The organism is Microbacterium sp. NPDC091662 (assembly GCF_044756705.1).
Lineage (GTDB): Bacteria > Actinomycetota > Actinomycetes > Actinomycetales > Microbacteriaceae > Microbacterium.
In genome coordinates this window covers 227,429-452,844 of the sequence record NZ_JBIVTM010000001.1, presented here as the reverse complement: position 1 = coordinate 452,844, position 225,416 = coordinate 227,429, and the positions used below count along the sequence as shown (strand labels likewise).

212 protein-coding genes, 6 tRNA genes and 1 other RNA gene (1 of these 219 cut by a window edge) are annotated in these 225,416 nt (G+C 67.9%); 89 read left to right on the top strand and 130 right to left on the bottom strand.

Features of this window, described 5'->3' with window-relative positions:
• The 22 genes from pyrF to ACIQLD_RS02110 all read right to left on the bottom strand — a co-directional run.
• Positions 1 to 656, bottom strand: partial view of an orotidine-5'-phosphate decarboxylase gene (gene pyrF / locus ACIQLD_RS02215; RefSeq protein WP_402604501.1) — the 5' portion only. Its footprint begins 190 nt before the window's first position; 656 of the gene's 846 nt are visible here — the first part of the coding sequence; it begins with the start codon at positions 654 to 656; the stop codon falls past the left edge of the window.
• Positions 653 to 3,940: a carbamoyl-phosphate synthase large subunit gene (gene carB / locus ACIQLD_RS02210; protein WP_402604499.1), complete on the bottom strand. Its 3,288-nt coding sequence runs from the start codon at positions 3,938 to 3,940 to the stop codon at positions 653 to 655. Before carB ends, pyrF begins: the two co-directional genes overlap by 4 nt.
• Complete coding sequence (gene carA / locus ACIQLD_RS02205) at positions 3,940 to 5,118, bottom strand: glutamine-hydrolyzing carbamoyl-phosphate synthase small subunit (protein ID WP_402604497.1); 1,179 nt, start codon at positions 5,116 to 5,118, stop codon at positions 3,940 to 3,942. The genes carB and carA overlap by 1 nt, the downstream gene beginning before the upstream one ends.
• Entirely contained in the window at positions 5,115 to 5,627 is a 513-nt protein-coding gene (locus ACIQLD_RS02200; RefSeq protein ID WP_402604495.1) for a hypothetical protein, read from the bottom strand. The genes carA and ACIQLD_RS02200 overlap by 4 nt, the downstream gene beginning before the upstream one ends.
• Complete coding sequence (locus ACIQLD_RS02195) at positions 5,624 to 6,928, bottom strand: dihydroorotase (RefSeq protein WP_402604492.1); 1,305 nt, start codon at positions 6,926 to 6,928, stop codon at positions 5,624 to 5,626. The genes ACIQLD_RS02200 and ACIQLD_RS02195 overlap by 4 nt, the downstream gene beginning before the upstream one ends.
• Positions 6,925 to 7,890 carry an aspartate carbamoyltransferase catalytic subunit gene (locus ACIQLD_RS02190; RefSeq protein ID WP_402604490.1) on the bottom strand — a complete coding sequence of 322 codons (966 nt, stop codon included), beginning with the start codon at positions 7,888 to 7,890 and terminating at the stop codon, positions 6,925 to 6,927. Before ACIQLD_RS02190 ends, ACIQLD_RS02195 begins: the two co-directional genes overlap by 4 nt.
• A complete protein-coding gene (pyrR, locus tag ACIQLD_RS02185) occupies positions 7,887 to 8,417 on the bottom strand; it encodes a bifunctional pyr operon transcriptional regulator/uracil phosphoribosyltransferase PyrR (protein WP_402604487.1) in 531 nt (176 codons plus the stop codon). Before pyrR ends, ACIQLD_RS02190 begins: the two co-directional genes overlap by 4 nt.
• An 84-nt stretch (positions 8,418 to 8,501) precedes the next feature.
• Positions 8,502 to 10,079, bottom strand: a complete 1,578-nt coding sequence (locus ACIQLD_RS02180; protein ID WP_402604485.1) for a Rieske 2Fe-2S domain-containing protein — start codon at positions 10,077 to 10,079, stop codon at positions 8,502 to 8,504.
• Positions 10,080 to 10,160: 81 nt separating this feature from the next.
• Positions 10,161 to 13,121, bottom strand: coding sequence for a DEAD/DEAH box helicase (locus ACIQLD_RS02175; protein WP_402604483.1), 2,961 nt, complete (start codon positions 13,119 to 13,121; stop codon positions 10,161 to 10,163).
• A gap of 47 nt (positions 13,122 to 13,168) precedes the next feature.
• Positions 13,169 to 13,579 carry a transcription antitermination factor NusB gene (gene nusB, locus ACIQLD_RS02170; protein ID WP_402604481.1) on the bottom strand — a complete coding sequence of 137 codons (411 nt, stop codon included), beginning with the start codon at positions 13,577 to 13,579 and terminating at the stop codon, positions 13,169 to 13,171.
• 3 nt (positions 13,580 to 13,582) lie between these two features.
• Positions 13,583 to 14,143 (bottom strand): elongation factor P, encoded by a 561-nt coding sequence (gene efp, locus ACIQLD_RS02165; RefSeq protein WP_021200619.1) that lies wholly within the window; start codon positions 14,141 to 14,143, stop codon positions 13,583 to 13,585.
• A 55-nt stretch (positions 14,144 to 14,198) separates the two neighbouring features.
• Entirely contained in the window at positions 14,199 to 14,636 is a 438-nt protein-coding gene (gene aroQ / locus ACIQLD_RS02160) for a type II 3-dehydroquinate dehydratase (RefSeq protein ID WP_402604478.1), read from the bottom strand.
• Positions 14,633 to 15,721, bottom strand: coding sequence for a 3-dehydroquinate synthase (gene aroB / locus ACIQLD_RS02155; RefSeq protein WP_402604476.1), 1,089 nt, complete (start codon positions 15,719 to 15,721; stop codon positions 14,633 to 14,635). The genes aroQ and aroB overlap by 4 nt, the downstream gene beginning before the upstream one ends.
• Positions 15,718 to 16,236: a shikimate kinase gene (locus ACIQLD_RS02150; RefSeq protein WP_402604474.1), complete on the bottom strand. Its 519-nt coding sequence runs from the start codon at positions 16,234 to 16,236 to the stop codon at positions 15,718 to 15,720. Before ACIQLD_RS02150 ends, aroB begins: the two co-directional genes overlap by 4 nt.
• On the bottom strand, positions 16,220 to 17,449 hold the full coding sequence (gene aroC / locus ACIQLD_RS02145) for a chorismate synthase (protein WP_021200623.1): 1,230 nt from the start codon (positions 17,447 to 17,449) through the stop codon (positions 16,220 to 16,222). The genes ACIQLD_RS02150 and aroC overlap by 17 nt, the downstream gene beginning before the upstream one ends.
• A gap of 64 nt (positions 17,450 to 17,513) precedes the next feature.
• On the bottom strand, positions 17,514 to 18,326 hold the full coding sequence (locus ACIQLD_RS02140) for a shikimate dehydrogenase (RefSeq protein WP_402604471.1): 813 nt from the start codon (positions 18,324 to 18,326) through the stop codon (positions 17,514 to 17,516).
• A gap of 4 nt (positions 18,327 to 18,330) precedes the next feature.
• Complete coding sequence (mltG, locus tag ACIQLD_RS02135) at positions 18,331 to 19,845, bottom strand: endolytic transglycosylase MltG (RefSeq protein WP_402604469.1); 1,515 nt, start codon at positions 19,843 to 19,845, stop codon at positions 18,331 to 18,333.
• Between the two features lie 2 nt (positions 19,846 to 19,847).
• Positions 19,848 to 20,321: a Holliday junction resolvase RuvX gene (ruvX, locus tag ACIQLD_RS02130; RefSeq protein ID WP_402604467.1), complete on the bottom strand. Its 474-nt coding sequence runs from the start codon at positions 20,319 to 20,321 to the stop codon at positions 19,848 to 19,850.
• The gene (gene alaS, locus ACIQLD_RS02125) at positions 20,318 to 22,978 is read right to left on the bottom strand and encodes an alanine--tRNA ligase (RefSeq protein WP_402604465.1); all 2,661 of its coding nucleotides are present in this window, start codon (positions 22,976 to 22,978) and stop codon (positions 20,318 to 20,320) included. The genes ruvX and alaS overlap by 4 nt, the downstream gene beginning before the upstream one ends.
• 56 nt (positions 22,979 to 23,034) lie before the next feature.
• Entirely contained in the window at positions 23,035 to 23,223 is a 189-nt protein-coding gene (locus ACIQLD_RS02120; RefSeq protein ID WP_017202147.1) for a hypothetical protein, read from the bottom strand.
• A gap of 111 nt (positions 23,224 to 23,334) precedes the next feature.
• A complete protein-coding gene (gene rpsD, locus ACIQLD_RS02115) occupies positions 23,335 to 23,964 on the bottom strand; it encodes a 30S ribosomal protein S4 (RefSeq protein ID WP_017830546.1) in 630 nt (209 codons plus the stop codon).
• 182 nt (positions 23,965 to 24,146) lie between these two features.
• Positions 24,147 to 25,505: a replication-associated recombination protein A gene (locus ACIQLD_RS02110; RefSeq protein WP_402604462.1), complete on the bottom strand. Its 1,359-nt coding sequence runs from the start codon at positions 25,503 to 25,505 to the stop codon at positions 24,147 to 24,149.
• Positions 25,506 to 25,606: 101 nt separating this feature from the next.
• Between ACIQLD_RS02110 and ACIQLD_RS02105 the strand changes: the two genes are divergently transcribed.
• The gene (locus ACIQLD_RS02105; protein ID WP_402604461.1) at positions 25,607 to 25,909 is read left to right on the top strand and encodes a hypothetical protein; all 303 of its coding nucleotides are present in this window, start codon (positions 25,607 to 25,609) and stop codon (positions 25,907 to 25,909) included.
• 35 nt (positions 25,910 to 25,944) lie between these two features.
• Here ACIQLD_RS02105 and ACIQLD_RS02100 read toward each other — a convergent pair whose 3' ends face one another.
• Together ACIQLD_RS02100 and ACIQLD_RS02095 are read right to left on the bottom strand one after the other, a co-directional pair.
• Positions 25,945 to 26,703 carry a winged helix-turn-helix domain-containing protein gene (locus ACIQLD_RS02100; RefSeq protein WP_402604459.1) on the bottom strand — a complete coding sequence of 253 codons (759 nt, stop codon included), beginning with the start codon at positions 26,701 to 26,703 and terminating at the stop codon, positions 25,945 to 25,947.
• On the bottom strand, positions 26,700 to 28,598 hold the full coding sequence (locus ACIQLD_RS02095; protein WP_402604456.1) for an NAD(P)/FAD-dependent oxidoreductase: 1,899 nt from the start codon (positions 28,596 to 28,598) through the stop codon (positions 26,700 to 26,702). Before ACIQLD_RS02095 ends, ACIQLD_RS02100 begins: the two co-directional genes overlap by 4 nt.
• Before the next feature lie 214 nt (positions 28,599 to 28,812).
• On the opposite strand from ACIQLD_RS02095, the gene ACIQLD_RS02090 reads away from it, so the two are divergent.
• Positions 28,813 to 30,165 (top strand): DUF349 domain-containing protein, encoded by a 1,353-nt coding sequence (locus tag ACIQLD_RS02090; RefSeq protein WP_402604453.1) that lies wholly within the window; start codon positions 28,813 to 28,815, stop codon positions 30,163 to 30,165.
• A gap of 63 nt (positions 30,166 to 30,228) precedes the next feature.
• Complete coding sequence (locus ACIQLD_RS02085) at positions 30,229 to 30,780, top strand: type IV toxin-antitoxin system AbiEi family antitoxin (protein WP_402604450.1); 552 nt, start codon at positions 30,229 to 30,231, stop codon at positions 30,778 to 30,780.
• Here the strand turns inward: ACIQLD_RS02085 and ACIQLD_RS02080 are convergent.
• The 8 genes from ACIQLD_RS02080 to ACIQLD_RS02045 form a co-directional block, all read right to left on the bottom strand.
• On the bottom strand, positions 30,767 to 33,019 hold the full coding sequence (locus ACIQLD_RS02080; RefSeq protein WP_402604447.1) for a RelA/SpoT family protein: 2,253 nt from the start codon (positions 33,017 to 33,019) through the stop codon (positions 30,767 to 30,769). The two genes, ACIQLD_RS02085 and ACIQLD_RS02080, sit on opposite strands and share 14 nt — an antisense overlap.
• 67 nt (positions 33,020 to 33,086) lie before the next feature.
• Positions 33,087 to 34,076 carry a protein translocase subunit SecF gene (gene secF, locus ACIQLD_RS02075; protein ID WP_402604445.1) on the bottom strand — a complete coding sequence of 330 codons (990 nt, stop codon included), beginning with the start codon at positions 34,074 to 34,076 and terminating at the stop codon, positions 33,087 to 33,089.
• Complete coding sequence (gene secD, locus ACIQLD_RS02070; RefSeq protein ID WP_402604443.1) at positions 34,076 to 35,824, bottom strand: protein translocase subunit SecD; 1,749 nt, start codon at positions 35,822 to 35,824, stop codon at positions 34,076 to 34,078. The genes secF and secD overlap by 1 nt, the downstream gene beginning before the upstream one ends.
• A gap of 55 nt (positions 35,825 to 35,879) precedes the next feature.
• Positions 35,880 to 36,278, bottom strand: a complete 399-nt coding sequence (yajC, locus tag ACIQLD_RS02065; protein ID WP_021200637.1) for a preprotein translocase subunit YajC — start codon at positions 36,276 to 36,278, stop codon at positions 35,880 to 35,882.
• A 78-nt stretch (positions 36,279 to 36,356) separates the two neighbouring features.
• Entirely contained in the window at positions 36,357 to 37,382 is a 1,026-nt protein-coding gene (ruvB, locus tag ACIQLD_RS02060) for a Holliday junction branch migration DNA helicase RuvB (protein WP_402604441.1), read from the bottom strand.
• A complete protein-coding gene (gene ruvA / locus ACIQLD_RS02055) occupies positions 37,375 to 37,995 on the bottom strand; it encodes a Holliday junction branch migration protein RuvA (RefSeq protein ID WP_402604438.1) in 621 nt (206 codons plus the stop codon). The genes ruvB and ruvA overlap by 8 nt, the downstream gene beginning before the upstream one ends.
• 9 nt (positions 37,996 to 38,004) lie before the next feature.
• Positions 38,005 to 38,589, bottom strand: coding sequence for a crossover junction endodeoxyribonuclease RuvC (gene ruvC, locus ACIQLD_RS02050; RefSeq protein WP_402604435.1), 585 nt, complete (start codon positions 38,587 to 38,589; stop codon positions 38,005 to 38,007).
• Positions 38,590 to 38,634: 45 nt separating this feature from the next.
• Positions 38,635 to 39,396, bottom strand: coding sequence for a YebC/PmpR family DNA-binding transcriptional regulator (locus tag ACIQLD_RS02045; RefSeq protein WP_267418550.1), 762 nt, complete (start codon positions 39,394 to 39,396; stop codon positions 38,635 to 38,637).
• A gap of 86 nt (positions 39,397 to 39,482) precedes the next feature.
• Between ACIQLD_RS02045 and ACIQLD_RS02040 the strand changes: the two genes are divergently transcribed.
• Both ACIQLD_RS02040 and ACIQLD_RS02035 read left to right on the top strand, forming a co-directional pair.
• Complete coding sequence (locus tag ACIQLD_RS02040) at positions 39,483 to 40,193, top strand: prolyl oligopeptidase family serine peptidase (protein WP_402604433.1); 711 nt, start codon at positions 39,483 to 39,485, stop codon at positions 40,191 to 40,193.
• Entirely contained in the window at positions 40,190 to 41,113 is a 924-nt protein-coding gene (locus ACIQLD_RS02035) for an aminoglycoside phosphotransferase family protein (protein ID WP_402604430.1), read from the top strand. Before ACIQLD_RS02040 ends, ACIQLD_RS02035 begins: the two co-directional genes overlap by 4 nt.
• Here the strand turns inward: ACIQLD_RS02035 and pdxT are convergent, their stop codons facing one another.
• Positions 41,114 to 41,734 (bottom strand): pyridoxal 5'-phosphate synthase glutaminase subunit PdxT, encoded by a 621-nt coding sequence (gene pdxT, locus ACIQLD_RS02030; RefSeq protein WP_402604428.1) that lies wholly within the window; start codon positions 41,732 to 41,734, stop codon positions 41,114 to 41,116.
• Positions 41,724 to 42,617 (bottom strand): pyridoxal 5'-phosphate synthase lyase subunit PdxS, encoded by an 894-nt coding sequence (gene pdxS, locus ACIQLD_RS02025; RefSeq protein ID WP_402604425.1) that lies wholly within the window; start codon positions 42,615 to 42,617, stop codon positions 41,724 to 41,726. Before pdxS ends, pdxT begins: the two co-directional genes overlap by 11 nt.
• 91 nt (positions 42,618 to 42,708) lie before the next feature.
• On the opposite strand from pdxS, the gene ACIQLD_RS02020 reads away from it, so the two are divergent.
• Positions 42,709 to 44,016, top strand: a complete 1,308-nt coding sequence (locus ACIQLD_RS02020) for an aminotransferase class I/II-fold pyridoxal phosphate-dependent enzyme (RefSeq protein ID WP_402604422.1) — start codon at positions 42,709 to 42,711, stop codon at positions 44,014 to 44,016.
• Positions 44,017 to 44,062: 46 nt separating this feature from the next.
• A complete protein-coding gene (gene pdxY / locus ACIQLD_RS02015; RefSeq protein WP_402604420.1) occupies positions 44,063 to 44,914 on the top strand; it encodes a pyridoxal kinase PdxY in 852 nt (283 codons plus the stop codon).
• A 20-nt stretch (positions 44,915 to 44,934) separates the two neighbouring features.
• On the opposite strand, the gene ACIQLD_RS02010 is transcribed toward pdxY, so the two are convergent.
• The 5 genes from ACIQLD_RS02010 to ACIQLD_RS01990 form a co-directional block, all read right to left on the bottom strand.
• Positions 44,935 to 45,453, bottom strand: a complete 519-nt coding sequence (locus tag ACIQLD_RS02010; RefSeq protein WP_402604417.1) for a hypothetical protein — start codon at positions 45,451 to 45,453, stop codon at positions 44,935 to 44,937.
• 18 nt (positions 45,454 to 45,471) lie between these two features.
• A complete protein-coding gene (locus tag ACIQLD_RS02005; protein ID WP_402604414.1) occupies positions 45,472 to 46,014 on the bottom strand; it encodes an HIT family protein in 543 nt (180 codons plus the stop codon).
• Between the two features lie 27 nt (positions 46,015 to 46,041).
• Entirely contained in the window at positions 46,042 to 47,967 is a 1,926-nt protein-coding gene (thrS, locus tag ACIQLD_RS02000) for a threonine--tRNA ligase (RefSeq protein WP_402608473.1), read from the bottom strand.
• A gap of 160 nt (positions 47,968 to 48,127) precedes the next feature.
• Complete coding sequence (locus tag ACIQLD_RS01995) at positions 48,128 to 48,793, bottom strand: response regulator (protein WP_402604412.1); 666 nt, start codon at positions 48,791 to 48,793, stop codon at positions 48,128 to 48,130.
• Positions 48,790 to 49,950, bottom strand: a complete 1,161-nt coding sequence (locus ACIQLD_RS01990) for a sensor histidine kinase (protein ID WP_402604410.1) — start codon at positions 49,948 to 49,950, stop codon at positions 48,790 to 48,792. The genes ACIQLD_RS01995 and ACIQLD_RS01990 overlap by 4 nt, the downstream gene beginning before the upstream one ends.
• Positions 49,951 to 50,113: 163 nt before the next feature.
• Between ACIQLD_RS01990 and ACIQLD_RS01985 the strand changes: the two genes are divergently transcribed.
• The 7 genes from ACIQLD_RS01985 (at position 50,114) to ACIQLD_RS01955 (ending at position 56,215) form a co-directional block, all read left to right on the top strand.
• Entirely contained in the window at positions 50,114 to 51,064 is a 951-nt protein-coding gene (locus tag ACIQLD_RS01985; protein ID WP_402604408.1) for an alpha/beta fold hydrolase, read from the top strand.
• 69 nt (positions 51,065 to 51,133) lie between these two features.
• Complete coding sequence (locus ACIQLD_RS01980; protein ID WP_402604406.1) at positions 51,134 to 51,547, top strand: hypothetical protein; 414 nt, start codon at positions 51,134 to 51,136, stop codon at positions 51,545 to 51,547.
• 137 nt (positions 51,548 to 51,684) lie between these two features.
• Positions 51,685 to 53,037, top strand: a complete 1,353-nt coding sequence (locus ACIQLD_RS01975; RefSeq protein WP_402604404.1) for a cryptochrome/photolyase family protein — start codon at positions 51,685 to 51,687, stop codon at positions 53,035 to 53,037.
• Between the two features lie 64 nt (positions 53,038 to 53,101).
• On the top strand, positions 53,102 to 53,707 hold the full coding sequence (locus ACIQLD_RS01970) for a hypothetical protein (protein ID WP_402604402.1): 606 nt from the start codon (positions 53,102 to 53,104) through the stop codon (positions 53,705 to 53,707).
• Positions 53,708 to 53,826: 119 nt separating this feature from the next.
• Complete coding sequence (locus ACIQLD_RS01965) at positions 53,827 to 54,444, top strand: copper resistance protein CopC (protein ID WP_402604400.1); 618 nt, start codon at positions 53,827 to 53,829, stop codon at positions 54,442 to 54,444.
• Positions 54,445 to 54,455: 11 nt separating this feature from the next.
• Positions 54,456 to 54,989: a copper chaperone PCu(A)C gene (locus ACIQLD_RS01960; RefSeq protein WP_402604398.1), complete on the top strand. Its 534-nt coding sequence runs from the start codon at positions 54,456 to 54,458 to the stop codon at positions 54,987 to 54,989.
• Positions 54,989 to 56,215, top strand: a complete 1,227-nt coding sequence (locus ACIQLD_RS01955; RefSeq protein WP_402604395.1) for a Dyp-type peroxidase — start codon at positions 54,989 to 54,991, stop codon at positions 56,213 to 56,215. The genes ACIQLD_RS01960 and ACIQLD_RS01955 overlap by 1 nt, the downstream gene beginning before the upstream one ends.
• 149 nt (positions 56,216 to 56,364) lie before the next feature.
• On the opposite strand, the gene ACIQLD_RS01950 is transcribed toward ACIQLD_RS01955, so the two are convergent.
• The 3 genes from ACIQLD_RS01950 to ACIQLD_RS01940 all read right to left on the bottom strand — a co-directional run bounded on the left by ACIQLD_RS01950 (position 56,365) and on the right by ACIQLD_RS01940 (position 56,662).
• Positions 56,365 to 56,436 (bottom strand) — tRNA-Val (locus ACIQLD_RS01950).
• A 28-nt stretch (positions 56,437 to 56,464) separates the two neighbouring features.
• Positions 56,465 to 56,535, bottom strand: a tRNA-Cys gene (locus ACIQLD_RS01945).
• 54 nt (positions 56,536 to 56,589) lie between these two features.
• Positions 56,590 to 56,662 (bottom strand) — tRNA-Gly (locus tag ACIQLD_RS01940).
• A gap of 151 nt (positions 56,663 to 56,813) precedes the next feature.
• Between ACIQLD_RS01940 and ACIQLD_RS01935 the strand changes: the two genes are divergently transcribed.
• The 4 genes from ACIQLD_RS01935 to ACIQLD_RS01920 all read left to right on the top strand — a co-directional run bounded on the left by ACIQLD_RS01935 (position 56,814) and on the right by ACIQLD_RS01920 (position 60,113).
• A tRNA-Val gene (locus ACIQLD_RS01935) sits at positions 56,814 to 56,889 on the top strand.
• A 462-nt stretch (positions 56,890 to 57,351) separates the two neighbouring features.
• Positions 57,352 to 58,998: a sodium:solute symporter family protein gene (locus tag ACIQLD_RS01930; RefSeq protein ID WP_402608472.1), complete on the top strand. Its 1,647-nt coding sequence runs from the start codon at positions 57,352 to 57,354 to the stop codon at positions 58,996 to 58,998.
• Positions 58,998 to 59,129 (top strand): putative transporter small subunit, encoded by a 132-nt coding sequence (locus tag ACIQLD_RS01925; RefSeq protein WP_402604392.1) that lies wholly within the window; start codon positions 58,998 to 59,000, stop codon positions 59,127 to 59,129. Before ACIQLD_RS01930 ends, ACIQLD_RS01925 begins: the two co-directional genes overlap by 1 nt.
• Before the next feature lie 102 nt (positions 59,130 to 59,231).
• Complete coding sequence (locus ACIQLD_RS01920; RefSeq protein WP_402604390.1) at positions 59,232 to 60,113, top strand: aldo/keto reductase; 882 nt, start codon at positions 59,232 to 59,234, stop codon at positions 60,111 to 60,113.
• 23 nt (positions 60,114 to 60,136) lie between these two features.
• Here ACIQLD_RS01920 and ACIQLD_RS01915 read toward each other — a convergent pair whose 3' ends face one another.
• Positions 60,137 to 61,261 carry a PQQ-dependent sugar dehydrogenase gene (locus ACIQLD_RS01915; RefSeq protein ID WP_402604387.1) on the bottom strand — a complete coding sequence of 375 codons (1,125 nt, stop codon included), beginning with the start codon at positions 61,259 to 61,261 and terminating at the stop codon, positions 60,137 to 60,139.
• A gap of 91 nt (positions 61,262 to 61,352) precedes the next feature.
• On the opposite strand from ACIQLD_RS01915, the gene ACIQLD_RS01910 reads away from it, so the two are divergent.
• The gene (locus tag ACIQLD_RS01910; protein ID WP_402604385.1) at positions 61,353 to 61,790 is read left to right on the top strand and encodes a GIY-YIG nuclease family protein; all 438 of its coding nucleotides are present in this window, start codon (positions 61,353 to 61,355) and stop codon (positions 61,788 to 61,790) included.
• 75 nt (positions 61,791 to 61,865) lie between these two features.
• Here the strand turns inward: ACIQLD_RS01910 and ACIQLD_RS01905 are convergent, their stop codons facing one another.
• Positions 61,866 to 62,252 (bottom strand): SPW repeat protein, encoded by a 387-nt coding sequence (locus ACIQLD_RS01905; protein ID WP_402604382.1) that lies wholly within the window; start codon positions 62,250 to 62,252, stop codon positions 61,866 to 61,868.
• A gap of 279 nt (positions 62,253 to 62,531) precedes the next feature.
• On the opposite strand from ACIQLD_RS01905, the gene ACIQLD_RS01900 reads away from it, so the two are divergent.
• Entirely contained in the window at positions 62,532 to 63,689 is a 1,158-nt protein-coding gene (locus ACIQLD_RS01900) for a DUF1611 domain-containing protein (RefSeq protein WP_402604380.1), read from the top strand.
• Here ACIQLD_RS01900 and ACIQLD_RS01895 read toward each other — a convergent pair.
• From ACIQLD_RS01895 to zapE, 3 genes are all read right to left on the bottom strand, one after another.
• Entirely contained in the window at positions 63,655 to 64,239 is a 585-nt protein-coding gene (locus ACIQLD_RS01895) for a type II toxin-antitoxin system PemK/MazF family toxin (RefSeq protein WP_402604377.1), read from the bottom strand. The two genes, ACIQLD_RS01900 and ACIQLD_RS01895, sit on opposite strands and share 35 nt — an antisense overlap.
• A 20-nt stretch (positions 64,240 to 64,259) precedes the next feature.
• The gene (locus ACIQLD_RS01890) at positions 64,260 to 65,498 is read right to left on the bottom strand and encodes an ammonium transporter (RefSeq protein WP_021200663.1); all 1,239 of its coding nucleotides are present in this window, start codon (positions 65,496 to 65,498) and stop codon (positions 64,260 to 64,262) included.
• Between the two features lie 134 nt (positions 65,499 to 65,632).
• A complete protein-coding gene (gene zapE / locus ACIQLD_RS01885) occupies positions 65,633 to 66,670 on the bottom strand; it encodes a cell division protein ZapE (protein WP_402604374.1) in 1,038 nt (345 codons plus the stop codon).
• A 145-nt stretch (positions 66,671 to 66,815) separates the two neighbouring features.
• Here zapE and ACIQLD_RS01880 point away from each other — a divergent pair, with 145 nt between their 5' ends.
• The gene (locus ACIQLD_RS01880; RefSeq protein WP_402604371.1) at positions 66,816 to 67,709 is read left to right on the top strand and encodes a sulfurtransferase; all 894 of its coding nucleotides are present in this window, start codon (positions 66,816 to 66,818) and stop codon (positions 67,707 to 67,709) included.
• Positions 67,710 to 67,728: 19 nt separating this feature from the next.
• Complete coding sequence (locus tag ACIQLD_RS01875; RefSeq protein WP_402604369.1) at positions 67,729 to 68,160, top strand: SufE family protein; 432 nt, start codon at positions 67,729 to 67,731, stop codon at positions 68,158 to 68,160.
• Here the strand turns inward: ACIQLD_RS01875 and ACIQLD_RS01870 are convergent.
• The gene (locus ACIQLD_RS01870) at positions 68,144 to 69,298 is read right to left on the bottom strand and encodes an alpha/beta hydrolase family protein (RefSeq protein ID WP_402604367.1); all 1,155 of its coding nucleotides are present in this window, start codon (positions 69,296 to 69,298) and stop codon (positions 68,144 to 68,146) included. The genes ACIQLD_RS01875 and ACIQLD_RS01870 overlap by 17 nt on opposite strands.
• Positions 69,299 to 69,323: 25 nt before the next feature.
• On the opposite strand from ACIQLD_RS01870, the gene ACIQLD_RS01865 reads away from it, so the two are divergent.
• From ACIQLD_RS01865 to ACIQLD_RS01850, 4 genes are all read left to right on the top strand, one after another.
• Positions 69,324 to 69,905, top strand: a complete 582-nt coding sequence (locus tag ACIQLD_RS01865) for a DUF3000 family protein (protein ID WP_402604365.1) — start codon at positions 69,324 to 69,326, stop codon at positions 69,903 to 69,905.
• Complete coding sequence (locus ACIQLD_RS01860; RefSeq protein ID WP_402604363.1) at positions 69,898 to 71,091, top strand: ribonuclease D; 1,194 nt, start codon at positions 69,898 to 69,900, stop codon at positions 71,089 to 71,091. Before ACIQLD_RS01865 ends, ACIQLD_RS01860 begins: the two co-directional genes overlap by 8 nt.
• 72 nt (positions 71,092 to 71,163) lie before the next feature.
• Positions 71,164 to 72,369, top strand: a complete 1,206-nt coding sequence (locus tag ACIQLD_RS01855) for a thiolase family protein (RefSeq protein ID WP_402604361.1) — start codon at positions 71,164 to 71,166, stop codon at positions 72,367 to 72,369.
• Between the two features lie 8 nt (positions 72,370 to 72,377).
• Positions 72,378 to 74,522 (top strand): 3-hydroxyacyl-CoA dehydrogenase NAD-binding domain-containing protein, encoded by a 2,145-nt coding sequence (locus ACIQLD_RS01850; RefSeq protein WP_402608471.1) that lies wholly within the window; start codon positions 72,378 to 72,380, stop codon positions 74,520 to 74,522.
• 13 nt (positions 74,523 to 74,535) lie between these two features.
• Here ACIQLD_RS01850 and ACIQLD_RS01845 read toward each other — a convergent pair whose 3' ends face one another.
• From ACIQLD_RS01845 to ACIQLD_RS01830, 4 genes are read right to left on the bottom strand one after another with little or no spacing between them, the layout of a single operon-like run.
• The gene (locus tag ACIQLD_RS01845) at positions 74,536 to 74,718 is read right to left on the bottom strand and encodes a hypothetical protein (RefSeq protein WP_402604359.1); all 183 of its coding nucleotides are present in this window, start codon (positions 74,716 to 74,718) and stop codon (positions 74,536 to 74,538) included.
• Positions 74,719 to 74,735: 17 nt separating this feature from the next.
• Positions 74,736 to 76,367 carry a GMC family oxidoreductase gene (locus ACIQLD_RS01840; protein ID WP_402604356.1) on the bottom strand — a complete coding sequence of 544 codons (1,632 nt, stop codon included), beginning with the start codon at positions 76,365 to 76,367 and terminating at the stop codon, positions 74,736 to 74,738.
• Positions 76,360 to 77,265 carry a YegS/Rv2252/BmrU family lipid kinase gene (locus ACIQLD_RS01835; RefSeq protein WP_402604353.1) on the bottom strand — a complete coding sequence of 302 codons (906 nt, stop codon included), beginning with the start codon at positions 77,263 to 77,265 and terminating at the stop codon, positions 76,360 to 76,362. The genes ACIQLD_RS01840 and ACIQLD_RS01835 overlap by 8 nt, the downstream gene beginning before the upstream one ends.
• 1 nt (position 77,266) lies before the next feature.
• Positions 77,267 to 78,889 (bottom strand): FAD-binding oxidoreductase, encoded by a 1,623-nt coding sequence (locus tag ACIQLD_RS01830; RefSeq protein WP_402604351.1) that lies wholly within the window; start codon positions 78,887 to 78,889, stop codon positions 77,267 to 77,269.
• Between the two features lie 20 nt (positions 78,890 to 78,909).
• On the opposite strand from ACIQLD_RS01830, the gene ACIQLD_RS01825 reads away from it, so the two are divergent.
• The 3 genes from ACIQLD_RS01825 to ACIQLD_RS01815 all read left to right on the top strand — a co-directional run bounded on the left by ACIQLD_RS01825 (position 78,910) and on the right by ACIQLD_RS01815 (position 81,769).
• Positions 78,910 to 79,488, top strand: coding sequence for a TetR/AcrR family transcriptional regulator (locus ACIQLD_RS01825; RefSeq protein WP_402604348.1), 579 nt, complete (start codon positions 78,910 to 78,912; stop codon positions 79,486 to 79,488).
• Complete coding sequence (locus ACIQLD_RS01820; protein WP_402604345.1) at positions 79,485 to 80,936, top strand: glycerol-3-phosphate dehydrogenase/oxidase; 1,452 nt, start codon at positions 79,485 to 79,487, stop codon at positions 80,934 to 80,936. The genes ACIQLD_RS01825 and ACIQLD_RS01820 overlap by 4 nt, the downstream gene beginning before the upstream one ends.
• Positions 80,937 to 81,007: 71 nt before the next feature.
• A complete protein-coding gene (locus ACIQLD_RS01815; protein WP_402604343.1) occupies positions 81,008 to 81,769 on the top strand; it encodes an SPFH domain-containing protein in 762 nt (253 codons plus the stop codon).
• A 38-nt stretch (positions 81,770 to 81,807) separates the two neighbouring features.
• On the opposite strand, the gene dxs is transcribed toward ACIQLD_RS01815, so the two are convergent.
• The 5 genes from dxs to dut all read right to left on the bottom strand — a co-directional run bounded on the left by dxs (position 81,808) and on the right by dut (position 88,689).
• Positions 81,808 to 83,748, bottom strand: a complete 1,941-nt coding sequence (dxs, locus tag ACIQLD_RS01810; RefSeq protein WP_402604340.1) for a 1-deoxy-D-xylulose-5-phosphate synthase — start codon at positions 83,746 to 83,748, stop codon at positions 81,808 to 81,810.
• 168 nt (positions 83,749 to 83,916) lie between these two features.
• Positions 83,917 to 86,751: an aconitate hydratase gene (locus ACIQLD_RS01805; protein ID WP_402604338.1), complete on the bottom strand. Its 2,835-nt coding sequence runs from the start codon at positions 86,749 to 86,751 to the stop codon at positions 83,917 to 83,919.
• Between the two features lie 153 nt (positions 86,752 to 86,904).
• Positions 86,905 to 87,639: a DUF3159 domain-containing protein gene (locus ACIQLD_RS01800; protein ID WP_402604335.1), complete on the bottom strand. Its 735-nt coding sequence runs from the start codon at positions 87,637 to 87,639 to the stop codon at positions 86,905 to 86,907.
• The gene (locus ACIQLD_RS01795; protein WP_021200682.1) at positions 87,636 to 88,223 is read right to left on the bottom strand and encodes a DUF3710 domain-containing protein; all 588 of its coding nucleotides are present in this window, start codon (positions 88,221 to 88,223) and stop codon (positions 87,636 to 87,638) included. Before ACIQLD_RS01795 ends, ACIQLD_RS01800 begins: the two co-directional genes overlap by 4 nt.
• Positions 88,216 to 88,689 (bottom strand): dUTP diphosphatase, encoded by a 474-nt coding sequence (gene dut, locus ACIQLD_RS01790; protein ID WP_402604332.1) that lies wholly within the window; start codon positions 88,687 to 88,689, stop codon positions 88,216 to 88,218. Before dut ends, ACIQLD_RS01795 begins: the two co-directional genes overlap by 8 nt.
• Positions 88,690 to 88,701: 12 nt before the next feature.
• On the opposite strand from dut, the gene ACIQLD_RS01785 reads away from it, so the two are divergent.
• Positions 88,702 to 89,166 (top strand): DUF3093 domain-containing protein, encoded by a 465-nt coding sequence (locus ACIQLD_RS01785; protein ID WP_402604330.1) that lies wholly within the window; start codon positions 88,702 to 88,704, stop codon positions 89,164 to 89,166.
• 124 nt (positions 89,167 to 89,290) lie between these two features.
• Here ACIQLD_RS01785 and ACIQLD_RS01780 read toward each other — a convergent pair whose 3' ends face one another.
• Positions 89,291 to 89,584 carry a DUF4193 domain-containing protein gene (locus tag ACIQLD_RS01780; protein ID WP_029259298.1) on the bottom strand — a complete coding sequence of 98 codons (294 nt, stop codon included), beginning with the start codon at positions 89,582 to 89,584 and terminating at the stop codon, positions 89,291 to 89,293.
• A 198-nt stretch (positions 89,585 to 89,782) separates the two neighbouring features.
• Between ACIQLD_RS01780 and sepH the strand changes: the two genes are divergently transcribed.
• Positions 89,783 to 90,832: a septation protein SepH gene (gene sepH / locus ACIQLD_RS01775; RefSeq protein ID WP_402604328.1), complete on the top strand. Its 1,050-nt coding sequence runs from the start codon at positions 89,783 to 89,785 to the stop codon at positions 90,830 to 90,832.
• Positions 90,833 to 90,897: 65 nt separating this feature from the next.
• Here the strand turns inward: sepH and ACIQLD_RS01770 are convergent, their stop codons facing one another.
• Positions 90,898 to 92,019 (bottom strand): alkaline phosphatase family protein, encoded by a 1,122-nt coding sequence (locus ACIQLD_RS01770; protein WP_402604326.1) that lies wholly within the window; start codon positions 92,017 to 92,019, stop codon positions 90,898 to 90,900.
• Between the two features lie 44 nt (positions 92,020 to 92,063).
• On the opposite strand from ACIQLD_RS01770, the gene ACIQLD_RS01765 reads away from it, so the two are divergent.
• Positions 92,064 to 94,505 (top strand): DNA topoisomerase (ATP-hydrolyzing) subunit A, encoded by a 2,442-nt coding sequence (locus ACIQLD_RS01765; protein ID WP_402604323.1) that lies wholly within the window; start codon positions 92,064 to 92,066, stop codon positions 94,503 to 94,505.
• Positions 94,506 to 94,588: 83 nt separating this feature from the next.
• On the opposite strand, the gene ACIQLD_RS01760 is transcribed toward ACIQLD_RS01765, so the two are convergent.
• On the bottom strand, positions 94,589 to 96,709 hold the full coding sequence (locus ACIQLD_RS01760) for a type IIA DNA topoisomerase subunit B (RefSeq protein WP_402604321.1): 2,121 nt from the start codon (positions 96,707 to 96,709) through the stop codon (positions 94,589 to 94,591).
• A 181-nt stretch (positions 96,710 to 96,890) separates the two neighbouring features.
• On the opposite strand from ACIQLD_RS01760, the gene ACIQLD_RS01755 reads away from it, so the two are divergent.
• A complete protein-coding gene (locus ACIQLD_RS01755) occupies positions 96,891 to 97,109 on the top strand; it encodes a hypothetical protein (RefSeq protein WP_021200689.1) in 219 nt (72 codons plus the stop codon).
• A 74-nt stretch (positions 97,110 to 97,183) separates the two neighbouring features.
• Here the strand turns inward: ACIQLD_RS01755 and ACIQLD_RS01750 are convergent, their stop codons facing one another.
• Positions 97,184 to 98,224, bottom strand: coding sequence for an alanine racemase (locus ACIQLD_RS01750; protein ID WP_402604319.1), 1,041 nt, complete (start codon positions 98,222 to 98,224; stop codon positions 97,184 to 97,186).
• Positions 98,221 to 98,925, bottom strand: coding sequence for an alanine racemase (locus tag ACIQLD_RS01745; protein WP_402604317.1), 705 nt, complete (start codon positions 98,923 to 98,925; stop codon positions 98,221 to 98,223). The genes ACIQLD_RS01750 and ACIQLD_RS01745 overlap by 4 nt, the downstream gene beginning before the upstream one ends.
• A gap of 80 nt (positions 98,926 to 99,005) precedes the next feature.
• Here ACIQLD_RS01745 and ACIQLD_RS01740 point away from each other — a divergent pair, with 80 nt between their 5' ends.
• Entirely contained in the window at positions 99,006 to 100,022 is a 1,017-nt protein-coding gene (locus tag ACIQLD_RS01740) for a sugar-transfer associated ATP-grasp domain-containing protein (RefSeq protein WP_402604315.1), read from the top strand.
• 60 nt (positions 100,023 to 100,082) lie between these two features.
• On the opposite strand, the gene ACIQLD_RS01735 is transcribed toward ACIQLD_RS01740, so the two are convergent.
• The 3 genes from ACIQLD_RS01735 to ACIQLD_RS01725 form a co-directional block, all read right to left on the bottom strand.
• Positions 100,083 to 100,778, bottom strand: a complete 696-nt coding sequence (locus tag ACIQLD_RS01735; protein ID WP_402604313.1) for a coenzyme F420-0:L-glutamate ligase — start codon at positions 100,776 to 100,778, stop codon at positions 100,083 to 100,085.
• Complete coding sequence (locus ACIQLD_RS01730) at positions 100,775 to 102,013, bottom strand: RNA polymerase sigma factor (protein ID WP_017830477.1); 1,239 nt, start codon at positions 102,011 to 102,013, stop codon at positions 100,775 to 100,777. The genes ACIQLD_RS01735 and ACIQLD_RS01730 overlap by 4 nt, the downstream gene beginning before the upstream one ends.
• A 168-nt stretch (positions 102,014 to 102,181) precedes the next feature.
• Entirely contained in the window at positions 102,182 to 103,123 is a 942-nt protein-coding gene (locus tag ACIQLD_RS01725) for a proteasome assembly chaperone family protein (protein ID WP_402604310.1), read from the bottom strand.
• A gap of 113 nt (positions 103,124 to 103,236) precedes the next feature.
• Between ACIQLD_RS01725 and ACIQLD_RS01720 the strand changes: the two genes are divergently transcribed.
• From ACIQLD_RS01720 to sucB, 3 genes are all read left to right on the top strand, one after another.
• A complete protein-coding gene (locus ACIQLD_RS01720; protein ID WP_402604308.1) occupies positions 103,237 to 104,709 on the top strand; it encodes a leucyl aminopeptidase in 1,473 nt (490 codons plus the stop codon).
• A gap of 3 nt (positions 104,710 to 104,712) precedes the next feature.
• Positions 104,713 to 106,086, top strand: a complete 1,374-nt coding sequence (gene lpdA, locus ACIQLD_RS01715; RefSeq protein ID WP_402604306.1) for a dihydrolipoyl dehydrogenase — start codon at positions 104,713 to 104,715, stop codon at positions 106,084 to 106,086.
• Between the two features lie 67 nt (positions 106,087 to 106,153).
• A complete protein-coding gene (gene sucB, locus ACIQLD_RS01710; protein ID WP_402604304.1) occupies positions 106,154 to 107,944 on the top strand; it encodes a 2-oxoglutarate dehydrogenase, E2 component, dihydrolipoamide succinyltransferase in 1,791 nt (596 codons plus the stop codon).
• 10 nt (positions 107,945 to 107,954) lie between these two features.
• On the opposite strand, the gene ACIQLD_RS01705 is transcribed toward sucB, so the two are convergent.
• Positions 107,955 to 109,430: a hypothetical protein gene (locus tag ACIQLD_RS01705; RefSeq protein ID WP_402604302.1), complete on the bottom strand. Its 1,476-nt coding sequence runs from the start codon at positions 109,428 to 109,430 to the stop codon at positions 107,955 to 107,957.
• 157 nt (positions 109,431 to 109,587) lie between these two features.
• Here ACIQLD_RS01705 and ACIQLD_RS01700 point away from each other — a divergent pair, with 157 nt between their 5' ends.
• Positions 109,588 to 110,298, top strand: coding sequence for a DUF4191 domain-containing protein (locus ACIQLD_RS01700; RefSeq protein ID WP_402604300.1), 711 nt, complete (start codon positions 109,588 to 109,590; stop codon positions 110,296 to 110,298).
• Positions 110,299 to 110,360: 62 nt separating this feature from the next.
• Here ACIQLD_RS01700 and ACIQLD_RS01695 read toward each other — a convergent pair whose 3' ends face one another.
• Positions 110,361 to 111,548, bottom strand: a complete 1,188-nt coding sequence (locus ACIQLD_RS01695; RefSeq protein WP_029265073.1) for a RimK family alpha-L-glutamate ligase — start codon at positions 111,546 to 111,548, stop codon at positions 110,361 to 110,363.
• Positions 111,549 to 111,568: 20 nt separating this feature from the next.
• On the opposite strand from ACIQLD_RS01695, the gene ACIQLD_RS01690 reads away from it, so the two are divergent.
• Positions 111,569 to 112,057, top strand: coding sequence for an ATP-dependent zinc protease (locus tag ACIQLD_RS01690; protein ID WP_402604297.1), 489 nt, complete (start codon positions 111,569 to 111,571; stop codon positions 112,055 to 112,057).
• 17 nt (positions 112,058 to 112,074) lie between these two features.
• Here ACIQLD_RS01690 and ACIQLD_RS01685 read toward each other — a convergent pair whose 3' ends face one another.
• Positions 112,075 to 112,503, bottom strand: coding sequence for an RDD family protein (locus ACIQLD_RS01685; RefSeq protein WP_029260307.1), 429 nt, complete (start codon positions 112,501 to 112,503; stop codon positions 112,075 to 112,077).
• A gap of 147 nt (positions 112,504 to 112,650) precedes the next feature.
• On the opposite strand from ACIQLD_RS01685, the gene glnA (ACIQLD_RS01680) reads away from it, so the two are divergent.
• Complete coding sequence (gene glnA / locus ACIQLD_RS01680) at positions 112,651 to 114,075, top strand: type I glutamate--ammonia ligase (protein WP_017830467.1); 1,425 nt, start codon at positions 112,651 to 112,653, stop codon at positions 114,073 to 114,075.
• A gap of 91 nt (positions 114,076 to 114,166) precedes the next feature.
• Here glnA (ACIQLD_RS01680) and ACIQLD_RS01675 read toward each other — a convergent pair whose 3' ends face one another.
• Complete coding sequence (locus tag ACIQLD_RS01675) at positions 114,167 to 115,108, bottom strand: DUF1214 domain-containing protein (protein WP_402604295.1); 942 nt, start codon at positions 115,106 to 115,108, stop codon at positions 114,167 to 114,169.
• Positions 115,109 to 115,315: 207 nt separating this feature from the next.
• Here ACIQLD_RS01675 and ACIQLD_RS01670 point away from each other — a divergent pair, with 207 nt between their 5' ends.
• A complete protein-coding gene (locus ACIQLD_RS01670) occupies positions 115,316 to 116,791 on the top strand; it encodes a LuxR C-terminal-related transcriptional regulator (RefSeq protein WP_402604292.1) in 1,476 nt (491 codons plus the stop codon).
• Positions 116,792 to 116,897: 106 nt separating this feature from the next.
• Positions 116,898 to 118,031: an AI-2E family transporter gene (locus tag ACIQLD_RS01665; protein ID WP_402604289.1), complete on the top strand. Its 1,134-nt coding sequence runs from the start codon at positions 116,898 to 116,900 to the stop codon at positions 118,029 to 118,031.
• Between the two features lie 26 nt (positions 118,032 to 118,057).
• Here ACIQLD_RS01665 and ACIQLD_RS01660 read toward each other — a convergent pair whose 3' ends face one another.
• The 4 genes from ACIQLD_RS01660 to ACIQLD_RS01645 are packed head-to-tail and all read right to left on the bottom strand — an operon-like array spanning position 118,058 to position 123,578.
• The gene (locus ACIQLD_RS01660) at positions 118,058 to 118,978 is read right to left on the bottom strand and encodes a diacylglycerol/lipid kinase family protein (RefSeq protein ID WP_402604286.1); all 921 of its coding nucleotides are present in this window, start codon (positions 118,976 to 118,978) and stop codon (positions 118,058 to 118,060) included.
• A 50-nt stretch (positions 118,979 to 119,028) separates the two neighbouring features.
• The gene (locus ACIQLD_RS01655) at positions 119,029 to 122,004 is read right to left on the bottom strand and encodes a bifunctional [glutamine synthetase] adenylyltransferase/[glutamine synthetase]-adenylyl-L-tyrosine phosphorylase (protein ID WP_402604283.1); all 2,976 of its coding nucleotides are present in this window, start codon (positions 122,002 to 122,004) and stop codon (positions 119,029 to 119,031) included.
• A gap of 9 nt (positions 122,005 to 122,013) precedes the next feature.
• Positions 122,014 to 123,351, bottom strand: coding sequence for a type I glutamate--ammonia ligase (glnA, locus tag ACIQLD_RS01650; protein WP_021200708.1), 1,338 nt, complete (start codon positions 123,349 to 123,351; stop codon positions 122,014 to 122,016).
• 2 nt (positions 123,352 to 123,353) lie between these two features.
• Positions 123,354 to 123,578 carry an SPOR domain-containing protein gene (locus ACIQLD_RS01645; protein ID WP_402604281.1) on the bottom strand — a complete coding sequence of 75 codons (225 nt, stop codon included), beginning with the start codon at positions 123,576 to 123,578 and terminating at the stop codon, positions 123,354 to 123,356.
• 68 nt (positions 123,579 to 123,646) lie between these two features.
• On the opposite strand from ACIQLD_RS01645, the gene ppgK reads away from it, so the two are divergent.
• Positions 123,647 to 124,393, top strand: coding sequence for a polyphosphate--glucose phosphotransferase (ppgK, locus tag ACIQLD_RS01640; protein ID WP_402604278.1), 747 nt, complete (start codon positions 123,647 to 123,649; stop codon positions 124,391 to 124,393).
• Between the two features lie 68 nt (positions 124,394 to 124,461).
• Here ppgK and rnpB read toward each other — a convergent pair.
• The 4 genes from rnpB to ACIQLD_RS01620 all read right to left on the bottom strand — a co-directional run bounded on the left by rnpB (position 124,462) and on the right by ACIQLD_RS01620 (position 127,778).
• Positions 124,462 to 124,818, bottom strand: an RNA gene (gene rnpB, locus ACIQLD_RS01635) — RNase P RNA component class A.
• A 43-nt stretch (positions 124,819 to 124,861) separates the two neighbouring features.
• Complete coding sequence (locus tag ACIQLD_RS01630) at positions 124,862 to 126,562, bottom strand: bifunctional 3'-5' exonuclease/DNA polymerase (RefSeq protein WP_402604275.1); 1,701 nt, start codon at positions 126,560 to 126,562, stop codon at positions 124,862 to 124,864.
• A gap of 22 nt (positions 126,563 to 126,584) precedes the next feature.
• Positions 126,585 to 127,319, bottom strand: a complete 735-nt coding sequence (locus tag ACIQLD_RS01625; RefSeq protein ID WP_402604273.1) for a zinc ribbon domain-containing protein — start codon at positions 127,317 to 127,319, stop codon at positions 126,585 to 126,587.
• Positions 127,320 to 127,355: 36 nt separating this feature from the next.
• A complete protein-coding gene (locus tag ACIQLD_RS01620) occupies positions 127,356 to 127,778 on the bottom strand; it encodes a YchJ family protein (protein ID WP_402604271.1) in 423 nt (140 codons plus the stop codon).
• Positions 127,779 to 127,819: 41 nt separating this feature from the next.
• On the opposite strand from ACIQLD_RS01620, the gene ACIQLD_RS01615 reads away from it, so the two are divergent.
• On the top strand, positions 127,820 to 128,668 hold the full coding sequence (locus ACIQLD_RS01615) for an aldo/keto reductase (protein WP_402604269.1): 849 nt from the start codon (positions 127,820 to 127,822) through the stop codon (positions 128,666 to 128,668).
• A gap of 12 nt (positions 128,669 to 128,680) precedes the next feature.
• On the opposite strand, the gene ACIQLD_RS01610 is transcribed toward ACIQLD_RS01615, so the two are convergent.
• Positions 128,681 to 129,517, bottom strand: a complete 837-nt coding sequence (locus tag ACIQLD_RS01610) for a helix-turn-helix transcriptional regulator (protein WP_402604266.1) — start codon at positions 129,515 to 129,517, stop codon at positions 128,681 to 128,683.
• A gap of 100 nt (positions 129,518 to 129,617) precedes the next feature.
• Between ACIQLD_RS01610 and ACIQLD_RS01605 the strand changes: the two genes are divergently transcribed.
• Positions 129,618 to 130,382, top strand: coding sequence for an SDR family oxidoreductase (locus ACIQLD_RS01605; protein ID WP_402604264.1), 765 nt, complete (start codon positions 129,618 to 129,620; stop codon positions 130,380 to 130,382).
• Between the two features lie 31 nt (positions 130,383 to 130,413).
• On the opposite strand, the gene ACIQLD_RS01600 is transcribed toward ACIQLD_RS01605, so the two are convergent.
• From ACIQLD_RS01600 to ACIQLD_RS01580, 5 genes are all read right to left on the bottom strand, one after another.
• Positions 130,414 to 131,367, bottom strand: coding sequence for an L-lactate dehydrogenase (locus ACIQLD_RS01600; protein WP_402604261.1), 954 nt, complete (start codon positions 131,365 to 131,367; stop codon positions 130,414 to 130,416).
• Positions 131,368 to 131,441: 74 nt separating this feature from the next.
• Positions 131,442 to 132,329 (bottom strand): TIGR01777 family oxidoreductase, encoded by an 888-nt coding sequence (locus ACIQLD_RS01595; protein ID WP_402608470.1) that lies wholly within the window; start codon positions 132,327 to 132,329, stop codon positions 131,442 to 131,444.
• Between the two features lie 116 nt (positions 132,330 to 132,445).
• Positions 132,446 to 133,066: a glyoxalase gene (locus ACIQLD_RS01590; protein WP_402604259.1), complete on the bottom strand. Its 621-nt coding sequence runs from the start codon at positions 133,064 to 133,066 to the stop codon at positions 132,446 to 132,448.
• A 60-nt stretch (positions 133,067 to 133,126) separates the two neighbouring features.
• Positions 133,127 to 133,684 carry a dihydrofolate reductase family protein gene (locus ACIQLD_RS01585; protein WP_402604257.1) on the bottom strand — a complete coding sequence of 186 codons (558 nt, stop codon included), beginning with the start codon at positions 133,682 to 133,684 and terminating at the stop codon, positions 133,127 to 133,129.
• A 52-nt stretch (positions 133,685 to 133,736) separates the two neighbouring features.
• Positions 133,737 to 133,809 (bottom strand) — tRNA-Val (locus ACIQLD_RS01580).
• 153 nt (positions 133,810 to 133,962) lie between these two features.
• On the opposite strand from ACIQLD_RS01580, the gene aceE reads away from it, so the two are divergent.
• The 6 genes from aceE (at position 133,963) to ACIQLD_RS01550 (ending at position 141,578) form a co-directional block, all read left to right on the top strand.
• Positions 133,963 to 136,689, top strand: a complete 2,727-nt coding sequence (aceE, locus tag ACIQLD_RS01575; RefSeq protein WP_402604254.1) for a pyruvate dehydrogenase (acetyl-transferring), homodimeric type — start codon at positions 133,963 to 133,965, stop codon at positions 136,687 to 136,689.
• A gap of 31 nt (positions 136,690 to 136,720) precedes the next feature.
• Positions 136,721 to 137,917, top strand: coding sequence for a PucR family transcriptional regulator (locus ACIQLD_RS01570; RefSeq protein ID WP_402608469.1), 1,197 nt, complete (start codon positions 136,721 to 136,723; stop codon positions 137,915 to 137,917).
• A gap of 90 nt (positions 137,918 to 138,007) precedes the next feature.
• The gene (locus ACIQLD_RS01565) at positions 138,008 to 138,928 is read left to right on the top strand and encodes an ACP S-malonyltransferase (protein WP_402604252.1); all 921 of its coding nucleotides are present in this window, start codon (positions 138,008 to 138,010) and stop codon (positions 138,926 to 138,928) included.
• A complete protein-coding gene (locus tag ACIQLD_RS01560) occupies positions 138,925 to 139,926 on the top strand; it encodes a beta-ketoacyl-ACP synthase III (protein ID WP_402604250.1) in 1,002 nt (333 codons plus the stop codon). Before ACIQLD_RS01565 ends, ACIQLD_RS01560 begins: the two co-directional genes overlap by 4 nt.
• Positions 139,927 to 139,994: 68 nt before the next feature.
• Positions 139,995 to 140,243, top strand: coding sequence for an acyl carrier protein (locus tag ACIQLD_RS01555; protein WP_017830435.1), 249 nt, complete (start codon positions 139,995 to 139,997; stop codon positions 140,241 to 140,243).
• A 96-nt stretch (positions 140,244 to 140,339) separates the two neighbouring features.
• Positions 140,340 to 141,578: a beta-ketoacyl-[acyl-carrier-protein] synthase family protein gene (locus tag ACIQLD_RS01550; protein WP_402604248.1), complete on the top strand. Its 1,239-nt coding sequence runs from the start codon at positions 140,340 to 140,342 to the stop codon at positions 141,576 to 141,578.
• Between the two features lie 143 nt (positions 141,579 to 141,721).
• Here ACIQLD_RS01550 and ACIQLD_RS01545 read toward each other — a convergent pair whose 3' ends face one another.
• Complete coding sequence (locus tag ACIQLD_RS01545) at positions 141,722 to 142,387, bottom strand: YitT family protein (RefSeq protein ID WP_402604246.1); 666 nt, start codon at positions 142,385 to 142,387, stop codon at positions 141,722 to 141,724.
• Between the two features lie 95 nt (positions 142,388 to 142,482).
• On the opposite strand from ACIQLD_RS01545, the gene ACIQLD_RS01540 reads away from it, so the two are divergent.
• Positions 142,483 to 143,886, top strand: coding sequence for a PLP-dependent aminotransferase family protein (locus ACIQLD_RS01540; RefSeq protein ID WP_402604245.1), 1,404 nt, complete (start codon positions 142,483 to 142,485; stop codon positions 143,884 to 143,886).
• Positions 143,887 to 144,024: 138 nt separating this feature from the next.
• Here the strand turns inward: ACIQLD_RS01540 and ACIQLD_RS01535 are convergent, their stop codons facing one another.
• Positions 144,025 to 144,528 (bottom strand): DUF3145 domain-containing protein, encoded by a 504-nt coding sequence (locus ACIQLD_RS01535; RefSeq protein WP_017830431.1) that lies wholly within the window; start codon positions 144,526 to 144,528, stop codon positions 144,025 to 144,027.
• A gap of 185 nt (positions 144,529 to 144,713) precedes the next feature.
• Complete coding sequence (locus ACIQLD_RS01530) at positions 144,714 to 145,487, bottom strand: hypothetical protein (protein WP_105670086.1); 774 nt, start codon at positions 145,485 to 145,487, stop codon at positions 144,714 to 144,716.
• Positions 145,488 to 145,663: 176 nt separating this feature from the next.
• Here ACIQLD_RS01530 and ACIQLD_RS01525 point away from each other — a divergent pair, with 176 nt between their 5' ends.
• Genes ACIQLD_RS01525 through ACIQLD_RS01515 form a run of 3 tightly spaced genes read left to right on the top strand, consistent with a single transcriptional unit; the run spans position 145,664 to position 149,255 of the window.
• Positions 145,664 to 147,667 (top strand): DUF262 domain-containing protein, encoded by a 2,004-nt coding sequence (locus ACIQLD_RS01525; protein ID WP_402604242.1) that lies wholly within the window; start codon positions 145,664 to 145,666, stop codon positions 147,665 to 147,667.
• A 2-nt stretch (positions 147,668 to 147,669) separates the two neighbouring features.
• On the top strand, positions 147,670 to 148,917 hold the full coding sequence (locus ACIQLD_RS01520; protein WP_402604240.1) for an alpha/beta fold hydrolase: 1,248 nt from the start codon (positions 147,670 to 147,672) through the stop codon (positions 148,915 to 148,917).
• 56 nt (positions 148,918 to 148,973) lie between these two features.
• Entirely contained in the window at positions 148,974 to 149,255 is a 282-nt protein-coding gene (locus ACIQLD_RS01515) for a hypothetical protein (protein ID WP_021200733.1), read from the top strand.
• Positions 149,256 to 149,344: 89 nt separating this feature from the next.
• On the opposite strand, the gene ACIQLD_RS01510 is transcribed toward ACIQLD_RS01515, so the two are convergent.
• From ACIQLD_RS01510 to glgA, 3 genes are all read right to left on the bottom strand, one after another.
• Positions 149,345 to 149,602 (bottom strand): type B 50S ribosomal protein L31, encoded by a 258-nt coding sequence (locus ACIQLD_RS01510; RefSeq protein ID WP_021200734.1) that lies wholly within the window; start codon positions 149,600 to 149,602, stop codon positions 149,345 to 149,347.
• A gap of 91 nt (positions 149,603 to 149,693) precedes the next feature.
• A complete protein-coding gene (locus ACIQLD_RS01505; RefSeq protein ID WP_402604238.1) occupies positions 149,694 to 150,479 on the bottom strand; it encodes an ABC transporter ATP-binding protein in 786 nt (261 codons plus the stop codon).
• A 17-nt stretch (positions 150,480 to 150,496) separates the two neighbouring features.
• Positions 150,497 to 151,681: a glycogen synthase gene (gene glgA, locus ACIQLD_RS01500; RefSeq protein ID WP_402604235.1), complete on the bottom strand. Its 1,185-nt coding sequence runs from the start codon at positions 151,679 to 151,681 to the stop codon at positions 150,497 to 150,499.
• A gap of 46 nt (positions 151,682 to 151,727) precedes the next feature.
• Between glgA and ACIQLD_RS01495 the strand changes: the two genes are divergently transcribed.
• The 3 genes from ACIQLD_RS01495 to ACIQLD_RS01485 are packed head-to-tail and all read left to right on the top strand — an operon-like array spanning position 151,728 to position 154,396.
• Positions 151,728 to 152,969 carry a glucose-1-phosphate adenylyltransferase gene (locus ACIQLD_RS01495; RefSeq protein WP_402604233.1) on the top strand — a complete coding sequence of 414 codons (1,242 nt, stop codon included), beginning with the start codon at positions 151,728 to 151,730 and terminating at the stop codon, positions 152,967 to 152,969.
• Between the two features lie 49 nt (positions 152,970 to 153,018).
• Positions 153,019 to 153,654: a phosphoserine phosphatase SerB gene (gene serB / locus ACIQLD_RS01490; protein ID WP_402604231.1), complete on the top strand. Its 636-nt coding sequence runs from the start codon at positions 153,019 to 153,021 to the stop codon at positions 153,652 to 153,654.
• A 46-nt stretch (positions 153,655 to 153,700) separates the two neighbouring features.
• Positions 153,701 to 154,396 carry an alpha/beta fold hydrolase gene (locus tag ACIQLD_RS01485; RefSeq protein ID WP_402604229.1) on the top strand — a complete coding sequence of 232 codons (696 nt, stop codon included), beginning with the start codon at positions 153,701 to 153,703 and terminating at the stop codon, positions 154,394 to 154,396.
• Positions 154,397 to 154,411: 15 nt separating this feature from the next.
• Here ACIQLD_RS01485 and ACIQLD_RS01480 read toward each other — a convergent pair whose 3' ends face one another.
• Entirely contained in the window at positions 154,412 to 155,122 is a 711-nt protein-coding gene (locus ACIQLD_RS01480; RefSeq protein WP_402604227.1) for a beta-ketoacyl-ACP reductase, read from the bottom strand.
• 140 nt (positions 155,123 to 155,262) lie between these two features.
• Here ACIQLD_RS01480 and ACIQLD_RS01475 point away from each other — a divergent pair, with 140 nt between their 5' ends.
• From ACIQLD_RS01475 to ACIQLD_RS01460, 4 genes are read left to right on the top strand one after another with little or no spacing between them, the layout of a single operon-like run.
• Positions 155,263 to 155,796 (top strand): DUF4190 domain-containing protein, encoded by a 534-nt coding sequence (locus tag ACIQLD_RS01475; protein WP_402604224.1) that lies wholly within the window; start codon positions 155,263 to 155,265, stop codon positions 155,794 to 155,796.
• Positions 155,797 to 155,848: 52 nt separating this feature from the next.
• Positions 155,849 to 156,196, top strand: a complete 348-nt coding sequence (locus ACIQLD_RS01470) for a DUF3099 domain-containing protein (protein WP_402604221.1) — start codon at positions 155,849 to 155,851, stop codon at positions 156,194 to 156,196.
• Positions 156,193 to 156,387 carry a hypothetical protein gene (locus tag ACIQLD_RS01465; RefSeq protein ID WP_402604218.1) on the top strand — a complete coding sequence of 65 codons (195 nt, stop codon included), beginning with the start codon at positions 156,193 to 156,195 and terminating at the stop codon, positions 156,385 to 156,387. The genes ACIQLD_RS01470 and ACIQLD_RS01465 overlap by 4 nt, the downstream gene beginning before the upstream one ends.
• Positions 156,384 to 157,196: an SURF1 family protein gene (locus ACIQLD_RS01460; protein ID WP_402604216.1), complete on the top strand. Its 813-nt coding sequence runs from the start codon at positions 156,384 to 156,386 to the stop codon at positions 157,194 to 157,196. The genes ACIQLD_RS01465 and ACIQLD_RS01460 overlap by 4 nt, the downstream gene beginning before the upstream one ends.
• Before the next feature lie 4 nt (positions 157,197 to 157,200).
• On the opposite strand, the gene ACIQLD_RS01455 is transcribed toward ACIQLD_RS01460, so the two are convergent.
• Genes ACIQLD_RS01455 through abc-f form a run of 3 tightly spaced genes read right to left on the bottom strand, consistent with a single transcriptional unit; the run spans position 157,201 to position 159,918 of the window.
• Positions 157,201 to 157,650, bottom strand: a complete 450-nt coding sequence (locus tag ACIQLD_RS01455; protein ID WP_402604213.1) for a cupin domain-containing protein — start codon at positions 157,648 to 157,650, stop codon at positions 157,201 to 157,203.
• Positions 157,647 to 158,270: a pyridoxal 5'-phosphate synthase gene (locus ACIQLD_RS01450; protein ID WP_402604211.1), complete on the bottom strand. Its 624-nt coding sequence runs from the start codon at positions 158,268 to 158,270 to the stop codon at positions 157,647 to 157,649. The genes ACIQLD_RS01455 and ACIQLD_RS01450 overlap by 4 nt, the downstream gene beginning before the upstream one ends.
• A 49-nt stretch (positions 158,271 to 158,319) precedes the next feature.
• Positions 158,320 to 159,918: a ribosomal protection-like ABC-F family protein gene (abc-f, locus tag ACIQLD_RS01445; RefSeq protein ID WP_029261766.1), complete on the bottom strand. Its 1,599-nt coding sequence runs from the start codon at positions 159,916 to 159,918 to the stop codon at positions 158,320 to 158,322.
• Positions 159,919 to 160,081: 163 nt separating this feature from the next.
• Between abc-f and ACIQLD_RS01440 the strand changes: the two genes are divergently transcribed.
• The 4 genes from ACIQLD_RS01440 to ACIQLD_RS01425 all read left to right on the top strand — a co-directional run bounded on the left by ACIQLD_RS01440 (position 160,082) and on the right by ACIQLD_RS01425 (position 164,059).
• On the top strand, positions 160,082 to 160,699 hold the full coding sequence (locus ACIQLD_RS01440; protein ID WP_402604209.1) for a DedA family protein: 618 nt from the start codon (positions 160,082 to 160,084) through the stop codon (positions 160,697 to 160,699).
• Between the two features lie 5 nt (positions 160,700 to 160,704).
• A complete protein-coding gene (locus ACIQLD_RS01435; protein WP_402604206.1) occupies positions 160,705 to 161,967 on the top strand; it encodes a sensor histidine kinase in 1,263 nt (420 codons plus the stop codon).
• The gene (locus ACIQLD_RS01430; RefSeq protein ID WP_402604204.1) at positions 161,964 to 162,635 is read left to right on the top strand and encodes a response regulator; all 672 of its coding nucleotides are present in this window, start codon (positions 161,964 to 161,966) and stop codon (positions 162,633 to 162,635) included. The genes ACIQLD_RS01435 and ACIQLD_RS01430 overlap by 4 nt, the downstream gene beginning before the upstream one ends.
• A 98-nt stretch (positions 162,636 to 162,733) precedes the next feature.
• A complete protein-coding gene (locus ACIQLD_RS01425) occupies positions 162,734 to 164,059 on the top strand; it encodes an acyltransferase (RefSeq protein WP_402604202.1) in 1,326 nt (441 codons plus the stop codon).
• A gap of 1 nt (position 164,060) precedes the next feature.
• Here ACIQLD_RS01425 and ACIQLD_RS01420 read toward each other — a convergent pair whose 3' ends face one another.
• Entirely contained in the window at positions 164,061 to 164,654 is a 594-nt protein-coding gene (locus ACIQLD_RS01420; protein ID WP_402604200.1) for a CbiQ family ECF transporter T component, read from the bottom strand.
• Entirely contained in the window at positions 164,651 to 165,355 is a 705-nt protein-coding gene (locus ACIQLD_RS01415) for an energy-coupling factor ABC transporter ATP-binding protein (RefSeq protein WP_402604198.1), read from the bottom strand. Before ACIQLD_RS01415 ends, ACIQLD_RS01420 begins: the two co-directional genes overlap by 4 nt.
• Positions 165,356 to 165,425: 70 nt before the next feature.
• Here ACIQLD_RS01415 and ACIQLD_RS01410 point away from each other — a divergent pair, with 70 nt between their 5' ends.
• The gene (locus tag ACIQLD_RS01410; RefSeq protein ID WP_402604195.1) at positions 165,426 to 166,010 is read left to right on the top strand and encodes a TetR family transcriptional regulator; all 585 of its coding nucleotides are present in this window, start codon (positions 165,426 to 165,428) and stop codon (positions 166,008 to 166,010) included.
• Here ACIQLD_RS01410 and ACIQLD_RS01405 read toward each other — a convergent pair.
• The 7 genes from ACIQLD_RS01405 to sufB form a co-directional block, all read right to left on the bottom strand.
• The gene (locus ACIQLD_RS01405; protein ID WP_402604193.1) at positions 165,952 to 167,343 is read right to left on the bottom strand and encodes an MFS transporter; all 1,392 of its coding nucleotides are present in this window, start codon (positions 167,341 to 167,343) and stop codon (positions 165,952 to 165,954) included. The genes ACIQLD_RS01410 and ACIQLD_RS01405 overlap by 59 nt on opposite strands.
• Positions 167,340 to 168,494, bottom strand: a complete 1,155-nt coding sequence (locus tag ACIQLD_RS01400; protein WP_402604190.1) for a MalY/PatB family protein — start codon at positions 168,492 to 168,494, stop codon at positions 167,340 to 167,342. The genes ACIQLD_RS01405 and ACIQLD_RS01400 overlap by 4 nt, the downstream gene beginning before the upstream one ends.
• Positions 168,495 to 168,582: 88 nt before the next feature.
• Complete coding sequence (locus tag ACIQLD_RS01395; protein ID WP_021200756.1) at positions 168,583 to 168,912, bottom strand: metal-sulfur cluster assembly factor; 330 nt, start codon at positions 168,910 to 168,912, stop codon at positions 168,583 to 168,585.
• Between the two features lie 9 nt (positions 168,913 to 168,921).
• Complete coding sequence (sufC, locus tag ACIQLD_RS01390) at positions 168,922 to 169,692, bottom strand: Fe-S cluster assembly ATPase SufC (RefSeq protein ID WP_017830404.1); 771 nt, start codon at positions 169,690 to 169,692, stop codon at positions 168,922 to 168,924.
• A gap of 3 nt (positions 169,693 to 169,695) precedes the next feature.
• Positions 169,696 to 170,022: a non-heme iron oxygenase ferredoxin subunit gene (locus ACIQLD_RS01385; RefSeq protein WP_017830403.1), complete on the bottom strand. Its 327-nt coding sequence runs from the start codon at positions 170,020 to 170,022 to the stop codon at positions 169,696 to 169,698.
• Positions 170,019 to 171,236, bottom strand: a complete 1,218-nt coding sequence (gene sufD / locus ACIQLD_RS01380; RefSeq protein WP_402604185.1) for a Fe-S cluster assembly protein SufD — start codon at positions 171,234 to 171,236, stop codon at positions 170,019 to 170,021. Before sufD ends, ACIQLD_RS01385 begins: the two co-directional genes overlap by 4 nt.
• Positions 171,236 to 172,654, bottom strand: coding sequence for a Fe-S cluster assembly protein SufB (sufB, locus tag ACIQLD_RS01375; RefSeq protein WP_402604183.1), 1,419 nt, complete (start codon positions 172,652 to 172,654; stop codon positions 171,236 to 171,238). The genes sufD and sufB overlap by 1 nt, the downstream gene beginning before the upstream one ends.
• Before the next feature lie 233 nt (positions 172,655 to 172,887).
• On the opposite strand from sufB, the gene ACIQLD_RS01370 reads away from it, so the two are divergent.
• The gene (locus ACIQLD_RS01370; protein ID WP_402604181.1) at positions 172,888 to 173,994 is read left to right on the top strand and encodes a heme A synthase; all 1,107 of its coding nucleotides are present in this window, start codon (positions 172,888 to 172,890) and stop codon (positions 173,992 to 173,994) included.
• A 66-nt stretch (positions 173,995 to 174,060) separates the two neighbouring features.
• Positions 174,061 to 174,543: a hypothetical protein gene (locus ACIQLD_RS01365; protein WP_402604178.1), complete on the top strand. Its 483-nt coding sequence runs from the start codon at positions 174,061 to 174,063 to the stop codon at positions 174,541 to 174,543.
• Positions 174,544 to 174,613: 70 nt separating this feature from the next.
• On the opposite strand, the gene ACIQLD_RS01360 is transcribed toward ACIQLD_RS01365, so the two are convergent.
• On the bottom strand, positions 174,614 to 175,519 hold the full coding sequence (locus ACIQLD_RS01360) for a heme o synthase (RefSeq protein WP_402604176.1): 906 nt from the start codon (positions 175,517 to 175,519) through the stop codon (positions 174,614 to 174,616).
• Positions 175,520 to 175,739: 220 nt separating this feature from the next.
• Between ACIQLD_RS01360 and tkt the strand changes: the two genes are divergently transcribed.
• The 6 genes from tkt to pgl are packed head-to-tail and all read left to right on the top strand — an operon-like array spanning position 175,740 to position 183,853.
• Entirely contained in the window at positions 175,740 to 177,851 is a 2,112-nt protein-coding gene (gene tkt / locus ACIQLD_RS01355; RefSeq protein ID WP_402608468.1) for a transketolase, read from the top strand.
• Entirely contained in the window at positions 177,848 to 178,960 is a 1,113-nt protein-coding gene (gene tal / locus ACIQLD_RS01350) for a transaldolase (protein WP_402604173.1), read from the top strand. Before tkt ends, tal begins: the two co-directional genes overlap by 4 nt.
• Entirely contained in the window at positions 178,957 to 180,564 is a 1,608-nt protein-coding gene (locus ACIQLD_RS01345; RefSeq protein ID WP_402604171.1) for a glucose-6-phosphate isomerase, read from the top strand. The genes tal and ACIQLD_RS01345 overlap by 4 nt, the downstream gene beginning before the upstream one ends.
• 21 nt (positions 180,565 to 180,585) lie before the next feature.
• On the top strand, positions 180,586 to 182,136 hold the full coding sequence (gene zwf, locus ACIQLD_RS01340) for a glucose-6-phosphate dehydrogenase (protein ID WP_402604168.1): 1,551 nt from the start codon (positions 180,586 to 180,588) through the stop codon (positions 182,134 to 182,136).
• Positions 182,133 to 183,068 (top strand): glucose-6-phosphate dehydrogenase assembly protein OpcA, encoded by a 936-nt coding sequence (locus ACIQLD_RS01335; RefSeq protein WP_402604165.1) that lies wholly within the window; start codon positions 182,133 to 182,135, stop codon positions 183,066 to 183,068. The genes zwf and ACIQLD_RS01335 overlap by 4 nt, the downstream gene beginning before the upstream one ends.
• A 5-nt stretch (positions 183,069 to 183,073) precedes the next feature.
• Positions 183,074 to 183,853, top strand: coding sequence for a 6-phosphogluconolactonase (gene pgl, locus ACIQLD_RS01330; RefSeq protein WP_402604162.1), 780 nt, complete (start codon positions 183,074 to 183,076; stop codon positions 183,851 to 183,853).
• Between the two features lie 64 nt (positions 183,854 to 183,917).
• Here pgl and ACIQLD_RS01325 read toward each other — a convergent pair whose 3' ends face one another.
• Complete coding sequence (locus ACIQLD_RS01325) at positions 183,918 to 185,012, bottom strand: DMT family transporter (RefSeq protein WP_402608467.1); 1,095 nt, start codon at positions 185,010 to 185,012, stop codon at positions 183,918 to 183,920.
• 61 nt (positions 185,013 to 185,073) lie between these two features.
• On the opposite strand from ACIQLD_RS01325, the gene def reads away from it, so the two are divergent.
• Both def and ACIQLD_RS01315 read left to right on the top strand, forming a co-directional pair.
• Complete coding sequence (def, locus tag ACIQLD_RS01320; protein WP_402604160.1) at positions 185,074 to 185,640, top strand: peptide deformylase; 567 nt, start codon at positions 185,074 to 185,076, stop codon at positions 185,638 to 185,640.
• A 130-nt stretch (positions 185,641 to 185,770) separates the two neighbouring features.
• The gene (locus ACIQLD_RS01315; protein ID WP_402604158.1) at positions 185,771 to 186,277 is read left to right on the top strand and encodes a hypothetical protein; all 507 of its coding nucleotides are present in this window, start codon (positions 185,771 to 185,773) and stop codon (positions 186,275 to 186,277) included.
• Positions 186,278 to 186,344: 67 nt separating this feature from the next.
• On the opposite strand, the gene ACIQLD_RS01310 is transcribed toward ACIQLD_RS01315, so the two are convergent.
• Positions 186,345 to 187,763 carry a PucR family transcriptional regulator gene (locus ACIQLD_RS01310; protein WP_402604156.1) on the bottom strand — a complete coding sequence of 473 codons (1,419 nt, stop codon included), beginning with the start codon at positions 187,761 to 187,763 and terminating at the stop codon, positions 186,345 to 186,347.
• 114 nt (positions 187,764 to 187,877) lie between these two features.
• Between ACIQLD_RS01310 and ACIQLD_RS01305 the strand changes: the two genes are divergently transcribed.
• Both ACIQLD_RS01305 and ACIQLD_RS01300 read left to right on the top strand, forming a co-directional pair.
• Positions 187,878 to 188,975: an alcohol dehydrogenase catalytic domain-containing protein gene (locus ACIQLD_RS01305; RefSeq protein ID WP_402604154.1), complete on the top strand. Its 1,098-nt coding sequence runs from the start codon at positions 187,878 to 187,880 to the stop codon at positions 188,973 to 188,975.
• A gap of 67 nt (positions 188,976 to 189,042) precedes the next feature.
• Positions 189,043 to 190,479 carry an APC family permease gene (locus ACIQLD_RS01300; RefSeq protein WP_402604152.1) on the top strand — a complete coding sequence of 479 codons (1,437 nt, stop codon included), beginning with the start codon at positions 189,043 to 189,045 and terminating at the stop codon, positions 190,477 to 190,479.
• Positions 190,480 to 190,608: 129 nt separating this feature from the next.
• Here the strand turns inward: ACIQLD_RS01300 and ACIQLD_RS01295 are convergent.
• The 5 genes from ACIQLD_RS01295 to dusB all read right to left on the bottom strand — a co-directional run bounded on the left by ACIQLD_RS01295 (position 190,609) and on the right by dusB (position 195,980).
• Positions 190,609 to 190,684, bottom strand: a tRNA-Asn gene (locus tag ACIQLD_RS01295).
• Between the two features lie 97 nt (positions 190,685 to 190,781).
• Complete coding sequence (locus tag ACIQLD_RS01290) at positions 190,782 to 191,555, bottom strand: ATP-binding cassette domain-containing protein (protein WP_402604150.1); 774 nt, start codon at positions 191,553 to 191,555, stop codon at positions 190,782 to 190,784.
• A 36-nt stretch (positions 191,556 to 191,591) separates the two neighbouring features.
• A complete protein-coding gene (gene dnaG / locus ACIQLD_RS01285) occupies positions 191,592 to 193,451 on the bottom strand; it encodes a DNA primase (protein ID WP_402604147.1) in 1,860 nt (619 codons plus the stop codon).
• Entirely contained in the window at positions 193,451 to 194,836 is a 1,386-nt protein-coding gene (locus ACIQLD_RS01280; protein WP_402604145.1) for a deoxyguanosinetriphosphate triphosphohydrolase, read from the bottom strand. Before ACIQLD_RS01280 ends, dnaG begins: the two co-directional genes overlap by 1 nt.
• Positions 194,826 to 195,980: a tRNA dihydrouridine synthase DusB gene (dusB, locus tag ACIQLD_RS01275; protein WP_402604142.1), complete on the bottom strand. Its 1,155-nt coding sequence runs from the start codon at positions 195,978 to 195,980 to the stop codon at positions 194,826 to 194,828. The genes ACIQLD_RS01280 and dusB overlap by 11 nt, the downstream gene beginning before the upstream one ends.
• Before the next feature lie 59 nt (positions 195,981 to 196,039).
• On the opposite strand from dusB, the gene ACIQLD_RS01270 reads away from it, so the two are divergent.
• Complete coding sequence (locus ACIQLD_RS01270; protein WP_402604138.1) at positions 196,040 to 196,534, top strand: glutathione peroxidase; 495 nt, start codon at positions 196,040 to 196,042, stop codon at positions 196,532 to 196,534.
• A 38-nt stretch (positions 196,535 to 196,572) separates the two neighbouring features.
• On the opposite strand, the gene ACIQLD_RS01265 is transcribed toward ACIQLD_RS01270, so the two are convergent.
• The gene (locus ACIQLD_RS01265; protein ID WP_402604135.1) at positions 196,573 to 197,259 is read right to left on the bottom strand and encodes a DsbA family protein; all 687 of its coding nucleotides are present in this window, start codon (positions 197,257 to 197,259) and stop codon (positions 196,573 to 196,575) included.
• 68 nt (positions 197,260 to 197,327) lie between these two features.
• Here ACIQLD_RS01265 and ACIQLD_RS01260 point away from each other — a divergent pair, with 68 nt between their 5' ends.
• Complete coding sequence (locus ACIQLD_RS01260) at positions 197,328 to 197,939, top strand: AAA family ATPase (protein ID WP_402604132.1); 612 nt, start codon at positions 197,328 to 197,330, stop codon at positions 197,937 to 197,939.
• Here the strand turns inward: ACIQLD_RS01260 and ACIQLD_RS01255 are convergent.
• Positions 197,879 to 198,682, bottom strand: a complete 804-nt coding sequence (locus ACIQLD_RS01255) for an isoprenyl transferase (RefSeq protein ID WP_402604130.1) — start codon at positions 198,680 to 198,682, stop codon at positions 197,879 to 197,881. The two genes, ACIQLD_RS01260 and ACIQLD_RS01255, sit on opposite strands and share 61 nt — an antisense overlap.
• Complete coding sequence (gene recO / locus ACIQLD_RS01250) at positions 198,679 to 199,422, bottom strand: DNA repair protein RecO (RefSeq protein WP_292761698.1); 744 nt, start codon at positions 199,420 to 199,422, stop codon at positions 198,679 to 198,681. The genes ACIQLD_RS01255 and recO overlap by 4 nt, the downstream gene beginning before the upstream one ends.
• A 34-nt stretch (positions 199,423 to 199,456) precedes the next feature.
• Here recO and ACIQLD_RS01245 point away from each other — a divergent pair, with 34 nt between their 5' ends.
• The gene (locus tag ACIQLD_RS01245; protein WP_402604127.1) at positions 199,457 to 200,155 is read left to right on the top strand and encodes a trimeric intracellular cation channel family protein; all 699 of its coding nucleotides are present in this window, start codon (positions 199,457 to 199,459) and stop codon (positions 200,153 to 200,155) included.
• 15 nt (positions 200,156 to 200,170) lie between these two features.
• On the opposite strand, the gene ACIQLD_RS01240 is transcribed toward ACIQLD_RS01245, so the two are convergent.
• Positions 200,171 to 200,905 carry a TetR/AcrR family transcriptional regulator C-terminal domain-containing protein gene (locus tag ACIQLD_RS01240; protein WP_402604124.1) on the bottom strand — a complete coding sequence of 245 codons (735 nt, stop codon included), beginning with the start codon at positions 200,903 to 200,905 and terminating at the stop codon, positions 200,171 to 200,173.
• A gap of 67 nt (positions 200,906 to 200,972) precedes the next feature.
• On the opposite strand from ACIQLD_RS01240, the gene ACIQLD_RS01235 reads away from it, so the two are divergent.
• Positions 200,973 to 201,362: a VOC family protein gene (locus ACIQLD_RS01235; protein WP_402604121.1), complete on the top strand. Its 390-nt coding sequence runs from the start codon at positions 200,973 to 200,975 to the stop codon at positions 201,360 to 201,362.
• A gap of 78 nt (positions 201,363 to 201,440) precedes the next feature.
• Here the strand turns inward: ACIQLD_RS01235 and leuA are convergent, their stop codons facing one another.
• Entirely contained in the window at positions 201,441 to 203,195 is a 1,755-nt protein-coding gene (leuA, locus tag ACIQLD_RS01230; protein ID WP_402604118.1) for a 2-isopropylmalate synthase, read from the bottom strand.
• A 193-nt stretch (positions 203,196 to 203,388) separates the two neighbouring features.
• On the opposite strand from leuA, the gene ACIQLD_RS01225 reads away from it, so the two are divergent.
• A complete protein-coding gene (locus ACIQLD_RS01225; protein ID WP_402604116.1) occupies positions 203,389 to 204,036 on the top strand; it encodes a hypothetical protein in 648 nt (215 codons plus the stop codon).
• A 1-nt stretch (position 204,037) separates the two neighbouring features.
• Here the strand turns inward: ACIQLD_RS01225 and ACIQLD_RS01220 are convergent, their stop codons facing one another.
• The 12 genes from ACIQLD_RS01220 to hrcA form a co-directional block, all read right to left on the bottom strand.
• Positions 204,038 to 204,982, bottom strand: coding sequence for an NADP-dependent oxidoreductase (locus ACIQLD_RS01220; RefSeq protein ID WP_402604114.1), 945 nt, complete (start codon positions 204,980 to 204,982; stop codon positions 204,038 to 204,040).
• A gap of 15 nt (positions 204,983 to 204,997) precedes the next feature.
• Positions 204,998 to 205,471 carry a hypothetical protein gene (locus tag ACIQLD_RS01215; RefSeq protein WP_402604111.1) on the bottom strand — a complete coding sequence of 158 codons (474 nt, stop codon included), beginning with the start codon at positions 205,469 to 205,471 and terminating at the stop codon, positions 204,998 to 205,000.
• Positions 205,468 to 206,448 (bottom strand): hypothetical protein, encoded by a 981-nt coding sequence (locus tag ACIQLD_RS01210; RefSeq protein ID WP_402604108.1) that lies wholly within the window; start codon positions 206,446 to 206,448, stop codon positions 205,468 to 205,470. The genes ACIQLD_RS01215 and ACIQLD_RS01210 overlap by 4 nt, the downstream gene beginning before the upstream one ends.
• Positions 206,441 to 206,968 (bottom strand): RNA polymerase sigma factor, encoded by a 528-nt coding sequence (locus ACIQLD_RS01205; RefSeq protein ID WP_402604105.1) that lies wholly within the window; start codon positions 206,966 to 206,968, stop codon positions 206,441 to 206,443. The genes ACIQLD_RS01210 and ACIQLD_RS01205 overlap by 8 nt, the downstream gene beginning before the upstream one ends.
• Before the next feature lie 54 nt (positions 206,969 to 207,022).
• On the bottom strand, positions 207,023 to 207,919 hold the full coding sequence (era, locus tag ACIQLD_RS01200; RefSeq protein ID WP_402604103.1) for a GTPase Era: 897 nt from the start codon (positions 207,917 to 207,919) through the stop codon (positions 207,023 to 207,025).
• Positions 207,912 to 209,207, bottom strand: coding sequence for a hemolysin family protein (locus tag ACIQLD_RS01195; protein WP_402604101.1), 1,296 nt, complete (start codon positions 209,205 to 209,207; stop codon positions 207,912 to 207,914). The genes era and ACIQLD_RS01195 overlap by 8 nt, the downstream gene beginning before the upstream one ends.
• Entirely contained in the window at positions 209,204 to 209,662 is a 459-nt protein-coding gene (gene ybeY / locus ACIQLD_RS01190; RefSeq protein ID WP_402604098.1) for an rRNA maturation RNase YbeY, read from the bottom strand. The genes ACIQLD_RS01195 and ybeY overlap by 4 nt, the downstream gene beginning before the upstream one ends.
• Positions 209,659 to 210,684 (bottom strand): PhoH family protein, encoded by a 1,026-nt coding sequence (locus ACIQLD_RS01185; RefSeq protein ID WP_402608466.1) that lies wholly within the window; start codon positions 210,682 to 210,684, stop codon positions 209,659 to 209,661. Before ACIQLD_RS01185 ends, ybeY begins: the two co-directional genes overlap by 4 nt.
• A 79-nt stretch (positions 210,685 to 210,763) precedes the next feature.
• Complete coding sequence (locus tag ACIQLD_RS01180; protein ID WP_402604095.1) at positions 210,764 to 211,114, bottom strand: HIT domain-containing protein; 351 nt, start codon at positions 211,112 to 211,114, stop codon at positions 210,764 to 210,766.
• A gap of 67 nt (positions 211,115 to 211,181) precedes the next feature.
• Positions 211,182 to 211,910 (bottom strand): 16S rRNA (uracil(1498)-N(3))-methyltransferase, encoded by a 729-nt coding sequence (locus ACIQLD_RS01175; RefSeq protein ID WP_402604092.1) that lies wholly within the window; start codon positions 211,908 to 211,910, stop codon positions 211,182 to 211,184.
• Between the two features lie 2 nt (positions 211,911 to 211,912).
• A complete protein-coding gene (dnaJ, locus tag ACIQLD_RS01170; protein WP_402604089.1) occupies positions 211,913 to 213,028 on the bottom strand; it encodes a molecular chaperone DnaJ in 1,116 nt (371 codons plus the stop codon).
• Positions 213,029 to 213,064: 36 nt separating this feature from the next.
• Positions 213,065 to 214,096, bottom strand: a complete 1,032-nt coding sequence (gene hrcA, locus ACIQLD_RS01165; RefSeq protein ID WP_402604087.1) for a heat-inducible transcriptional repressor HrcA — start codon at positions 214,094 to 214,096, stop codon at positions 213,065 to 213,067.
• Between the two features lie 103 nt (positions 214,097 to 214,199).
• Here hrcA and ACIQLD_RS01160 point away from each other — a divergent pair, with 103 nt between their 5' ends.
• Positions 214,200 to 215,618 carry a carboxylesterase/lipase family protein gene (locus ACIQLD_RS01160; RefSeq protein ID WP_402604085.1) on the top strand — a complete coding sequence of 473 codons (1,419 nt, stop codon included), beginning with the start codon at positions 214,200 to 214,202 and terminating at the stop codon, positions 215,616 to 215,618.
• A gap of 13 nt (positions 215,619 to 215,631) precedes the next feature.
• Here the strand turns inward: ACIQLD_RS01160 and hemW are convergent, their stop codons facing one another.
• From hemW to lepA, 3 genes are all read right to left on the bottom strand, one after another.
• Positions 215,632 to 216,849, bottom strand: a complete 1,218-nt coding sequence (gene hemW, locus ACIQLD_RS01155; RefSeq protein WP_402604082.1) for a radical SAM family heme chaperone HemW — start codon at positions 216,847 to 216,849, stop codon at positions 215,632 to 215,634.
• On the bottom strand, positions 216,849 to 217,502 hold the full coding sequence (locus tag ACIQLD_RS01150; protein WP_402604079.1) for a DUF1990 family protein: 654 nt from the start codon (positions 217,500 to 217,502) through the stop codon (positions 216,849 to 216,851). The genes hemW and ACIQLD_RS01150 overlap by 1 nt, the downstream gene beginning before the upstream one ends.
• A gap of 83 nt (positions 217,503 to 217,585) precedes the next feature.
• Entirely contained in the window at positions 217,586 to 219,439 is a 1,854-nt protein-coding gene (gene lepA, locus ACIQLD_RS01145; RefSeq protein WP_402604076.1) for a translation elongation factor 4, read from the bottom strand.
• A 241-nt stretch (positions 219,440 to 219,680) separates the two neighbouring features.
• On the opposite strand from lepA, the gene ACIQLD_RS01140 reads away from it, so the two are divergent.
• The 4 genes from ACIQLD_RS01140 (at position 219,681) to ACIQLD_RS01125 (ending at position 225,348) form a co-directional block, all read left to right on the top strand.
• Positions 219,681 to 220,664: an ABC transporter permease gene (locus ACIQLD_RS01140; RefSeq protein ID WP_021198561.1), complete on the top strand. Its 984-nt coding sequence runs from the start codon at positions 219,681 to 219,683 to the stop codon at positions 220,662 to 220,664.
• 2 nt (positions 220,665 to 220,666) lie between these two features.
• Positions 220,667 to 221,596, top strand: a complete 930-nt coding sequence (locus ACIQLD_RS01135; RefSeq protein ID WP_402604072.1) for an ABC transporter permease — start codon at positions 220,667 to 220,669, stop codon at positions 221,594 to 221,596.
• Positions 221,593 to 223,521, top strand: a complete 1,929-nt coding sequence (locus ACIQLD_RS01130; RefSeq protein ID WP_402604070.1) for an ABC transporter ATP-binding protein — start codon at positions 221,593 to 221,595, stop codon at positions 223,519 to 223,521. The genes ACIQLD_RS01135 and ACIQLD_RS01130 overlap by 4 nt, the downstream gene beginning before the upstream one ends.
• A gap of 117 nt (positions 223,522 to 223,638) precedes the next feature.
• Positions 223,639 to 225,348, top strand: a complete 1,710-nt coding sequence (locus ACIQLD_RS01125; RefSeq protein WP_402604068.1) for an ABC transporter family substrate-binding protein — start codon at positions 223,639 to 223,641, stop codon at positions 225,346 to 225,348.
• Positions 225,349 to 225,416: the final 68 nt, after the last annotated feature.

Sequence of the window (225,416 nt, the reverse complement as noted above, 5' to 3'; positions counted from 1 at the left end):
GCCGGGGCGAACGGCTCGATGCCGGCGGTGCTCCAGTCGACGGTCGCACCGATGACGAATCCGAAGCTCCCCCACTCTCCCGCCGCCGATCTTCGGGCGTTGCGCGCCGAAACCCCGGCGATGACCGAGGCCGAAACCGTGGCGCCTGTCGGATCAGTGGAGCGCTGCAGCCCTTCAGCCTCGGGATTGCTGGTCGCGGCGAGCACGAACACGCCCTTCCCGTGCTGCTCTGCGACGGCGAAAGTGCCGTCGAGAGCGCCCACACCGAGGAACGGGCTCACGGTGAGCGCATCCGCCTCCAGCGGCGAACCCGGGGTGAGCCAGGCACGGGCGTAATCATCCATCGTCGATCCGATGTCTCCCCGCTTGGCGTCGGCGATCACGATGAGCCCGGCGGCGCGCGCCGCTGCGAGCACGTCCTCGAGCGCGGCGATACCCTGCGACCCGAAGCGCTCGAAGAACGACACCTGGGGCTTCACGATGCCGACTCGGCCGGAAGCCGCTTCGACTGTACGCAGGCCGAACTCGCGCACTCCTCGGGCGTCGTCGGTCAGCCCCCACGCCGCGAGCAGCGCAGCATGAGGGTCGATGCCGACGCAGAGCGGTCCCCGTGCGCTGAGCACGGATCGTACCCGCTCGCCGAAGCGTTCGCTCACAGTGCCGCCTTCCGGTCCAGCGCGTACTCCTGGAGGCTCTTCACCTGGAAGCCCTCGTGGGCGGCGTCCATCCCGCTCACAGCCGCACCGAGCACGGCCATCGTGGTGAACAGCGCCTTGTCGGCGGCCACGGCGGCGGCGCGGATCTCGTAGCCGTCGGCGCGGGCGGCTCCACCGGACGGAGTGTTCACGACGATGTCGATCGCGCCCTCGTTGATGAGGTCCACGATGTTCTTCGCCCCGGACTCCTGCGTCTCGCTGTACTTCTCGACGACCGTGACGGCGATGCCGTTGCGGGAGAGGATCTCGGCCGTACCTTCGGTCGCGACGATCGTGAACCCGAGCTGCTGCAGGCGGTGCGCAGGGAGAATCACGGCGCGCTTGTCGGAGTCGGCGACCGAGATGAACACTGTGCCCGAGGTGGGCATGCCGCCGTAGGCCGCGGCCTGGCTCTTCGCGAAGGCTGTCGGGAAGTCGCGGTCGATACCCATGACTTCACCCGTTGAGCGCATCTCCGGGCCCAGCACCGAGTCGACGGTCTTGCCGTCGGCGGTACGGAAGCGCTTGAACGGGAGCACGGCTTCCTTGACCGACACCGGGGCGTCGAGCGGAACCCGCGAGCCGTCCTGCTCGGGAAGCATCCCCTCGGCACGCAGTTCGGCGACCGTCGAGCCCGTCATGATGCGGCTCGCAGCCTTGGCCATCGGGATGCCGAGTGCCTTCGACACGAACGGCACCGTCCGGCTGGCGCGCGGGTTGGCCTCGATCACGTAGAGCACGCCGGCGCTGATGGCGAACTGCACGTTCAGCAGTCCGCGCACCCCCACGCCCTTCGCGATCGCCAGAGTGGCCTCGCGCACGCGGTCGACGTCGGTGCGCCCCAGCGAGACCGGGGGCAGCGTGCAGCTCGAGTCACCGGAGTGGATACCGGCCTCCTCGAGGTGCTCCATGACGCCGCCGATGTACAGGTCCACGCCGTCGTAGAGCGCGTCAACGTCGAGCTCGATCGCGTCGTCGAGGAAGCGGTCGACCAGAAGGGGCTTGCCCTCCTCGATGACCACCTCGCCCGCGGTGCGGACGAAGTAGTCGCGCAGCGAGGCGGTGTCGTAGACGATCTCCATGCCGCGGCCGCCGAGCACGAAGCTCGGGCGCACGAGCACCGGGTAGCCGATCTCCTCGGCGATGCGCACGGCGCCGTCGACGTCGATCGCCGTGCCGTTGCGCGGCGCGACGAGACCTGCTTCATCGAGCAGGCGCGAGAAGAGCTCGCGCTCCTCCGCAAGGTCGATCGCCTCGGGGCTGGTTCCGAGAACCGTGTAGCCGGCTGCCTCGATACCCTTCGCGAGCCCGAGCGGGGTCTGACCGCCCAGCTGGCACACGACGCCGAGGATGGTACCGCTCGCGGCCTCCGCGTCGAGCACCTCCAGCACGTCTTCGAGAGTCAGCGGCTCGAAGTACAGGCGATCGGAGGTGTCGTAGTCGGTCGAGACGGTCTCCGGGTTGCAATTGACCATGACGGTCTCGAAACCCGCGTCTGACAGCGCGAACGAGGCGTGCACGCACGAGTAGTCGAACTCCACACCCTGACCGATGCGGTTCGGACCCGAACCGATGATGACGACCTTGGTGCGTTCGGACGGCGCGACCTCGGTCTCGAAGTCGTAGCTCGAGTAGTGGTACGGCGTCAGAGCCGGGAACTCGCCCGCGCAGGTGTCGACCGTCTTGTACACCGGACGGATGCCGAGTCCGTGGCGGACGCCCCGGATCTCCGCCTCCGAGGTGCCGCGGAGCTCGGCGAGCTGTGCGTCGGAGAAGCCGTGCTCCTTCGCATAGCGGAGGGTCGCCGCATCCAGCTCTGGTGCCGTGCGCACGATCTCGGCGACCTCGTTGATCAGGACCATCTGGTCGAGGAACCACGGGTCGATCGCCGTCGCGTCGAAGGCCTGCTCGACCGTCGCACCCTTGCGCAGCGCCTGCTGCAGGGTGACGATCCGACCGTCGGTGGGGGTCTTCGAGATCTCCAGCAGCTCCTCGACGGAACGGTCCTCCACACCCCAGTGGAAGCTCGATCCGCGCTTCTCGAGCGAGCGGAGCGCCTTCTGCAGCGCGGTCGCGTAGTTTCGGCCGATGGCCATGGCCTCGCCCACCGACTTCATGGTCGTGGTGAGGGTGGCGTCGGCAGCCGGGAACTTCTCGAACGCGAAGCGCGGAACCTTGACGACCACGTAGTCGAGTGTCGGCTCGAAGCTCGCCGGGGTCACGCCCGTGATGTCGTTCGGGATCTCGTCGAGTCGGTAGCCGAGCGCGAGCTTGGCCGCGAGCTTCGCGATCGGGAATCCGGTGGCCTTGGACGCCAGGGCGCTGGAACGTGAGACGCGCGGGTTCATCTCGATCACGATGATGCGCCCGTTCGTCGGGTCGACCGCGAACTGGATGTTGCAGCCTCCGGTGTCGACGCCGACGGCGCGGATGATGTCGATGCCGATGTCACGCATCTTCTGGTACTCGCGGTCGGTCAGGGTGAGCGCCGGAGCGACCGTGATCGAGTCGCCCGTGTGCACGCCGACCGGGTCGACGTTCTCGATGGAGCAGACGACGACGGTGTTGTCGGCGGTGTCGCGCATGAGCTCGAGCTCGTACTCCTTCCAACCGAGGATCGACTCCTCCAGGAGCACCTCGGTGGTGGGCGAGTCTCGCAGGCCGGCGCCGGCGATACGGCGCAGGTCTTCCTCGTCGTACGCGAAGCCCGAACCCAGACCGCCCATCGTGAAGCTCGGACGGACCACCATGGGGTATCCGAGCTCGTCGGCGGCCGCCAGCACCTCGTCCATGGTGTGCGCGATGCGGGAGTCCGCCACGTCGGCGCCGGCGTCGAGCACGAGCTGCTTGAAGATCTGGCGGTCCTCGCCCTTGTTGATCGCCTCGAAGCTCGCGCCGATCAGCTCGACGTCGTACTTCTCGAGGATGCCGTGGTTGTGCAGCTCGATCGCCGCATTCAGAGCGGTCTGGCCGCCGAGCGTGGGCAGGATCGCGTCGGGGCGCTCCTTCGCGATGATCGTCTCGATGACCTGCCAGGTGATCGGCTCGATGTACGTCGCGTCGGCGAAGTCGGGGTCGGTCATGATGGTCGCCGGGTTGGAGTTGACCAGGATGACCCGGACACCCTCTTCACGCAGCACGCGGCACGCCTGGGTGCCGGAGTAGTCGAACTCGCAGGCCTGACCGATGACGATCGGGCCGGAGCCGATGACGAGGACGGAGTTGATGTCGTCGCGCTTGGGCATTACTTGGAGTCCTTCTGGCTTGCGATGACCAGGTCGCGGAACCTGTCGAAGAGGTAGTTGGCGTCGTGGGGGCCCGCGGCCGCCTCGGGGTGGTACTGCACCGAGAAGGCCGGGATGTCGAGGGCCCGAAGTCCCTCGACGACATTGTCGTTGAGGCCGACGTGGCTGACCTCGACCTTGCCGTAGCCGTTCGGGCTGTCGAAGGTGCCCTCGATCGGAGCCTCGACGGCGAACCCGTGGTTGTGCGCGGTGATCTCGACCTTGCCGGTCTGCTTGTCCAGCACCGGCTGGTTGATGCCGCGGTGGCCGAACGGCAGCTTGTAGGTGCCGAGGCCCAGCGCGCGACCGAGCAGCTGGTTGCCGAAGCAGATCCCGAAGAAGGGCAGCCCGTCATCGAGCACCGATCGCAGCAGCTCGACGTGATCGCCGGAGGCCGCGGGGTCGCCGGGGCCGTTCGAGTAGAAGACGGCGACCGGGTCGACCGCACGGATCTCGTCGATCGTCACGTTCTGCGGAAGGACGTGCACCTCGAAACCGCGGGCGGCGAGGTTGTCGATCGTCGCCTGCTTCACACCGAGGTCGAGCACGGCGAGGTTTCCGATCCGCTCCCCCATCGCGGTCGTCACCGTCGCGACGTCGACCGAGACCTCGGCCGAGAGGTTGCGCCCCGCCATCTCGGGCGCCTCGCGGACGATGCGCAGCTGCTCCTCGGAGTCGAGCGCCGCGTCCGCGCCGGAGAAGATCCCGCCGCGCATGGAACCGGCCGAGCGGATGTGACGCGTGATCGACCGGGTGTCGATACCGCTGATGCCCACGATGCCGTCCTCGACGAGCACGTCGTCGAGCGAGGCGTTCGCGCGCCAGTTCGAGACGACGCGGGAGGGGTCGCGCACGATGTAGCCGGCGACCCAGACACGGCGGGACTCCGCGTCCTCGTCGTTCATGCCGGTGTTGCCGATGTGCGGGGCGGTCTGCAGCACGATCTGGCCCGCGTAGGACGGATCGGTGATGGTCTCCTGGTACCCGGACATGCCGGTGGCGAAGACGACCTCGCCGAGGGTGCGGCCGCGGGCGCCGTAGGCGCGTCCGATGTGACGCGTGCCGTCTTCCAGGACGAGGACGGCGGGATCGGGAAGCTGGGCCACGGGGGCCTGCCCGGAGGTTGTCGAGAGTGTCATGACGTTGCTCCTGTGTCGGGGGCGGCGGGGACGAGCCGCTGCAGGTCGGAGATGAGGTTCTGGGGGTCGCCGGTGGCGAGGCGCAGGTAGCTGTCGACGATCGTGTCGTCGTCGATGTTCCAGGCGATGCGCACGAGGCCACCGGGCTCCACGACGCGGTCGATCGTGACCGTGGCGCGGTCGATGGCGACGAGCCGGTCGTTCGCGAGGAAGACCGTCGGCGTGCCGTCGAGGCAGAGGGCGATACCGCGATCCGTGAGCGCGAGCTCGCCGCGCGCGCGGTACGCGAGAGGTGACACCGCGAGGCGCTCGAGCGGCTGTTCGTGCCGTGTCGTCGACACGTACAGCACCTCGTCGCGGCGGGCGACCTCCGCGTGCTCAGGCACACCCAGCGGGGCTGCGAACACGGAATCGCGGCGGATTCGTCGTCGCCAGGCGAGAAGCATCACCAGCAACACCAGGAGAGCTACCGCGATCGTGATCGCGACGGCGAGGTCCCGAGCGCTCATGCGCGGAGCTCCTCGACGACGCTGCCGCCGTCGACTGTGAGCACGCCGCCGTGGATCGTGTACTCCACGCGTCCGGGGAGAGCACGACCGAGATACGGCGAGTTCACGCTGCGACCGTGGAGGTCGGCCTCTGTGAAGACGCCATCGACCGACGCGTCATACAGAGTGAGCTGTGCCGGCTGTCCGACTTCGAGCGGCGTGCCGTGTCCGGCGAGACGTCCGATGCGCGCAGGCGCCGCGCTCATCACCCGCGCGATATCGGCCCACTCGAGCAAGCCGGTCTGAACCATCGACTGGTGCACGACGCGCAGCGCGCTCTCGAGGCCCACCATGCCGTTCGCCGCCGCCTGCCATTCGCAGGCCTTGTGCTCGCTCGGGTGCGGGGCGTGGTCGGTCGCGACGATATCGATCGTTCCGTCGGCGAGACCCTCGCGCACCGCGAGCACATCCTCTTCGCGACGCAGCGGAGGATTGACCTTGTAGCGCGCGTCGTAGCCGCGCACGAGCTCGTCGGTCAACAGCAGGTGGTGCGGGGTGACTTCTGCGGTGACGTCGATGCCGCGCTTCTTGGCCCAGCGGATGATGTCCACCGAACCAGCGGTCGAGAGATGGCATACGTGCAGTCGCGAGCCCACGTGCTCGGCCAGCAGCACGTCGCGGGCGATGATCGATTCCTCGGCGACCGCAGGCCAGCCGGCGAGACCCAGCTCGGCCGAGACCGTGCCCTCGTTCATCTGCGCACCCTCGGTGAGCCGAGGGTCCTGCGCGTGCTGGGCGATGACGCCGTCGAAGGACTTCACATACTCCAGCGCGCGCCGCATGATGAGCGGATCGAACACGCAGAAGCCATCGTCGCTGAAGACGCGGACCTGTGCCCGCGAGGTGGCCATGGCACCCAGCTCGGCGAGACGCTCGCCCTTCTGGCCGACCGTGACCGCGCCGATGGGCTGCACCGTGGCGTAGCCGGCCGCATCACCGAGCGCGAGCTCCTGCTCGACCACACCGGCGGTATCGGCGACCGGCGAGGTGTTGGGCATCGCGAAGACCGCGGTGAACCCACCGGCGGCGGCGGCGCGCGTTCCCGTGAGGATCGTCTCGGACGCCTCATAGCCGGGCTCGCGCAGATGCGTGTGCAGGTCGACCAGTCCGGGCAGCGCGACGAGTCCGGCTGCGTCGATCACCCGCGCACCCGAGCGCTGCAGCCCGCTCCCGATCTCGGCTATCCGGCCGCCCTCGATGATGATGTCGGCGCTCTCGGCACCGAGCAGCTGTGCACCGGTGATGACGAGGGTCTCGTTCACAGGTCTCCCCCTCGTTCGTCGTCTCGTTCGCCTGCCAGCAGCAGGTACAGCACCGCCATGCGGACGGACACCCCGTTCGTGACCTGTTCCAGCACCGTCGAGCGGGGGGAATCAGCAGCTTCCGAAGAGATCTCCAGTCCCCGGTTCATGGGTCCGGGGTGCATGACAATGCTACCTGCCGGAAGACCGGCCACACGCCGTGCGTCCAGGCCCCAGCGACGGGAATACTCCCGCTCAGTCGGGAAATACGCGGCATTCATCCGTTCCAGCTGAATGCGCAGCATCATCACCGCGTCCGGGTCTTCCGCCAATGCCTGATCGAGGTCGTAGACGACGCGGACCGGCCAGAGTGACACGTTCTGCGGAACCAGCGTGGGCGGTGCGACCAGCGTGACCTCGGCACCGAGCGTGGTGAGCAGCCAGACGTTGGAGCGCGCGACCCGGGAATGCAGGACGTCGCCGACGATCACCACCCGCAAGCCGCTCAGGTCTCGGCCGCGGCTGTCGGCGCCGAACTGACGCTTGCGGATCGTGAAGGCGTCGAGCAGCGCCTGCGTCGGGTGCTCGTGGGTGCCGTCGCCTGCGTTCACGACACCGGCCGAGATCCAACCGCTGGTGGCCAGGGTCTGCGGGGCGCCGGAGCCCGGGTGCCGGACCACGACCGCATCGGCGCCGATCGCTTCGAGCGTCTGTGCCGTGTCTTTCAGGCTCTCGCCCTTGGAGACGCTGGACCCCTTCGCGGCGAAGTTGATCACGTCGGCGGAAAGCCGTTTGGCCGCGGCCTCGAACGAGATGCGGGTCCGCGTCGAGTCCTCGAAGAAGAGGTTCACGACGGTCTTGCCGCGCAGGGTGGGGAGCTTCTTGACCTCGCGCGACTGCGTGTCGGACATGTCCTCGGCGACATCGAGGATGCGCAGGGCGGTCGCCCTGTCGAGGGTGCGGGTGTCGAGGAGATGTCTCATTCGCCGATCGTCACCTCCTCGGCCCCGTCGTTCTCGAAGAGGCGCACGTTGACCCGTTCGGTGCGGGCCGAGGGGATGTTCTTGCCGACGAAGTCCGGGCGGATCGGCAGTTCGCGGTGCCCGCGGTCGATGAGGATCGCGAGGCGCACGACGGAGGGGCGTCCGATCGACTGGATCGCGTCCAGGGCGGCGCGGATGCTGCGGCCCGAGAAGAGCACGTCGTCGACGAGGACGACCGTCTTGCCGTCGATGCCGCCGACCGGGATCTCGGTGGGCTGCGGCGAGCGGGTCGGGTGCTTGGCGAGGTCGTCGCGGAAGAGGGTGACATCGAGCGCGCCCACCGCGACGGACTGCTGGGCGATCTCGCTGATCAACAGTCCCAGGCGATGGGCGAGCGTCACCCCGCGGGTCGGAATGCCCAGCAGGACGAGGTTCTCGGCGCCTCGATTGGACTCGAGGATCTCGTGCGCGATACGGGTCAGCGCTCGTGAGATGTCGGCTTCGTGCAGCACAGTGCGCATGCTCATCGGCCGCTCCCTTCTCCGCCTCACAGGACGGTGTTAAAGGTTGCTTGTGACCTCAGTCTATCGGAGCGCGGAGACTCCGGTGGATCAGCTCGCCTCCTGCAGCACGGGGTCGGTGACCTCGTCGATCTTGGAGGAGCGGATCGGATGCCCGGCCGTCGACAGGCATCGACCGGTCTTCAGGTCCCACTTCCAGTCGTGCATGCTGCACGTGAGGATGCCGTCCTCGTCGACCGTGCCCGTACGGGTGAGGTCGGCACGGAGGTGCGGGCAACGACGCTGCACGACCCAGTCGCCGATCTCGGCGTCTTCGGTCTGGTCGGTCTGCTCCTGGTACCAGTTCTCGACGTACTCGATGCGGTCGACCGAGAGGCACTTGAGGAACGTGGTGAGGAACTCGTTGAACTTGCCGCTGCGGCCCACCGAGAACTGCATCGAGAGGAAGATCGAGTTCGACCAGTCGATCTCGTGATCGACGATGTTCGTCGACACCAGGTCAGCGGGGATGGTGTACCAGTAGATGCACTCCTCGCCCGCGTACTCGCGGACCTTCGCGCGCGGGAAGTCGACCACCATGTCGAGCTCGCCGATGCGGAAGCGCACACATCCGCCGACGCCGAGCCGGATCGTGCGGGACTTCTTCAGCAGCGGCTCCCACCAGTTCTTGATCGCCTCGAGCATTTCGGCAGGCGGGATGATCTCGGCACGAGATGCTTCCTCGTCACGGATCTCCTGCTGTCGGCTCGCCCGCTGCTCCTCGAGGTAGTCCCACTTCTCATCGAAGATGTGCGAGATCTCGGCCTCGGTGTACAGGGTCTGCTCACTCGTGACCGCTCCCCCCTCGACCGTGACGACGGTGCCGGGGATGAACAGCTGCCCATCGTACTGGGGCGCGAGCTCCTTCATGTGCGCGAGGAACTGCTTCTGATCCGTGAAGATCGACTCGCCGTTCTTGCCGAGGCCGTTGAAGTCGAACAGATCGTCGCGCAGGAACATGGGCGGGCCCGCCATCGGGAAGACGTGCGGGGCGTCGACCTTCTCGATGTAGTACATGGCGCGCTTGTTCTGCGCCTCACGCTTGAGACGGGCGAAGTTCTGCTTGGCATCGAGCGGCAGGTCGTAGACCATGGGCCACCAGATGGCGCCGGACACCTGGGTGAAGTAGGCGTCGGGCTTGCCGAAGTCGAGCAGTTTCTCGAGGTCGAGGGGGTGGGAGTCGTTCTGGTTCAGCATCGACCCGGTGCCGTCGTCGACGCTCAGCGAGGAGTCCCCGATCGGGCCGTCGCTGGGAGCCCGCAGCGGTGTGATCATCATCTTGAGCTCGCCGCGCTGGATCACCTGACCGGCCGGCGCGTAGGTGATGTTCGTGTAACCGAGCGCGCGGATGTCCTGTTCGAGGTCATCGGTCGGGTACTCCGGAAGCAGCACCTCGATGTCTTTGCGGATGTAGCGCTCGAGGAGCCGCGGATCGAAGTGGTCGCGGTGGCGGTGCGAGATCCAGAGGAAGTCGGCTTCGCGCCCGAACCGCTCCCAGTCCAGACCCCTGTTGTCAGGGAACGGGAACCAGGATCCGTAGAACGAGGGTCCGAGGACCGGGTCGCAGATGATGTTCCCGCCGACCGTCTCGATGAACATCCCGGCGTGGCCGAGTCCCGTGATCCGCATTGCATTCCTCCCGAAAGTGAACCGTTCGATTGTACCGAGGGCTCCCTGTGCGCCCGGTCGACCCGGCCGTGAGTATTCCGGTCAGGTCTCGAACAGCCCGCGGATGTCGTCGGCGGAGAGCGACTGCGCGAACAGCGCCTCGTCATCCAGCACGGCGGTGAACAGCCGGGCCTTGCGGCGCTGCAGATCGAGCACCTTCTCCTCGATCGTGCCGGTGGAGATCATGCGGTACACGAACACCTGACTGTCTTGACCGATGCGATGCGTGCGGTCGACGGCCTGCGCTTCCGCAGCCGGGTTCCACCACGGATCGAGGAGGAACACATAGTCTGCCTCGGTCAGCGTGAGACCGAAGCCGCCGGCCTTCAGACTGATGAGGAACACGGGCTGCTCCCCCGAAGTGAACCCCTCGACGACCTTCTGCCGATGGCGCGTCGAGCCGTCGAGGTGCGCGTACGGAATGCCTGCGGCGTCGAGGCGCGCTGCTGCCAGGTCGAGGAATGACGTGAACTGGCTGAACACGAGCGCCCTGTGGCCCTCTGCCTGCAGCTCGATCACGCGCTCGAGCAGCACATCGAGCTTGCGCGAACCGATCTTCGCGTCTTCAGGGTCGATGAGCCCAGGGGCCAGGCTGAGCATGCGCATCAGCGTGAGCGACCGGAACACGATGAAACGGTTGCGATCGAGGTCTTCCAGCAGCCCGAGCACCTTCTGCCGTTCACGCTGCAGGACGATCTCGTACAGGGCACGGTGGGACGAGCTGAGCTCCACCTCGAGGATCTGCTCCTGCTTCGATGGCAGGTCGGGGGCCACGAGTTCTTTGGTGCGGCGCAGCAGCAGCGGGCGGATCCGCCGACGCAGCTGCTCGAGGCGTCGCTGCCGATAGGCGCCGCCCTCCTCGTTCTCCGGGACCTTTCCCTGCTCGATCGGCTGGATGTACTGTTCGCGGAACTTCCGCGCCGACGCGAACAGGCCGGGGGCGGTGAGCTTCAGCAGCGCCCACAGCTCGCTCAGGCTGTTCTCCATCGGCGTTCCGGTGACGGCGAAGGTCGCGTCCGCACGGAACGAGGCGACGGCACGATGCAACTTGGTCGCCGGGTTCTTCACGAACTGCGCCTCGTCGAGGATGAGCCCCGCCCACTCGACGGAGGAGTACTCGCTCTCGTTCAGGCGCGCGACGGCATAGGTGGTGATGACGAGATCGACGTCGCGGACGCTGCCCGCGAGCGGTGGACCCTGGGTGCTCCCCCGGAGCATCACGCGGAGCGCGGGAGCGAAGCGTTCGGCCTCGCTGCGCCAGGTGGCCAGCACCGATGTCGGGACCACCGCGAGGAAAGGACGACGCTCCCCCGCTTCCCGGGCATGCACGATCAGGCTCAGAAGCTGCAGCGTCTTGCCGAGTCCCATGTCGTCGGCGAGGATGCCGCCCAAGCGATGGCTCCAGAGGAAGGCGAGCCAGTCCAGGCCGTCCTTCTGGTACGGGCGGAGGTCGGCCGTGATCCCCGCCGGGACCGGGATCGCCGGCACCGAGGTGGCGCGGCGGAGCCCATCGGCGGTTGCGCGCCAGGCGACGGCCGGAACCGCTTCGTCGGCGAGGTCTTCGAACTCCTCCCAGAGGTCGGTCTGGTAGCGACTGATCCGCGGACCGGTCTCCCATTCGTCGAGCTCGCCGGATTCGTCGATCAGCTCCCGAAGTCGATCGAGCGCTCGATGGTTCAGCGAGAAGTAGCTGCCGTCGACGAGGAGAAGCTTCTTGCGTCCCTTGCTGAGCGCTGTGAACAGCGGTTCGAACGGGATGGTGCGTCCGTCGATCTTGACCAGGACGCCGAGGTCGAACCAGTCGGGGTCGCTGCTCTCGACGGTGGAGACCGTGATCTCCGGCTCCCCCGTGAGCTCGTGGTAGCTCTTGCGACGGCCCGACACGGAGACCGTGACGCCCTCGGCTTCGAGCGCCGGCACCGTGCGGGTGACGAACTCCGCAGCGGCGACGTCGTGAAACGAGCCCGTCGGGGTGAGCTCCTCGCCGAGCTGCTCCGTCCAGACGGCCTGGAGCGCGCCCCGGAGCACGTCCTCGGCCACCGCGTCGCGCACGGCATCTCCCCCGGGAGGAAACGGGATGCGACCGAACCCGCGATAGTCCCACTCGAAGGTGTACGTGACCGTGTCGCCGCGCAGGAACGACAGTTCGAGCACCGGTCGGGGTGCCGGAAGCTCCGGCAGTTCGAGGCGACCGACCGGATGCACCTCGATCCGGCGGGCCAGCAGCGGGTAGGCGTCGCGGAAGAATGCGGCTTCGTCGCGTACGGGTACTTCCACCCCCGACCCGGCGCCGAGGAGCGCGTGCACCGGGGCGCCGAGCGGCACCTCGGCGAGCGTCACGCGCAATCTCGTGCCGCGTTGCGTGACCTCGTACAGACCGCTGTGACCGATCGTCTGCACGTCCGCGGGGTCTGCCGCACGGCCGTCGATCGTGATGTCGGGGCGCACGAGGAGCCCGCCCCCGTCGTCACGTCCGATGGTCGCCCGGATCTCGGCGTGGTCGGCGAGCACCACCGTCGTGCTCTTCTGGGTCGCGATGAGGGGAATGCCGACGTCGGCGGCCGCACGCAGGTGTCCCCAGAAGAGGCCGGATTCGATCAGGTCTGCGACCAGCCAGTCGCCGGCTGTGCCGGAGAGCAGCGTGTCGCGAGCGATGCTGAGCAGATCAGCGAACCACCGCGAGCGATCGCGTCCGTACTGCGTCGGAGACCGTCGCACCGCGTCCCACGTCGCCGTTCCCAGCACCCATCCGCCGGTCGCTGCGCTCTTCTCGAGCGGACGGATGCCGAGGAGGATCTCTCCCGAGCGCGTGCCGACGTCACGTGGGGTCGCCGTGCGCTGCGGGCGAGAGGCCCACGGATTCGCACCGCGACCGTCGCGCAGCCGGAGTTCGATGCCGAGCGCCAGCGGCGTCTCGGCATCGCCTTGTGCGGAGCCGAGCATGCGCCGCCAGTCGGCACCCGATGCGCCTTCCGCGCGGGAAGGGTCACGGGAGAAGGACATGCCGCCATCCTCTCCGACACCTCCGACAGTGCCCCCTGTCGGACGGATCAGGCGGCGCGGGCGACCCGTGCGAGGACGCCGTGCACGAACGCGCCGGAGTCATCGGTCGAGAACTCCTTCGCGAGCTCGACGGCTTCATCGATCGCGACGGCCGTCGGGATCTCGTCGTTGTACACGATCTCCCACACGCCGATCCGGAGCAGTGCCCGGTCCACCGCAGGCATCCGCTCCAGCTTCCAGTCGCGGCTGTGGGTCGTGATCTGCTCGTCGATCTCGTCGCGCGAGTCGATGATGCCGTCGACGATCTCGCGCGCATAGAGCCAGGAGGCCTCGCGGGCGGGCTCGCTCGCGGCGCGCTTGGCCTCGGCGGCCAGGGTCACGGCGAGGTCGTCCCCGCGCACGTCGGCGGAGAAGAGGATGTCGAGAGCGCGCTTGCGCGCCTTCGTCCGGGCGCTCACGCCTTACTTCTCGCGGCCGAGGTAGTCACCCGTGCGGGTGTCGACCTTGACCTTGGTGCCGGCCTCGACGAAGAGCGGCACCTGGATCTCGTAGCCGGTCTCGAGCGTGGCGGGCTTGGTGCCGGCCGACGAGCGGTCGCCCTGCAGGCCGGGCTCGGTGTAGGTGATCTCGAGGACAACCGATGCCGGGAGGTCGATGTAGAGCGGGTTGCCGTTGTTCAGGGCGATCGTGACGGCCTGGTTCTCGAGCAGGAAGTTCTTCGCGTCGCCGACCGTGGCGGCGCCGACCGTGATCTGGTCGAAGTCGGTCTGGTCCATGAAGACGTAGCCGTCGCCATCGGTGTACAGGTAGGTGTAGTCGCGGCGGTCGACGTTCTCGATCTCGATCTTCGCGCCGGCGTTGTACGTGCGGTCGACGACCTTGCCCGACACGACGTTCTTCAGCTTGGTGCGCACGAAGGCGCCACCCTTGCCGGGCTTGACGTGCTGGAACTCGATGACGCTCCAGAGCTGCCCGTCGATGCTGAGGACGACGCCGTTCTTGATGTCTGCGGTAGATGCCATGCGCTGCGAGTTCCGTTCGTGAGTCTGCGGGGTCGGACGAGACCGACAGTCGATTCTAAGGGATGAGTGCTGCGAGCTGCCGCACGGCGTCCGCGTAGCCGTCGACACCGCGCCCGACGACACGCACGGCTGCGACGTCGTCGAGGTACGAGTGGTGCCGGAACTCCTCCCGGGCGTACACGTCGGAGATGTGCACCTCGGCGAACGGCAGCGAGACTCCGGTGAGGGCGTCACGCAGCACCACGGACGTGTGCGTGAGTCCGCCGGGGTTGATCACGATGGCGGCGCAGTCCTCACGAGCGGCGTGGATCGCGTCGATCAGGACCCCCTCGTGGTTGCTCTGCACCGCGCGCACCTCGAACCCCTGTGCTGCGGCGGCATCGGCGGTGATCCGCTCCACGTCGGCGAGCGTCGCGGTGCCGTACACCTCCGGCTCGCGCGTGCCGAGGAGGTTGAGGTTCGGTCCGTTCACCAGCAGCATCCGCCGACTCATGCGCCGACCTCCTGGTAGGCGGCGAACATCAGGGATTCGTCCGGGGCCTGCAGCACCGTCGGCTTCGCGATGTCGTCGAGGAGGATGAAGCGCAGCATGCCGCCGCGGCTCTTCTTGTCACGCTGCATCGTGGCGAGCAACTGCGGCCAGGCGCCGGCACGGTACGAAGTGGGGAGCCCCAGCGACTCGAGGATCGTGCGATGGCGCTCGGCCGCCGCGTCGGACAGGCGGCCGGCGAGTCGCGAGAGTTCGGCCGCGTACAGCATGCCGACCGAGATCGCGGCGCCGTGACGCCACCGGTATCGCTCCGCGTGCTCGATCGCGTGCCCGAGGGTGTGGCCGTAATTCAGGATCTCGCGCAGACCCGCCTCGCGGAAGTCGTCGGAGACGACCTTGGCCTTCATGTCGATCGCGAGTTCGATGGCACGCCGGAACTCTTCCGTCGTGGGATCAACGGCACGGGCGGGATCCGCCTCGACGATGTCGAGGATCTCCGGTGCCCAGATGAACCCGGCCTTCACGACCTCGGCGAAACCGGCGGTCGCCTCGTTCGGGCTGAGACTTGCGAGCTCGTCGAGGTCGCCGACGACGGCGCTCGGGGCCCAGAACGCGCCGACGAGGTTCTTGCCCTCCGCGGTGTTCACCCCCGTCTTGCCGCCGACCGCCGCATCGACGAGGCCGAGGACGGTGGTCGGCACCTGGATGAGCTGGACGCCGCGCAGCCACGTCGCCGCGACGAAGCCGGCGAGGTCGGTGACCGAGCCGCCACCGTAGCCGATGACGGCGTCGCTGCGCGTGAAGTCGGCCTGTCCCATGACCTGCCAGCAGAAGGCCGCGACCTCGATGCGCTTGCCCTGCTCCGCATCCGGGATCTCGGCGAGCAGCACCTCGCGCGGCCCCTCCGACGTGTCGGCGAGCAGACGGTCGCGCAACTCCGCTGCACGCGCGGCGAGTGTCGGCGGGTGCACGACCAGGATCTTGCGCACCCCCGGAGCCAGAGCGGCGGAGACCCGTTCGAGGATCCCCCGTCCGATCGTGATGTCGTAGGCGTCGTTCCCGGTGACGTTGATGGTCGTCGTGCTCATCGCTGCTCTCTCCTCCATGCCACGATCTCGTCCGCGATCTTCTGCATCGGACGACGTGAGGTGTCGAAGGTCGCCGATGACACCTCGGCATACCACCCCCGACGCTCCTCGAAGATCTTCTTCCAGCGCTCCAGGGGGTCCTCCCCCGCCAGCAGCGGACGGCTGCTGCCGCGGAGCCGGTCGGCGACCGCGTCCGGGCTCACCGTCAGGAACACGACAGGATGCTCCGCGAGCAGGTCTCGTGTCGCCGCTTCCGTCACCGCGCCTCCGCCGAGCGAGATCACCCCGCCCTCGGCGAGGGCCTCAGCCACCGCAGCCCGTTCGAGAGTGCGGAAGTGCGCCTCACCGTGCTCCTCGAAGATGCCGGGGATCGGGCCGTGGGCCGCCACTATGCGCTTGTCGGTGTCGATGAAAGCCACACCGAGCCGTCGGGCGACGCGTCTGCCGACGCTGGTCTTGCCGGCGGCCATCGGGCCGACCAGCACCAGCGTCAGCGGATCAGCCGCGCTCGTCATGCGCGATGAGCGCCGCCTCGGACGCAGGGGTCGTGCGCAGTTCGGCCGGGATGCCCGCCAGGTACCCGTCGAGGTTCCGACGCGTCTCACGGATGCTGTCGCCGCCGAACTTCTCCAGCACGGCGTTCGCGAGCTCGACCGCGACCATCGCCTCGGCGACCACTCCGGCAGCCGGTACGGCGCACACATCGGAGCGCTGATGGTGGGCGGTGGCGTCGTCTCCAGTCGCGATGTCGATCGTCCGCAGCGCGTGCGGCACCGTGGCGATCGGCTTCATCCCGGCGCGGACCCGCAGAACGGTGCCGGTCGACATGCCGCCCTCGGTGCCACCGGCACGGTCGGAGCCGCGCGTGATGCCGTCAGCGGTCGCGAAGAGCTCGTCGTGCGCGGCCGAACCGCGACGACGTGTGGTCTCGAATCCGTCACCGACCTCGACGCCCTTGATCGCCTGGATGCTCATGAGTGCCTGAGCGAGACGCGCGTCGAGGCGTCGGTCCCAGTGCACGTGGGAGCCGAGTCCTGGTGGCAGCCCGTACGCGAGCACCTCGACGATGCCGCCGAGCGTGTCGCCGTCCTTCTTGGCGTCGTCGACCTCGGCCACCATCAGCGCGGAGGTCGCGGCGTCGAAGCACCGGAGCGGATCGGCGTCGAGCGCCTCGACGTCATCCGGTGTCGGCAGCGCAGAGCCCTCGGGCACGCGCACCGGTCCGATCGAGAGGGTGTGACTGACGAGGCGGATGCCCAACTCACCGAGGAACGAACGCGCGATGGCACCGAGTGCCACACGCGCGGCCGTCTCGCGGGCGCTCGCACGCTCGAGGATCGGACGCGCCTCGTCGAAGTCGTACTTCTGCATGCCCACGAGGTCGGCATGCCCAGGACGCGGACGCGTGAGTGGAGCACTGCGTCCGCGGGACTTGTCCGTGAGTTCGACAGGCTCGGGGTTCATGACCTCGATCCACTTCGGCCACTCGGTGTTGCCGATGCGCAGGGCGATCGGGCTGCCGAGGCTCCGGCCGTGACGCACGCCACCGGAGATCGTCAGTTCATCCTGCTCGAACTTCATCCGCGAGCCGCGGCCGTAGCCCAGCTTGCGCCGAGCGAGGTCGGCCTGGATGGCCTCGGAGGACACAGGGACGCCGGAGGGCAGACCCTCCATGACGGCGATGAGTTCTGGGCCGTGCGATTCGCCGGCCGTGAGCACGCGGAGCATTGCTCCAGTCTCCCACGGGTTCGGACCCCCGCCGCGCCGCGTTTCGCTGTCCGATCCGTCCGGATCAGAGAGCGGCGCGCATCGCGGCGATCACCGCCTCCTCATCGGGCAGCTCGACGGCCGGATCGCCGAGACGGAAGATGCGGATCTGACGCACCGCCTGGTGCAGCAGCATGCCGAGCCCGGAGACCGCGGGCCCGTCACCCCAGGTGGCCGCGAGAGCGGAAGGCCACGGGGCATAGGCGGCATCGAAGAGCGCCCCGCCGCTCGCGGCCAGTGCCGCGGCGATCTCCGCGGGCAGAGCCGTGCCGCTGGGCAGCGTGGCCACGGTCAGGTCGACGGCCGGAGCGGGCGCGTCGAAGGTGAGCACTTCCACGGCGATGCCGAGCTGTTCCCCGAGATCGACCAGTGCGGCGGCAGAACCAGCGCGCCGAGCGCGCATGTCGACGCGCGCGGCGCCGATCTCGGAGGCGGCGACGAGGGCCGATGCCGCGGTGGCACCGGCACCGAGGATCCGCACGTGATCGACCTCGGTGACGTCCGCCTCGGCGAGGGCGTCGACGATCCCCCCGACGTCGGTGTTGAACCCGGCGGGCTCTTCTCGGAACAGCAGCGTGTTGACCGCTCCGGTCAACTGCGCATGACGATCCCGCGTCGCAGACGCGCGGAATGCCTCTTCCTTCAAGGGCATCGTGAGCGAGAGCCCTCGCCACGTGCGGTCGAGCTCAGCGAGCGTCGGCGCGAAGTCGGCAGCGGACACCCGGCGCCGTCCGTACTCCCAGTCCAGTCCGAGCGCGCGATACGCGGCGGCATGCAGGTCGGGCGACTTGGAGTGCGCGATCGGATCGCCCCAGACCGCCAATCGTGAGCGCGTCACCGTCTCAGCAGCCGCCTTCGGGGTTCGCCCGGCACCACTCGCGCCATTTCTCGATGCCCTGCTCGTGCTCGGCCATCGTCTCCGAGAACTGCGTCTCTCCCGTAGCCAGGTTGATCGTGACGAAGTACAGCCACGGTCCGTCGGCCGGTTCCATCGCCGCCTTGATGGCCGCGTCGCTCGGGCTGGCGATCGGTGTCGCCGGCAGGCCGGTGCGCACGTAGGTGTTCCAGTCGTTGTCGTCCTCGAGCGCTTCCTTCGAGCTCGACACGACGCCCTCGTGCAACGACCCGTACCCGTACTGGGCGGTCGAGTCCATCTGCAGCTTCATGTCGATGTCGAGACGGTTCTGGATGACCCTCGACACCTTCGCGAAGTCGTCGAGGCGTCCCTCGCGCTGGATGATCGAGGCGATCGTGAGGATCCGCTCGGCGTCGGCTGCCGGTACGCCGGCCGCATCGAGCGACTCGCGCGTGCGGTCGACCATGCGCTGGATGACCTGCGGCGCGGTGACCCCGGGATCGAACTCGTACACCGCGGGGAACAGCCAGCCCTCCAGACTCGGCGCGTCCACGCCGTAAGCCGACGGATCCTGGACCGCAGCCTCGAAGTCGGCGAGCGGAAGTCCGAGAGTCTCGGCCATGCCGGGCAGCGAGGACACGATCGTCCCGCCCTCAGAGACCGAGACGGCATTGGCCATCTTGTTGGCATCGTCCTTGAGCGCGGCGAGGGCGGCCTCTGCCGTCATCTTCTTCTGCAAGCGGTACACGCCCGGATAGAACGTGACGGCGAGGTTCTCGTCGACGATGTAGTCGTAGAACACGTCTTCGGTCTTGGTGACGCCGGCTTCATAGAGCGCCGTCGACACCGGTCCCCCGGTGTCACCCTGCTTGATCGTGACGAGGGCTTCACCGTTCGCGAGGCCGGGCTCCCAATCCTTCGACTCTCCCCAGCCCATGGCATCGCTGATCTTGTCGCCATACGTGTTCCACGCCCACGCGCCACCCGCAGCGATCCCGCCGAGGACGGCGAGCACGATGATCAGCGCGATCAGGCATCCCTTGCGACGCTTCTTCTTCGGCTTGGCCGCGACATGCTCGTCGTGCGGCACGAACAGATCGTCGAGCCCGCCCCCGATCACCGGTTCGGGCGTGTCGGTCGCCGCCGGCGTCGCGGCCGTCGGCACCACCTGGGGCATCGCGCGGGTCGGCGTCTGCGCAGCATCGGCGGATGTGCGCACCGGCGTCGGCGACGGTGGCGCCGTGTCCGGGGTCACGGCTTCGTCCGCCGATGCGCGCACCGGAACGGGCGACGGCTCGGCCGGCGTGCTGGCCGTTCCAGGCGCAGACGTCGCAGTTCCCGCTTCGGCCGCCGCCTCACGGGCGGCGCGACGAGAGCCGGGCGCCGGGGCACTGTTGTCGACGGCAGGGATCTGCCGCGTCGGGTCGGGAAGATTCTCGAACAGGTCGCCCAGGCGGGAATCGGGATCGTGCCGGGGTGTGGCGCTGTCGCGGTCAGACATCGTCAGGCGTGCTCCTCGTCAGGCGAGATGGTGGCACCGGCCGGGTTTCCGGTGCTCTTCTCCATGTCGATCGCCTGCTGCAGAAGCACCACGGCGGCGACCTGATCCACAATGCTACGAGACTTCTTCTGAGATCTCCCGGAACTGCGCAAAGCGGCGTGCGCGCTCACGGTGCTGAGGCGCTCGTCCACGAGCCGCACGGGGATCCCGCTGCGCACCTGCAGAGCTGCGGCGAATTCCCGCGCATCCGTCGTCGACGCCGTGTCCGCACCCTGCATGTTCACCGGGAGACCGACCACGAACTCCAACGGGTCGTACTCCTTCGCGATCTGCACGAGCCTGTCGATCGATCCATCGTCCCGAGGAACCGTCTCGACCGGGACGGCGAGCATTCCGTCGGGATCGCAGCGTGCGACTCCGACTCTCGCCCTGCCGACGTCGATGCCGAGCCGCACACCGCGGCGAAAGCCGCTCACGCGGCGTGCAACTCCTGTGAGATGGCCTCGAGCGCCGCAGGAAGGGCCGCGGCGTCCGCTCCACCGCCCTGCGCGACGTCGTCACGCCCACCGCCGCCACCACCGAGCACACCGGCGGCACGCTTGGCCAGCGCACCGGCCTTCGCACCAGCGGATCGCGCGGCGTCATTGGTCGCCACCACCACGACAGGACGCCCGTTGACCACGGCGCCCAACGCCACGACGGCCGCATCGGAGCCGAGCCGATCGCGCACGCCGTTCACGAGATCGCGCACGTCGTCTGCGGATGCGACCTCACCGAGGTTCAGCGCGGCCAGACGGAACGCGCCGACGCGCGTCGCAGCCTCGACGATGGCCGGAACCTGACCGGCCCGCTCCTTCGCCTCGAACTGGGCGATGCGCTTCTCCGCGGCCTTCAGGCTCGCGGTGAGGTCGGCGATCCGATCCGGAAGCTGCTCGCGGGGTGTCTTCAGGGAACTGGTCAGCTGCGAGACGATCGCCCGCTCGGCCGCGAGCTCACGGAAGGCGTCGGCACCGACGAGTGCTTCGATGCGGCGATTGGAGGCTCCGACGGAAGACTCTCCGACCAGGCTCACCAGACCGATCTCTGCGCTCGTGCTGACGTGCGTGCCTGCACAGAGTTCACGCGACCAGGGGCCGCCGATGTCGACCATGCGCACGACATCACCGTACTTCTCACCGAACAGCGCCATGGCCCCGGCTTCTTTCGCCTCGTCGAGCGAGACGATGCGCGTGGTCACCTCCAGGGCGTCCTGCACGGCGCGGTTCGTGATCTCCTCGATCTCGCTGCGTGTGTCCGTCGACAGCGCCTGCGACCAGGCGAAGTCGAAGCGCATGTAGCCGGCGCGGTTCAACGAGCCCGCCTGGGTGGCGGTCGGACCGAGCGTGTCGCGGAGCGCCGCGTGCACGAGGTGGGTGGCGGAGTGGGCCTGGCGGGCGGCACGGCGGTTCGCCGCGTCCACCACCGTGGTCGCGATGTCGTCGACGGCGACGCTTCCGCGCGTGACCTCGACGGTGTGGCTGATCAGCCCGGGAACGGGCTTCTGCACGTCGAGCACCTCGAGCACGTAGCCCGGGCCCACGATCGTTCCCTTGTCGGCCACCTGTCCACCCGACTCCGCATACAGAGTCGTCTCAGCGAGCACGACCTCGGCGATCTGGCCCTCGGCAGCGCTGCGCACGGGCACGCCGTCCACCAGGAGCCCGAGCACGCGGGACTCGACCTCGAGTGCCGTGTAGCCGTCGAAGCCGGTCTCGCCCAGGGCACGCAGCTCGCGATAGACCGAGACGTCGGCGAGCTGACGCTTGCGGTTGCGGGCATCGTCCTTGGCACGCTGACGCTGCTCCTGCATGAGCGTGTCGAAAGCGGCACGGTCGACATCGAGCCCCGCCTCCTCGGCGACCTCGAGCGTGAGGTCGATCGGGAAGCCATAGGTGTCGTGCAGCAGGAACGCCTCGGGACCGCTCAGGGTCTTCCCGCCACCCTTCCTGGTCTCATCCAATGCCAGATCGAGGATCGTCGACCCCGCGACGAGGGTACGACGGAACGTCTCCTCCTCGGCGAACGCCGATGCAGAGAGCACCGACCAGTCCCTCTCGAGTTCCGGATATGTCGTCTTCATCACATCGCGCGATGCGGCGAACAACTCGGGGAACACCGGCTCATCGACGCCGAGCAGGCGCATCGAACGCACCGTGCGTCGCATCAGACGACGCAGGATGTACCCGCGTCCCTCGTTGGACGGACGCACCCCGTCGGAGAGGAGCATGAGGGATGAGCGCACGTGGTCGGCGACGACACGGAACCGCACGTCGTCCTCGTGCTGCACGCCGTAGGGCCGTCCGGAGAGCTCGACCGCGCGGTCCAGCACCGGACGCACCTGATCCGACTCGTACATGTTCTCGACGCCCTGCTTGAGGAACGCGACGCGCTCGAGCCCCATGCCTGTGTCGATGTTCTTCATCGGGAGCTCGCCCACGATGTCGAACTCGGTCTTGCCGCGGATGTTCTCGATGAAGTCCTGCATGAACACGAGGTTCCAGATCTCCAGGAACCGCGAGTCGTCGACGGCGGGACCGCCGTCCTTGCCGTAGGCGGGGCCGCGATCGAAGAAGATCTCCGAGTCGGGACCGCCGGGGCCGGGCTGCCCGGTGTTCCAGTAGTTGTCCGCACGACCCAGGCGCTGGATGCGCTCCGGCTTGAGCCCGATGATGTCGCGCCAGATCGCCTCGGCCTCGTCGTCGGTCTCGTAGACGGTGACCCACAGGTCCTTCTCGTCGAAGCCGAGACCGCCGTCGGACTCGGAACTCGTCAGCAGCTCCCAGGCGTAGCGGATCGCGCCTTCCTTGAAGTAGTCGCCGAACGACCAGTTGCCCAGCATCTGGAAGAACGTGCCGTGACGGGCTGTGCGGCCGACCTCTTCGATGTCGTTGGTGCGGATGCACTTCTGCACGTCGGCGATGCGCGGATGCGGAGCCGGGACGACGCCGGTCAGGTACGGGATCATGGGCACCATTCCGGCGACCGTGAACAACAGGGACGGGTCGTCGCTGACCAGCGAGGCCGAAGGGACGATGAGGTGGTCGTTCTTCTCGAAGAAGTCGAGGTAACGCTGCGCGATCTCCGCAGTTTTCATAGGGGTGCCGGGTGTCCTTGCGTGAAGATGCCGCGCCGGAGCGCTGCTGCGGTGGTTCAGTTGTCGCCCGGCTCCGTGAGCCGTGCCTCCTGCTCGCGGTAGGCGTCGCCGAGGATCGCGGTGAACCCGTTGATCCGGGCATCGACCTCGGCGAGGATGTCGTGACCGCGCGGGTCCTTGTTCATGAAGTGAGCCGCGACGAAGCCGCCGATCACACCGATCAGGAACCACAGCACGTTCTTCATGTCGTCATCCTTGCCCTTGACCCGCGAAGGCGCGGTGTCACCATCGTATGCGGAAACGACAAGAGGCGTCGGGAATCCCGACGCCTCCTGCCTGATTGCGCTCTCGCTGGATCAGCGAGCCGCGTAGTACTCGACGACGAGCTGCACTTCACAGGTCACGGGGACCTCGGCGCGCTTCGGACGACGAACCAGACGCGACTGGAGCTTGTCGAGCTCGACCTCGAGGTAGCCCGGAACGGGGGGCAGAACCTCGGCGTGACCGCCGGCTGCTGCCACCTGGAAGGGCTCGGTGCCCTCGCTCTTGGCCTTGACGTGGATGAGCTGACCCGGCTTCACACGGAACGACGGGCGGTCGACGAGCTGGCCGTCGACCAGGATGTGACGGTGCACGACGAGCTGGCGAGCCTGCGCGGTGGTGCGGGCGAAGCCCGAACGCACGACGAGAGCGTCGAGACGCATCTCGAGCAGCTCGACCAGGTTCTCACCGGTCAGGCCGTCCTGACGACGAGCCTCGTTGAAGGTGTTGCGCATCTGCTTCTCGCGGATGCCGTACTGCTCGCGAAGACGCTGCTTCTCACGCAGACGGACAGCGTAGTCGCTGTCTGCCTTGCGCTTGGTGCGGCCGTGCTCGCCCGGAGCGTAGGGACGCTTCTCGAGGTAGCGGGCGGCCTTCGGGGTGAGAGCGACGCCGAGAGCGCGGCTGAGACGCACCTTGCGGCGGTCCTGGGACTTCGTGGTCACGAAGTTGTCCTTCCGATGACGTGGTCGCGTCTTTCACGACTCACGGACGTATCGTCCGCGTTCTGCCTTGGAGCGCACGCCGGGGCGCCAGCAAGGTGGGGTGTGAACGAGGAGATGCCCGAAAACTCGGTTTCGAGCCGCTCAAGTCTAACAGATCGCTTCTCCCCGCCGGATCGACGGGGTCAGCGGTCGCCGAGGATGCGACGGATGCGCTCGAGGCGCGCACCGATGTCGCGCTCCGCACCGAGGTTCTTCGGTTCGTAGTAGTGCCGCCCGTCGAGTTCGTCCGGCAGGTACTGCTGAGCGACGATGCCGAACTCGCTGTCGTGCGAGTAGACGTAGCCGCGGCCGTGACCGAGGCGCTTGGCACCCGGGTAGTGCGCATCTCGCAGGTGCAGCGGCACGCGGCCGAAACCGCCGGCGCGGATGTCGGCGATCGCCGCGTCGATCCCCACATAGGCCGCGTTGGATTTGGCGGTGGTCGCCAGGTAGACGGTCGCTTCCGCGAGGGGGATGCGCCCTTCCGGCATACCGATGAACGCCACGGCGTCCGCCGCGGCGACAGCGATGACGAGTGCCTGCGGGTCGGCGAGTCCGACATCTTCCGAAGCCGAGATCACCAGGCGCCTGGCGATGAAGCGCGGGTCCTCCCCCGCCTCGATCATGCGGGCGAGATAGTGCAGCGCGGCATCCGGGTCGGATCCCCTGATCGACTTGATGAACGCGCTGATGACGTCGTAGTGCTCGTCACCCTGGCGGTCGTAGCGCAGCAGGGCCTTGTCGACCGCCTGGGAGATGTCGTCGGCAGACACCTCGGGCGCCGACGCGTCATCCGACGCGTCGTCCGCATCGGCGGCCGTCGCGTGGGACAGCGCCACCGCGGCTCCTGCCTCCAACCCGGTGAGGGCTCGCCGCGCGTCGCCCGAGGCCAGCCGGACCAGGGCCGACCTGGCCTCGGCGCTGAGGGCGACGGTTCCGTTCAGACCGCGGGCATCGGTGACCGCTCGATCGACGAGCATCCCGATGTCGTCGTCGGTGAGAGGTTGCAGCGTCAGCAGCAGCGAGCGCGAGAGGAGAGGCGAGATCACGGAGAACGATGGGTTCTCCGTCGTCGCGGCGATCAGGATCACCCAGCCGTTCTCCACACCGGGCAGAAGGGCATCCTGCTGCGCCTTCGTGAAGCGGTGGATCTCATCGAGGAAGAGGATCGTCGTCTGCCCGTACAGGTCTCGCTGCGTGACGGCCTCCTGCATGACCTCACGCACATCCTTCACTCCGGCCGTGATGGCGGAGAGCTCGACGAAGCGACGCCCGGACGAGCGCGCGATGGCCTGCGCGAGCGTGGTCTTCCCGGTTCCCGGTGGTCCCCACAGGATGATCGACACGGCGCCGGGAGCGGTCGCCTCGGGATCGGCGAGTGCGACGATCGGCGAGCCAGCGCGCAGCAGATGACGCTGGCCCGCGACCTCGGCGAGAGACACCGGGCGCATGCGCACGGCGAGGGGCGTCTGCCCGGAGAGCAGCGCAGCAGGAGACGTCATCCCTCCAGGCTAACGGCGGCCCCCGACACTTCGGTGAACTCCGCATCCGGGTAGGCTCTCAGGCGACGTCGTGGAGCGGCGTTCGGATGGGAGACCAGGGCATGGCCGCACGCGGTTCCAAGAACGCACAAGCGCGCACATCGGCGGAGCGCGCACGACTGCACACCGCACGCACCCAGTGGCACGAAGGGCAGATCCGCCGTCGTGTCCGCGACAACACGATCGCCGCCGTCGTCGGCAGCATCATCGTCGTCGCAGCTATCTGCAGCCAGGTCGTGCACGCCCAGGTCACCGCTCCCGAGCCGGAGCCCACGCCCACGCCCTCGGTCGAGCCGTCCACCGCGCCGACCGAGACGCCTGCGGAGACGCCGGCCCCCGTCCCCTCGGATGCACCGGCAGAGTGACCGCCGGTGCGGCCCCGATCGCCGATCCTCTCGGCTCACGGTTCTGAGACGGCCAGGCGATAGCCCCGCTTGACGACGGTCTGGATCAGGTCGATTCCGCCCAACGACTCCCGCAACCGGGCGACGGCCACCTCGACCGCACGACCGCTGCGCTCGCCGCCGGGGAGCTCCTGACCGAGCTCTCCCCGCGAGAGCACTCGTCCGCGGGCGAGGAACAGAGCCTCGATCAAGCCGACCGCGCCACGGGACAGGGGAAGGAAGCGCCCGTCCAGCACGACACCTCCGCTGCGCACCTGGAGGCTTCCGGCGTCGGTGAGGAGGGATCCGCGACCGCTTCCGTAGTGCGCGACGACGCAGCCGGCCAATCCCGTCGGCGCTTCCGGCTCGACGAGCCGCGCGGGGAGGCGCACTCCCTGAAGTCGGCGCACCTCTTCCTCGTCTTTCGCGATGAGGAGGAACCGGTCCGCGTCGGCTCGGCGGCGGATGGCCTCGAGCGCCCCCGTGCTCGCCGCGGCCTCGATCCACGACACGGAGGACGAGGCGAAGAGCACGGCGTCGGCGCCCCCGGAACCCGCGCGATGCACCGCCCGGCGCATCACCGCCGGAGCAGGGGCCATCGAGCGGGATGCGGAGACGCGCATCACGTCAGCTCCTGCAGCGCCGAGTGCACGGCCGAGCTCATCCACGCCGGCCGCATGGTTCGTGGCGAGGGATGCGCCCGCCGCTCTCACCTCGGAGACGATGATCCTGCATCCTGCGAGCACCGGGCGTGCCCCCGAACGCCCGGTGCTCATGCGGGGCTCTCCGCACGGATCGGTGAGCTCCGCAGCGGACCGGCGTTCCGGCCCCGCCCTGCCCAGCCGATCGCGAGGGGCTCACCGCGACCGTGATGCGGCTCCTCGTATGAACTCGGGTCGGCCGACACCTGCTCGTCCGTTCGCCGCGGCGGTTCCTCGCAGAACCGTTGTCCTCCGTGCGCCAGCGGGGCGGCGCCGGCGAGCCCCGCTGCCGTGAGCCTGTCACGCAGCGCCGTGCGCTGGTCTCGAGACACCCCCAGCAGTTCGATCCGGGAACCGACGATCCGCAACGTCAGGCCCAGATCCTGCGCAAGGTGCCCGATGTCGATGAGCTGCACCGGAGTGAGGTCCACCCCCGTCGCCGACGACACCAGCACGCGGGGCCCGTCCGATCGGGCGCGATCCTGGCGTGCATCGCTCCCGTCCATCCCGCCGCGCCTGGTGCGAACGGAGCTCGGAGAGCGCTCCGTCGCGAGCTCCGTGAGTGCGCGTGCCACGGCCGATGTGCAGCGCTCGCATCCCGACTCGCGGCCGAAGCGCACGCCGACCGCGCTGAAGGTGAACAGTTCGTCCGCGCGGAGCGCCGCCGAGAGCTCCTGGGGCGACATGCCCATGTGCACGCAGACCGCGCCGGAGTCGTCGCGGTCGGGTGCCGCCCTGCGCAGCTCGGCGGCGAGCTCTCCGGGCGACAGACCTCCGACGAGCCGTCGAAGAGCGGCATGACCGGTCGTATCGCCCACGAGAACCCCGCCGAGGAGCGTCTGCGCGTCGTCGGTGAGCACGAGCTTGCGGTAGACACCCGCGCCGCGGGAGCGATGCGTGACGACCTCGACGGCGTCGGCACCGCCCGGCGAGTGCTCGCCGAAGCTCGCGAGATCGATACCCGCGATGGTGTGGTGTGCGTCGCCGCCATGCCCCGGGAAGAGCTCTGCTCCCCCGAGCAGCCGCGCCGCCGCCACGTCAGCCGTGGCCTGCGCAGGAGCGGCGGCATCGACGCAGCGTCCGTCGAAGCAGGCTGCCTCACCGATCGCGAGGATGTGCGGATCCGATGTCGCGCAGCGTTCATCGATGACGATCCCTCCCCGCGGATGCACGTCGAGCCCGGCATTGCGCGCGAGTTCATCCCGAGGGCGCACACCGACGGTGAACACCACGACGTCGGCGCGTTGGAAGCTGCCGTCCTGGAACTCGAGCGCCGTCACGGCACCCGAGTCGTCCGGATCCAGCCGCGTCGCCCGGGTCCGGGTGCGCACGGCGATGCCCCGTTCTTCGAGCGCGGCCCGCAGGATGTCGGCCCCGGATCCATCCAGCAGCGCGGGAAGGAGGCGATCCGCGTACTGCACGATCGTCGTGGCGACTCCCGCGTCGTGAAGCGCCACGGCGGTCTCGATACCGTGCAGACCACCACCGATGACGACACCTCGCAGCGGACGTCCGAGGGCACGCGAGCGGGAATCCACGAACTCGCGCACGGATTCCGCGTCCTCGATCGTGCGCAGGACGAAGCACCCGGGGAGGCGAGCCCCCGACACCGCGACACGCGCCGCGAACGAGCCCGTCGCGAGCACCAGCGTGTCGTAGGAATACGTGCGCCGGGAGCGGGTTCGGGCCGTGCGCGCAGACGGGTCGACGTGCAGCACACGATCATCGCGGATCAGCCGCACGCGGTCGTCACGGAAGACGGATCGGTCGAGTTGGAGCTGCGCCCCGTCGATACCCGTGAGGAGACCGACGAGGGCGGATCGGTCGTACGGACCGTCCCCCTCATCGCCGATGACCGTGACGCGCACCTCCGCGCCGGGGTCGCGGAGCAGGCGCTCGACGAACCGGTGCGCCGCCATCCCCGCTCCGACGACCAGGATCTCGCTCGGCGGGGATGTGCTGTCCTTCATGCTGCTCCTGTCGACCGGAAGACTGTCGTGCTCGCGACGATAGGAGGATCGTGTTTCCCGGAGATGACGAGGAATGTGTCCTCCGTCGAAAGTTCTCCTCACAGAACGGTAACGATCACCGGTGTCGTCGCGACCTCACCCGCGGTGCTCCGGCGTACTAGGCTGAGCCTCGTCCTTTCCGCCTCCCGCGGCCCGACCGCGCAAGGAGAATCACGTGTCTGCCAACGAGCCCACGAAGCCGACTCCCCCCGTCCCCGGCCCCCCTGCCGTGCCGATGCCGCGAAAGGCGCCGACACCGGCCGCCGTCGCGCCCGTCGCCCCGGTGCCCGCGGCGTCTTCGACATCCGCGGAATGGGGTCGCGTGTCCGAAGACGGCACCGTCGAGGTCAAGGAGGGCGATGCCTGGCGCGTCGTCGGCCAGTACCCCGACGGCACCCCCGACGAGGCCCTCGCCTACTTCGTCCGCAAGTTCGATGACATCGCCTTCAAGGTGCATGCTCTCGAGCAGCGTCATCAGGCCGGCGGAGCGTCGGCGAGCGATCTCGCCAAGCAGGCCTCTCATCTGATGGACGAAGCGACCGATGCCGCCGCCGTCGGTGACCTCGCCGGCCTGCGCGATCGGCTCAATGCCCTGACCTCGTCCCTCTCGGAGGCGACCGAGCAGGAGGCGCAGCAGGCCAAGGAGCTGGTCGACAAGGCGATCGCCGAACGCACGGTTCTCGTCGAACGCGCCGAGGCCATCGCCGCCCGCGACCTCAGCAAGGTGCAGTGGAAGCAGGTCACGGCCGAACTCGGCGAATTGTTCGACGCGTGGCAGGCACAGCAGCAGAGCGGACCTCGCCTGTCGAAGGGCATCTCGCAGCAGCTCTGGAAGCGATTCCGTGACGCACGAGCCGTCGTCGACAAGCAGCGCCGCGCCTTCTACTCCGAGCTCGACGATGCGCACAAGGTCGCCCGCGACGCGAAGACCCGTCTGGTCGAACGCGCCGAGGCACTGGCCCCGCGTGGCACGGACGGGATTCCCGCCTACCGCAACCTGCTCGACGAGTGGAAGGCATCTGGCCGCGCCGGACGCAAGGCCGACGACGCTCTCTGGGCGCGTTTCAAGGCTGCCGGCGACGCTCTCTACGCTGCCCGCGCCGAGCAGGCTGCCGCCGAGGAAGCGGATTCCGCCCCGAAGATCGAAGCCCGCGAGGCACTCCTCGAAGAGGCGAAGGCCGTGGCCGATGAGTCCAACATCAAGCGTGCTCGTGCTCTCCTCACCCGTATTCAGCGGCAGTGGGACGAGATCGGTCGCATCTTCCCCCGGGAGAAGGAGCGTGCGCTCGATGACAAGCTCCGTGCCATCGAGCAGGGCCTCAAGGGCCGCGAAGACGTGGACTGGAAGAAGAACAACCCCGAGACCAAGGCACGCGCGAACGACATGAGCTCGCAGTTGCTCGAGGCCATCGAGAAGCTCGAGGCCGAGGTCGCCGCGGCAGAGAAGTCGGGCGACAAGAAGGCCGCCAAGGCGGCAGCGGATGCCCTCGAGGCACGCCGTGCATGGCTCAGCGCCCTCGGAAGCTGATCCGTTCTCCACAGGTCGCTTCTGACCCTGAAGAGGCGGGGTGCACTACGTCAGACTGACGTGATGCACCCCGCCTTCCTGTATGTCCCCGGCGACCGGTTGAGCCTGTCGGAACTCAGCGCGGCGCGGATCGACGGCCACGTGGTCGAGGTGGGCGACGCCTACGTCCCGGCCGACCTCGTCGAAGGGCCGGATGTCAGGGCCGGCGCGGTGGCGTCGCTCGTGCAGCCGGGAACCGCCGCCTCCGGCCCGACAGCCGCCTGGATCCACGGGGCCGGCGATGCCCCGCCCGCCGTGCATCATGTGCGGCGCTGCGTGGAGAGGCGGATCCGCGCGGTCACCAGCTCACGGCTCGTGTTCCACGACACCGTGGTCCCGGCGTCCGACGTTCAACTGATCGGCGGAATCCGGGTGTCTGATCCCGTGCGGACGATGCTGGACCTCGCGACCGCGCTGCATCGCGACCCACGGATGCTGACCTGGATGGATCGGCTCGCCCTCGTCTTCCCGGAAACCCCGAACGCTGCAGCCGAGGCATTGCGGGCCATGAGCCGCGTTCCGGGGAGCAGAGCGGGATCGGCCGTGCTCGAAAGGCTGGCCCTCAGGACGAGGTGACGCGATAGACGTCGTACACGGCGTCGATCCGGCGTACCGCGTTGAGCACACGGTCCAGGTGCACGGCGTCGCCCATCTCGAACACGAATCGGCTCAGAGCCAGGCGCTCGTCGGTCGTCGTGACCGTGGCCGACAGGATGTTGACGTGGTGCTCGCTCAGCACTCGGGTGACGTCGGAGAGCAACCCGGAGCGGTCCAACGCCTCGACCTGGATCTGCACGCGGAACACGCTCTTGGTGGTCGGGGCCCACGACACCTCGACGAACCGGTCCTGCTCGGCCCCCAGGGCCTTCACGTTCACGCAGTCCGCCCGATGCACAGAGACGCCGCTGCCGCGAGTCACGAATCCGACGATCTGGTCACCGGGGACCGGGGTACAGCACTTCGCCAGCTTCACGAGGATGTCGTTGGCGCCGCGGACGAGCACACCGGAGTCACCCGAACGCGGCTCGCGCGTCTGTACGCTGCCGGGAAGATCGATGGCACCGGTTGTCGGGTCGTTCGCCGCGACGAGAGCGGTGACCTTCTCGAGCACCGACTGCGTGGACACGTGTCCTTCACCGACTGCGGCATAGAGCGCCGAGACGTCTTCGTAGTGCATGCCCCGCGCCACCTCGGTGAACGAGTCATGGCTCATCAGTCGCTGAAGCGGCAGGTTCTGCCGACGCATCGCGCGGGCGATGGCCTCCTTGCCCTGCTCGATCGCCTCTTCGCGGCGCTCCTTCGTGAACCACCCGCGGATCTTGTTGCGGGCGCGTGTGCTCGCGACGAAGCCGAGCCAGTCCTGGCTGGGACCGGCGTCGGGGTTCTTCGAGGTGAAGACCTCGACCACGTCGCCGCTCTTGAGCTCGGACTCCAAGGGAACCAGGCGTCCGTTCACCTTGGCCCCCATCGTGCGGTGGCCGATCTCGGTGTGCACGGCATACGCGAAGTCCACCGGTGTCGCTCCGGACGGGAGTCCGATCACGCGACCCTTCGGCGTGAAGACGTAGACCTCCTTCGCGCCGATCTCGAACCGAAGCGATTCGAGGAACTCGCCGGGATCGGCGGTCTCGGCCTGCCAGTCCGAGATGTGCGCGAGCCAGGCCATGTCGGTGTCGGAGGCGCGGACCTCGGTCTTGCCGCCGCCGTTCATCCGCTCCTTGTACATCCAGTGCGCGGCCACGCCGTACTCGGCCTGCTGGTGCATCTCGTGAGTGCGGATCTGGATCTCGACCGTGCGGCCGGCCGGGCCGATCACCGTGGTGTGCAGCGACTGGTAGAGGTTGAACTTCGGGGTCGCGATGTAGTCCTTGAAACGGCCAGGCAGCGGGGTCCAGCGCGCGTGGATGGCGCCGAGCACCGCGTAGCAGTCGCGAACCGAGGCGACCAGGACGCGGATGCCGATGAGGTCGTAGATGTCGTCGAACTCACGACCGCGGATGACCATCTTCTGGTACACCGAATAGAGCTGCTTCGGTCGCCCGACGACCTTGCCGCGGATGCGGAGGTCGCGCAGGTCTTCGTCGATCTCCTCGACGACCTGGTTCAGATACTTCTCGCGCTGCGGGGTGCGCTGCGCGATGAGGCTGTGGATCTCGTTGTAGATCTTGGGGTGCAGCACCGCGAAGGAGAGATCCTCGAGCTCCGACTTGATCGCCTGGATTCCGAGGCGGTTAGCCAACGGGGCGTAGATCTCCAGAGTCTCCTTGGCCTTCTTCGCCGCCTTCTCCGGCGGGACGAATCCCCACGTGCGCGCGTTGTGCAGGCGGTCGGCGAGCTTGATCAGCAGCACCCGGATGTCCTTCGACATCGCGACGATCATCTTGCGCACGGTCTCGGCCTGAGCGCTCTCGCCGTACTTGACCTTGTCGAGCTTGGTGACGCCGTCGACGAGCATCGCGACCTCGTCGCCGAACTCGGCGGTGAGATCCGTCAGGGCATAGCCCGTGTCCTCGACCGTGTCGTGCAGCAGTGCGGCCGCGATCGCCCGCGGACCGAGTCCGAGCTCCGCGAGGATCTGCGCCACGGCGAGCGGGTGCGTGATGTAAGGCTCACCGCTCTGTCGCTTCTGCCCCTCGTGCTTCTCCTTGGCCACCGCATAGGCCCTCTCGATGACCGAGAAGTCGCCCTTGGGATGGTTGGCACGCACGGTGCGGATCAGATTGTCGAGGTCGTTGATCCTCGAGGCGCGGGAGAAAATGCGGGGAACCAGTCGTCGCAGACTCGAACCCTGCGATGACGTCTGCGGTTCCGCCATCAACTCACCTCCCGATCAGTTCATCCTACGCGTGCTGGACGGGACGAGATCCCGCCCAGGAGGCCGGTCAGACCTCGACCGACGCCTTGCTGCGGGCCTCGCGGATGCGGGCGTCGCGCGCCTTGAGCTGCGGCTCGTTCTCGCGGAACAGCGAGTAGAGCGGAGCAGCCACGAACAGCGTCGAGTAGGTCGCGACGAGGATGCCGACGAAGATCGACAGCGAGATGTCGGTGAGCGACTCCGCGCCGAGCCAGAAGGCGCCGATGAAGAGCACCGCTCCGACCGGCAGAGCCGCGACCACAGAGGTGTTGATCGAGCGCACGAGCGTCTGGTTCACGGCGAGGTTCACCGATTCCCCGAACAGGCGGGCGGACTTCTCCCCGTCCTCCGTGGTGTTCTCTCGGATCTTGTCGAACACGACCGTGGTGTCGTAGAGCGAATACGCCAGGATCGTCAGGAAGCCGATCACCGCCGCGGGCGAGATCTCGAAGCCGGCCAATGCGTAGACGCCGACCGTGATCACGAGAACGTCGAGCAGACCGATGATCGCCGCAGCCGACATCTTCCACGTGCGGAAGTAGATCGCGAGGATCAGGAAGGTCAGCGCGAGGAAGATCGCGAGACCCCACAGCGACTGCTTCGTGACGTTCTCGCCCCACGCCGGGCCGATGAACGACGAGGTCACATCGGACGGGTCGACGCCGTAGGCCTTCGCCAGCGCCTCACCGACCTGCTGGGTCTCGGCTGCGCTCATCTGGTCCGTCTGCACTCGGACGTCCTTGCCGCTGACCACGACCACCTTGGTTGCGGCCCCCGGGACGACCGACTGCACGGCGTTGGTGGCGGTCTCCTGGTCCAGGCTGTCCGGTGCCTGCACCGTGAACTGCGATCCGCCGGTGAACTCGATCGAGAACTGGATCGGGCGGATGAGCGGCACGAGTGCCGAGCCGACGACGAGGGCGATCGCGATGATGAACCACAGCCGGCGCTTGCCGACGAACGGGAAAGACGTCTTGCCCGAGTAGAGGTTGTTGCCGAACTCATTCATGGAAGGCATCAGGCGTCTCCCTCACTTCCGGCGTTGGTGGGTCTATCGCCCGTGAGGGCCTCGGCGCGTTTGCGTTCGGCGATGGTCTGGCGGCGGTCCGCCTCGCCACGCGAGCGGGCGTTCTTCGCCCCCCGGCCCGCCGACGCCGTCGTCACCTCGCGGTACTGCGACCGGCTGCGGTACACGGCACCGAGCGCCTCGGGGTCGAGACCGGAGAGCTTGTGCCCCCCGCCGAAGAAGCGCGTACGGGCGAGCAGCTGCATGACGGGGTGCGTGAAGATCACGAAGATGAACACGTCGATGAGCGTCGTGAGTCCGAGCGTAAACGCGAAGCCCTTCACCGTGGCGTCGGCCAGGATGTAGAGCACGAGCGCTGCCAGGATGTTGATCGACTTCGAGATGTAGATCGTGCGCTTCGCGCGACCCCAGCCGTCTTCCACCGCCGCAGTGATGGACTTGCCATCGCGGAGCTCGTCTCGTATTCGCTCGAAGTACACGATGAACGAGTCGGCGGTGAAGCCGATGGAGACGATCAGACCGGCGACTCCCGCGAGCGAGAGGCGGAAGCCGATGCGCCAGGCCAGGATGCAGATGATGATGTACGTCAGGATCGCCATGACCGCGATCGACGCGATGATCACCGAGCCGAGCGCTCGATAGACGATGAGGGAGTAGATCGCCACCAGCGCGAGACCGATGAGCCCGGCGATCAGACCGATCTGCAGCTGCTGGGTTCCCAGCGTCGCCGAGATCGTGTCAGAGCTCTGAACCGTGAAGCTGAGCGGAAGGGCACCGAACTTGAGCTGGTCGGCCAGGGTGGTCGCCGACTCCTGCGTGAAGCTGCCCGAGATGCTGGGGCGCCCGTCGAGGATCTGCCCGTTCATGCGCGGAGCGCTGATCACGTTGCCGTCGAGCACGAAGGCGAACTGGTCACGCGGGGTGAGACCGTCGATGCGGTTCTGGTTCAGCCGCGTGCTGACCTTGCCGAACGCGTCAGCACCGTCGCCGTTCATCGTGAGCTGGACGAGCCAGGCACCCGACTTCGGATCGCGGCCGGCCGAGGCGTCCGTGATGGCGGTGCCGTCGAGCTCGGCCGGTCCGAGAATGTACTTCGCTGACCCGTCGGCCGAACACGCGATGACTGGCTGGTCCTTCGGTGCCTTCGCAGCGTCGTTGTCCGGATTCGCGCAGTCGTAGGCCTGGAACTCCGCCGCCAGCTTGTCCGTGACCCAGGAGAGGTCGCTCGCGTCGGTCGGCTCGGCCGTCGGCGTCGAGTTCAGCCCGGGGTCCGGGCTCGGGTACGGCGTGGAGTTGCCGTCGTCGCCGACGAACTCGTTGGTCGCTGCCGTCGTGTAGAGCACAGGACGGAACTCGAGCTGAGCACTGGACTGGATGCGCTCCCTCGTCTGCGCGTCGGCCTCGCCCGGGATCTGGACGACGATGTTCTGTCCACCCTCGGTGGTGATGTCGGCCTCGGCGACACCGGAGGCGTCGACGCGCTGCCGGATGATCGCCGCCGCCTGGTCGAGCTGCTCTGAGGAGGGAGCCGCGCCATCCTCGGTCTCGGCGCTCAGGACGATCTGCGTGCCGCCCTGCAGGTCGAGGGCGAGCTCAGGCGACCACGAGCTCGCAGCCTCCCCGTTGCTGTCCTTGAAGACGTAGACGCCCAGAGCATTGATGCCGAAGAGCACGCCCGTCACGAGGAGCAGGCCGAGAAGGACCCGCCAGGCGTGACGGACGGGAGAGGATGAAGCCACGTGTGTTCAGCTTTCTGGAAGGACGGAGATCCGAGCGGCCGCGTCGGCCCCGGACTTACTTGTCGTCGGCGTCGCGCTCGAGGCGGGCGCGGGTCTCCTCGGGAGTCTCGACGGCCGGAGCGATCGACTCGTCGGCGACCGACGGGTCGACGACCTCATCGGCCGGAGCGTCGACGATGGCGTCCTTGGGCTCGACGACGCGCAGGATGGCCTGGCTGTGGACGTCGATGATGGTGCCGGGAGCGATCTCGACGAGTGCCGGCGTGTCGAGGTCTTCGGGGTCGTAGGAGACGATCGTCCCGTAGATGCCACCCTGCAGGAGCACCTTGGCGCCCGGAACGGTCTTGGTGGCCTTCTCCTCCTGCTCGGCCTTCATCTGCTTCGTGCGCTTGCGCGTGTTGAAGATCATGAAGACGAGGAGGACGGCAAGAAGGCCGAAGAGCAGGAATTCCATGGGCATGGGGGAAGCGCCTTTCTCAGGTGCACGCTCCAGCCTTTGGGCGCGCGAAGGTAACCGGGAAGTCTTCAGTGATTATAGGTCATCCAACTTAAGCATCCCGTCCGGATGCGCGACGCCCAGATGCGTGTACGCCTCCGGCATCGCCACACGGCCGCGTGGAGTGCGTCCGAGGAACCCGATGCGCACGAGGTACGGCTCGACCACGCTCTCCACGGTCTCCGCCTCCTCGCCGACAGCCACGGCGAGCGTGCTGAGGCCTACGGGGCCACCACGGAACCGACGGACGAGAGCTTCGAGCACGGCACGGTCGAGGCGGTCGAGGCCGATCGGGTCGACGTCGTACAGCTCCAGCGCCGCGCGCACCTCGCGGATGGTGGCCACTCCCCCCGTGTGCACCAGGGCGTAGTCGCGCACGCGGCGGAGCAAGCGATTCGCGATACGGGGTGTGCCCCGCGAACGGCGGGCGATCTCGGCGAGCGAGTCGGTCGGCAGATCCACCCCGAGAACCGCTGCCGAACGGGCGATCACCTGCTCCAGCTCGGACTCGTCGTAGAACTCGAGGTGCCCGGTGAAGCCGAAGCGGTCGCGGAGCGGGTTGGGCAGCAGCCCGGAGCGCGTCGTCGCACCGACCAGGGTGAACGGCGAGAGCTCGAGCGGGATGCTCGTGGCCCCCGCGCCCTTGCCCACCATGATGTCGATGCGGTAATCCTCCATCGCGAGGTAGAGCATCTCTTCTGCGGAGCGTGCCATGCGATGGATCTCGTCGATGAAGAGGACCTCGCCGGGAACCAGGCTCGACAGCAGGGCAGCGAGGTCACCGGCATGCTGGATCGCCGGGCCGCTCGAGAGCCGCAGCGGACGCTCGCTCTCGTGCGCCACGATCATCGCAAGGGTCGTCTTGCCGAGCCCTGGGGGCCCCGCCAGCAGGATGTGATCGGCGGGACGGCTCTGGATGCGAGCGGCTTCGAGGAGCAGCTGCAGCTGACCGCGGACCTTCTGTTGTCCGACGAACTCCCCCAGGCTCGTCGGACGCAGAGCGCCCTCGATCGCGAGCTCGGTCTCGTCGGACGGCTCGTTGGCGTCGAACGGTTCAGACACGCGCCTGGCCTCCCTGTGCGGGGCCGAGGAGGGCGAGAGTGCGTCGGAGCAGTGACGCCACCGATGCGCGCTCCGTCTCGGTCGCCTCCGCCGCGGTCTGGGCTGCCGCTTCTGCGGCGACCTTCTCCGACCAGCCGAGGCCGACGAGAGCGGCGGCCACCTGGGTCACGACGTCGGTTGCGGCCGCGGCGGCCGGCCTCGACGGCGCGGCGAATGCCTGCACCTTGCCGGCGAGTTGCAGCACGATGAGCTTTGCCGTCTTGGGGCCGATGCCGGACACCCGCCGGAACGGGGCATCGTCCTCAGCCGTGACCGCTTCGGCGATCTGATCGCCCGTGAGGTGCGAGAGCACCCCCAGAGCCGATTTGGGGCCGACCCCTGTCACGCTGATCAGCAGGCCGAAGATCTCCAGCTCGCCGCGGTCGGCGAAGCCGAACAGTGACAGCGAGTCTTCCCGCACGATGAGGCTGGTGTGCAGCAGGAGCTTCTCCCCCACAACTGCCGTGTGCGCGACATCAGCGGGGACGGCGACGGCGAATCCGACTCCGCCCACGTCGATGACGACCTGATCGGATGTCGCATGCAGGACGACACCGTGCAGAGAGGAGATCATCCCCTCAGCCTACGGCGTCGCTCGTAGGTATGTTCGACCGACACGCTTCTCGGCCTCGGCCCAGGCCCGTTGCGCCGGAGTCAGAGCTCCCTGGCCGGGGGATGCGGCGCCTCCGCGGCGCCAGGCGTGGCAGAGCGCGATCGCCAGGGCGTCCGCTGCATCTGCGGGCTGCGGCAGTGCGTCGAGGCGCAGGATGCGGGCGATCATCGTCTGCACCTGCCGCTTGTCCGCCGCACCGTAGCCCGTGACAGCAGCCTTGACCTCGCTGGGCGTGTGCGTGGCGGCGGGAAGTCCGGACTCGGCGGCGATCAGCAGCGCGACGCCGCTGGCCTGCGCCGTGCCCATGACCGAGTGCGTGTTCTGCTGGGCGAACACGCGCTCGACGGCCACCGCATCCGGACGATGCTCGGCGATCACGGCCCGGATCCCCGCGGCGACGATAGCTAGGCGATCGCCGGTCTCCGCATCCGGCGACGACCGGATCACCCCGACGTGCACGAGTGTTCCACGACGCGAGCCGTCGACGTCGACGACGCCGACACCGCACCGGGTGAGCCCCGGGTCGATACCGAGCACGCGCAGAGAGGAGGTCACTCCCCCAGGCTAGGCGGCGGAGCCGACACAGGTGGTCCGGCGCGCCTACGCCTCGTCGTTCTCCAGCTCGGCCTGGACCTCGGGGGTGAGGTCGAAGTTCGTGAACACGTTCTGCACGTCTTCGCTGTCTTCCAGGGCATCGATCAGACGGAAGATCTTGCGCGCGGTGTCGGCGTCGATCTCGACCTTGAGGTTCGGAACGAACTCGACGTCGGCCGATTCGTAATCGATACCCGCCTCCTGCAGCGCGCTGCGCACGGCCACCAGGTCGGTCGCCTCGGTGATGACCTCGAAGCCCTCGGCGTGCGGCTCGATCTCCTCGGCGCCGGCCTCGAGCGCCGCCATCATGACGTCGTCTTCGGTGGTGCCCTCGGAGCCGACGACGATGACGCCCTTGCGGCTGAAGTTGTAGGCGACGCTTCCCGGATCGGCCAGCGTGCCGCCGTTGCGGCTGAGAGCCGTGCGCACCTCGGCGGCCGCGCGGTTCTTGTTGTCGGTCAGACACTCGATCATGAGGGCGACGCCGTTGGGCCCGTAGCCCTCGTACATGATCGAGAGGTACTCGACGGCCTCGCCGCCGATGCCCGCACCGCGCTTCACCGCGCGGTCGATGTTGTCCTTGGGGACGGAGGTCTTCTTGGCCTTCTGGACCGCGTCGAAGAGGGTCGGGTTGCCCGCCAGATCAGGTCCGCCGAGCTTCGCGGCGACCTCGATGTTCTTGATGAGCTTGGCCCAGGACTTGGCGCGCCTGGAGTCGATGATGGCCTTCTTGTGCTTCGTGGTCGCCCACTTGGAATGCCCGGACATAAGTCTCCGCTCGTCGTATCCGCGTGAGCTCGCACTCAGCGCGTCGTCCAGTCTAACGAACGACGCGAGTGGAGCAGGATGGATGCATGCGCCGATCGCGACACATCACCCCTGCCTCCCGCTCGTCGGACGTGCACGACGGCGAGCCGACACCGGCCGACTCCTTGCGGTATCTGGTGCATCTGCCCGACGACTACGATGCCGATCCGCACAGGCTCTGGCCCCTCGTGCTGTTCCTGCACGGTGCCGGCGAACGAGGATCCGACGTCGATCTCGCCGCAGTGCACGGCCCGCCGAAGCTGGCAGATGCCGGTCATGAGTTCCCCTTCGTCCTCGTCACTCCCCAGTGCGCCGAATCGAGTCAATGGGTCGCCGAGCTCACGACGTTGTCCCTGCTGCTCGACGAGGTCGCCGCCGCGTACCGCATCGATCCCGCACGCGTATGCGTGACCGGACTCAGCATGGGCGGATACGGGACCTGGAGCCTCGCGGTGCGCTACCCCGATCGGTTCGCGGCGATCGCGCCGGTCTGCGGCGGACTCTGGATGCAGAGCGCTGCACCCATCCGCGACCTGCCCGCGTGGGCGTTCCACGGCGACGCCGACGATGTCGTGCCGATCTCGGCGACGGAACAGATCGTGTCAGAGCTCCGGTCGCTCGACGCCGACGTGCGTTTCACGCGCTTTGCGGGCGTCGGTCACGATTCCTGGACCGAGACGTACGAGAATCCTGAGCTCTACGACTGGCTGCTCTCCCACCGGCAGGGCGGTCACGACGCGGAGCGAGCCGCACGATGAATGCAGGAGCGGACCGCCTCCGGCCTGCGTGGGGCACTCTCCCCGCCGCTCTGCGCACGCAGATCGTCGCCGTGATCGGTGGCGACTTCGTGGGCGATGAACCGGCTCATGGCGGCTTCAGTGCATCGTATGCGGGGGTCGTGACGACCACGGCCGGTCGCGGGTTCGTCAAGGCCTGTGGCGCAGACTGGCACGCGGATTCTCTGCACTTCCTTCGCGAGGAGATGCACACGCTCGCACATCTGCCGTCGTCGGTCGCCCCGCGCCTCCTCGCTGCCATCGACGGCGCCGTGGGCACGGCACTCGTGATCGAGGCCGTCGACGGGCACCATCCCGGCCGGCCGTGGACGACCGCGGATCTGCAGGCGGTGGCCCGCGCCCTCGGGACGTTGTCGACCACTCCCGCACCATCAGCGATGCCCCGCGCGGAGGAGAGCATGATCCCGGGCTTCACGCGGTGGCAGGAGATCGCAGCGGATGCACCACTCCTCGATGCTCTCCCCCATGGCCTGTCGACACGGATTGCGCAGCTCCTGTCGTTGGAGCATCGTTTCCGCGACGCCCTGCACGGTGACGTCATCGTTCATGACGACGTGCGATCCGACAACATCCTGATCAGCGACGGGCGCGCACACCTGCTGGACTGGCCGCACGCACGCCGGGGAGCCGCATGGATCGACCTGCCCTGTCTGTTGCCGAGCATCGAGGCGTCCGGCGGGCCATCCTGTGAGGACGCGTGGGCCCTCTTCGAGGAGCACGGTGCGCCGCCTCAGACCGCGCTTCTCCCGGTGATCGCCGCGTTCGCGTCATTCCTCTGGTATCAGCAGGCGCAGCCCGAGATCCCGCAGCTTCCCGGCCTCCGGGAGTTCCAGCGCGCGCAGGCGGATCCGGCTCTGCGCTGGCTCGCCGCGCTGCTCTGATCACACCGGCTGCGGTGCCGTCACTCGTCGATGTGCTTCCACTCGTGCGAGGAAGAGCTCGTGGAAGCGCTTCTCGCCCGTGATCTCTGGGTGGAAGCTCAGCCCGAGCAGGTTTCCCTGCTGGACCGCGACCACGCGACCGTCGGGCAGCTCCGCCAAGACCGCTGCACGCGGGCCGACCGCTTCGACCACCGGACCGCGGATGAACGCCGCCGAAACAGGTTGCCCGCCGAATGCGGGAACATCGAGCACGGCTTCGAACGACTCGACCTGACGACCGAAGGCGTTCCGGCGCACGACGACGTCGAGCCCGCCGAACGACTCCTGTCCGTCGATCGCGTCGACGACGTCATCGGCCAGCATGATCAGCCCCGCACATGTCCCGAGCATCGGCATTCCCGCCGCGATCGCGTCGCGGATCGGACCTTGCATGCCGAAGATGCGGGACAGCTTGTCGATCACGCTCGACTCTCCTCCCGGGATCACGAGTCCGTCGACCGAGGAGAGCTCGTCGGGGCGACGCACGAGCACGACGTCGACACCGAGCCCCGTGAGCAGGGCGGCGTGCTCGCGCACGTCGCCCTGCAGCGCGAGGACTCCGACCCGGGTGTTACCAGCCACGCTCGGCGAGGCGGTGCGGGGCAGGGAGATCGCTGACGTTGATGCCGACCATGGCCTCTCCGAGGCCGCGCGAGACCTCGGCGATGACCTTGGCATCGTCGTAGAACGTCGTCGCCTTGACGATGGCCTTCGCGCGCTCGACCGGGTTTCCCGACTTGAAGATTCCCGAGCCGACGAACACGCCGTCGGCGCCGAGCTGCATCATCATCGCGGCATCGGCCGGAGTCGCGACCCCGCCGGCGACGAACAGCACGACGGGCAGCTTGCCGGTCTCGGCGATCTCGGCCACCAGCTCATAGGGCGCCTGGAGTTCCTTGGCGGCGACGAAGAGCTCATCCTTGGGCAGCGCCGTGAGCGCGGCGATCTCTCCGCGGATCTTGCGGATGTGCTTCATCGCCTCGGAGACGTCGCCGGTGCCGGCCTCTCCCTTGGAGCGGATCATCGCCGCCCCCTCGTTTATGCGACGCAATGCCTCGCCGAGGTTGGTCGCCCCGCACACGAACGGAACCGTGAAGCCGTACTTGTCGATGTGGTTCACGTAGTCGGCAGGCGAGAGCACCTCTGACTCGTCGATGTAGTCGACACCGAGCTCCTGCAGTACCTGCGCCTCGACGAAGTGACCGATGCGCGCCTTCGCCATCACCGGGATGGAGACGGCGTCGATGATGCTGTCGATCATGTCGGGGTCGCTCATGCGGGAGACCCCACCCTGTGCGCGGATGTCGGCGGGGACGCGCTCGAGCGCCATCACGGCGACCGCACCGGCGTCTTCGGCGATCTTCGCCTGCTCTGCCGTGACGACGTCCATGATGACGCCGCCCTTGAGCATCTCGGCGAGGCCGCGCTTGACGCGCGCGGATCCGGTGGTTGTCTGCTCTGCCATGGGGAACTCCTGTCGGATGCACCGAAGTCGGGTTTGATCTAGATCAAACATAGCACTGTCCGATTCGACCTAGAATCGCTGAAGGAGGACCATGAGCGACCAGATCACCGGAACGACCGCATCGGATATCGCCGACAGCGTGCGTTCCCTGCGCGACCGCGGAATCCTTCGGGCGGGCGCCGTGCTCCCCCCGGTACGGGAGCTTGCGGCCACCCTGGGCGTGAACAGGAACACGGCCGTCGCCGCATACCGGCAGCTCGCACAGGCGGGCCTTGTGATCTCCCGCGGGCGCGCCGGAACCGTCGTCGCCGGCCTCGAAGCCGTGGCGCAGGAGGGGTATGCCCCCGACACCGTGCTCCGCGACATCGGGACGGGAAACCCCGATCCGCGCCTCATCCCCGATCCGGCACCGGCGCTGATGACCATCGCCTCACGCCCGGTGCTCTACGGCGAGCCCGTGATCGATCGCGGTCTCGAAGAGTGGTCGAGGGCGTGGATCTCCCCCGACCTCGAAGACGTCGACTTCCGCATCACGATCACCAGCGGCGCCGTCGATGCCGTCGAGCGCCTCCTGGCGCAGGCGCTGATGCGCGACGACGCCGTGGCTCTCGAAGACCCGTGCTTCCTCGCGAGCATCCACACTGTGCGACTGGGCGGGTATCGGGCGGTCCCCGTGCCGGTCGATGCCGAGGGGATGACGGTCGATGGCCTGCGCTCCGCACTGGAAGCCGGCGTCCGCGCCATCATCTGCACACCGCGCGCTCAGAACCCGACCGGGGCGAGTCTCACGGCGTCGCGTGCCGCCGACCTCCGCGCCGTGCTCGCCGACCACCCGTACGTGCTGATCATCGAGGACGACCACTTCTCGATGCTCTCGCAGCGGCCGCACGAATCGCTCATCGGACCCGACCACCGCCGATTCGCGCTCGTGCGTTCGGTCTCGAAGTTCCTTGGCCCCGACATGTGCCTCGCGATCGCTGCGACGGATCCGGAGACCGCCGATCGTCTCGCGATGCGCCTGAGCCCCGGCACCACGTGGGTGAGCCACCTGCTGCAACGGCTCGCCCTCACGCAGCTGACCGACGAGGCAGTGATGGCCGAGGTCGCCGCGGCCGCCGCGCACTATGCGGAGCGCAACGCCGCGTTCGCCGCTCGGCTGCGTGAGAGCGGCGTCGATGCGACGGTGTCGGACGGTATGAGCCTGTGGGTCGAGTTCCCCCAGCCTGCACGCACCGTCGCCGACCGACTCATGCGGCGCGGTTGGCTCGCCCGCACCGGAGACGACTTCGCGCTCGAAGAGAAGGCGGAGCCCTCGCACCATCTGCGCCTGACCGTGCACGACCTCTCCGACGACGAGGCCGAGTCTCTCGTCGCTGACCTCGTCGCCGCCGGGCGATGACCATCCGTCGCGGGCACAAGCCCGCCCTGAACGAAAGAGTCGGAGAATGAAGATCCTCTCCATCCAGTCAGCCGTGGCCTATGGGCACGTGGGCAACTCCGCCGCCGTCTTCCCGCTGCAGCGCATCGGCGTCGAGGTGCTCCCGGTCTACACCGTGAACTTCTCGAATCACACCGGCTACGGCGCCTGGCGCGGACCGATGATCGCTCCCGAGGACGTGCGCGAGGTCATCACCGGCATCGAGGAGCGCGGCGTCTTCGGCCAGATCGACGCCGTCCTCAGCGGCTACCAGGGCGGCGAGGGCATCGGCGACGTGATCATCGATGCCGTCGCGCGCGTCAAGGCCGTGAACCCGAACGCCGTCTACGCGTGCGACCCGGTCATGGGCAACGCGAAGTCGGGCTGCTTCGTCGCCCCGGCTATTCCGGTGCTGCTGCGCGAGCGCGTCGTTCCGGTCGCCGACATCATCACGCCGAACCAGTTCGAGCTCGGCTTCCTCACCGACACCGAGCCGGACACGCTCGAGTCCACGCTCGCGTCGGTCGATCTCGCCCACGCGATGGGTCCGCGCACCGTGCTCGTCACGAGTGTCGAGCGCCCCGACCGCGAAGAGGGCACGATCGAGATGCTCGCCGCCGACGAGAAGGGCGCCTGGATCGTGCAGACTCCACACCTGCCGATGAAAGCGAACGGCTCCGGCGATGTGACCGCGGCGTTGTTCACCGCCCATTACGTCGAGACGGGCAGCGCGAAGATCGCACTCGAGCGCACCGCGTCCAGCGTGTACGACCTGCTCAAGGCCACGCTCGAATCCGGTGAGCGCGAGCTGCAGCTCGTCGAGGCACAGGAGTTCTACGCGAACCCGCAGATGCAGTTCACCGCCCGCCAGGTGCGTTGACGCGCGGTTCGGCTTCCGAGTCACCCGGTCGGGATCGGGAGCTCGCGGTACGCCGCGATCCAGTCGGGGTAGTCGTCGGGGCAGAGGTGCTTCATGCCCGAGATCGCGAGACCTCCGAGCATGAACGGCAGCCCCGGATCGGCGTCTCCGAACGCGCGCTCCCAGCTTCCCAGAACGTCGGACGACCCGATGTGCTCTTGAACCCGGGCGGCGTCGACCTGGTGCCCTGACTCGATCGCCACGAGGCAGACGTCGATGGTGAGCTCGAGGCTCATCCAGGCGACGTCCTCATCGGGGATGCCTGCCCAGACCCCGCTCTCGATGACCTCATCCACCAGCAGCTGCTGCTCCGGGGTCTTCGGGGTGAGTCGGCCCTCGTCCGCCGCGAAGCCCTGAGCGAGATAGAAGGTGCGACCCTCGTCCTCGACGCTCGACGGTGTCGCCGTCGGCGAGGGATCGGGCTGCGGGGCGCAGGCGGCCATCGACACGGCGAGGCTGAGGACGACAGCGGTGGCACCGTGGCGGCGGGAGAGAGCCATCCGGTCAGGCCGCCGAGGTCACTGGTCGGGCTGCGGCCAGGCCGTCGCGACGGCCTCGCGCACCTCGCCCAGGAGCTGCGGGAGCGCCTTGGTCTTCGCGATGATCGGGAAGAAGTTCGCGTCCGACGTCCACCGCGGCACCACGTGCTGGTGCAGGTGGGCGTCGACGCCGGCACCCGCCACGGCACCCTGGTTCATGCCCAGGTTGAAGCCGTCGCAGCGCGACACCTCACGGAGAACCCGCATCGCTGTCTGGGTCAGCGCACCGATCTCGGCGACCTCCTCGGGCGTCGCCTGATCGTAGGTGGCGATGTGACGATACGGGCAGACGAGCAGATGCCCGGAGTTGTACGGGAAGAGGTTCAGCAGAACGTATGCCGTCTCTCCCCGCGCCACCACGAGTCGCTCGGCGTCTGGGAACTTCGGCGCCTCGCAGAACGGGCACTCCTCGCGCAGCGGCTCCGGTCCCGCCTGGATGTACGCCATCCGGTGCGGAGTCCACAGCCGCTGGAACTCGTCCGGCACTCCGGCGAGGAGCCCGGCATCCTCCAGCTCAGCCATCGCCCCGTCCCTGGGCCTGTCGAAGGGTCACGCCAGATCCCCTGCTGCCTGCACGAGGGCGTGGGAGTCGATGGATGCGCGGATCCGGGCCACCGCGTCTGCGATCGGCACGCCGTTCTCCTGCGAGCCGTCGCGGTAGCGGAAGGAGACGGTGCCGGCGGCGCGGTCCTGCTCCCCAGCGATCAGCAGCAGAGGCACCTTGCCGGTCGTGTGCGTGCGGATCTTCTTCTGCATCCGGTCGTCCGACGTGTCGAGCTCCGCGCGCACTCCCTGCGAGCGAAGCGTGTCGATGACCTCGCCGAGGTAGTCGGCGAAGTCGTCCGCGACGGGGATGCCGACGACCTGGACAGGAGACAGCCACACCGGGAAGTCCCCGGCGTAGTGCTCGAGCAGGATCGCGAAGAACCGCTCGATCGAGCCGAACAGGGCGCGGTGGATCATGATCGGGCGCTTCTTCTGCCCGTCCTTGTCCATGAACTCGAGGTCGAAGCGCTCCGGCAGGTTCGGATCGACCTGGACGGTCGAGAGCTGCCAGACGCGACCGATCGCGTCACGCGTCTTGAGGTCGATCTTCGGGCCGTAGAACGCGGCCTCGCCGGGGACCTCGGTCAGCTTGAGACCGGAGGCGACGGCGACGCGGCGGAGCGCGTCGGTCGATGACTCCCAGAACTCATCGGAGCCGATCCACTTGGACTTCTCGTCGTCCTTCATCGACAGCTCGAGCTCGAAGTCGCTCAGACCGAAGTCGCGGAGCATCGAGAGGATGAACTCGAGGACCTTCGCCACCTCGGCCTCGAGCTGATCGGGCGTGACGAAGAGGTGAGAGTCGTCCTGAGTGAACCCGCGCACACGGGTCAGACCGTGGAGCGCTCCGGAGAGCTCGTTGCGGTATACGGTGCCGTTCTCGGCGAATCGCAACGGCAGGTCGCGGTAGCTGCGCGCACGCTCCTTGTAGATGAGGATGTGCATCGGGCAGTTCATGGGCTTGAGGTAGTAGTCCTGCCCCTGCTTGGTGATGTTGCCCTCGTCGTCACGTTCCTCATCCATCACGATCGGCGGGAACATGCCCTCCTTGTAGGTGACGAGATGGTTCGAGGTGAGGAAGAGGTCTTCCTTCGAGATGTGCGGCGTGTACACGTAGGTGTAACCGCCCTCGATGTGCCGCTTACGAGCGTGCTGCTCCATCTCGCCGCGGATCACGCCTCCGCGCGGGTGCCAGACCGAGAGCCCGGAGCCGATCTCCTCGGGAAACGAGAACAGGTCGAGCTCCTTGCCGAGACGCCGGTGGTCGCGCTTGGCGGCCTCCTCCAGGCGGTGCTGATAGGCGCGCAGCTCGTCCTTGGTCGGCCAGGCGGTGCCGTAGATGCGCTGCAGCTGCGGGTTCTTCTCGCTGCCGCGCCAGTATGCGGCGGCGATGCGGGTGAGGTCCCAGCCGTTGCCGATCATGCGGGTGTTCGGCAGGTGCGGTCCGCGGCAGAGGTCCTTCCAGACGACCTCGCCGTCACGGGTGGTGTTGTCGTAGATGGTCAGCTCGCCCTCGCCGACCTCGACGGAGGCACCTTCCGCGGCTTCCTTCCCCCCCTTGAGACCGATGAGTTCGAGCTTGAACGGCTCGTCCGCGAGTTCGGCCCGCGCCTCGTCGTCGGTCACGACACGGCGCACGAAGCGCTGGCCCTCACGGACGATGCGCTGCATCTCCTTGGTGATCGCCTTGATGTCCTCGGGCGTGAACGGGGTCTCGACGCCGAAGTCGTAGTAGAAGCCGTCGGTGATGGGCGGGCCGATGCCCAGGTTCGCCTGCGGGTTGATGCGCTGCACGGCCTGCGCCAGCACGTGCGCTGCCGAGTGGCGGAGGATGTTCAACCCGTCCGGACTGTCGATCGTGACTGCTTCGACCACGTCGGTGTCGGTCACGGTCGTGGCGAGGTCCTTGAGATCGCCGTTGACGCGCATTGCGACGACGTTTCGGTCAGTGAACAGGGCGAAGCCGTCATTCGGCCGGGCGTTTTCAGGCACAGAAACTCTCCATCTGGGTCGGTACCCAGGTTACTCGCATGAGCACACCGTCTTGACCGTCGCACGCACGCCTGCGCGCACCGCACTCGAGTTCCGGTCAGGTTCCGGCGATCACGATCCCCGATTCATAGGCGAGGATCACCAGCTGTGCCCGATCACGCGCCTCCACCTTCGCCATGACGCGATTGACGTGCGTCTTCGCCGTGTGGGGCGAGATCGTCAGCGCCGCGGCGATCTCCTGATTCGTCAGCCCTCCGGCCACCAGCAGCAGCACCTCCCGTTCACGGGCGGTCAGTCGCGCCAGCACGGTCTCATGCGCTGCGGACATCGGCATGGCGGTTCCCCGCACCGAACGCTCGATCAGGGCGCGGGTCGCCGTGGAGGAGAGCAGCGACTCCCCCGCCTCGATCGTCCGCACGGCACGCACGATGTCCTCCGGCTCCGCGCCCTTGCCGATGAACCCGCTCGCGCCCGCCCGCAGCGCGCCGACCACATACTCGTCCTCCTCGAATGTCGTGAGGATGAGCACCCGCGGCCGCCCCGACGAACGCGCGGCGCAGATCGCGGCGGTCGCGGCGATCCCGTCCATGCCCGGCATCCGGATGTCCATCAGCACGACGTCGGGCACGAGTGCTGCCGTCGCCGTGACCGCGGCCCGTCCGTCGACAGCCTCACCGACCACGTCGAGGCCGCCGTCGGTGAGGATGTCTCGCACGGCCTGTCGGACCAGCGGCTGATCATCGACCACGAGAACCGAGATCATGCGCGCACGCTCCGCTCGTTCGCGGGAATGCGCACGGTGAGCACGAACTGTTGCGCTTCGGCGACGACGGAGACGTCGCCACGCACCGCGGACACGCGCTCCCGGAGCCCGCGCAGGCCGTGGCCGCTCGGGGTGGAATCGCCGTCACCCGCCTTCCTGGTGTTCGACACGGACAGCACGACGGCATCGCCGATCCCCTCCACCGACACGACGACCGCGCCGCCGGCGCCGTGCTTGTGCGCATTCGTGAGCCCTTCCCGCACGACGAGATAGGCGACATGATCGCTCGCGGGAGAGAGCGGCGGCGCGTCGGGGTCGCGACGAAGGTCGACGCGGGGCCCGGCATCCGTGGACTGCGCGACGAGGGCATCGAGGTCGGCGAGTCCCGGCTGCGGGTGGAGGTCACGCGCAGCGGCGCCGTCGTCGGCACGGAGCAACGACAGGAGCCCGCCGATGTCGGCGAGAACGATGCGAGACGCGCTGCGGATGGTCGTGAGCGCTTCGCGTGCCCGCTCCGGCCTGCTCTCCAGCGCGGAGGACGCCACCCCGGCGCTCAGGCTGATCACCGAGATCTGGTGAGCGACCACGTCGTGCAGATCCCGCGCGATGCGCACCCTCTCCTCCGTCACCCGGCGGCGAGCCTCGTCATCACGGCTCCGTTCGGCACGCTCTGCGCGCTCGGTAATCGCCGCCGCGAACTCACGACGCGACCGAACCGAATCACCCAGAGCACCGGCCAGCACGATGAACAGCACGAACTGCAACGCGGTCGAGTCGAAGAACTCCCCGCCCAGCACGAGACCGTTGCAGACGAACACGACCAGCCCGGCCGCGACGACAGTGACGAGTCCTGTCCGACGCCCCCGCAGCTCGACGACGGTGTAGCAGCAGAAGGCGACCGCGAGCAGGGCGCTCGGCGAGACGACCCCCATCGCCGCGAGCGCGGAACCGCATGCCAGGCTCGCGCCGAGGGCGAGGAAGGGGAGCCGACGGCGGATCGGCATCATCGCAGCCGGGAGCAGAGCAGGCACCAGCAGCCATCCGCTCGCCCGATACGTCTCGACGGGGAACGGGAGCACCGCGAACGCCACGACCACGGCGACGACGACGATGTCGCCGAACGGCGCCGCGATTCCACGAGCTCGGGGTGCCGGCATGTCTCCAGTATCGCGTCGTTCCCCGCACCGTGAATCCTCCGCCGGGACGACACCGTCATACCGCGAATGCAGTATGACGGTGTCTGCGGCGGGGCGACGCGAACGCGGCCCGTTCGCGCAACGCTGGAAGAAGAGCGCAGAGGGCGTTCGAAGAGAGGCGGCAATGAAGAAGTTCGCGAAACGGACGCTCATCACCGTGACCGCGGTCGGAGCGGTGCTGGTGCTCGGACTGAGCACGACGACGATCGTGAACGCCGTGGCGAGCGATGCCGAGCAGGACCGCATCGAGACCTACGGAGAGACCGTGACGGTCGACGGCCGCGAGATGAACGTCCTCATCACGGGCCAGGGGTCCGAGGACGTCGTGCTGCTCCCCGGATTCGGCACCGCCTCGCCCGTGCTCGACTTCGAGCCTCTCGTCGCCGACCTGGCGGAGGATCACCGGGTGATCGTCGTCGAGCCCTTCGGGTACGGACTCAGCGACGGAACCGATCGTGAACGGACGACGCAGAACATCGTCTCCGAAGTGCATGAGGCGCTCCGATCCCTCGATCTGGACCGCTACATCCTCATGGGGCACTCGATCGCCGGGATCTACGGCATCGAGTACGCGAACCGGTACCCCGACGAGGTGAGCGCGTTCGTCGGCATCGACACCAGCGTTCCCGGTCAGCCGAACATGGACACGGTCTTCCCGACCGATCTGATGGCGGTCGCCAAAAACCTGGGCCTCGTCCGCCTGCTCACCGCGGTCAGCGGCCCCGGTTACGACTTCCCCGCATACTCCGATGAGGCCAGGGAGCAGATCGCCCTGATCAGCAACCGGAACTCGCTGAGCCCCACGTACCTGGACGAGATGACGCACATCCGCACCAACTTCTCCGATGCGCTCGGAACCGGATTTCCCTCGGACCTCCCGCTGCTGCTGTTCGTCGAGGCCCACAACGCCAACAACCCCGACTGGGTCGCCCTGCACGAGGCACAGGCGGCCTCCGTGGCGGACGGCACCGTCATTCCCGTCGACGCCGACCACTACCTGCACCACACACGGTCGTCCGAGATCGCGGACGGGCTCCGCGCATGGGAACGTGCGCGGATCGCCACCGCCGGCTGACCGATAGATCGCACGCGGGTGCACGCCCGATGCGCCGAGCCTCGGGGTGAGCACCTGTAGCGTGAGCGGATGAGCAGAACAGTCGCGCGCTGGATCCTCGCCATCGCCCTCGGTGCGATCGGCGTCACCCATTTCGTGAGCACCCGAGGATTCCGCGTGGTCGTGCCGGACTGGGCGACGCGGCTGACGCGCCTCGACAAGAACGCGATCGTGATCGCCTCAGGCGCGGCCGAAGTCGCGCTCGCCGCGGGTCTGCTCGCGCTGCCGCGCGAGCGTCGGCGGATCGGCGTGGCGACGGCCGCGTTCTTCGTCGCCGTGTTCCCCGGCAACGTGCACCAGTGGCTCACCCGGCGCTCCACCCCCGGGCTCGACACCGATGCCCGGCGGTTCGGCCGCCTCTTCCTGCAGCCGGTACTCGTCGTCTGGGCACTGTGGGCCACGGCCGACCCTCGTCGACGCATCCGCCGGCCCCGGCGGCGGTAGTCCCGCCGCTCGCCGTCCCCCGGAGTGCACGTGTCCGCATGACCTCGAGCGTCGATCGGCGCTCGGCACCGTACCAGCTACCTGGTCTCGTTCACACCCCCGCCGAGGAATGAACCCGTGTCGGAGAGAATGGGGCGATGTCCACTCCCTCGCTCGTCTGGTTCCGCGACGATCTGCGCCTGGCGGACAACCCCGCGTTGCGAGCCGCCGTCGATCGAGGCGCACCGATCGTCGCGGTCTTCGTGCTCGACGAGGAGTCACCGGGGTTCCGACCGCTCGGCGGCGCCGCACGATGGTGGTTGCATCACTCACTGGAATCGCTCGCCGCGCGGCTGCGGGAGCGCGGATCCTCGCTGAAGTTGCGCCGCGGCCGCGCCGATCGCGTCCTTCCCGAGCTGGCGAGAGAGATGGGGGCAGGTGCTGTCTTCTGGAACCGTCGGTACGGCGCAGCCGAGCGGGCCGTCGACGCCGGCATCAAGGCGGCTCTGCGCGACGACGGGATCGAGGTCGCCTCGTTCGGCGCCTCGCTCCTGCACGAACCGTGGACGGTCATGACCGGAAGCGGGACGCACTATTCCGTCTTCACCCCGTACTGGCGCACGTGCCTCGCCCTCCCGGCTCCCCGATCGCCCCACCCCGAGCCGCGGGAGATCGCCGGAGCGACGAACGGGCCCGCCTCCGATGCGCTCGACGACTGGGGACTCCTGCCGACGACGCCCGACTGGGCCGCCGGTCTGCGCGAAACCTGGGAACCGGGAGAGCCGGCCGCGCGACGACGTCTGAAGCAGTTCCTCGAGAACGACCTCGCGTCGTACGACCGCGCACGCGACGAACCCGCCGCGGGTGCGACCTCGCTGCTCTCGCCGCACCTTCGGTGGGGAGAGATCAGCCCTTTCACGGTCTGGCATGAGGCGGTGGGTGTCGACGGCGCGGGAGGCTTCCTCTCCGAGCTGGGCTGGCGCGAGTTCGCCTGGCACACGCTGTATCACTCCCCCGATCTCGCCACAGAGAACCTGAGACGGGAGTTCGACGCCTTCCCTTGGCCGCCGTTGGACCCCGCCCACCTCGATGCCTGGCAGCACGGCGAGACCGGCGTGCCCCTGGTCGATGCCGGGATGCGAGAGCTCTGGCACACCGGCTACATGCACAACAGGGTGCGGATGGTGGTGGCGTCCTTCCTCGTGAAGAACCTGCTCATCGACTGGCGCCGAGGCGAGGAATGGTTCTGGGACACGCTCGTCGACGCTGACGAGGCCAACAACCCCTTCAACTGGCAATGGGTCGCCGGTTCCGGCGCCGATGCCGCCCCGTACTTCCGTGTGTTCAACCCCGAGCTCCAGGCGAAGAAGTTCGACCCGCAGAACCTCTACATCTCGCGCTGGGCCGCAGACGCGCCCACCGAGCCGATCGTCGACCTGGGTGAGACACGCAAGGCGGCGCTCGCCGCATACGACGTCGTCAAACGCACACCGGCCTCCCCTCGCGGATGAACGGCGGCCAGACGACGACGGGTCCTCGACCGGCCTCGCGATCCGTCCGTGCCAGACTGGAGCCGTGACCGAGTCCAGGAAGCCCGCCGTCGTCCGCGGCTTCGCTGCATCGTCACTGGCGATCTTCGTCGCTCTCGCGGGCCACGTCTCGGGCGGCGGGCAGATGCCCGGCGCACTCGGCATCATCGTGCCGTGGGTGTTCTCGTTCATGATCTGCGTGCTGCTCGCCGGTCGCCGGCTGTCGCTCATCCGCCTCGGCATCTCGGTCGCGGTGAGCCAGTTCCTGTTCCACACCCTCTTCGTGCTCGGCACGGTCACGCCGTCCGGCATCTCGGTCCCCCACGTGCACGGCGCGCCCCTCGTCATACCGGCGACGACGGGGATCGCGGAGACCGTCGCCGCCGACGCGTCGATGTGGCTCGGCCACGCGTTCGCCGCGCTGCTGACGATCGCGGCGCTGTACCGGGGCGAACGCCTGATCCTGGCGGCACGCGATCTCGCCGTGCAGCTGGGCCGCTGGCTGCGGCGTCGGATCGATCACGTACTCGTACTCCCCGCGCTTCGCGTCCGCCGCCGTCTCCGCGGCATCTTCGAGGTGACGCACACCCGCGACCTCGCACTCCTCGCGACCCTCCGCGGCCGAGCTCCTCCTCTCTCTGCTGCGATCTGATCCGCGCCCGGGCCCTCACTGGCCCTGTGGTGCGTCACCGCCGTGCGCCCACGGTGCGCACGGGTTCTGAACGCATGCATGAACGTCGCTCATGCGACGTCTGATGAGAGGCCATTCCCATGTCCCCTGTCCGCAGGATTGCGGCCGGGCTGGCGTTGGCGACGGTCGCGACCCTCGCGATCGCCACGCCCGCGTCTGCCCACGACCAATTGATATCCAGCACTCCGGCCGCCGACGAGCAGTTGGCGGCCGCGCCGGAGAGCATCACGATGACCTTCTCCGGCGAACTCCTGGTGCTCGACGAGTCGCTGACCGGGGCTGTCGTCCTGGTCGTCGACGCCTCGGGCAAGGACTGGGTCTCCGGTGACGTCACTGTCGCCGGCCGTACGGTGACCGCCCCGCTCGAACCAGGCATGCCGACCGCCGGCTACCAGGTGCGATGGCAGGTCGTCTCGGAAGACGGCCATCCGATCGCCGGCGTCGTCCCTTTCACCGTGGGCGATGCCGAACCGATGGCGGCGCCGTCGTCCGGCGACGCGGTGGAGCCTTCGCCGACCTCCGCAGAACAGCCGGATCAGACCGCAGCAGATTCGGGCGGCACCGTCAGGGTGCTGCTCATCGGCGCAGGCGGGGCGGCAGTGGCCGTCCTCGTCCTCGTCCTCATCCGATTCCTCCGCCGTCCTCGGACGGCAGCCGCTCCGCTGGAAGACGGCGGCTCCGCGGCAGATGACCTGTGAAAGGCACCATCGTGAACACCAGCAAGAACCTCCCCCGCCTCGCGGCCGTTATCGCGGTCTCACTCCTCGCACTCACCGGGTGCACTCCGGAGAGCTCCCCGACCGAATCCGCATCCCGCCCCGCGGGTGACGCCGTCACGATCGATGATGCGTGGGTGAAGTCGGCGGAAGAGGGCATGTCCGCCGGTTTCGGCACCCTCGTCAACAGCGGTGACGACGACGTGACCGTCGTCTCCGTCACGTCTGAGGCGTCGAACATGCTCGAGCTGCACGAGACGGTCGAGAACGAGGCCGGTGAGATGGTGATGCGCGAGAAGGACGGCGGGTTCGTCATCCCCGCCGGTGGGAAGCTCGCTCTGGAGCCGGGAGGCAACCACATCATGATGATGGACCTGACCGGTCCGCTCGCGGCCGGCAGCGACGTCACCTTCGCCCTCACGTTCTCCGACGACTCCACGTATGAGTTCACCGCTCCCGTCAAGGACTACTCCGGCGCGAACGAGAACTACGAAGGCGGCGAAGAGCAAGACGGCTCGGGGCAGTGATGTCGGCGCCCGCTGAGGGCGCCCGCTCCCGCCGTGCCGGGTCGACCCGGCGACAGTTCCTCCTCGGGGGAGCTGTCGCCGGTGTCGGCGCGGTCGCGGCCGTCGGAGTGGATCTCGCCCTGAACAGTCAGGAGAACGGTGCGAAGCCGGTCTCCACGCCGATGAACGGTGAGCAGACGGTCCCGTTCTTCGGCGCCCACCAAGCCGGCGTCGACACTGCGGCGCAAGCCCACGGTGTCTTCCTCGGCCTCGATCTGCGTGCGGACGTGGACCGCGAAGGGCTCACTCGCCTCATGCGGATCCTGACGGACGACGCGGCTCGGCTGACGCAGGGACTCCCCGCCCTCGCCGATTCCGAACCGGAGCTCGCGCTCTCACCTGCCCGGCTCACGATCACCTTCGGCTTCGGCCCCAGTCTTGTCGCGCGCGCCGCGGGCTCCGGCCCTGCGTGGCTCGCACCGCTCCCGGCTTTCGGGGTGGATCAACTGCGACCGGAATTCTCGGATGGAGACCTGCTGCTGCAGATCGCCGGAGACGATCCGTTGACGGTCGCGCACGCGACACGGATGCTCCTCAAGGACGCCCGCGGGTTCGCGAGCATCCGATGGAAGCAGCAGGGGTTCCGGCGCGCGTACGGCACGGAACGCCCCGGGACCACGATGCGCAACCTCTTCGGACAGGTGGACGGCACGACCAACCCCGAGCCGGGAACGGCGGACTTCGACGAGGTCGTATGGAATGCGGATGGCTGGCTGGCAGGCGGCACCGGGATGGTGATCCGTCGCATCCGCATGGACCTCGACAAGTGGGACCGCCTGGATCGCGGCGGCCGCGACGCCTCGGTGGGGCGAACACTCGCCAACGGGGCGCCGTTGACCGGGACGGACGAGTTCGACGAACCCGACTTCGAGGCGAAGACATCGATCGGGTTCCCCGTGATCCCGCAGTTCGCGCATATCCGGCGGGCCCGCGGCGACGGGGCGGAGCGCATCTTCCGGCGCGCCTACAACTACGACGAGCGACCGGCCGTTGCCGAAGTCTCCGAGTCGGGGCTGATCTTCGTCTCGTTCCAAGCCGACGTCGAGCGGCAGTTCATCCCGATGCAGCGCCGGCTCGACGAGCTCGATCTCCTCAACGAGTGGACGGTCCCGATCGGCTCCGCCGTGTTCGCGATCCCGCCCGGATGCGCGGAAGACGGATTCATCGGCGACACGCTTCTGGCGTGACCGCTGCTGCGTGCCCTGTGATGCCGGGGCACGCAGCAGTTGCCGCCGCCACTCTCCCGATACGAGCGGCCGAGGAAATGAAGATCACAGGACCCATGACATGTCCCGCGGACACGAAAAAACCCCCGGGAGAACCGGGGGTTTGTCTGTGCGCGATACTGGGATCGAACCAGTGACCTCTTCCGTGTCAGGGAAGCGCGCTACCGCTGCGCCAATCGCGCCCGTTGGGGCTTATTGAGTTTTTCCGTGAGGTGGCGACGGGATTCGAACCCGTGTAAACGGCTTTGCAGGCCGGTGCCTAGCCGCTCGGCCACGCCACCGTGTGGATTGACCCCACGTGCTGCAGATCTTCCGAAGGAGACCTACTGCACTCGAGCGGATGACGAGACTCGAACTCGCGACCCCAACCTTGGCAAGGTTGTGCGCTACCAACTGCGCTACATCCGCATTTCGTTCCCGGTTGTCCCGGGCACTCATGAAACATTAGCCGAAGATCCGCACTCCGCCAAACCGGCAGCGAATCTCGCGCGTGTCTCGCCGAGTGGTCTTCACGGCCTCCGAGCGTCCGGTAGTATCGGTTGACGTACCCCACGGGTATGGGCGATTGGCGCAGTTGGTAGCGCGCTTCCTTCACACGGAAGAGGTCATCGGTTCGAGTCCGGTATCGCCCACCACACCGCCCCCGGTTCTCCCGGGGGCTTTTTCGTCCCCTGCCCGCTCCCCCGGCGGCGTTCCTGGGAACTTGCTATGGTCGAAAGACGTTCACCCCCTGAGCGATGGTCGTGGCTCCGCCGCGATCTCACGCGTCACCCGCCCGCCGGCGCACCGCGCGATCACCGAATCCCGTTCCAGGATGCACCGCTGTTCGGTGCGCCCGAAAACGGACGTCCTCGAAAGGAGCCGCACCCCGGGCTACTCGTCTGCGTGCTGTGATGCACCTCAGTGGTCCAGGTTCGTTCTCGCCATGCCGACCCTTCTCCGCTCCCCTCAGAACCCTCAACACCAGACGACGCACTACTCCCCCACCTAGCGGGACTCGTTCTCCATCGACAGGCGGCATCGCCGCACCAAGACGAGAAAGCGAGTACCCGGTGGAAGAGTTCCACACACTGTCAGGACCGGTCGTGATCCTGCTCATGCTGCTGTTCTTCGGCGGCAGCCTCTACATGTCCATCCGCATCTCCCGAAGAAAGGAGAACGCCGACGGATACATGACCGGTGGCGGCAAGATCGGCTTCGGCATCTCCGCCGCTTCCATGACCGCCACCTGGATCTGGGCATCCTCGATGTACGCCTCCGCGACATCGGGATACACCTACGGCATCTCCGGGCCGATCCACTACGGCCTCTGGGGCGCGCTGATGATCCTGCTCATCTATCCCTTCGGGCGACGCATCCGCAAGGTCGCACCCCACGCGCACACCATCGCCGAGGTGATGTTCGCCCGCCACGGACGCTCGAGTCAGCTCATGCTCGCCGGCTCCAACGTGCTCGGCAGTCTGATCAGCCTCACCTCGAACCTGATCGCCGGAGGCGCGCTCGTCTCGATGCTGTCTCCGTTCACCTTCACGCAGGGCATCGTCGCGATCGCGATCGGCGTCCTCGCCTACACGCTGTGGTCGGGTTTCAGGGCCTCGGTGCTCACCGATTTCGCACAGGTCATCGCCATGCTGGGCGCCGTCGCGATCATCGTCCCGGTGATCTTCTTCGCCGCTGGTGGCCCCGAGCTTTTCGTCACCGGCGCGTCCAATCTCACCCCGCAGCAGGGCGACTTCTTCTCGTCCGACGCGTTCTTCAACCAGGGTGCGCCCTACATCGCGGCGGTGCTCGCCTACGCCATCGGCAACCAGACCATCGCTCAACGACTCTTCGCCGTGCGTGAGGATCTGATCAAGAAGACGTTCGTCACCGCGACCTTCGGGTACGGCGCGTCGATCATCGGGATCGGCATGCTCGGGGTGCTCGCCCTGTATGCGGGGATCCAGCCGATGGACGGCGACGTCAACAACCTGATCCCGCAGATGGCCTCGACGTACCTGCCGCCGCTGCTGATCTGCGTGTTCTTCGTCATGATCATCGGTTCGCTGTCCTCCACCGCGGACGCCGACATGACAGCTCTCTCGTCGATCATGATGGCCGACATCTACGGGCAGAACATCGCAGGGAAGAAGAACGCCAACCCGAAGACGATGCTGCTCGTGGGCAGACTCACCATGATCGGCGCGACCGCCGCGGCGCTCTGCTTCGCATCGATGCAGTTCAACATCCTCGACCTGCTGGTGTTCGTCGGCGCCATGTGGGGGGCGCTCGTGTTCCCCGTGATCGCGAGCTTCTACTGGGATCGCGTCACGAACTCGGCGTTCAGCATCGCCGTGATCGCCGCTCTCGCCGCGTTCCTACCTGTGCGTTTCGAGTGGATCTCCCTCTCCGGAGGCTGGGGGCTCGTCAGTGACGTCCTCTCCGTCATCGGCATCGGAGTGGTCCTGGCTCTGATGTCGTTCGGCTTCTTCGGCCTGCGGGTGGCGCTCGTCGTCGGAACGCTGGCCACCCTGGTCTCGGCTCCCTTCGCGATCGGCTTCCTCCACGACTACCCCGTGCTGTCGGGGTCACTGGTCGCCTATGCGGTGAGCACCATCGTCTGCGTCGCGCTCACGATGATGAACAGGACGAGGAGATTCGACTTCGACCTGATCAAGGAACGCACCGGCAGCTTCGACACCGTGGAAGCCGCAGGAACCGCCGATGTGAGGGGCGACGCCACGTTCGCCGGGAAGGACGCCTGATGGAGACCATTCTGTTGACCGCGTACGTGCTGGTGTGGCCGATCATCGTCGTCGGTGTGCTCGCCGTCGTGATCCGGGCTTTCGTGAAGGACGCCAAAGAGGCGAAGCGCGAGGGGCGCGACATCATCTGACCATCGATGGCTCCGCACAAGCGTCGCCCGACGCCTGTGCGGAGCCATCGGGGTACCGCCCGTACCTCCCTCGCTCGGACGAACAGGAATAGCGTCGAGTCCATGAGTACTCACCTCACCCTGAACAACGGCGTCGAGATGCCCGCACTGGGTTTCGGCGTCTTCCAGACTCCCCCGGCCGAGACCGCTGAAGCCGTCGCTTCCGCCCTCGACGTCGGATACCGGCTCATCGACACCGCCGCCGCTTACGGCAACGAGCGCGGTGTCGGCGATGCGCTCCGTGCGTCGGGGCTCCCCCGAGACGAGGTCTTCCTCGAGACGAAGGTCTGGATCTCCGACTACGGATACGACCAGACGCTCCACGCCTGGGAGAAGAGCGTCCGCAAACTCCAGGTCGATGTGATCGACCTCTTCATCCTCCACCAGGCGCTCCCCAGCGATTTCGACCGCACGATCGCCGCCTACCGAGCTCTCGAGACCCTGCTCGAGCAGGGGAAGGTGCGCGCGATCGGCGTGAGCAACTTCATGGTGCCCCATCTCGAGCGCCTGCTCGCGGAGACCACGATCGTGCCGGCGGTGAACCAGATCGAGGTGCACCCGTACTTCTCCCAGAAGCCGCTGCAGCGGTTCGGCGCCGAGCACGGCATCCTCACCCAGGCCTGGTCTCCGATCGGCGGCATCACGTCCTACCGAGGCGACGACTCGCGGAGCACGTTCAACGACCCCGCGATCCTGGCGATCGCCCAAGCGCACGGCAAGTCGGCTGCACAGGTGATGCTGCGCTGGCACCTCCAGAACGGGGTGCAGGCCATCCCGAAGTCGGTCAAGCCCGCGCGCATCGCCGAGAACTTCGACGTCTTCGACTTCGCGCTCAGCGCCGAGGAGATCGGCCGCATCGACGCCTTGGACACCGGTGTGCGCGGTGGGCCAGAGCCCGAGGCCATCACGCTCGAGACGTTCGGGCGGGAGATCCCCGAGGACTGACCTCCACGCCGCCCGTCGTCGCGCTACTCGAGGGGAATCCGCACGATCCGGTCGTCACCCTGGCCGGGATCGCCCCGCCCGTCCGTGTTGTTCGTGAGCACCCAGAGCGCCCCGTCCGGCGCGACCACGACGTCGCGAAGCCTCCCGAACGCGTCGACGAAGTACTCGTGGGCGGCGCCGAGGTCGGAGAGCGGCACCTCGCGGAGCCGCTCTCCACGGAGATTCGCGATGAAGATCGATCCCGAGGCGATCGCGATGCCGCTCGGACTCGCGGCGCCCGGCGACCACTGCTGGACCGGATCGACGAAGCCGTCACGATCGGCGATGCCCTCGACCGTCGGCCACCCGTAGTTTCCGCCGGCCTCGATCACGTTCAGTTCGTCCCAGGTGTCCTGACCGAACTCGCTCGCGTAGAGCGTGCCGTGCTCGTCCCAGGCCAGGCCCTGAGGATTCCGGTGGCCCAGGCTGTAGACGGGTGACCCCGAGAAGGGGTTGTCCTCCGGCACGTCACCGTCGGGTGTGATGCGGAGGATCTTCCCGGCCAGCGAGTCCCGATCCTGCGCAGCCTCACGGTCGCCGGCGTCGCCGACCGCCACGTAGAGCATGCCGTCGGGACCGAACGCGATGCGGCCGCCGTTGTGGTTCCCGGCGGCGGGGAGACCGGAGAAGACCGTCTCGGCTTCACCGAGCTCGAACGATCCCGGCGCCCCCGACAGGGCGAAGCGCTGCACCCGGTTCTCGCCGACAGCCGTCGAGTACGCGTACAACCAGTCGTCCCGCAGCGCGATCCCGAGCAGTCCCCCCTCACCTCGAGGCGCGACGCCGTCGATCACCCCGAGCTCGCGCAGCCCTGCGTCACCGGACACCTCGACGATGCGCGCCGTATCCCGTTCGCTGATGAACGCCGTGCCTCCGGAGAAGGCGATGGACCACGGCGCCTCCAGGCCCTCCACGATCGTCGACGCGCGTCCCGGCGCGATACCGCCCGAATCGGCAGGAGGCGAGGGCGTGGACGGCGAGGGAGAGGTCGGGACAGGAGACGTCGGGGCACACGCGGCGAGAGTGATCGCGACGAGAGCACCCGTCACGACAATCGGGACGACACGCGGTGCGCCCGGTCCTCTTCGCGTCAGCCGCACGGTCGTCATCGCCGATCCCTTCACCCTCCCGTTCGAGACTAGGCGCGCGTCCCGCCCCGCAGAAGAGGCAGGTGTCCGAGGGGACGCGTAGCCTGCCACGGTGTCGAAGGAACGTACTCTCCCAGGACCCTGTGCCCTCTGCGGAGGCACACGCGGCCTCCGCAGAGACGGCTCCTGGTGCTGCGCCTCCTGCGGATGGCGCTACGGGGATGTCCCCGATCCCGACCTTCCGCTCCCCCGTGTCGACGTCGTCTACTACATCCGTTTCGACCGTCGGGTGAAGATCGGCACGAGCCGACGACCACGGCAGCGGCTGGCGAGCATCCGACACGACGAGCTCCTCGCCTTCGAGCGGGGCGGGCGTCCGGTCGAGCAGTCGCGACACCGTGAGTTCGCCTCGATCCGCGAAGGCGGAGAGTGGTTCACGTTCACCGACGATCTGCGGACCCACATCGACGGCCTCCGCCGCGAGGGCGAGCCGTGGCCTCTCTACGGACGATGGCTGAGCAACGCGCTCCGAGGTCTCGATTCCTCGTGACCGGTGCCGGAACGTGACGATGCCGGGCGACTGCTTCGGGAAGTCCAGTCGCCCGGCACCGCGTCTCAGCAGGGGTCAGGCTGTCGCGGCACGCCCTCGGGCGGTCGCGGGCTGCGGCTGCGAGAACAGCACCACGAGGATCACCGCGATGCCGACGACGACGTGCGGGAGCCAGACGTTGAGCGCCTCGCCCGCGAAGCCGAAGATCCACGGCGACAGCGCGAGGAACAAGCTGGCGACGATGTCGAACACCAGGTGGACCGGCATCGGGATGAATCCGAAGGGGCCCCATTCGTACTTCGTGAAGAGGCTGTACACGATGAGCCCGACGCCGAGGACGATCGGGATGATGACCGCTGCTCCGCCCACGCTCGCGAAACCGAACAGCCAGGGCGCGGCGATCAGTGCGATTCCGACGATGTAGTCGAGAGCTCCGTGGACCTTGGTGGGGATGAAACGCATGATTCCTCCTTGTGTGGCGCCGCTGTGCGCGACTCACCACTGGTTCGAAGCCCGCGTCGGATCGGATTGCCGTTCCCGGACCGGAGGACGATCGGCCTGCGGTCGGGAGGGTTCGACGGGAGTCGCTCTGCTGCGTGATCGCGGCCCGGTCCCAGGAAGCCCTGCTACGTTGAGTCTGCCGGTATCTCGCCGGCATCAGGGAAGACTTCTCGTCGACCAACGGGCCTCATGGGTCATTTCGTTCTCCGTCGCCTCCTCTGTGTGAGCCCGAGGAGCATCATGCCCGCCCCGTCAGTCCCCTCTTTCATCGACCCCGCACACGCCTGGGCAACGCCCATCGCCCTTCCCGTCGGCACGACCGCCATCGTGTACTGCGAGGGCCAGTTCGGCGAGCAGGACGGCAAGACCGCGAACGGCCTGGTCCGACACTCCGAGAAGTACGAGATCCTCAGCGTCATCGACAGCACCCACGCCTGTGCGGATGCGGGGATGCTCCTGGACGGTCTCGCGAACGACATCCCGATCCTCGACGGTCTCTCGACGGCGATCGCGCACGCGGGCCACGTGCCGGACTACCTGATCTGCGGTGTCGCACCCGCCGACGGACTGCTCTCCGCAGGCCAGCGCACCGTGCTGCTGGACGGCATCGCCCGCGGGATGCACATCATCAACGGCCTGCACGAGTTCCTCACCGACGATGCCGAGTTCGTCGCGGCCGCGCTCCTCGCCCAGGTCACGATCACCGACATCCGTCGCCCCCGCGACAAGAAGGACCTTCATCTGTTCTCCGGACGCATCTTCGATGTGACGTGCCCGCGCATCACGATCCTGGGCACAGACGGTGCGATCGGCAAGCGCACCACCGCCACGATCCTCGTGAAAGCCCTCAACGACCGGGGCGTCCATGCCGTGATGGTCGGCACCGGACAGACCACCATCATCCAGGGCGGTCGCTACGGCGTCGCCCTCGATGCCCTCGTGCCGCAATTCTGTTCCGGCGAGGTCGAGAACCAGGTGGTCGCGGCATTCGAAGGCGAAGACCCCGACGTCATCATCGTGGAGGGCCAGGGAGCCCTCAGCCATCCCGCGTACCTCACCTCGGCCCACATCCTCCGCGGCAGTCAGCCGGCGGGGGTCATCGTGCAGCATGCTCCGGGTCGCACGGTGCTCGGCGACTTCCCGATGGTCGCGATGCCGACGGTCACGAGCGAGATCGCCCTGATCGAGGCGTTCGCGGATACGAAGGTGATCGGTGTCACCGTGAACCATGAGAACCTCACTGTGGAACAGCTCGCTGCGTCCATCGAGGAGATCGAACTCGACACCGGCCTGCCGGCCACCGATCCGCTGACGCGGCCGCTGACCGAGCTCGTGGAGATGGTGCTCCAGGCGTTCCCGACGCTCAGCCCGCGACGGACCACCCGTAGCGCCGCGTGAGAGCCGCTCCGACCCTGTCGTAGCGCCGCCGATCGAGCACGGCGGCCTCTCGCCGCAGCCCGCGCTCGTGAACGCTGTAGAGCTGCTCGACATCCACCCAGGACTCTCGGCCCTGAGAGTCCCAGTCGCCCGTGCCGATCGAGAGGTAGTCGCGCTCACCGTCGTGGGGCTTGCTGGTCATCCGCACCGCGTACACGCGCTCGGTGGACTCCCGCCCGATGACGAGCACGGGACGGTCCTTACCGCGGCCGTCGTTCTCCTCGAAGGGAACCCACGTCCAGACGATCTCTCCGGCGTCCGGTGCGCCGTCCCGTTGCGGCGCGTAGGCGACCTGCAGGTCCGTGATCCGATCCGGATCGATGCGGACGGTGTCCGTGCCGCGCTCACGTCTGCGGGCCGTGTCGCCGCCCGCAGTGGCGGGACGCTCCTGCGGGGTCCGCACACGCGCGTCCGGGCGTCTCGGACCTGATGTCCGAGACGCCCGGCCGGAGCCCACTGCCTTCAGCAGGATCTCCGCGAGTACTGCCAGGATGCCGTTGGTCTTGCTCACACGGTCACCCTAACCGCTGATCACGCGTCTGCGAGTGCGTAGCCCTCCTCGCCGTGGACGACCTGGTCGACACCGGCGATCTCGTCTTCGTTCGTGACGCGGAATCCGATCGTCTTCTCGATCGCGAAGCCGATGATGAAGGCGACGATGAAGGAGTAGATCAGCACCCCGAGCGCCGCGATCAGCTGCACGGCGAGCTGACGGGCATCACCACCGACGAACAGTCCCGTCTCGGTGGCGAAGAAGCCGAGGTACAGCGTTCCGATGAGACCGCCGACGAGGTGGATGCCGACCACGTCGAGCGAGTCGTCGAATCCGAGGCGGAACTTCAGCTCGATCGCGAGGGCGCACACGACACCGGCGAGTGCGCCGAGCAGGAGCGCCCAACCGGGCGTCAGGTTGGCGCACGCCGGAGTGATCGCGACCAGCCCGGCGACGGCACCGGACGCTGCACCGACCGAGGTGGGCTTGCCGTCCTTGATCTTCTCGACGAGGATCCAGCCGAGGATGGCGGCAGCCGTGGCGCCCAGGGTGTTCAGACCGATGAGTCCGACGCCGCCCATGTCTTCCGCCAGCCACTCCGCTCCCGCATTGAAGCCGAACCAGCCGAACCACAGCAGGGCGGCACCGAGGAGCGTCAGCGGCACGTTGTGCGGCTTCAGGATGCCCTTCTGGAAGCCGATGCGCTTGCCGAGGACGAGGGCAAGGGCCAGAGCCGCGGCACCCGCGTTGATGTGCACGGCGGTGCCACCGGCGTAGTCGATCACACCGATGCCGCTGTCCTCACCGAAGAGCGTGGTGCCGAGGTTCATGATCCAGCCACCGCCCCAGACCCACGCGGCGACGGGGAAGTAGCCGACGGTCGCGAAGATACCGGCGAAGATGAGCCAGCTGCCGAACTTCGCTCGGTCCGCGATCGCTCCGGAGATCAGGGCGACCGTGATGATCGCGAAGGTCGCGCCGTAGGCCACCCCCAGGAGCGCGACGTTCGAGCCCTCACCGGCAGCCAGGCTCGACAGTCCGAAGTCGGCGAAGGGGTTGCCCGCGAAGGCGGTCGGACTGTCGACCGCGCTCATCGAGAAACCGAAGAGAATCCACAGCACGGCGACGAGTCCGATGGAGCCGAAGCTCATCATCATCATGCTGACGACGCTCTTCGCCTTGACGAGACCGCCATAGAAGAAGGCGACGCCGGGCGTCATGAGCAGCACCAGCGCTGTCGCGGTGATCGCCCACGAGATGTTGCCGGGAGCATCCATAGGAAAACCTCACATCCGAAGTAATTGAGAGCTTCAGTGTGACGACCTGTGGTTTCGTCAATGCGTGAGGTTTGTTTCCCGACTGTTACAGCGCGGGTCCGCCCGTGAACATCGCGTTACGCGCGCCTGCAGGCTTACGCAGAATGTGTCAGGGCGTTGAGTCGGGAGATGGCGCGGAGATACTTCTTGCGGTACCCACCGGCGAGCATCTCGTCCGAGAACACCGCATCGAGCCCGAGCCCGGTGGCGAGGATCGGGATCTGCGCGTCATACACGCGGTCGACGAAGGCGACAAAACGCAGCGCCTCCGATTGATCCGTGAGCTGGCGCACCTCGCGCAGGCCCACGCTGCCGAGTCCGTCGATGAGTCTGATGTAGCGCGATGGATGCACCTGTGCGAGGTGGCGTATCAGGTCGTCGAATCGATCGTCCGACGCGGCGCCGGCAGCACCCGCCTTCTCGACCGCCGTCGCGTAGGCGTCGTCGTCGAGCACCACAGCGTGTCCGTCGAGGGCACGCTGGCGGAAGTCGACGCCGTCGATGCGCAGCGTCTGGAAGCTGTCCGACATCGCATGAATCTCGCGCAGGAAGTCCTGTGCGGCGAAGCGCCCCTCGCCGAGCGCGTTCGGCGGGGTGTTCGAGGTCGCCGCGAGCCGGGTACCGGTCGGCACGAGCTCTCCCAGAAGACGGGTCATCACCATGGTGTCGCCCGGGTCGTCGAGCTCGAACTCGTCGATGCACAGCAGGTCGGCGCCCTTGAGCAGATCGACGGTGTTCTTGTACCCGAGAGCCCCGACCAGGGCCGTGTACTCGATGAACGACCCGAAGTACTTCCGGCGGGCGGGCATCGCGTGGTAGATCGAGGCGAGCAGGTGCGTCTTCCCGACGCCGAAACCGCCGTCGAGATAGACGCCGGGCTTGAGCTCGGGCTCCTTCTTCGCACGGCTGAACAGCCCTCCGCGCTTCGCGGGGGTGCCGCGGCCGGCGAAGCGCATCAGCGTCTGCTTCGCCTCCTCCTGCGAGGGGTAGGCAGGATCGGCGCGGTAGCTGTCGAACGTCGCGGTGTCGAATTGCGGCGGCGGTACCAGGCTGGCCAGCATCTCGGGTCCGCTGACAGTCGGCTGACGCTCGGTGAGGTGCACGATTCCCGTGCGGCTGGTCGGGTCGGTCATCACGGTCCTGAATCAGGTGCTCACCTGTGTCGAAGTCTTACGAATCGGGCGCAGGGTGCTCGGCGGGGATCTATCGTCGAAGGGACGGATCAACACTACGCCGTCTGCAGCCGCACCCTCGTCCGCTCAACGCTTCGGAGATCCCATGGCCATCGAGTTCGATTCCTCCTCCCCCAAGTTCGCCGAGTATGCCGAACCGGGCCGCCTCGTCACCACCGAGTGGCTCGCGGACCGGCTGGGGGCGCCGGGGCTCGTGGTCGTCGAGTCCGACGAGGACGTGCTCCTCTATGAGACCGGCCACATCCCGGGAGCGGTGAAGGTCGATTGGCACACCGAGCTCAACGACCCTGTGGTGCGCGACTACGTCGACGGCGAGGGCTTCGCCGAGCTGCTCAGCCGCAAGGGCATCGCACGTGAGGACACCGTCGTCATCTACGGCGACAAGAACAACTGGTGGGCCGCCTACGCCCTCTGGGTGTTCTCGCTGTTCGGCCACGAAGACGTGCGGCTGCTCGACGGTGGACGCGACCGTTGGATCGCAGAGGGTCGCGAACTCACGCGCGAGACGACGAGCCGGCCGGCTACGGAATACCCCGTCGTCGAGCGCGACGACTCGATCATCCGCGCCTACAAGGAAGACGTCCTCGCCCACATCGGCAGCCCGCTGATCGATGTGCGCTCCCCCGAGGAGTACAGCGGTGAGCGCACCACGGCGCCCGCGTACCCCGAGGAAGGCACCCTCCGCGCCGGTCACATCCCGACCGCGCAGAGTGTGCCGTGGGCGAAGGCGGTGGCCGAAGACGGCGGTTTCCGCAGCCGTGCCGAGCTCGACGCGATCTACCGCGACGGGGCAGGACTCCGCGACGGAGACGACGTCGTCGCCTACTGCCGCATCGGGGAGCGTTCGAGCCACACGTGGTTCGTGCTCAAGCACCTCCTCGGCTTCGAGAACGTGCGCAACTACGACGGATCCTGGACCGAATGGGGCAGTGCGGTCCGTGTGCCGATCGTCACCGGCGCAGAGCCCGGCGCACTCTGACCATGTGACAATGACAGGGATGAGCACAAGCGACGTTCCTGACACCCTCGCCGAGATCCGCGACGGGTTCCTGGAGACCCCTGAAACCGATCGCCTCCTGTTGCTGCTCGAGTTCTCCGACGAGCTCCCCGACGTCTCCGACGAGGTCGCGGCCCACCCGGAGATGTACGAGCGGGTCGCCGAGTGTCAGTCTCCGGTGTACATCCACGTCGAGGTGAACGACGACATCGTGACCATGCACGCGACAGCCCCGCCCGAGGCCCCGACGACCCGCGGGTTCGCGAGCATCCTGGTGCAGGGCCTCACCGGCCTCACCGCAGACGAGGTGCTCGCGATACCCAACGACTACCCCCAGTCGATCGGCCTCACCAGGGCCGTCTCCCCCCTGCGCATCGGGGGCATGACCGGGATGCTGATGCGGGCGAAGAATCAGGTCAGGCAGAAGCGCTGAAGCCCTGCGCTTCGAGCCAATCCGTGATCGCGGTCGTCCACCCCGTCTGGTCGTAGTTCCACAGCTTCGTGTGGCGTGCCACCGTGAACTTCGGCATCGTCACGAGGTCGGGACGTGCCTCCTGCAGCGCATGCGACGAGTCCGCCGGCACGAACCCGTCGTCGTCGCTGTGCAGGATCAGCACCGGCGCGGTCAGTTCGTCCGCACGGGCGACCATGTCCAGTCGATCGAAACGGATCGGCTCGTCCGCGCCGCTGAGGCGGGCGGTCAGCGGCATCTGAAGGGCCCCCATCGCAAGCTCAGGCAGCGGCGCACGTACCCCGGCCAGCTTGGCTTGGAACCGCAGCACGGTGCGCCAGTCGACCACGGGAGACTCGAGGATGATTCCGGCGATGCGATCACGGTGGCCGGATGTCACCGCGGCCTGCAGCGATACGGCACCTCCCATGGACCAGCCCATCAGGATCACCCGCTCGGCGCCGTGCCGGAGTGCATAGGCGATGGCGGCGTCGACGTCACGCCACTCCGAGGCTCCCAGCGCGTAGGCGCCCGCCCTGGTACGCGGGGCCTCACCGTCGTTGCGGTAGGACACGACCAGGTTCGGCAACCCGGCGGCGTGCAGCACCGGCACTGCCCGCAGGCACTCCGCGCGAGTCGCTCCGCGCCCGTGCACCTGGATCACCCAGGTCGACGACGACGCCGGGAAGTACCAGGCAGGACACGGCCCGGCGGGAGAGCCGATCAGCAGGCTCTCCCAGCGCAGGTGGAGTTCGCTCGGAGATGAGTAGTAGTAGCCGCTGAAGGCCGCGGCGCGATCGACGCGTGCGCCGGGTTCGATCTGGGTGAGGAGCTTGCGCCGCACGGCCGACCCATCGGCGCTGAGCACCGCGCCGAGCTTGACGTAGCCGTAGGTGCCCGTCGTGAACAGGCCGTAGCGACCGGGAAGCTCGGTGTCGGGTGTGCGTCTCAGCTCGATGGTCTGAGCGCCCGTGTCGACCGAGAGGATCTCCGTGTCGGTCGCGCGGCGCATGGGCGTGACCACCCGGCGTGCCACGGCGAACACGACGAGAGCGAGCGCTGCCCCGAACGCGAACAGAGCAGGGACAAGGAGCGTAACGGCGTGCCTGAGACTCTTCATCGCTTCCTGACTCTAGCCTGTTGCCGTGACCGCACACCCCGAGGCCGGGACGCCTTTCGAGAGCGCCGTGGCCGAACTGCGCGAGACCGAGTTCCGCGATGACATCACGGTGCGCGAGATCGCCACGCCGCAGGGCCTCGCCCCTTTCGCCCTCGCCCTCGCCGCCGACGTGCGCCCGGATGGTGACGGCGAGTCCGTGTACGGCACCGGTCGGTTCGTCCTGCTGCATGATCCGGACGAGCCGGGAGCTTGGGGAGGCTCATGGCGCATCGTCATCTTCGCCCAGGCGCCGCTCGAGACCGAGATCGGCACCGATCCCCTGCTCGCCGACGTGACATGGTCATGGTTGGTCGATGCCCTCGATTCGCGCGAAGCCGTCTATCACTCGGAATCGGGCACTTCCACGAAGACGCTGTCGAAGGGGTTCGGCGGGCTCGCCGTCGAAGGAGACGGCGCCCAGATAGAATTGCGGGCGTCCTGGACTCCGGAGGGCCCGTTCCGACCGCACGTCGAAGCATGGGCCGAGCTGGTCGGAATGCTGGCGGGGCTTCCGCCCGGCTCCGAGGGCATCGCCGTGATCGGCGCGCGAAAGGCTGTACGTGACTGAATATTCCGTGATCTCGGATGCTGAGGAGTTCCGCGCAGCCTGCGCCGTGCTCGCCGCCGGCACCGGGCCCGTCGCCGTGGACGTGGAGCGCGCGTCCGGCTTCCGATACTCGCAGCGCGCCTATCTGGTGCAGGTGTTCCGTCGCGACGCCGGGGTGTTCCTGTTCGACCCACCCGCGATCGGCGACTTCGCACCTCTGCAGGAGGCGATCGGCGACGTGGAGTGGGTGCTTCACGCGGCGAGCCAGGACCTGCCTTCCCTTCGCGAGCTGCACCTCGAGCCGCCGGTGATCTTCGACACGGAGCTCGCCTCCCGTCTGCTCGGGCACGAGCGCGTCGGACTGGGTGCGGTCGTCGAGGACACGCTGGGCATCACGCTCAAGAAGGAGCACTCCGCCGCCGACTGGTCCACGCGTCCGTTGCCGGACTCCTGGCTCGAGTACGCCGCTCTCGACGTGCTGCACCTGATCGACGTCCGCGACATCCTCGTTCTCGAGCTCGAGGAGCAGGGCAAGACCGAGTTCGCCGCCGAGGAGTTCGCCGCCACACTCACCCGCGCTCCCAAGCCGCCGCGCGAAGATCCCTGGCGGCGCCTCAGCGGCCTGCACCAGGTGCGCGGGGCTCGGAACCTCGCCGTCGCCCGTTCTCTCTGGCAGACGCGCGAAGCGTACGCGCAAGACCAGGATGTCTCCCCCGGACGACTCGTGCCCGACCGCTCCCTGGTGGCGGCGGTGCTGGCGAACCCGCAGTCGAAGCAGGCGCTGGCCGGCCTCAAGGAGTTCCAGGGCCGCGCGAGCCGCACTCAGCTCGACCGCTGGTGGCAAGCCATCGTCGACGGACGGGCGGCCGAGGAGCTTCCCCGCGAACGCGTCCCGAGCGACACGCTCCCTCCTCCTCGCGCGTGGGCTGATCGGAATCCCGAAGCGGATGCACGGCTGAAGGCAGCCCGCCCCGTCGTCGAGGCCGTCGCCGAGGAGCTGGGGATGCCGACCGAGAACCTCCTGACTCCGGAGTACCTTCGTCGAGTGGCTTGGGACCTGCCCGGAGAAACACCGGCGGAGATCGGCGATGCGCTGGCGGCGCTGGGTGCCCGCCCGTGGCAGATTGCACAGACCGCACAGAAGATCGCTGCCGCCTTTGTAGAAGCGGCGCAAACGCCTGACGCGACCCCCGCACCGGCTTCGTAGGTTCGACCCAACCGATTCCTCCCCGTTTCGCGGGCTTCATAGACTGAGGCCACGCACTAACTTGGAGGCAGAGTGGCCGAGATCTCGGACGTCTTCTTCGTCGATGGAGTACGCACCCCCTTCGGGCGCGCCGGCGAAAAAGGCATGTACTGGAACACCCGCGCAGATGACCTCGCCGTGAAGGCGACCATCGGCCTGATGGAGCGCAACGCCGCCGTCCCGGCCGACCGCATCGATGACGTCGCCATCGCCGCGACGAGCCAGACCGGCGACCAGGGGCTGACACTCGGACGCTCGGTGGCGATCCTCGCGGGGCTTCCGCAGACGGTGCCCGGTCTCGCGGTCGAGCGCATGTGCGCCGGCGCCATGACGAGCGTCACGACCATGGGCGCCTCGATCGGCGTCGGCATGTACGACTTCGCTCTCGCCGGCGGCGTCGAGCACATGGGGCATCACCCCATCGGTGGCAATGCCGATCCGAACCCGCGCTTCGTCGCCGAGAAGATGGTCGACCCCGGCGCCCTCAACATGGGCGTCACCGCCGAGCGCATCTTCGACCGGTTCCCGCACCTCACCAAGGAGCGCTCCGATCGGTTCGGCATGCTGAGCCAGCACAAGGTGCAGGCCGCGTACGACGCCGGCAAGATCCAGCCCGACCTCGTCTCGGTCGCCACCAAGGGGGCAGACGGAGCCTGGGGCCTCGCGACCGAGGACGAGGGCCGTCGCCCGCAGACCACGATGGACGACCTCGCGGCCCTCAAGACCCCGTTCCGTCCGCATGGGCGCGTCACCGCCGGCACTTCCTCGCCCCTCACCGACGGCGCGACGATGTCGCTGCTCGCCGGTGGCGGTGCGGTGAAGGAGTTCGGACTCGCGCCGAAGATGCGGATGGTCTCGTTCGCATTCGCCGGAGTGCAGCCGGAGATCATGGGTATCGGACCGATCCCGTCGACGGAGAAGGCCCTCAAGAAGGCCGGTCTCACCATCGCCGATATCGGTCTGTTCGAGCTGAACGAGGCATTCGCCATCCAGGTGATCTCGCTGCTCGACCACTTCGGCATCGCCGATGACGACCCCCGCGTCAACCAGTGGGGCGGCGCGATCGCGCTGGGCCACCCGCTCGCGGCATCCGGTGTGCGTCTGATGATCCAGCTCGCCGCCCAGTTCGCCGAGCGCCCCGACGTCCGCTACGGTCTGACCGCCATGTGCGTCGGCCTCGGTCAGGGCGGTTCGGTCATCTGGGAGAACCCGCACTACGACGGCAAGAAGAAGAAGTGAGCGCGAACGTGACCAACTACGACGAGATCGACTTCTCCCCCATCCAGGCGCTCACCGAGGGCGAGGTCATCACGCAGTCGCCCGTGCGCGACATCCGCCTCGCATCCGGCAAGGTGCTCGCCCTGATCACGCTCGACAACGGCCGTGACCACACGCGTCCGAACACACTGGGTCCCGCGACGCTGACGCAGTTGGGCGAGACGCTGGACGGGCTCAAGGCACGAGCCGGAGCGGGCGAGATCCAGGCCGTCGGCATCACCGGCAAGCAGTACATCCTCGCGGCCGGCGCCGACCTGTCCGACATCAGCAAGGTCGGCTCGCGTGACAACGCCCGCCTGATCGCGCAGCTCGGCCACAAGGTCCTCGGCAAGCTCGGCGACCTCGGCGTGCCGTCGTTCGCCTTCGTGAACGGCCTGGCTCTGGGCGGCGGCCTGGAGATCGCACTGAACTCCAGCTATCGCACGGTCGATTCCTCTGCTGCGGCGGTGGCGCTGCCCGAGGTCTTCCTCGGCATCATCCCCGGCTGGGGTGGCGCCTACCTGCTGCCGAACCTGATCGGCATCGAGAACGCCCTCGAGGTCGTCATCTCGAATCCGCTCAAGCAGAACCGAATGCTGAAGCCGCAGCAGGCGTTCGATCTGGGTATCTTCGACGCGATCTTCCCCGCGGCGAACTACCTCGAGAACTCGCTGGCCTGGGCGGATGCCGTCTTGGGTGGCAAGAAGGTCGAGCGCAAGAACGAGCCCGGCAAGATCGAGCGCCTCACCAAGTGGCCGATCGCCATCAAGATGGCGCGCGGGATGCTGGAGTCGAAGATCGGCACCATGCCGAAGTCGCCGTATGCGGCCCTCGACCTGCTCGACAAGGCCAAGGGCGGCACCAAGGCCGAAGGCTTCGCCCGCGAAGACGAGGCACTCGCCGAACTCGTCACGGGCGACCAGTTCGCTGCGTCCATGTACGCCTTCGATCTCGTGCAGAAGCGCGCGAAGCGACCCGTCGGAGCTCCCGACAAGACGCTCGCGAAGAAGGTCACCAAGGTGGGCATCATCGGCGCCGGTCTCATGGCCAGCCAGTTCGCGCTGCTGTTCGTGCGCAAACTCCAGGTGCCCGTGCTCATCACCGACCTGGATCAGGCGCGCGTCGACAAGGGCGTCGCCTACATCCACGAGGAGATCGGCAAGCTCGAGGCGAAGGGGCGTCTGGACTCCGACTCGGCGAACAAGCTGCGCGCGCTCGTCACCGGCACCACCGACAAGAGCCTCTACGCGGACTGCGACTTCGTGATCGAGGCCGTGTTCGAAGAGGTCGGCGTCAAGCAGCAGGTGTTCGGCGAGATCGAGAAGATCATCGCCGAAGACGCGATCCTCGCGACCAACACGTCGTCGCTCTCCGTCGAGGAGATCGGATCGAAGCTCGCTCACCCCGAGCGCCTGGTCGGTTTCCACTTCTTCAACCCGGTCGCGGTGATGCCCCTGATCGAGATCGTGAAGACACCGGCGACGGACGATGCCGCTCTGTCGACGGCGTTCGTGGTCGCGAAGAACCTGGGAAAGAACGCGGTCCTCACCGCCGATGCCCCCGGCTTCGTGGTGAACCGCCTTCTCGCCAAGGTCATGGGCGAGGCGGCACGCGCCGTCTACGAGGGCACCCCCATCGCCGATGTCGAGAAAGCCTTCGGTCCGCTCGGCCTGCCGATGGGCCCGTTCCAGCTGATCGACCTGGTCGGCTGGAAGGTCGCCGCCCACGTGCAGGACACGATGGTCAACGCCTTCCCCGACCGCTTCTACGCCAACGAGAACTTCCATGCGCTCGCGGAGCTCGACACTGTCGTGGAGAAGGACAAGGGCGGACGCGTCGTCGGCTGGAGCAAGCAGGCGGAGAAGGTTCTGAAGCCCGCCGTCGGCAAGAACCCCGCAACGGCGGCGACGATCCTCCAGCGCGTGCAGGACGGTCTGGCACAGGAGATCAAACTGATGCTCGACGAGGGCGTCGTGCCCGAGGTCGAGGACATCGACCTGTGCCTGATCCTCGGCGCCGGCTGGCCGTTCATCGACGGTGGTGCTTCGCCGTACCTCGACCGTGAAGGAGCCTCGGAGCGCGCCTTCGGCGGCTCGTTCCACACTCCGCAGATCCGCGGCGTCGAGAGCCGCTGATCGCCGGACACCATCAGGTGAAGCGCTCCACGGGATTCCTGGCGGATCCGGTGGGGAGCTTCGTCGTCCGCAGCATCAGCACGCACCTCACCGAGAGGCGCATCACGCTGCCGCTTCCTGGCGTGAGCGCCGTCATCATCGTCTCTGGCCGGCGCTGGACGGCGTCGCGAGCCTTGCGCGCTGCCTCTTCGCGCATACCGCGATCGCCGGGGTTCAGCCCGCGCGCTGAACCGGTCGCCCGTCGTCTTCGCCGCGACGAGGCCAGTATGACAACGCCCGTTCGGCCAGCGCGGTGATCGTGAGGGACGGATTCACGCCGGGATTCGCGGGAACGGCCGCACCGTCGACGACGTGCAGGTCGGGATGCCCCCAGACTCGGTGGTACGCGTCGACGACACCGTCTGCCGGAGAGGCCGAGATCACGGCACCGCCGAGGAAGTGCGCCGTGAGCGGGATGCCGAACACCTCGGGCCACGATCCCCGCGCAGCCGCAGGCACCCCGCCGTCCGCCTCGACCCTCGCGGCGATCGCCGCCGCCGCCGTATGGGCCTGTGGCAGGTAACTGGGATTCGGCTCGCCGTGTCCCTGCGCACTCGTCATCACGAGGCGACCGAAACGCCGACGCAGCGAGAGAGTGAGGGAATTGTCCGCCGTCTGCATCACCAGCGCGATGATGCCGCGCTCGCTCCAGCGGCGGAGGCTTCCGAGTCGCCATTGCCCCAACGGAGAGCGGAGCACCTGTGCGATGAGACTGCGCAGCCGCACGCCGAGCGGCCGACCGCCGGGAACGATGACGGTCGCGAGCGCACCCATCAGGTTCGATCCCGGACCGTAGCGGACGTTCTCGACGTGCGTGCGATCGTCGATGTGGAACGAGGTCGTGATCGCGACGCCACGCGCGAGCTCCAGCGATTCCGGGACGCGGGTGGCGACCGCACCATCCAGCGCCTCGGAATTCGTGCGCGTGAGACGTCCGATCGACGTCGAGACATGCGGCAGGGCTCCGGACTCCTTCATCCGATGCAGCAGCTGCTGCGTGCCCCAGGTGCCGGCCGCGAGCACGACCTGCCGGGCGAACACCGTCCTCCGTGCGTGCCGGAACCAGGCCCCGCTGCGCTGCGTCGTCACGGCGAACCCGCCTCCCGGCAGCTGACGAATCTCGCTCACCGTGCGGAGGGCTTCGATCGCGACTCCTCGGCGCTCCGCGAGAGCCAGATAGTTCTTCATGAGCGTGTTCTTCGCGCCGACACGGCAGCCCACCATGCAGTTGCCGCAGAGCGTGCACCCGGTGCGATCGGGCCCCTCGCCGCCGAAGAACGGGTCCGGCGTGCGCTCCCCCGGCTTGCCGAACCAGACCCCGACCGGTGCGTGCCGGAACGTCGAACCCACGCCGAGGTCGTCCGCGGCGCCGGCCATGATCCGCTCGACAGGACCCGTATGCGGGTAGTGCTCGACGACACCGAGCATCCGCTTCGCCGTCGCGTAGTGCGGTGCCAGCTCGGCCTCCCACTCCGCGATGCCCTGCCACTGGGGGTCCGCAAAGAAGGCCGTGCCCGGCTGGTAGAGCGTGTTCGCGTAGTTGAGCGATCCGCCACCCACGCCGGCACCGGCCAGGATCATCACGTGCGGCAGGCGGTGGATGCGTTGCACACCGTGGCAGCCGAGCGCCGGCGCCCACAGGTACCGCCGGACGTCCCAATTCGTCTTCGCGAAGTCGCCGTCCTCGAAGCGGCGACCCGCCTCGTAGACCCGGACACGGTAGCCCTTCTCTGCCAGTCGCAGAGCGGCCACGGACCCTCCGAAGCCGGAACCCACGACCACGACGTCCTCGTCGAACTCAGTCATCGCCCTCCTTCGGCACCATCATCGTGAGCGCGCCGGGCAGCACCTCGATGGTGCACTCATCCTCGCCGATCCGCTCGCCGTCGGCGTAGACCACGAGGCCGGGAGCCGATACCGTGACCGACCGGGCACGACGATGCACGACCTCACCGCGTGCGAGATGCGTCCCGCGGAGCAGCAACGGGAACAGACGCAGCAGGCGCAGTCGGCCCAGCGGCGCGACATGGACGATGTCGAGGAGTCCGTCGTCGGGCACGGCCCCGGCGCAGATCGGCATCCCGCCGCCGTAGCTCGAGGTGCTGCCGGCGGCGATCAGCGTACCCGGTGCACTCCTGGCGGCTTCTCCATCGACGGCGAGGGTGAAGTCCATCGGTCGCAGCCGCGCGAGCTCGATGAGCAGCGCGAGGTAGTAGCGAGGAGCGCCGTGCGGCCAGCGGAGCCGGTTGGTGCGATCGCTGACCTTCGCATCGAAACCCAGCGCTGCGATGGTCAGGAACTTCCGGCTGCCCGCTCCCGTGTGGACGATGCCGACATCGATCGCCCGCGGCACGCCGGTGAGAGCGAGATCGGCGGCTGCCCTGGCGTCACTGCGTGGAAGCCCGAGGGCGCGGGCGAGATCGTTCCCCGTGCCCGCGGCCACCAGAACGATGGGGACGGAGGCGGCGCACACCGTGTCGAGTACGCCGGAGAGCGTACCGTCACCACCGACGACCACGAGGAGGCGTGGCTCGTCCGCCAGCGCGGCCACCGCGAGCCGAGCGGTATCGGCGGCGGATCCGCCCGCATACGCGCGCACCTCGGCGCCGCGCTCCCGGAGAAGTCGGACGGCTGCCTCTGCTGCTCGTCCGCCCCGGCCTTTGCCGGAGAACGGATTCGCGAGCACGGCGATGTGCTCAGCCACGTCAGTGCGTCCGCTCGATGGGGATCACGGCGCCGGGGTTGAGGATGCCCGACGGATCGAGTTCGCGCTTGATCGCACGGAGGATGCGGATGCCGGTCTCGCCGATCTCCTGCCCGAGCCAGGGCGCGTGATCCCTGCCGACCGCATGGTGATGGCTGATGGTCCCACCCGAGGCGATGATCGCGTCGTTGACACGCGCCTTCACGACTTCCCACACACCGAGTGCGTCTGAACGCACGCCCGCGAGAACCGTGAAGTAAAGGGATGCCCCGGTCGGGTAGATGTGGGACACATGGCACATGACGTACGACTTCGCCCCGTCGGCTGCGAAACCGTCTCTGAGTGCATGCTCGACCGCCGAACGCAGCGTCTGAAGGTTCGACCATGTCGTCGCGGTCTCGAGCGTCTCGCAGAAGACTCCGGCGTCGAGCAGCGAATCCCGCAGGTAAGGGCCGTCGAATCGCCCCCTCAGCCACTCCTCCGCGGCGCCTTCGCCCGCCGAGACTCCGCTGGCCGCAGCGAGCTGCATACCGGCACGGGCACGCCTCTCGGCGATACCGTGCCCTTCGTACACGGTCACCACGCTCGCACCCTTGGCGAGTGCCTTGCCGATCTTGCCGACCTGCGCGAGACTCACAGCGGTCTCCGCCTCGTCGGAGAGCCGGATGACGGTGGGCCCGTCGCCCTGCTGCGCGACGCGACGCAGCCCCTCGACGCCGCTGGCGAAGTCGGGGAAGGACCAGGACTCGAACACCCGATCACGCGGGATCGGGTGCACCCGCACCCGCACCTCGGTGATGACGCCGAAGATGCCCTCGGAGCCCAGGAAGACCCTGATCAGATCGGGTCCTGCGGCGGAGCCGGGAGAGCGCCCGAGCTCGATGTCGCCGGTCGGCGTCGCCACTCTGATCCCGGTCACCATCGAGTCGAAGCGTCCGTAGCCGGCCGAGTTCTGCCCCGAGGACCGGGCCGCTGCGAAGCCACCGACCGTGGCGTAGCGGAAGCTCTGCGGGAAGTGGCCGAGTTCGAAGCCGTGCGCTGACAGCGACGCTTCCGCCTCCGGCCCTGTCGTGCCCGCCGCGAGCAGTGCTTCGCCGCTGATCTCATCGAGCCGGATCAGACCGCTGAGACGTCGCAGGTCGAGGCTCACGACGGCATGATGCGTGCCCCGCTCGGGATCCAGCGCTCCGACGACGCTCGTGCCGCCGCCGAAAGGGACCACCGCGACCCCTCGAGCGACAGCGATGTCGAGGCACGCGCGCACCTCGTCGTGGTGCGCAGGGCGGAGGACAGCGTCCGGAGCCTCCTGACGCACCTCGCGACGGCGGAGGAGGTCGGGTGTCGAACGCCCACCCGCGTGACGGATGCGCGCCTCCGGGTCGTCATCGACGTTCGCCGGGCCGACCACGGCACTGAACGCCGCGTGGTCCTCAGCGGTCAGCCGCGAAGGCTCGAGCTGCACGTTCGCGAGCTCGATGGCCGGCCCGGGTTTGCGCACGCGCCCCAACAGCATCGGCAGCAGCGCCCGCACCGCCAGAGGCAGGTCCTTCGCCTTGGCCGGATCTCCCCAGCCGTTCCATCTCATCGACGGGTCCGCATCGACCCTGCCATTGTCTTGGCCCATGCGTTACAGTGTGACACATCATGGAAGAACGTCAACCTCTGTGGGACACCACGCAGACGAGGATCCTAGACGCCGCCGACGCGCTGATCGAGCGTCGCGGCATCCACGGTGTCACGATCGCCGAGCTCGCCCGCCGTGCCGATCTCAGCCGCCCCACGATCTATCGCAACTGGAGCGATGCGGACGATGTCGTCCGCGCCGCGCTGCTGCGCCGCGTCGACGGCATCCTGAGCACCTTCCCCGCGGATGCGCGCACCCGAACCGCCCTCGTCGACGACGTGCTCCGTTTCACCATGCTCTTCCGGAACGACTCGCTCTACGCCCGACTGCTCGCCGACGAACCCGAGGCGTTCACCCGGTACACCCTGCAGCGCGTGGGATCGAGCCAGCGTCTGATCCTGCGCTGGCTCGCCACCGCCATCGGCGCCGCGCAGACGGACGGATCGGTCAGACGGGGCGCGCCCGAGGAGATCGCCGTCATGCTGCTGCTGATCGCGCAGTCCGCGGTCCTCTCCCACGGCACCGTGGCCGACCTCATCTCGGAGAGCGCGTGGGAGCGCGAACTGCGAGCCGCGCTCGACGGACTGCTCCGCCCATGACCCGGGAGTCATCCGCGCTCAACGTCGCGCGACGGAGGATCGAACTCGCACGCGCAGCCGACGAGACAGTCGACGTGCTCGTCGTCGGAGGGGGGATCACGGGTGTGGGAGTCGCCCTGGACGCCGCCTCCCGTGGGCTCCGCGTGACGCTGATCGAAGCCGAGGACCTCGCCTTCGGCACCAGCCGGTTCAGCTCGAAGCTCGTGCACGGCGGCCTGCGCTACCTGGCGACCGGTGACATCGCGACCGCGAGAGAGAGCGCACACGAGCGGCATCTCCTGATGACGACGATCGCCCCGCATCTGATCCGCCCGCTCGGGCAGCTCCTGCCCTTCTCCCATGGCGTCACGCTCCGCCAGCGCACTGCGGGCGCCGTCGGGATGGTGCTGGGAGACCTGCTCCGCATGCGTGCACACACCACTCGTTCGACACTTCCCGCCCCCGCTCTGGTGTCCGCGCGCTCCGCCTCCCGCCTGGTGCCTGCACTCGATCCTCACGGCCTCCGGGGCGGAATGCTGTCCTTCGACGGCCAGTTGGTCGACGATGCGCGGCTCGTGGCGACCGTCGCCCGCACGGCGGCATCTCTCGGCGCCGGCATCCTCACCCGAGTGCGCGCGGTCGCGTTGCGGGGAGACGGCGCATCCGTCGAGGAGACGACGACCGGTGAGCGGTTCGAGATCAGAGCCCGTGCCGTCATCAATGCGACCGGCGTCTGGGCGGGAACGCTCGACCAGACGATCCGGGTGCGCCCGAGCAGAGGAACGCACATCGTCCTCGACGCCGCCGACCTGGGCGCACCGTCGACAGCGCTCACCATCCCTCACGAGGGGTCGATCAGTCGCTACGTGTTCGCACTGCCGCAGGCCTACGGTCGGGTGATCGTCGGCCTCACCGACGAAGACGCTCCGGGCGTCGTGCCCCGTGTCGCGCAGCCGACCGACCCCGAGATCGACTTCCTGTTGAGAAGCCTCAATCGCGTGTTCGGCGCACCGTTGGGTCGAGAGAGGGTGCGCGGCGCCTTCGCCGGCCTGCGTCCGCTGGTCGACAGCGGCACGGATTCGACCGCCGATGTCTCGCGCCGCCATCTGGTGACGGCATCCGAGACGGGGTTCGTCACGGTGCTCGGGGGAAAGCTGACCACCTACCGCCGCATGGCAGAAGATGCCGTGGACCTCGCAGCGGGGACGCGCGGATTGCCGGCGACACCGAGCCGCACGGCGTCGTTGCGGCTCGTCGATCGAACGGTTCCCTCCTCGGACGAGTTGTTGGATGATGCGACGGGGTTGACCGCCGCCGAGGTCGAGTTCGCCGTCCGCACGGAGGGCGCGATGACCGTCGACGACGTCCTCGACCGACGCACCCGTGTCGGACTCGTTGAGGCCGATCGCGCACGCTGCCTTGCGGCGGTCGACGACGTCGTCACCCGCACCCTCGCCGACCTCGCCTGACCCGCTGCGGCGAATCCTGACCCGGGCGTATCCAGCGCACGGCGTCACGGGTAACGTGCGCGGAACAGCGCATGAACTCCCCCGCACGACCCGTCAGGAAGGCGATCCCGCACGCGGCGACCCTGCACAGTGGTGACATGGACATGCTCTTCACGATGCTGGGCGGTAAGGGGATGTCGGGTCTGTTGAAGACCGGAACGGCGATCCTCACCACGCTCCTGGTCCTCCCCGCCCTGCTCAAACTCTTCATCGTCACCGTCGATGAGGGGTGGGCGGCGATCCGGACGCGCAACGGCAAGCCGATCATCCGCAACCGTCCGCAGCGTCGACCGAGAAACCGGGGAGGTGCGGTCGGGGAGGTCGTCGTCCTGGACCCGGGCTCGCACGGAGCGTTCCCGCTGTTCTACTGGTACAAGCTCATCGACGTCCGTTGCCGTGCGACCGATCTGCCCGCGCGCGAGATGAGCGGCGCCAGCGGACACCAGCACCGTGTGCACGCCTCGTTCGAATGGCGCCCCATACCCACGGGAAGCGACCTGCGGGTGTTCGAGCTCGACGTCGTGAACGTCAAGGAACGTGCCTCGAACATCGTGGGAGCGGCGCTGCGAGATGTGATCCGCGGGCTCGAGGGGGCCGAGCTTCCGCACAACGACGAGATCAACACCCGAGTGATCGCAGCCAGCGCCGATGAGGTCCGTCGGGCCTGCGGTGTCGAGCTCGTGCGCGTGATGGTCACCGGTGACGCACTCACCGACGGCTACCTGCTGTCGACGGCACTCCGCGACGTCGATCGCGGAGCGCAGGCGGTCGCCGCACTGCACGCCCTGAACTGACGTCCGGCGCACGATGCCCCCAAGGGTCGGACCGCGCGTCAGTGCCGTTCGTGCAGCGGAAGATCGATGGTCCCGGTCTCCCCCGCGTGGCGCGCCTTCGGAATGCGCGTCCCGAGCACCTGCGACACGATGTCCTGGGCGATCTTCGGAGCGGTCAGGCCCGCGTCGGCGAGGATCTGGTCGCGCGATGCGTGGTCGATGAACTCGTCGGGAAGGCCCAGCTCGTCCACCGCGGTGTCGATGCCCGCCTCGCGGAGGACCTGACGCACGCGGGTGCCGATTCCTCCGACGCGGATGCCGTCTTCGAGCGTGATCACGAGGCGATGATGCGCGGCGAGTTCCACGATCGACGGCTGCACCGGGATCGCCCAGCGCGGATCGATGACCGTCGCGCCGATGCCCTGCGCCCGAAGGCGGTCGGCGACATCGAGCGCGAGCTCGGCGAACGGGCCGATGGCGACGATGAGCACGTCTTCGGATTCGCCGCGGGCGAGCACGTCGACGCCGTCGCCCAGGCGTTCGATCGCCGGGAGATCAGGGGCGACCTCGCCCTTCGGGAAGCGGATGACCGTGGGCGCGTCTTCGACATCGACGGCCTCACGGAGAGCCTCGGTCAGCCGCGCGCCGTCACGAGGCGCGGCGATGCGGATGTGCGGGACGATCTGCAGCATCGCCAGGTCCCACATGCCGTGGTGGCTGGGGCCGTCGGGGCCCGTGACGCCGGCCCGATCGAGGACGAAGGTCACGCCGGCACGGTGCAGGGCCACATCCATCAGCACCTGGTCGAAAGCGCGACCCATGAAGGTCGCATAGAGCGCGACCACCGGGTGCAGCCCCCCGTAGGCGAGTCCGGCGGCGGACGCCACCGCGTGCTGCTCGGCGATGCCCACGTCGTAGACCCGATCAGGGAAGCGCTCGGCGAACGGTGCGAGCCCGGTCGGTCGCAGCATGGCGGCCGTCATGGCGATGACGTCGCTGCGCTGCTCGCCCACGGAGACCAGTGCATCGGAGAACACATCCGTCCAGCCGCGCCCGCCGGACGACAGCGTCTCGCCGGTCGTCGGATCGATCTTGCCCACGGCGTGGAACTGGTCGGCTTCGTCGTCGCGGGCCGGCTGGTAGCCACGCCCCTTCTCTGTGATGGTGTGGACGATGACAGGAGCACCGTACGACTTCGCCAGCTCCAGCGTCTCGAGGAGCGCGGGAAGATCGTGGCCGTCGACCGGACCGAGGTACTTGATGTCGAGGTTGGAGTACAGTGCCTCGTTGTTCGTGAACCGTGAGAGGAAGCCGTGCGTGCCTCCACGGACGCCACGGAACACTGCACGTCCCACCGGGCCGAAGGCGCGGAACAGGCGATCCGACCGCTGGTGGAGGTCCTTGTAGGCCGCTGCCGTGCGCACGCGGTTGAGGTACCTCGACATGCCGCCGATCGTCGGCGCGTAGGAGCGTCCGTTGTCGTTGACGACGATGACCAGGTTGCGATCGTTGTCGTCGGAGATGTTGTTCAACGCCTCCCACGTCATACCGCCGGTCAGAGCGCCGTCGCCGACGACGGCGACCACATGCCGGTCCGCGCGACCAGTGGCCGTCAACGCTCGCGAGATGCCGTCGGCCCAGCTGAGCGAGCTGGAGGCGTGGGAGGACTCCACCACATCATGGGCGCTCTCGCCCCGCTGCGGGTACCCGGCGAGACCGCCGCGCACGCGCAGCGCCGAGAAGTCCTGGCGCCCGGTGAGGAGCTTATGCACATAGGACTGGTGCCCGGTGTCGAAGATGAAGGGGTCGTCCGGGGAGGAGAACACCTTGTGCAGCGCGATCGTCAGCTCGACGACGCCCAGGTTGGGGCCGAGGTGGCCGCCCGTCCTGGACACGTTCTCGACCAGGAACGCGCGGATCTCCGCGGCGAGCTCGGTCAGTTGATCGGTCGAGAGTGCGTCGAGATCACGGGGTCCAGAGATGCTCGGAAGAATGGGCATCTGCACCTCCTCACAGGCTCCGTCAGAAGCGCCCGACGACGGTGCGAGCGCCCCTCGATCCTACCCCGCCGGGCTCGGAGACCACGGTGAATCGGCACCCCTTGACATGAAGGGGTGGCACGATGAAGGGGCCCGGATCCGTGGATCCGAGCCCCTTCGTCCGTGCGATCAGACCAGCGAACGCAGCACGTACTGCAGGATGCCGCCGTTGCGGTAGTAGTCGGCTTCACCGGGGGTGTCGATGCGGACGACCGCGTCGAACTCCACCGGCTGCTTGCCCTCGGGCGAGTTCTCGCTCGGGGTGGCCGTGACCTTGACCGTCTTCGGCGTCACACCGTTGTTGAGCTCCTCCAGGCCAGAGATCGAGACGATCTCGGTGCCGTCGAGGCCCAGCGATTCCCAGCTCTCGCCGGCGGGGAACTGCAGCGGGACGACGCCCATGCCGATCAGGTTCGAGCGGTGGATGCGCTCGAAGCTCTCGGTGATGACCGCCTTGACGCCCAGCAGGCTCGTGCCCTTGGCCGCCCAGTCACGCGACGAACCCGAGCCGTACTCCTTGCCACCGAAGATGACGAGGGGCGTGCCCTGCTCCTGGTAGTTCATGCTCGCGTCGTAGATGTACGACTGCGGGCCACCGGGCTGCGTGAAGTCGCGCGTGAAGCCACCCTCGACGACCTGTCCGTCGTTGACCGCCGCGACCATCGCGTTCTTCAGACGGATGTTCGCGAAGGTGCCGCGGATCATGACTTCGTGGTTGCCGCGACGCGAGCCGAAGGAGTTGAAGTCCTTGCGGTCGACGCCGTGCTCGGTGAGGTACTGAGCCGCAGGCGTGCCGGCCTTGATGTTTCCGGCGGGCGAGATGTGGTCGGTGGTGACCGAGTCGCCGAGCGTGGCCATGACACGCGCACCCTCGATGTCCTTCACCGGGGTGAGCTCCATCGTCATGCCGTCGAAGTACGGCGCCTTGCGGACGTAGGTGGAGTGCTCGTCCCACTGGAAGATCGCGTCGTCCGGAGTGGGGAGGCTGCGCCAGCGCTCGTCGCCGTCGAAGACGGTCGCGTACTGCTTGATGAACTGCTCGCGCGAGATCGAGGAGTCGACGAGTTCCTGCACCTCGGCCGGGGTCGGCCAGATGTCCTTCAGGAAGACGTCTTCGCCGTCGGTGCCCTTGCCCAGAGCGTCGTTCTCGAAGTCGAAGTGCATCGACCCGGCCAGCGCGTAGGCGATGACCAGCGGCGGGCTGGCGAGGTAGTTCATCTTCACATCGGGGCTGATGCGTCCCTCGAAGTTTCGGTTGCCCGAGAGGACGGCCGTGACCGCGAGGTCGTGCGAGTTGATCGCCTCGGAGACCTCTTCGATGAGCGGACCCGAGTTGCCGATGCAGATGGTGCAGCCGTAGCCGACGGTGTAGAAGCCGAGGCCTTCGAGATCCTTGTCGAGACCGGACTTCTCGTAGTAGTCGGTGACGACCTTCGAACCCGGGCCGAGCGTGGTCTTGACCCACGGCTTCTGCTTCAGGCCCTTCTCGAGCGCCTTGCGTGCGACGAGACCGGCGGCGATCATCACCGAGGGGTTCGACGTGTTAGTGCACGAGGTGATGGCCGCGAGCGTGACGGCGCCGTTGTCGAGGATGTACTTCTCCCCCGACGGCGTCGTGACCGGCACGGGCTTCGAGGCGTTCGCCGGTGCGCCGCTGTTGATGTGCACCGGACGCGTGGTGGGCTCCTCATCGCCGGGCGTCTGACCGGGGTCGGATGCCGGGAACGAGTGCTTCGACTCGAGATCGACGATCGAGTCCGAGGTCGATGCCGTCGCGTAGCTCAGGATGTCCTGCTCGAACTGCGACTTCGCCTCGGAGAGGAGGATGCGGTCCTGCGGGCGCTTCGGGCCGGCGATCGACGGCACGACGGTGCCGAGGTCGAGCTCGAGGTACTCGCTGAAGGTGGGCTCGTGCGCGGCATCGTGCCAGAGCTTCTGCTCCTTGGCGTACGACTCGACAAGGGCGACGGCCTCTTCGCTGCGGCCGGTGAGGCGCAGGTAGTCGAGCGTCACGTCGTCGATCGGGAAGATCGCGGCCGTGGAACCGAACTCCGGCGACATGTTCCCGATGGTCGCGCGGTTGGCCAGCGGCACCGATGCGACACCCTCGCCGTAGAACTCGACGAACTTGCCGACCACTCCGTGCTTGCGCAGCAGGTCGGTGATCGTGAGCACCACGTCGGTCGCGGTGACGCCGGCGGGGATCTCGCCGGAGAGCTTGAAGCCCACGACGCGCGGGATGAGCATCGACACGGGCTGACCGAGCATGGCGGCCTCGGCCTCGATCCCGCCGACACCCCAGCCCAGCACGCCGAGGCCGTTGACCATGGTGGTGTGCGAGTCGGTGCCCACGCAGGTGTCGGGGTAGGCGCGGAGCACGCCGTCAACGTCGCGGTCGTAGATGACCTTGGCCAGGTGCTCGATGTTCACCTGGTGCACGATGCCGGTCCCGGGCGGGACGACCTTGAAGTCGCTGAAGGCCGTCTGGCCCCAGCGCAGGAACTGGTAGCGCTCGCCGTTGCGCTCGTACTCGATCTCGACGTTGCGCTCGAGGGCGTTCTCCGAGCCGAACAGGTCGGCGATGACGGAGTGGTCGATGACCATCTCTGCCGGTGAGAGCGGGTTGATCTTGTTCGCATCTCCACCGAGCGCCGTCACCGCCTCGCGCATGGTGGCGAGGTCGACGATGCAGGGCACACCGGTGAAGTCCTGCATGACCACACGGGCCGGCGTGAACTGGATCTCGGTGTTCGGCTCGGCCGCGGCATCCCACGAACCCAGAGCCTCGATCTGCGCCTTCGTCACATTCGCGCCGTCCTCGGTGCGAAGCAGGTTCTCCAGGAGGACCTTGAGACTGAAGGGGAGCTTCTCGAAACCGGGCACCGTGTCGATGCGGAAGATCTCGTAGTCGGTGCTGCCGACTGTCAGGGTGCTCTTGGCACCGAAGCTGTTCACCGTGGACACGAATCCGTCTCCTTCTATTCGGATGGGAGCGACAGGCGCCTCCATCTTGCTCGCCAGCGAGCCCCTGCGGCTAGCAAGGCGGACCTAACCAGTCTGCTCCGCACAGCTCACCGGCGAAAGCCTGCGATTTATCTTGATGTCAAGATAAATCTATCACGCCTCGGGGGCGTCCTCGCGCGCGGGCTCGCGCGGGTGAAGTGCGCGGACCACCAGCCAGGTGACCGCGATGAGCGGCGCGAACAACGGCAGACCCATGATCAGCTTGAGTGTGCCCAGAGCCGTGACGTCACCGGCCAGATACAGCGGCAGCTGCACAGCCAGCCGGGTGAAGAACAGCGCGGCCCAGGCGATCCCCAGCCAGAAGTAGGCACGTCGCTTGCGGCGATCAGTGCGCCAGCTCGTGCCCTCCCCCATCAGGAATCCGACCGCGAGACCGATCAACGACCAGCCGATCAGGGCCGACACCAGGATGACCGAACCGTAGACCGCGTTCGTGATCAGGCCTGGGACGAAGTTATCGGCACCGCGGCCTGTCCACAGCGCCAGCGCCGCAGCCGCGACCGCGGCAATGAGACCCCCCAGAGCCGCAGAGGGCGGCGATTTCTGCACGAGACGGACGATCGTAAAGACCGCCGCGAGCCCGACCGAGATTCCGAGCGACAGGATCAGCGGTTCGGGGCGGATCGTGAAGATGATGACGAACGCGAGGCTGGGAAGCACCGACTCGAGGATGCCCCGCCACCCACCCATGGCGGTCCACACGACCTTGTGGGTGGCCGAGCTCTCCGACGGGTCGAGCCCGGCACGACGCGCGACGCCGCCGAGCGCCTCCCCGAGGATCTCGGAGGCACTCTTGTCGCGTTCGGAGTCGGGTTCGGGAGCGCTCACGCGGAACCGGGGGTCGCCGGCATCTTGAGCGGGATCAGGTCGCGCGGCGGCATCGGAGACCCGCCGCGGACGACCACGATCGAGCGGAAGAGGTCTTCGACCTTCTCCGCCGCTTCGGGGTCCGAGGCGCCGGCGCCGCCGATCACGCCGCGGAGGAACCAGCGCGGGCCGTCGATGCCGATGAAGCGCGCGAGACGCAGGCCGGATCCCTCCGCCGCCGTGGCGGGGACCTCGGCGAGAAGCTCCTTGCCCAGCGGGCCTTCGCGCTCTTCCACGCGGCCGCCCTGCGCCTTGACCTGGTCGCGGAGCTGCACGCGGGTCTCGTCCCACAGCCCTCCGGTGCGCGGTGCGGCGAAGGGCTGCACCTGCAGGGAGGAGTCCGCGTAGTCGAGACCGACCGCCACGATGCGCTTCGACTGCTCCTCGACCTCGAGCCGCAGGTTCAGGCCCTCGCGCGGCAGGATCTTGATACCGCCGAGGTCGATGTACGGGCGGACCGGGTTCGCTTCGGAGTCATCGAAGGGACCGTCGGTGGCACGATTCAGCGGTGCCGACTTCGAAGGGGTCTCGTTGTTGTCAGTCATGAGCCTGTCCTGCTTCGTTCTGGTGGGTCGCTGCCTGATATCCGGTGGAACCGAATCCACCGGCACCGCGGACGCTGTCCGGCAACTCGTCGACCGGGATGAACGTGGCGCGCGTGACCGGCATGATGATCAGCTGCGCGATACGATCGCCGACCGCCACATCGTACGCGCTCTTGGTATCGGTGTTGATCAGGCTCACCTTGATCTCGCCGCGATAGCCGGCATCCACAGTGCCCGGTGAGTTCACGATCGAGATTCCATGCTTCGCCGCCAGCCCGCTGCGCGGAACCACGAAAGCGGCATACCCGTCGGGCAACGCGATGCTGACGCCCGTCGGCACCAGTGCGCGCTCGCCCGGCTCGAGGCGCACGGCTTCCGCCGCCACCAGATCGGCACCGGCATCACCCGGATGCGCATACCCGGGCACCACTGCAGCGATAATGGGGACATCAACGGAATCGGTCACCCCATGAGGCTAATGCAGAACCCCGCCACAGACGCACGTCCCCGCTACCGCGAGAGACTCTCGCCGAGCCTCTGGCTGCTCGTGACCGTCGCGGTCGCCGGCCCCATGGTGTCACTCGTCTTCGTGCCGATCGGCTCGACCGTGGCACTGGTCCTCGGCGCCGCCGTATCGGCCCTCCTGGTGCTGGGCTTCATCGCGGCCACCCCGGTCGTCTCCGTCGTCGGTTCCGTGCTGAACGCCGGTCGTGCGCACATCGACACATCGCACCTCGGCGAGCCCGTCGCCCTGATCGGTGACGACGCCCGACAGGCTCGCGGTCCTGGGCTCCCGGCTCGCGGATGGCACCTGATCCGCGGCGGCATCGACGGCATCGTCGTGGTCCCGAACCTCGACCAGGACGACCCGGTCGACACCTGGACCATCTCGACACGAACGCCCGATCGATTGGCGGCGGCGATCCGCGCTTCCCAGCGCTGACGCAGAACGAGTGCGCCGACGCAGACCGAGTGCGCCGACGCAGACCCGAGAAGCACCCCGCGGACGACAGCGCGCCCCGGACCGGAGTGGTCGGGGGCGCGTGATACGTCGCTCGGAGAGGTGCTTACGCAGCGCACTCCTTGCAGATGGGCCCGGATGCGCCCTCGTGATCGAGCTGTGAACGGTGCTTCACGAGGAAGCAGCTCATGCACGTGAACTCGTCCTGCTGCGCGGGCAGCACGACGACGTCGAGCTCGAGGTCGGAGAGGTCGGCACCCGGAAGGTCGAAGCTCGACGGGTTGTCGGAGTCTTCGTCCCCGCTTGAGCCGGAAAGCTTGTCCGGCACACGCTCCTTCAGGGCTTCGATCGACTCGGAGTCGTCTTCGCTCTTTCGGGGGGCGTCGTAATCGGTTGCCATGCGGTAGATCTCCACTTTCATGGTGCGAGTGGGTGGTGCGCCGTCGGGTATTCGGCGGCCATAGTTTGCACGACCAGACGACATAACGCAAATGCTCGTCCGTGCGACAGAGGAAACTCACGGCACGCCCAGGGTATTCCCGGCCCGGACGCCCCACGCGTGACACCATGAACGGACACCCATCAGAGGGGCATTCGCATGGAAAACGTCACCATCGTCGGCACAGAAGCAGGAGTCCTGGTACTCGCGACCGAGTCGGGCGAGCGGTTCGCGCTGCCCATCGACGACATGCTGCAGCGCGAGATCCGCCGCGCCACTCGGCAGAGCGAGCCGACCGCTCAGAAGCTCGCCGCGAGCCCGCGAGACATCCAGGCGCAGATCCGCGCCGGCCTCACTGCACCCGAGGTCGCCGAGCTGCTCGGTATCAGCGTCGACGACGTGGCTCGTTTCGAAGGTCCGGTGCTCGCCGAGCGCGAGCACGTCATCGGTCAGGCACTCGCGGTTCCCGTCCTCATCGGCAGCGAGGTCGAGCCCGATGCGCAGCCGACCTTCGGCGTCGCCGTGCGTGCCAAGCTCGCCGAGGTCGAGGCCACATCGGAACGCTGGGCGAGCTGGAAGGAGGACTCCGGCTGGACCATCAAGCTCGAGTTCACCGCCAACGACGTAGAGCACGATGCCCGTTGGAGTTTCGACCCTCGCCGCAGCGCCCTGTCGCCGCTCAACGCCGACGCCACGCAGCTGTCTCGCCAGGGCTCCCTGCCGGAGGGGCTCATCCCCCGACTGCGTGCCGTGGATGCCGACCGCGTCACCTCTCCGTACAAAGACGAGAGCCGCTTCGACTCCGGCGCATTCGGCCCCCGCCTGGTGCCCGCTCCGGATGCGGAGATCGAGGACCCGTCCCTTCCTGAGCGCTCCAACGCCGCCGCACAGGATGCGGCGATCAAGCGTGCCCCGGCCGCGCAGACGACGAGCCCGGAGACCGCCGACCTTCTGGAGGCGCTCCGGCGGCGTCGCGGCCAGCGAGAGACCGCCCCGTTACTGGAGGAACCCGACGACGCGGACCGCCCCGACCCGAGTCCGATCTCGCTGTTCGAGGTTCTGGAGCAGCCCGACGATGAGCCGGAGACGCCGCAGCCGGCGCCACAGTCGTCTGCCTCGGATTCCGGCGAGTCCACCGGTCGGAGGCGACGCCGGAACGCCATGCCCTCCTGGGACGAGATCGTCTTCGGCGCCCGCACCGACGAGTGAGGCCGCCCGTCCCACGACTCGTCGGGGTGACAGCGGCCGGAGCGAGCGCTTCGTGATCGAGGACGTCAGCGCGAGAACGCGCCGAGCCTGACGACGGGAACCTGGCGCTCCTCCGCCGTCAGGGCGCCGTGCTGGCCGACCATCCCGCGTCCGCGCTGATCCGCGGCCGTGCCGTCGTAGACGGCCCACGACGCCCGCGCGATCGCGAGCACGTCACCGATCCGAGACGCCGCTGGTGCCGTGACCGTCGGCCCGAAGAGTCCTGCGCGCACCGCCTCCTCCCGGGTGACGACGTCGGCGACCCCTTCGAGATCGGCGCGCCAGCGTGCCGTCACCGCGACGGCATCCGCATCGGGCTCCAGGTAGGCGTGCAGCATCCGCGGCTCGCCGCCGACGTGCCGGATGCCTTCGAGATGGGTCTCGTCCAGCACCACCTGTCGGCTCGGCGCCACGTCGACCATCCCATGATCCGAGGTGACCACGACCCCCACGCCCGGGGGCACGCGTGTGGACAGGGCGGCATCGACGTCTTCCAGCGCAGCGACCCATTCCGATGAGGCGATGCCGTACTTGTGGCCGGCCTTATCGACCTCCGGGAGATAGCAGTAGACGAGCGATCCCGGGTGGGAATGCGCGAGCTCGTAGGCGGCTTCGATGCGCGACTCCGCTGTGGTGGCCGCGACGAACTCGGCACCGCGGAGCGTGGCCTTGGTGAAACCGCTGTGCGCGTATCCGGCGTACCCGACCGCGAAGCTCTCATGTCCGCGACGGCCGGCGCGCTCGAAGATCGTGGGCGCCGCCTGCCAGGTGAGGGGATCGATTCCATCGGTCTCCCACCCGCTGAGCTGGTTGACGAGCACGTCGCGGGCCGGATCGAGCACCCGGTAGCCGACGAGTCCGTGCTCCCCCGGCCAGACGCCGGTGACGATGCTGGTCAATGCTGCCGCAGTGGTCGAGGGGAAGACCGAGTACGCGACATCCTTCTTCGCCATTCCCGTCGTCAGCGCACGCGCATGCCCGGCGTGTCCTCGCAGACTGATCGCGCCGAGCCCGTCGACCACGACGAGCACGACCGAATCGGCAGGCGGCAGCAGCGCGGATTCGCCGCGGAGAGCGGAGAACAGGTCGTCCGCCACCCCGACGACACTCCGGGCACTCGGCGACGCGGACGGTAGCATGAAGGACATCCGAGCCAGTCTGACACAGGCTCCCGTATGCCCTCAGGAAGTCCATGCCGAAAACTCCGCCGCCCGAGCCCGTCGAGGAGCGCATCCAGGACATCGACCTCTCCACCGAGATGCAGGGCTCGTTCCTCGAGTACGCCTACTCGGTGATCTACTCCCGCGCCCTCCCCGACGCGCGTGATGGTCTGAAGCCGGTACAACGCCGCATCCTCTACCAGATGGCCGAGATGGGCCTTCGTCCCGACCGCGGTCACGTCAAGAGCGCCCGCGTGGTCGGCGAGGTCATGGGAAAGCTCCACCCCCATGGCGACTCCGCGATCTACGACGCGCTGGTGCGCCTCGCGCAGGAGTGGGCGCTGCGCGTCCCCCTGGTCGACGGGCACGGAAACTTCGGATCCCTCGACGACGGTCCGGCCGCAGCTCGATACACGGAGGCGCGGCTCGCAGCGGCCGCTCTCGCGCTCACCGAGAACCTCGACGAGGATGTCGTCGACTTCATCCCGAACTACGACGGTCAGTTCCAGCAGCCCGCCGTCCTCCCGGCCGCCTTCCCGAATCTCCTGGTCAACGGCGCAAGCGGCATCGCGGTCGGTATGGCGACCAACATGGCACCACACAACCTCATCGAAGTCGTCGCGGCCGCCACGCACCTGCTCGAAAACCCGGATGCGACGACCGAGGACCTGATGGAGTTCGTCCCGGGTCCCGATTTCCCCTCGGGTGGGATCCTGATGGGGCTGGACGGTGTCAAGGACGCCTACACGAACGGGCGCGGGGCGCTCAAAGTCCGCGGCAAGACCTCGATCGAGCCGCTCGGACCCCGACGCACCGGAATCATCGTCTCCGAGCTGCCGTATATGGTCGGTCCCGAACGTCTGCTCGAGAAGATCCGTGACGCGGTGCAGTCCAAGAAGCTGCAGGGCATCAGCGATGTCACCGACCTCACAGACCGCAACCACGGGCTGCGTGTCGCGATCGGCATCAAGACCGGCTTCGACCCGAACGCAGTTCTCGAGCAGCTCTACCGCCTGACGCCGTTGGAGGACTCTTTCAGCATCAACAACGTCGCCCTGGTCGAGGGCCAGCCCCGCACGCTCGGGCTCAAGGAGATGCTGAGCGTCTACGTGGGCCACCGCCTCGAGGTCATCACCCGGCGCAGCCGCTACCGCCTGAAGCGGCGCGAAGAACGCCTCCACCTCGTCGAGGGTCTGCTCATCGCGATCCTCGACATCGACGAGGTCATCCAGGTCATCCGCTCGTCCGACGACTCGGAGCAGGCCCGCACACGGCTGCGTTCGGTCTTCGATCTCAGCGAGCTCCAGGCGGAGTACATCCTCGAGCTGCGCCTGCGCCGCCTGACGAAGTTCTCCCGGATCGAGCTCGAGACCGAACGAGACGCCTTGCTGGCCGAGATCGCCGCCCTGCGCGAGCTTCTGGGGAGCCCTGTGCTGCTTCGCGCCGCGGTCGCCAAAGAGCTCGACGCCGCAGCCGACGCCTATGGCACCCCACGGCGCACGCTGCTGATGAATGCCGCTCCCCCCAAACCCCGCGCGACCAAGGGCGCAGTCGACCTGCAGATCGCCGACGCACCCACGGTGCTCGTCCTCTCGACCACGGGCCGCACAGTCCGTGTCGATCTCGGCGAAGGACAGGAGCTCACCGTCCCGGCGCGCCGCAGCAAGCACGACGCGATCCTGACCACCGTCGAGACCACGGTCAGGGCCGAGCTCGGAGCACTCACGAACCTCGGTCGCGTCGTCCGCTTCTCCCCCGTCGACCTGCCGTCCGTGCCCGCCACCTCGGTGCAGCTCGCGGCAGGTACGCCGCTGCGCGACTACCTCGGCATCACGACGAAGGGTGAGCGCGTGCTCAGCTTCGTGCGGTTCGACAGCGACACTCCGATCGCGCTCGGCACAGCCCAGGGCACGGTCAAGCGCATCGTTCCGTCCGCACTTCCCGTGCGCCCCGATCTCGAGGTCATCGGCATGAAGCAGGGCGACACCGTCGTGGGTGCGGCCGAAGCCCCGGACGACGCCGAGCTGGTGTTCGTGACGACCGACGCACAGCTGCTGCACTTCTCCGCCTCCGCAGTGCGCCCCCAGGGAGCGCCGGCGGGCGGCATGGCCGGCGTCAAGCTCGGCTCTGGAGCATCCGTGTTGTTCTTCGGTGTGGTCGACCCCGCCGCCGAGTCGATCGTCGCCACGGTCTCCGGAGGCGACAGCGCACTTCCCGGCACGGAGCCGGGACGCGCCAAGATCTCGTCATTCACCGAGTACCCGGCCAAGGGCCGCGCCACAGGCGGCGTTCGCGCGCACGCGTTCCTGAAGGGTGAGGATCGCCTCACGGTCGCGTGGGTCGGACCGCAGCCGCCGCTGGCGGTCGACCCGACCGGTGCCGTGCGCAAGCTTCCCGACGCCGGCGCACGTCGCGATGCCTCCGGACAGCCCGTCGAAGGCGTGATCGGCAGCATCGGCCGCACCCTCGTCTGAGTGCCCCGCAGGCAGCACGACCGCCTGCAGCGAAGAAGCCGGCCCGGGATGACCCGTGCCGGCTTCTTCGGTGTCTCCGGACCTCAGGCGTCGATCGACTCGCGCGACAGCCGGTCGGAGGAGTCGATGATGAACTCCCGGCGCGGGGCGACCTCGTTGCCCATCAGGAGCTCGAACACACGCCCGGCGGCCTCCGCATCCTCCATGCGCACGCGACGCAGCAGACGCCCAGAACGGTCCATCGTGGTGTTCGCCAGCTGTTCGGCGTCCATCTCGCCCAAGCCCTTGTAGCGCTGGATCGGCTCGTGCCAGCGCTTGCCCGCCTTGCGCAGCTTCGCCAGCAGCGTGTGCATCTCCTGCTCGCTGTAGGTGTAGATCGTCTCGTTCGGCTTCGAACCCGGGTTCATCACGATGATCCGGTGCAGCGGCGGAACGGCGGCGAACACCCGGCCGTGCTCGATCAGCGGGCGCATGTAGCGGAAGAAGAGGGTGAGCAGGAGGGTGCGGATGTGGGCGCCGTCGACGTCGGCGTCGCTCATCAGGATGATCTTGCCGTAGCGAGCCGCGTCGATGTCGAACGTCCGACCGGACCCGGCACCGATCACCTGGATGATCGACGCGCACTCGGTGTTCGACAGCATGTCGCCGACCGACGCCTTCTGCACATTGAGGATCTTCCCTCGAATCGGCAGCAGCGCCTGGAACTCGCTGTTGCGCGCGTTCTTGGCGGTGCCGAGCGCCGAGTCACCCTCGACGATGAAGAGCTCACTGCGTTCGACCTCGTTCGTGCGGCAATCGACGAGCTTCGTGGGCAAGGTCGACGACTCCAGCGCGTTCTTCCGACGCTGGGTCTCCTTGTGCGCACGTGCCGACACGCGCGCCTTCATCTCGGAGACGATCTTGTCGAGCAGCTGCGATGCCTGGTTCTTGTCGTCGCGCTTGGTCGAGCTGAAGCGCTGCGCGAGGTCCTTGCGGATCACCTGGGCCACGATCTGCCGGACGGCCGGGGTACCGAGGATCTCCTTGGTCTGCCCTTCGAACTGCGGCTCGGGCACGTTCACCGTGAGGACAGCCGTCAGTCCGGCGAGGACATCGTCTTTCTCCAGCTTGTCGTTGCCGACTTTGAGGCGGCGGGCGTTCTGCTCGACCTGGGTTCGCAGCACCTTGAGGAGTTCCTGCTCGAACCCCTGCTGATGCGTGCCGCCCTTGGGCGTCGCGATGATGTTGACGAAGGAGCGCACCCGCGTGTCGTAACCCGTGCCCCATCGCAGCGCGATGTCGACGGCGCACACGCGCTCGACCTCGGTGGCGACCATATGCCCATCGGCCTGCAGGACCGGAACGGTCTCCTTGAAGGTCCCCTCCCCCTGGATACGCCAGTTGTCGGTCACCGGCGGGTCGATCGCGAGGTAGTCGACGAACTCGGAGATGCCGCCCTCGTAGAGGTACGACGTCACCGTCCCGGAGGCATCCGCATCCTCGGAGCCGAGCTCGGGAGCGTCCGGACGATTCGTCCGCTTGTCGGCGACCTCGATCTCGAGACCCGGCACGAGGAATGCCGTCTGCCGGGCGCGGGTCTCGAGCTCGGAGAGCTGGAAGGCCGCGTCCTTGGTGAAGATCTGGCGATCCGCCCAGTAGCGCACCCGCGTTCCGGTCACACCGCGGGGTGCCTTGCCGATGACGCGCAGCTCACTGTTCTCCTGGAACGGCGTGAACGGTGCGTCCGGACGCTTCTCGCCGGAGTCCGCGAAGACGCCGGGTTCGCCGCGATGGAACGACATCGCGTAGGTCTTGCCGCCGCGGTCGACCTCGACGTCGAGACGCTCGGACAGCGCGTTCACCACGGAGGCGCCGACACCGTGCAGACCGCCGGAGGCCGCGTACGACCCGCCGCCGAACTTCCCGCCGGCGTGCAGCTTCGTGTAGACCACCTCGACACCGGTCAACCCGGTGCGCGGTTCGACATCCACCGGAATGCCGCGGCCGCGGTCGTGGACCTCGACACTGCCGTCGGCGTGCAGGATGATGTCGATCTTCGTGCCGTTGCCGGCGACGGCCTCGTCGACGGAGTTGTCGATGATCTCCCAGAGGCAGTGCATGAGCCCGGGCGACCCGTTCGACCCGATGTACATCCCTGGGCGCTTGCGGACGGCCTCGAGGCCTTCAAGCACCTGGAGATGATGGGCGGAGTACTCGGCATTCACAATCTCCGAGTCTAATCTCGCCACCCCTTCCGGCTCCGCAGACACTCCCCGCGGGAGGCCACTCGATGTGTGCTGCGTACGCGCTGAGCGAAACACGCCGCAAACCGGGCATGCGCACAGGTGGAGCGTGGTTGTATTGACCAAATCCCCCAGCGAAGCCGACACCCGAGGAGGCACCGAGATGAACGCAACGACCGAACGTGACACCTCCACCGTCGAGTTCCGCCTGACCGCCATGGATCGTTGTGATTCATGCGGCGCTCAGGCGTACATCGCCGCTGAGGTCAACGGATCCGAGCTCCTGTTCTGCGCCCACCATGGCCGCAAGTACGAAGAGAAGCTCCGCAGCATCGCCACCAGCTGGCACGACGAGACGGCCCGCCTCGTCGAGACGGTCTGATCGAGTCCTGATCCCCTGCCGGCTGACTTCGGTCAGTCGGCATCGGCAACTCGATCCCCGTCAGCGGGTGTCCGTCAATCGGCGACGACCCTCCGCACGCGCGGCGTGAGCCGGGTGAGAATCTCTTCTCCCACGGTGTCGATGCGCTCAGCCAGGGTCGTCGCGGATGTCTCGCCCTGCGTCCCGGCACCGAACACCACGACCTCGTCTCCGATCTGCGCGGTGGCCCACCCCTCGACGGTCGACTCGGTGTGCCCCACCGACGAGATGACACGCGCTCCGCCCGGAGTGCCCACTCGACTCCCGGACAGCGTCGACGGAAGTCCGTCGAAACTGCCGATGCCGATGGTCACCTCGTCGCCGTGGATGCCGGTGACGGAGGCGACCAGGCTCGCCGCCGGAAGGATGCCGTCGAGTTCCGGTCCCTCTGCGGATCTGATGCCGTAGCAGAAGGCGCCGATGCGCGAGACCGTTCCTCGCAGCTCGGGCCGCCACCACGACGCCGCCGACGCGGTCAGGTGAAGAGCCGCCGGAGTCTCCCCTGTCTCCCCCACGACGCGAACCGCGTCGAGGAACGCCTCTTGCGCGACGTCATCATCGGCGTCGCTCGCCTCGGCGATGTGGCTCCACACCCCTTCGAGCTCCACGAGCCCCGCCCGCTCGGCGTCGCGTGCGTCGGCGACCGCAGCTGCCCAGTCGTCCGGCAGGATGCCGTTGCGATGCAGACCCGTGTCGATCTTCAGATGCACGCGTGCAGACGTGCCGAGCGCAGCCGCCCGCGCGACGATCCGCCGCAGGTAATCGCTCGTGCCGACGCCCAGGTCGAGTCTCTGCATCAGGGCGTCGTCGATCTCCGCGTCCGTCGACGTCACCCACGCGAAGATCCTGGCGTCGCCGCCGGCGATCCTGCGCACCGCGAGTCCGGTGCGGATGTCGTAGCTGCCGAACCAGGTAACGCCCGCGTCCACCGCAGTCTCGACGGCCCAGGAGAGCCCGTGGCCGTACGCGTCGTCCTTGAGCACGAGCATCAACGTCGACGGGGCGACACGGGCACGCACCGCGTCGATGTTCGCCCGGAAGACGCTGCTGCTCAGCCGCAGCTCAGGGCGACTCATGACTCCCACCCCCGCACGGCATGGGCGCCGGCGACGGTGATGAGTTCCGCCGAACTCATTCCGGTCACGGCGGCCCAGTGCGCGATGGCGGATGAGGCGGGGCCCTCGCCGCCGAAATACGTGACTTCCGTGTCGACCGCGACATCGACGCCCTCGAGGTCGACGACGCAGACGTCCATGGCGACCCGACCGACGATGGGCCGGGGTGCGCCGTCGATCTCCACGTCGGCATGGTTGCCGAGCGCCCGCACGATGCCCTGCGCGTACCCGCCGGTCACGAGAGCCACGGTGGTCTCCCGCGATGCGCGGTACGTGTAGCCGTACGAGACGGCATCTCCGGGCCGAAGACGCTTGGTGGAGAGCACACGGCCCGTCAGCCGCATCACCGGTCGCATCCTCAGTTCGCCTGTCGAATCGGGAAGACCGTAGAGCAGAGCGGCATCGATATCCGGCTCGCCCGTCGTGACACCCAGGATCCCCTCGAGCTGCAACGCGTCGACCTCACCCTGCGCATCGACGCGCACTCGCTCAGCTCCTGCGGCGGTGACGACCTGGGCGACGGCGAGAACCCCATGGCCCCATGCGTCGCGGCGAAGATCGGCGACGCTGCCACCCGCGGAGACCGCAGCCGCGGCTCCCGCAGCCAGGGCCGAGCGGGAGATCATCGCACGCGGCAGGGAGCTGGAAGTCGTCTCACACACGCCTTCCACCCTAGCTTCCGGCTCCCAGGTCGGCCTCCCCGGCCCCCGTAGACTGGTGGGGACCCCGACCCTGGAGCCTCATGTCTCGTCTTTCCCTCGCGCCCCGCATCCGCTATCTGATGGGACGTGCCCGCCGCATCGACGTCGGATCGGTGGTGGAACGCGCTAAGGAAGCCTCCGAGCAACATCACAAGGCCGTGCCCGCCATCGTCGTGGACATGCTCTGGTCGGCCGCACGTCACAACGTCGGGTTCCAGGACTACATCGACTACGATTTCGCGATGCTGACGAAGGCCGAACGCGAGACCTACATGACGCATCCGGTCTCGAACCAGCTCTCGCAACGGTACGACCACCCCGGCTATCGCTGGATCTTCCAAGACAAGGTCGAGTTCGACAAGCAGTTCTCCGCGCACCTGCACCGTGAGTGGATGGTGGTCGACGAGGGCAACGCGGATGCGGTGCGCGAGCTCACGCAGCGCCTCGGCACGATCGTCACGAAGGAGCCGGTGGGACAGGCCGGCACCGGAGTGCACCGCTACCATGCCGCCGACATCTCCGACTGGGACGAGTTCCACCGCGGGCTCCTGGCTCGCGGCGAGCTGCTGATCGAAGAGGTGATCCGCCAGCACGATGCGCTTGCGGCCGTGTGCCCCGGCACCGTCAACACGACGCGCATCACTGCGTTCTTCGACGGCGAGAAGGCACACATCCTCGCCATGGCCCAGAAGTTCGGCCGCGGCGCCGTGAGCGATCAGATGACATTCGGCGGCTTCTACACGATGCTCGATGAGAACGGTCACGCCGTCGGCGCCGGGTACGACTCGCACGGCCACGTGCACGAGACGCACCCGGACTCGGGCTTCCGCATCGCCGACTTCCAGCTCCCTTACATGGACGAGGTCCGCGCGTTCATCGACGAGGTCGCTCGCGTCGTGCCCCAGGTGCAGTACGTCGGCTGGGACATCGTCGTCTCCCCGGACGGGCCCGTCCTCGTCGAAGGCAACTGGGGAGCCGGAGTGTACGAGAACAAGCCCAGCGTCACCGGCATCCGCACGGGCCACAAGCCCCGCTACCGCGAGGTCATCGGCTTCTGAGACGATGATGAAGGCCCCGGATGCCGAGCATCCGGGGCCTTCATCATCGTTGTGACCGGATCAGACCGCGCGGACGATGCCGAGCGGTGTGGACTCCAAGCCCTGTCCGAGCGGGTTGTCGCCGAGGATCCTGACCAGACGACGCTCGCCGTCCTTGTCGAGCGTCGATCCGAGGATGTTGCCGCCGAGGTCGTTGATGTCGACCACGGCCACCTCAGCCTGCCCGCCGATCAGCGCCTTCAGGCGTGCGGCGACACCGTCGGGGTCCTTCGGCCCGAGCACGACCGCCTCGTTGTAGGGAGGGATGGTGTGCTTGGTCGGACCGTCGATCGCGCGCGCCTTGTCGCCGGCGATGCGGTAGAAGTCACCACGACGACCGAACGCCTTGGTGACCGCGGCGACGGCAGAAGCGAACAGGATGCGCGGAGTGCCGCATTCCCGCAGCGCCATCTCCATCGTCTCGGGCATGCCGAGTCCGATGCCGTAGGGCGTGCGGGTGACGTACTTCGAGAGGAAGAGCGCGAGCTTGCGCGGCTTGATCTCGTCGAGACGGTATGACCGCCCCTGCGTGATCGCCACGATCTTCTCGGTCACGAACAGCAGGTCACCCGGCTGCACGGCATCCTTCGCATACTCGGTGATGATCGCGTCGAGGTCGTCCTCGGGCATGACCACGCGAGTCCGCAGCGGGATGCGCGCATAGCTCTTGCCGTCGACGCTCGCCTCGAGGGCCTTGCCGTCGTTCGCCTGGCTCATTCGAGGTAGTCCCGAAGGGACTGCGAGCGGCTCGGGTGGCGCAGCTTCGCCATGGTCTTCGACTCGATCTGACGGATGCGCTCACGCGTCACACCGAACGTGTCGCCGATCTGGTCGAGCGTCTTCGGCTGACCGTCGCCGAGCCCGAAGCGCATGCGGATCACGCCGGCCTCGCGCTCGGAGAGGGAGTCGAGCAGCTGCTCGAGCTGACGCTGCAGCATGGTGAAGCCCACGGCGTCGGCGGGGACCACGGCCTCGGTGTCCTCGATCAGGTCGCCGAACTCGCTGTCGCCGTCTTCACCCAGCGGTGTGTGCAGGGAGATCGGCTCGCGGCCGTACTTCTGCACCTCGACGACCTTCTCCGGCGTCATGTCGAGCTCGCGGCTGAGCTCTTCCGGCGTGGGTTCGCGACCGAGATCCTGCAGCATCTGACGCTGCACGCGCGCGAGCTTGTTGATGACCTCGACCATGTGCACCGGGATACGGATGGTGCGGGCCTGGTCGGCCATCGCGCGGGTGATCGCCTGACGGATCCACCAGGTGGCGTACGTCGAGAACTTGAAGCCCTTGGTGTAGTCGAACTTCTCGACCGCGCGGATGAGACCGAGGTTGCCCTCCTGGATCAGGTCCAGGAACTGCATTCCACGGCCGGTGTAGCGCTTGGCGAGCGAGACGACGAGTCGCAGGTTGGCGCCGAGCAAGTGGCTCTTGGCACGCTGACCATCGCGAGCGACCCACTGCAGGTCGAGGCCCAGCTGGCTGGTCTTCTCGGCCGCGGTCATCGCCGAGAGCTTCTCCTCGGCGAACAGACCCGCCTCGATGCGCATCGCCAGCTCGACCTCTTCGGCCGCGTTCAGGAGCGCGACCTTTCCGATCTGCTTCAGGTAGTCCTTGACGGGGTCGGCCGTCGCACCGGTGATCTGCGTCGAGTAGACGGGAACGTCTTCGTCGTCGTTCGACGAGATGACGATCGCGCCGGTCGGCAGCGGCTCGGTGAACTTGGGCTTCGCGTCCTCGTCCTCGTCGTCCTCGACAGCAGCGGCCGCGGGAGCCTCGTCTTCTTCGACGACGTCCTCGGACTTCTTCTTCTTGACGGGGGCGCGCTTTGCGGCAGCACGCTTCGCCGCGCTCAGGGGCGCGGGCTTCTCGGGCGCATCGGCCTCGACCGGAGCATCGGCGGTCGTCTCTTCGGCAGCCTTCTTCGTCCGGGTGTTCTTCGTCGTGGCAGGAGTCACGTTTCGCCTTTCACGGAGCTGCTGTGTAGCCCCGGGACATTTCGGACACTAGTAAGACCCTTGTCAAGTCCAGCGCTCGAAAACACTGATTGACAACGGGTCAGAGTCCTAGTATCGCACACGTGTGGCGATGCGGACGCATTCCCGCGAAGTTCTCGCGGATCCGTGTCAACCGCGGCCGGGCTTGTCCTCGTCGCCGGACGGACGTGAGGCCAGATAACGCTCCAGCTCGGCGGCGAGCTCATCGGCGCTGGGGAGGTCGCGCTCGCTGAATCCGCCCTCGTCGTACGAGTCGTCGTCAGGGTTGCGTCCCGCCATGTAGGCGTCGTATCGGCGTTCGAGATTGTGCACCATCTGCTGCAGTTCGTCGTTCCCCGCAACCTGCTCGTCCACGCGCGCCAGGTAGTCCTCGCGGCGCTCCTGCACGGCATCCAGCATCAGCACGAGGCCGGTGGAGGCCATCAGCCGTTCGGCCGCCGCGATGACCGCGTCCGGGTTCTCGGTCTCGGCCAGGTAATGCGGCACGAGGAGCACGAAGCCGACGGCGCGGTCGCCGCGCTCGACGAACCGGAACTCGAGGAGGTGACCGGCGGTCGCCGGGACCTGGGTACGCGGACGCCAGACAGAATGGGCGACGGTGAGCTCACGGCGGTTGCCGCTGACCGTCGTACCGATGGGACGCGTGTGCGGAACCGGCATCGCGATGGAGTGAACCCAGTGCAGACCGGACACCTCGAACTCCGCGGCCAGGGCGAGCACGGTGCTAGCGAAGAGGTTCCAGGCGAAGTCGGGCTCGTAGCCGGCGAGAAGCAGGAACGGACGACCGAGCGCATCCGTCGCGAGCGACAGGTCGAGACGCGGCGGCTTGAACTCGGTGAGATGGTCCTGATCGAACGAGATCACCGGTCGACGGGCGCGGTAGTCGAGCAGAGCATCGTTCTCGAACACCACGATGGGTTCCGGCGAAGCGGTCTCCCGGAGGTGATCGATCAGCCCGGACACCGCGCTGCCCGCGTCGGTGAATCCGGTGAGAAGCAGCACCAGTGGCAGGCCGTGCGGCACTGTCGGCGCATTCGCGACGCGTTCGTGGATCTCACCGGAGAAGGGCATGTGTCCATGCTACGAGCAGGTCCGGATACCGGGGCGCGGAGCATCATGCTGAGAGCGAACACGCGCAGGGACGGCGCGCGACCATGCTGCGACGGAGATCCTAGGATGGAAGCATGACGCTTCCCGTGCTCTCGCACACCACCGCTCAGTTCCCCGGAAGCGCTGCAGATGCCGCAGTGCTCGTCGTCGCCGCTCTCCCCGATTCGGCGGATTCGCTGGCCGGTTATCCCGGCCTCGCCGACGCGTTGGCCGGTGTCGGATTCACCGGCTCCGCCGGCTCTTTCACCCGCGTGTACGTCCCCGAGGTGACGTCCCTGCCGTTCGCCGTCGTCGGCACCGGTGACAAGCCGGACGCCGCCGCGGTGCGCAATGCCACCGGAACGGCGCTGCGCACCCTCACCGGCTTCGAACATGTCGCAGTCGCCCTCGCCGACGGCCTCGAGTCCTTCGCCCCGGCCGCGGCAGAGGGCGCGGTGCTCGGTGGACACAAGTTCGACGGATACCGCACGGAGAAGGGCAAGACGCGCGCCACCGCGATCACGCTGCACGCCGCGCTCGACGACGAGGACGCCGAGTACGCGCAGGTCGTCGGCGACGCCGTCGCGCTCATCAAGGACCTCGTGAACGTTCCCGCCGAGTGGCAGAGCCCCGCACAGCTCGCACAGAGCGCGGCCGACAGCGTCGCCGACCTCGACGTCACCGTCGAGATCCTCGACGAGAAGGCCCTCGCCGAGCAGGGCTTCGGCGGAATCCTCGGCGTGGGGCAGGGCTCGGACCGCCCCCCGCGTCTGGTTCGTCTCGACTACTCCCCCGCCGATGCTTCGCGACACATCGCTCTGGTCGGCAAGGGAATCACCTTCGACACCGGAGGCCTGTCACTGAAGCCCGCCGCTTCGATGGTCGGCATGAAGTTCGACATGGCGGGTGCCGCGACATCGCTCGCCGCGCTCCGCGCGATCGCCACGCTCGCCCTCCCGGTCCACGTGACGGCGTGGCTCTGCATCACCGACAACATGCCGTCGGGCCGGGCGCTGCGCCCCGGCGACGTCATCCGCATCCTCGACGGCACCACGGTGGAGGTCCAGAACACCGATGCCGAGGGCCGACTGGTCCTCGCAGACGGGCTCGTGGCGGCGAGTCGCGAGAGTCCCGACGTCATCATCGACGTGGCCACCCTCACGGGCGCCATCGTCGCCGCACTCGGCCACCGGCACACGGGCGTCTTCGGCGATGTCGAGACCGTCTCCTCGTTCATCTCCGCGACCGCGCAGGTCGACGAGCCGGCCTGGCACATGCCTCTGCCGGACTACATGGAGGAGTCGCTCGAGTCCCCCATCGCCGATCTGCAGAACGCGAACATGGGCGATCGGATGGGCGGTGCCTCCTACGCGGGCCTGTTCCTGCGCCGCTTCGTCGGGCGCACGTCGGACGCCGATGACGCGCCGCGCATCCCCTGGGTGCACCTCGACATCGCGGGATCCGGCGAACACGCCGGCGCCCCCTACGGCTTCACTGAGAAGGGTCCCACCGGGGCGATGGTCCGATCGATCGTCGCTTTCGCCGCAGCATCCCACACGGAGGCATGACACATGACAACCCACACCTTCGACATCGTCGTCCTGGGCGGCGGCAGCGGCGGCTATGCCGCGGCATTGCGCGCGAGTGAGCTCGGCAAATCGGTCGCGCTGATCGAGAAGGACAAGGTCGGCGGCACCTGCCTGCACCGCGGGTGCATCCCGACCAAGGCGCTGCTGCACGCGGCAGAGGTGGCTGAGCACGTGCGCGACGCCGCTTCCGTCGGCGTGACGGCGACCTTGGAGGGCATCGACCCCGTCGGCGTCCGCACGTACCGCGAGGGGATCGTCGCCAAGAAGTTCAAGGGCCTCGAAGGACTCGTCAAGGCCCGCGGCATCACGACCGTCGCCGGATTCGGCCGACTGAACCCCGACCGCAGCGTGAGCGTCGGCGACGACGTCTACGTCGGCACGGATGTCGTGCTCGCCACCGGCTCCTACAGCCGCTCGCTCCCCGGCCTCGACATCGGCGGTCGGATCCTCACCAGTGAGCAGGCGCTCGCTCTCGACGTCGTCCCCGACCGCGTCCTGATCCTCGGCGGCGGGGTGATCGGAGTGGAGTTCGCGAGCGTCTGGCGCTCCTTCGGCTCCGAGGTCACGATCATCGAGGCGCTGCCCCACCTCGTCCCGAACGAGGACATCGCGCTCAGCAAGGGGCTCGAGCGGGCATTCCGCCGTCGTGGCATCCAGCACTCCCTCGGCACCCGCTTCCAGAGCGCGGTGCAGGATGACGCATCCGTCACCGTCACTCTCGAAGACGGCAAGGAACTCACCGCCGACTACCTGCTCGTCGCCGTCGGACGCGGTCCCGTGACCGCCGACCTCGGCTTCGAGGATGCCGGCGTGACTCTCGACCGTGGCTTCGTGATCGTCGACGAAGAGCTGCGCACCGGCGTGCCGGGGCTCTGGGCCGTCGGTGACATCGTCCCCGGTCTCCAGCTCGCGCACCGCGGATTCCAGCAGGGCATCGCCGTCGCCGAGCGGATCGCCGGCCTCTCACCGGTCAACATCCCCGACGTGCAGATCCCCAAGGTCACCTATTCGAGCCCGGAGGTCGCCTCGGTCGGTGTGACCGAGGAAGCCGCCGCGGCCGAACACGGCGCGGACGCCATCGTCGCCTACGAATACAACCTCGCCGGCAACGGCAAGAGCGAGATCATCGGAACCGGTGGTCTCGTGAAGGTCGTCCGCCTCAAGGACGGCCCCGTCATCGGTGTGCACCTGCTCGGCGATCGCGTCGGCGAGCTCATCACCGAGGGGCAGCTCGCCGTCGCCTGGGAGGCGCACCCGGAGGACATCGCTCCTCTGATCCACGCCCACCCGACCCAGAGCGAGGCACTCGGCGAGGCCTTCCTCGCTCTGGCCGGCAAGCCCCTGCACGCCCTCTGAGCACCAACCGGTGCCCGAGTCACTAAGCTAGACAAGCGTCATACAACTTCCTGAAGGAGACTCAGTCATGAGCACATCCGTCGTCCTCCCCGCTCTCGGCGAGAGCGTCACAGAGGGTACGGTCACCCGCTGGCTCAAGCAGGTGGGAGACACCGTGCAGGCGGACGAGGGCCTGCTCGAGATCTCGACCGACAAGGTCGACACCGAGATCCCCTCCCCCGTCAGCGGCGTGATCGAGGAGATCCTCGTGGCCGAAGATGAGACCGTCGAGGTCGGGGCCCTTCTCGCGCGCATCGGCGATGGCAGCGCCGCGGCTCCGGCCGCAGACGCTCCGGCCGCCGCAGCGCCCGCTGCAGAAGAAGCACCCGCCGAGGCGGCTCCTGCTGCTGCCGCCCCCGCCGCAGAGGCCCCCGCACCCGCTGCGGAAGCACCGGCACCCGCCGCCGAGGCCGCACCTGCGGCACCCGCCGGCGACGCGACCGACATCGTGCTTCCCGAGTTGGGCGAGAGCGTCACAGAGGGAACGGTCACCCGCTGGTTGAAGCAGGTCGGTGACAGCATCGCCGTCGACGAGGCTCTTCTGGAGATCTCCACCGACAAGGTCGACACCGAGATCCCGTCGCCGGTCGCCGGCGTGTTGCAGGAGATCGTGGCCGGCGAGGACGAGACCGTTGCCGTCGGCGCCGTGCTCGCACGCGTCGGTTCCGGTGCTGCACCGGCTGCCGAAACGCCTGCAGCACCAGCGCCCGCTGCGGCACCGGCTCCTGCCGCTGCCCCCGCTCCTGCGGCCGCTCCCGCTCCTGCGGCCGCTCCGGCTCCTGCGGCCGCTCCGGCTCCGGCTCCTGCGGCCGCTGCCCCCGCCCCCGCGGCTGCTCCGGCCTCTGCCGCTACCCCTGCTGCCGCTGCGGCGCCTGCTGCCGCTCCGGCCGCACCGAAGCTCGCGCTCCCCACGGAGAACGACAACCTGTACGTCACGCCGCTCGTGCGCCGTCTGGCGTCGCAGCAGGGCGTGGACCTGGCTTCCGTCACCGGAACCGGCGTCGGCGGTCGCATCCGCAAGGAAGACGTGCTGAACGCCGCGGAGACGGCGAAGTCGGCCCCCGCTGCAGCGGCCGCTGCTCCTGCCCCGCTCGAGGTCTCGCCTCTGCGTGGCACGACCCAGCCGATGTCGCGTCTGCGCAAGGTTCTCGCCAAGCGCGCCGTCGAGTCGATGCAGCAGACGGCGCAACTGACCACGGTCGTCGAGGTCGATGTCACGGCACTCGCCGACTACCGCGACAGCGTGAAGGCGTCGTTCCTCGAGAAGACGGGCGACAAGCTTTCCTTCCTGCCGTTCTTCGCCCTCGCCACGGCGGAAGCCCTGCAGGCTTTCCCGATCGTGAACGCGACGGTCGACGGTGAGAACATCGTCTACCCGGCCAGCGAGAACGTCTCGATCGCTGTCGACACCGAGCGGGGCCTGCTCACTCCGGTGCTGCGCGACGCGGCATCGAAGAACATCGCGCAGATCGCGCACGAGATCGCCGATCTGGCTGCACGCACCCGCGACAACAAGCTGAAGCCGGACGAGTTGGCCGGCGGGACGTTCACGCTGACCAACACCGGTTCGCGCGGTGCACTGTTCGACACCCCCGTCGTCTTCCTGCCGCAGTCCGCGATCCTGGGCACGGGCACGGTCGTCAAGCGTCCGGGTCTCGTGAAGGTCGGGGGTGCCGATGCGATCGCTGTCCGGTCGTACGTGTACCTCGCGCTCTCCTACGACCACCGCATCATCGACGGCGCAGACGCGGCCCGCTTCCTGGGCGCCGTGAAGGCCCGTCTCGAGGCGGCACAGTTCGCCGCTCAGCTCGGCGCCTGACCGCGAAGGGTCATTCTGGCTGGTCCGCGACGTCATAGACGTCGCGGACCAGCCATTTCTCTTCCGTGCGGATGAGTACCACGATCTTCTGATCTGAGCCCTCGCCTGCCGCCTCGCTCTCGCCGCCCTCCCTGCCTGCCACTGGGAGGCGTATCACCGCGACGTCGCCATACTCGTCCACCAGCTCCGGGGGCGACGGCGACGGTGGCAGCCCGTCGAGTGCTTTCATCACTCCCTCGGCATCTCCGGATACAGCCTCTGCACACGAGATGTCGCCACCGGTGCGGCAGTCTGCGATCGCGCGCAGGAGCGAAGAGACTGCTGCAACGGGATCGTCGCCGATGGCGGATTCTTCGTGCTCTGAGATGTCACCCGTTTCCGGGTGTCCGGTCGCGGGAGGCGCACCCGTCGGGGACACCTCTTCGGATGACGACGATGCCGATGTCTGATCTCTGCCACCCGACGCCTCAGCGCCCTTGCCCGACGCCTCGCCCTCGGGCAGCAGCAGTCCGCCGACGAGCACCAGCGCCGCAGCTGCGCCCGCGACGAGCAGGGAGCGGCGACGCAACCTTCCGGAGACCGCAGATCGCCTGACATGTCGGCTCCTCGACCCGGTTCGCGAAGGGCGCGCTCCTCTCAGTCCCTTCACGCGACGAAGGAACTCACCGATCGATGCGCGCGCGGCATCGCGGATCGCTTCCTGCCCTCGAATTCCGCGATGCGGCGCGCGGGTACGGACGCGGTCCGCGCGCAGACGTCGTGTGCCCTCGTGCACGGCGCCGGCGCGCGGAGCGACGGAGCGAGCGACGTCTCGTGCGCGCTCCGGAGCATGGAGTTTGCGTTCGAGAGGCTGCGGAGCGGCGATGTCGAGCATCGATTGCTCCCACCCTTCGGTGAGCAGACGGGGAAGCCGCGGCTGAGCGATCGTCTTCCGGAGCCCGTCCTCGATCACGCCGAACGCACGTCTGAGAACCTTGTCGGTGCTCTGCTCCGTCAGCAGCTCGAGAATCTCCAAGGCCCCCGCCCGGGCATCGAGCCCCTCCCCCAGCACGAACACCGGCCGCCCGCCGTCTGTGAGCCACCAGGTGCCGGTGCGCACGCCGTCGATGCCCTCTCCCAACTCGTCGAGCCCCCGCAAGAGGCTGACGACGAGTGTGCTGCACTCCCCGGGGGCGAGCCCTGGCACTGCCGCCGAGCGACGACCAACGAAACCCCGCACCCGCTCGGTGCACCACGGAAGCAAGGCGTCGTGCCCTCCCTGGCGGCGGCACACATCGATGGGAGCGGCCACGTGCTCAGCGCCCGCGAACCGCCATCCCGCCCATCCGCCGAGGACTGCCGCATCCACCCGCACGGCGACGCCTTCCCCGTGGGTGACGAGCGTGCCGGAGAAGGGCCCTTCCGTCGCATCCAGGCCCCTCACCACCCGATGCGCCCCCGGTACGAGCGGCGCGCCCCGGCTGTCGTCGATCGCGATGTCTTCCATCCCCCCATCACAGCGCAGGAAGCTCCCGCATCTTCGGGCTCGGGAACGATCAGCACGGATTCCGCCGGACTCTCCGATGTGCAGGAGCAGTCGAGCCCGCTCCGCTTCGCGCGAACGCCGACATCACGAGGCCCCGGGACTCGGTAGGCTGGTCCTCATGGCAAAGCGTGCTCCTGAACCCGAAAAGCGTCCTGGGTTCTTCTCCCAGATCAAGTCCCTCTTCCGGTTCACGCGTGAAGCGTACTCCTGGCTGCCGTGGGCACAGGCCGCGATCCTCATCGGCGGCGTGCTGCTCGGCCTCGTGGCCGGGTACCTCATCCCGCCCTTCCAGGTCTGGACGCTCGTCCTCTGGGGCATCACCGGTCTCATGCTCGGCATCCTGGGTGCCCTGTTCCTCATGACGCGTCTGTCGACCTCCGCCATGTACAGCAAGATCGACGGCATGCCCGGCGCCACCGGCCACGTGCTCAGCACCAGTCTGGGCCGCAGCTGGCAGGCATCCGAGACCCCCGTCGGCATCAACCCGAAGACGCAGGAGGCGGTGTACCGCACCATCGGCCGCGGCGGCATCGTCGTCGTCGGTGAAGGTGCACGCGGCCGACTGACCCGCCTCGTGAACGAGGAGCGCAGCAAGGCCCAGCGCGTCGCGCACGGCGTCCCCGTCACGGTCCTCTATGTCGGCCACGGTGATGACGAAGTGGCGATCGCCGATCTCTCGAAGACGATCAAGAAGCTCCCGAAGGCGATCGACAAGGCGACGATGGCCGCCGTCATCCGCCGCGTGGACTCCGTCTCCCAGTCGCTGTCGTCGCTGCCGATTCCGAAGGGCATCGACCCGACCAAGGTGCGCTCGCAGCGTCCTCGTTGACTCTCCGCACCTCAGAAGCACCGAGCGCGGCCATCCTCCTGTGAGGATGGCCGCGCTTTCTTTCATTCCGAGAGCGGCTGTCGTGGCAGCCGGCGGACCTTCGCGCGTCGGCGACGACGCTCGGGAACCATCGAACGCATCTCGTCGAGCTTGCCGAAGCAGAACAGCCGGTCGTCGGCTTCCAGGACGACGTGCTTGCGCGGGTTGGGAATCACGCTGACCCCTCGGTGCAGCGTGAGCACGGTGATGTCGCGTTCCCAGAGGCCGGCCTCGCCCAGGGTCTTGCCCACGAGGTCGACCGCGCCGTGGACCATCAGCTCGGCGACGCCATAGCCCGTCGATACGGTGAGACGCTGCCGCACGTCGATCTCGGGGAAGGCGACCTGACCGGCGATGTAGTCGATGATCGCGCCGGCGACGTCGAGCTTGGTGGCCGTCTCGATGCCCTGGAGCCCGGGCGAGGAGTTGACCTCCATCACCAGCGGTCCGTCGTCGCCTTCGAGCATGTCGACACCGGCCACCCGCAGACCCATGATCTGCGCAGAACGCACGGCTGCACGCTCGTAGACCGGATCGAGTTCGATGGCCTCGACCGATCCGCCGCGGTGCACGTTCGATCGGAACTCGTCTCCGGCCGCAGAGCGCCGCATGGCGGCGACGACGCGGTCACCGACGACCAGCGCTCGGATGTCGCGACCACGGCTCTCCGAGATGAACTTCTGGATGAGAACGTTCTGCTTGGTGGAGTGCAGCGTCTCGATGATCGCCTCGGCGACCTTCACCTGCGGAGCAAGAATGACACCGATCCCCTGTGTGCCTTCCAGGAGCTTGATCACGACCGGGGCCCCACCCACACGTTCGATCGCCGGACGGACATCGGCGCGGTTGCGCACGAAGGCGGTCGGCGGCATCGCGATGTTGTGGCGGGAGAGGATCTGGTTCGCGCGCAACTTGTCACGCGCGCTCGAGATTCCGTTCGCCGTGTTCGGCGTGTAGACGTCCATCTGCTCGAACTGGCGCACGACGGCCGTGCCGAAGTACGTGATCGAGTTCCCGATGCGCGGGAGGATGGCGTCGTAATCGCTGAGCTGGCGACCTCGATAGTGCAGGTCGGGTTCATCGGCGGTGAGATCGATCGCGAAGCGGAGCGTATTGAGCACCTTGACGTTGTGCCCGCGCTGAAGCGCGGCTGCACGCAGCCGCTGGGTGGAGTACGCCTGCGGCGCGCGGGAGAGCACTGCGATCTTCACGGGGGAATTTTCCTGCCAGGATGTATCAGGTGAGTAGGTCTACCCATTCAAACACCCTTACGGGGTGGCGAGAATGGGTGAGCCTGCCCGATCTCGGAGTCGACTGGCTCAAAGCCAAGATCGACACGGGTGCGCGTACATCGTCGCTGCATGCTTTCGACATCGTGGAGTTCGAGCAGGACGAGCAGCCGTGGGTCCGCTTCAAGGTCAAGCCCTGGCAGGACAGCCAGGCGGACGCCGTCGTCGTCGAATGCCCGATCCATGATCGTCGTGCGGTGCGGAGCTCGTCCGGGCACGCCCAGGAACGCCTCGTGGTCGAGTTGCTGATCCGTCTGGTGGACCGCGAGGTGCTGGCGGAGGTCACCCTGAGCAACCGCGACGAGATGGGGTTCCGGATGCTCATCGGCCGGGAGGCGCTGCGCCGCGGCTACGTCGTCGACCCAGCCCGTTCGTTCCTCGGAGGACGAGCCCCTCGCGAAGCTCGTCGACGCAACCGCGGGCGGGACTGACACCGCCCCGTTTCAGGTCAGGTGCGGATCAGAACCGTGCCGACGGCTTTGTCGTGGAGACCACGCTGATCGGCGTCCCAGATGACCGCAGGCACGACGACCACGAGCAGGAGCGTGCGCACGATCGGACGCCACAGTCCAACCCAGCTCCCGTCCATGCGAGCGAGACGCATGCCGAGGATGCGGTGTCCCGGGCTGCCGCCGGCGGTCGGTATGAAGACGATCTGCAGCACGGCGAACACCAGCATCGGAGCGAACTGGCTCAGGCCCGCTTCCGTGGGCAGCGCGAACTGGTTGAATCCGAGGAATCCGGTCGCGATGATCGTCGCCGCGGTGTAGTCGATCAGGAGCGCGCCGATGCGGCGTCCGGGACGGGCGATGCTCCCGGAGCCGGATTCGGGGAGTCCGAGTCTTTCACCCGGGTACGTGTTCACAGCATCCGTCACTCCCCCAGTTTACCGAGCGCGAAATACCGCTCTGACGCCCTCGTGCCTGTAACACGCCCGAAACAAAGCGGATACCGTAGAGAAATCCCCCGTCCGTACTCTGCAGAGTGGCCGTGAAGCCATCGATCCGCATTACAGGAGTCGTACATGTTCAAAGATTCGTCCGAGGTACTGACCTACATCAAGGAGAACGACGTCAAGTTCCTTGACATCCGTTTCACCGATCTCCCGGGTGTTCAGCAGCACTTCAACATTCCTGCATCGACGGTCGACGAGGCTTTCTTCACCGACGGCCAGCTGTTCGACGGTTCCTCGATCCGCGGCTTCGCGAGCATCCACGAGTCCGACATGCAGCTCATCCCCGACGTCACGACGGCGTACGTCGACCCGTTCCGCGAGGCGAGCACGCTCGTCATGCTGTTCGACATCTACAACCCGCGCACCGGCGAGATCTATTCGAAGGATCCGCGTCAGGTCGCCAAGAAGGCCGAGAAGTACCTGACGTCCACCGGCATCGCCGACACCGCCTTCTTCGCCCCCGAGGCCGAGTTCTACATCTTCGACGACGTCCGCTACAACGTCACCTCGAACTCGAGCTTCTACAGCGTCGACTCCGAAGAGGGCGCGTGGAACACCGGCCGTGAGGAAGAGGGCGGAAACCTCGCCAACAAGACCCCCTACAAGGGCGGCTACTTCCCGGTCAGCCCGGTCGACAAGACCGCCGACCTGCGCGACGACATCACCCTCAAGCTGATCGACGCCGGGTTCATCCTGGAGCGCTCGCACCACGAGGTCGGCACCGGCGGCCAGCAGGAGATCAACTACCGCTTCGACACGATGGTGCACGCGGCGGACGACATCCTCAAGTTCAAGTACATCGTCAAGAACACCGCCGAGGAGTGGGGCAAGGTCGCGACCTTCATGCCCAAGCCCCTGTACGGCGACAACGGCTCGGGCATGCACACCCACCAGTCGCTGTGGAGCGACGGCAAGCCGCTGTTCTACGACGAGGCCGGCTACGGTCAGCTCAGCGACATCGCGCGCTGGTACATCGGTGGAATCCTGGCCCACGCGCCGGCGCTGCTCGCCTTCACCAACCCGACGCTGAACAGCTACCACCGTCTGGTCAAGGGCTTCGAGGCTCCGGTCAACCTGGTCTATTCGGCCGGCAACCGTTCCGCCGCGATCCGCATCCCGATCACGGGCTCCAACCCCAAGGCCAAGCGCATCGAGTTCCGCGCGCCCGACGCCTCCGGCAACCCGTACCTCGCCTTCGCCGCGCAGCTCATGGCCGGCCTCGACGGCATCAAGAACCGCATCGAGCCGCACGAGCCGGTCGACAAGGACCTCTACGAGCTCCCGCCCGAGGAAGCCAAGGACATCCCGCAGGTCCCGAACTCGCTGCTCGACTCGCTCGACGCGCTGGCGGCCGACCACCAGTTCCTCCTCGAGGGCGGCGTGTTCACCAAGGAGCTCATCGAGACCTGGATCTCGTACAAGTACGAGAACGAGATCCTGCCGATGGCCCAGCGCCCGCACCCGTTCGAGTACGAGCTGTACTTCGGCGTCTGACGACCGCAGAGCATCACGAAGAGCCCGTCCCCGCTTGTGCGGGGACGGGCTCTTCGCTGTTCCGAAGCCGCCGTACACACGGCGACTTCGCTCAGACCTCTTCGGGCCGGGGCGCGACCCAGGTGCCGTCGAGCACGGACAGGCGCGGTCGGTAGAGGCGCAGGGTGTAGTTCCAACCCGGCATGATGGCCAGTGCGTTCGTGAGGCCGGCGGGGTGCGCGCCGAAGTGGATGGTGATGCCGCCGTCGTCGTCCGCGGTCGCCGTCAGGCTGTTGATGCTGTTCACCCCGAGATCGTTCTCCTCGAAGTAGCCCTCGGCGTTGTAGAGCGAGACGGACCAGAAGGCGTCGACGGGAACGTCGGTCAGGCGCAGGCGGTAGTCGGCGACCGGCAGGCCCTCGTCGACGCTGATATAGGTCGCCTCGTACTCGGGCAGGCCGCCCCATCCACCTGCTGCGCCCAGTAGGTGCATGACGGGATCCACTTCCTCCTTCGTGCCGAACGCGCGATCGTAGGTCGAGACGCCGCGGCCGAGGCTGAGCAGAGCCTCACGGGTCTCCGACTGCGACGGCTCGTCGTACTCGGGGAGCGGGAACTCCCCCGATCCGCCGCCCACGAGACGAAGCCCGTCCTGGAGGCGGTTCACCGCGGCGACGTCGTCGGCGTCGTTCGGGTCGACGAGGATGCGGACCAGGACCGCCGCATGGTCGGTTCCGACGGCGTCACGCGTGAGCACGTGGTCTCCGGACTCGCGCAGCAGGAACGGCGCGTAGTGATCCTGATTCACGACGAAGGCGGAGATGTAACGACCACCTGTGTCGGGCAACGTGAGCGTGACCCCTTCGCGCACATCGATGATGGCGCTGCTGTACAGGGTGTCCCGGTTCTGCCGGATGATGGGCTGGTCGTCGAGCGGCTTCAGCCCCCGCGTGTGATTCCACGTGCCGAGTCCGATCCCGCTTGCGAGCCGGGAGAACATCAGGTCCGACTCGGCCCGAGCGAAATTGCGGATGTTCACCTTCGTGGCTGACATGTCTTTCCTTTCTCTCGCGGCGCACAGGCGCACCCGCGAAGCGGAGGTCAGGATCGCGCTGACCGGACCTGACACGGCCGGCAACCGCAGGCCTCGTTGCGATTCTGTCCGCCCGAGCGCTCTCCGTGTGCACGCGTCATCCTCGTCGGATGAGATCTGGCGTCGTCCGCCGATCCCCACTGATTCCGACGCCGATATCGTTGATCCGTGATCGATGCCGTCCGCGAGGACCTGTCCCCCAGCGATCCGGCACACACCCGCGCGACTCTGCGCCGGAACTGGCTCCGTCTGATCCTCGAATCCCGCACCCGCGAGCTCGAGCAGCTGTGCCTCACGCACCCCGAACCGCACGATCCGCACGTGCTGTTGATCCGCGCGTGCTGTCGCGACCTCCTCGGCGATTCGCACGGGGCCGCGTTCCTGCGCGGTCAGGGTCTGCGCATCGCGGACGAGGATTTCGTGGTGTGCTTCACCGAGCTCCTGCTCGCCGCCGACACCGCCACGAAGGCCGCAGCTGCCGATCGCGCCCGCGAGGCTCTGAAGGGATGCGGCCCCGACGACGACTACCCGTCTGCGCTCTTCCTGCTCGGGTGGACCGAGGTCCGGCTCCGCCGGGACCTCGCCGACGCGATCGGCCTGCTCCGCTCCGCCGCGGCCGAAGCCCGCCTGCACGACCGCGCGGAGACCTTCCGGCTCGCCCGATCCAACCTCGCGTTCGCTCTGACGCACGCCGGACTCTTCACCGAGGCCGAGGAGACCCTCGATGCCCTCCCCGTCGCCGCCACTCCGTCCGACTGGGACCGCTTCGAAGGCGGTCTTCCACAGGCCAACCGCGGCACCATCGCCTATTGGCGCGGAGACTACGATGACGCGATCTCCCAGCTCGAGTCGGTCGTTGATGAAAGCGCCCCCGGGAACAACTTCGAGGCGCTCGCCCGCCTCTACCTGGTGATGAGCCTTGTCGCCCTGCAGCGCGAGGACCGCTACTTCGCGGCGGCCGGTCTGCTGCACGGTGTGAGCAGGACCGATAAGCACGGCATCCCCTGGGACACTCTGCGCCGCGTGATCACCGCGTTGCTGGCGCACGCCGAAAGGAAGGACGAGCTCGCCCGCAGACTCGCGGCACCCACGCTCGCCCGTCCGGGTGCCGCCGTCGCGCACGCCGTGCTCGCCGAGCTGTATCGAGTGCTCGACGAACCGGCACTCGCCGCGCAAGCGCTCCGGCTGGCGACCGCCGCACCCCTGCCCCGATACGCGCGGGTGAGCACGCTCGTCACCTCGGCCGCCCTCCTCTCGACCGCCGGTCATGGCGCGGATGCGCACGAGCATCTCGACCGGGCGCTGGAGGCGGCCATGCCCGAACGTGTCCTCGCTCCGTTCCTCTCCGATGACCCGCTCATCGGCGATCTTCTCAGCGCCCACGCCCATCGGGGCTCCCGCCATGAACGGTTCCTCGGATCAATCCTCGAGCGTCGCGGCAAGCTGGCCAGACGACGCACAGGGGTGCTCACACCACGGGAGAGCGAGGTTCTCGCCTATCTGCGCACGACCATGACCGCGGAGGAGATCTGCGCGCGGCTGGGCGTCGCCTATCCCACCGTCAAGACGCACATCCGCTCCATCTACCGGAAGCTCGGCGTCACGTCACGACGTGCAGCCGTGAACATCGCCGATATCCGGTGAGAGTGCAGACGTCGCCACGCCGCGCCACCGGCTTGACCGCGCGGGATCCAGGGTGGTCAACTGGTGAGTCTGACCGTCGACCGGGGGAATCATGCGCCGTAGAAGAGTGACCGCGAACACCGAACTGCGTGCATCGACGGAGCCGCGTTCGTCGCAGCCGTCGAATGCGGTCGCGGCCTACGCCAGGACCAACCCGTTCATGTTCGGCCTGCTGGGCGCTCTCGGAGTGCTCGTCGCGCTGGGGATCGGCGGCATCGTCGGGCAGCTCGCGACCGTGCTCGTCTACATCGGCGTCGCCGTGTTCCTCGCGCTCGGGCTCGATCCCATCGTCACCTTCATCGAGAAGAAGCTCCCTCGCCCCGTGGCCGTCACCATCGTGGTCGCCGCAGTCATCCTGGCGTTCGCTGGCGTCATCCTCGCGATCGTCCCGCTGCTCGTCGAGCAGATCAGCAACCTGATCAAAGACGGACCGCAGATGATCAAGGACTTCATGGCCAGCGACTGGTTCAAGGACGTCAGCGGTCAGTTCGGCTCCACGATCGACGACGCGGTGCAGGGCATCCTCGGCTTCGTGCAGGACCCCAACAACTTCCTCGACATCGGTGGAGGCGTGTTCGCGGTGGGGGCCGGGATCGCCGGCGGCTTCACCGGGATCACGATCGTCCTGATCCTGACCCTCTACTTCATGGCGTCTCTGCGCAGCATGAAGCACGTGGCGGCCCGCTTCGTCCCCGCCTACCAGCGCGACACCTTCAGCGGCCTCCTCGAAGATGTCTCGGGCGCCGTGGGCCGCTACGTCATCGGCCAGGTGAGCCTCGCACTCATCAACGGCATACTGAGCCTCATCTTCCTCAGCATCATCGGTGCCCCGGTTCCAGCCCTGCTCGCCCTCATCGCGTTCATCGGCTCGATGATCCCGCTGGTCGGCACGCTGACCGCGTCGATCATCAACTCGCTGATCTGCCTGTTCGTCTCACCGCTGACGGCACTGATCGCGATCATCTACTACCTCATCTACATGCAGATCGAGGCATATGTGCTGTCGCCACGCATCATGAGCAAGGCCGTCGCCGTGCCGGGTGCGCTCGTCGTGATCGCCGCGGTGGCCGGCGCCGCGCTGGGCGGCATCCTGGGCGCCCTGGTCGCGATCCCGGTCGCCGCGAGCATCATCATCATCATCCAGAAGGTGACGTTCCCCGCGCAGGATCGCAAGATCGTCGCCCCGCCCGCCACCCGCTGACAGGGGGACGGGACGGACGATCGCCGTCAGCGGACCAGGAGGGCGCCCGGCTCGACGCGCACGTCGAACGCGGTGACCTCGCCCATCTCCTCACCGTCGATCTCGAACACGAGGGGCGTCTTCAGTTCGACCGAGATACTCTCGACCGGAAGGTGGCGGGCGGACTCGGTGCTCACAGCCTCATCGGTGGCACCGAAGAGCCGACGGATGCCGTTGTCCCAGACGAAGGAACGGAGCGTGTCGAGCCACTGCAGCGCACCGTCGGCGCTAATCATGAGGACGTCGAGCTTGCCGTCGTCGAGAACCGCATCCGGAAGCAGGCGGATACCGCCCTGCACCATCCCGCAGTTGCCGATGAGCATGGTGTGCCCGCGCACGGCCACGGCCTTCTCGCCGTCGATCGCCAGAGTGATGTCGGTCATCTCGGTGCCGGCGAGGGCGCGGCCCATCGCCTCCACGTAGGCCAGCCAGCCGGCTTTCGACTTGAGGTCGTCGTCGGTCTCCACCAGCATCTGCGCATCGACGCCGAAGCCGACCATCACGGCAAAGGCGTGCTCGGTGCCGTCGTACGACACCCAGCCGAGGTCGATCCGCCGCGGCTCGGCGTCGCGAACGCGCTCGAGCGCCGCCTTCACGTTGTTCAACGGAACCTCGAGATTGCGCGCGAGCAGGTTACCCGTCCCCTGGGGCACGATCCCCAGTGCCGTGTCGGATCCTGCCAACGATTCCGCGACCGCGCGCACGGTGCCGTCGCCTCCGACGGCGATCACGATGTCGCGGCCGTCTTCACGCGCCTCACGAGCCATACCGCGACCCGGGTCTTCCGGAGTCGTCTCCCACCAGCGGATGTCGTGCTGTTCGTCGAACACGCCGCTCACCGCGGCCTGCAGAACCTCCTGCTCGACCTTCGAAGGGTTCCAGACGATGCCGATGCGTGCGTGGGTCATATCGTCAGCTTGGGACACCTCGCCCGATACCGCAAACTCGGGCGGCAGCCTCAGCCGTAGAAGAGCTGCTCGAATGTCTTCCTCGCCCGTCGGGTGACGCCGAGGTAGTCCTCTTCGAGCTCGGTCGCCGAGCGATCGGGGTAGCCCAGGAGCCTGCCGATGGCGTCGAGCTGTCGACGATCCGCCGGCAGCACATCACTCGTCTGTCCAGTCAGCAGGGTGATCGCGGAGCGGAGACGGCTGGACAGGAGCCAGGCCTCGCGAAGACGCATCGCGTCATCCTCGGTGACGAGATCGGCCTCGACAGCAGCATCCAGGGCGCCCAGCGTCGATGTCGTGCGCAGCCCGGCAACCGCGTGCGCGTGCTGCAACTGCAGCAGCTGCACCAGCCACTCCACATCGCTGAGCGAACCGGGGCCGAGCTTCAGGTGACGCCGGGGATCGGCACCCTGCGGCAGCCGCTCGCCCTCGACTCTGGCCTTGATGCGCTTGATCTCACGGGTGCCCTGCAGATCGACGGACTCCGGGTAGCGGATCGTGTCGGCCAGGGCGGTGAAGCGAGCGATCAACTTCGCACTCCCTGCCACGCCGCGGGCGCGGAGCAGGGCCTGCGCCTCCCACGAGAGCGACCATCGCCGGTAGTACTCCGTGTATGCCTCGATCGAGCGGACCACCGGCCCGTTGCGTCCTTCCGGCCGGAGGTCGGCATCGAGGTCGAGCGGAAGACGATGATCGGTCAGATGCTCCCGCAGGCCCGCGACGATCTGCGTCGCGAGCTTCTGCGCGCGTTGCGACTCGACCCCGTTCGCGTCGTAGACGTAGAGGATGTCGGCGTCCGAACCGAAGCCGAGCTCGGCGCCGCCGAACCGGCCCATCGCGATGACCGCGAAATCGAGCGCCTCGTCCTCGGGCGGCACGACCTCGCGGATCACCGCACGCAGCGCGGCCTGGATCGTCGCCTCAGTGATCTCGGTGAGGGCGGTGGCCACCTCTTCGATCGTGAGGACATCGAGAACCGCACCCATGGCGGTGCGCAGGAGCTCACGTCGACGCAGCGCCCGGACGGCACGCAGGGCATCTCCGATCGTCTCGTGCCGCGTCTGGATCGCACGAGCCTCCTCGTCGAGCGCTGCCGCACCCCGAGGGCGCAGACGACCCGCGCTGTCCAGCCATGCCACAGCTTCGGGGATCCACTCCAGGAGTTCGCCGATGTAGCGCGAAGACGATAGCAGGCGCGTGAGGCTCTCGGCCGCCCCCGAGGAGTCCCGCAGCATCCGCAGGAACCACGGGGTGTCCCCCAGGCGCTCGCTGATGCGGCGGAAGGCGAGGAGCGCATAGTCCGGGTCGCTGCCGTCCGCGAACCACCGCACCATGATGGGCATGAGGTGGCGTTGGATGGTCGCCTTCCGACTCAGTCCATTCGTGAGCGCACCGATGTGGCGCAGAGCTCCCGCCGGATCGCGGAATCCGATCGCCGCCAGGCGGTCGTGCGCCTGGGCGGCCGAGAGCGTGCGCTCTTCCTCAGGCAGACCGGCGACGGCGCTGAGCAGCGGACGGTAGAACAGCCGGGTGTGGATCTCGCGCACCTCGCGTCGCACGCTCTCCCAGCGCGCCCAGATGCCCTCGCCGCTCTCCGCCAGTCCCGTGCCCCGCGCCAGGATCCGAAGCCCCGCAGGCGTGCGCGGCATCAGATGAGTGCGGCTGAGCTCCCGCAGCTGGAGGCGGTGCTCCATGAGCCGGAGCAGACGATAGTCGTCGGCGAACGCGGCCGCATCGACGCGTCCGATGTAGCCGCCCTCGACGAGTGCGTCGAGACTCTCGAGGGTGCCTCGCGTGCGCAACGATTCGTCGGTGAGGCCATGGACCAACTGCAGCAACTGCACCGTGAACTCGATGTCTCGCAGACCGCCGGCTCCGAGCTTCAGCTGGTACGGCGAATCCTCGGGATCGATGTGCTCCATCACGCGCTCGCGCATGCGTTGCACGCTCTCCACGAAGTCCTGTCGAGCCGCACTCGACCAGATCATCGGCTGCACCGCGGCGATGTACTCGGCCCCGAGCTCGGCGTCTCCTGCGAGTGGACGCGCCTTGAGCAGCGCCTGGAACTCCCAGCTCTTCGCCCAGCGGTCGTAGTACGCGAGATGGGACGCGAGCGAGCGGACCAGTGCACCCTGCTTGCCTTCGGGGCGGAGGGCGGCGTCCACCTCCCACAGCGACGGCTCCACCTCGATGGAATCGAGGTTGCGCATGGTCTCTCGCGCGAGGCGCGTGGCGATGTCGATCGCGCGTGCCTCCGAGACGACCTCTTCATCGCTGCTGCCACCGACGAAGATCACATCGACATCGCTGACGTAGTTCAGTTCGCGGGCTCCGGCCTTGCCCATCCCGATGATGGCGATACGCGTCGCAGCGACCTCGGCCCGACCCATCGATGCCTGCAGTCGGGTCCTGGCCACGGCGAGCGACGCTTCGAGAGCGGCACCCGCGATATCCGCCAGCGCCGCAGACACCGGCCCGACGATCGTCTCCGGGTGAGAATGCGCGAGATCGTATGCGGCGATGGCGGCGAGGTGTCGACGATATGCGACTCTGATCGCGACGACGGCATCATCGTCGCCCGACTGCGCGAAGCCGTCGTGCGCTCCCACCGCGGCCAGCAGCAGCTCTTGCAACTCCGCGGACGACGGCAGACCGGTGATCGGCTCTTCCAGGATCGTCAGTTGATCCGGGTGGCGGAGGAAGAACTCGGCGAACCCCTCCGAGGCTCCGAACACCCGCCACACCCGCCGACGCGTCTCCTCGTCGACCAGCAGCCGCCGCAGCGGTGCCTCGTCGCGGCGTGCCACCCGCAGAAGACCGCGCACCGCCGCATCAGGGTCGGCGGCATCCGCCGCCTCGAGCAGCACCGACCGCGGCTGGTCGAGGATGGTCGCAAGCTCGGCGAGGGAGGCCGCGGCTTCACTCAACTCGGAGAAGCCGAGCCTCGCCAGCGCGGAGAGGGAGACAGAATCGTCAGGACGCGCCATCTGCGCGGATCAGAGCAGCTCGAGATTGCTCTTGAGCTCGAACGGGGTGACCTGACCGCGGTAGGCCTCCCATTCCTTGCGCTTGTTGAGCAGCACGTAGTTGAAGACCTGCTCGCCCAGCGTCTCCGCGACGAGCTCGGACGCCTCCATGTACTCGAGCGCGTGGTCGAGACTCGCCGGCAGCGCCTCGTAGCCCAGCGCACGCCGCTCGGCGTCGCTCAGCGACCACACGTTGTTCTCGGCTTCGGGCGGGAGATCGTATCCCTCCTCGATTCCTTTGAGCCCAGCTGCGAGCAGGAGTGCGTAGGCGAGATACGGGTTCGACGCCGAATCGATGCCCCGGTACTCCACCCGGGACGACTGGCTCTTGTTGGGCTTGTACATCGGCACGCGGACGAGAGCGGAGCGGTTGGCGTGGCCCCAGGTGACGAAGCTCGGCGCCTCGTCGCCGCCCCAGAGGCGCTTGTACGAGTTGACGAACTGGTTGGTGACCGCGGAGATCTCGTTCGCGTGACGGAGCAGGCCCGCGATGAAGTGCCGCCCAGTCTTCGACAGCTGGTACTTGGCACCTTCCTCGTAGAAGGCGTTCTGGTCGCCCTCGAACAGCGACATGTGCGTGTGCATACCGCTGCCGGGCTGGTCGCTGAGGGGCTTCGGCATGAACGTCGCGTAGACGCCCTGCTCGATCGCCACCTCCTTGATCACCGTGCGGAAGGTCATGATGTTGTCGGCTGTCGTGAGTGCATCCGCGTAGCGGAGATCGATCTCATTCTGCCCGGGCCCGCCTTCATGATGGCTGAACTCGACCGAGATGCCGAGGTCTTCCAGCATCCGCACCGAACGGCGGCGGAAGTCATGCGCCGTGCCACCGGGGACGTTGTCGAAGTAGCCGGCCGAGTCCACGGGCACGGGACCGTCAGGACCGAACGAGGAGGACTTCAGCAGATAGAACTCGATCTCCGGATGCGTGTAGAACGTGAATCCGGCATCCGCGGCCTTCGCGAGCGTGCGCTTGAGCACGTGACGCGGGTCGGCGACGGCCGGCTGCCCGTCGGGAGTCGTCAGGTCGCAGAACATGCGCGCTGTCGGGTCGATCTCCCCGCGCCACGGCAGCGTCTGGAACGTCGTCGGATCGGGCTGCGCGAGCAGATCGGATTCGTAGGTGCGTGTCAGCCCCTCGATCGCCGAACCGTCGAACCCGATTCCCTCCGCGAAGGCGCCCTCGACCTCGGCCGGCGCGATGGCCACCGACTTGAGCGTGCCGATCACGTCCGTGAACCACAGCCGCACGAACTTGACGCCGCGCTCCTCGATGGTCCGGAGGACGAAGTCCCTCTGCTTGTCCATGGCTACTCCGCGCCCTGGCCCTTTGCGTCGCCCTTGACATCCCAACCCTGCTCGACGGCCTCTTCCTCGGCCCAGGCGCGCGAACGCTCCTTGACGACCTCGGGAGCACGGCGGGCCTCGGCCTCCGTGTCGAACGGACCGATGCGGTCGATGGAGGGCGAGATCATGCCGAACTCGATCTCGCCGGTTGCGGAGTTGTACCAGTACTTGTGGTCGCCGTCAGACATATCTGCCCCTTCTTCACGTGATGTCATCGATCCTACTGGCGTGCACCGCGGTCGCTAAGCTATCGCCCATGGCAAAAGCGATCGGCGTCGACATCGGCGGCACGGGTATCAAAGCAGGAATCGTCGACCTCGAGCACGGAATCATGGCGTCCGACCGGGTTCGGGTACCCACCCCCGAGGGCGCATCGCCCCAGGACGTGCTCACCGCGGTGCAGACCGTGCTGAAGACCCTCGACGTGCACGACTCGACCCTGCCGCTCGGCGTCGCCTTCCCGGCGATCGTCAAGCGCGGCAAGACCCTCTCCGCTGCCAATGTCTCCAAGGAATGGATCGACTTCGACGCCGAGCGGTTCTTCCGCGACGGTCTCGGTCGCAACATCGTGTTCGTGAACGACGCCGACGCCGCCGGTGTCGCCGAAGCCCGCCACGGAGCCGCCAGGGACGTGCGCGGCTTCACCCTTCTGACGACCCTCGGCACCGGTATCGGATCGGCCTTCCTCTACGACGGCGTGCTGCTGCCGAACACCGAGCTCGGTCACCTGAACTTCCGCGAATACGAGTCGGTCGAGACCTATGCGGCGACCTCGGCACGCGAGCGCGAGAACCTCACCTGGGCCGAGTGGGCGGAGCGCCTGCAGGCGTTCTACTCCCACATCGAGTTCCTGTTCAGCCCCGACCTGTTCGTGGTCGGCGGCGGCGTGTCGAAGAACGCCGGAGACTTCCTCCCGCTCCTCGACCTCAAGACCCCGATCGTCCCGGCGATCCACCGCAACAACTCGGGCATCATCGGCGCGGCGTCGCTCGCCGGAGACTGATCCCGCGACACCAGACACACGAAGGCCCCGATGTCTCTGCAGTCATCGGGGCCTTCGTTCGTGTGAGGCGAATGGGCCGACCTGTACGCCGGGTTCTGTTCCGGGGTTCTTCGCCCCTTCGACGGCCATCTCTCTCGGCGACACGTTGCCGTGGCACTCTAGCGGTCTACCCGAGGACTCGGCGAGCCGCGTCAACATCCTCTGTCTGACCTTGCTCCGGACGAGGTTTACCTGGCGGGCCATGTCACCATGGCCCCCGGTGGTCTCTTACACCACCCTTTCACCCTTACCCCTTGCGGGGCGGTCTACTCTCTGTGGCACTTTCTCGCGGATTGCTCCGGGTGGGCGTTACCCACCGTCCTGCCCTGAGGAGCCCGGACGTTCCTCGGTGCGGTCACCCGCAACGCGGCCGTCCAGTCGACCCATTCGCGTCTCCAGTCTACGTTCTTCGGATCCCGTGACCTGCAGCTACTTCTCGGCTGATTCCGCGATGCGCAGGTCGAGCGGCACATCGATCGGGAAGGAGCCGAACAGTCTCGCCGTCGCAGTCGCCGCCGCCTCTCGCACGGCTTCCGCAGCAGCCTCCGCGTGCTCCAGCGGAACATGCAGGATCACCTCGTCATGCAGGAAGAACGCCAGGTGCGGCGCGCGTGCGAACGGACCGGATGCCGCAGCCTCGGCGAACACCTCGGGTATCTGGCGCAGGCGATGGCGGATCTCTGCCAACCAGATCAGCGACCACTCGGCAGCCGTGCCCTGCACCACGAAGTTACGGGTGAACCGCCCCCAGTCGCGTGCTCTGCGTCGAGCGAGAGCCACCACCGCGGGATCGGCGTCGGCATCGGTCGCCTCGGACTGCAATCGCATCCACTCCACCGACGGACGCGGCGAGGACCGACCGAGCCAGGTCGACACGATGCCTCCATCCTCTCCCGTGCGCGCTGCGGCATCGACGAGCGCCATGGCACGCGGGTACACCTTCCGCAGTCGCGGAACCAGCCGGCCGCTGTCGCCCGTCGTGGCACCGTACATCGCGCCGAGAACGGCGTACTTCGCCTCCTCGCGGGTCGCGACCGCGCCGGAGGCGACGACTCCGGCGTACAGATCGCTCCCCCGCGCCGCCCGCGCCATCGCCTCGTCGGCCGCCATCGCGGCGAGCACGCGAGGCTCCAGCTGCGCGACATCCGCCACGACCAGGGTCCAGCCGGGGTCCGCCCGCACCGCAGGGCGCAGGCTCCGCGGCAGTTGCAGCGCCCCACCGCCGGCCGAGGCCCAGCGTCCGGTGACGACGCCACCCGGAATGTACACCGGGCGGAACCGCCCCTCATGCACCCATTCCGACAACCATGCCCAGCCGTTCGCACTCAGCAGCCGCGAGAGCTTCTTGTACGCGAGCAACGGCTCGACGACGGGGTGGTCGTGCTGGGCGAGCTCCCACCGGCTCGTGGACTCCACCTGCACCCCGATGCGATGCAGCGCCCTGAGCAGCTTCTGCTGACTGTCGAGGTGGAGCGACGAGTCGCCGAGGAGCTCGCGTACGCGATCTCCGAGCTCGACCATGCGGCTGGGTACCCCGCCGGCGACCGGGCGGATGCCCAGCGTCTCGGTCAGGATCGCATCGTGCACGCCCGCATCCCAGGGCAACCCCGCCACCCGCATCTCCTCGGCGATGAGGCCGCCAGCCGACTCCGCAGCGCACAGCAACGTGAGGCGTCCGTCCGGCGCCGCGGCGATCACTTCGCGCTGCGCCCGGTACTGATCGAGGGTCGCGGCGATCGCGTCGTCACCACCCGCGTCGTCGAACACGTCGAACAACGACGGCGCCGAGACGGTCGGCTCGCGCCGGTCCCAATCGGACGATCCCGGGAGCGGGGACGACACCGAGGAGGTGTCACGCAGGATGGCATGACACAGGACCAGATCATGGCTGCGGGTGATCCGGACTCCGTCACCGAGGAGACGCGCATAGGTCTCCGCCGCCGTGCGCATGATCCACCGCGGGGCATCGGCTTCCTCGACGGAGCGGACCCATCCGGGGAGCTCGTCGGCACGCAACGGAGTACGGTCCTGCTCTTCGTCCTCCGCGTCGAGCTCGATCGCCACGTACTCCTGCGGCCCGATCGAGATCAGTGCGATGCGTCGTTCTGCGCCGGACGCCGGTGTCGTCATCGCCGGCGCGCGCAAGCACCGCTCATGCGAGCCCGGACTCCTCGGTGCGCACGAGGATGCAGCCGCACTCGGGGCACGAGACCACGAGGTCGTCCGCTGCGCGGCGGATGTCGTTCAGATCGGTGCTGGGAAGCAGGATGCGGCAACCCTCGCAGGTACCACGGGTGAGCAGCGCGGCACCCGCGCTGTTCGCGGCACGGCGCGCGTACTCGGCCAGCAGTGCCGGTGCCACGCCTTCAGCGACAGCAGCCCGGTCGCGGGCGAGCTGTGCGCCGAGCTCGGTGGCCGCAGCGACATCGGCCTTCGCGTGCGCGGTGAGCGCGGACCCCTCGGCCGTCGTCGTGTCGAGGAGCGCCTGCTGCGCGGCGAGGGCGGCTTCTGCTTCTTCGAGCCTTCCCATGACGTCGAGTTCGGCATCTTCCAGATCGCTCTGCCTGCGGGCGAGGCTCGCGAGTTCGTGCTCGAGCGCCTGCGCGTCCTTCGAGTTCGTCGACGCGGCAAGTCGCTCGGCATCGCGGTTTCGACGGGCCTCGACGACGGCCACATCGGACTCCAGACGCTTCAACTCGGTGCGCACGTCGTCACGGGTACCGGCGAGCGTGGTCAGTTCACGGAGCTGCTCCTGACGGATCGCCACGAGCTCGGTGATCCGCCCCGCCTGACTTGGCTTCGTTCTGGCACGCTCTGCCTGCGCGATGCGCCGGTCGAGGTCGGCGATGTCGAGCAGGGTGCGCTGGTTCTCAGGGCTGGCGTTCACGCTTTCAAATCTAGTCGCTGTCGCGACATCCGCCCATCAGTGCACGACGCCGTCGACGTAGTACCAGCGTCGATCCTCGCGCACGAAGCGGCTGCGCTCGTGGAGCGAGCCCCTCTCAGTCCCCTGCCGCCAGAAGGCCTCGAACTCCACCACGCCATCGCGATCGAACGGACCTCCGGCCACGCGATCGATGAGGAGCAGCCGCCGCCACTCGATGCCCGGCTCGAAATCGATCGTCTCCGGCCTCGTGGTCGGATGCCAGGTCCGCAGGAGGTGCCCCGCGTCTTCGCGTGCGAAAGCCGTATACCGAGAGCGCATCAGGCGCTCCGCGGTCGGGGCCGGTGCCCCCTCGAGCAGCGGGCGACAGCATCCGCCGAACGTGTCCCCGGACGAGCACGGGCAGCGCACTTCGCCGTCGATCACGACGCCATTCGGCGCCATCTCCGCCTCTGCTGTCATTCCCTCAGCGTACGCTCGACGAAAGACCAAGAAGGAGCACCGTGACCACCCAGCCCGTCGTCCCCTCGTTCACCGCCCACAACGGGTTCGCCCTTCCCGCCATCGGCCTCGGCACGTACGGGCTCAACGGCGATGCCGGGGCGGATGCTGTCACCGGAGGCATCGATGCGGGCTACCGCCTGGTCGACACGGCGTTCAACTACGAGAACGAGGGCTCGGTCGGCCGAGGCGTCGCGGCCTCCGATGTCGAGCGCTCCGACATCATCGTCACCTCCAAGCTCCCCGGCCGCCACCACCCCTCGGCGAAGGCACGCGCCAGCATCGAGGAGAGCCGGTCCCGACTCGGTCTCGACGCGACGGATCTGCACCTCATCCACTGGCCGAACCCCATCCAGGACGAGTACGTCCAAGCGTGGGCCGCCCTCGTCGACGCCCAGGCCCGCGGAGTCGTCCGGCAGATCGGCGTGTCGAACTTCCTGCCGGAGCACCTGGAGCGCATCGAGAAGGAGACCGGGGTGCGCCCCGTCGTCAACCAGATCGAGGTGCATCCCTACTTCCCTCAGCAGGAGCAGCTCGCCTATCACCGCGAACACGGCATCCTGACCGAGGCATGGAGTCCCCTGGGTCGCGCGAAAGCGCTCTTCGACGAACAGGTGATCCGTGACATCGCCGCGGAGCGCGGCATCACGACCGCTCAGACCGTGCTGGCCTGGCACGTCGCCCGCGGCACGGTGTCTATCCCGAAGGCATCGTCGCTCGAACACCAGGTGGCCAACCTCGCGGCCGCCGAGATCGTGCTCGACGACGCCGAGGTCGAGGCCATCACCGCGCTCGGACGACCGAACGGACGTCTGTTCGACGCCGACCCCCGGACACATGAGGAGTCCTGACGACGACCAGCGTCAGACGTTCTGCGTGCCCAGCACCCGCAGGAACTCGAGCTTGCTCGCCGAGTCGCTTCCGGGCGCGGCGGTGAGCACGATCAGCGCATGCGACTCGTCCTCGGTGAAGAGCGCCTGACAGTCGACCTCGATCTCCCCGAGCTCGGGGTGCACCATCACCTTGTGCTGCTCGAAGCGACGACTCACCACCTGCGCGTCCCACAGCTCGACGAACTCCGGGCTTCGAGCCGCCAGTGCGGTGACGATCTCCCCCGCCCTGGATCGGGCACCCATCACGCCGTGCGCCGCACGCAGCGACCCGACCAGGGCGCGGGCCTGCCGCGGGTGATCGGCCTCGCGATACCGCCGACGCTCGACGTCGGGATACGCGAACCAGCGATAGATGCCACTGCGGTCGAGCCCGGTGAGCGCGCTCGCATCGCCCACGAGCGCACGCGAGGCATCGTTCTGCACCAGCACCTCATCGAGCACGGAGACGACGAAGGCCGGAGTGTCGTGCAGTCGATCGAGCACACGGAGGATGCCAGGGCGTATGTACTCCGTGATGTGCGCCCTGTCGGGGGCGCTGTGGCCGCAGAGCCGGAAGAGGTAGTCGCGCTCGTCTTCGGTCAGACGCAGCGCCCGCGCCAGCGAGGCGAGGATCTGCACGCTCGGCTGTGGACCGCGCCGCTGCTCCAGGCGCGTGTAGTAGTCCGTCGACATGGTCGCCAGCTGCGCCACCTCTTCTCTGCGCAGCCCTGCGGTGCGGCGTCGCGGCCCGGTAGCGAGACCGACGTCGGCGGGACTCAGGGCCTCACGCCGACGGAGGAGGAACTCGGCCAATGCATCACGATCCACTCCTGAAGTATCCCCCGTCGTCGATGCCGCATCCAGGGATCCCCGATCCCTGGATGACCGCTCTCTGGAGGGACGACGGCGAGACGCCGAAGCTGGTCGTATGAACATCAGCGGAAACACCATCTTCATCCCGGGGGCCACGAGCGGCATCGGCCTCGCCCTCGCGCTGCGGCTCCGGGAGCGGGGCAACACCGTGATCGTGGGCGGACGCCGCGAGGATCGCCTCACGGCCATCGCGACCGAGCACCCCGGCATCCATACGATCCGCATCGACACGACCGATGCAGGCAGCATCGAAGCGGCGGCCGGTGCCGTGCTCGCCGAGCACCCCGATCTCAACGTGCTCATCACCATGGCCGGTGTCATGCGTGCCGAGGACTGGACCACCCCGTCGGGCTTCCTCTCCACGGCCGAGGAGACGGTGACCACGAACATCCTCGGGCCGATCCGGCTCATCGCCGCCTTCATCGAGCATCTGCGCGCCCAGCCGGATGCGACCATCATGACGGTCTCGTCCGGGCTCGCGTTCGCCCCGCTCCGTGTGACGCCCACCTACAACGCCAGCAAGGCCGCGATCCACATGCTCAGCGAGTCTCTGCGCCTGCAGCTCGAGGGGAGCAGCGTGTCGGTGCTCGAGCTGGAGCCGCCGGCGGTGCGCACGCCCCTCATGCCCGGGCACGAGGACAACGAGTCGGCGATGCCGCTGGACGAGTTCATCGACGAGGTCATGGCGCTGGTCGAGTCACAGCCGGACGCCACCGAGATCCAGGTCGAGCGGGTGAAGTTCCTCCGCTACGGCGAAGCCCGCGGCGACTACGACCAGGTCGTGGCCACGCTGAACCGCACCGACCCGCACGGTCGCTGAGCACCGGGGCGTCGGCTCCGCGCCGGCGCTCTCAGGGCCGCAGGGTGGCAGCCGCGGCGGTGAGAGCGTCGGCGGACTGCCGAAGCAACGCCAGCTCGCCTTCGGAGAAGGACGTGTTCCGGATCGGCACCGCACCCGCCGCGCTCACGATCGACGGCACCGAGAGGGCGACACCGTCGAGCCCGTGGAAGTCGCGCAGCACCGTGCTCACCGGCATCACGGCGTGCTCGTCGCTCAGGATCGCCTCGACGATGCGCGCGCTCGACAGGCCGATCGCATAGTTCGTCGCTCCCTTGCCCTGGATGACCTTGTACGCGGCGTCACGCACGTCGACGGCGATATCCTGCAGCTCGTCGAGCGTGAAGCGCGGGTGGCCGGGAGTCTCCCACTCCAGGATCGGCACGGTGCCGATCGTCGCGCGAGACCAGAGCGGGAACTCGGTGTCGCCGTGCTCGCCGATGATGTGGGCGTGGACGCTGGCGGTCGACACTCCGGCGCGCTGCCCGAGCTTCCACCGCAGCCTAGAGGTGTCGAGCACGGTTCCCGAAGCGAAGATCCGCTCGGGCGGAAGCCCCGTCTGCTCCTGCGCGATGACCGTCAGCACGTCGCAGGGGTTCGTGACGATTACGTAGATCGCGTTCGGGGCGACCTCGAGCAGCTCCGGCATCATGCGGCGGATGATGCCCGCATTGACCTCGGCGAGTTCGATGCGGGTCTGACCGGGCTTCTGCTTCGCACCGGCCGTGATCACCACGACGTGCGACCCGGCCGCGACGGAGATGTCACTGCCGCCGATGATGTCGCTGGACCCCGTGAACTGCGTGCCGTGGGCGAGATCCAGCACCTCGGCCTCGACCTTGTCCGTCGCGATGTCATACAGGGCGACGTGACGGGCAGAGCCACGGATCAGTGCCGCATAGGCGACACTCGATCCCACGCTTCCCGCGCCGACGACCGTGAGCTTCGAGTTCTCGATGATCTCCATGCGCACAGTCTTGCAGCGGGGCGCCCTGATCCGGGAGGGGCCTCACCGGAAGAATGCCGTCCCGCCCGGCGACGTCACAGTGCGGCGGCGACAGCCTCCGCCGCGGTCGCGTGTGAAAACCGGAACCCGGACCGCTCCAGCACCTGCGGCCGCACATCGGCATCGGGCAGCAGCAGCGAATCCGCAGCGTCACCGAGCGCGAGACGCAGCGCCCACGCAGGTGCAGGGAGCCAGAACGGCCGATGGATCCGGGTGGCCAGGGCACGCCCGATGTCGTTCGCCGAGGCCGGTGCGGGTCCGGTGAGGTTGACGGGCCCGGCGATCTTCGCGTCCAGGACGTGGCGGATCGCCCGCACCTCGTCATCCAATGAGATCCAGGGCCAGATCTGGGTGCCCCGTCCGAGCGGACCGGAGACACCGAGTCGCGTCAGCGTGAGCAGCGGCTTGAGCACTCCGCGTCGGTGGATCACCGGTGCCGTCCGCAGCAGTGCGACTCGCGTGTGGTCTTCGGCCTGGCGGGCTTCGGCCTCCCAGCGCACCGTCAGGTCGGCCAGGAAGGTCTGCCCCGCAGCAGAATCCTCTGTGAGGACCTCGCCGGGCGCGGAGCCGTAGTACCCGACAGCGGATGCCGAGACCAGGGCCGGTGCGTCGGAGCGCAGGGCGCGAAGCGCTGTGGTGAGGGTGCGCGTCGCCTGGAGACGCGAGTCGACGAGCTCCCGGCGATACCCACGCGTCCACGGCAGCCGCCCGACGCTGGCTCCACCGAGGGCGACCACCGCGTCGGCACCGGCCAGCACCTCCGGGTCGAGCACGCCGTCCCCCGGAAACCACTGCATCTCGCTCTCCCCTCGCGGGGGTCGGCGTACGAGTGCGGTGACCTCGACGCCGTCGGCGCGGAGGGAGGAGACGAGGGCTGCTCCGATCAGACCGGAGGCCCCGCTGACGACGATGCGTCGCGCCATGTGCGTGATGATTCCCGTCTCTCGATGATCGAGTCTTGTCGTGCCGTCCAGCGTACGCGCCACGCGCACGATAGCGGCGGGGCTTGACACGCGGGTGGCGGCACCGCGGATCAGGCCTACGACGAAGGAGCGGGCGGCATCGGAGGCCGCCACGCATATCCATCGGGATCCGTGAACGGATCGCCGTCCCCTCCGATCAGGAGACGATGCGATCCGGAGCCGTCGGCCGGAACGCCGGCGGTCTTCGCGAGATCGGCGCGCCTGTTCAGCGTGAAGGAGATCGGGCGGGTGTCGAACTCGACGTACCTGCGCCCGTAGCTCTTGCCCACCGCGAAGCCCCGTTCCGCATAGAACCGCTTGCTCGCGGCGACGTCTGCGACGCCGAGCTGCAGGACGACTTCCTCGACGTCGGTGGAGACGGCAACGGAGTCCTTCTTCGAAGATGAGGCCACTGTGACGATCGTGCCGTCCGGTGCCGCCAACACCCCGCCGTAGCCCCACAGCGATCTAGCAGCCGGTTTCACCGATGTCGCCCCGGCCAGCACGGCACCGCGGATGATTTCATCGACGTCGGCCGGCTGACGCAGCACGAGCCCGAGGAGGAAGCCTCGGAACCCGCCGCTCGGCTCCTCGGACCGCCGCACACGCACCTGTGTCCCGAGTCCGAGGGCTGCACCGTAGAAGTCGGCCGCCGTCGGCTCCGGTGTCTCGACCGTGATGCTCTCCAGAGAAGCCATGATCGATCACGGTAGGCCGACCGCGGGAGCGGGTCAAGGCCCGTCCGCCATAGGGTCGGGTCAGCGGGCTCGGCGGTAGTGCACGGCGATGGCGCCGTTGCGGAGCGGCTCCGCCGAGATCAGCTCCAACGCTCGTGTGCGGGGAAGTCCGCTCTCGTACAGTGTCGGGCCGTGCCCCGTGATCCGCGGATGTACGAGGAATCGGTACTCATCGATCAGATCCAGCCGATCGAGCTCGGTGGCGAGCATGCCGCTGCCGAGGAGAACCCCGGCCGGCGTCTGCTCCTTGAGCTCCTGCACGCTCGCGCGCAGGTCTCCGGAGATCCGGTGACTGTTGTTCCATGGGAAGTCCACTCGAGTGGACGACACCACATACTTCGGCTTGGCATCGAGCTCGAGCGCCCACTCGAGCAACGCGGGAGGAGCCTCCACCTCACCTCGCGCGATCGCGGGCCACGACCCCTCCATCAGCTCGTAGGTGATGCGCCCCCAGAGCATCGCGCCGGACTGATCCATGAGGCGCGTGAAGAAGGCATGCGTCTCCTCATCGGCGATCCCCTCCTGATGGTCGACGCAGCCGTCCAGGGTGACATTGATGCAGAAGGTCAGAAATCCCATGCGGGGAGCCTAGATCGGCGACGAGGCGACCCGCCAGCGTTCCGGAGCGAGGTGGGCCCTGCCGGGATCGAACCGACGACATCCACGGTGTAAACGTGGCGCTCTACCAGCTGAGCTAAAGGCCCTGGTGTCGTCAGTCTATCGGGAGCCGGGTGCGCGCCCGCGTCGGAGAAGAGGGATAGGCTGAATCCGGCGCGCGTTGTGCACAGCTGACAAGGCTGCCCGTGTCGCTTCCCGTTTCCTTGGCATGACCTGCCAGCTTGACGAAAGGTTCCCCCGTGACCGTGCACGACCAGGATCCGTACTCCCAGGGCCCCCTCGACAGCGATCCGGAGGAGACCGGCGAGTGGCAGCAGTCCCTCGATGAGCTGGTGGATGCCAAGGGCCACGGCCGCGGCCGCGAGATCATGCTCAGCCTGCTCAAGCGCTCGAAGGAGCTGCACCTGGGCGTGCCGATGGTCCCGACGACGGACTACATCAACACCATCGCCTCGGAGAACGAGCCCGAGTTCCCGGGCGACGAGGAGGTCGAGCGTCGTTACCGCGCCTGGATCCGGTGGAACGCCGCGATCACGGTTCACCGCGCGCAGCGCCCTGGCATCGGCGTCGGTGGACACATCTCGACGTACGCGTCGTCGGCCGCTCTGTACGAGGTCGGCTTCAACCACTTCTTCAAGGGTGCCGACAACCCCGGCGGCGCCGACCAGATCTTCATCCAGGGCCATGCCTCCCCCGGCACCTATGCGCGTTCGTTCCTCGAAGGACGCCTGAGCGAGGACCAGCTCGACGGTTTCCGCCAGGAGAAGTCGCACGCCCCGAACGGCATCCCGTCGTACCCGCACCCGCGTCTGATGCCGGAGTACTGGCAGTTCCCGACCGTGTCTATGGGTCTCGGGCCGATCAACGCCATCTACCAGGCGATGTCGAACAAGTACCTCGAGAACCGCGGCATCAAGGACACGTCGCAGTCGCACGTCTGGGCGTTCCTCGGCGACGGCGAGATGGACGAGGTCGAGAGCCGCGGCCAGCTGCAGGTCGCAGCCAACGAGGGCCTCGACAACCTCACGTTCATCGTCAACTGCAACCTGCAGCGCCTCGACGGCCCTGTGCGCGGCAACGGCAAGATCATCCAGGAGCTCGAGTCGTTCTTCCGCGGTGCGGGCTGGAACGTCATCAAGGTCGTCTGGGGTCGCGAATGGGACGACCTGCTCGCCCGCGACACCGAGGGTGCGCTGCTCAATCTGATGAACGTCACCCCCGACGGTGACTACCAGACGTACAAGGCCGAGTCCGGAGCATACGTCCGCGAGCACTTCTTCGGCCGCGACGAGCGCGCCGCCGCCCTCGTCAAGGACTACTCCGACGAGGACATCTGGAACCTCAAGCGCGGCGGCCACGACTACCGCAAGGTCTACGCGGCGTTCAAGGCAGCGACCGAGCACAAGGGCAAGCCCACCGTCATCCTCGCGAAGACCGTCAAGGGCTACGGCCTCGGTCCGCACTTCGAGGGCCGCAACGCGACCCACCAGATGAAGAAGATGACGCTGGACAACCTCAAGACGTTCCGCGACGCGATGCACATCCCGATCACGGATGCACAGCTCGAGGAGAACCCGTACCTGCCCCCGTACTACAACCCGGGCCCCCAGGACGAGACGATCCAGTACATGCTCGAGCGTCGCCAGGCTCTCGGCGGCTATCTGCCGGAGCGCCGTTCCACCCACGTCGGCCTGTCGCTCCCTGACGACGCGGCGTACGCCCTGCCCAAGAAGGGTTCCGGCACGCAGGAGATCGCCACGACCATGGCGTTCGTCCGTCTGCTGAAGGACCTGCTGCGCTCGAAGGACTTCGGCCACCGCATCGTCCCGATCATCCCGGACGAGGCACGCACGTTCGGAATGGATGCCTACTTCCCGTCGGCGAAGATCTACAACCCGAACGGCCAGCACTACACGTCGGTCGACCGCGAACTCCTCCTCGCCTACAAGGAGAGCCCGCAGGGCCAGATCGTGCACGTCGGCATCAACGAGGCGGGTGCCCTCGCGGCCTTCACCGCAGCCGGCACCTCCTACGCCACGCACGGCGAGCCGCTGATCCCGATCTACCTCTTCTACTCGATGTTCGGATTCCAGCGCACCGGCGACGCTCAGTGGGCGGCGGGCGACCAGATGGCCCGCGGATTCATCATGGGCGCGACGGCAGGTCGCACCACCCTCACGGGTGAGGGTCTGCAGCACGCCGACGGTCACTCGCACCTGCTCGCCGCCACCAACCCGGCGACGGTCTCGTACGACCCGGCCTACGGCTACGAGATCGCGCACATCATGCGCTCGGGTCTCGAGCGCATGTACGGCGGCAACCACGAAGACCCGAACGTCATGTACTACATCACGCTCTACAACGAGCCGATGGTGATGCCCGCCGAGCCGGAGAACGCGGATGTCGACGGCATCGTGCGCGGTATCCACCGCGTCTCGGTCGGCGAGGGCGAGGGCCCCCGTGCCCAGCTCTTCGCGTCGGGCGTCGGACTCCCCTGGGCCCTCGAGGCGCAGCAGCTGCTGAAGAACGACTGGGGCGTGATCGCCGACGTCTGGTCGGTCACCTCGTGGACCGAGCTGCGCCGCGACGGCCTCGCCGCCGACGAGCACAACTTCCTGCACCCGGAGGAAGAGCCCCGCACCGCGTACCTCACCCAGAAGCTTCAGGGTGCCGAAGGGCCGGTCGTCGCGGTCAGCGACTTCATGCACGCGGTGCAGGACCAGATCCGTCCGTGGGTCCCGAACCGTTTCGCCACGCTCGGTGCCGACGGCTTCGGCTTCTCGGACACGCGCGCCGCCGCACGTCGCTTCTTCAAGATCGACGGCCCGTCGATCGTCGTCCGCACGCTGCAGTCACTCGCCGAAGACGGGGTCGTCGACCGTTCTCTCGCGGCGCAGGCGATCCAGAAGTACAGCCTGCACGATGTGAACGCCGGGACCAGCGGCAACGCGGGCGGCGAAAGCTGAGCCCTCGGTGACAGGATCCTCTCCCTCCGGCATGGACAAGGCCGCGACGCTCACCTGGCTGCGCCGGATCTCCGGTGACATCGCCTCGGTGACGATCAAGCGCCTGGAGGACACCCTCCCGTGGTACGCCGACATGCCACCAGCCCGCCGCTCTGCGGTCGGGCTGGTGGCTCAGGCCGGCATCACGTCGTTCATCCAGTGGTACGAAGACCCCACCTCCACCCCGTGGATCGCGGCCGACATCTTCGCCGCGGCTCCGCGTGAACTTCTACGCAGCGTCAGCCTGCAGCAGACGCTGCAGCTCATCCGTGTGACCGTCGAGGTCACCGAGGAGCGCGTCGCCGGACGGGGAAACGACCTCCGCGAAGCGATCCTGCTCTACTCGCGTGATGTCGCCTTCGCGGCGGCCGATGTGTACGCCAGGGCCGCCGAGGCCCGTGGCCTCTGGGACGCACGTCTGGAAGCACTCGTCGTCGACTCGATCCTCACGGGTGAGGCCGACGAGGAGCTCCCGAGCCGGATCGCCGCGCTCGGATGGCACGGCCATGGCGAGGTCGCCGTCCTCGTCGGCACCACGCCTGCCCAGTTCGACGTCGACCTGGTGCGCCGCACGGCCAGGAAGCTCGCCGTCGACGTGCTCATCGGAGTGCAGGGCTCCCGACTCGTCCTCGTGCTCGGACGCGCACGCGTCGAAGGCCATGAGGGCGAAGAGGAAGAACTGGGCTTCCAAGAGATCGCCTCCCGCCTCGAGCCGTCTTTCGGCCCCGGCTATGTCGTGCTCGGCCCCGAGGTCGCAGCCCTCGTGGACGCGAGCCAGAGCGCACGCGCCGCTCTCGCAGGGTTCGCGGTCGCCCGTGCGTGGCGCGGTGCTCCCCGTCCCGTCGAAGCCGACGACCTGCTTCCGGAGCGGGCACTCGCCGGAGACCCACTGGCGAAGCAGACCCTGATCGAGCGCATCTTCCGCCCTTTGCAGGCCCACTCCACCGACCTGGTCACGACCCTGTGGAGCTACCTCGACAACGGGCGCTCCCTCGAGGCCACGGCACGCGAGCTGTTCGTACACCCCAACACGGTGCGCTACCGACTCAAGCGCGTGAGCGAAGTCATCGGCTGGGATGCCACGGGTCCGCGCGAAGCGCTCATCCTGCAGACCGCTCTGATCCTCGGTTCCATCGGCGCTGCGGATCAGGTTCGTCGACGCGCACCCTTGCGACGCGCCTCGCGCTGAGCCGCTCTCTGTACGCCACACACAAGGGTTTTTCGGAATCTTGTGATGGATCATCCACCGCTCTGCCGCAAACGTTGGCAGACTGGGTGGGTGATTGTCGTCGTATGCCCAGGTCAGGGCTCGCAGACCCCCGGATTCCTCGCTCCTTGGCTCGAGCTCGACGGAGTGGCTGAACGCCTCGCCGCGTACTCGGACGCCGCGGAGGTCGATCTTCGCGAACACGGCACGGTGTCCGACGCCGACACGATCCGCGACACGCGCGTCGCGCAGCCGCTGATCGTCGCCGCGTCGCTGATCGCCGGTGACGCGCTGACGCAACGCGCCGGTCGTCGTGCCGACGGCATCGCCGGCCACTCCGTCGGTGAGATCGCGGCACTCGTCGGCAGCAATGTGATCGACGCCGACACCGGCATGCGCCTGGTGGGCATCCGCGGCCGTGCGATGGCCGATGCCGCAGCGCAGGAGCAGACGGGCATGAGCGCCGTGCTCGGTGGCGATGAAGATGCCCTTCTGGCCCGCCTCGCCGAGCTCGACCTCTCCCCCGCCAACTACAACGGCGGCGGGCAGATCGTGGTCGCCGGCGCGCTTCCCGCGCTCGCCGCTCTCGCGGAGGAGCCTCTCAAGGGCACCCGCGTCATCCCGCTGCAGGTGGCCGGCGCCTTCCACACGCGATACATGGCGTCCGCGGTCGCCGCCCTCCGCGATGCGGTGGCGGACGTCACCCCCGCGAACCCCGACGTCACACTGTGGACGAACCGTGACGGCTCAGCCGTGACCGACGGCGCTCAGGCACTCGACTACCTCGTCGACCAGGTGTCGTCGCCGGTGCGCTGGGACCTCTGCATGCAGTCCTTCGCAGATGCCGGCGTGACGGGTGTCATCGAGCTCGCCCCCGCCGGCGCTCTGGTCGGGCTCGCCAAGCGCGGCCTCCGTGGCATCCCGACCGTCGCTGTGAAGACCCCCGAAGATCTCGATGCAGCCGTCGCGCTGCTGAACGGAGAAGCCGCATGAGCGCCACCCTCGCCCAGGTGACCGGCCCGGCATACACGCGCATCTACTCCTACGGCGCTGCCCGCGGCGAGAACGCCGTGCCGAACGAAGACCTGATCGGTCCGATCGACTCGAGCGACGAGTGGATCCGCCAGCGCACGGGCATCATCACCCGCGCTCGAGCCGACAAGGGCACCGACGCGATCGACCTCGCGACCACGGCTGCGGCCGAGGCGATCGAGAAGTCCGGCGTTCCGGCCGACCAGGTCGATCTGGTGATCGTCGCGACCATCAGCAACCCCAAGCAGACCCCGTCCGTCTCGGCGATCGTCGCCGACCGCGTGGGGGCGAACCCGGCAGCCGCCTACGACATCAACGCGGCCTGCGCCGGATACGCGTATGCGATCGCCCAGGCCGACGCGCTGATCAAGGCCGGTGCGGCTCGCTACGCGCTCGTGATCGGCACGGAGAAGCTGTCGGACGTCGTCGACCCGACCGACCGCAGCATCTCCTTCCTCCTCGGCGACGGTGCGGGCGCCGCACTCATCGGCCCGAGCGACACGCCGGGCATCGCTCCTGCCGTCTGGGGCTCCGACGGCTCCAAGGCCGATGCTGTGGGCATGAACGGCACGCTCACCGACTTCCGCGACGGCGTGGTGCCGTGGCCGACCCTGCGTCAGGAGGGGCCGACGGTCTTCCGCTGGGCGGTCTGGGAGATGGCGAAGGTCGCGCGCGAGGCGCTGGACAAGGCGGGCGTCGAGCCCTCCGACATCGCCGCGTTCATCCCGCACCAGGCGAACATGCGCATCATCGACGAGTTCGCCAAGCAGTTGAAGCTGCCCGAGACCACGGTGATCGCGCGCGACATCGAGACCACGGGCAACACCTCCGCGGCCTCCATCCCGTTGGCCAGCCACCGCCTGATGGCCGAGCACCCCGAGCTCTCGGGCGGTCTCGCACTGCAGATCGGCTTCGGCGCCGGTCTCGTGTTCGCCGCACAGGTCGTCGTCCTTCCCTGAGAATGCGCTGACCTTCCCTAGACTGTTCCACGGTTCCGAAAACAACCCGCAAGAAAGAGGAAGACCACATGGCTTTCACCAACGATGAGGTCCTCGCTGGCCTCGCAGAGCTCATCACCGACGAGACCGGCATCAACGCTTCCGAGGTCGCGCTCGAGAAGTCGTTCACGGACGACCTCGACATCGACTCCATCTCGATGATGACGATCGTCGTCAACGCCGAGGAGAAGTTCGGCGTCACCATCCCCGACGACGAGGTCAAGAACCTGAAGACCGTCGGCGACGCCGTCAGCTTCATCGTCGCGGGCCAGGAGTAATCCCGGCAGGATGCCACTCCCGCGCCTCGCGGGGAGTGGCATCCTCCGCCTGCCCTCTCACCCGTTCGACTTCGTTTCGACAAGGAACCACACCTCATGACCAAGCGCATCGTCGTCACCGGCATCGGCGCCACTTCCGCCATCGGCGGCACGGCCCCGGAGAACTGGACGAACCTGCTGGCCGGTATGTCCGGCACCCGCACGCTCGAACACGACTGGGTACAGCAGTACGAGCTGCCCGTCACCTTCGCCGCCGAGGCGATCGTCCGCCCCGAAGAGGTGCTCCCCCGCCACGAGGCAAAGCGCCTCGACCCCTCGTCGCAGTTCGCGCTGATCGCCGCGCGCGAGGCATGGGAGGACGCCGGTTCGCCCGAGGTCGCCCCCGAGCGTCTCGGCATCGACTTCGCCACCGGCATCGGTGGCCTCTGGACGCTTCTGGATGCCTGGGACACCCTCCGCGAGAAGGGCCCGCGTCGGGTCATGCCTCTCACAGTCCCCATGCTCATGCCGAACGCCGCCGCCGGAAACCTGTCGCTGCAGTTCCACGCTCGCGCGTATGCGCAGACCGTGGTCAGCGCGTGCGCCTCCAGCACCGAATCGATCATCCACGCCTACCACCACCTGCAGGACGGTCTCGCAGACGTCGTGATCGCCGGCGGGACGGAGTCCGCGATCCACCCGATCACGATGGCCTCCTTCGCCTCCGCACAGGCACTCTCTCGACGGAACGACGACCCCGCGCACGCGTCGCGGCCCGGCGCGATCGACCGTGACGGGTTCGTCATGGGCGAAGGCGCAGCCGCACTGATCCTCGAGACCGAGGAGCATGCCAAGGCCCGCGGCGCCAAGATCTACGGCTACGTGCTGGGCGGTGGCGTCACCGCCGATGCCTACCACATCACGGGCAACGACCCCGAGGGCAACGGTGCGGCCCGTGCCGTCACGCAGGCGCTCGAAGAGGCCGGGGTCACGGCCGACCAGGTCACGCACATCAACGCGCACGCCACGTCGACTCCTGTCGGCGACCCCAACGAGTACGTCGCGCTCAAGAAGGTCTTCGGAGACCGGATCGACGAGATCCCCGTCTCGGCGACGAAGGCATCGACCGGGCACCTTCTCGGTGGCACCGGCGCGCTCGAGGCGATCTTCTCCCTCCTCGCGCTGCGCGACCGTGTCGCACCGCCGACGATCAACATGACGGAGCCCGACCCGGCCGTCCCGTTCCGTCTCTCGGGCGAAGCCACACCTCTCGGTGACGGTCCGCAGATCGCGATCAGCAACTCGTTCGGATTCGGCGGTCACAACGCAGTCCTCGTGGTCGCCAGCGCCGACTGACATCACGCGCGAACAGGAAGAGCGGCCCTCGGGATTCCGAGGGCCGCTCTTCTCATCTGCATGAAGATCACACGGAAGCATGAGCATCCGCCGGTACTCGATCATGCAAGCGTGCACAGGTCATGCAGGTGCGCGGTGTTCCGTCAGGCGGTGCGGAGGCTCCCGAGCTTCTGCGATCGGGCCTCGCGCATCCGGGTGATGCGCGAGAGGAACCAGCCGATCAGCGGACCGACACCGAAGGCGAAGAGTACGGTGCCGACGCCGACGGGGCCGCCCAGCAGGAAGCCAACGAGCAGCACGCTCCCCTCGATCAGTGTGCGCACCAGCCACACCGCCCATCCGGTTCGACGAACGAGCCCCGTCATCAGTCCATCGCGAGGGCCGGGACCGAAGTCGGCGGCGATGTAGAGACCTGTCGCGAAGGCCAGCAGAAGCAGCCCGAAGACGAACATCGGAGCGCCGATCCACACCGAAGACGGCTGCGGGATGAGGGCGAGCGCGAGATCGGCGCTGGGCCCGACGAGCAGCGCGTTCAAGACGGTTCCGAGTCCCACGCGCTGACGCAGCGGAATCCACAGCAGCAGCACCACGATCGAGACGAGTACGGTCATGACGCCGTACCCGAGGCCGGTCTGGGCGGCGAGGCCGAGGGCCAGCACGTCCCACGGCGCCACGCCGATGCCACCACGCACCATGAACCCGAGTGCGACGCCGTAGAGGAAAAGACCGACGAGCAGTTGGACGAACCTCTCGAGGAGGTCGCGTCGACTCGTGGCAGTGACGGGGAGAAGCACGGAACGCAGGAGCATCCCTCTACTCTGGCCCTCGGGCGACGTTCCGAGGCGAAGCCACTCGCCGCAAAGTGGTCTGCATAGACCAGGCCACTTTGCGTCATGCTTGACCTATGGGATCACGACTCGTCGAACAGCTCGGAGCGCACAACGTCGCGGGAGCCACCGCGTCGAGGCTCGCGGACGGGATCAGGGCGCTGATCCTCGACGGCCGCCTCACCGTCGGCGAGCGGCTACCGAGCGAGCGAGCGCTCGCGCTCGAGCTGCGCCGTTCCCGTTCGACGATCACCCGTGCCTACGGGGTGCTGCAGACCGACGGCTATGTCTCGCGCCTGCACGGCGGGAGCACGCGCGTCACGCTCCCGAACGGACATAGCGCTCCCGGCACGGAGGCCGACGACGACGCGATCGACCTGTCCATCGCGTCGATGGATTCGACTCCGGGCCTGTACGACGCGACCGTGCGCTCGCTGCCCCGCCTCGCGGCGCTGCGCGGCACCAGCGGATACTCCCTCCGCGGACTCCCCGAGCTCCGTGAGGCCGTCGCCCAACGCTTTCGTGATCGAGGCGCCCCGACATCGTCCGACGAGATCATCATCACCTCCGGAGCACTCAACGCGGTGAACCTGATCCTCACGGCGATCGGGCGTCGTGGTGAGCGAGCGCTCGTCGAACAGCCGACGTTCCCTCATGCCCTGGAAACCCTGCACCGCCACGGGTATCGTCTACTTCCCACCCCCGTGGACGTCGACGGGTGGGATACGAGACACCTGAACGAGACACTGCTCAGCGCCCGCCCGCACGTTGCCTATCTCATCCCGGACTTCCACAACCCGACCGGCGCGACCCTCCCGGACGACGAGCGATCGCGCGTCGTCACCACCGCGCGCAACGTGGGCACTCATCTGATCGTCGACGAGACCACGACCGAACTCGACATCGACCGAGGCTGGTCACCGATCCCCATGGCCGCGGGCGGCCCCAACGTGATCACCGTCGGATCGATGTCGAAGATCGCCTGGGGTGGGATGCGCATCGGCTGGATCCGCGCGGAGCGTTCGGTCATCGCGCGACTGCTCGCGGTGCGTCCCTCGTTCGAACTCGGCACGGCGCTGCTCGAGCAGTGCATCGCGGTCGAGCTGCTCGCCGACATGCCGGCACTCACCGCCCACGTCCGCCGGCGCCTGCACGCGGGTCGCGCGGCGGTGGAGGCGGGCGTGGGCGGCATCCCCGGGTTCCGGATGCCGCCCACGCCGGGAGGCCTCTCCGCCTGGGTCGACATCGGCGCACCGCTGTCCACCTCGCTCTCCCTCGCCGCACGCGAACGGCGTCTGGTGCTTCCGCCCGGCCCGCGCTTCACGACGGGCGGAGTGCTCGAGCGTCGGTTGCGCATCCCGATCACGCTCCCGCCTCAACGGATGGCGGAGGCCATGCGGCGGTTGGCCCTGGCCTGGCAAGACGTGCGTGGAGGGAGCGCATCGCACACCGCGGAGCTGCAGCACACAGCGGTGATCTGACCCGGACGACGAGGACCCCGCCTCGTTTCCGGGGCGGGGTCCTCGTCGTGCGGAGCGGGGATACGTCTTCTCAGCGTCCGGGATCACTCACCGGCATCCGATACTCACGCCTCCCCCGTCCCGGTCTGTGGTGTCGGGCTAGCCGACCTTGTGGAGCCAGACGACCCTGGCGTCGTCGCTGGCGTGACGGAAGGGCTCGAGCTCCTCGTCCCAGGCGGAGCCGAGCGCGATGTCGAGTTCGCGCTGCAGCTCGACCGCACTCCCGGCGGCGATCTCCATCGCATAGCGGATGCGGTCTTCACCGATGACGATGTTGCCGGCGGCATCGGTCTGCGCGTAGTGGATGCCGAGGTCGGGTGTGTGAAGCCAACGGCCGCCGTCACTGCGGGGCGTCGGGTCCTCCGTCACTTCGAAGCGGAGGTGCTCCCAACCGCGGATGGAGGTCGCGAGAGCCGCTCCGGTTCCGACGGGGCCGTCCCAGTAGAACTCCGCGCGTCGAGCGCCGTCCAGAACGGGCTGTTCGGTCCAGTCGAAGTTCACCGCACGCCCGATAGCGCGACCCACCGCCCATTCGAGGTGCGGGCAGAGCGCGCGAGGCGCAGAGTGGATGAACACCACTCCGCGTGCGTAAGCCGTCGCCATGATCTCTCCGTTTCATCAGGTGCGTCTTCCCCAACGACCTGAACCACGAAGTGGCGAGAATATGCGGTTGTGCGCCCATTCTCGCCGAGATCCCCGGAAATCACAAGCATGTCATTCCACGACGAAGGCCCCGGTCACGGGGACCGGGGCCTTCTGACCGGAAGAGGTCGTGAGTCTGACGAGGGTCAGGCCTCGCTCATGGCCTGCTTGACCTGCTGGCCCTTGGCGGCGTAGTACGCCGCACGGGCAGCGTCCTTGCGCGCCTGCTCGGCGTAGCCGAACTCCAGCGTCTCCTGGTCGACCTCGTAGTTGGGCACATCGTCGGTGCCGTTGTACTTCTCGATGTAGGCGTCGAGCTCCGGGCCAGAGGTCCACGACGTGATGAGGCAGTAGCGCGGCTCGGTGCCGTTGTGCGTGGCCGCGTGCCAGAGGCGCTGCGTGTCGACGATGAGCTGCGCACCGGCCGGAAGGGCGATGCGGTACTCGATGCTCGGGTCGGTGCGGTTCTCGCGCAGAACGAAGTAGCTGTCCTTGTCATCGGTCAGGTTGAAGAAGCCGCGGACCACCCAGCCGGTGCCGTCCGGGTTCAGACGGTTGTTGTCGTCCTGGTGCAGGTTGTAGAGGCAGTCGCCGTACGGGGTCGGCTGCAGCTCGATGACGCGGCAGCGGCCGACGTTGGCACCCGGCTCCTGCGCGCGACGCGTCAGGTTCGGGGCCTTCTCGGTCTGCGAGTCGATCCAGACGCCGTCCTTGTCGGTGCGCGGCGGCTTGTGGTTCCAGAAACCGTTGCACTCGATGTCACCGAAGGCACTGGCGAGCGGGGCGAAGCGGGTGTCACCCGACGACTTCCAGTCGTTGTACTCGATGTCGAGCCATTCCTTGGGGTCGAGCTCCTGGTTGTAGCTGTCGAGGACGACGAATCCCTTTTCCTCGAGGGCAGCGGACTTGATGTAACCCATGATCGAGTCATGTTCCTTTCATCGGGGGCCAGCACGTTTTAACAGGCCCTGATAAGGCAAGCCTAACAGCGTGGTCCGCGAGCTCTTCGGAGGTCGGCCGTGCATAACCGAATAGACTGATCGGGGCGCCAGGCGAGTCCTCGGTGCCCGTCGCTACGGGAGGACGAGACACCAGCATGAGCACCGCGACCAACGTCGAGGCGACAGCAGTCAACACGATCGAATGGCTCGCGGCGGGGAGCACGGCCATCGTCGTCCCCGTATATCAGCGGCAGTACCGGTGGGACATCGGTGGCTGCGAACGTCTTCTCTCCGACATCCGCGCGGTCGCCAGCGAAGACGATGCGCATCGCCACTTCATCGGCTCGATCCTGTCCGCCGAGGACGGGGCATCCGCCGAATCCGACCTGATCCTCATCGACGGCCAGCAGCGCATCACCACCCTCATGCTGCTGGTGGCGGCGCTGCACCATGCGATCCGCGAGACCGATCCCGCCCTGGCCGCCGCACTCGCACACGTGTTGGTGCGCTCCGACGCCCCCGACCGCACCAAACTGCGCCCGCACGACGCCTGGGCCGAGCTGTACGAGTCCGTCGTGCTCGACCGACGAGAAGACGCCGATCGCGAGTCGCGCTTCGACGACAACTACGCCTTCTTCCGCAGCCAGATCCATGTCGACGAGGTTCCGACCATCTGGCGCGGGCTGCAGAAGCTCGAACACGTGTCGATCACCCTCGGCGCCCAGGCGAACGCCCAGCAGATCTTCGAGAGCCTGAACTCGACGGGTGAGCCGCTGCGCGATCACGAGCTGATCCACAACTACATCCTGATGGGCCTGAGTCACGCGGAACAGGTCGACGTCGAGGGCCGCTTCTGGGTGCCGATCGAACGGCACACCGGCGAGGCGATCGGCGCCTTCTGGCGGCACTACCTCGTGCTCGTCACCGGTCGCGAGGTCGCGGCGAACGGCGAGCACGGCGTGTACAGCGCGTTCCGGCAGTCGTTCCCCCGCGTCGATGTCGACCATCTGCAGGCCGATGCGGCCGAGTGGCGGCACCATGCCGAGATCTACGGCATCCTGCTCGACCCGTCACGCGAGCCTGACCCCGAGATCGCGCAGCAGCTGCGCCACGTCAACACCTTCGGACGCTCGTCGTATCCCCTGGTGATGAGCGCCTACAGCGATCACGTGCGCGGAGTCATCGACCGCGCGGAGCTCATCGAGACCCTCGAGTGGCTCCAGGCGCTGTACCTCCGACGCGCCCTGGTGAATCTGCCGGCCGAGAGGCTGATCGCACGACTGTGCCGCGCACGCCGCGACGGTCGCGATGCGCTCGCGCGCGCTTTCGCCCGGATCACGCCCTCCGACGAGCGCGTGAGCGCGGTGCTGAAGTACAGCGAGCTCCCCCACCCCGCCTATGTGCTGGGGCGGCTCGAAGGTGTCGACGACCTCGACTCCTTCGACGTCGAGCACATCGTCCCGACCGTGCCCGGCGATGCCTGGTCGGGTGATGGGGAGCGATCGTGGATCGAGTACTCCGAAGACGAGCAGAACAGCCATCGAGCCCTCGCCCCGACCCTCGGCAATCTGACCCTGCTCGAACAGCCGCTGGCCGAGCGGGTGTTCGGCGCCTCTTTCCCCGTCAAGCGCTCGGACGCCTACGCACGCAGCTCGGTGCCGGCGACACGAGATCTCACCGATCTCGAATCCTGGAACACGGCGTCGATCACGCGGCGCACGATCGCGCTCACGGCCGATCTGATCCGCATCTGGGCGCGACCCGCTCTACCGGAGATCGACGACGACGGCCTCACGCCGATCCTGGACGCCGTCCGCCGCCGCGGATGGCCGAGGGGTTGGGAGCGGGAGTTCGACTACGTCGAGTACCGCGGTGAGCGCTGGGAGGTGCCCGACGTCAAGTACCTGTTCAACCGGGTCTTCCGTCGCGCGTGGACCGACACGAGAGACGCTGCCTTGGCCTACTGCGCCGCCCATGGCGGCCCGATCTACCAGGACATGGCCTGGAAGGGGCAGTGGGACGAGCTCGACGAGGGCCACTTCCTCTACATGGGCTGGGATTCCAACTACATGATGACCGCTGTGCAGGGTGTGCTCGAGGAGTCGGGCATCGCCTCGGAGGTCTTCGTCAAATACTCCTACATCGGAAATGTGATGTGAACATGAGCACCGTCGTCCGCAGGCTGCAGGATCTCACCGTCGAAGAGCACACGCTCACCGTCCCCCTGGTGTGGGGCGATCCAGCCGACCACCGCACGATCGACGTCTTCGCGCGCGTGGTCACCCGCGAAGGCGGAGAGGCCCTCCCGTATCTGGTCTTCCTCCAGGGCGGGCCGGGGCACGAGGCTCCGCGTCCCTTCCACTCCTCATCGTCGCCGGCGTGGTTGGATGAGGCTCTCGCCCACTACCGCCTGGTGCTTCTCGACCAGAGAGGAACCGGTCGGTCCACGCCCGTGGGGGACCACGACCTCGAGCGAGGCACGGCCGCCGTGGCCGAGCACCTCACGCATCTGCGCGCCGACGCTATCGTGCGCGACTGCGAGGCCGTGCGCGAGCACCTGGGCGCCACCACCTGGAGCGTGCTCGGACAGTCGTTCGGCGGGTTCACGACTTTGGCGTACCTCTCCACCGATGCGTCCTCGCTCGAAGATGTCTTCATCACCGGTGGCCTCAGTGCCGTGGGGCGACACCCCGACGACGTGTACGCGCTCTGCTACGACAAGATGCGCGACGCCTCGGAACGCTACTACCGCCGCTTCCCGGAACACCGCGACGTCATGCGACGGCTCATCGATCGCGCGGATGCCGGCGACATCGTCCTGCCCGACGGCGAGGTCGTCTCGCGCTCGCGCCTGCGGTCGGTGGGATCCGCACTCGGCACAGACGACGGCTGGCAGACACTGTGGTCGATCCTGGAGCGCGATCCGTCCTCCAACGCCTTCCGGTACGACCTGATGCATGCGATGCCCTATGGCGGCCGCAACCCGCTGTACTTCGCCTTCCACGAATCGAGCTACGCCGACGGGCACGCGACCCGTTGGTCGGCCGAGCGCACGGAGCCCGCGGACTTCCGCGATGACCCCACGCTGTTCACGGGCGAACACATCCGCCGCGAGTGGACCGAGACGGTGCCCGCATTCCAGCCGTGGCGAGAGGTCGCCCTCGAACTCGCCGAGTTCGAGTGGCCGAGCATCTACGACGCGGCCGCGATCGCAGGGTCGGAAGCGACCGGTGCAGCCGCGGTCTACGTCAACGACGTCTACGTGCCCTACGAGCTCTCGATCGAGACCGCGAAGCTGATCCCGGGGGTGCAGCTCTGGCAGACGAGCGAGCACGAGCACAACGGGCTGCGCTCGGGGCCGGTGCTGTCTCGCCTCATCGACCTGGCGCACGGACGTCGCCTCCGCTGAACATCTCCTCCCGGAAGAGGATGCTCTCGCCCCACCCGACGCCTACTCTGGAGCACATGGAACAGGGAGTGGGTGTGCTCGTCACGGTCGGAGTGCTGCTGCTCCTGGTCTCGGCGGTGATCGTCGTGATCGCCTTCGGCTTCTCGAGGGTGCCGATCGAGAAGAAGTACGAGACCAGTGGAGGGGGACTCGGCGGCGCATTCGACGCCGTCTGGTCTCCGTCTGCGCACGAGGCAGGTATCGAGCGCGACCGCCAGACGCAGCGGACAGCCCCGGCACCATCGCCGGGCGATCCTCCGGACACGATCGACGACGGCCGGATCCGACTCGACCTCTGAGGCTTCGGGCACGGCCGCGAACGCAGTGCCCGGGGAACGCAGAAGGCCCCACGCTCCGAGGAGCATGGGGCCTTCTGCGTTGGCGGTCGTTACTTGGACGAGCCGCCGAAGCCCTTGAAGCGCTGGTTGAACTTCTCGACGCGGCCGGCCGAGTCCATGATGCGCTGCTTGCCCGTGTAGAACGGGTGCGAAGCCGAGGAGATCTCGACGTCGATGACGGGGTACTCCACACCGTCCAGCTCGATGGTCTTGTCGCTCGAGACGGTCGAACGGGTGAGGAACGTCTCTCCCGAGCCGAGGTCGCGGAACACGACAGCCTTGTACTCGGGGTGAATGTCAGTCTTCATGGGATTCCTTAGTTGCTGCCCTGGATTGTGCCAGGGACGAGGGAAGTCTGCGGTGCAGAGAGCACCAAGGGTCGATTCTATCAGACCCGGATCAGGATGCCGCGCGGGCGGCGTAGCGGCCGTCTTCGCTGCTGAGCACGATCGGCATGCCGAACGTGTCGGTGAGCGCCTCGGCCGTGAGCGTCTCGGCGATCGGACCCGCGGCGACGACGGCGCCCTCGCGGATCAGCATCACGTGAGTGAATCCCACGGGGATCTCCTCCACGTGGTGCGTGACCATCAGCATGGCGGGGGTGGTCGGAGACGAGGCGTACCCGCTGAGGAGCGCGAGCAGCTCTTCACGGGAGCCGAGATCGAGCGAGGCCGTCGGCTCGTCGAGCAGCAGCAGCTCCGGGTCGGTCATGACGGCACGCGCGATCTGGACCCTCTTCTGCTCTCCGTCGCTCAGCGTGCCGAAGGTGCGGTCGGCCAGGTGGTCGAGGCGCCAGTCGCCGAGGACCCGGAGCGCGCGACGCTCGTCGATGTCCTCGTAGTTCTCGTTCCAACGGCCGAGCACGGAGTATGCGGCGGTGAGCACGGTGTTGAGGACCGTCTCATCACGAGGCACCCGCTTGGCCATCGCCGACGAGGCGAAGCCGATGCGCGGGCGCACCTCGAACACGTCGGTGCGACCGAGGGTCTCCCCCAGCACCGTCACCGTTCCCGCCGTCGGATGCATGAGGGTGTCGGCCAATTGCAGGAGCGTCGTCTTGCCCGCGCCGTTCGGGCCGAGGATCACCCATCGCTGATCATCGTCGACCTTCCACGTCACGTGATCGATGATGTTGCGCCCCTCACGGCGCACGACGACGTCGGTGAATTCCAGAGCGCTCGGCATGCCTCCAGCCTATCGGCTCATGCGGTCAGCTCCACGTAGAGCGCGCGCGTCGTCTCGGCGATCGCGGCCCAGCTGAACTCGTTGCGCGCCCGCTCCCGTCCGGCCTCGCCGTACGCGCGTGCCCGATCCGGGTCCATCGCGACCTCCGTGAGCACCGCGGCCAGATCCGCGACGTAGCGCTCCGGATCGACCGGCGTACCCGTGCCGTCCTGTACCTGCTCGATCGGGACGAGACGCCCGGTCACGCCGTCGGCGACGACCTCGGGGATCCCGCCGGTCGCGGTTCCGACGACCGCCGCGCCGCACGCCATCGCCTCGAGGTTCACGATCCCGAGCGGCTCATAGACAGACGGACAGACGAACGTCGTCGCAGCCGTGAGGATCGCCGAGAGCTCGTCGCGCGGCAGCATCCGCTCGATCCAGATGACTCCGTCTCTCTCCCGTTGGAGCAGCCGGACTCCCTCGTGGACCTCCGCCATGATCTCCGGTGTGTCCGGAGCCCCGGCGCAGAGCACCAGTTGCACCTCGGGCGGCAGCAGACGCGCGGCCTGCAGCAGATACGGCAGCCCCTTCTGCCTCGTGATGCGCCCGACGAAGACGACGGACGGTCGGGCGGGGTCCATGCCGATCGACCGCAGGAACTCGTCGTCGCGCACCGGACGCCAGCGTTCGACGTCGATCCCGTTGTGGATCACCCGCACCTTCGCCGGATCGACGTGCGGGTAGCTGCGCAGGATGTCTGCACGCATCCCCGCGCTCACGGCGATCACCGCCGCGGCGTTCTCGTAGGCCAGGCGCTCGATCCCGCTCGAGACGGCATAGCCGCCACCGAGCTGCTCCGCCTTCCACGGCCGGAGGGGTTCGAGGCTGTGCGCCGTGAGGACGTGCGGGATTCCGTGGAGCTGCGAAGCGAGGTGACCGGCGAAGTTCGCGTACCAGGTGTGGCTGTGCACCAGATCGGCCTCGGCGATGGCCGAGACGATCTCCAGATCCGTGCCGAGCGTCTGCAGAGCGGCGTTCGCCCCGGCGAGCTCCGCGGGCGTGCGGTAGGCGAACGTACCCGCCTCGTCACGGGGAGATCCGAACGCGCGGACCCGCACGTCGACGTGCTTCCTGAGGGCCGCGACGAGCTCGGCGACGTGCACGCCGGCACCGCCGTAGACCTCCGGCGGGTACTCCTTCGTGATCATTTCAACTCGCATGTCTGAACGCTAGTACAGCGACGATGATGGCATCTATGGTGGAGCCATGTCCGCTCCAAAGAAGGTCTTCGGGATCATCCTCGCCGGCGGCGAGGGCAAGCGCCTCATGCCTCTCACGGCCGATAGAGCGAAACCCGCAGTGCCCTTCGGCGGACAGTACAGACTCATCGACTTCGCGATCTCGAACCTCATCAACTCAGGGCTGCGGCAGATCGTGGTGCTGACGCAGTACAAATCGCACAGCCTCGACCGGCACATCTCGCAGACCTGGCGGATGTCAGCCCTCCTCGACTCGTACGTGACCTCTGTGCCGGCCCAGCAGCGTCTCGGCAAGCGGTGGTTCTCCGGCTCCGCCGACGCGATCCTGCAGAGCATGAACCTCATCAACGACGAGAAGCCGGACATCGTCGTCGTGATCGGCGCCGACCACGTGTACCGCATGGACTTCCGCCAGATGCTCGAGGCGCACATCGCGTCCGGTGCGAAGGCGACCGTCGCCGGCATCCGCCAGCCGCTCGCGCTCGCATCGCAGTTCGGCGTGATCGACGCCGACGCGGAATCCGGACGGATCAAGCAGTTCCTGGAGAAGCCGACCGACATCGCGGGCCTCGAGGACTCGCCCCACGAGGTGCTGGCCTCGATGGGCAACTACATCTTCGACGCCGACGCGCTGATCGCCGCCGTCGAGGCCGACGGCGAGTCTCCGGTATCGGGACACGACATGGGTGGCGACATCGTCCCGTACTTCGTGGAGCGCGGCGAGGCGGGCTACTACGACATGAAGCAGAACGAGGTTCCCGGGTCATCGCCACGTGACCGGTCGTACTGGCGGGACGTGGGAACGATCGACTCGTTCTTCGACGCGCACAGGGACCTCATCTCGACGCTGCCGGTGTTCAACCTCTACAACATGGAGTGGCCGATCCATTCGCAGGCGGTCAACTCCCCGCCGGCGAAGTTCGTCCGAGACTCGGTCGGGCGCATCGGCAACGCGATCGATTCGATCGTCTCGCTCGGTTCCGTGCTGTCGGGCACGCACCTGGAACGCAGCGTGGTCGGCCCGTGGACGCTCGCCGGAGGAGGATCGACCATCACGGACTCGGTGGTGTTCGACCATGTGCACGTCGGCCAGGGAGCACGCATCCATCGGGCGATCCTCGACAAGAACGTGGTGCTCGCCGACGGAGCGACGGTCGGCGTGGACCGCGAACGAGACCTCGCGCGTGGCTTCACCGTCACCGAGTCCGGTATAACCGTCGTGGGCAAGGGCGTCTTCATCGACCGCTGAGCGCGTCACGCGGCATGTCGACCGCTCGAGTGATCGCTAGGCTCGACGGGTGACTGCCGCGCGATTCCTCGTCGTCCTCGATGCCGACTCCACACTCATCCGCAACGAGGTGATCGAGCTGCTCGCCGACGAGGCCGGACGGCGCGCCGAGGTGCAGGCGGCGACGGAGGCGGCGATGCGCGGAGAGGTCGATTTCTCGACGAGCCTGCGCACCCGGGTCGCGGCCCTGCGAGGCGTGCCGGTGTCGGCCTTCGAGCGCGTGCGTGCACGGATCGAGCCCACGCCCGGCGTGCGTGAGCTCACCGCGGCTGTCCACGCACGTGGAGGCGTCGTCGGCGTCGTCTCTGGAGGCTTCCACGAGATCCTCGACAGCGTCGCGCCCGCCCTCGGCGTCGATCGCTGGCGAGCCAACCGACTCGACATCGCAGACGGCGTGCTGTCGGGCCAGGTCGACGGTGACATCGTCGACGGCACGGCGAAGGCCTCTTCCCTTCGGGAGTGGGCGGCAGAGCTCGGCGTCGCCCCGCATGCGACCATCGCGGTCGGCGACGGCGCGAACGACCTGCCGATGATGGCGGTCGCCGGTCTCGGCCTCGCCTTCAACGCGAAGCCCGCCGTGCGCAAGGCCGCGAGCCTCGTGATCGGCCCGCAGGATCTGGCCGAGGTCATCGCCCTCCTGCCATAGGCGGACACCGGTGGAGAATGTCCGAAGCCACGACTAGCGTCTGCTCATGGACATCATCCTCATCCCGGGACTCTGGCTCGATGCGTCCAGCTGGGAAGAGGTGATCCCACGCCTCGAACAGGCCGGGCATCGCGCACATCCGCTGACCCTCCCCGGTCTTGGCGCGCCCGCCTCGGCTTCGTCGGAGATCGGCATCGCCGAGTGGATCGCCGCTGCCGTCGATGCCGTCGATTCCCTGCCGGGAAAAGTCGTGGTGGTCGGCCACAGCGGCGGCGGGAACGTCGCATGGGGCGTCGCTGATGCGCGCCCTGAGCGCCTGGACCGGGTCGTCTTCGTCGACACGGTTCCGCCGCCGCCGGGGAGCGGGATCAGCGAGTTCGAGATCGTCGACGGAGTCGTGCCCTTCCCCGGATGGAGCTTCTTCCCGGACGACGACGTGAGCGACCTCGACGACGCGACGCGAGCGCGCACGGCTCCGCTCACCCGCAGTGTTCCCGCGAGGGTGCCGACCGACGGCATCGCGCTCGAGAACCCCTCCCGTCATCGGGTTCCGGTGACGCTGCTGATGGGCGGCCTCGATCAAGGCGCGTTCGAGGGGATGATCGGTCAGTGGGGCGCGTACGGCGACGAGTACCGTGCGATCGACGACGCCGAGGTCGTGCGCATCGGCTCCGGCCACTGGCCGCAGTTCTCCGCTCCCGAGCGGCTCGGCGAACTCCTCAGCGCGGTGATCGCGCGCTGAACGACCAGATCGCGGTCAGTGTCCCATCCCGAGACCGCCGTCGACGGGGATGACCGCGCCCGAGATGTACCCGGCGTCGTCGCCCGCGAGCCATGTCACCACACCCGCGACCTCATCGGGTGTGGCGAAGCGTGCGGCCGGGATGCTCGCCTTGTACTGCTTCTGGGTCTCTTCGGGGAGCTCCGCGGTCATGTCGGTCTCGATGAATCCGGGAGCGACGACGTTGGCGGTGATCCCGCGCGCGCCGAGTTCACGGGTGATCGATCGCGCGAAGCCGACCAGAGCGCTCTTCGAGGCCGAGTAGTTGGCCTGGCCGGCGGAGCCGTAGAGGCCCACGACGCTCGAGATCAGGATGATGCGGCCGAAGCGTGCGCGGAGCATGCCCTTCGAGGCACGCTTGACGACGCGGAACGTGCCTCCCAGATTCGTCGCGACCACGCTGTCGAAGTCGTCTTCACTCATGCGCATCAGCAGGGTGTCCTTGGTGATGCCGGCATTCGCGACGACGATCTCCACCGGTCCGAGCTGCTGCTCCACCTCGGTGAACGCCGCGTCGATGGCGGCGGCATCCGTGACATCCGCCCGGACGGTGAGGGTCCCCTCCGGCCCTTCGCCGCTGCGAGCGGTGACCGCGACGCGGTAACCGTCCCGCACGAAACGCTCCGCGATCGCACGACCGATGCCGCGGTTTCCGCCGGTGACGAGGACGACGCGCTCAGCGCTCATGGGGACACTCCTGCTCTGGGCCGGTGGCTCGGGGTTCCGAGCCGTCATCGATCCTACCGACGATGCCCGCGACGACCGTCGTCCCGCGTTAGACAGGTCTGGACGCTGCTGGGACTCTGTTCGAGACGAAAGGCTTCCTCGTGAGCGAAAACCACATCCCGTCTCCCGGTGCCGAGCCGCCGTTCACACCGCCACCACCCCCGGTCCGGATTCCCGCAGCCCCTGCGTCCGCCGCTGCGCTTCCCGCGTACCCGGTGCAGCCCCCGCCGCAGCCGACGCAGAGCTATCCCGGTGCCCCGCCCACCTATGCACCCCCCGGCGGACTCCCGCCCGCACAAGCGGCATACGCCCCGTACGCTGCACCGACCTACCCCGCCGTCGCGCCGCGTCCCACGAGTGGACTCGCCGCCGCAGCGCTGATCTGCGGAATCGCCGGGGTCGTCCTGTTCTGGGCCCTCATCCCGGTCCTCGCGTCGATCGCGGCGGTCATCACCGGTCACATGGCACTCGGACAGATCAAGCGCGACCCCGGGATCGGCGGGCGCGGCCTCGCCATCGCCGGCCTGATCCTCGGGTACGCGGTGATCGCGCTCAGTGCCATCACGCTCGTGGGCACCATCATCAGCTTCCTGTTCGTCGGCGCTTTCAGCCTGCCTTTCCTCTTCTCGGGCTGAGCGGGAGCAACGGCACGCCGGGAGGCTCGTACCGGCGTAGGCTTGAGGCATCGTGAAGAACGCGCGTCAAGTCCCGGCCGTCACCTCACTGCCGCAGTCTCCGCGGGATGAGGCTGACCATCGTGTGCGCCGTTATGTCCTGACGATGTCCATCCGCATCGCGTGCTTCGCGCTCATGGTGCTGGTCCAGCCGTACGGGTGGTACACCTGGGTCTTCGGTGTCTCCGCGGCCGTGCTGCCGTACATCGCCGTGGTCTTCGCCAACGCCGGCAGCGACAGCACCGAAACCGGTGCCGAGTCGCCGGTGCAGGAGCTCGCTGCCCCGGGGCCGACGCCGATCGAGACCGACACGACCACTCCCCCGGTGTTCACGATCCACGAAGGCCCGAAGGACCGATGACAGACCTCGTATGTTCGCGCGCCGGCTGCCGGAGCGCGGCGACCAGACAGGTCGTGTGGCGCAATCCCCGCATCCATGCCGCCGACCGGGAGAAGATCTGGTTGGCGTGCGACGAACACGTGGACTACCTCCGCGACTACCTCGCGGCACGTGACTTCCCGGTGACCGTCCGCGACGGAGTCCCCGCATGAGTCGACGGCTGACCCGCTGGGGCGTGTACGTGCTCATCGCGATCGGCTTCGCGATCGCCTGCGTGTTCCTGTCGCACTGGCAGTTCGAGCGCAACGAGTCACGCGCCGCGCAGATCGAGCTCGTCGAGCAGAACTACGACGCGAAGCCGGTCCCGCTCTCCGACCTCATCGGGGAGGACGGCGCGCTCGATCCCTCCGACGAGTGGCGTCCGGTGACCCTGCAGGGCGAGTACCTGGCCGACCAGCAGCTCCTGGTGCGCAACCGGCCGCACGGCGGGACGAGTGCCTTCGAGGTGCTCGTCCCGTTCCGCGATGCCGATGGCCGCGTCTTCATCGTCGACCGTGGATGGGTGCCGCCGGGTGACGGAGACGCACCGGATTCCGTTCCGGCGCCGCCGAAGGGCGAAGCCGAGGTCACCGTTCGTCTTCGACCGGGCGAGCAGGTTCCGGCATCGGGACGTGGCGCGCCCGAAGGTCAGGTGCCGACCATCAATCTGCCGACCATCGCCGATCTCGTCGACGGTGACGTGATCACCGGAGCCTACGGACGGGTGATGAACGAAGAACCGGCCGGCGCAGGGGCACTGGGCGGATTCGACTCCCCCACCGACGATCCGGGTCCGCACCTGTCGTATGCGATCCAGTGGATCCTCTTCGCGCTGATGGGCTTCATCTTCATCGGATACATCATCCGGACGGAGATCGTGAAGCACCGCGAGGAGGTCGAGGGAGTCCAAGCCCCCGTCAAGAAGTCGCGCCGCAAGGACCACGACGCCGACGTCGAGGACGAACTGCTCGACGTGCGGTGACTCTTCAGCCGGTGCTCGGTCGGTCCGACCATGGCATCGGGCGCTCCGGCAGCCGCGAGCTGTCGTCCGGAAGGTGCGGCAGTTCCTCGCCGCCGGCGCGGAGACAGAGCCAGCGCAGTTCGCCCGGACTGTCCGGTCGCGCCCGCCACGTGCGAGCGACGCCCTGACCGACGCGGATCACGGTACCGGGGCCGACCTCCACCACATCGTCGTCCAGCCCCATCTGCCCTCGCCCTCCGAGGAACACGTAGACCTCTTCGATCTTCCGGTGCACGTGCCAGTAGCCGGCCTCTTCGCCCGGCTCCAACGCGTTCGCGGTCATCCCGATGTACTGCATCGTCAGCTCATGGTCGACGACGCGACGCCCGTCGCGCGATCGTGCGGCATCGAAGCCACCATGGTGGGTGCGCCACTCGTCGAGCGACCCGATCTCGAGCACCTGATAACCGCTCATGTCCGCTCCCCTGCGACTCTATCTCTCGCCACACCGGCGACCTCGCCCGTCACGGTGCGGCTCCAGCCGCCGTCCGTGCGCTGAAAGACGATCCGGCTGTGGTTCCGGTCCGCCGCTCCCTGCCAGAACTCGACCCGCGCCGGGACGATCCTCCAGAGCACCCATTCCCCCGGCGCGACACCGCGACGAGCGTCAGCCGACCGCGCGGCGAGATCGGCGGCGCTCTCCGCCTCCGACGCTTCCTGGATCATTCCCCGGACCCGCACAGCCCGTCGGAGCGGCTGCCACCAGAAGTTCAACGCCGCGGCAGCGCGTGCGGCGATCTGCTCGCCCTTGCGGGACGAGCGCGTCCCGGCGAACGCCCATCCTCGCGCGTCGACGTCCTTGAGGATCAGTGTCCTCGCATCCGGCACGCCGTCATCGTCGACCGTCGCCAGGGTCGCCGCGTGCGGTTCCGCGACCCCGCTCTCGGCCGCCTCCCCGATCCAATCGACGAAGAGCGGCACAGGATCATCGGGAAGCGCTGCGAGATCGAGCGTCGGTGCGACCCCCGTAAGAGAAGGCTGCCCACGCAACCACTCTCTGAGCGCTGACGAAGATGGGGGCTGCGCTGTCGGCATGCTCCCGACTATGCCACGAATCCGCCACGTGCTCACGTGGCCAGGGGCGTCAGGCGAGCTCGATGAGGTCCTGGTACTCCTGGCTCCAGATGTCCTCGACGCCGTCCGGCAGGATCAGAACGCGCTCCGGGTTGAGGGACTGCACGGCGCCCGGATCGTGGGAGACGAGCACGACAGCACCCTCGTAGTGCGCGAGCGCACCGAGGATCTCCTCGCGCGATGCGGGGTCGAGGTTGTTGGTCGGCTCGTCGAGCAGCAGCAGGTTCGCGGACGAGACCACGAGCGTCGCGAGTGACAGACGCGTCTTCTCTCCACCGGAGAGGACCCCTGCGGGCTTGAGCACGTCGTCACCCGTGAACAGGAACGACCCGAGCACCTTGCGCGCCTCGGTCTCGGTGATGTGCGGCGCGGCCGAGACCATGTTCTCGAGCACCGAGCGGTTCACGTCGAGGTTCTCGTGCTCCTGCGCGTAGTAGCCGACCTTGAGGCCGTGCCCCGGCTCGAGCTGTCCCGTATCGGGCTGGTCGACGCCGGCGAGCATCCGCAGCAGGGTGGTCTTTCCTGCACCGTTGAGTCCGAGCACGACGACCTTGGAGCCGCGATCGATCGCCAGGTCGACGTCGGTGAAGATCTCGAGCGAGCCGTACGACTTCGACAGTCCGCTCGCCATCATCGGCGTCTTGCCGCAGGGCGCCGGCTTCGGGAAGCGCAGCTTCGCGACCCGGTCTTCCTGACGGACCTCGTCCAGACCCGCCAGCAGCTTCTCGGCGCGCGCGATCATCTGATGCGCGGCTGCGGCCTTCGAAGCCTTCGCACCGAAGCGGGCAGCCTGCAGCTGCAGCGTCGTCGCCTTCTTCTCGGCGTTCGCCCGCTCCTTCTTGCGGCGCTCCTCGTCGGCCACCCGCTGACGCAGGTAGTTCTTCCAGTTCATGTTGTACGTGTCGATGATCTGGCGGTTCGCATCGAGGTAGAACACGCGGTTCACGGTCTCGCCGACGAGCTCGACATCGTGGCTGATCACGATCAGCCCGCCCTTGTAGCCCTTGAGGAACTCGCGCAGCCACACGACGCTGTCGGCGTCGAGGTGGTTGGTCGGCTCGTCGAGGATCATCGTCTGCGCGTCAGAGAAGAGGATGCGCGCGAGCTCGATTCGACGGCGCTGACCACCCGACAGCGTCGACAGCGGCTGGTCGAGGATGCGGTCGGGCAGCGAGAGGTTGTTGGCGATGGACGCCGCCTCCGCCTCGGCCGCGTAGCCGCCCTGCGCCTCGAACTGCTCGGTGAGGCGGGCGTAGCGCTTCATCGCCTTGTCCGCGACCGCGGGGTCGTCCGAGCCCATGGCGAGGGCAGCCTCGGTCATCCCGAGGTTCAGCTGACCGAGCCCACGGGCATCGAGGATGCGCGTGCGCGCGAGATCTTCGGGATTGCCCGAACGAGGGTCCTGCGGCAGGTAGCCGAGTTCTCCGGAGCGGGTCACGCTTCCACCGGAGGGCAGCACATCACCCGCGAGCACCTTGGTGAGCGTGGTCTTCCCGGCCCCGTTGCGGCCGACGAGTCCGATCTTGTCTCCATCGGCGACGCGGAACGAGACGTTCTCCATCAGCAGGCGCGCGCCAACGCGGATCTCGAGGTCGTGCACGGCAAGCACAGCGGACGTCCGTTCTTTCAGGGAGGGTGTTCGGCCGATCGGCCAGCCTCCCAGTATAAGCGGCGTCGCCGGGAGTCGCGCTCAGCAAGATCAGTCCAGAGGGTGAGCGCTCCGATACCCCAGAGGGATGCTCGGCTCGGGGACCGCTGCATAACGTACGGGAGTGGACATCATCAACGAGCTCATCATGCAGGCGATCGCCTCGCCCTGGCTGTACCTGGTCCTCTTCGCCGTCACCATCATCGACGGGTTCTTCCCCCCGATCCCGAGCGAGACCGTGCTCGTCGCGGCGGCGGCCGTGACCGCATCCACCGGCGAGGGGAACCTGGTGCTCCTGGGAATCGTCGCCGCGGTCGGTGCGGCCATCGGAGACAACGTCGCGTTCTTCATCGGGCGGGCTCTGGGCACCGGCCGGTTCGCGTGGATGCGGCGCCCGCGCGTGGCGGCAGCGTTCGCTCACGCCCAACGTGCGCTCGATCGTCGCAGCGCCACACTGATCCTCGGCGCCCGCTACATCCCGGTCGGTCGGGTCGCCGTCAACATGAGCGCGGGCGCTCTCCACTTCCCCTGGCGGCGCTTCCTTCCCCTGAGCCTCATCGCCGGGGTCAGCTGGAGCGTGTTCAGCCTCGCGATCGGTCTGCTCGCCGGCGCCTGGATCAAAGACCAGCCCCTGCTCAGCGCCGGGCTCGGCATCGTCATCGCGCTCGTCATCGGGTTCGTGATCGACCGGATCGCCGCGGCCCGTCGCCGCCGTGCGCCGGCGCCCCAGCTGGCAGGATGACAGTCATGGCACGACGCCGGGAGCGCACACCGCTCCGCCAACGGATCAACCGCCGCACCTCAGCCCTCGTGGCGCTGGGTGCGGCGGTCGTGGCGCTGTACGCGGTACTCGTCCCGCTGCAGACCGTCTTGTACGGCACCCCGCTGCCGCTGTCGTTCATCCTCGGAGCCGCGTTGTGCGCTTCGCCGCTCCTCGCGATCTCCCGTCCCCACTGGGCCCTCCTCCTGTTCACCGCGAGCGCGTTCACCCTCCCGCTCACCGTCATCCCGGAACTGGCGATCCAATCCCCCTGGCCCTGGTCCGTCCCGGCGCTCTTGGTCTTCGTCCTCTTCGTGGGTGTCGTGACGTTCCTCCACGGGACGCGGATCGGAGCCTTCACCCTGATCCTCGGCGCCATCGCCTCTCTTCTCGCTCCCGTGCTCCGGCCCGATATGGTCGCCCTTCCCGCGTCTTCCGCCAGCGCCACCGCCGACCTCATCGTCACGACCGCCGTCGCATCAGCGATGTTCCTCATCTCAGCACTGATCGCCGGGCGGGTCCGAGTCGCCGCGGAGCTGACGCGCGAGAAGGAGCACAGCGCGCTCGAGGAGGCCAGGAGGGCACTGGTCGAAGAGCGGACGAGGATCGCCAGGGAATTGCACGACGTCGTCGCCCACAGCATGTCGGTGATCCAGGTGCAGGCCTCGACGGCGAAGTATCGCATCCCCGAGCTCGACGCCGCCGCCATCGCGGAGTTCGACGACATCGCGGCCACCGCCCGGACCTCGCTCACAGAGATGCGACGCATGCTCGGGGTGCTCCGCACCGAAGACCAGAGCGCAGAACTCGCCCCCCAACAGGGCATCGACGACATCCCCGCCCTGGTCGACAGCATCCGCCGTGCCGGCGTGGACGTCGGGCTCGTCCTCGAGGGAACCGAGGCCGCCTCCGCCACCCCTGCCGTTCAGATCGCCGCCTTCCGCATCGTCCAAGAGGCGCTGAGCAACGCCGTGCGACATGCACCCGGTGCGCGCATCGCCGTGCGTGTGCGGGCCGAAGCCCGCAGCATCCGCATCCTGGTGCACAACGACGCCCCACCGCGCCACGCCGAGAGCCACGGGGCCGGCTACGGGCTCCGAGGCATGCGGGAGCGCGCCGAGATCCTCGGCGGCAGTCTCTCCGCCGGCCCCGCGTCCGACGGCGGATGGGATGTCGACGCCGTCCTCCCCCTCGACACCGACCCGGCTGGCGCGCCCGCGCCCGCTTCCCCCGACAAGGAGAGCCTGTGATCATCAGCGTCCTCATCGCCGACGACCAGGCCATGGTTCGAGCCGGATTCGCCGCGCTCCTCGACGCGCACGACGGTATCCGTGTCGCCGGGCAGGCAGCGAACGGTGCAGAAGCGGTCACCCTCGCGGCGCGTCTCGATCCGGATGTGATCCTCATGGACGTACGGATGCCGGAGCTCGACGGGATCGAGGCGACACGTCGCATCCTCGGACCCTCCTACCCGGCCGCGCACGTGCCTCGAATCCTGATGCTCACCACGTTCGACATCGACGACTACGTGTACGACGCCCTCGAGGCCGGCGCCAGCGGCTTCCTGTTGAAGGACGCGCTGCCGGAGGAGCTCGTGCACGCGGTTCGGGTCGTCGCAGGGGGTGATGCGCTGCTGGCGCCCAGCGTGACGCGACGGATGATCGAGCAGTTCGCCGGTCGGCGCCCCCGGGCACCGCGCTCGGCGACGGCCCTGGCTGAGCTCACCGATCGCGAGCGCGAGGTTCTCGTGCTCATCGGCCGTGGACGTTCCAACACCGAGATCGCCGCCGAGCTCTTCATCGCGGAACAGACCGTCAAGACGCATGTCGGCAAGGTGCTCGCGAAGCTGAACCTGCGCGATCGTGTGCACGCCGTGATCCTCGCGTACGACACCGGACTCGTCGAACCGTCGTCCTGACTCACCCCGTCGTAGGGGGTCGTGACGGCACCCACGGGTGATGCCTTCGCCTGCACCACGTCCATAGTCTCCTGGAACACCGCTTCCGAGGAGGACTCATGGCCATCGTCCAGGCACCGCGCGCCGTCAGCATCACGGCTCCCCCACGCGCATCCCGCGACACCGGGATCGACTTCCTGCGGGCCCTCTGCGTCCTCGGGGTCGTGCTCCTCCACGCCATCATGGTCGGTGTCACGGTGACCGATTCCGGACCTGTCTTCGCCAACGCCAGCGACGGGACGGGGTGGATCGCGCCGCTCAGCTGGTTCCTGCAGGTGATGCCCCTGTTCTTCGTCATCGGAGGGTTCTCCGGGCTGCTGGCCTACCGGCGTATGCGTCAGCGCGGAGGCACGGCCGTCGGCTTCGTCGCCGGCCGTGTGCATCGACTGCTGCGTCCTGCGATCTTCACCATCTCGGTCATCGCGCTCGCACTCGCGCTGCTCACGGTCTTCGGCGTTCCCGCCGACCTCATCGCCACGGCGGGGTTCCGATACGGCCAGCCGCTCTGGTTCCTGGGTGTCTTCCTGCTCTGCCAAGCCCTGCTCCCGGTTCTCGCCTCCGCCCACGAACGCGCGCCGCTGCGCACGATCGTCGCGCTGACGCTCGCCTCGATCGCCGTCGACGTGCTGCGTGCAGCCACCGGCCTCGACGGGCTGGGATTTCTGAACCTCGCCTTCGTGTGGATGACCCTGCAGCAACTCGGCTTCTTCCTCGCCGACGGTCGCATCGACCGCCTCCGCAGGCGGGTGCGCGCCACCGCCGGGATCACGGCCCTCCTGCTGCTCATCGCGACCTTCGCCTTCGGCATCTACTCCCCTGACCTCATCGCGAACATCAACCCTCCGACGGCAGCGCTCCTCCTCGTCGGCGTCGTGCACACCAGCCTGCTGTCACTGCACCGCGAGCGCCTCGAACGGTTCAGCCGGCGTCCTCGGGTCGCCGCGTTCACCGGCTTCGTGACGGTGCGCACCATGACGATCTACCTCTGGCACATGCCGGTGCTGCTGCTGATGGCCGGCGTCACCGCGGTGTACGCACTCGTCACCGGAGCCGGGCTTCCGGAGGTGGACAGCGCGGATTGGTGGGCCGGGCGCCCCCTCTGGTTGGCGACGGCTCTGATTCTCACCGCCCTCGCCGCCGTCGCCTTCACACGATTCGAGTCGCAGGCCGCGCCTGCGGCGACGACATCGACGCGCCGCATCGTCATCGGAACCCTGAGCGGTCTCGTCGGCATCGTGCTTCTTCTGGCGCTCGGCACGTCGGTCGCGACGGCGCTGATCGCGATCGCACTGATCGGCGCTTCGCTCCGGTTGTCGTCGCTGTCGGGCTTCCAGCGATCGACACCGCGGCCGCCGACCACTGTGCGCGTGCCTGCACCGGCCTGAGTCAGCCCAGGCCCCGGGCCGCCAGAGCGTCGCCGACATCATCCGCGTGCCGCAACGCGAGCACCAGCAGCGGCACGACGGTGCGTATGCCCAGGCGCACATCGCGGGCCAGCTCGGCCTCGCGCACGCGTGCAGCGAACCCGGCGATCACCGGGATCGTGGTGAGGGTGAGCGATATCGTCAGCGCCACCGCGGCCGGATCGCCCCCGACGCGGCGGAGTGGACGGAGGAGACGGTGGAGCACGGCGAGAAGGTCCGACATCCGGGTGGTCAAGGTCAGCAGGTTCGCCAGGAGCAGCACCGCCACGACCCTCCCGGTGCTGATCCATGCCGCGACGGGCGACACGAAGATGAGCAGGGCGGCGGCGAGGACGAGGACGATCCAGCGCAGACGCCAGGTCTCCGTGACGAGCTCACGGAACGGCAATCCGCTCAGGCCGTACAGCCCCACGACGATCGCGAGCGAGACGCCGATGCTCAGCGAGTCGTGCGGATACAGCGAGAGCGTGAGGGCGCCGACAGCGAGTGCCGCCAGTTTGAACCCTGCCGGCACTCTGTGGACGAGCCCCGTTCCCGGACGGTAGAGCGAGATCATGCGCACGACCGGCGGTAGGCGTCGATCACGCGCGCCGGCTCGCCGGAGGCGGCGATCCTCCCATCGTCGAAGAGCAGCGCAGTGTCGCAGCGGGCAGCGAGGTCGAGGTCGTGCGTGACCACCACCACCTGTGCCTGTGCCTGCTGCGCGAGAAGGAGGTCGCCGATACGGCGGGCGTTGCGCAGATCCAGGAGCGTGGTCGGCTCGTCGGCGACGATCACGCGGGGCTGCGCGATGAGCACCGATGCCAGTGCGAGCATCTGCTTCTGTCCACCCGACAACGTCGACGCGGCAGCGCCAGCGTGCGCGCCCAGTCCGTTCGTATCGAGGGCCTCCCGGACGCGGGCGGCCGCTTCCGCCTTCGGGCGACCGCGCAACGACAGCGCGAGGTCTTCGGCGGGGGTCGGCATGAGGATCTGTGCATCCGGATTGGTGAACACGAACCCCACGAGCCGACGCACCGCCGCACGATCGTGCACGGTGTCGTACCCGTGCACCCGTACCGCACCGCTGTGAGGCGCTATGAGTCCGTTCAGCAGCCTCGCGAACGTCGACTTCCCCGAACCGTTCGCCCCGATCACGGCGATCGTGGAAGCCGTGAGCTCGACGCTGATGTCATGCAGCACCGAACGCCCATCGAGTTGCACCGACACCCGGTCGAGGGCGATCGGAGCCACGCCGACCTGAGAGGAACTCGCCACCGTCACCGTCACCCTCTCCGCCACCGACCTGAACACTGTTCACCTGAACGTCGTTCACTATAATCGGAGCATGAGCCCAGAGCACAATCCGGCACGCCACGACCGCGACAGCGTGGCCAGGAGCGCCCTCGCCCTGCTCGACGAGGTGGGGCTCGCCGACCTCTCGATGCGGCGCATCGCCGCCGGGCTCGACGTGCGGCCCAGCGCGCTCTACTGGCACTTCGCGAGCAAGCAGGAGCTGCTCGCCGAACTCGCCGACCGGATCACCGCATCGATCCCTCGCGGAAGCGCCGACGTCCTCACGACCGCGCGCGGCATCCGCGACGCCCTCTTCGCCTACCGCGACGGCGCGGAGCTCGTCCTCAGCACCTATGCCCTCCAGCTCGGCTCGTCGCAGGCGCAGACCGCGCTGACCGATGCGCTACGCGCGCAGGGAGCCTCCGATGCAGACGACCGCGGAGCCGCGATCCTGCACTTCGTGCTCGGACACGCGACCCTCGTGCAGCAGCGCATGCACGCCGACAGCCACGGCGCCCTGCCCGACGCCGGCGACGTCGATGTCACCGCCGGGCTCGATCGCGTCTTCGACCTCGGGGTCACCGCCCTCGCGGGAGCTCTCCTTGCACCGGCGACTCCGCCGCGTGCCCGAGCCTGAGCCCGGGCACCACGGCCAGCGCGACGAGCGCGATACAGAACGCGAAGACCGCACTGAAAGCGCCGGCTTCTCCGCCGAGTGTCGCGACGCCGAGACCGGCGAGAGCGATGGCGATGGCCGATCCGGCCGCATCCGAGATCGACAGCGCCGAGGAGTTGAACCCCTGGTCGGTCTCGTTCGAGTACGCCAGGGTCAGCACGGTGAGGCGTGGATAGAGCAGCCCCATCCCCCCGCCGGCGAATGCCCAGCCGACCACGACGATCGCGGCCGAGACGTCGAACATCGCGGCCATCAGCACGCACAGCATCGCGATCAGGAGTGCGCCCAGGCTGATGCTCGTGATCCGGTGATTCCCCAGTCGCTCTCCGAATCGTCCCTGCAGGGCAGAGGCCCCCGCCCAGGCGAGGGCCGCGAGCATCAGAGCGACGCCCGCCCAGGTCGCGCTGAAGTCGAACTTCTTCATGAGCAGATAAGGGATGTAGGCCTCCGCGGCGAAGAAGGCTCCCGCTACGATCCCCCGCATGAGCACCACGCTCGGAAGCCCCAGCCCTGCCCGCAAGGTGCGCCGCGGCAGCAGTGGCAGCACGGCGAAGCCGATCGCCAGCACGGCGCCGAGCGCCACCGGCCATCTGATCGATGAGGTCATCTCGGCGGAGAAGCCGACCACGACGGCGAGGACAGCGACGACGACCGCGAGCACCAGCCGGACGACGAGCACCCGGCGATCCTGCGGCTCTCCCCGCCCGAGGTCGACACCGCGGAGGCGGACGGCGATCATCACGAATGCTCCCGCCGTGAGCACTGCCACGCCCAGGAAGGCCCAACGCCAATCGAGGTACTCGGCCACGGCGCCCGCCAGGAACGGACCGACCATCGACGGCACGACCCACGCCGCGGCGAAGGCGGCGAAGATCCGACCGTGCAGATGGGGCGGATACAAGCGTGCGACCACGACGTACAGTGCGACCGTCTGCCCTCCCGTCCCGAGCCCCTGGACCAGGCGACCGATCAGGAACTGATGCATCGTGACGGCGAAGCCCGAGAGCAGCAGGCCGATGATGAACAGCGTCACCGCGACGTAGAGGGCGCCGCGCGGCCCGCGGGCATCCGACCAGGCTCCGGTCGCGACCATGCCGATCACGCTCGTCGCCAGGGTTCCCGCGAAGGCCACCGCGAACAGGGCCTCACCGTCGAGCGCCTCGCTGACGATCGGCATCACCGTCGTGACGGCCAGAGCCTCGATCGCCGCGAGGAAGATCAGCGCGACCGCACCGAGGGTCACCCAGATGCGTTGGCGGTCCCAGATCGTCGCGGCGTCGGCCGCGGCGGTCATCGGCCGACGAGCGACGCGATGCGCTCGATGGCTTCGGTGAGGATCTCCGGGCTGGTGCCGAAGTTCAGTCGCACGTGGCCCGCGCCCTCCGCACCGAACGCCGGCCCGAAGTGCAGGGCCACCTTGGCGTCCTTGAGGATGCGCCGAGCGGGGTTGTCCCCCCACTCCAGCGCGGACAGATCGATCCAGGCGAGGTAGCCCGCATCGGGGATGCGGTAGCGCGCGCCCGGAAGACGTGCGGCGAGAAGATCCTCGAGCAGCACGCGGTTCTCCTCGAGAGTGCGCAGCAGACCGTCGAGCCACGCATCGCTCTCCTCCGAGAACGCCGCGACAGCCGCGAGCAGACCGAACTGCCCTGTTCGCCATTCGACCTCGACCGGAAGACCCCGAACGACAGCACTGGTCTCGTCGTCGGCCGTCACCATGAGGGCGCATTTGAGGCCTGCGAGGTTGAACGCCTTGCTGGCGCTCACGACCGCGTAGCCCACCCTCTGCGCGGCGTCGCTCACGGCCAGGAAAGGGGTGAACCCTGTCCCCGGCTGAGCGAGCGGGGCATGGATCTCGTCCGAGACGACCGCGACGCCGAACTCGTCGGCCAGCTCCGCCAGCGCGGCGAGACTGCCCCGATCGTGCACCGTGCCGGTGGGGTTGTGCGGGTTGCAGAGCAGGATCGCCGTCGCACCGTCATCGAACGCTGCGCGGATCCCGTCGATGTCGAGCTCCCAGCCGGTGCCGGTGTCGCGAAGCGGTACGCGCTCGACCTCTGCACCGGCCTCGGCGACCAGATCATAGAAGGGTGGGTACACGGGCGGGGTCACGACGACCCGCTCCCCCGGCTGCGTCACGCGACGCAGGATCTCGACGATCCCCATGCTCACGTCAGCGGTGCTGCGCATACGGGCCGGGTCAGGGTCCCACCCGTAGCGTCGGCTCGCAAAAGCCGCGAACGACTCCGCGAGCGGCGTCCGCGAGGCGACATACCCCGTGTCGCCGAGCTCCACCGCACGCTGCAACGCCGTCGAGATGGCCGGAGCCAGCGGGAAGTCGGTCTCCGCGACGAACAGCGGCAGGACGTCGGCGGGGTACTCCCGCCACTTCTCGCTGCTGCGCTCGCGAAGCTCCGCAAGAGGCAGAGCCTTCACCTGAAGCATTGGTTCTCCCGAGGTTCCGACACGCGCCGTCGCGGTGTCATCCGATCCGACGCGCGTCGATGATGCCTTCCGGCAATGCTCCTGCGGGTCAGATAGCGAAGCCGAGAGCGCGCATCATGTCGCGCCCGTCATCCGTGATGCGCTCCGGGCCCCACGGTGGCATCCAGACCCAGTTGATCCGGAAGCGATCGACGACGCTGTCCAGAGCCTGGGCGGTCTGGTCCTCGAGCACATCGGTGAGCGGGCAGCCGGCGCTGGTCAGCGTCATGTGGATGACGAGAGCATCGTTCTCGTCATCCCAGGCGAGGTCGTAGATGAGGCCGAGGTCGACGACGTTGATCCCGAGCTCGGGGTCCATGACGTCTTTGAGAGCCTCGGTGACCGCGTCGTACTTCTCGTCCGTGAGGGTCGCTGTCATGCGATCAGCCTACGCCTCGATGGGGGCTGCAGGGTCGAGGAAACGGTCGTATCCCTCGTTCTCCAGCCGGTCTGCGAGCTCGGGGCCGCCCTCTTCGACGATCTTGCCCGCGACCACGACGTGCACGAAGTCGGGGCGGATGTAACGGAGGATGCGGGTGTAGTGCGTGATCAGCAGCACGCCGAGTCCGGTCGACTCCTTCGCACGGTTGACGCCCTCGGAGACGATCTTGAGCGCGTCGACGTCGAGGCCCGAGTCGGTCTCGTCGAGGATCGCGAACTTCGGCTTCAGCACCTCGAGCTGCAGGATCTCGTGACGCTTCTTCTCGCCACCGGAGAAGCCCTCGTTGACGTTGCGCTGTGCGAACTTCGGGTCCATGCGCAGGTTCGACATGGCCGCCTTGACGTCCTTGGTCCAGCCGCGGATCGCCGGTGCTTCACCGTCGAGTGCCGTCTTGGCCGTGCGGAGGAAGTTCGTCACGGTGACGCCCGGGATCTCGACCGGATACTGCATCGCGAGGAAGAGGCCGGCACGGGCCCGCTCGTCGACGCTCATCTCCAAGACATCCTGGCCGTCGAACGTGATGGAGCCGGAGGTCACGGTGTACTTGGGGTGACCGGCGATCGTGTACGCCAGAGTCGACTTGCCCGAGCCGTTGGGGCCCATGATGGCGTGGGTCTCACCCGTGTTCATGGTGAGGTTGATTCCGTTGAGGATCGGGGTGGTCCCCGCCTCGGTCTCGACCGTCACATGCAGGTCGCGGATCTCGAGAACAGACATTCTTCAGACTTCCTTAATCACAGTCGGATCGATGAGCACGTCGTCGCCGTCGATCTGGACGACATAGACGGGGACGGGCTCATATGCGGGGAGATTCTGGGGCTTGCCGGTGAGGAGCGAGAAGGCGGAGCCGTGAGCCCAGCACTCCACCGTGTCACCCTCGACGAAGCCCTCGGACAGCGAGATGTCGCCGTGGGTGCAGGTGTCGCCGATGGCGTGGATGACTCCCTCGCCGTCTTTGATCACCGTGATGGGCACGCCGCCCGGGTCCACGCGCAGCGGCATGTCCTGCTCGAGGTCGGCGACACCGCAGACGCGCTCGGCGGTCATGCACTCACCTCGGCGAGCTCCGTCTCGATGGCCGCCAGCAGCTCGGTCTCGAGGGCGGGGATGCCGAGGCGCTGCACGATGTCGGTGAGGAATCCGAGCACGACAAGGCGTCGCGCCTCTTCCTCTGTGATGCCGCGCGCCTGCAGGTAGAACAGCTGCTCGTCGTCGAAGCGACCGGTGGCACTCGCGTGTCCGGCGCCGAGGATGTCGCCGGTCTCGATCTCGAGGTTCGGGATCGAGTCGGCGCGTGCGCCTTCCGTCAGCACCAGGTTGCGATTCGCCTCGTACGAGTCGGTTCCCGTCGCATCGGCGCCGATCAGCACGTCGCCGATCCAGACGCTGTGCGCGCCCTCGCCCTGCAGCGCACCCTTGTAGAGGACGTCGCCCTTGGTGTGCGGCCCCTTGTGGTGCAGGTAGACCTGGCTCTCGAGGTGCTGTCCGGCGTCCGCATAGGAGAGACCGTACAGGTACCCCTCGGACCCGGCACCCGTCAGCTCGACGCTCGGGTTCACGCGGACTACTCCGCCCCCGAAGCTGATCACGAAGTGCCGCAGAGTCGCGTCTGCCCCGACCGTGGCCTGGTGAGCGGACGCGTGGACGGCGTCGTCTTCCCAGCGCTGAAGGCTGATGACCGTGAGCTTGGCTCCGTCACGCACGATGATCTCGACGTTCTGCGCGTACTGCGCGGAACCGGAGTGCGCGAGCACGACGGTGCCGCGCGAATGCGGGAGAGCCTCGATGAGGATCTGCCCGAACGCGCGCTTGTCCGCACCCGTCCCCTCGATGGGGACGATGATCGGCTCGTCGAGTTCTGCCTCAGCCGGAATCTGCACGTGCAGACCGCGGGGGCCGTGCTTCCACGCGAGGGCGCTCGGCAGGTCCTCGGGGCGGAAGAACTCGCCGTACGGGCCCTTCTCGTCCGCGGACGGCTCGAGGAAGGCCTCGGCCGCGTCGAGGCCGTAGGTCAACGCATCCGCATCACCCGGCTCGTCGGCGAAGAGTCCGCCGAACTTGGCGACCGGCGTGTGCTTCCAGTTGACCTCGCGCCCGGTAGGGGCACCGAAATCGGCGGGTTCGAAGGAGTGCGGGCGCTCGGAACGAGTCTGCACCGGGACGAATCCCGCCGCGGCGACCTGGGCCGCCGGGTCGATGTGAGCGCCTTCGGGCGCGTTGCTGTGCTGCGCCTCGGCAGGCGCTGTCGTCGAGGCCGTCACTAGCCGACCGATCCTTCCATGCCCATCTCGATGAGCTTGTTCAGTTCCATCGCGTACTCCATGGGAAGCTCACGCGCGATCGGCTCGATGAAGCCGCGCACGATCATCGCCATCGCCTCGTCCTCCGGCATGCCACGGGACTGCAGGTAGAACAACTGCTCCTCGCTCACCTTCGAGACCGTGGCCTCATGGCCGAGCTGCACGTCGTCGACACGGATGTCGATCGCCGGGTAGGTGTCGGAGCGGGACTTGGTGTCGACGAGCAGCGCGTCACAGCGCACGGTGTTCGCCGAGTGGTGTGCCGCGGCATCCACTCGCACCTCGCCGCGGTAACCGGCACGGCCGCCTCCGCGAGCGATCGACTTCGAGACGATCGACGACTGCGTGTACGGCGCCATGTGGATCATCTTGGCGCCGGCATCCTGGTGCTGACCGGGACCGGCGAAGGCCACCGACAGAGTCTCGCCCTTGGCGTGCTCGCCCATCAGGTAGATCGACGGGTACTTCATCGTCACCTTGGAGCCGATGTTGCCGTCGACCCACTCCATGGTCGCACCCTCGTACGCCACGGCGCGCTTGGTGACCAGGTTGTAGACGTTGTTCGACCAGTTCTGGATCGTCGTGTACCGAACGCGGGCGTTCTTCTTCACGATGATCTCGACGACGGCCGAGTGCAGGGAGTCCGACTTGTAGATCGGAGCCGTGCAGCCCTCGATGTAGTGGACGTAGCTGTCTTCGTCGGCGATGATCAGCGTCCGCTCGAACTGCCCCATGTTCTCGGTGTTGATGCGGAAATACGCCTGCAGCGGGATCTCGACATGCACGCCCTTGGGGACGTAGACGAACGAGCCGCCCGACCACACGGCCGTGTTGAGTGCGGCGAACTTGTTGTCGCCCGCGGGGATGACGGTGCCGAAGTACTCCTCGAAGAACTCCGGGTGCTCGCGCAGCGCCGTGTCGGTGTCCATGAAGATGACGCCCTGGGCCTCGAGGTCCTCGCGGATCTGGTGGTAGACGACCTCGGACTCGTACTGAGCAGCGACGCCGGCCACGAGCCGCTGGCGCTCGGCCTCGGGGATGCCGAGGCGTTCGTAGGTCTCACGGATCTCGGCGGGAAGGTCTTCCCATGTCTGCGCCTGCTTCTCGGTGGAGCGGACGAAGTACTTGATGTTGTCGAAGTCGATCTCGCTGAGGTCGGCGCCCCAGGTCGGCATCGGCTTGCGCCCGAAGAGCTGGTATCCCTTGAGACGGGTCTTCAGCATCCATTCGGGTTCGTTCTTGAGGCCCGAGATCCCACGGACGACGTCTTCCGAGATGCCTCGTTTCGCGATGGCACCCGCAGCATCCTCATCGTGCCAGCCGAATTCGTACACCCCCAGACCGTCAAGCTCCGGGCGGTCGATCAGCACATCCGACATCCAACACTCTCCTCACAGGTCCCAAACGGTGTCATCCGCCCCGACACACCTGATCCCCGTCGAGTCTGCGGGAGCGGGTGCCGTTGGTGGGCCCTCATCACCGGCGCTTCCATCGCGCCTAAACTGTTGACGATGCTTCAGCGCTGTCAGCGCTCATCGCAACAATCCGATTCTACAGGTTCCGCCTGACAGACGGGCCATGCCCGCCGCGTCTCGTGCGGTCCGGAGGACTTATGCCCGAGACGATGATCCCCGCCACCTCGACGACGCCGGCGGTCCCCGCTCGTTCCGCGTCCTGGGGGCGCGCGTTGACGGTCTTCGCGTGGTTGTCGTTCATCAGTGAGACCATCATCATCGGCACCGGCGGAGCCGTCCGCCTCACCGGCTCGGGGCTCGGATGCTCGGACTGGCCGCTGTGCACACCGGACTCCCTGGTGCCGATCCTCGAGGTGCAGGGCATCCACGGGATCATCGAGTTCGGCAACCGCCTGATGACCGGCGTCGTGGGTATCATCGCCCTGGCCGTCGTGCTGCTGGTCCTGCATCTGTTCAGCGGAAAGCGCGGCCTCGTCAACGCCCTCTGGTTCGCGGCCGGCGGCATCGTGGCCGCGGGCGTCGCCTACGCCATCGCCGCGCCGTTCCACATCCCCGCCTTCCCCATCGCCTCCGGAGTGCTCCTCATCGCGGTCATCGCGGCGGCGGTTCATTCCGTGCGCACGGCACCGGCCAGACGCGACCTCGTCCTGCTCGCCTGGCTCACGCTGATCGGCGTGGTGGCGCAGGCGCTCGTGGGCGGCATCACGGTCCTGACCGGGCTCAACCCCTTCATCGTCGGCTTCCACTACACCTCGTCGCTGCTGCTCGTGTGCATCACCGCCGCCTTCCTTGTGCGCCTGAAGACCGCTCCCGGACCGCGCGAACGCGCGGTCCCCACCTGGTTCGCCGTCGTCACCCACGTGACCGGGCTCGCCCTGGCGGTGACCATCGTGTTCGGCGTGCTCACGACCGGTTCCGGCCCGCACTCGGGCGATGCCGACGTGCTGCGACACGGCTTTGATGCGACGGTGCTCGCGCACGTGCACTCGTGGCCCGGCTACATCCTCGCGGCGCTTGTCCTGTTCCTGACGATCTCCGCCTGGGTGCTGCGGCTCGAGCCGCGCCGCTGGCTGCTCGTGCTCGTGCTGGCGATCGCCGTGCAGGTCGGAGTCGGCGTGTGGCAGGCCAGGGAGGGACTCCCCCCGCTCCTCGTCGGCATCCACATGGTCTTGGCCTCCCTCTCGGCCGCGACGTACACGGTCGTGGTGCTGCACCTCAAGCGCACGGTTCCCGTCGACGCCTGAGGTCGCACAGTCCATACATAGCTTTCACATCGCGGACTCATCAGCGCATCCGCGAGGGTGGGCGACATGAACAAGTCACTCTCACGAAGCATCGGATTCTGGCTCCTCCTGGTCGTCTCCCTCGCCACCACGGCGGTCGGCACCTGGTTGATCTCGGGTCAGATCGCCACGATGACGACCACGCTGCTCGATGGCACGGCCACCGGCGTCGAGGTGTACGTCGGCCAGTCGCTCGTCGTGGTGGGTGCCGGTGTGCTCGCAGCCGGAATCGTCGGCATCCTGCTGACCCTCGGGCTCGTCGCTGCGCGATCGCTCGTCCCCACGCCCGCCCCGGCCGTCGTCGAGGCGATCGACTGGACCGTCGAAGCCGACGAGACGTCCACCCCCGACGCCGTCACCCCAGTGGTCGATGACACCACCCCGACGACCGACGCCGTGCCGGCGATCGACGACGCGGGCACCGATGTCGCCCCCGAGACCGAGGCGTCGCAGGACGACGTGCCCGCGACCGAAACGAAGCCGGACGACTCGCCGTCGATCACCCGCTGATTCGCAGAGCCGAGACGACGGAGCGGCGCCGAGGAATTCCTCGGCGCCGCTCCGTCGTCTCAGCTGTCGGTCAGAACGGCAGCAGCGGATCGACCGCGACCGCCACGAAGATGAGCGTGAGGTAGGTGATCGACGCGTGGAACACGCGCATCGGTCGCGGCTCGGTTCCGTGAACCGCACGGTTGTAGAGACGGTGGGACTCGTAGATGAACCATCCGCCGAACACCGTCGCGGACACCGTGTACACGAGCCCCATGCCCGCGATCGGAACCAGAAGAAGCGAGCAGGCGACCGTTGCCCACGCGTAGAGGATGACCTGGAGCCCGACCTGGGAGGCGTTGCGCGTGACACCCAGCATGGGAACGTCGACGTCTTCGTAATCGTCTTTGTACTTCATCGACAGCGGCCAGTAGTGCGGCGGCGTCCACAGGAAGACGAGGAGGAACAGGATGAAGGCCGGCCAGTCGAGCGAACCGGTGACCGCGGACCAGCCGATCAGCACCGGGAAGCAGCCGGCGATGCCACCCCAGATGATGTTCTGCTCGGTGCGGCGCTTGAGGATCATCGTGTAGATCACGACGTAGAAGAAGATGGCCGTCGCCGAGAGGGCCGCCGTGAGCCAGTTCGTCGTGACGAGGAGCCAGACGGTCGAGGCGATGGCGAGCGTCCACGAGAAGATCAGGGCACCGCGGGGGCTGACCTCGCCGGTGACCAGCGGTCGGTTCTCGGTGCGGTGCATGTGCGCATCGATGTCGCGATCGAGGTACATGTTGAACGCGGCGGCGGAACCGGCGCTCAGCGAGCCGCCGATGACGGTGGCCAGCACGAGCCACAGGTTCGGCAGTCCCCCCTGCGCCAGGAACATCACCGGCACGGTCGACACGAGCAGCAGCTCGAGGACACGCGGCTTGGTGAGCGTGACGTAGGCCTTCACCGTGCGACCGATGGACGACTTCCTCACGGTCTGATCAGACATCGTCGAGATCTCGATCGCCTCCTCCGCACGTGTGACCGGACAACCTCTCCAGTGTATGACACGGGATGACGTGCTCCGGCTCGCGGGCCCGCGTAGCGCAAGTCACGTCACCGCTATGCTGAAAACACTCGCGCGCCCGGCGATGTGCACACCTCTCCGTGATGATGCGGATGCGCCAGGGAATACGGGCGCCCTCGAAACTGTCGGAAAGGGCATGAACGTGTCGGAATTGCAGTGGGATGAGATCGATCGACGCGCGGTGGACACCGCACGAATCCTGGCGGCCGATGCCGTGGAGAAGGTCGGTAACGGTCACCCCGGCACAGCCATGAGCCTCGCTCCGGCCGCGTACCTCCTCTACCAGCGGGTGCTGCGTCACGACCCGACCGACGTCGACTGGCTCGGGCGCGACCGCTTCATCCTGTCGGCCGGCCACTCGTCACTGACCCAGTACGTCGAGCTCTACCTCGGCGGCTTCGGTCTCGAGCTCGACGACCTCAAGGCGCTGCGCACCTGGGGTTCGCTGACCCCGGGTCACCCGGAGTACGGCCACACCAAGGGTGTCGAGATCACCACCGGCCCCCTCGGCCAGGGCCTCGCGTCCGCCGTGGGCTTCGCCTACGCCGCTCGCTACGAGCGCGGTCTTTTCGACCCCGAGGCCGCTGCCGGGACGAGCCCCTTCGACCACTTCGTGTACGTCATCGCCGGAGACGGCGACCTGCAGGAGGGCGTGACCAGCGAGGCCTCCTCGCTCGCCGGCCACCAGCAGCTCGGCAACCTGATCGCGATCTACGACTCCAACCAGATCTCGATCGAGGACGACACGAACGTCGCCTTCACCGAGGACGTGGCCGCGCGCTACGAGGCGTACGGCTGGCAGGTGCAGGTCGTCGACTGGAAGAAGACCGGCGAGTACGTCGAAGACGTCGCCGAGCTCTACGCGGCCATCGAGGCCGCCAAGGGCGAGACCTCGAAGCCGTCGCTCATCATCCTCAAGACCATCATCGGCTGGCCGTCGCCCGGCAAGCAGAACTCCGGCAAGATCCACGGCTCCGCGCTCGGCGCGGACGAGCTGGCCGCGACCAAGAAGGTGCTCGGCTTCGACCCCGAGCAGAACTTCGTGGTCGCCGATGACGTGCTCGCCCACACCCGCGGACTCGCAGCTCGCGCGGCCGATGTCCGCGCCGCCTGGCAAGAGTCGTTCGACGCCTGGGCCGCCGCGAACCCCGAGAAGAAGACACTCCTCGACCGCTTGGAGGCGCACGAGCTCCCCTCCGACATCACGAGCGCCCTGCCCGTGTTCGAGGCCGGCAAGGAGGTGTCGACCCGTGCCGCGTCCGGCCAGGTCATCAACGCCCTCGCCGCCGAGCTTCCCGAGCTGTGGGGCGGTTCGGCCGACCTCGCCGAGTCGAACCTCACCACGATCAAGGGCGCGCCGTCGTTCATCCCGGCCGAGTGGTCGACCCACGAGTGGTCGGGCAACCCGTACGGCCGCGTGCTGCACTTCGGTATCCGCGAGCACGCCATGGGCGCGATCATCAACGGCATCGTGCTGCACGGTCCGACCCGCGCCTTCGGTGGCACCTTCCTCATCTTCAGCGACTACATGCGCCCGCCCGTGCGTCTCGCGGCGCTCATGAACGTGCCCAGCATCTTCGTCTGGACCCACGACTCGGTCGCCCTCGGTGAAGACGGCCCGACCCACCAGCCCGTCGAGCAGCTCGCCACGCTCCGCGCGATCCCCAACTTCACGGTCGTGCGCCCTGCCGACGCGAACGAGACGGCCGCGACCTGGCTCGAGATCCTCCGCCGCCACGAGGGACCGGCCGGTATCGCGCTGACCCGCCAGAACATCCCGGTGTTCGCGCGTGGAGAGGGCGCCGCTTCGGGCAACACGTTCGCTTCGGCCGACAACGCGGCCAAGGGTGCCTACGTGCTCGCCGAGGCGCCGAACGGCAGCCCGGACGTCATCATCGTGGCCACCGGCTCCGAGGTGCAGCTGGCCGTCAACGCGCGCGAGGCACTCGCCGCCGAGGGCGTGAACGTCCGCGTCGTGTCCGCTCCGTCGCTGGAGTGGTTCGACGAGCAGGACGCGGAGTACCGCGAGAGCGTTCTTCCCACCTCTGTCACCGCCCGTGTCTCGGTCGAGGCGGGTTCCGTGCTCAGCTGGCGCGGCATCGTCGGCGACCGCGGCCGCTCGGTCGGCATCGACCACTTCGGCGCCTCCGCCGACTACAAGACCCTCTTCGAGAAGTTCGGCATCACCACCGAGGCCGTCATCGCCGCCGCCCGCGAGACCATCGCGGCCAACAGCACCAAGGAGAACGCATGAGCACCCCCACCGCACAGCTCGCCGCCGCCGGCGTCAGCATCTGGCTCGACGACCTCTCCCGCACCCGCATCTCCTCGGGCAACCTCGCCGACCTGATCTCGTCGCGAAACGTCGTCGGCGTCACGACCAACCCGACGATCTTCGCGAACGCGATCACCGACAAGAACGACACGTCGTACGACGCCCAGGTCACCGAGCTCGCCGCCTCCGGCGCCACGGCGGAGGAAGCGGTCTTCGCCGCGACCACGCAGGACGTCGCCGCCGCGCTCGACGTGTTCCGCCCCGTCTGGGAGGCCTCGAACCACGTCGACGGTCGCGTCTCCATCGAGGTCTCCCCCGATCTCGCGCACGACACCGCAGGCACCGTGGCTCAGGCCAAGGAGCTGTGGGCGAAGGTCGACCGCCCGAACCTGCTCGTCAAGATCCCCGCGACCAAGGCCGGTCTTCCCGCCATCGCCGAGGCGATCGGGGCGGGCATCAGCGTCAACGTCACGCTGATCTTCAGCCTGGAGCGCTACGCCGAGGTCATCGAGGCATACCTGACCGGCCTGGAGACGGCCAAGGCCGCGGGCATCGATCTGTCGACGATCCACTCCGTCGCCTCGTTCTTCGTGTCGCGCGTCGACACCGAGACCGACAAGCGCCTCACCGCGATCGGCACGGAGGCCGCCGAAGCCCTCAAGAGCAAGGCAGGGCTCGCCAACGCCCGCCTCGCCTACGAGCTGTTCGAGCAGACGTTCGCCGGCGACCGCGCCAAGGCTCTCCTCGACGCGGGAGCGAACCTCCAGCGTCCGCTGTGGGCGTCCACCGGCGTCAAGGACCCGGCCCTGCCCGACACGCTCTACGTCACCGAGCTCGTCGCCCAGGGCGTCGTCAACACGATGCCCGAGAAGACGCTCGAGGCCACGTTCGACCACGGGGTCGTCACGGGCGACACCATCACCGGCGGCTACGAAGAGGCACGCGCCGTCTTCGCCGGGCTCTCCGAGGTCGGCATCGACTTCGCCGACGTCACCCAGGTGCTGGAAGACGAAGGCGTCGCCAAGTTCATCGACTCGTGGCACGATCTGCTGACGCAGGTCGCCGAGGGTCTGGAGTCGCAGCGATGACGTTCTCGATCCACACGTCCGGTGCCGCACGCGCCGCGATCGATGAGACGGTACCCGGCCTCGTCCACGATCTGATCGCCTCGCGCATCACCGGCGGAGACTCGACGCTCTGGGGTCCTGCGGCCGAGGCCGAGGCCTCCGTCCGACTCGGATGGGTGGAAGCCGTCTCGGTCTCCCGGCCCCTCGTGGCCGAGATCGTCGCGCTGCGCGCCGATCTCGAAGCCAAGGGCGTCACCCGAGTGGTGCTGGCGGGCATGGGCGGCTCCTCGCTCGCGCCCGAGGTCATCGCGCAGACCGCGGGCGTCCCCCTGACGATCCTCGACTCCACGGCTCCGGGTCAGGTGCTCGCCGCTCTCGACGAGGGTCTCGCCGACACCGTGCTGGTCGTCTCGTCGAAGTCCGGCTCCACGGTCGAGACCGACTCGCAGCGCCGCACGTTCGAGGCCGCCTTCCGCGACCTCGGCATCGACCCCGTCGAGCGCATCGTGGTCGTGACCGACCCCGGCTCGCCGCTCGATGTCTCGGCGCGCGAGGCGGGATACCGCGTCTTCAACGCCGACCCGAATGTGGGTGGACGCTACTCGGCGCTCACCGCCTTCGGGCTGGTGCCCTCCGGCCTCGCCGGCGTCGACATCGACGAGCTCCTGAACGAGGCCGAGGCCTCGTTGCTCGAGGTCGCCGTCGACTCGGCCGAGAACCCCGCCCTGCGCCTGGGCGCGGCGATCGCCGCGACGAACCCCCGCCGCGACAAGCTCGGCCTGATCACCGACGGCACACACATCAAGGGTCTCCCGGACTGGATCGAGCAGCTCATCGCCGAATCCACCGGCAAGGAGGGCACGGGTATCCTCCCGGTCGTCCTGCTCCCGGTCTCCCCCGAGCTCGATCCCGTGCCCGCCGACCTGCAGATCGTCCGGCTGGTCGACGACGCCAACGAGTTCCACCTGCACGAGCGTCACGAGGGCGAGATCCTCGTCAGCGGCACGCTGGGAGCTCAGCTGATCGTATGGGAGTACGCCACGGCGATCGCCGGTCACCTGCTCCGCATCAACCCGTTCGACCAGCCCGACGTCGAGTCAGCCAAGATCGCCGCCCGCGGCCTCCTGGATGCCCGCCCGGAGCCGACCGCCCCGGCGTTCGTCGAGAACGGCGTCGAGGTCCGCGTCTCCGATGCGGCGCTGGCTGCCTCCGGCACGGTCGAGGGTGTGCTCGATGCACTCTGGGCCCAGCTTCCCGCCGACGGCTACGTGTCGATCCAGGCCTACGTCAACCGTCTCGAGGTGCCGCAGCTCCAGGGTCTGCGAGAGCTCGTCGCGGCAGACTCCGGACGACCGACCACGTTCGGATGGGGACCACGGTTCCTGCACTCGACTGGCCAGTATCACAAGGGCGGCCCGGCGCAGGGCGTGTTCCTGCAGATCCTGGAGCGCACTGAGGTCGACCTCGAGATCCCGGACCGTCCCTTCACCTTCGGGCAGCTCATCCAGGCTCAGGCCGCCGGTGACGCCGCTGTGCTCGCCGAGCACGGCCGCCCCGTCGTCACGCTGACGATCACCGAGTCCTCCGACGACGTGCTCGCCCTCTTCGAAGCCGCACAGAAGTAACAGCAGGAGAATCCCCCACCGATGTCTGTTCCCATCTCGCGCGGGCACAACCCGCTGCGTGACCCCGATGACCGCCGTCTCAACCGGATCGCCGGGCCCAGCGCCCTGGTGATCTTCGGCGTCACCGGAGACCTGTCGCGCAAGAAGCTGATGCCTGCGGTCTACGATCTCGCGAACCGCGGCCTGCTCCCACCCGGGTTCGCCCTGGTCGGATTCGCCCGCCGAGACTGGGAGGACCAGGACTTCGCGCAGGTCGTCTACGACGCCGTCAAGCAGCACGCTCGCACGCCGTTCCGTGAGGAGACGTGGACCCAGCTGCTGCAGGGCATCCGATTCGTCTCGGGTGAGTTCGACAATCCGGACTCGTTCCGCAAGCTCCGCGAGACCATCGAGAAGCTCGATGTCGAACGCGGAACGATGGGCAACCACGCGTTCTACCTGTCGATCCCGCCCAAGGACTTCCCGCTGGTCGCCAAGCAGCTGAAGGACTCCGGCCTCGTCGGCGAGAACAGCGACGACGATGAGCGCTGGCGTCGTGTGGTGATCGAGAAGCCCTTCGGGCACGACCTCGAATCGGCGCGCGCACTCAACGCCGCGCTCGAGGTGGCCTTCCCGGCCGACTCGATCTTCCGCATCGACCACTACCTCGGCAAGGAGACGGTCCAGAACATCCTGGCCCTGCGCTTCGCGAACGAGCTGTACGAGCCGATCTGGAACCGCAACTACGTCGACCACGTGCAGATCACCATGGCCGAGGACATCGGCGTGGGCGGCCGTGCGGGCTACTACGACGGCATCGGCGCGGCGCGTGACGTGATCCAGAACCACCTGCTGCAGCTGCTGGCACTCACCGCGATGGAAGAGCCGATCAGTCTCTCGGCGGAGCACCTGCGCGCCGAGAAGGAGAAGGTCCTCGCCGCAGTCCACGTTCCGGACGACCTCTCCCTCGCGACCGCCCGCGGTCAGTACGCGGGCGGATGGCAGGGTGGCGAGAAGGTCACCGGTTTCCTGGAAGAGGAAGGGATGAATCCCGAATCGACCACGGAGACGTACGCCGCGATCAAGCTCGAGATCGATACGCGCCGCTGGGCCGACGTGCCGTTCTACCTGCGCACGGGCAAGCGACTCGGACGTCGCGTGACCGAGATCGCCGTCGTCTTCAAGCGTGCACCGCAGCATCTGTTCGGGCGCGGCAACGCCTCTGAGCTCGGGCAGAACGCTCTGGTGATCCGCGTGCAGCCGGATGAGGGCGTGACGATCCGTTTCGGCTCGAAGGTGCCGGGCAGCGGCTCCAACGTCCGCGATGTGACGATGGACTTCGGATACGGCCACGCCTTCACCGAGGCGAGCCCCGAGGCCTACGAGCGCCTGATCCTCGACGTCCTCCTGGGCGATCCGCCGCTGTTCCCGCGGCACGAGGAGGTCGAGCTCTCCTGGAAGATCCTCGACCCCGTGGAGAAGTACTGGGCAGCCGAGGGCGGCCCGGTCGAGCAGTACGCGCCCGGCTCGTGGGGACCGGCATCCGCCGACGACCTGCTGGCCCGCGATGGACGAGTCTGGAGACGCCCGTGATCATCGACCTTCCCGACACCACCGTCAGCCAGGTCGCGAAGCAGCTGGTCAAGGTGCGCGAAGAAGGCGGCGCCGTGGCCCTCGGCCGTGTGCTCACGCTCGTGATCGCTGCGCGCAACGGCGTCGCCGAAGCCGCGATCGACGCGGCGAACGATGCGTCGCGCGAGCACCCCATGCGCGTGATCGTGATCACCACGGGCGAGGGCGACTCCCGCCTCGACGCGCAGATCCGCGTCGGCGGTGATGCCGGAGCGAGCGAGGTCGTGGTCCTCCGCGCCTTCGGAGACGCCGCCAGCAACGAGGAGAGTCTGATCACCGGACTCCTGCTCCCGGATGCTCCCGTCGTGGCGTGGTGGCCCGAGGCGGCCCCCGTAGCACCTGCCCAGTCGCCCCTCGGCAAGATCGCTCAGCGCCGCATCACCGATGCCGCGACGGCGACCGATGTCCGCGACCGACTCGCTCTCCTGGGCGAGACCCATGCCCCCGGAGACACCGATCTGGCCTGGACACGCCTGACCCACTGGCGCGAACAGCTCGCAGCCGTGCTCGACCAGCCCCCGTACGAGCCGATCACCGGTGTCGAGGTGCGCGGAGCCGCGGCATCGCCGTCGACCGCCCTGCTGGCCGCCTGGCTGCAGATGGCGCTCGAGGTGCCGGTGCGCTGGTCGTACGAAGACCCCGAGCACTGGGCGGAGGGCATCAAGTCGGTCCGCCTGACGCGCGCGTCCGGCGACATCCTTCTGGAGCGTCCGACTCCGGGCGTCGCCGTGCTCACACAGCCCGGGCAGCCGAACCACGACCTGCACCTGCCACGACGCACTCTGCGCGAGTGCTTGGCAGAAGAGCTGCGTCGACTCGACCCCGACGTCCTGTACGGTCGAGTCATCACCGAGGGCTGGGAGAAGCTGGGTCCGCCCGAGACAGGAGAGTGACGTCGATGACGACATCGTCCGCAGAGAAGCGGGTCGTGGTGGAAGCCACACCCGCCGCCCTCGCCACCCGTGTGGCCGACCGGTTCCTCACGCGGGTACGGGCGCGCACCCGCAACGGTCGGCTCGCACACATCGCCCTCACGGGCGGTTCGATGGGCGGTGCGGTGCTGCGTGCGGCGGCCGAACACCCGCGAGCGGCAGAGATCGACTGGTCACTCGTGCATTTCTGGTGGGGTGACGAGAGGTACGTGCCGCGCGACGACGTCGACCGCAACTCGCTGCAGTCACGACAGGCACTGCTCGATCACATCCCGGTACCCGTGGAGAACGTGCACGAGGTCGCCGGGCCCGACAGCGGTGTGACCCTCGACGAGTCGGCAGCGGCGTATGCCGCCGAGCTCGCGCGTTTCGGCACCGACGAGCACCCCTGGCCGTCGTTCGCGGTGTGCTTCCTGGGTGTCGGGCCCGACGGGCACATCGCCTCTCTCTTCCCCGATCGGGAAGAGGTCACGGTGACGGATGCCGCTGTCCTCGCGGTCCGCGACTCTCCGAAGCCGCCGCCCGAGCGCGTCACGCTGACCCGCCCGGTTCTCAACTCCTCCAAGCGCGTGTGGCTCGTGCTCACGGGTGCGGATAAGGCGTCGGCTCTGGGTCTCGCTCTCGCGGGCGCGAGCTACACGAGCGTGCCCGCTGCCGGAGCCAAGGGACGCAAGCGCACCGTGTTCTTCGTGGACGAGGCCGCTGCTTCCGAGGTCTCCGTCGACCTGATCGACCAGGCGTACTGAGTCGGCCGCACCGCGGCCGCCCAAGGCCTGACCTGCCGCGCTCCCAGGCCCGACCTGCGGCGCTCTAGGGCCGCTCGGACGCCCCGTCACGCCACGGAGGAGTCTCCGGGTCACCGGAGCCGTCCGCGCGCTCTGACATGCCCGTCGCGGAAGCCGGCGTCGCCGACGCGCCCCCGGGTCCGCTCTGCGTGGATCCGCCGGGTGTGCTGCCTCGCTGGATTCCCAGATCCTGGCTGTCGCTGAGCACCTGAGGATGGTAGCGGGCCAGGCCCACCACGCCCCACACGGCGATGGCTCCGGCGACGGCGAAGATCACGAGAACCCACCACGGCGCCGCGGCGGCTTCACCCAGGACGACCATTCCGATGAGGACCGCGACGAGCGGGTCGACGACGGTGAGTCCGGCGATCACGAGGTCGGGCGGGCCCGAGCTGTATGCGGTCTGCACGAAGTACGCACCGACGGCAGCTGCCGAGACGAGCGCGAGCACACAGATGCCGGTGATCCACTCGAACTGGCCGGCCTCGATGCGCTTGATGACGACCTTGGCGAGAGTCGCGACGAATCCGTAGAGGATGCCGGCCCCGATCACGTAGAACAGGGCGCGCATCCGGCGGCGCAGGATCAGCCAGCAGGCTCCGAGGACGATGATGACCGCCAGCAGAAGCGCCAGGATGGTGAAGAGCTCACGATCGGTGACCTCCTGCTCCGTCGCGTAGATGGCGGCGAAGAAGACGAAGAGGAAGATGCCGCCGACGCAGCACACGATGGCGGTCAACGACTGCCGTGTCGGCGCGTGGCCTGAGATGCGCGCGTTGAGCAGCGTCGTGATGACCAGAGCGATCGCTCCGAGAGGCTGCACCACGATCAACGGCGCCTGCACGAGCGCGGCGAGCTGACAGATCACGGCGAGCCCGAGCATGAGTGTGCCGATGAGCCACGACGGGCGGGTCAGGAGCCGTTTGAGCTGGTCGAGACTCAGACCTGAAGCACCGGTGGAACCGCTGAGACGTTCGACCTTCTCGACCCCGCGGTGCTGGTACTGCGCTCCGAGCGACATGAAGACGGCACCGGCGAGAGCGAGAGGAATGCCGAGCAGCAGCCCGGGATTCTGGAAGGCGCCGACGAGCTGATCGCCGACATCCTCGACCGCGTTCATCCACACCCCGGCATTCACAGTACGACCCTACCTGCCGAGTGCCGCCGACTAGGGTTGTGACGTGGCTGTACTTCCGATTCGCATCATGGGCGACCCCGTCCTGCACTCCCCCGCTTCCCCCGTCGACGAGGTCACGGATGACATCCGCACCCTCGTCGCCGACATGTTCGAGACGATGGACACCGCGCCCGGAGTCGGTCTGGCCGCTCCGCAGGTCGGCGTTCCCCTGCGGATCTACACGTACGCGTATGTCGACGACGATGACCAGCCGTGGCGCGGGGTCCTCATCAACCCGGTGCTCTGGATGGTTCCGCTCGAGCCGGGCGACCCGGACCCCGACCTCGAATCCGAGGGTTGCCTCTCGTTTCCCGGAGAGCGGTTCCCGCTGCGCCGATCGGAGCGGGTGCACGTGACCGCGACCGACCTGGAAGGTCAGCCGGTCTCGATCGACGTGGACGGCTGGCGGGCACGCATCATGCAGCACGAGTTCGATCACCTCGACGGGATCCTCTACGTCGACCGCCTCTCGGATGGCGATTGGAAGACCGTGCAGAAGATCGCCCGCAAGCGCGGGTGGGGACGCCCTGGCGCGAGCTGGATGCCGGGCGTCGACGACCTCGAGGGCTGAGCGACTCCCAGCCGAACCACAGGGTCCTCGAAGTTGCATCACAGACTCGCCGACGGCTAGCGTGTTCGCGGCGGGGGATTTCGCATGCCTCCGCAACACGCTTTCGGAGGGGAACCAAATCATGATGAAGATGCGCACTCGACGTGCACTGATGCTCGCAGGATCGGCGGTCGCGCTCTCGATCGCCCTGAGCGGCTGCAGTGCACTCAACAGCATTCTCGGCAGCGGATCCGGCGACGCCAACCGCGATGAGGAGACGGGCCAGGTCACGGAGAGCGCGAGCGTCGGCGTCTTCTCTGTGAAGCTGGGCGACTGCATGCTCGACACCGGCACCGGCATGCTCACGGACGCCAACGTCCTCCCCTGCACCGACCCGCACGACCAGGAGGTGTACTACGAGATCACGATGCCCGATGGCGAGTTCTCCGACGCCGACATCGACGCCGCGACGCAGGAGTGCATCGGCGACGCGTACACGACGTTCGTCGGTGTGGGCTACCAGGACTCGGCGTTCGACGTCACGACGCTGGTCCCCACCAAGGATTCGTGGGAGCAGAACAACGACCGCGTGATCCAGTGCATCATCTTCGACCCGGCCGGACAGACCACCGGCTCGCTGGCCGGCGCCGCGCGCTGACCGACTGCCATGAAGAAGGGCCCCGCCATCCGGTGGGGCCCTTCTTCGTGCGCGCGCGTCAGGAAGGTCAACCGTCCGAGGCGCGCAGCGCGAGCCAGGCGGCCACACGGTCGTCCGGGTCGGCGAGCGACAGCCCGATCAGATCCTCGATCCGTCTGATGCGCGTCGCGAGCGTCTGCCGGTGGATCCGCAACCGTGTGGCGCTCTCGCCCCAGGCGCTGTTCGTGGAGAGGAACACGCGGAGCGTCTCGATGAGCTCGGGCTGCTGCTCCCCGCTGCGCAACGGATCCAGAAGCATCCCTATGCGCCGCGTCTGATCCGCATCCAACTGCCCGAGCACGAACGACACCGTCGGGATCGCCTCGTAGCGGACCACGCGCTCCCCACCCGCGCGGGCGGTCTCGCACGCCTGCCGCGCTTCGTCGACGCTGCCGGCGAGGGAATCGGTCGCGGATGGACGTCCGAGCCCGAGATACAGCGTCGAAGCGAAGGCCTGTGCCCGATGCGCGATCACCTCCGCATGATCCTCACGCATGACGCCGCGGATCAGACCACGCTGGGCGGCGAAGACATGCTCCGCCCCGAGCTCGTCCAGCCACAGGGCGAGCAGGTGCTCGACGTCGACGCCGCTCGTACGCGAGGCCAACGCGAATCCCACCAGGCTCCGCTCGTGCACGCCCCAGCGCCGGAGGAGTCTCGTCGCCTCCTCCCCTCCCTCGAGCACGGTCTCCAGCATCATCGACCGACCGAGACGTTCGAGATGGCTGCTGTCGCGGGTGCGCATCAGCAGATCGAGTAGCGCCGCGGCCTGCGAGCTGAGCTCCCTTCCCCGTCCCGAGCTGTCGTTGCGGGGAGCTGTGACGAGTTGAGCGGTGATGTCCTGCCCCGGACCGACCGGATGGACCTGGAGGGCACGATGACGTACGCGTACCGGGCGCCCCACGGCGACCGCCACAGCGTCGTCGATGTGCAGGCTTCCCGCTCCCGCCGTCGTGATCACCTCTCCGTGACGGTCCAGGAGCACCGCCCATCCGTCGATCCGGTGCGCCAGCTCGGCGATGACCCCTGTGATGCCGCTGCGGCGTGCGGCGAGGGTCAGCACTCTCATCGCGGAGGTGATCACCCTCGCCTCGGCCGCCTGATCGACGGCGAGCAGGGCCGTCAGCGTCGGCATCAGCAGCTCGTGCGACGCGCCCGCTCCGACGATCGCGGTCACGCCGCCGTCGTCGAGCAGCTGACGAATACGTGGGGTGTCGACCTCCGTGACGACGACCACATCCTGAAGCAGAGCGAGGTGGTCTGCGTCGCCGGCGAGCTCGTCCAGCTGCACCCCGTCGACGATGACGAGAGTGGCGAAGAGGCGATCTGTCGGAGCGCCGAACACGTCGAGATCGACGACGGAGTTCACATGCCGTGAGCTCGGGACTCCCCCATACAGCAGCTCACCTTGAAGGTACCGCGCCACGGAGGCGACATCACGAGCCACCTTCCGATCATACAAAGTGTGAACAGCAGCTATCGAATCCACATAATTGTCGAATGCCCGGCGCGCCGCAGTCTCCTAGCATCGTCGGCATCCCCTCTCCACCCGAAGGATGTCATGAAAGCTGTTGTCTTCCGCGATCCCCAGTCTCCGATCGAGTTCGTCGACGTCGACCTCGCCCCACCGCGTGCGGGTGAGGTGCGAGTGCGCATCGCCGCTGCGGGCGTGTGCCATTCCGACCTGCACGTCAAGCGCGGCGAATGGGATGCAGCCGCGCCCCTGGTGATGGGACACGAGGGCTCCGGTGTCGTCACCGAGCTCGGCGAGGGCGTCACGACCCTGGCCGTCGGCGACCACGTCGTCCTGAGCTGGGTGCCGCCGTGCGGCGAGTGCCGCTATTGCCGAGCCGGCCACGAGGCCCGCTGCCAGAAGGTCGCCACCGTGGTCGCGCCCCTCGGCGTGCTGTTCGACGGCACCTCTCGCCTCAGCCGCGGCGGCGAACCGCTGCATCACTACCTCGGAGTCTCCTCGTTCGCCGAGGAAGTCGTGGTCCCCGCCTCGGGTGCCGTGAAGGTCCGTGATGACGCACCGCTCGATGTCGTCGCCGTCGTCGGCTGCGCCGTGGCCACGGGCGTGGGTGCCGTTCTCAACACGGCAGCGGTCGAGCCGGGTTCCACCGTCGTCGTGATCGGCTGCGGCGGTGTCGGCCTCAACGTCGTCCAGGGCGCACGGCTGGCGGGCGCAGAGCGCATCGTCGCGATCGACGTGCGTCCGGAGAAGACGCAGATGGCGCTGCAGTTCGGCGCGACCGACCGTATCGATGCCTCGCTGGGCGACCCTGTCGCGCAGCTGCGGGAGCTCATCCCCGACGGGGTGGACTATGCGTTCGACGCGATCGGTCGTACCTCCACGACCGAGCAGTCGATCCAGATGCTCGGCCTGGGAGGTGCCGCCGTGATCGTCGGCCTTCCCCCCACGGGAGCCCGCGCCTCGTTCGAGCCCCTCGTGCTCGCCGAGGCCGACCAGCGCATCCTCGGATCGAACTACGGCTCGGTGCGGCCCTCGATCGACGTCCCGGCCCTCGTGGACCGCTACATGGACGGCCAGCTCAAGATCGATCCGCTCATCTCCGGCCGGCGCCCGCTCTCCGAGGCCGCTGCCGCGCTCGACGATCTCGAGACCGGCTCCGCTCTCCGCACGCTCCTCATCCCCTGACCGCACACCCTCCCCGGCCGCGCACCGCTGCCCTCACCCATTCCCTGAAACCCGAACCAGGAGAACCATGTCAGACACCGTCGTCGCCCCGCCTGGCGCACCTCAGGATGCCGGTCTTCGCACCGGCGTCATGAGCGGACCGGAACTCGCCGCCCAGGCCATCGCCAACATCGCCCCCAGCGCCGTCATCGCCTTCACCGCGGCGGCCATCTTCCTCGGTGCCGGCAACGGCACCATCTACGCCTTCGCGCTGGCGACCATCGTCATCCTGTGCGTCGGATACTGCGTGGTCGTGTTCGCCCGCAAGCACGCCTCCGCCGGGTCGCTGTACACCTACGTCTCGAAGGGGCTCGGCCCGTTCGGTGCGTTCTTGGCCGGCGTCACGCTGCTGATCGGCTGCTTCGGCATCGCGGCGGCCTCGCTCAGCGGCTCCGTCAGCTACATGGCGCAGTTCCTCAGCATGCTCGGCCTTCCGGCACAGGGGCTCGGCTGGGACATCGGCCTCGCCATCCTCCTCGGAGGGCTGGCGACGCTGTTCACCATCCGCGGGATCCGTCTGTCCGCTCGCGTCTCCCTCGTGCTGGAGCTCATCTCGGTGGGAATCATCCTCGTTCTCCTGATCGCCGCCCTCGTCTGGGCCGGTCCGGCCGCGTGGGATCCCGCACAGGTGCTCGCGACCGGGTCGTCGTTCCAGGGCGTCGCCTCCGGCATGGTGCTCGGCATCCTCGGCTTCGTCGGATTCTCCTCGGCCGATGCGCTCGGGCGTGAGGCGAAAGAGCCGTACAAGGCCATTCCCCGCGCGATCATGTGGAGCGCTCTCGGTGTCGGCGTGTTGTACGTCTTCGCGGCCTACACGCAGATCACGGTGCTCGGCGACGACCTCGCCACCTCCTCCAGTCCGCTGGAGAGCATGTCGGCCCTGATCGGCATGCCCGGCTGGTTCGCCGCCGCCCTCACGATCGGGGTGTCGGCCTCGTTCTTCGCCGTCGTCGTCGCGCCGCTCAACGTGATCGGGCGCATCGTGTACGTGATGGGCAAGGAAGGCGTCGTCGCCGAGCGGTTCGGACGCACCCACGAGGAGCATCTGACGCCGCACCGTGTGCTGATCATCGCCGGCGCGGCGGCCGTCGCCGTCGACATCGTGCTGCTGCTCTCGGGCGCCGCTACCGGAGAGATCCTCGTGTGGGTGAACACCTGGGGCACCTACGGCTACATGGTGGCCTACGCCCTGGTCGCAATCGCCTGCGTCGTCTACACGCAGCGAGCGAAGATGCGCAACGGACTCGTGAAGGTGTGTGCGGCGGTCGCCGTCGCCACGATGGGCTACGTCTTCTTCGCGAACGTCTGGCCCGTGCCGGCATTCCCGTACAACGTGATCCCCTACGTATTCCTCGTGACGGTCGCCCTGGCCCTCACCCGGTACGCCTACCTCGCCCGCCGTCGCCCCGAGGTCATCGCCCGTATCGGCAACACCGAGACGAGCGCGATGGAGGGCGTCGGCTGATCGCACGTCCCCACGAACAGAGGAGCCCCTTCGATCGGAGGGGCTCCTCTGTCGCATCAGCCGTTCGATCTCGACTGATCGACGGGGGCGAACGAGAAAAGCCCCCTCCGTGGAGGGGGCTTTTCTCGTTGGCTCCCCGGCTTGGACTCGAACCAAGAACCTGCCGGTTAACAGCCGGCTGCTCTGCCAATTGAGCTACCGAGGAATGTGCACCGCTGAGCGGGCAACTCGACAAGCTTAGCAAACTCCCGGACGTGTTCACGACACCGGGCCGCCCTTCGCGGATGCCGGGCGTGTCGGAGTCAGTGGTGCGAATCGGACTCCGCGTTCGGCACCCAGAGCAGATCCTTGCCCACGCCGCGCGCCACGACGTGTCCGTTACGGAGCATGAGCGTCTCGGCGTTCAACTCGCGGATGAAGTCGGCGTCGTTGGTCACGAGAAGCGCCGCCATCGCCTGCTCCTTGCGGCGACGGGTGATCGCGTCGAAGACGACCGGACGGACCTCGAGGTCGAGGTTCGCGAGCACCTCGTCGGCGATGAGCACCTTCGGCTCCAGGACGAACGACCGTGCGATCGCCACCCGCTGGCGCATCCCGGCACTGAGCTCGTAGGGGAACTTCGCCGCCGTGCCGAGCGGCAGGTGCAGCTCGTCCAACAGCGTGGCGACGCGGATCGAGAGCGCCTTCGTGTTCACCCGGCGCTCGCGGATGAGGATCGGCTCCGCGATCACCTCGTTCACGGTGAGCCGCGGCGGCAGGTCGGCCCCGGCACCCTGCGGTACGAATCCGGTGCGGTACGTGAGGATCCGATGCTTGCGGCCCGGGCGCCGCACGTCGACCCCGCAGACCTGAGCTCGCCCGCCGACGACCTTGACGGACGGGTCGGTGGATCCGGCGAGAGCGGCGACCAACGTCGACTTGCCGGACCCTGTGGGCCCGGCGACGCAGATCAGTTCGCCGGGCGCGAGAGAGAAGGTGACGCCATCGACGGCACGCGTCGGCATCCCGTGGCCGATGCGGTCGATCACCAGATCGGAGCAATCGATCGCGTTCGTGGATTCGGGCCTACGGGACATGACTCCATCCTGCCCTCTGCGCGAGGCCGGTCCGCGTTACGACTCGGCGAAGCGTTGACGCTCTGCGTCGATGTCTCGCAACCGCATCCGCAGGGCACGACCACCGTCGGAGTCGGCAGGTACTCGCTGCACCGCACCGAGGAGCTCCTGCTTCTCGTGCTCGAGCTGACGGAGCACGAGACGGCGGGTGAGGTCGGCCACGGTGGCCACGGCGCGCTCTTCGTCACGGGCGGGGAACGGCGTCATCAGCAGCTCCCCCGCGAGTGAACGGTAGGGCTCACGGACGCTGTTCACGGCCTCCGTCACCCATCCGGCCCTGGTGCGGTCGGGAGCCGCAGCGACGGCCTCACGCACGGCGTCCAGACCGGAAGTCCGGAACGGCGCCTCCAACGCCCTGTTGAGGAGCGCCTGGTCGACCTGGTGTCCGTATTGCAGGGCACCCATCAGCGCGTCGCGTTCGACGGCGACGTCGGGGCTGCGCGGCAGGCTCGCCAGAGTGACCGGAGCGACGACGGGAGCGCCCGTCGCCGCGTCGATCAGCGGAGCCTCCCGACGCACCTGCTGCGGAGCAGCCGCGCCGCGCGCCGCGCGTTCGACCTCGCTGCGCACCTCGGTGGGGTCCATCCCGAGCCGACGCGCCAGCACGCGCTCGTACCCGGGGCGAAGCAGCTGGTCGCGGATCTCGGCCACGATGGGCGCGGCCGCCCGCAGTGCACCGACCCGCCCCTCGACGGTGGAGAGGTCGAAACCTCCGAGCTTGCGGTCGATCGCGAACTCGAACATCGGCTGCTTCGCGTCCATCAGCCCGCGAACGGCCGCATCTCCCCGTTGGAGCCGCAGATCGCACGGATCCATACCGTCGGGAGCGACGGCGACGAACGTCTGCGCGTTGAACCGGTCGTCTTCCGTGAAAGCGCGCAGGGCGGCCTTCTGTCCGGCCTCGTCACCGTCGAAGGTGAAGACGACCTCGCCCGATGCGTTGTCGTCGCCCATGACCCGGCGCAGCACCTTGATGTGCTCGGTGCCGAACGCGGTGCCGCAGGTCGCGATCGCGGTCGTGAGACCGGCGAGGTGACAGGCCATCACGTCGGTGTATCCCTCGACCACGACGACGCGGCGAGGATCCCCGCGTGCGATGTCGCGCTTGGCGAGATCGAGTCCGTAGAGCACCTGCGCCTTCTTGTAGATCGGCGTCTCCGGGGTGTTCAGGTACTTCGGCCCCTGGTCGTCGTCGAACAGCTTGCGGGCGCCGAAGCCGATGGTCTGCCCCGAGACGTCCCGGATCGGCCACACCAGCCGCCCACGGAATCGGTCGTAGACACCCCGCTGCCCCGTCGACACGAGACCGGCATTGCTGAGCTCCTCGCGCGTGAATCCCTGCGCGGTGAGCGCCTTGAGCATCCCATCCCAGCCGCGCGGCGCGAAGCCGACACCGAAATGCGCCGCTGCACCCGCATCGAACCCGCGCTCCCCGAGGAAGCGTCGCCCGGCCTCGGCGTCGGGGGTGAGCAGCTGCGCACGGAAGAATTCCGCCGCTGCGGTGTTGGCGGCGTAGAGACGGCTGCGGCCGCTGGTCTCGGGCGCTGCTCCCCCGTCTTCATAGTGCAGCGTGTACCCGATGCGCCCGGCCAGACGCTCGACCGCCTCCGTGAAGCTGACGTGATCCATCTCCCGCAGGAAGGAGTAGACGTCGCCCGACTCCCCGCACCCGAAGCAGTGGTAGTACCCCACCTGCTGGCGCACATGGAAGCTCGGGCTCTTCTCATCGTGGAAAGGACACAGCCCCTTGAGCGACCCGACACCGGCCGATCTGAGAGCGACACGCTCCCCGATGATGTCGGCGATGTTGGTCCGCGCCTTCACCTCGTCGACATCGGCCTGCAGGATCCGCGGCATCAGTGCGCCCTCTCGGCGACGGGCAACCGCTCCGCGTGCGCCTGCGCGCCGGGACGGGCGTGGCGCGGGGTCCAGATGCCCACCTCGGCCGGATCGATCTCTCCCACCAGGCGGTTGTGCCAGTCGATCGCACTCTGATCGGTGAGGCTCGCGATCTGGTCCACCACGACCCTGGCACGCTCGGCATCGTTCTGCGCGGCGATGAAGTCGGCGGCGAATGCGGGCTCGAGCACATCCGAGCCGGCGGACCACAGCGCATCGGTCGACCAGAGCGCGTCGGCGAGTCGCTTCAGCACACGCCGCTGCTCCTTGTAGACGCCCTTGCGCGCCTCGATCGTGACGATCGCCTGGCCCATGATGCCCTTGAGAACGGCGATCTCGACCTCGATCACCCGCGGGACGATGACGTGGGCGTTGTAGCGGACCAGAGCCGTCGTGCCGTAGGCCTCCTTGGTGGCGGAGACGGAGGCGCGGGCGAAGCGTCCGATCAGATCGCTGGTCAAGTTCTTGAGACGGGCGAGAGCCTGACGGGAGCGGTCGAACGAGGAGAGCCACATCGGTTGCGACGCGAGTCGGTACAGCGCATCGGCGAGCTCGTCGCGGGTGAAGTCGTATCCCACCCACTGCTGGATCCGACCGACGAGCGCGTCGTGCTGGCGCGGGTCGGCGAGCTGAGCGACGTCGACATAGCCGTTGACGATCGCGTCCTCGAAGTCGTGGACCGAATAGGCGATGTCGTCGGAGAGATCCATGATCTCGGCTTCGATGCACCGGAGCCGCCCTGGCGCACCCTCACGCATCCAGCGGAAGACCGCCTCATCCTCGGGATACACACCGAACTTCAGGCGCCCACCCGGGTCGGGCACGGGGCTGTCCACCGTCCACGGGTACTTGCACGTGGCATCGAGGCTGGCACGGGTCAGGTTCAGGCCCACGGAGCGATCGTCGTCGTCGAGGACCTTCGCCTCGAGTCGCGAGAGGATGCGCAGGGACTGGGCGTTCCCCTCGAAGCCCCCGATGGGTTCGGCCCATTCGTTGAGGGCCCGCTCGCCGTTGTGGCCGAAGGGCGGATGCCCCAGATCATGGCTGAGACATGCCGTGTCGACGACGTCGGCCGACACGTCGAGGGCGACCGCGAGCTCGCGCCCGACCTGCGCGACCTCGAGGGAATGCGTCAGACGATTGCGCGCGAAGTCGGCCGTGCTGGCGGGGCTGAGCACCTGCGTCTTCGCCGCGAGCCGTCGCAGCGCCGCGGAGTGCAGCACGCGTGCGCGGTCGCGGGCGAAGTCGTTGCGCTCGGATCGATGCGTCTCGGCGAAGAAGCGCTCGGCGTCTCGTGCGTCGTAGCCGTCGGCGCGCCGGCCGACCTGAGGGTCAACCGCCACTGTTCTCGATCTCCGCTCCACGCATCATCTCGGAGGCGGACGACGCGAGTTCTCGCGACTCCAGCCACTTGTCCGGCAGTGCCGTCCGCTTGGGGTGCCCTGATCGACCGCGCTGGCCCTCGGCATCCGCACCCGGGTACGGCGCCGTGTGATCCAGTCGCCCGAGGAAGTCGTCGATCTCCGCCAGACTGGAGGCGGTCGCGAGTCCTGTGCGGATGTCCCCGCCGACCGGGTAGCCCTTGAAGTACCACGACACGTGCTTGCGCACATCGCGGCACCCGCGGTCTTCGTCCTCGAAGAACTCGACGAGCAGCTCGGCGTGACGGCGGAAGGCGTTCGCCACGAAACCGAGCGTCGCGTCGACCGTCTTGCCCTCTCCTCCGAACGCGGTGGCCAGCTCACCGAACAGCCACGGGCGCCCGAGGCAGCCACGCCCGACGACGACACCGTCGCAGTCGGTCTGAGCCATCATGCGCACGGCGTCGTCGGCCGACCAGATGTCGCCGTTGCCGAGCACCGGGATGCTGGTGACGGCCTGCTTGAGCTCACCGATGGCGTTCCAGTCGGCGTTTCCGGAGTAGAACTCGCCCGCGGTGCGCGCGTGCAGCGCGACAGCGGCAGCCCCCGCATCTTCGGCGGCACGACCGGCATCGAGGAACGTCAGGTGGTCCTTGTCGATGCCCTTGCGCATCTTGACCGTGAGAGGCACGTCACCGGCGGCCTTGACGGCCTGGTCCACGATGTCGGCGAACAGCTTCGACTTCCAGGGCAGCGCCGCTCCCCCGCCGCGGCGGGTGACCTTCGGCACCGGGCATCCGAAGTTGAGGTCGATGTGGTCGGCGTGGTCCTCGGCGACGATGATGCGAACGGCCTCGGCGATGGTCTTCGGGTCGACGCCGTACAGCTGGATCGACCGCGGCGTCTCGGACTCGTGGTGGCGGATCAGTCGCATGGTGGTCTCGTTGCGCTCGACGAGAGCGCGAGAGGTGATCATCTCGCTGACGTAGAGCCCGGCGCCGTACTCACGGCACAGACGCCGGAAGGCGGTGTTGGTGATCCCCGCCATGGGTGCGAGGACGACCGGCACGTCGAGATCGATCGGACCGATACGAAGGGGGCGGGCGGGGGCGGTGGCGAGAGTCATGTCCCCTCTATTCTCCCAGACGCGGAGCCCCTGGGGATGCGGCGATCTAAGCTGTGAATATGACCGAATCCGCGCTCCGTACGATCCCGTTCACCGACGCGAAGGGCGAGGAGAAGACCCTCGACGATCTCGGCGCCGACGTGGTGCTGGTCGTGAACGTCGCCTCCAAGTGCGGCCTCACGCCCCAGTACGAGCAGCTCGAGGAGCTGCAGCGACTGTACGGCGACCGCGGATTCACCGTCGTCGGCTTCCCGTGCAACCAGTTCTTCGGTCAGGAGCCGGGCTCGGTGGACGACATCCTCGAGTTCTGCTCGACCACCTACGGCGTCACCTTCCCGGTTAACGACAAGGTCAAGGTCAACGGCAAGAACGCCTCCGAGCTCTACAAGGCGCTCAAGGAGACCCCGGACGCCGGTGGAAAGGCCGGCCGCGTCGAGTGGAACTTCGAGAAGTTCCTCGTGCTGCCGGACGGGGACGTCCTGCGCTTCCGCCCGAAGCAGAAGCCGGACGCCCCCGAGATCGTCAGCGCGATCGAAGCGGCCTTGACCCGCTAGAACGGGCGAGCCGTCAGCCGTCAACCGACACCGATCGGTCAGACGGACGCTGTCTCCGTCTCAGCCTCTCCGCGCTTCGACCAGAGGTCACGGAGCACGTTCTCGAACGCCGCGGGCGGCTGCGCACCGCTGATGCCGTACTGTCCGTCGACGACGAAGAACGGCACGCCCTGAATACCGTAGGCGCGGGCCTGCGCCTGGTCCTGACGGACCGCCGGGAGGTACTGATCGCTCTCGAGAGCCGCGCGAGCGCGATCCGCGTCGAGGCCCACCTCGGTCGCGAGCTCGACGAGGTCGTCGATGCGGCCGACGTGCTTGCCCTCGGTGAAGTAGGCGGACATCAGCCGCTCCTCCATCTCGTGCTGCAGCCCTTCGGCCTTCGCGAAGTGCAGCAGCTCATGAGCCTTGACGGTGTTGGTGTGCTGCAGCAGATCGAAGCGGTACTCGAGTCCCGCGTTCGCGGCGACACCGGTCACGTTCGAGAGCATCTGCTCGACCTGCTCGCGCGGCATGCCCTTGTGTCCGGCGAGGAAGTCGATCTCGTCGCCGTCGAAGTCGACGGGGGTGTCGGGCGAGAGCTCGAACGAATGGAAGGTGATGTTGACCTGCGGCGCGTCCTCATCTGCGGAGACCGCTTCGAGACCCTTCTCGAGGTTGCGCTTGCCGATGTAGCACCAGGGGCAGGCGATGTCGGACCAGATGTCGATGGAGATGGGTTCAGTCACATCATCATCCAACCGCATGGTTCTATGAGCTATTCCTCGGGTGCTCGACCCGCGGATAGGATGCACGGATGCTCTCCGCCGACGACCCCGTGCTGTTCCGGCCCCAGCGGGTTCTGGTGGCGGGCGTCTCCGGCTCGGGGAAGACGACGCTGTCGAGGCGCATCGGCACGATGTGGGGCCTGCGTCACGTCGAGCTCGACGGGCTGTTCCACGGACCGAACTGGACTCCACGACCGGAGTTCCTCGATGACGTGCGCGCATTCGCCGCCAATGATCGTTGGGTCACCGAGTGGCAGTACACGAGCAAGGGCACGGATGCGATCCTCACACCGCGCGCACAACTCGCCGTGTGGCTGGACTATCCCTACCGCGTGGTGCGCGCCCGCTTGATCCGGCGTACGCTCGCTCGCGGCATCCTCCGACTCGAGCTCTGGAACGGCAACCGCGAGAAGGGACCGTGGAACCTGCTGAACCGCGATCCAGAGGAGAACATCCTCGCGTGGCAGTCGGCGACGCTCCACAAATGGGCGGAGCGATTCCCCGAGCTCCAGGAGCGCTTCCCCCACCTGGTCATCGTGAGGCTTCGCCATCCGCGGGAGACCGAGCGGTGGCTCCGGGCTCAGGCCGGGGTGTCCGGTGTGTCGATCGCGCCGCCGAAGCGACGGTCGCGCGACAGGTAGATGCCGATGGCGCGCCACAGCTCCTCGCGCGAGAAGTCGGGCCAGAGGGTGTCGAGGAACACCATCTCGGCGTAGGCCGACTCCCACAGCAGGAAGTTCGAGGTGCGCTGTTCCCCCGAGCTGCGCAGGAACAGATCGACGTCCGGCATGTCGGGCACATACAGGTTCCGGCGGATCATCTTCTCGGTGATCGCCTTCGGCTTCACCCGTCCGGCGGCGACGTCCTCGGCGATCGCCCGCATCGCATCGACGAGCTCGACTCTGCCCCCGTAGTTCACGCACATCGTGAGGGTGAGCACGTCGTTGCCGCTGGTGAGCTGCTCGGCGTGCTGGAGCTCCTTGATGACGCTTCCCCACAGACGCGGCTTGCGCCCGGCCCAGCGGATCCGCACACCCCATTCATTGAGCTGATCACGGCGTCGGTGCAGCACGTCGCGGTTGTACCCCATGAGGAAGCGGACCTCCTCGGGAGAACGCGCCCAGTTCTCGGTCGAGAACGCGTACACGGAGAGATGCTTCACGCCGGCCTGGATCGCCCCGGCGACCACATCGAGCAGCACCTCCTCCCCTGCTTTGTGACCTTCGATCCGGTTGAGACCCCGGCGGTTGGCCCAGCGGCCATTGCCGTCCATGACGATCGCCACATGCTCGGGCACGGCCCGGAATGCGGGGGGATGCACCCCGGTCCAGTCCAGCGGGCGATAGGCCACGGCGTCCTTATGCGTGTACGGCTTCGGGCTCACCGTTCTCCTTCCGAAGGGATGTCGGACACGTGGGCGAGGGAGCGGATCCCGCGTTCCAGATGCCATTGAGCGTAGGCGGAGACGAGCCCGGAGGCAGCGGCTGTGTCGGCCGGCGAAGACGCGTCGATGACGTCCCACTCCCCCGCGATCAGCGCCCGCAGCAGCGACAGGGTCTTCTCGGCGACGCGCGGGCTTCCGGCCGGAGCGCAGTTCTGGCACACCAGTCCGCCCAACTGCGCAACGAAACGCGAGTGCGGCCCAGGAGTGCCGCAGCGGGCGCACTCGTCCAGAGAGGGCGCCCACCCCGACAGCGACATCACCCGCAGCAGATACGAGTCGAGGATGCTCCGGGCGACATGCTCGCCGCGCGACAGCGCGCGCAGCCCGCCGACGAGGAGAAGATACTGGTCTGGCGTCGCCTCGGAATCGCTCAGGCGGTCGGCCGTCTCCACCATCGCGTTGGCCGCGGTGAACCGGTCGTAGTGCGCGGCGATGTCCGTTCCGTAGGAACCGAGCGACTCGGCCTGCTGCACGATGTCGAGGGAGCGGCCCTGGTACAGCTGCACGTCGGCGACCATGAAGGGCTCGAGCCTCGCCCCGAACTTCGACGATGTCCGGCGTACGCCCTTCGCCACCGCGCGGACCTTGCCATGTCGCCGCGAGAGCATGATGACGATGCGATCCGCCTCACCGAGCTTGTGGGTGCGCAGGATCACCGCTTCGTCTCGATAGGTGGGCACCCTCCGATTATCCTCCGTACGCGAGAATGGACGCGTGACCGAACCGCTCTTCACCATTCCGCTGTGGGCGGACCTGCTCGGCGTCGGCCTCGGCGGGGTGCAGGGTGCGATGTTCGCATCGGGGTTCCAAGGCCAGCGACGGCTCGACTGGCTCGGCGTCTCGATCATCGGCATCATGATCGGGATGGGCGGCGGCCTGATCCGCGACATCCTGCTCGGGCAGACACCCGCCACGCTGCAGAACCAGTGGTACCTGGTCACGGCGGGAGGGGCAGCGCTGCTCGGCATGCTGCTCGCCGGGCTGTTCACCCGGCTGAACACCGTGATCGTGGTCCTCGATGCCGTGGTCATCGGCATGTTCGGTGCCTTCGGCACCAGCAAGGCCCTCGCGTTCGGGATCCCCGAGGTTCCCGCCGTCTTCATCGGCGTCTGCGCCGCGGTCGGCGGCAGCGTGCTCCGCGACATGTTGATGGGCCTTCCGACCGCGATCATGCACGTCGGCTCGCTCTACGCGGTCGCCGCGGGGGCCGGATGCACGTTCATCGTGATCGCCGTCGCTCTCGGGATGCCGATCACGCTCGCGGCGGTCATCGGCATCGCCGTCACGGCCGTCATCCGCGTGCTCGCCGTCACGTTCGACGTCTCCCTACCCGAGCAGCGGCGCATCTACCGTCGCAAGGTGGCCGCGGAGACGGGCGCGATCGCGATCGTCAAGCCCAGCGCCGACCGCTGAGACACACGGCACTCTTCAGCGCGCCGGCGAGTCCGACATGATGCCGGCGAGCCCGTCGATCACCCGCGCCAGACCGAACTCCCACGCGACCTCGGCGTCGTAAGGGCCGTCCATCGCCTCGCCCGCCGCGTCTCCGACGGCCTGGGCGAGAGGGAAGTCCGCACCGAGATAGCTCGTCAACCGCGGCGCGGCGTCGGCCCAGAACGGTCCGAACCGCTCCCTCTCTGCGCTTGCGCGCATTCTCGCCGCCGTCGCCCTCACGAAGTCGAGAACGAACGACAACGCGGCATCACGCTCGACGGCGGACAGTCCGGTGTCGTCGAACGCCCCCAACTCGCGGTCGTACTTCGCAATCGTTCCGGGGCCGACGACGACCCGAGCATCGTCGATGTCCAGCATCCATGCGTGCGCGCGGAACAGCGCGAGATTCTCGTCGGCCACGCGACGCACCTGCGCTCGCCACCCCGCCTCGACGTCCGGTGACGTCGCCATCCTCATGTGAACCTCGTCGACCATCAGGACGAGGAGGTCGGCCCGACTGTTGACGTGCGTGTACACCGACATCGCGGTGAGATCGAGCGACTGCGCCAGCGCACGGATCGTCATCGCCTCGGCCCCACCGGCGTCCGCGAGTTCGATCGCCCCGGACACCACGACGTCGACCGACACGCGGGCTCGGGGGCCGCGACGGCCATCCGTTCGGTCGGAGGCGTCCTTGCGCCAGAGCAGGTCCACGAGATTCTTGGCCATTTCGGAATACCCTTCCTCGTCGACGCCTTAACTCTGTACGTTGTACGTAGTTTATGACAGGAGAGCCGTGAACATCACTCAGACCGCTATCTCGCTCAACGTCGCCGACGTCGCCGCCTCGGCGTCTTTCGCGAAGACCCACTTCGGTTTCGAGGAGGCGATGTCCGCCGAGGGCTTCGTCTCCCTGCAACACCCGGGCTCGCCACAGAACATCATCTTCCTCGAAACCGGGCTGAGTACGTTCCGCCCGCAGGAGATCTCCGGTTCCGCAGGAGAAGGCACGCTGCTCGTGTTCGTCGTCGACGACATCGACCGTGAATTCGCCCGCATCTCCGACGCCGGAGCACGCATCATCACTCCCCCGGAGACCGAGCCCTGGGGTGAGCGCTACTGCCAGTTCGCCGATCCGAACGGACTCGTCTGGCAGTTGGTGCAATGGGTCGAACAGACCCCCTGACACCGAAGCACGCGCACAGACGACGGCGGCCGGGATCCTCGTGGGATTCCGGCCGCCGTCGTCGTCGAGGGGAGCCGGTCAGACGGCCGCGAGCTCCTGCTGACGCGTGCGGATCGATCGGTTCACACCCGACACGATCGCCTTGAGAGACGCGGTAGAGATGTCGCCGTCGATACCGACACCCCACAGGCGCTGGTCGCCGACCTGCAGTTCGACGTAGGCCGCCGCCTGCGCGTCGCCGCCGGCGCTGAGAGCGTGCTCGACGTAGTCGTACACCGTGATGTCGAAGCCCTGGCCGCGCAGCACCTCGACGAAGGCGGCGACGGGGCCGTTCCCGTTGCCGGTGACGGACACCTGCTGATCGTCGTCGCGCAGGACCACGTCGAGCGCGACGTCACCGGACATGTCGCTGCGGGTCTGCGTGGCGAGCAGCTCGAAGCGGCCCCACTTCGCCGCCGTGTCGATCGCCGGAAGGTACTCGTCGTTGAAGATCGACCAGATCTGCTCGCTCGTGACCTCTCCACCCTCGGCATCCGTCTTCGCCTGCACGACGCCCGAGAACTCGATCTGGAGCTTGCGGGGCAGATCGATCGCGTGGTCGGCCTTCAGCAGGTAGGCGACGCCGCCCTTGCCGGACTGCGAGTTCACGCGGATGACGGCCTCGTAGGAGCGACCGAGGTCCTTCGGGTCGACGGGCAGGTACGGCACGGCCCACTCGATGTCGTCGACCGTGACGCCCTCGGCCTCGGCACGCACGGCCATGGCCTCGAAACCCTTCTTGATCGCGTCCTGGTGCGATCCGCTGAACGCGGTGAAGACGAGGTCGCCGGCCCACGGGCTGCGCTCCGGCACCGGCAGCTGGTTGCAGTACTCGACCGTGCGCTTGACCTGGTCGATGTCGCTGAAATCGATCTGCGGGTCGATGCCCTGGGTGAAGAGGTTAATGCCCAGCGCGACGATGTCGACGTTGCCCGTGCGCTCGCCGTTGCCGAACAGGCAGCCCTCGATGCGGTCAGCTCCGGCCATGTAGCCGAGCTCGGCGGCGGCGATCGCCGTGCCACGGTCGTTGTGCGGGTGCAGCGAGAGGATCACGTTCTCGCGGTGCGCGAGGTGGCGGCTCATCCACTCGATCGAGTCGGCGTACACGTTCGGGGAGGCCATCTCGACCGTCGCGGGCAGGTTGATGATCACCTTGCGGTCCGGCGTGGGCTCGAACACCTCGATCACCTGGTTGCAGATGTCGACGGCGAACTCGAGCTCGGTGCCGGTGTAGCTCTCGGGCGAGTACTCGTAGAAGACCTTCGTGTCGGGAATGGTCTTCTCGAACTGGCGGCACAGTCGCGCACCTTCGAGAGCGATGTCGATGATGCCCTGCTTATCGGTGCGGAACACGACCTCGCGCTGCAGCACGCTCGTCGAGTTGTACAGGTGCACGATGGCCTGCTTGGCGCCGGCGATCGACTCGTACGTGCGGGCGATGAGGTGCTCACGCGCCTGGGTCAACACTTGGATGGTGACGTCGTCGGGGATCAGGTTCTCTTCGATGAGCTGACGGACGAAGTCGAAGTCGGTCTGGCTCGCCGAGGGGAAGCCGACCTCGATCTCCTTGTAGCCCATGCTGACGAGCAGCTCGAACATGACGCGCTTGCGCTCGGGCGACATCGGATCGATGAGCGCCTGGTTGCCGTCGCGGAGGTCGACTGCGCACCAGCGCGGGGCCTCGGTGATGCGGGCATCGGGCCAGGTACGGTCAGGCAGGTGGACGTTGATCTGCTCGTGGAACGGCCGGTACTTGTGGATCGGCATCGCGGACGAGCGCTGAGTGTTCTGCATGATGGGGCTTCTTCTCTTCGTTAAGATGAACGGGCCAACACAAGCGCCGCGACGAGGAAGGCCCTAGCTTTAGGACTCGTCGCGGCAGCTAAGAAGAAGCAGACCGCCGAAAGGCATGTCGTCATGCTAGCAGGGATGCCCTCGCAGTTTCGACGAGTGTGAGACGATCCGGACGGCGCCGACACTCGTCGGTATGAGCACACCGCAGCGTCGCCTGTCCATCGCCGCGGCCTCGGCCGTCGGCCTGCTGCTCCTGAGCGCGTGCACGACGGGTCCGGGAAGCGCCCCGGCTCCGACGAGCACGACGTCGTCGTCCGAGCAGCGCCTCGAGAAGGTCCGGCCCGACCTCCCCGAAGGGCGTGTCATCGGAGTGGGCACGGTGCTGGACGCGGGCGGTGAGGTGCAGCTGTGCATGGGAGCGATCATGGAGTCGTATCCCCCGCAGTGCACGGGTGTTCCCGTCGACGACTGGTCCTGGGACGGTGTGGAGGGCAGCGAGTCCAGCGGGGAGACGACGTGGGGCGCATACGCCGTGTACGCCACCTTTGACGGTGAGCGACTCGCCAACACCGATCCGCCGATCATGCTCGCGCTCTTCGACCCGATCGCCCCGGCGGATCCGATGAATGGGGTCGATGGCACGACGCCGAACGAAGACCTTAGCCGGATCCAGGACGACATCTCCGCCCGCCTCGGCGATGAGGCGCTCACGGTCCACACCGATCGCGGCTACGTCTGGCTCGGCGTCGTATGGGATGACGGGACCATCCAGGACGCCGCGGATGCGGAGTACGGAGACGGCGTCGTGGTCGTGACGTCCGCGCTCCGGGAGATCGACTGAGCTACGGGATCAGAGCGATCTTGCCGCCGGGATGGCCGGTGGCGAGGAGCCGGTGCGCCGCCAGGGCGTCGGCCAGGGGGAAGGTGCGTGCCACCGGGACCACGAGATCGCCGTTCTGCGCCAGCGCGGTCAGCTCGCCGCGAACCTCATCGCGGAAACGGGCGCTCTCCGGCATCGAACCCGCGATGGCGAGGATGCCCTCGGCCCCCGCGCGACCCGCGGCCGCGATCGTGACGATCCGCCCACGGTCGGTGACGAGTTCGAGGGACACGTCCACGGCCTCCCGCGTTCCCACCGCGTCCAATGCCGCAGCGATCGGAGCGTCGGCCAGCTCGCGCACACGATCGGAGAGCCCGGATCCGTAACGCACAGGAACGCCTCCGAACCTTCGAACCTCGTCGAGGCGGGCCTCGCTCGCTGTTCCGATGGCGCGGATTCCCCGGAGCCGTGCCTGCTGCAGCACGCTCACCCCGACAGCACCGGAAGCGCCGTGGAGAAGGATCGTCTCCCCCGGCGCCGCACCGGTGACGGCGAGCATCTCGGCTGCCGTGGTACCGACGAGCAGCAGATTCGCGGCCTCGGGATGCGTGAGTGTCGACGGTTTGGCGAACACCTTCTCGGAGGGCACCGTGATCTCGGTCGCGTAGCCACCGCGGATGCGGAAGGCGATGACCTCGTCGCCGATGTCGACGGCACCCGAACCGATACGGGTGTCCGCGCCGACGGCCGAGACCTCGCCCGAGACCTCGTACCCGATCGGAACGGGCAGCTCGATGCCCGACCGGGAGACGGCGACATGCTTCGCGTCTGCGGGGTTCACGCCGGCGGCATGGACACGGATCGTGACCTCACCCGGTGCGGGGACGCGCACCTCATGCTCGACGAACGCCCAGGTCTCGGGCGAGCCCCATACCGGCGCGATCCACTGCCGTTCAGTCGAGGTCACAGCGGGCGTCGCTTCTCAGAGGACGCAGCGCAGGTTCGTGACGGTGCCCGACACGTTGGACCAGTTCCCTGCGTAGATCGTGGCGAGCACGGTCGATCCGTTTCGGGGTTCCATGTAGCCGGAAGCCCGTGCATTCGCCGCCGACCTGGTCACGAAGCTCGCAGGAACGGCGTTGACGCTGCACGAGCTGAAGCTCAGGATGCTCCCGCCGAGGGACGCGAGATTGAATGCACAGGTCTTGCCGGTCGCGCAGCCCCCGACTGTGCGGGCGGAAACGCTCGACATGCCGATGACCTGCAGCTCCATGCCGAGGTCCGGCCACACCGCTCGCGTCGCGTCGACGACGATGCCGCCCGGCACCTCATCGAGCATGGCAGCGACGGCAGGATCGACCTCACGATCGCTCGGGCCTGCCGCCATCGCCGGAGTCGCCCCGAGCGTCACGAGCAGACCCAGGACGATCGCCCCGAGAGCTTTCGATCGCCTCATCGGAACACATCCTCATCGACGTCCCACATCTGATACGAGATGATCGAGCCCGCGGCGAAGAGCTCATCGGCGATCAGAACGGTGCGCTCCACCCCGACGATCCTTCCCGTATCACGGGACACCAGGACCACGTCGCTCACCGCCCCATCGGGCGACTGCACGCGGATGCCCGTGACGGGTCGCCCCAGCCGATCCGTCGTCGTCCCCAGCGCCTGACCACCACCGGCGTCTTCGAGGAGGAGCAACAGCTCGCGGTGCTGCGCATTCGTCAAAGTCCATTGGCCGAGGACGGAGGTGAATGCGGTCTCCACGTCGTATGCCGTCGGCTCGTCCGGCATTCCGAACGCACGGAGGATCGCCACCATGTCGTCGTGCGTCTCGCCGGGCACGGCTGTCCAGGGAGTCGTGAAGTCCCCGGGTGCCATCACCAGATCGTTGACCACTCTTCCGCTGCTGGTGACCTCGGCTGCATTGCTCGCCACCGCGTCCGAGGGGTCGTACGGAACACCGTCGATCGTGGTGGCACGTCCGGAACCATCCGGTTCCCATGTGAGCGTCGAAAGCTGGGGCACGACCGTCGTGGTCTTCGAATCGACCTCGACGTTGAATCCCCAGGAGGCGGTCCTGACCGAGCGCTCCGGAACGCCGGGACCGGTAGTCGCGGCGAGGCTCGCATCGGCCCCGTCGACGACCTGAGCGACCGTGACCGAGCCGTCGAAGTCGAGCGGTGACGGCATCCCGGCCACCGCCGCGCCCTGTGGGGAGAACACGGCGAAGGCCAGAGCAGTCGAGGCTGCGACCGCGGTCAGGCCGGAAGCCCAGCCGAGTGCACGCCGACGGCGACGCCTCGGTGCGGTGCTCGTGCGAAGGATGCGGTCGCGCGTCGCCAGAGCCCGCGCGTCGGGCGCAGCGTCACGCGGAGTCGGTGCGGGATCGGCATCGCTCAGCATCCGCTCGAGCACGGCGTTGTCAGTCATCACCCGTTGTCCGCCCCTCCAGGCCCAGCTCCGCACACAGGCGATCCCGCGCGCGTCCCAGCGTCTTCCGCACTCGGAACTCGGAAGCGCGCAACAACTCCGCGATCTCCCCCACCGTGAGTCCGTCCCAGTACGTGAGCATGATGATACGCCTCTGACCTGGAGTGAGGACAGCCAAAGCCCGCAGGACCGCGACGCGAACACGCTGATCAGGGCCGCTCTCTTCGCCGGAGAGCCCCAGATGCACGGCGTCGAGCGCACCGTAGGGCATGGACGCCCGGCCGGAACGAGCCCGCAGCCGCCGATCCGTCGCCCGCAGCAGCCAGACGCGGCTCGGCGGTCGTGCGGGTCTGAGCCTGGTCCACGCGAGCAGGAACACCTCGGAGACGATCTCGGTCACCTCGTCCTCGGCGCCGACGACGCCCTCGATGTGGTGCCGCACTGCTGCCCAGTGCTCATCGAACACTCGGGTGAAGACCTCGTTGCGCAGCGGATTCGGGTCTTCGCTGCGACCGCTCATGTCGTCGGGGTCGGCGGCCTTCCCGCCGCCATCGACGTGATGCCGGATGTCATCTCAGAATCCGAGTCTGCCGAGCTGCTTCGGATCACGCTGCCATTCCTTCGCGACCTTCACATGCAGCCCGAGGAAGATGCGCGTGCCCAGCAGCTCCTCGATGCCGACGCGCGCTCGCGCCCCCACCTCGCTGAGTCGCTTGCCCTTGTGTCCGATGATGATCGCCTTCTGGCTGTCGCGCTCCACCACGATCGAGGCGTGCACGTCGGTCAAGTCGGTGCCCTCGCGCGGCGCGATGTCGTCGATGACGACCGCGATCGAGTGCGGGAGCTCGTCACGCACACCTTCCAGAGCGGCCTCTCGGATCATCTCGGCGATCCGGTCCTCCTGCGACTCATCCGTCGTGATGCCCTCCGGGTAGAGCGCCGGCCCCTTCGGCATCAGCGTCAGGATCTCATCCGAGAGCACGTCGAGCTGCTCGCGTGTCAGGGCGGAGAGCGGGATGACCGCGGCCCAGTCCTCGCGCAGCGAATCGACCTCCAGGAGTCGCTCGGTGACCTCATCGCGACCGGCCGTGTCCATCTTCGTCACGATCGCGATCTTCTTCGCACGCGGGTACCCGTCGAGCGATGCGGCGATCCGGCGGTCTCCCGGACCGACCTTCTCGTTCGCCGGCACGCAGAAGCCGATGACGTCGACGTCGCCCAGCACCTGCTCGACGAGGTCGTTCAGTCGCTCGCCGAGCAGCGTGCGCGGCTTGTGGATCCCGGGGGTGTCCACGATGACGAGCTGCCCCTCCGGACGATTGACGATGCCGCGGATCGCGCGACGCGTCGTCTGGGGCTTCTCACTGGTGATGGCGATCTTCTCACCGACGAGAGCGTTCGTCAGCGTCGACTTCCCGACGTTGGGGCGGCCGACGAATGTCACGAACCCGCTTCGAGTCTCGTCAGTCATCGTCTCGATCTCCTTCATCCTGCGAAGCGTCAGGTTCCCCTGCCGCACGTTCCACGAACACCGTCGCGATTCCTCGACCACGACCGCGCGACGCGCCGCCCGTGAGCACCAAGCCTTCCACGGTCGCCGTTGCACCGGGCTGCGGGACCTGTCCCAGCGCCTTGCCGAGCAGACCGCCGATCGAGTCGACGTCCTCGTCCTCGAGCTCGAGACCGAACAGATCGCCGACGTCCTCGAGCGAGAGGCGGGCGCTCACGCGGTATCGTCCGTGACCGAGATCGACGAACTCCGCCGATACCTGATCGTACTCGTCGGAGATCTCGCCGACGAGCTCTTCGATCAGATCCTCCAGCGTCACGAGCCCCGAGATCCCCCCGTGCTCATCGATGACCAGGCACACATGCACAGCGTCGCGCTTCATCTGCTGCAGCAGGGTCTCCGCGCGCATCGACTCGGGGACGAAGGTCGCCGGTCGTGCGATCGGGCGGATCGAGGCCGCACGCCATGCGCTGTCGTCGCGGTAGGCGAACTGCACGAGATCCTTGAGATACAGCACGCCGACGACGTCGTCGGCATCGTCATCGACGACGGGCATCCGAGACACACCGCGGTTCAGGAACAGCGACATCGCCTCGTCTGTGGTCGCCGTGGCATCGACGGTCACCATCTCGGTGCGGGGCACCATCACCGCGCGGACGAACTGATCGGTGAAGTCGAACACCGAGTGGATGAGATCGCGGTCGTCCTCTTCGATGAGGTCGTTCGACGCGGCCTCGTCGACCATGCTGAGCAGTTGGTCCTCGCTGGTGAAGGAGCTGCGCCCCGTTCCGGGCGTGACGCGATTGCCGAGCAGGACGAGGCCTTGGGCGAGGGGGCCTAGGAAGATGCGGAGTCCACGCACGATCGAGGCCGTGCCGCGGATCATGCCCTCGGCGTGCTGACGCCCGAAAGAGCGCGGGCTCGCGCCCACGAGCACGAAGGTGATCGCCGTCATCAGCACGGCGGCGGCGAGCATCGCCCACCAGTTGTTCTCGATCAGGATCGTGAACGCCACCGTCACCAGCACGGCCGCGGTGACCTCCGCCAACACGCGGATGAACGCGACGGCGTTCACGTGTGCATCAAGGTCCGCGGCGATACGCCCGAGGGCCTTGGCCCTGCGGCCTTCCGTCGCCATGTCGGCGAGGCCCGCGCGCGAGGTGACCCCGTAGGCAGCATCGATCGCCGACATGAGACCGCCGAACGCCACCAGCAGCACGGCGGCGATCAGCAGAAGGGCCGCGGTCATTGTCGGCGTTCAGCTGCGGCGAAGCCCTGGATCAGTTCCTTCTGCAGCCCGAACATCTCACGCTCCTCATCGGGCTCGGCGTGGTCGAATCCGAGAAGGTGGAGCAGCCCGTGGGTGGTGAGCAGGATGAGCTCGTCCATCAGGGTGTGTCCTGCGGCCTGAGCCTGGGTCTCCGCCACCTGCGGGCAGAGGACGATATCGCCGAGCAGACCGGGCGCGGTCGGACGATCCTCGGTGCCGGGACGCAGCTCGTCCATCGGGAAGCTCAGCACGTCGGTGGGACCGGGCTCGTCCATCCACTGCACGTGCAGCGCCTCCATCGCGCCCTCGTCGACGAGGACGATGGCCACCTCGGCGTCCGGGCTCACGTGCAGCTGTGCGAGGTTGAAATCGGTCAGTCGCTGCAGCACGGTCTCGTCGACGTCGATGGCCGACTCGTTGTTGATCTCGATCATGAGAGTCCTCGTTTCGGCGCGCGGTCACGCGGTCCTGGTCGTTGCGCTCCTCGGCGGTCGGCACGGTTGGCGAACTCGGCCGCCTGCTCGCGCTCGAAGCGCTGCGCAGTGCGCTTCTCGTCGTATTCGCTATAGGCGTCGACGATGCGCCCGACCAGCGAGTGACGCACCACGTCATCGCTGGTGAGGCGAGAGAAGTGGATGTCGTCGATGCCGTCGAGCACCCGCGTGACGAGGCGGAGTCCCGACGATCCCTGCGGAAGATCGACCTGTGTGATGTCGCCGGTGACGACCATTCGCGTGCCGAAACCGAGACGCGTCAGGAACATCTTCATCTGCTCGGGAGTCGTGTTCTGCGCCTCATCGAGCACGACGAAGGAGTCGTTGAGGGTGCGTCCGCGCATATAGGCGAGTGGGGCGACTTCGATCGTGCCCGTCGCCATCAGTCGCGGCACGATCTCGGGGTCCATCATCTCGTTCAGCGCGTCGTACAGCGGGCGCAGGTAGGGATCGATCTTGTCTGTGAGAGTGCCGGGGAGGAACCCGAGCCGCTCCCCCGCCTCGACGGCGGGACGGGTGAGGATGATGCGGGTCACTTCCTTGCGCTGCAGCGCCTGCACCGCCTTCGCCATCGCGAGATAGGTCTTGCCCGTGCCGGCGGGGCCGATGCCGAACACGATCGTGTTCTCCTCGATCGCGTCGACATACTCCTTCTGCCCGAGGGTCTTCGGACGGATCACCTTGCCTCGGGTGGTCAGGATCGCCTCGCCCAGCACCTCGCTCGGACGCGGTCCGCCTTCCTGGCGCAGCATGCGCGCAGAGCTCGACACATCGCTCGGAGCCAGATCATGCCCGGCCCTCGTCATGGCGAGGAGCTCTTCGACCAGCGCTTTCGCCTTCGCGACCGCATCGGTGCTGCCGCCGAGCGTGATCTCGTTGCCGCGCACGAGCACCTGGACGCCGGGGTGCTCCTTCTCGAGCATCCGCAGAAGCCGGTCCTGGGGCCCGAGCAGCTGCACCATCGCGACGCCGTCTGCGTAGATCTTCTCGACAGCCTCGGGAGGCTGACCTCCCAGGCTGCGCTCGTGGGGTTCATGGTTCTCAGGCACCGACGCTCTTCTCGGTCAATCCGCCGCCCAGCACGTGCGCGTGGACGTGGAACACGGTCTGCCCGGCGTTCGCGCCGGTGTTGAAGACGAGGCGGAAGTCGCCGTCTTCGGTGTGCTCCGCGGCGAGCTTCCCCGCGAAGGCGATCATGTCGGCCAGCAGAGCGGGATCCCCGGCAGCGAGCTCGGTCACATCGCGGTACTGCGCGATCTTCGGCACCACGAGCAGATGCACGGGCGCCTGCGGCGCGATGTCGCGCAGAGCGAAGAGGCGGTCGGTCTCGCCGATGATCTCGGCAGGGATCTCCCCGTTCAGAATGCGCGTGAAGATCGAGGGTTCCGTCATGCCGTCAAGTCTACTGACCGCAGCACGCTCGCCGCCCTGTACCCGTGAGCAGGCGGGCGAGTCGCGTTCACCATCGGCCGAGTGCGACCGACAGCACCGCGATCGCGGCCGGTCCTGCCGTCGAGGTGCGCAGCACGGTGTCGCCCAGGAGCACCCGCTCGGCGCCTGCCTCCGACAGGCGATGGATCTCTTCTTCAGAGATCCCCCCTTCCGGTCCCACGACGAGCACCAGGTCACGGCCGTCCGGCACGATCTCGGACAGCCGCGCGGGGGCCGTCGGGTCGAGCAGGAGCACGCGTTGCGAGCTGGCGCGCGCGGCGAGCTGCTTCGTCGAAACCGGCGCGGCCACCTCCGGGACCCACGCGCGGTGCGCCTGCTTCGCAGCCTCGCGCACGATGCTCGCCCAGCGCTCCCGACCTTTCACCGCCTTCGGGCCCTCCCAGCGCGACACGCTCCGGCTCGCTTGCCAGGGCACGATCTCGTCGACACCGAGCTCGCACGCGGCCTGCACGGCGAGCTCATCACGATCGCCCTTCGCGAGCGCCTGGACGAGGACGATCCGCGGATGGGGAGCGGGATGCTCGATACGCTCTGCGATGCGCACGTCGACGCGAGCGGGCGACACCTCTTCGGCGACACCGGTCAGCCACACTCCGGCACCGTCGCCGACCGTGACGGCCTCGCCGACACGAAGTCGTCGCACGACGGCCGCGTGCTTGGCTTCGGCTCCGACCAACGACACGACGCCGCCGACGCCGGCGTCCGTCGACGACTCGACGAGAAAGTGCAGCGCCATGGTCAGTGACTGCGGAAGCGGTCGCGAAGCTTCGAGAAGAGTCCCTGCTGGAACTGCGCGAGCTGGGGTTCGGGCGACTTCGCCTTCTTCGCGAAGTCCTCGATCAGAGCCCGCTGCGCGGAGTCCAACCTGGTCGGAGTCAGCACCTGCACACCGACGCGAAGATCGCCGCGCTGCGTGCCACGCAGCGGCGTGATGCCGCGACTCTTGATCGTGAGCACGTCGCCGGACTGCACACCGGCACGGATCTCGAGGTCGACCTCACCGTCGAGCCCCTGGATCGTGGTCTCGGTGCCGAGGATCGCGTCGGTCATCGACACCTCGAGCGTCGCGAGCAGGTCGTCGCCCTCACGACTGAAGGCGGCGTGCGGGTTGACCGTCACCTCGACGTACAGGTCGCCGTTCGGGCCGCCCGCCTTGCCGACCTCGCCGGAACCGGGAAGCTGCAGACGGAGCCCCGTCTCGACGCCGGCCGGGATGTCGAGCGACACCGTTCGGCGTGAACGCACGCGACCCTGGCCACCGCAGGTGCCGCAGGGGTACGGGATCGTCGTGCCGTAGCCCTCGCATGTGCCGCAGGGCTGAGAGGTGACGACGTTGCCGAGCAGGCTGCGCACCTGACGCTGCACGTGGCCGGATCCACCGCAGATGTCGCAGGTGACCGGAGAGGTGCCCTCCTGGCAGCAGGAGCCCTGACAGGTCTCGCACAGCACCGCGGTGTCGACGTCGATGTCACGGTGCGCGCCGAACACGACGTCGCCGAGATCGAGGGTCACGCGGACCAGCGCGTCCTGGCCTCGCTCCCGACGAGAGCGCGGACGCGCGCCGCGACCGCCGCCCTGCGAGGCGCCGAAGAACGTCTCGAAGATGTCGCCGAAGCCACCGAAACCGCCGAAATTCCCTGCAGCACCGTCTCCGCCGCCCATGTCGTAGCGTCGGCGGGAATCGTCGTCGCTGAGCACGTCGTACGCGTGCGTGACGAGCTTGAACTTCTCCGCAGCGTCCTCCCCCGGGTTCACATCCGGGTGCAGCTGCCGTGCGAGGCGTCGGTACGCCTTCTTGATCTCGTCGGTGGAAGCGTCTCGGGACACCCCGAGAACCTCATAGTGGTCCGCCACGATCGCCTTTCTGCGTGTGTCCTGATGCCGGCCGCATCAGCGACCGGCCTCGTCTTCATCGAGCATCCGCGACAGGTAGCGGGCCACGGCCCGCGCTGCGGCGAGGTTGCTCGGATAGTCCATGCGCGTCGGCCCCATCACGCCGACGCGTGCCGTGCCACTGGGCGCGGCGTAGTTGCTGGCGACGATCGACGCCTCCCCGAGACCGAACGAAGCGTTCTCGGTGCCGATGCTGGCGGCGAGCCCGTGCTCGTCGGTCACCATCTCGCTCATGAGGCGTAGCAGCGTGACCTGCTCCTCGATCGCTTCGAGCAGAGGATGGATGCTGCCTCGGAAGTCCTGCTCTCGCCGCGCGAGGGTCGCCGCTCCCGCCATCACGAGACGCTCCTGGCGGAATCCGCCGAGCTCGTCGACGACGACGCCGGCGAGTGTGCGCAGCACGACGTCCTGGGGCTTCTCCTCGCTGGCGAGCAGCGTCTGGAGACGGTCGGACGCCTCCCCGATGCCCTGACCGGTGATCAAGGCGGACAGCCGCGCGCGGAGCACAGCCATGTCGGCATCGTCGATCGCTTCCGGCAGGACCGCCATGCGCTGCGACACCCCGCCGGCATCGGTCACGAGAACGATCAGAAGACGATTCGGTGCGAGGGCAACCAGTTCGACGTGCGTGACGTGCGCGCGGGCGAACGAGGGGTACTGGGCGAGCGCGACCTGACCGGTCAGCTGCGTCAGCACCCGCACGGTGCGCACCATCAGGTCGTCGAGGTCGGCAGGCTCCCCGAGGAACGATTCGATCGCCGAGCGCTGCGCCGACGAGAGCGGTCGCAACTGCGCGAGGTGGTTCACGAAGACGCGGTAGCCCTTGTCGGTGGGCACACGGCCCGAGGAGGTGTGCGGGGCCGTGATGAGCTCTTCGTCCTCGAGCAGCGCCATGTCGTTGCGGATCGTCGCCGCTGAGACGCCGAAGGAGTGCCGGTCGACGATGGATCGGCTGCCGACGGGTTCGTGGGTCTCGACGTAGTCCTGCACGATCGCTCGGAGAACCTGGAGTCCTCGCTCTGTGACCATCGCCCTTCCCTTCCGCTGGCACTCGGACGTTCAGAGTGCCAATCCTACCCCGTGCAGCTCGGGATTCTCCGTACCGCGCACGCACGACCCTAGGATGACGCTCATGACCACCTCTCCCCAGGCCACCCTGTCGAACGGCATCGTCTGCGGCACCGAGGCGGCCGGGATCGTCCGCTACCTCGGCATTCCCTATGCCCAGGCGCCGTTCGGGGAGAACCGGTTCCGCGCACCTCAACCCGTCCCGGCGTGGGAGGGCGTGCGAGAGGCGACGAGGTTCGGCCCCACACCGCCTCAGGTCCCCTACGCCGGAGCGATCGGCGAACTGCTGGGGTCGGTGCGCATCGACGGCGACGACATCCTCACCGCGAACGTGTGGGCACCGGCCGATGCCTCCGGCGCGCCCGTCCTGCTCTGGATCCACGGCGGTGCGCTCGAACGAGGGACCGCCGCGCTGCCGCTCTACGACGGCACGGTGTTCGCCGCGGCGGGCATCGTCTTCGTCTCGATCAACTACCGACTCGGGTCGGAGGGATTCTCCGTGTTGGACGGGGTTCCTCGGAACCTCGGTCTGCGCGACGCCGCAGCCGCCCTGGAATGGGTGCACCGGGAGATCAGCGCATTCGGCGGCGACCCCGCGCAGATCACGGCGATGGGCGAATCGGCGGGCGGCGCGATCGTCGCCGGTCTGCTCGCTCGGGACAGCTCCCGCGAGCTGATCGGTCGCGCGATCATCGAGTCGGGGCCGCTCCACGCCCAGACGGCACGGAAGGCGGGAAGGGTGACCGCCCAGATCGCGAAGCGACTCGGTGTGCGGGCCGACGGTGAGGCGTTCGCCGCGCTGACACCCGACCAGCTGCTAGAAGCGCGCAAGTCGCAATCAGCGGGATCGTCGCCCCTCGGCGGGGCGCCCGGGTTCCAGTTCGCCATCGACGCCGACAGCCTTCCCCTGTCGCCGCATGAGGTGCTCGGCGGAATCGACACTCCTCTCCTCATCGGCAGCAACACCGACGAGTATCGGCTCTGGTTCCCGCCCGAGGCACTCGCCGGCATCGGCGAGCTCAAACTGCAGGTCGCACGGCTGCTCTCGCGCATTCCCCGGCGCGCGGTGACCGCGTATCGATCCGCATTCCCCGACGCCAGCACCGGGGAGGTCTTCGGACAACTCGTCACGGACATGATGCTGCGCGCACCGTTGAGCCGGGTGGCGGCGGCCCGCCCTGGCACGACGCACGTCTACGAATTCGCCTGGGCGAGTCCGGTGCGGGACCTTCGCGCCGCCCACGCGCTCGAGCTCGGATTCGTGTTCGACCGGCTCGACGACGCCGAGGCGGAGCGTATGGCGGGTCCCGATGCTCCGCGCGAGCTCGCGACCGAGATGAACGCGGCCTGGGTCGGTTTCGTGACCACCGGCGACCCCGGCTGGCCGGCCTACGGGTCCGGCCGTCGGACCCGTGTCTTCGACGCGCAGAGCGCGACGGTCGCGCAACGGCGGACGGCGGGGATGGATCTGCTCCCCACCTGATTCCGACCGGGGATCAGTCCGTCAGCTGGCGGACGACGGCATCGGCGAGAAGACGACCACGCAACGTCAGCTGGATGCGCCCCTGCAGTGCTGCGACGGGGTCCACGAGTCCGTCGGCCATGAGCCCGGCGACTCTGCTCCGGTTCGCGCTCGGCACATCGGTGACGGCGATCCCCTCACGGATGCGGCTGAGCAGCAGGATGCGCTCGAGCGTGCGCGACTCGTCGTCCGGGCGCTCGGTGCCGGCTGCCGGCGACTCGGATGCCGCGAGGCGCTGCGCGTACGCGGCCGGGTGCTTCACGTTCCACCACCGCAGGCCGGCGACGTGGCTGTGCGCACCGGGACCGAAGCCCCACCAGTCGCTCCCCCGCCAATACGCGAGGTTGTGCCTCGAGCGTCGGTCAAGCGTTCGCGCCCAGTTGCTCACCTCGTACCAGTCGAAGCCGCCGTCGGCGAGGCGCGCGTCGGCGAGCTCGTACATGTCGGCCTGAAGGTCGTCGTCGGGCGTGGGAACCTCGCCGCGTCGGATCTGGCGGGCGAGCTTCGTGCCGTCCTCGATGATGAGGGCGTAGGCGGAGATGTGATCCGGCTCGAGTGCCAGCGCGGCGTCGAGCGACGCCTCCCAATCGGAGAGCGACTCCCCCGGCGCCCCGTAGATGAGATCGACGCTCACGGCGAGACCCGCATCCTTCGCGGCGGCGACGGCGGTACGCACGTTCTCGGGGCGATGGGTGCGATCGAGTGCGGCGAGCACATGAGGAACGGCCGACTGCATCCCCACCGACATCCTCGTGACCCCGGCGTCCGCCAGAGTGCGCGCCACCGCGGGTGTCACGGTATCGGGATTCGCCTCGACCGTGACCTCCGCACCCTCGGCGAGGCCGAACGCGTCGGTCGCTGCGTCGAGCATGCGTGCGAGATCACCTGCGGGAAGAAGGGTCGGCGTGCCGCCCCCGAAGAAGACCGTGTCCATCGGCCGTCGTGCTCCCGCATCGTCCAACACGCGTCGGGCGAGAGCGATCTCGGAGATCAACGTGGATGCGTAGTCCTCCTGCTTCGCCCCGCGCAGCTCGGTCGATGTGTACGTGTTGAAGTCGCAGTACCCGCAACGCACCGTGCAGAACGGAATGTGCAGGTAGGCCGAGAACGGCACGCCCTCGTCGATCGGAAGGTCGGCCGGCAGGCGTCCGTCCGCGGGTGCGGGATCTCCGAGGGGAAGCGGTCCCGCCATCAGAGCGGAGTCGCGTAGAGCGGAGAGATCGCCCGGAGGTAGCGTGCGAAGAGCTCACGACGACGACGCTTCACGAGCGCAGGGATCGTGCGGTAGAGAAGGCCGTTCGGTGCGTCGAAGGCACGGACGGTGAACCACACCTCGTCGTTGTCCTCACGCCATTCAACGTCGAAGGACTCTTCGCCGCTGACCACCGATCCGCCGACCGTGCCCAGGACGAACCCGATGCGTCGGGTCTCCTCCGTGACGGAGATCACGCGCAACTCGGAATCGGCGCGCATGCCCGCGACGCGCCCGCGAAGGTGCAGGGTCATCCCCGCCCCGACGAACGGCATGCCCTCGGCGTCGTAACGTGGCTCGACATCGCGCTTGCTCGGCGCGATCGGATTGCCCTCGGCATCGAAGCTCACCCCGGCGTAGGCAGGGCCAGGAGCGGGGCGCACATCCTCGACCGAAAGGCCGGCCGCACGCTGCGCCGTCCACGACAGGAGCGCTTCACCGGCGGTCTGGAACCGCTCGACCCCGCTGCCGATCCGCCAGGATTCCTCCGCCGGGATGCTGCGCTCCGGCGGGTACTGCATCAGGTCGGGCGCATGGGTCGCACCCACGGCCGCATAGTCCACCGTGTCGTCTCGGAAAGTCCCGCGCCGCATGACTTCCACCCTACTTCGCGTTACCTGAGTGAACACCCCCACGCGCCGCGGGACGTCACATCCCGGGGCGCGATCAGGTGCCGCTACTTCTTGTCCTTGCCCTCGACGTCGCCCGAGAGCGCGGCGATGAACGCCTCCTGGGGGACCTCGACGCGGCCGACCATCTTCATGCGCTTCTTGCCCTCCTTCTGCTTCTCGAGGAGCTTGCGCTTGCGGGTGATGTCACCGCCGTAGCACTTGGCGAGGACGTCCTTGCGGATCGCACGGATGGTCTCGCGGGCGATGATGCGCGCGCCGATCGCCGCCTGGATCGGCACCTCGAACTGCTGGCGAGGGATGAGCTTGCGCAGGCGCTCGGCCATCATCGTGCCGTAGGCGTAGGCCTTGTCGCGGTGCACGATCGAGCTGAACGCGTCGACCTTCTCGCCCTGGAGAAGGATGTCGACCTTCACGAGGTCGGCCTCCTGCTGCCCGGAGGGCTCGTAGTCGAGCGACGCATAGCCCTGGGTCTTCGACTTCAGCTGGTCGAAGAAGTCGAACACGATCTCGCCGAGGGGCATGTTGTAGCGCAGCTCGACGCGCTCTTCGGAGAAGTACTCCATGCCGAGCAGCGTGCCTCGGCGAGACTGGCACAGCTCCATCACGGTGCCGACGTAGTCCTTCGGCAACAGGATCGCGGCCTTGACCATCGGCTCCGAAACCGAGCCGATGCGCCCGTCCGGGTACTCGCTGGGGTTGGTGACGGTGACCGTCTCGCCGGTGTCGCTCGTGAGCACCTCGTAGATCACGCTGGGCGCTGTCGTGATGAGGTCGAGGTCGAACTCGCGGGCCAGACGCTCGGTGATGATCTCGAGGTGCAGCAGCCCGAGGAATCCGCAGCGGAAGCCGAAGCCGAGCGCGACCGAGGTCTCCGGCTCGTACACGAGCGAGGCGTCGGAGAGCTTGAGCTTGTCGAGCGCCTCGCGCAGCTCGGCGTAGTCGCTGCCGTCGATCGGGTAGAGGCCCGAGAAGACCATCGGCTTCGGGTCGGTGTAACCGGGAAGGGCCTCGGAGGCCGGCTTCCGGGAAGTGGTGATCGTGTCGCCGACCTTCGACTGGCGCACATCCTTCACGCCGGTGATGAGGTACCCCACCTCGCCGACGCCGAGCCCCTTGGTCGGAGTCGGTTCGGGGCTCGACACGCCGACCTCGAGTGCTTCGTGGTTCGCACCGGTCGACATCATCTGGATCCGCTCGCGCGGCGACAGGCTTCCATCGACCATGCGCACGTAGGTGACCACGCCGCGGTACGCGTCGTACACGGAGTCGAAGATCATCGCGCGGGCCGGAGCGTCTGCGTCGCCGGTCGGGGCGGGGATCTCCTGCACCAGTCGGTCGAGCAGCTCCTCGACGCCGACGCCGGTCTTGCCCGAGACGCGCAGCACGTCTTCCGGCTTGCCGCCGATGAGCGAGGCCAGCTCCTTCGCGTACTTCTCCGGGTCGGCGGCCGGCAGATCGATCTTGTTCAGCACCGGGATGATGTGGAGGTCGTTCTCGAGCGCGAGGTAGAGGTTCGCGAGCGTCTGCGCCTCGATGCCCTGTGCCGCATCGACGAGCAGGATCGCTCCTTCGCAGGCCGCGAGCGAACGCGAGACCTCGTACGTGAAGTCGACGTGGCCGGGGGTGTCGATCATGTTCAGGGCGACGGTCTGACCATCGAGCTCCCACGGCATCCTGACCGCCTGGCTCTTGATGGTGATGCCGCGCTCGCGCTCGATGTCCATGCGGTCGAGGTACTGCGCGCGCATGTCGCGATCGGAGACGACTCCGGTGATCTGGAGCATGCGATCGGCGAGCGTCGACTTGCCGTGATCGATGTGGGCGATGATGCAGAAATTGCGGATCTGCGCAGCCGGCGTCGCGGCAGGCTGAAGAGGAGTGAGAGCGCGTGGGGACATGTCCACTCGATTGTACGGTCAGGGGAGGCTAATCCCCGATTCGGCCATACCGGTGATAGTCTCCCGAAGTTGCCAGGGAAAATCCGTGACACCGGATCCCGCAAGCGATATGACTCCGTCACATACCCCGTGATGGTCGTCGCATCGCAGAGTTCGGTGGATGGCGATTGTGTATCCAACTGACTCAGCGTTGCGTCGGCAGATCCCGAGCGCGTCTGTAGAAGAGAAAGACTGACCCCTTTTGATCAAGTACCTCCTGCGCCGAGCACTCGGCTGGCTGCTGATGATCGTGGTCGCCACGAATCTCACGTTCTTCCTGGCGTGGGGCTTCCTCGATCCGCGCAGCAACTACGTGGGACGGCGTCCCCCGCTCTCCCCCGAGCAGATCGACAACGTCCTCACCCCGCGCAACCTCAGCGACACCGTTCCCCTGATAGAGCGGTGGTGGAACTGGTTCAGCAGCATCCTGTTCCGCTGGGACTGGGGTGTGAGCCCGACCGGTCAGTCCGTCAACGAGCAGGTCTCCTACCGCATGTGGATCAGCGCGGAGCTCGTCCTCGGCGCGACGATCATCGCCGCAGTGCTCGGCATCTGGCTGGGCGTCTACACCGCTTCTCGTCAGTACAAGCTCGCCGACCGCATCGGTCAGGCGACCTCGATCATCACGATGAACGTGAACATCATCGTCGCGGGCCTCGCCGTCGTCCTCCTCGCGATCTCGCTCAACGAGTGGACCGGCGTCCGCATCTTCTACGTGACAGGCTCCTCGAGTCCCGGTGTCACCGGCTTCTTCCCCGTCCTGGTCGACACGCTGCAGCACCTGACGCTGCCCACGATCGCGCTCGTGATCGTCGGCTACGCCCAGTACCACTTCCTGCAGCGTTCGCTCCTGCTCGACAACATCAACGCCGACTACGTGCGCACGGCGCGCGCGAAGGGCTTGACCAAGTCTCAGGCGATCCGCAAGCACGCCCTGCGGACGTCGCTCATCCCTGTCGCGACGCAGGTCGCCTTCACGATCCCGACGATCTTCACCGGCGCGATCCTGACCGAGCGCATCTTCGCCTGGCAGGGCATGGGGCGGTACTTCCTCGACACCATCAACAACAACGACATCAACGGCGTCGTCGCCGTCGCCGCGTTCGGCGCCGTGCTGACGGCGATCGGCGCGGTGCTCGCCGACATCGTCGTCGTCGTTCTCGACCCGCGAGTGAGGGTGAGCTGAAAATGACCACCGATATGATCGATCCCCTGGTCGAGCCGCCGGCCGCGCCGCCGACCGCCGACCGCGCCTCGGGAAAGTCGCTGTCCAAGTGGACGCTCTACACCCGCCGGTTCATGCGCAACAAGCCGGCCGTGGGCGGCGTCGTCGTCCTCTTCGTGCTGATCCTCTTCTCGACGCTCGGACCGCTCCTGTCGCCGTACGCCGTCGACAGCATGGACTTCCTCGCGCTGAGCCAGGGGCCGTCCGCTGCGCACTGGTTCGGCACCAACGGGGCTGGCAATGACACCTACACGCAGACCGCCATCGGCCTGCAACGCTCCCTCATGATCGCGATCACCGTCTCGGTGGGCACGACGATCCTCTCGGCGCTCGTCGGGACCGCGGCCGCGTACTTCGGCGGCTGGTTCGAGCGCATCGCTCTCCTGGTGATCCACTTCATGATGGTGGTGCCGACCTTCCTCCTGCTGTCGATCATCTCGAACGACTCCGGCGGCGTGTGGTGGGTCATCGCGTTCGTGATGATCTTCGTCAGCTGGTTCTTCCCCGCGAGGATCATCTGGACCATGACCCTGTCGCTGCGTGAGCGCGAGTACGTCCAGGCCGCTCGGTACATGGGTGTCCGGGGACTGCGCATCGTGACGCGTCACCTCATTCCGAACATCGGCTCGCTGCTGGTGATCAACTTCACCCTCGGCATCGTCGCGGCGGTCACGACCGAGACCGGGTTGTCGTTCATCGGCTTCGGCGTGAAGATCCCCGATGTGTCGCTCGGCTCGTTGATCGGCGAGGGCAGCTCGTCCATCGTCAGCTCGCCGTGGCTGTTCTATTTCCCCGCACTGATCCTCACACTGCTGACCGTATCGATGGCGCTCATCGCCGATGGACTGCGCGATGCCCTCGATCCCACTTCGGCTGCAGGAGGCCGCGCATGAGCCCCGTACTCTCCGTCCGCGACCTCCGGGTCAGCTTCGCGTCTGAGGCCGGCCGCGTCGACGCCGTCCGCGGCGTCTCCTTCGACCTCGAGGCGGGAAAGACCCTCGGCATCGTCGGCGAGTCCGGGTCGGGCAAGTCCGTCACCTCGCTCGCCGTCATGGGCCTGCTCGACGAGAACGCCAAGGTCTCCGGCTCGATCGTGTTCGACGGCCAGGAACTTCTCGGCAAGACCGACACGCAGCTCTCTGCCATCCGCGGCAACGGGATCTCGATGGTCTTCCAGGACCCGCTCACGTCTCTGACGCCGGTGTACACGATCGGCGCTCAGCTGATCGAGGCATTGACCGTGCACCGCAACCTCAGCATCAAGGAGGCGACCGCACGCTCGATCGACCTTCTCAAGCTGGTGGGCATCACCGAGCCCGAGAAGCGGATGAAGTCGTTCCCGCACGAGTTCTCGGGCGGCATGCGCCAGCGCGTCGTGATCGCGATCGCGATGGCGAACGATCCGAAGCTGATCATCGCGGACGAGCCCACCACGGCTCTCGACGTCACGATCCAGGCGCAGATCCTCGACCTCATCGAGAAGGCGCAGGCCGAGACGGGTGCCGCCGTCATGATGATCACCCACGACATGGGTGTCGTCGCCCGAACGGCCGACGACGTGATGGTCATGTACGCCGGCAAGCCCGTCGAGCAGGCGCCCGTGCGCGAGCTGTTCCACCAGACCCGGATGCCGTACTCGATCGGTCTCCTCGGCGCGATTCCCCGCGTGGACAAGGCCGAGAAGGAACCGCTCACCCCGATCAAGGGCAACCCGCCGCTGCTGATCAATCTTCCGGACGCGTGCCCGTTCGCGGACCGCTGCCCCATCGTCATGGACGCGTGCCGCACCCGCGAGCCGGAGCTTCGTCCCGTGCTGACCGGTGGCGGCGAAGAGCACCGTGCGGCCTGCATCCGTGCGAACGAGATCACCGACGGCGGCCTGCTCGGCGGGCTTCCCGTGTATCCGGTGCGCGAGGCACCGGAGAGCGCCCTGACGCGACTCCCCCGTGAAGAACGCCCCATCACCCTCGAGGTGAAGAACCTCACCAAGACCTTCCCTCTGCTCAAGGGCGCGTTCCTGAAGCGGAAGGTCGGCGAGGTGCACGCGATCAAGGGCATCAGCTTCGACGTGCGCGAGGGTGAGACCTTGGCCATCGTCGGTGAATCCGGCTCCGGCAAGACGACGACGCTGCTGCAGATCATGGACATGGTGAAGCAGACCGACGGCGACATCGTCATCGCGGGAACGAGCGTCAACGACATCCACAGCCACAAGGTGGAGCGGGCGCTGCGCCGCGACATCCAGATCGTGTTCCAGGACCCGATGGGAGCGCTCGATCCGCGTATGACGGTCGCGGACATCATCTCGGAGCCGCTCTCGGCGATCGGCACCCCGAAGGCCGAGGCGCACCGCCGTGTGAAGGAGCTGATGGACCTCGTCGGACTCAACCCGGCGCACAGCGATCGCTTCCCGCAGGCTTTCTCCGGAGGCCAGCGTCAGCGCATCGGCATCGCCAGGGCGCTGTCGACGAATCCCAAGATCCTGGTGCTCGACGAGCCGGTCTCCGCGCTCGACGTGTCGATCCAGGCCGGTGTGATCAACCTGCTCGACGATCTCAAGGTCAAGCTCGGGCTGTCGTACCTCTTCGTGGCGCACGACCTCTCGGTCGTCCGGCACATCGCCGACCGGGTCGCGGTGATGTACCTCGGCGACTTCGTCGAGCACGGCGATGTCGACGATGTCTTCGACAACCCACAGCACCCCTACACGAAGGCGCTGCTGTCCGCGATCCCGGTCCCGGACCCCGACATCGAGCGCACGCGTGAGCGGATCGTGTTCGATCCCGCCACGGTGACAGCGCGGCCTGCGGCCTCATGAACAGATCAGGGATCACCGTCCGATAACGGTTAGCCGATATTCACTCGCCGCCCGGACATTCGCGGATCCGGCGAACTATTCTCCCCTTATGACACGCCGCAAGGCGAAAGGAGCACCATGAAGCAGTACAAGCTGATGGGAGCGCTGGCACTCACCGGCGCTTTCGCACTCGCGCTCAGCGGGTGCGCTGCCGGTAACACCGGCAGTGGCGACAAGGGCGACGCCGGCGAGACGACCGACGTCGAGATGGCGAACTACAACCCGCAGCCTCGTGAGAACCTCAAGGAGGGCGGCACGGTCAACTTCGCGATCCGCGAGGTTCCGACGCAGCTGAACTCGTTCAACAGTGACGGCAGCGCCGACACCGCACGCATCGCCGCGTGGTACATGCCGCAGATCATCCTCATGAAGCCGGATGGCACGCAGTACAAGAACGACAACTACCTCTCCGAGTGGAAGAACGAGGTGAAGGACGGCAAGACGGTCCTGACCTTCACGTTCACCGACGAGGCGCACTGGAACGATGGCACCGACATGGACTGGACTGCCATCGACGCCACCTGGAAGGCCAACCGCTCGTACGACGAGGGCTTCAACCCGAACGCGACCGACGGCTACAAGGAGATCGAATCCGTCGAACAGGGCGACACCGCGAAGACCGCGATCGTGACGTTCAAGGGCGAGTTCGCCTGGCCGCAGATGCCGTTCAACGGCGGCGTCATCCACCCGGCTCTCGCTGACCCGACGACCTTCAACGAGGCCATGATCAGCAACCCGCACCCCGAGTGGGGCGCTGGCCCGTACACGGTCAACGAGTTCGACGCCAACAAGGGCTACATCTCGTTCAAGCCGAACCCCGAGTGGTGGGGCGACGCGCCGCTCCTCGACGAGGTCACCATGACCGGCATGGACGCCCAGGCCGGCGTCAACGCCTTCAAGAACGGCGAGGTCGACATGGTCGAGACGGGTTCCCAGGAGCTCATCGACCAGGTCAAGGACGTCGACGGCGCGAAGGTCTACCGCGCACAGCAGACCGCCAACACCATCCTGCAGGTCGACTCGACCAAGCCGCAGTTCGAGGACGTCAAGGTCCGTGAGGCGTTCTTCAAGGCCATCAACATCGACCAGCAGAAGCAGATTGCCTGGAACGGCCTCGGCTACAAGGAAGACCCGGCGGGCTCGCTGACGCTCTTCTCGTTCCAGCCCGGCTACGAGGACTCGATGAAGGCCGCAGGCTGGAAGTTCGATGTCGAGGGTGCCAAGAAGCTCCTCGACGAGGCCGGCTGGAAGGAAGGCTCCGACGGTATCCGCGAGAAGGACGGCGTCAAGCTCTCCGTCGTGTACCCGATCTGGAGCGACTCCGCCACGCAGAAGGCTCTCGCGCAGTCGCTGCAGGCCCAGGAGAAGGAGGTCGGCATCGACGTCAAGGTCGAGGTCCGCCCCGCCAGCCAGTTCTCCGACGACTACACGTCGAAGAACTGGGATGTCTCCGGACTCCGCTTCACCTCCTCCGACCCGTTCGGTGCCGCCTGGTTCTGCCAGCTGTACTGCTCGGACTCGGGTCTCAACCTGTCGGGTGTCGGTGACGCCGAACTCGACGCCGAGATCAAGGACAAGGTCGAGTCGCAGTCGGACCCCGAGGCGCAGACCGCTGCCGCGATGAAGCTCGAGCCGGAGATCTACAAGCGCTGGGGCCTCATCCCGCTGTACAACGGCCCGCAGATCTACACCGTCAAGGAAGGCCTGGCGAACCTCACGCCCGAGCCCTACGTCGGTCTGGACCTGTTCGGCATCCAGCCGGTCGAGAACGTCGGCTGGGAGAAGTAACACTCTCTGACACACATGGTGTCGAAGCGGGGTCGGTGGTTCATCCACCGGCCCCGCTTTCCTTATGC

What these genes read in the sequence shown, in the direction of transcription:
- ACIQLD_RS01175 (WP_402604092.1), bottom strand. Translation starts at nt 211,910, where the DNA reads ATGGCGCTGCACTTTCTCGTCGAGTCGTCGACGGACGCCGGCGTCGGC.
- mltG (WP_402604469.1), bottom strand. Translation starts at nt 19,845, where the DNA reads ATGTCTGACCGCGACAGCGCCACACCCCGGCACGATCCCGATTCCCGC.
- secF (WP_402604445.1), bottom strand. Translation starts at nt 34,076, where the DNA reads ATGCCTTCCATGAATGAGTTCGGCAACAACCTCTACTCGGGCAAGACG.
- ACIQLD_RS01225 (WP_402604116.1), top strand. Translation starts at nt 203,389, where the DNA reads ATGAGCACACCGCAGCGTCGCCTGTCCATCGCCGCGGCCTCGGCCGTC.
- sufB (WP_402604183.1), bottom strand. Translation starts at nt 172,654, where the DNA reads ATGTCGGATGTGCTGATCGACCGCCCGGAGCTTGACGGTCTGGGGGTG.
- ACIQLD_RS02180 (WP_402604485.1), bottom strand. Translation starts at nt 10,079, where the DNA reads ATGCGGATCACGGGACTCGGCCACGCCGGGATGTTCATCGAGACGGTC.
- glnA (WP_021200708.1), bottom strand. Translation starts at nt 123,351, where the DNA reads ATGGACAAGCAGAGGGACTTCGTCCTCCGGACCATCGAGGAGCGCGGC.
- ACIQLD_RS01260 (WP_402604132.1), top strand. Translation starts at nt 197,328, where the DNA reads ATGCTCTCCGCCGACGACCCCGTGCTGTTCCGGCCCCAGCGGGTTCTG.
- ACIQLD_RS01345 (WP_402604171.1), top strand. Translation starts at nt 178,957, where the DNA reads ATGACGTTCTCGATCCACACGTCCGGTGCCGCACGCGCCGCGATCGAT.
- ACIQLD_RS01750 (WP_402604319.1), bottom strand. Translation starts at nt 98,224, where the DNA reads ATGAGTCGCCCTGAGCTGCGGCTGAGCAGCAGCGTCTTCCGGGCGAAC.
- efp (WP_021200619.1), bottom strand. Translation starts at nt 14,143, where the DNA reads ATGGCATCTACCGCAGACATCAAGAACGGCGTCGTCCTCAGCATCGAC.
- ACIQLD_RS01435 (WP_402604206.1), top strand. Translation starts at nt 160,705, where the DNA reads ATGGCACGACGCCGGGAGCGCACACCGCTCCGCCAACGGATCAACCGC.
- ACIQLD_RS02035 (WP_402604430.1), top strand. Translation starts at nt 40,190, where the DNA reads ATGAATGCAGGAGCGGACCGCCTCCGGCCTGCGTGGGGCACTCTCCCC.
- zwf (WP_402604168.1), top strand. Translation starts at nt 180,586, where the DNA reads ATGTCTGTTCCCATCTCGCGCGGGCACAACCCGCTGCGTGACCCCGAT.
- ACIQLD_RS01510 (WP_021200734.1), bottom strand. Translation starts at nt 149,602, where the DNA reads ATGAAGACTGACATTCACCCCGAGTACAAGGCTGTCGTGTTCCGCGAC.
- ACIQLD_RS02100 (WP_402604459.1), bottom strand. Translation starts at nt 26,703, where the DNA reads ATGAGCACCGGGCGTTCGGGGGCACGCCCGGTGCTCGCAGGATGCAGG.
- ACIQLD_RS02175 (WP_402604483.1), bottom strand. Translation starts at nt 13,121, where the DNA reads ATGTCCTTCTCCCGTGACCCTTCCCGCGCGGAAGGCGCATCGGGTGCC.
- ACIQLD_RS01540 (WP_402604245.1), top strand. Translation starts at nt 142,483, where the DNA reads ATGGGATCACGACTCGTCGAACAGCTCGGAGCGCACAACGTCGCGGGA.
- ACIQLD_RS01825 (WP_402604348.1), top strand. Translation starts at nt 78,910, where the DNA reads ATGGAAGAACGTCAACCTCTGTGGGACACCACGCAGACGAGGATCCTA.
- ACIQLD_RS01195 (WP_402604101.1), bottom strand. Translation starts at nt 209,207, where the DNA reads ATGACCGCGGCCCTTCTGCTGATCGCCGCCGTGCTGCTGGTGGCGTTC.
- aroB (WP_402604476.1), bottom strand. Translation starts at nt 15,721, where the DNA reads ATGAGCACGACGACCATCAACGTCACCGGGAACGACGCCTACGACATC.
- ACIQLD_RS01135 (WP_402604072.1), top strand. Translation starts at nt 220,667, where the DNA reads ATGACCACCGATATGATCGATCCCCTGGTCGAGCCGCCGGCCGCGCCG.
- ruvA (WP_402604438.1), bottom strand. Translation starts at nt 37,995, where the DNA reads ATGATCTCCTCTCTGCACGGTGTCGTCCTGCATGCGACATCCGATCAG.
- ACIQLD_RS01620 (WP_402604271.1), bottom strand. Translation starts at nt 127,778, where the DNA reads ATGACAGCAGAGGCGGAGATGGCGCCGAATGGCGTCGTGATCGACGGC.
- ACIQLD_RS01900 (WP_402604380.1), top strand. Translation starts at nt 62,532, where the DNA reads ATGCCCGCCCCGTCAGTCCCCTCTTTCATCGACCCCGCACACGCCTGG.
- ACIQLD_RS01975 (WP_402604404.1), top strand. Translation starts at nt 51,685, where the DNA reads ATGTCCACTCCCTCGCTCGTCTGGTTCCGCGACGATCTGCGCCTGGCG.
- ACIQLD_RS01780 (WP_029259298.1), bottom strand. Translation starts at nt 89,584, where the DNA reads ATGGCAACCGATTACGACGCCCCCCGAAAGAGCGAAGACGACTCCGAG.
- ACIQLD_RS01535 (WP_017830431.1), bottom strand. Translation starts at nt 144,528, where the DNA reads ATGGCGACGGCTTACGCACGCGGAGTGGTGTTCATCCACTCTGCGCCT.
- ACIQLD_RS01875 (WP_402604369.1), top strand. Translation starts at nt 67,729, where the DNA reads ATGAGCACAAGCGACGTTCCTGACACCCTCGCCGAGATCCGCGACGGG.
- ACIQLD_RS01160 (WP_402604085.1), top strand. Translation starts at nt 214,200, where the DNA reads ATGACCACCTCTCCCCAGGCCACCCTGTCGAACGGCATCGTCTGCGGC.
- ACIQLD_RS01205 (WP_402604105.1), bottom strand. Translation starts at nt 206,968, where the DNA reads ATGAGCGGTCGCAGCGAAGACCCGAATCCGCTGCGCAACGAGGTCTTC.
- ACIQLD_RS01820 (WP_402604345.1), top strand. Translation starts at nt 79,485, where the DNA reads ATGACCCGGGAGTCATCCGCGCTCAACGTCGCGCGACGGAGGATCGAA.
- ppgK (WP_402604278.1), top strand. Translation starts at nt 123,647, where the DNA reads ATGGCAAAAGCGATCGGCGTCGACATCGGCGGCACGGGTATCAAAGCA.
- ACIQLD_RS01690 (WP_402604297.1), top strand. Translation starts at nt 111,569, where the DNA reads ATGTATCAGGTGAGTAGGTCTACCCATTCAAACACCCTTACGGGGTGG.
- ACIQLD_RS01360 (WP_402604176.1), bottom strand. Translation starts at nt 175,519, where the DNA reads ATGTCTGATCAGACCGTGAGGAAGTCGTCCATCGGTCGCACGGTGAAG.
- ACIQLD_RS01395 (WP_021200756.1), bottom strand. Translation starts at nt 168,912, where the DNA reads ATGACAGCGACCCTCACGGACGAGAAGTACGACGCGGTCACCGAGGCT.
- ACIQLD_RS01735 (WP_402604313.1), bottom strand. Translation starts at nt 100,778, where the DNA reads ATGAGCCAGGCGAACGACGGCAAGGCCCTCGAGGCGAGCGTCGACGGC.
- ACIQLD_RS01525 (WP_402604242.1), top strand. Translation starts at nt 145,664, where the DNA reads ATGAGCACCGCGACCAACGTCGAGGCGACAGCAGTCAACACGATCGAA.
- ACIQLD_RS01385 (WP_017830403.1), bottom strand. Translation starts at nt 170,022, where the DNA reads ATGACCGCCGAGCGCGTCTGCGGTGTCGCCGACCTCGAGCAGGACATG.
- ACIQLD_RS02095 (WP_402604456.1), bottom strand. Translation starts at nt 28,598, where the DNA reads ATGAAGGACAGCACATCCCCGCCGAGCGAGATCCTGGTCGTCGGAGCG.
- lpdA (WP_402604306.1), top strand. Translation starts at nt 104,713, where the DNA reads ATGACAACCCACACCTTCGACATCGTCGTCCTGGGCGGCGGCAGCGGC.
- ACIQLD_RS02080 (WP_402604447.1), bottom strand. Translation starts at nt 33,019, where the DNA reads ATGGCGGAACCGCAGACGTCATCGCAGGGTTCGAGTCTGCGACGACTG.
- ACIQLD_RS01590 (WP_402604259.1), bottom strand. Translation starts at nt 133,066, where the DNA reads ATGGCTTCTCTGGAGAGCATCACGGTCGAGACACCGGAGCCGACGGCG.
- ACIQLD_RS01460 (WP_402604216.1), top strand. Translation starts at nt 156,384, where the DNA reads ATGAGTCGACGGCTGACCCGCTGGGGCGTGTACGTGCTCATCGCGATC.
- ACIQLD_RS01365 (WP_402604178.1), top strand. Translation starts at nt 174,061, where the DNA reads ATGAACAAGTCACTCTCACGAAGCATCGGATTCTGGCTCCTCCTGGTC.
- ACIQLD_RS01555 (WP_017830435.1), top strand. Translation starts at nt 139,995, where the DNA reads ATGGCTTTCACCAACGATGAGGTCCTCGCTGGCCTCGCAGAGCTCATC.
- ACIQLD_RS01505 (WP_402604238.1), bottom strand. Translation starts at nt 150,479, where the DNA reads ATGCCGAGCGCTCTGGAATTCACCGACGTCGTCGTGCGCCGTGAGGGG.
- sepH (WP_402604328.1), top strand. Translation starts at nt 89,783, where the DNA reads ATGGAAAACGTCACCATCGTCGGCACAGAAGCAGGAGTCCTGGTACTC.
- ACIQLD_RS01585 (WP_402604257.1), bottom strand. Translation starts at nt 133,684, where the DNA reads ATGGGATTTCTGACCTTCTGCATCAATGTCACCCTGGACGGCTGCGTC.
- ACIQLD_RS01485 (WP_402604229.1), top strand. Translation starts at nt 153,701, where the DNA reads ATGGACATCATCCTCATCCCGGGACTCTGGCTCGATGCGTCCAGCTGG.
- pdxS (WP_402604425.1), bottom strand. Translation starts at nt 42,617, where the DNA reads ATGGCAGAGCAGACAACCACCGGATCCGCGCGCGTCAAGCGCGGCCTC.
- ACIQLD_RS01315 (WP_402604158.1), top strand. Translation starts at nt 185,771, where the DNA reads ATGCGCACTCGACGTGCACTGATGCTCGCAGGATCGGCGGTCGCGCTC.
- ACIQLD_RS02045 (WP_267418550.1), bottom strand. Translation starts at nt 39,396, where the DNA reads ATGTCCGGGCATTCCAAGTGGGCGACCACGAAGCACAAGAAGGCCATC.
- ACIQLD_RS01425 (WP_402604202.1), top strand. Translation starts at nt 162,734, where the DNA reads ATGGCCATCGTCCAGGCACCGCGCGCCGTCAGCATCACGGCTCCCCCA.
- pdxY (WP_402604420.1), top strand. Translation starts at nt 44,063, where the DNA reads ATGAAGATCCTCTCCATCCAGTCAGCCGTGGCCTATGGGCACGTGGGC.
- ACIQLD_RS01845 (WP_402604359.1), bottom strand. Translation starts at nt 74,718, where the DNA reads ATGCGCGAAGAGGCAGCGCGCAAGGCTCGCGACGCCGTCCAGCGCCGG.
- glgA (WP_402604235.1), bottom strand. Translation starts at nt 151,681, where the DNA reads ATGCGAGTTGAAATGATCACGAAGGAGTACCCGCCGGAGGTCTACGGC.
- alaS (WP_402604465.1), bottom strand. Translation starts at nt 22,978, where the DNA reads ATGAAAACTGCGGAGATCGCGCAGCGTTACCTCGACTTCTTCGAGAAG.
- carB (WP_402604499.1), bottom strand. Translation starts at nt 3,940, where the DNA reads ATGCCCAAGCGCGACGACATCAACTCCGTCCTCGTCATCGGCTCCGGC.
- ACIQLD_RS01840 (WP_402604356.1), bottom strand. Translation starts at nt 76,367, where the DNA reads ATGACTGAGTTCGACGAGGACGTCGTGGTCGTGGGTTCCGGCTTCGGA.
- ybeY (WP_402604098.1), bottom strand. Translation starts at nt 209,662, where the DNA reads ATGATCGAGATCAACAACGAGTCGGCCATCGACGTCGACGAGACCGTG.
- ACIQLD_RS01705 (WP_402604302.1), bottom strand. Translation starts at nt 109,430, where the DNA reads ATGGAAGACATCGCGATCGACGACAGCCGGGGCGCGCCGCTCGTACCG.
- ACIQLD_RS01795 (WP_021200682.1), bottom strand. Translation starts at nt 88,223, where the DNA reads ATGACTGACAACAACGAGACCCCTTCGAAGTCGGCACCGCTGAATCGT.
- tal (WP_402604173.1), top strand. Translation starts at nt 177,848, where the DNA reads ATGAGCACCCCCACCGCACAGCTCGCCGCCGCCGGCGTCAGCATCTGG.
- hemW (WP_402604082.1), bottom strand. Translation starts at nt 216,849, where the DNA reads ATGGCGGGACCGCTTCCCCTCGGAGATCCCGCACCCGCGGACGGACGC.
- ACIQLD_RS01600 (WP_402604261.1), bottom strand. Translation starts at nt 131,367, where the DNA reads ATGGAGATCATCGAGAACTCGAAGCTCACGGTCGTCGGCGCGGGAAGC.
- ACIQLD_RS01210 (WP_402604108.1), bottom strand. Translation starts at nt 206,448, where the DNA reads ATGACTGACAACGCCGTGCTCGAGCGGATGCTGAGCGATGCCGATCCC.
- ACIQLD_RS01325 (WP_402608467.1), bottom strand. Translation starts at nt 185,012, where the DNA reads ATGAACGCGGTCGAGGATGTCGGCGATCAGCTCGTCGGCGCCTTCCAG.
- sucB (WP_402604304.1), top strand. Translation starts at nt 106,154, where the DNA reads ATGAGCACATCCGTCGTCCTCCCCGCTCTCGGCGAGAGCGTCACAGAG.
- ACIQLD_RS02005 (WP_402604414.1), bottom strand. Translation starts at nt 46,014, where the DNA reads ATGGCTGAGCTGGAGGATGCCGGGCTCCTCGCCGGAGTGCCGGACGAG.
- zapE (WP_402604374.1), bottom strand. Translation starts at nt 66,670, where the DNA reads ATGACCGACCCGACCAGCCGCACGGGAATCGTGCACCTCACCGAGCGT.
- ACIQLD_RS02200 (WP_402604495.1), bottom strand. Translation starts at nt 5,627, where the DNA reads ATGAGCGCTCGGGACCTCGCCGTCGCGATCACGATCGCGGTAGCTCTC.
- ACIQLD_RS01830 (WP_402604351.1), bottom strand. Translation starts at nt 78,889, where the DNA reads ATGGGCCAAGACAATGGCAGGGTCGATGCGGACCCGTCGATGAGATGG.
- ACIQLD_RS01930 (WP_402608472.1), top strand. Translation starts at nt 57,352, where the DNA reads ATGCTGCTGTTCTTCGGCGGCAGCCTCTACATGTCCATCCGCATCTCC.
- ACIQLD_RS01890 (WP_021200663.1), bottom strand. Translation starts at nt 65,498, where the DNA reads ATGGATGCTCCCGGCAACATCTCGTGGGCGATCACCGCGACAGCGCTG.
- ACIQLD_RS01570 (WP_402608469.1), top strand. Translation starts at nt 136,721, where the DNA reads ATGGACAAGGCCGCGACGCTCACCTGGCTGCGCCGGATCTCCGGTGAC.
- ACIQLD_RS01605 (WP_402604264.1), top strand. Translation starts at nt 129,618, where the DNA reads ATGAACATCAGCGGAAACACCATCTTCATCCCGGGGGCCACGAGCGGC.
- ACIQLD_RS01980 (WP_402604406.1), top strand. Translation starts at nt 51,134, where the DNA reads ATGAGCAGAACAGTCGCGCGCTGGATCCTCGCCATCGCCCTCGGTGCG.
- ACIQLD_RS02150 (WP_402604474.1), bottom strand. Translation starts at nt 16,236, where the DNA reads ATGACGAGCGCGGCTGATCCGCTGACGCTGGTGCTGGTCGGCCCGATG.
- ACIQLD_RS01300 (WP_402604152.1), top strand. Translation starts at nt 189,043, where the DNA reads ATGTCAGACACCGTCGTCGCCCCGCCTGGCGCACCTCAGGATGCCGGT.
- sufC (WP_017830404.1), bottom strand. Translation starts at nt 169,692, where the DNA reads ATGTCTGTTCTCGAGATCCGCGACCTGCATGTGACGGTCGAGACCGAG.
- lepA (WP_402604076.1), bottom strand. Translation starts at nt 219,439, where the DNA reads ATGTCCCCACGCGCTCTCACTCCTCTTCAGCCTGCCGCGACGCCGGCT.
- ACIQLD_RS01660 (WP_402604286.1), bottom strand. Translation starts at nt 118,978, where the DNA reads ATGACCCACGCACGCATCGGCATCGTCTGGAACCCTTCGAAGGTCGAG.
- aroQ (WP_402604478.1), bottom strand. Translation starts at nt 14,636, where the DNA reads ATGAGTCGGCGGATGCTGCTGGTGAACGGACCGAACCTCAACCTCCTC.
- ACIQLD_RS01515 (WP_021200733.1), top strand. Translation starts at nt 148,974, where the DNA reads ATGGAACAGGGAGTGGGTGTGCTCGTCACGGTCGGAGTGCTGCTGCTC.
- ACIQLD_RS01130 (WP_402604070.1), top strand. Translation starts at nt 221,593, where the DNA reads ATGAGCCCCGTACTCTCCGTCCGCGACCTCCGGGTCAGCTTCGCGTCT.
- ACIQLD_RS01270 (WP_402604138.1), top strand. Translation starts at nt 196,040, where the DNA reads ATGACCGAATCCGCGCTCCGTACGATCCCGTTCACCGACGCGAAGGGC.
- ACIQLD_RS01905 (WP_402604382.1), bottom strand. Translation starts at nt 62,252, where the DNA reads ATGCGTTTCATCCCCACCAAGGTCCACGGAGCTCTCGACTACATCGTC.
- ACIQLD_RS01240 (WP_402604124.1), bottom strand. Translation starts at nt 200,905, where the DNA reads ATGGCCAAGAATCTCGTGGACCTGCTCTGGCGCAAGGACGCCTCCGAC.
- ACIQLD_RS01725 (WP_402604310.1), bottom strand. Translation starts at nt 103,123, where the DNA reads ATGCCCTTCTCCGGTGAGATCCACGAACGCGTCGCGAATGCGCCGACA.
- ACIQLD_RS01150 (WP_402604079.1), bottom strand. Translation starts at nt 217,502, where the DNA reads ATGCGGCGCGGGACTTTCCGAGACGACACGGTGGACTATGCGGCCGTG.
- ACIQLD_RS01925 (WP_402604392.1), top strand. Translation starts at nt 58,998, where the DNA reads ATGGAGACCATTCTGTTGACCGCGTACGTGCTGGTGTGGCCGATCATC.
- ACIQLD_RS01765 (WP_402604323.1), top strand. Translation starts at nt 92,064, where the DNA reads ATGCCGAAAACTCCGCCGCCCGAGCCCGTCGAGGAGCGCATCCAGGAC.
- glnA (WP_017830467.1), top strand. Translation starts at nt 112,651, where the DNA reads ATGTTCAAAGATTCGTCCGAGGTACTGACCTACATCAAGGAGAACGAC.
- ACIQLD_RS01180 (WP_402604095.1), bottom strand. Translation starts at nt 211,114, where the DNA reads ATGACGGAACCCTCGATCTTCACGCGCATTCTGAACGGGGAGATCCCT.
- ACIQLD_RS01920 (WP_402604390.1), top strand. Translation starts at nt 59,232, where the DNA reads ATGAGTACTCACCTCACCCTGAACAACGGCGTCGAGATGCCCGCACTG.
- ACIQLD_RS01550 (WP_402604248.1), top strand. Translation starts at nt 140,340, where the DNA reads ATGACCAAGCGCATCGTCGTCACCGGCATCGGCGCCACTTCCGCCATC.
- aroC (WP_021200623.1), bottom strand. Translation starts at nt 17,449, where the DNA reads ATGCTCCGCGTGCTCACGGCCGGCGAATCGCACGGCCCAGAACTCATC.
- thrS (WP_402608473.1), bottom strand. Translation starts at nt 47,967, where the DNA reads ATGCGCGTCAACGGCGATCTCAAGGACCTCGCCACGACCGTGACCGAC.
- ACIQLD_RS02190 (WP_402604490.1), bottom strand. Translation starts at nt 7,890, where the DNA reads ATGAGACATCTCCTCGACACCCGCACCCTCGACAGGGCGACCGCCCTG.
- ACIQLD_RS01965 (WP_402604400.1), top strand. Translation starts at nt 53,827, where the DNA reads ATGTCCCCTGTCCGCAGGATTGCGGCCGGGCTGGCGTTGGCGACGGTC.
- ACIQLD_RS01700 (WP_402604300.1), top strand. Translation starts at nt 109,588, where the DNA reads ATGGCAAAGCGTGCTCCTGAACCCGAAAAGCGTCCTGGGTTCTTCTCC.
- ACIQLD_RS01720 (WP_402604308.1), top strand. Translation starts at nt 103,237, where the DNA reads ATGACGCTTCCCGTGCTCTCGCACACCACCGCTCAGTTCCCCGGAAGC.
- ACIQLD_RS01520 (WP_402604240.1), top strand. Translation starts at nt 147,670, where the DNA reads ATGAGCACCGTCGTCCGCAGGCTGCAGGATCTCACCGTCGAAGAGCAC.
- ACIQLD_RS01990 (WP_402604410.1), bottom strand. Translation starts at nt 49,950, where the DNA reads ATGCCGGCACCCCGAGCTCGTGGAATCGCGGCGCCGTTCGGCGACATC.
- ACIQLD_RS01545 (WP_402604246.1), bottom strand. Translation starts at nt 142,387, where the DNA reads ATGCTCCTGCGTTCCGTGCTTCTCCCCGTCACTGCCACGAGTCGACGC.
- yajC (WP_021200637.1), bottom strand. Translation starts at nt 36,278, where the DNA reads ATGGAATTCCTGCTCTTCGGCCTTCTTGCCGTCCTCCTCGTCTTCATG.
- ACIQLD_RS01645 (WP_402604281.1), bottom strand. Translation starts at nt 123,578, where the DNA reads ATGTCTGACGGCGACCACAAGTACTGGTACAACTCCGCAACCGGCGAG.
- ACIQLD_RS01125 (WP_402604068.1), top strand. Translation starts at nt 223,639, where the DNA reads ATGAAGCAGTACAAGCTGATGGGAGCGCTGGCACTCACCGGCGCTTTC.
- ACIQLD_RS01370 (WP_402604181.1), top strand. Translation starts at nt 172,888, where the DNA reads ATGCCCGAGACGATGATCCCCGCCACCTCGACGACGCCGGCGGTCCCC.
- ACIQLD_RS01465 (WP_402604218.1), top strand. Translation starts at nt 156,193, where the DNA reads ATGACAGACCTCGTATGTTCGCGCGCCGGCTGCCGGAGCGCGGCGACC.
- hrcA (WP_402604087.1), bottom strand. Translation starts at nt 214,096, where the DNA reads ATGGTCACAGAGCGAGGACTCCAGGTTCTCCGAGCGATCGTGCAGGAC.
- ACIQLD_RS01480 (WP_402604227.1), bottom strand. Translation starts at nt 155,122, where the DNA reads ATGAGCGCTGAGCGCGTCGTCCTCGTCACCGGCGGAAACCGCGGCATC.
- ACIQLD_RS01815 (WP_402604343.1), top strand. Translation starts at nt 81,008, where the DNA reads ATGAACTCCCCCGCACGACCCGTCAGGAAGGCGATCCCGCACGCGGCG.
- ACIQLD_RS01420 (WP_402604200.1), bottom strand. Translation starts at nt 164,654, where the DNA reads ATGATCTCGCTCTACCGTCCGGGAACGGGGCTCGTCCACAGAGTGCCG.
- ACIQLD_RS01915 (WP_402604387.1), bottom strand. Translation starts at nt 61,261, where the DNA reads ATGACGACCGTGCGGCTGACGCGAAGAGGACCGGGCGCACCGCGTGTC.
- ACIQLD_RS01495 (WP_402604233.1), top strand. Translation starts at nt 151,728, where the DNA reads ATGTCCGCTCCAAAGAAGGTCTTCGGGATCATCCTCGCCGGCGGCGAG.
- ACIQLD_RS01215 (WP_402604111.1), bottom strand. Translation starts at nt 205,471, where the DNA reads ATGAGGCGATCGAAAGCTCTCGGGGCGATCGTCCTGGGTCTGCTCGTG.
- carA (WP_402604497.1), bottom strand. Translation starts at nt 5,118, where the DNA reads ATGACACTCTCGACAACCTCCGGGCAGGCCCCCGTGGCCCAGCTTCCC.
- ACIQLD_RS01290 (WP_402604150.1), bottom strand. Translation starts at nt 191,555, where the DNA reads ATGTCCCGTAGGCCCGAATCCACGAACGCGATCGATTGCTCCGATCTG.
- ACIQLD_RS02010 (WP_402604417.1), bottom strand. Translation starts at nt 45,453, where the DNA reads ATGGCTCTCTCCCGCCGCCACGGTGCCACCGCTGTCGTCCTCAGCCTC.
- ACIQLD_RS01595 (WP_402608470.1), bottom strand. Translation starts at nt 132,329, where the DNA reads ATGGCGCGACGCATCGTCGTCAGCGGGGCCTCCGGTCTGATCGGAGCA.
- ACIQLD_RS01450 (WP_402604211.1), bottom strand. Translation starts at nt 158,270, where the DNA reads ATGCCGACAGCGCAGCCCCCATCTTCGTCAGCGCTCAGAGAGTGGTTG.
- ACIQLD_RS02120 (WP_017202147.1), bottom strand. Translation starts at nt 23,223, where the DNA reads ATGAAGAACGTGCTGTGGTTCCTGATCGGTGTGATCGGCGGCTTCGTC.
- ACIQLD_RS01740 (WP_402604315.1), top strand. Translation starts at nt 99,006, where the DNA reads ATGTCTCGTCTTTCCCTCGCGCCCCGCATCCGCTATCTGATGGGACGT.
- pgl (WP_402604162.1), top strand. Translation starts at nt 183,074, where the DNA reads ATGACGACATCGTCCGCAGAGAAGCGGGTCGTGGTGGAAGCCACACCC.
- ACIQLD_RS02040 (WP_402604433.1), top strand. Translation starts at nt 39,483, where the DNA reads ATGCGCCGATCGCGACACATCACCCCTGCCTCCCGCTCGTCGGACGTG.
- pyrR (WP_402604487.1), bottom strand. Translation starts at nt 8,417, where the DNA reads ATGAGCATGCGCACTGTGCTGCACGAAGCCGACATCTCACGAGCGCTG.
- ACIQLD_RS01410 (WP_402604195.1), top strand. Translation starts at nt 165,426, where the DNA reads ATGAGCCCAGAGCACAATCCGGCACGCCACGACCGCGACAGCGTGGCC.
- ACIQLD_RS01455 (WP_402604213.1), bottom strand. Translation starts at nt 157,650, where the DNA reads ATGAGCGGTTATCAGGTGCTCGAGATCGGGTCGCTCGACGAGTGGCGC.
- ACIQLD_RS02105 (WP_402604461.1), top strand. Translation starts at nt 25,607, where the DNA reads ATGGCCGCACGCGGTTCCAAGAACGCACAAGCGCGCACATCGGCGGAG.
- ACIQLD_RS01880 (WP_402604371.1), top strand. Translation starts at nt 66,816, where the DNA reads ATGGCCATCGAGTTCGATTCCTCCTCCCCCAAGTTCGCCGAGTATGCC.
- ACIQLD_RS01630 (WP_402604275.1), bottom strand. Translation starts at nt 126,562, where the DNA reads ATGACGACACCGGCGTCCGGCGCAGAACGACGCATCGCACTGATCTCG.
- leuA (WP_402604118.1), bottom strand. Translation starts at nt 203,195, where the DNA reads ATGCAGAACACTCAGCGCTCGTCCGCGATGCCGATCCACAAGTACCGG.
- ACIQLD_RS02110 (WP_402604462.1), bottom strand. Translation starts at nt 25,505, where the DNA reads ATGACGTCTCCTGCTGCGCTGCTCTCCGGGCAGACGCCCCTCGCCGTG.
- ACIQLD_RS01995 (WP_402604412.1), bottom strand. Translation starts at nt 48,793, where the DNA reads ATGATCTCGGTTCTCGTGGTCGATGATCAGCCGCTGGTCCGACAGGCC.
- ACIQLD_RS01870 (WP_402604367.1), bottom strand. Translation starts at nt 69,298, where the DNA reads ATGAAGAGTCTCAGGCACGCCGTTACGCTCCTTGTCCCTGCTCTGTTC.
- ACIQLD_RS01530 (WP_105670086.1), bottom strand. Translation starts at nt 145,487, where the DNA reads ATGGGTTACATCAAGTCCGCTGCCCTCGAGGAAAAGGGATTCGTCGTC.
- ACIQLD_RS01560 (WP_402604250.1), top strand. Translation starts at nt 138,925, where the DNA reads ATGAGCGCCACCCTCGCCCAGGTGACCGGCCCGGCATACACGCGCATC.
- dusB (WP_402604142.1), bottom strand. Translation starts at nt 195,980, where the DNA reads ATGACTCTCGCCACCGCCCCCGCCCGCCCCCTTCGTATCGGTCCGATC.
- era (WP_402604103.1), bottom strand. Translation starts at nt 207,919, where the DNA reads ATGACTGACGAGACTCGAAGCGGGTTCGTGACATTCGTCGGCCGCCCC.
- ACIQLD_RS01655 (WP_402604283.1), bottom strand. Translation starts at nt 122,004, where the DNA reads ATGGCGCGTCCTGACGATTCTGTCTCCCTCTCCGCGCTGGCGAGGCTC.
- ACIQLD_RS01185 (WP_402608466.1), bottom strand. Translation starts at nt 210,684, where the DNA reads ATGGTGCAGCTGCTCGGGCCCCAGGACCGGCTTCTGCGGATGCTCGAG.
- ACIQLD_RS01400 (WP_402604190.1), bottom strand. Translation starts at nt 168,494, where the DNA reads ATGCTTCAGGTGAAGGCTCTGCCTCTTGCGGAGCTTCGCGAGCGCAGC.
- ACIQLD_RS02020 (WP_402604422.1), top strand. Translation starts at nt 42,709, where the DNA reads ATGAGCGACCAGATCACCGGAACGACCGCATCGGATATCGCCGACAGC.
- ACIQLD_RS01985 (WP_402604408.1), top strand. Translation starts at nt 50,114, where the DNA reads ATGAAGAAGTTCGCGAAACGGACGCTCATCACCGTGACCGCGGTCGGA.
- ACIQLD_RS01755 (WP_021200689.1), top strand. Translation starts at nt 96,891, where the DNA reads ATGAACGCAACGACCGAACGTGACACCTCCACCGTCGAGTTCCGCCTG.
- ACIQLD_RS01770 (WP_402604326.1), bottom strand. Translation starts at nt 92,019, where the DNA reads ATGTCCTTCATGCTACCGTCCGCGTCGCCGAGTGCCCGGAGTGTCGTC.
- ACIQLD_RS01785 (WP_402604330.1), top strand. Translation starts at nt 88,702, where the DNA reads ATGCAGAACCCCGCCACAGACGCACGTCCCCGCTACCGCGAGAGACTC.
- ACIQLD_RS01405 (WP_402604193.1), bottom strand. Translation starts at nt 167,343, where the DNA reads ATGACCGCCGCGGCCGACGCCGCGACGATCTGGGACCGCCAACGCATC.
- ACIQLD_RS01675 (WP_402604295.1), bottom strand. Translation starts at nt 115,108, where the DNA reads ATGTCAGCCACGAAGGTGAACATCCGCAATTTCGCTCGGGCCGAGTCG.
- ACIQLD_RS01955 (WP_402604395.1), top strand. Translation starts at nt 54,989, where the DNA reads ATGTCGGCGCCCGCTGAGGGCGCCCGCTCCCGCCGTGCCGGGTCGACC.
- dxs (WP_402604340.1), bottom strand. Translation starts at nt 83,748, where the DNA reads ATGCCCATTCTTCCGAGCATCTCTGGACCCCGTGATCTCGACGCACTC.
- ACIQLD_RS01305 (WP_402604154.1), top strand. Translation starts at nt 187,878, where the DNA reads ATGAAAGCTGTTGTCTTCCGCGATCCCCAGTCTCCGATCGAGTTCGTC.
- ACIQLD_RS02085 (WP_402604450.1), top strand. Translation starts at nt 30,229, where the DNA reads ATGCACCCCGCCTTCCTGTATGTCCCCGGCGACCGGTTGAGCCTGTCG.
- dnaG (WP_402604147.1), bottom strand. Translation starts at nt 193,451, where the DNA reads ATGCCGCGGATCCTGCAGGCCGATGTCGACGAGGTGAAGGCGCGGACC.